Source organism: Pseudomonas paraglycinae (genome assembly GCF_021601625.1).
Lineage (GTDB): Bacteria > Pseudomonadota > Gammaproteobacteria > Pseudomonadales > Pseudomonadaceae > Aquipseudomonas > Aquipseudomonas paraglycinae.
The window spans coordinates 277,532-484,941 of the sequence record NZ_BQHR01000003.1 but is presented as its reverse complement, the minus strand read 5'-3'; the positions used below and the strand labels follow the sequence as shown (position 1 = coordinate 484,941).

Sequence of the window (207,410 nt, the reverse complement as noted above, 5' to 3'; positions counted from 1 at the left end):
TAGCGCAAGGCCCGAAGGTCCCCTGCTTTCTCCCGTAGGACGTATGCGGTATTAGCGTTCCTTTCGAAACGTTGTCCCCCACTACCAGGCAGATTCCTAGGCATTACTCACCCGTCCGCCGCTGAATTCAGGAGCAAGCTCCCTTCATCCGCTCGACTTGCATGTGTTAGGCCTGCCGCCAGCGTTCAATCTGAGCCATGATCAAACTCTTCAGTTCAAACATCTTTGGGTTTTTAAGAAACCCTAAACTTGGCTCAGCAATCGTTGGTTACATCTTTGATTTCTCGCGGAGTAACTTGTGATGCTGATAATCTTGTTGACTATCAGTCTGACTCCACAAGCACCCACACGAATTGCTTGATTCAGTTGTTAAAGAGCGGTTGGTTAAGATCTTTCGTCTCAACCGAGGCGCGCATTCTACAGCAGCCTCATTTGCTGTCAAGTGATTATTTTCAGAAGTTTTCGAAGATTTCTTCAACAACTTCAACCACTTGCGCCTCCGATCTCTCGTTAGCGGGAGGCGAATTCTACAGCGTTACACGCTGCTGTCAACACCTCTTTTTCTCCGCTTTCGACCGAGAAGATCGAACCGTTGAAAGCACCAAAAGAACCGGCATTTCCAACTCCTTCCAGGCTTCGATGAACTGAAGCGACCCGCCTTCGAAACCTACTTAACTCATTGAATCTCAAGGAGTTTTCCGTTTCGTCTGCGCCGGAAGTGGGGCGAATTATAGACCTCTGGAATTCGCCGTCAACCCCTTATTTCAACTTTACTCAGATTTCAGCGTAATCCGTGCAAAAGCCTTCTTGCCGGCCTGGCAAACGTGAGTCGCGCCCAGTACGTATATAAAGGAGCGATCAACCACCTCACCATCTACACGTACACCACCGGAAGCCAGCAGATCACGTGCAGCTGCCGAGTTCTTCACCAGACCTGCCTTATTAAGGACAGCGGCAATCGGCATATCCTCGGCAGCAGTCAGCTCGACCTCTGGCAGATCATCCGGCAACTCACCGTCCTTCATACGGTTACCCGCGCCACGGTGAGCATTGGCCGCAGCCTCTTCACCATGGAAGCGCGCGACAATCTCTTCGGCCAGCTTGATCTTGATATCGCGAGGATTAGCGCCCGCCTCTACATCAGCACGGAACGCATTGATCTCATCCATCGAACGGAAGCTGAGCAACTCGAAGTAGCGCCACATCAACGCATCGGGAATCGAAACCAGTTTGCTATACATGACACCTGGCGCTTCCTGAATACCGACGTAGTTGCCCAACGACTTGGACATTTTCTTCACGCCATCCAGACCTTCAAGCAGCGGCATCGTCAGGATGCACTGCGCCTCCTGACCATAACCACGCTGCAGCTCACGCCCCATCAGCAGGTTGAACTTCTGATCGGTACCACCCAGCTCCACATCAGCGCGCAAAGCAACCGAGTCATAACCCTGCACCAGCGGATAGAGGAACTCGTGAATGGCGATCGGCTGATTGGTGGTGTAGCGCTTGTCGAAGTCGTCACGCTCGAGCATACGGGCAACGGTGTATTGCGAAGTCAGACGAATAAAGTCCGCAGGCCCCATCTGATCCATCCAGGTGGAGTTGAACGCGACTTCGGTTTTCGCCGGATCAAGAATCTTGAACACCTGAGTCTTGTAGGTCTCGGCGTTTTCCAGAACCTGCTCACGGGTCAACGGAGGACGTGTGGCGCTCTTGCCGCTCGGATCACCGATCATTCCGGTGAAATCACCAATAAGGAAGATCACCTGATGCCCCAGTTCCTGGAACTGGCGCAGCTTATTAATAAGCACAGTGTGACCAAGGTGCAGATCCGGCGCAGTTGGATCGAAGCCGGCCTTGATTCGCAGCGGCTGGCCACGTTTGAGCTTTTCGATCAGCTCGGACTCGACCAACAGTTCTTCCGCACCACGTTTAATCAGCGCTAGCTGCTCTTCAACCGACTTCATAACAGACCCGCAAGGCTCAGATTCAAAGGGAACCAACCATACAAGATCGCGCACCAAATACAAGTTTTGCCCGGCGCACGGACGCCAATCCACAGACAGGGCGTCCGCAGACTTGCTTCAGGGATGATTTGGTTATATTTTATACAGTTATTTCATCTTCATCATGTCATTCATCTTTTCCAATTCATCTTTTTCAAAGTCAAATTACTTATGACCACTGAACCGTCTAAAGCGCCACCGCTTTACCCGAAGACCCACCTGCTCGCCGCGAGTGGGATCGCCGCCCTTCTCAGCCTGGCGCTCCTGGTGTTTCCATCCAGTGATGTTGAAGCCAAAAAGACAACGCTGAGCCTTGAACTGGAAAGTCCTGCTGAACAACTGACACAAGATCAAGACGCTGCCGACGCAGCTCAAGCCACAAATGAGTCCGTAGCTTCCCCTTTCGCACAGATCGAAAATAGCGCCGAAGAAACGCAGGAAACCGCTCAGGCCGCACCAGCGCCGACACCGGTAGCTGAAGAAAAGAAGGCCCCAAATCACAGGGAAGTGATCGTCTCCAAGGGCGATACGCTTTCTACACTGTTCGAGAAAGTCGGTCTCCCGGCCGCGGCCGTGCATGAAGTGCTGGCCAGCGACAAACAAGCCAAGCAGTTCAGCCAGCTCAAACATGGCCAGAAACTCGAATTCGAATTGAACCCACAAGGCCAGCTGACCAACCTGCACAGCAAGGTCAGCGACGTTGAAACCATCACCCTGACCAAGAACGACAAGGGTTATGTGTTCAACCGCGTTACCGCCAAACCGACTGTTCGCACCGCCTACGTGCACGGTGTGATCAACAGCTCGCTGTCTCAGTCCGCCGCCCGCGCAGGCCTGTCCCACAGCCTGACCATGGATATGGCCAGTGTGTTTGGCTACGACGTCGACTTCGCCCAGGATATCCGCCAGGGCGACGAGTTCGATGTGATCTATGAGCAGAAAGTGGTCAACGGTAAAGCCGTTGGCAATGGTCCGATCCTTTCCGCCCGCTTCACCAACCGCGGCAAGACTTACACTGCCGTGCGTTACACCAACAAGCAGGGCAACAGCAGCTACTACACCGCCGATGGCAACAGCATGCGCAAGGCGTTCATCCGTACACCGGTGGACTTCGCCCGCATCAGCTCCAAGTTCTCCATGGGCCGTAAACACCCGATCCTCAACAAGATACGCGCCCACAAAGGCGTCGACTATGCCGCTCCACGCGGTACGCCGATCAAGGCTGCCGGCGACGGCAAAGTGCTGCTGGCCGGCCGTCGCGGCGGTTACGGCAACACCGTGATCATCCAGCACGGCAACACTTACCGTACGCTGTATGGCCACATGCAGGGCTTCGCCAAGGGCGTGAAGACCGGCGGCACCGTCAAACAGGGCCAGGTGATCGGTTACATCGGCACCACCGGCCTGTCCACCGGCCCGCACCTGCACTATGAGTTCCAGGTCAACGGTGTCCACGTCGATCCACTGGGCCAGAAGCTGCCGATGGCCGACCCGATCGCCAAATCCGAACGCGCCCGCTTCCTGGCACAGAGCCAGCCGTTGATGGCTCGCATGGACCAGGAAAAAGCCACCATGCTGGCTTCGAGCAAGCGTTAAGCCATGGCTCTTTATATCGGAGTGATGTCCGGCACCAGTCTCGACGGGCTGGACATCGCCCTGATCGAGCAATCCTCGGCGATCAACCTGATCGCCACGCACTACATCCCCATGCCTGAAACCCTGCGCGCCGAGCTGCTTGGCTTGTGCGCCAGCGGCCCTGACGAGATCGCCCGTTCGGCGATTGCCCAGCAGAACTGGGTGAAGCTCGCCGCGCAAGGGATCCATACCCTTCTCGAACGGCAACAGCTCAAGCCTGAAGCCATTCGCGCAATCGGCAGCCACGGCCAGACTATTCGCCACGAGCCGGCGCGTGGTTTCACCGTACAGATCGGCAACCCCGCCCTGCTCACTGAACTGACCGGTATCACCGTCGTCAGCGATTTCCGCAGTCGCGATGTGGCCGCTGGCGGCCAGGGCGCCCCTTTGGTTCCGGCCTTCCATGAAGCGTTATTCGAAGAGCGTACCGGCAACCGCGCGGTCCTGAATGTCGGCGGTTTCAGCAATCTCAGTCTGATTGAGCCGAACAAGCCTGTAGCCGGTTTCGACTGCGGGCCGGGGAATGTGCTGATGGACGCCTGGATTCATCAGCAACGGGGCGAGAACTTCGACCGAAACGGGCAGTGGGCAGCCAGCGGGAAGGTTGAGCCTACCCTGCTGAAAGCCCTGCTCAGCGATCCGTTTTTCGTGACACAAGGCCCGAAGAGCACCGGTCGCGAAGTCTTCAACTTGCCTTGGCTGGAGCAGCAACTGTCGCGCCTGCCAGGTTTCGCACCCGAAAACGTACAGGCAACACTGCTCGAACTGACGGCGCTGACAATCGTCGAATCGCTGCAAAGCGCTCAATCGAATACCGAAGAGATCTTGGTCTGCGGGGGCGGTGCCCACAACGCTACGCTGATGAAGCGCTTGGCCGACCTGCTACCCAACGCCAAAGTCGCCAGTACCACGACCCACGGCGTCGATCCGGACTGGGTCGAGGCCATGGCCTTCGCTTGGCTGGCCCACTGCTGTCTGGAGGGCATCGCCGCCAATCGCCCGAGCGTCACCGGCGCCAAAGGCTTGCGCGTGCTCGGCGCCATCTACCCCAACTGACAAATCGCAGATAACAAAACGCCGCAGAACCGTGAGGTTCTGCGGCGTTTTATTGTGTACGTTGAAGCGCGATCAGATCGAGAACGAGGAGCCGCAACCACAAGTGGTGGTGGCATTCGGGTTCTTGATCACGAAACGCGAACCTTCCAGACCTTCCTGATAATCCACCTCGGCACCCGCCAGATACTGGAAGCTCATCGGATCGACCACCAGACTGACGCCTTCGCGCTCGACGATGGTGTCGTCCTCGGCCACATCTTCATCGAAGGTGAAGCCGTACTGAAACCCTGAACAACCGCCGCCCGTAACGAATACGCGCAGCTTCAAGCGATCATTCCCCTCTTCATCGACCAGGCTCTTCACCTTGTGCGCGGCACCTTGAGTGAATTGCAAAGCCGTGGGGGTGAAGGATTCGACGCTCATGCTGACTTTCTCCCGGCGTTACGCCGCCATAATGCGTGATGACGCGCATTATCCGCTTGTCCTAGAAAATCGGTCAACTATTGTTACGGTATATCAATAAAGCTGATCAGCCGACCAGAATGCAAAAAGGCCCGTCAAACGGGCCTTTTTGCCAAGCAAGATCAGTCGTTACGGCAGCATGCCGGCGTGGGACAGGCCCAAACGCTCATCCAGCCCGAACAGAATGTTCATGTTCTGCACCGCCTGACCCGACGCGCCCTTGACCAGGTTGTCGATCACCGAGAGCACTACCACCAGATCACCATCCTGCGGGCGGTGAACCGCGATGCGGCAGACGTTGGCGCCACGCACACTGCGGGTTTCTGGATGGCTACCAGCCGGCATCACGTCGACGAACGGCTCATTGGCATAACGCTTCTCGAACAACGCCTGCAGATCCACCGAGCGATCCACCACGGTCGCGTAGAGCGTGGAGTGAATGCCACGGATCATCGGCGTCAGGTGCGGCACAAAAGTCAGACCGACATCCTTGCCTGCGGCACGACGCAGTCCCTGGCGAATTTCCGGCAGATGACGGTGACCTTTCACCGCATAAGCCTTCATGCTTTCCGACGTCTCGGAGTACAGCGAGCCTACGGCAGCGCCACGACCGGCACCGCTGACACCGGACTTGCAGTCGGCGATCAGGTGCGAAGCGTCGGCAATACCCGCTTCAAGCAACGGCAGGAAACCCAGCTGCGTCGCGGTCGGGTAGCAACCCGGCACCGCGATCAGACGTGCTTTCCTGATCTGCTCACGATTGACTTCCGGCAGACCGTAAACCGCCTCGTCCAGCAACTCCGGCGCGCCGTGCGGCTGGCCGTACCACTTGGCCCACTCATCGGCGTCCTGCAGACGGAAGTCTGCCGACAGGTCGATGACCTTGGTGCCGGCCGCCAGCAATTCGCCTGCCAGTGCGTGGGCAACGCCGTGCGGAGTGGCGAAGAACACCACGTCGCAAGCGCCCAGCGTCTTGATGTCCGGCACGCTGAATGCCAGACCGTCGTAGTGACCGCGCAGGTTCGGGTACATATCAGCCACGGCCAGACCGGCCTCGGATCGGGAAGTGATCACTACCACTTCTGCCTGCGGATGCTGTGCCAACAGACGCAGCAGTTCGACACCGGTGTAACCCGTGCCGCCGACGATACCGACCTTGACCATAAACCTGCCCTCAACGAACCCACTGGAAAGCCGTCGATAATAGGGGCCGCGCGCCCCTGCGACAACCGCCAAGGTGACGTGCGGACGCTCAAGCCTCTACTATCCGGCCTACCGTGAATCAGGGAATAACCAAAAATGCTCTATCTGTGGATCAAAGCGCTTCATATCGTCAGCATCGTGTGCTGGTTTGCCGGGCTGTTCTATCTTCCGCGACTGTTCGTTTATCACGCGCAAAGTGAAGATACGATCAGCAAGGAACGCTTCAGCATCATGGAGCGCAAGCTCTATCGCGGCATCATGGGCCCGGCGATGATCGCCGCGCTGATCTTCGGCGGCTGGCTGATCTACCTGAACCCGAGCATCTTCAGCAGCGGTGGCTGGATCCACGCCAAATTGACCCTGGTCGTGCTGTTGATCGGTTACCACCACATGTGCGGCGCGCAGGTAAAACGTTTCGCCCGTGGCGAGAACACCCGCAGCCATGTCTTTTATCGCTGGTTCAATGAAGTGCCGGTTCTGATATTGCTGGCTATCGTAATTCTGGTCGTGGTCAAGCCGTTCTAACTTCAACAAATACAACTTTCCGGGGTACTTCCGATGTCGCTGCCCGCTCTGCTCGAACAACGTCTGCGCCTGCCCGTAGTGGCGGCGCCGATGTTCCTTATCTCCAATCCTGAACTGGTGCTGGCGTGCTGTCGCAACGGCGTGGTTGGCAGCTTCCCGGCACTGAACCAACGCGAAAGCAGCGGGTTCAAGGCCTGGCTGGAGCAGATCGAAGCGGGGCTGGCGACATTGGAGAACCCGGCGCCGTACGCGGTGAACCTGATCGTCCACCACAGCAACCCGCGCCTGCAGGCTGACCTGGACATCTGCGTCGAGCACAAAGTCCCCATCGTCATCACCAGTCTCGGTGCCGTGAAGGAACTGGTAGACGCCGTGCACAGTTACGGCGGCCTGGTCTTCCATGACGTAACGACCCGTCGCCATGCCGAGAAAGCCGCCGAGGCCGGTGTCGATGGCTTGATCGCCGTCGCAGCCGGTGCCGGTGGACACGCCGGCACCTGGAGTCCGTTCTCGCTGATCGCCGAGATCCGCGAGTTCTTCGACAAAACCCTGTTGCTTGCAGGATGTTTGAACCATGGGCATGAGATTCTCGCCGCACAACTGCTCGGCGCGGATCTGGCCTACTTCGGCACGCGATTTATCGGCACCACTGAAAGTCATGCGCCTGACGCCTACAAGCAGATGCTGCTGACTGCCAAAGCCGCCGACATCATTCATACTCCTGCCGTGTCCGGTGTTCCGGCCAGTTTTATGCGTCAAAGCCTGGAGGCCGCCGGTTTCGACATGGCCGCCCTGCAAGGCAAGGGCGAAGTGAATTTCGGCGACAAGCTCAAGCCGATCAACGACGAAGCCAAGGCCTGGAAAACCGTGTGGTCGGCGGGTCAGGGCGTAGGCCAGATCGACGATCTGCCAAGCGTGGATCAACTGGTGGCGCGTCTCGATGCCGAATACCGCCAGGCCCTGGAGCACGCAGCACAATTGCCGAAACGCTGGCCACGTTGAATGAAACCCGTCCAGTCGCTGTCTGACTGGCCTTAGACTCAATTTATCTCGCGACAAGGATGCCTCGGCCATGAGCGAACCCCGTTACAAGATCGTTTTCGACGGCGCGCTCCAGCCCGGCGTCGATATCACCACGGCCAAGCTCAACCTGGCCGACCTGTTCAAAAGCGATGTCGCCGCCATCGAACGCCTGTTCAATGGCCGCACCGTCGCGCTCAAGCGTGATTTGTCGCACAGCGATGCGCAGACTTATCTGCAAGCGCTGGGCAAGACCGGGATCGATGCCCGGATCGAAACCGAAACGCGCATCGAACTGAATCTGTCGGATGTCCACGAGCAAAGCGCCGCCGTCGCGGAGCCTGACTCGCCTTATGCTCCCCCTCGCGCCGTCGTCGGTGAAAGCCTGCCGGCATTCGCGCCTCTCAAGCCGCTCAGCGTCGAAGGCCGGATCGGCCGCTTGCGTTACCTGGCATGGTCGATGGTGTTAAGCCTGGCCGCCCTGCCGATCGTCAGCGTGTTCGCATTGATCGGCCTAGGTCTGGTGAGCGCCGACTCGACCACTGGCCTGATCATCGGCGGTCTCCTCGCCTTCTTCCTGTTTCTGGCCTTCGCGATTGTCGGGATCCTGTTCAGCATTCAGCGCCTGCACGATATCGGCTGGTCGGGTTGGCTCTGGCTGCTGACGCTGGTGCCGTTCGTGGGGAGCTTCTTCCCGCTGGTGATCATGGTCGTGCCGGGCAATACCGGCGCCAATCGCTATGGCCCACCGCCTCCGCCGAACAGCACGGCAGTCAAAGTGCTGTGCTCTTTGTGGATCGTGTTTATCGGGCTGTTTTTCATGGGCGGCATGCTGGGCGGGATTACCGCCATCCAGCAGGAATACGAAAGCAGTCTTGAAAGCAGCTACGAGAGCGGCTCGGTGACCACCGATGAAATCGATGTCGAAGTCGAACCCGCCGCGAATTCGGCAGACGATGCAGCCGAAGCCGCCCTCGCCCCTGTAGACTCTGCGAAAGAATGAACAACGCTCCCCGCCGTGACACCTGCGTCCACGGCGCGGCGCTGTTGCGATGGAGATTTGCATGACCCGTTACGCTCTGATCACCGGCGCCTCCAGCGGCATTGGCCTGGCCATGGCCGAAGCCCTGGCGCGCCGTGGCCGCAGCCTGATTCTGGTGGCTCGCCAGCGTGATCAGCTGGAAAGCATTGCGATTGAACTGACCCAGCGCTTCGGCGTGGAAGTGCTGTTCCGCGCCTGTGATCTTGGCGAGCCGCTGCGCCTGTCCGGTTTTCTGCTGGAGCTTGAAGAAGGCGATCGCCAAATCGATCTGTTGGTCAATTGCGCCGGCATCGGTACTTGCGGCCCGTTCCTGGCCCAGGACTGGATGACCGAACAGGACCTGATCGAAGTGAACATCCTCGCCCTTACCCGCCTTTGCCATGCCATCGGCAACAGCATGGCGTTGCAGGGCGGCGGGCAGATTCTCAACGTCGCGTCGGTGGCAGCCTTCAACCCCGGGCCGTGGATGAGCACCTACTACGCCAGCAAGGCGTATGTACTGCATTTCTCGGAAGCACTGCGGGTGGAACTGAAGAAGTGTGCGGTCAAGGTGTCGGTGCTCTGCCCCGGCCCGACCCGCACCGCGTTCTTCAGAACCGCACAACTGAACAACGACAAACTCAACGCCAGCAAACTGCTGATGAGTCCCGAGGAGGTCGCGCTGTATACCGTGCGCGCCCTGGAGAAAAACCGCGCGATCATCATTCCCGGACGCCGAAACCGCTGGTTCGCCTTTCTGCCTCGGCTCGGTTCGCGCTGGCTCAACCGCACCATCGTCGGCATGGTCAACAAAGCTTACTGCCCTCGCTGAAGGGCCGACAGGCAAATGGCTGGGCGTGGTGATCCTCCGTGGGTACACTCAGCCCAGCTCACACAACGGAGAAAACAGCTGTGGATACTCTGTTCACCAAGATCATCAACCGGGAAATTCCGGCGAAGATCATCTACGAGGACGACCAGGTTCTGGCGTTCCACGACATCGCCCCACAGGCACCGGTGCATTTTCTGGTGATCCCGAAGAAACCGGTGCGTACCCTCAACGACCTGACCGAAGACGACAAGGCACTGGCCGGGCATATCCTGTTCACCGCCCAGCGTCTGGCGCTGGAACTGGGTTGCGAGGAAGGCTTCCGGGTGGTGATGAACTGCAATGAAATGGGCGGGCAGACGGTCTACCACATTCACATGCACGTACTCGGTCAACGCCAGATGAACTGGCCGCCGGGCTGATTGAACCCGCAGATCGGTGGGAGCGCCCTGCTCCCACATGACCCAGCGCAAACCTTCCCCGGCCGATTCGGTTAAACTGGCCGCCGAGATTCTTCCCGGAGGTCAGCATGACTACCCAACGTCACTACTCGCCCATTGATCGTCTTCTGCTGCAAGCCGATGCCGCGATGCGTACCTTGCTGCCCTTCAGCGGCCAGCCGTACCGTCCGTCGCCGGCAATCGTGCAGCCCGATGTGCAGATGAGCGATGAAGACACCCGCCACGTCGCCGGCCTGATGCGCATCAACCACACAGGTGAAGTCTGCGCCCAGGCGTTGTATCAAGGCCAGGCGCTGACCGCCAAGCTGCCGCAGGTGCGCGAGGCCATGGAGCATGCGGCCGAAGAAGAGATCGATCATCTGGTCTGGTGCGAACAGCGCATTCACCAGCTGGGCAGCCACACCAGCGTGCTCAACCCACTGTTCTACGGTATGTCGTTCGGCATCGGCGCAGTCGCCGGGTTGATCAGCGACAAGGTCAGCCTCGGATTTGTTGCCGCCACCGAGCATCAGGTGTGCAAGCATTTGAACGAGCATCTGGAGCAACTGCCGGCCGAGGACGAAAAATCCCGGGCGATTCTGGAGCAGATGCGTATCGATGAAGAACATCACGCGGAAAGTGCACTGGAGGCCGGCGGTTTCCGCTTCCCGGCTCCGGTGAAGTTCGGCATGAGCCTGTTGGCCAAAGTGATGACCAAGAGCACTTACCGGATCTGAAAAACGCCCACAAAAAAGGCGACTGCCGCAAAGCAGTCGCCTTTTTTTGTGCCCGGATTTCTTAGCTCGGCATATTGCGCGCGTAGAAGATTTCCAGCATTTCGTGTTTCACACGCTCGGTCACCTGAGCACGTTGCTCGGAAGACAGATTGCTGGTGGCATCGCCGAACAGGTAGTTGTCCAGTTCGAAGTTCTTCAGCAGCATTTTGGTGTGGAACAGGTTTTCCTGATACACGTTCACGTCGGTCATCTGGTACGCGTCGCGGGTGTCTTCGGAGAGGTAGTTCTGGATCGAGTTGATCTCGTGATCGATGAAATGCTTGTTGCCTTCAACGTCACGGGTGAAGCCGCGCACACGGTAATCCACGGTCACGATGTCCGAATCGAACTGGTGAATGAGGAAGTTGAGCGCTTTGAGCGGTGAAATGACACCACAGGTCGACACATCGATGTCCACACGGAAAGTCGCAATACCGGCGTCCGGATGGATTTCCGGGTAGGTGTGCACCGTGATGTGGCTCTTGTCGAGGTGGGCCAGGATGATTTCGGGCAACGGGCCCGGGGATTCTTCGATCTGGCTTTCGGTCGGGGTCACCGGCTCTTCCGAGATCAGAATCGTGACGCTGGCACCCTGAGGCTCATAGTTCTGACTCGCAATGTTCAGAATGTTGGCACCAATGATTTCGACAACTTCCGTGAGGATCTGCGTCAGGCGTTCGGCGTTGTACTCTTGATTGATGTACTCGACGTAAGCCTGCTGGTCTTGCGGGGTTTCCGCGTAGCAGATGTCATAGATGTTGAAGCTCAAGGTCTTTGTCAGGTTATTGAACCCGTGGAGCTTGAGTTTGCTTTTCACCGTTAAAAACTCTCTATGTATGCGGCACGGCCGCGTGATCAAGCATGCCCGTCAAGTGCGAACAACGCACCTGCGTAGGACGGTTAACACCTCTTCGCGATGGCGATTTTGGTTATCTGTTCAGGCGGATGACCCGTCGGTTGACTGATCACGGCCCTGAAAAAAGTGGCGCATTATGCAGACGTCAGCGGGGGATCGCCAGAGTCTGCACTGCTTTTATGATAGTTGAATGTCGGCTCAGCCGAGTTCAACGATTTCGTAGTCGTGGGTGATCGCTACGCCAGCTGCGCCGAGCATGATCGAGGCCGAGCAATACTTCTCGGCAGACAGTTCGATGGCGCGTTTGACCTGGGCTTCTTTCAGGCCACGGCCCTTGACCACGAAGTGCATGTGGATCTTGGTGAACACTTTCGGATCTTCGGTCGCGCGCTCGGCTTCGAGAAAGGCTTCGCAGCTTTCAACGGCCTGACGGGACTTCTTCAAGATGCTGACCACGTCGAAGTTGCTGCAACCACCAACACCCAGCAGGAGCATTTCCATCGGGCGGACACCCAGGTTACGACCACCGGCGTCCGGCGGACCGTCCATGACCACGACATGACCGCTGCCGGATTCGCCGAGGAACATGGCTTCGCCAGCCCATTGGATGCGTGCCTTCATCGTCAAGACTCCACTGTAGAAAAAAGGGTCGCCAGCTTAGCACAGGGCCCTGCCCGGACAGCGAGCATGTTCCTGGGACGGATGCACCTTTAACGTAGGTGATTTCTCGAAATTTCGACGAAGTGTCTGGTAAGCTGGCGCCAATTCACTGGCGCCTTCGCCAGACTGTGTAGCGACCGTCTCAGCGCCTCATATAAAAACCAAATATAACCGTGCAGTCTTTTCGGGATACAACCATGGTTGGTATTACCCCCACACCCAAAATCAAGAACCTCGACAAGCTGCTGATGCATTGCCAGCGCCGCCGTCACGCGGCCAAGAGCAACATCATCTGCGCCGGGGATCGCTCCGACACGCTGTACTTCATCATCCGCGGTTCGGTCACGATCCTGATCGAGGACGACGACGGCCGCGAGATGATCATCGCGTACTTGAATGCCGGGGACTTCTTCGGCGAGCTGGGCCTTTTCGAAGAGGCCGGCCAGGAACAGCAGCGCAGCGCCTGGGTGCGGGCCAAGGTCGAATGCGAAGTCGCGGAAATCAGCTACGCCAAGTTCCGCGAATTGTCGCAGCAGGATCCAGACATTCTTTACGTCCTCAGCGGACAAATCGCACAACGTCTGCGCAACACCACACGCAAGGTCGGCGACCTGGCGTTCTTCGACGTCACCGGCCGTGTCGCTCGCTGTTTGCTGGAGCTGTGCAAACAACCGGATGCCATGACTCACCCGGACGGCATGCAGATCAAGGTGACCCGTCAGGAAATCGGCCGGATTGTCGGTTGTTCACGAGAGATGGTCGGTCGCGTGCTCAAGGATCTTGAGGAACGCAACCTGGTGGATGTGAAAGGCAAGACCATGGTGGTCTTCGGCACCCGCTGAGTTCCAAAGCTCAACCGGCGTAGATCTGCGCCAGCATCAAACGAAAGAGTTCATCGAGACGCGCCAGTGCATGGGGCGCCGGGAATTTCTCATGCAAAGCGATGTGGCTGGCGGCACGGACCCGCTGCTCCAGACCACACGCTTCGTTGAAGCGGTTGACCGCCGCGACCATCGACTCACGTTCGTCATCCACCAGCATCGCCCCGTGCACCAACCCCACCGGACGCTGACCACCCTGACTCTGGCGCCAGCGCTGAGCGGTGCCGACCATCTTGCGACCGTCGAGATTGACGTTGAAGCGACCGTCGCAGAACGCACCGTCGATTTCCCCCAGCGACGAAGTGCCACCCAACTCATCCAGCAACTCACAGATCGGATCACACAGACGCCGGTAACCGGTTTCGATACGGTTCAGATCGCCTTCGCTGCGAGGCGGTGCGTAGACAAGCGCAATATTGATGGTCGACGCCGATTGCGGAACCGGTTCGCCGCCGGTTTCACGCAGCAACACCGGCCAACCGGCAGCAGCGGAGACTTCACAGGCGTGATCGAATCCGGGCAAGCGGTTCAAACGACGTGGCATGACCAAAGCGCGGTCGCTGGGCTGCCAGAACAGCAAGCCAAATTCGGCATCACCAGCGCAGACCGAGGCCAGCAGATCCTGTTCGGCTTGCAGACCGGCTTCGATGGTCAGGGACGTGGGGATCATAAGGTTTCCATAGGACGTTGAGTCTGAGGTGAATCTTATGCCGCCTTCGCGGGCAAGCCCGCTCCCACAGGGGAACGGGCGCCTGCGAAGACTCGATCAGTCGAGGGTCGAACCGCTCACCGGAACGCCGCGCTCCGGGAAAAACAGACGCTGCAGTTCGATGCCCGGGCTTTCGGCGCGCATGAATGCTTCGCCGACCAGGAACGCGTAAACGTCGCTGATTTCCATCAGTTCGACATCGGCACGGTTGAGGATCCCGCTCTCGGTGATCACCAGACGATCGCGCGGAATGCGCGGCAGCAGGTCGAGGGTGGTTTCCAGGCTGACGTCAAAAGTGTGCAGATTGCGGTTGTTGACCCCGACCAGCGGCGTGTCGAGGGTTTTCAGCGCGCGCTCCAGCTCATCGCCGTCGTGCACTTCCACCAGCACATCGAGGCCGACGTCTTTGGCGACCGACGCCAATTCGGCCATTTTCACGTCATCCAGTGCGGAGACGATCAACAACACACAATCGGCGCCCAGCGCACGGGCTTCGACGATCTGGTACGGATCGATCTTGAAGTCCTTGCGGATCACCGGCAGCGAGCAGGCCGCGCGGGCCTGTTGCAGGTAGGCATCGGCGCCCTGGAAGTAGTCGATGTCGGTCAGCACCGACAGGCAGGTCGCCCCGCCCTTCTCGTAGCTTTTGGCGATGTCGGCAGGAACGAAGTTCTCGCGGATCACGCCCTTGCTCGGCGACGCTTTCTTGATTTCGGCGATCACTGCCGGTTGTTTCTTCTTGGCCTGCGCCAGCAATGCCTGGGCAAAACCACGGGGTGCATCGGCCGCCTTGGCCAGACTTTCCAGCTCGCTCAGGCTCACACGAGCGCTACGCTCGGCGACTTCCTGAACCTTGCGGGCCAGAATGTTTTCCAGAACCGTCGGTACACTCATCCCTCATTCTCCACTTTGAATACCGCGGTAAAGGCACCCAACTCCTCGAGTTTCTCCCGAGCAAGACCGGTGTGCAGAGCGTCGTGGGCCAGTGCCACGCCCTCTTTCAGACTTGTCGCCAGGTCGGCGGCGTACAGCGCCGCACCGGCATTGAGCACGATCATTTCGGCAGCCTTCTGACCGTTCTCGGTCTTGCGCTTGCCGAGTGCATCGCGGATCAGCGCCAGCGACGCTTCCGGGCCTTCGACCGACAGGCCGTGCAGGCTCTGGCTCTTCATGCCCAGATCTTCCGGCTCGACCCAATATTCGGTGATCTGATCGTCCTTCAGCTCGGCGACAAACGTCGGCGCCGCCAGACTGAATTCGTCCAGACCGTCCTTCGAATGCACCACCAGCACGTGCTTGCTGCCCAGACGCTGCAAGACTTCAGCCAACGGCCGGCACAGCGCCGGGGTGAACACGCCCACCACCTGATGTTTCACACCGGCCGGATTCGTAAGCGGGCCGAGCATGTTGAACAAGGTACGCAGGCCGAGATCGCGACGCGGGCCGGCGGCGTATTTCATGGCTTTGTGGTGAGTCTGGGCAAACATGAAGCCGATGCCGACGTTATCGATGCAGCGCGCCACCTGAACCGGGGTCAGGTTGAGGTAGATGCCGGCGGCTTCCAGCAAGTCGGCACTGCCGCTCTTGCCCGACACTGCACGGTTACCGTGTTTGGCCACGGTGCAGCCAGCTGCGGCGACCACAAAGGAAGACGCGGTCGACACGTTGAAAATGTTTGCCCCGTCACCGCCGGTGCCGACCACATCGACCACGCCGTCGAGGGTCTTGAGTTCGACCTTGTCCGCCAGCTCGCGCATCACCGACACGGCGCCGACGATCTCGTCGATGCTCTCGCTCTTCATGCGCATGGCCATCATGAACGCGCCGATCTGCGCGTCAGTGCATTGGCCGGTCATGATTTCGCGCATCACGTCGCGCATTTCATCGGTGCTGAGGTCGAGGTGATCGACGATACGGCTCAGGGCTGTCTTGATATTCATGGAAAGTCCTTAGCGCGTGCCGCCGGTTTGTTTGAGGAAGTTGGCAAACAGTTCATGGCCCTGTTCGGTGAGGATCGATTCCGGGTGGAACTGTACGCCCTCGATGTTCAGGGTCTTGTGACGCAGGCCCATGATTTCGTCGACCGAACCGTCATCGTGCTGGGTCCACGCCGTCAGCTCTAGGCAATCGGGCAACGTTTCGTGTTTGACGATCAGGGAATGATAGCGGGTGACGGTCAGCGGACGGTTCAGACCGGCAAACACGCCCTTGTCCTCGTGGAATACCGGGCTAGTCTTACCGTGCATCACTTGCCGGGCGCGGACGACATCGCCGCCAAAAGCCTGGCCGATGGACTGGTGACCGAGGCAGACGCCGAGGATCGGCAGTTTGCCGGCGAAGTGCTTGATGGCTTCGATGGAGATGCCGGCTTCGGTCGGTGTGCACGGGCCAGGGGATACGACGATCCGCTCAGGGTTGAGCGCTTCGATTTCGGCAATGGTCAGTTCGTCGTTGCGCACCACCTTGACCTCGGCACCCAGCTCGCCGAGGTATTGCACAACGTTGTAAGTAAAGGAGTCGTAGTTGTCGATCATCAGCAACATGGCGTTTCGAACCTCTTGAATTCTGACTTGAAGACAGCCTTCGGATGACTTGCCAGGGCGCTGCACACTGCCGGACGCGCAGGTCGCATCGGCACAGCGGCATTTCAAACGGGCAAGGAAGGCAAAGCGATACAGATCCGGCGGGGCCGGCAGAAAAGATTCAGGCGCGCCAACGCCAGCGGGCGTGTGCCTTGATGACTTGATCCAGAAGTTTGCTGGTGATCAACACGGGGAAGGTCTCGTTCATACGTTTCGGCACAGTAACTTAGCTGGGCGGAGCGTGCAATATGGCCGGGGCCGTGGGGGATAAAACAATGGGAGGGTTGACGACCGATGGCAAAACGCCGGAAGTTTTTGGTACTGTCGTTTCGTTCACTACAACAATAAATAAACGGACTTGCTCATGATCAAACAGACGTTGTTTGTACCGCTCGCCGGATGCCTGCTCGCGATGGCCTGCGCCCAGGCGAACGCCGCACCCAATCCTTATTCGAATTTCGTGGTTTTCGGCGACAGCCTGAGCGATGCCGGGACTTTCACTGACAGCGGCGGCCCGGCCGGCGCCACGCAGCGCTACACCAACCGCACCGGCCCGGTGTATCTGGACGGCAGCGGTGAACTCCGCTCGCTGAACTCGACGCAACTGCTCGGTGGCCGACTCGGCTTCACACCGGATCAAACCGCCTCCTCGTCCTCGGCAGTTCGTGCCGGCCAAGGCCAGCCGGACGGTAACAACTGGGCTGTCGGCGGCTACCGCACCGACCAGATTCTCGACTCGATCACCAGCCAGTCCGCCACCGGCGAACGCACCCGCGCCGGTTATCTGCCGTCGAACGGTTTCCGCGCGGACCCGAATGCCCTGTATTACCTGACCGGGGGCGGTAACGATTTCCTACAGGGCCGCGTCACCAGTCTTCCGCAGGCGAATGCCGCCGCCGATCGACTGGTCGACAGCGTCCGCACGCTGCAAGGCGCCGGCGCCCGCTACATCATGGTCTGGCTGTTGCCGGACATCGGCCTGACTCCAGCCATCAACGGCTCGCCGCTACAGGCCTTCACCTCGCAACTCAGCGCCCAGTTCAACACCGAACTGGTCAGCCAATTGCAGAGCGTCAACGCCAACGTCATCCCGCTGAACGTCCCTGTTCTGCTCAAAGAGGCATTCGCCAATCCGGCGCAGTTCGGCCTGGCGACCGACCAGAATCTGGTCGGCACCTGCTTCAGCGGCAACAGCTGCACGGAAAACGCCCGGTATGGCATCAACAGCGCCACCCCGGATCCGACCAAGCTGATCTACAACGACGCCGTCCACCCGACCGAAGCCGGGCAGCGCCTGATTGCCGATTACGCCTACTCGCTGCTGGCCGCACCATGGGAAGCGACCCTGTTGCCGCAAATGGCTCAAGGCACCCTGCGCTCGCATCAGGATGAACTGCGCAACCAGTGGCTGGCGGATTGGGAAAACTGGCAGGCCGTTGGCCAATGGCGGGCGATTGTCGCCGGCGGCGGCCAGCAACAGGACTTCGACAGCCAACGCAGCGGCGCAAGCGCCGATGGCAACGGTTACAACCTGAACATCGGCGGCAGCTACCGTCTCAACGACGCCTGGCGCGTGGGCGTGGCGGCCGGTTTCTACAACCAGAAACTCGAGGCCGGCGACAACGACTCGGACTACAAGCTGAACACCTACCTCGGTACCGCGTTCGCCCAGTACCAGCAGAACCGCTGGTGGGGTGATGCAGCCGTGACCGCCGGTCATCTGGATTACGACAGCCTCAAACGCAAATTCCAGCTGGGGGTCAACGAACGCGGCGAGAAAGGCGATACCGACGGCTATGTTCTGGCTTTCAGCGGACGCGTGGGTTACGACATTGCGCCAGAAGCGAGCAGCCCATGGCACCTGTCGCCGTTCGTCAGCGCCGATTTCGCCAAGGTTGAAGTCGATGGTTACTCGGAAAACGGCGCCGACTCCACCGCCCTGACGTTCGATGACCAGTCGCGCATTTCCCGGCGTCTCGGTCTCGGGATCCAGGGCAAGTACCAGATCACCTCGCAGACCCAGGTGTTCGGCGAACTGGCTCATGAGCGCGAGTACAATGACGACACCCAGAATGTGACGATGAACCTCAACAGCCTGCCGAACAACCGCTATACCCTGGCCGGCTACGCCCCTCAAACCAACCTGAACCGCCTGAACCTCGGCGTGAGCCACAACCTCACCAAGGATCTGGCATTGCGCGCGAGCTACGACATCCGCAAGGATGACGACTTCACCCAGCAAGGGATCAACGTCGGCGTAGCGCTCGACTTCTGATTCGCAGGCCATAAAAAACGCGGCGCCCTCACAGGCGCCGCGTTTTTTTTATAGCTGAAGCATCAATCACTCAGTCCGGGGTTTGCTCGGCGAGCGCAACAGCGCGGAACATCGCCCGGCGCTTGTTGATGGTTTCTTCCCATTCCAGCGCCGGCACCGAGTCAGCGACGATGCCGCCACCCGCTTGCACGTGCAGTTCGCCGTTCTTGATCACTGCGGTACGGATCGCAATCGCGGTGTCCATGTTGCCGTTCCAGGCGAAGTAACCGACCGCCCCGCCATACACGCCACGTTTGACCGGCTCCAGCTCGTCGATGATTTCCATCGCACGGATCTTCGGCGCGCCCGACAAAGTGCCCGCCGGCAGGATCGCCCGCAGTGCGTCCATCGCCGTCAACCCGGTCTTTAACTGACCGGTGACGTTAGACACGATGTGCATCACGTTGGAATAACGCTCGATGACCATCTTCTCGGTGAGTTTCACCGAGCCGATTTCCGAAACGCGTCCGGTGTCGTTGCGACCGAGGTCGATCAGCATCAGGTGCTCGGCGATCTCCTTGTCGTCGGACAGCAGGTCTTCCTCCAGCGCCACGTCCGCCTCTTCGGTCGCCCCGCGAGGACGGGTGCCGGCAATCGGACGCACGGTGATCAGGTTGTCTTCGACCCGCACCAGCACTTCCGGCGAACTGCCGACGACGTGGAAATCGCCGAAGTTGAAGAAGTACATGTACGGCGTCGGGTTGAAACAACGCAGTGCGCGGTACAGATCGATCGGCGCCGCCTTGAAGTCGATCGACATGCGCTGGGACGGCACGACCTGCATGCAGTCACCGGCGAGGATGTATTCCTTGATGGTGTCGACGGCTTTTTCGTAGTCGTCCTGGGTGAAACTGGAGCGGAACACCGGCTCGGCCGCCTGCTGCTTGCTGAAATCCAGGCCACGACGCGGGGTGATCGGCTGACGCAGTTTTTCCAGCAGTTGCTGCAATTGCGCCTGGCCCTGCTCGTAGGCATCGGACTGCGCCGGGTCGGCCAGCACGATCGCGTGCATCTTGCCGGCGAGGTTGTCGAACACCACCACCGCATCGGAGACCATCAGCAGAATATCCGGCACACCCAGCGGATCCGGGTTCGGGCATTTGCCGAGGCGCTTTTCTACATAACGTACGCAGTCGTAACCGAAGTACCCCACCAGACCGCCGTTGAAGCGCGGCAGACCGGCAATGGTCGGCACGTTGTAGCGGGCCTTGAAGGTTTCGACGAAGGCCAGCGGGTCTTCAACGTCATGGCTTTCGGTCTCGACACCATCGACGGTGATGCTCACGTGATGATCGTGAACTCGCAGCACGGTGCGGCACGGCAGGCCGATGATCGAGTAACGGCCCCATTTCTCGCCGCCCTGCACCGATTCGAGCAGGTAGGAGTTGGGCTGGTCGGCCAGTTTCAGGTAGATCGACAGCGGGGTGTCGAAGTCGGCCAGGGTTTCGCAGGCCAGCGGAATGCGGTTATAGCCGTCAGCGGCCAGACGCAGGAATTCTTCGCGGATCATAGGGTGCCTCGTGGTGTGAGGGGCAAATCAGTCAGATGTGCAAACGCGCCGGCAGGCCGGCCAGGAACAAGTCAGGCGCGCCAACGCCAGCGGGCCAGGGCCTTGATGACTTTCATCCAGAGTTTGCGGGTGACCACCACGATGGCGTTTCCAGAAGGGGATTGAGAAGCGTCGGGCAACGTTATCTCAGCGGCCGTATCCAGGCAACCGGGAATTAGCTTGCGCAGATCGTCGATCACCAGCGCCGGGGATTCCTCGGCAATCGGCCGGCCATGGTTGTAGCCATAACTCAGCCCTACGCATTTGACCCCCGCCGCTTTCGCCGCCAGCACGTCGCTGCGCGAATCGCCGACGAATAGCGATTGCGAGGCCGGGATACCGGACATCTTCATGACAAAGAACAGCGCCGCCGGGTCAGGCTTCTTCTGCGGCAGGGTGTCGCCGCCGATGATCCACTTGAAGTAGCGGCCGATCTTCATCTGATCCAGCAGCGGCGCGACGAAGCGCTCCGGCTTGTTGGTGATCAGCGCCATGGCCACGCCCTGCTTGTGCAGCCATTTCAGGGTGTCGCGCACGCCGGGATAGACCACGGTCAGCTCATGGCTGGCGCCGTAGGCTTCCATGAACACCTCCAGCGCATGCTCGGCTTCGACGTCATCCACGGCGGAATGATCGATGCCGCCGGCCAACGCGCGGCGCACCAGCACCGGCGCACCGTTGCCGACCCATTCGCGCACCGACTCGATACCGGCAGGCTTGCGCCCGAGGGAGAGCAGCATGTTATCCACAGCCGCCGCCAGGTCGGGTACCGAATCGATCAGCGTGCCATCCAGATCGAACATCACCAACCGCGGCAGTTGCCCCGGGAACAGCTGCTCAAAACCGCTCATGGGCGAGCCAGCGCCAGTTCGGAACGCATCTTGTCGATGACTTCCTGATAGTTCGGCGCATTGAAGATCGCCGAGCCGGCCACGAAGGTGTCGGCGCCGGCGGCAGCGATTTCACGGATGTTGTTGACGTTGACGCCGCCGTCGATTTCCAGGCGGATGTCACGGCCCGAAGCATCGATGATCGCCCGCGCTTCGCGCAGCTTGTCGAGGGTGCCGGGGATGAACTTCTGCCCGCCGAAGCCCGGGTTGACGCTCATCAGCAGGACCATGTCGACCTTGTCGATCACATACTTGAGCACGTCCAGCGGGGTCGCCGGGTTGAACACCAGGCCGGATTTGCAGCCGCCTTCTCGGATCAGTTGCAGCGAGCGATCGACGTGCAGCGTGGCTTCCGGGTGGAAGGTGATGTAGGTGGCGCCGGCCTCGATGAAGTCGCCGACGATGCGATCCACCGGGCTGACCATCAGGTGCGCGTCGATCGGCGCGGTCACGCCGTACTTGCGCAGCGCGGCGCAGACCATCGGGCCGATGGTCAGGTTCGGCACATAGTGGTTGTCCATGACATCGAAGTGAACGAAGTCGGCACCGGCGGCCAGAACGTTGTCCACTTCCTCGCCCAGGCGGGCGAAGTCGGCGGAGAGAATCGACGGAGCAATAACGAAGGGCTGCATGACGCACCTTTTCTGAGCTAAATCACGATGGCGCGCATTGTATACCTCAAGTTTCCGCGCGCGCACCGTGACCGCGATGATTGGGTTGTGCCATGACCGATGACCGGCGGGTTCTCAGTACGCCGCCCGGTAGATCTTCTCGATGTCGGCAGCACTGAGCTTGCGCGGGTTGTTGCGCATCAGGCGTTCGATCCCGGCGGCCTCCACCGCCATAGCCGGGATCGCTTCTTCAGGCACGCCGAAACTGCGCAGACCCTGCGGGATTTCTACCGCCGCACAGAGTTCGGTCATCGCCGCGACGGCGCTATCGGCCGCTTCATTGAGACTCAGATGAGCGGTCTTCACCCCCATGGCTTCGGCAATATCCTGCATCCGTTCGACGCAGGCCATCTTGTTCCAGGTCATGACATACGGCAGCAGCAACGCATTACTGACGCCGTGAGCAATGTTGAAGCGCCCGCCCAGCGGATACGCCAGCGCATGCACCGCGCCGACCCCGGCATTGCCGAACGCCATGCCGGCCATCAGGCTGGCGGTGGCCATATCCTCCCGGGCTTGCAGGTTGGACGGATTGGCGTAGGCCTTGGGCAAGGATCGGGCGATCAACTTGATCGCGCCGATGGCCAGTGAATCGGTGATCGGCGAGGCATTCAGCGACAGGTAGGACTCGATGGCATGCACCAGCGCATCGACGCCACTGGCGGCGGTGACACTGCGCGGACAGGTCAGGGTCATTTGCGGACTGACCAGCGCCACGTCCGGCAACAGGTAGTCGCTGACGATGCCCTTCTTAAGTTGGGCGACCTTGTCCGACAGGATAGCGACGTTGGTCACTTCGGAACCGGTGCCGGCCGTGGTCGGGATGGCGATCAGCGGCGGACCTTTGCGCGGCACCTGATCGACGCCGAACAGATCCTCCAGTGCACCGTGATAACCGGCGTAAGCCGCGACGCTCTTGGCGATGTCGATGGCACTGCCGCCCCCGAGGCCGATCAGACCGTCATGCCCGCCTTCGCGATAGACGCGCATGCAGTCTTCGACGATGGCGATTTCCGGATCGGGCAACACGCGGTCGAAGATTTCATATTCACGCTCGCCGATCTGCGCCAGCGCCAGCTCTACCGTGCCGGACTTGACCAGCGCGGCATCGGTAACGATCAGCGGGTTGTCGATATCCAGTCGGGTGAGCTCGGCCGCCAGTTGCTCGATGGCCCCGGCGCCGGTGATCAGTTTGTGAGCGATCTTGAACGAGGAAAGACTCATCGTGCGCAGCCTCTTATAGATGTGGGAGCTGAGCACAAGCGTAGCTGGGGAATTCGGGTTGTCTGGTATTCAGGGTGTGAATGACTGAAGCAGGAACAAGAGCGCCCTCACCCTAACCCTCTCCCGGAGGGAGAGGGGACTGACCGTGGTGAACTTTCGCCATCCATTGACCTGAATTACCGAGTTGAACTCAAATTTTGAAAAGCATAGAGATCGGCTCCCTTTCCCCCTCTCCCCTCTGGGGAGAGGGTTGGGGTGAGGGGTGGCTCTTGAGCCTGATACTAAACTTGGGCAGTACGCAGCTTCTCACTCCGCCCACGCAACCACTCCAGCGTCAGCAGCAGAATCACCGAGAAGGCAATCAGTAGCGTTGCAGCCGCCGCAATCGTCGGACTCAGGTTCTCGCGAATCCCGCTGAACATCTGCCGAGGCAACGTCGCCTGCTCGGGACCTGCAAGGAACAACGTCACCACCACTTCATCGAACGATGTCGCAAAGGCAAACAGCGCCCCGGAAATCACCCCCGGCGCAATCAACGGCAAGGTCACCCGACGGAACGTAGTCAGTGGCGAGGCGCCCAGGCTGGCCGCCGCCCGCACCAAGTTATGGTTGAATCCCTGCAACGTCGCCGACACCGTGATGATCACGAACGGTACACCCAACACCGCGTGCACCACGATCAGCGAAAAGAAACTGTTGCCCAGCCCCAGCGGCGCGAAGAACAGGTAACTGGCCACGCCGATGATCACCACCGGCACCACCATCGGTGAAATCACCAGCGCCATCACCAGCGGCTTGCCGGGGAAGTCGCCACGGGTCAGGCCGATGGCCGCCAGCGTGCCGAACACCATCGCCAGCACGGTCGCGGCCGGGGCGACGATGATGCTGTTCTTCAACGCGCGCATCCATTCCGCCGAGGCGAAGAAGTCCTGGTACCAGTGCAGCGAAAAGCCTTGCAGCGGGTACACCAGAAAACTGCCCGAGTTGAACGACAGCGGCACGATCACCAGCACCGGCAGGATCAGAAACAACAGGATCAAGCCGCAGAGGATCCGCAAGCTGTAGAACCACACCCGCTCGACGGGCGACATATAAGGACTCAGCATTTCAAATTCCCCTTAGCTCAGGCGCAGGCGACTGGCGCCCACCAGCCAGCTGTAGATCAGATAAAGCACCACGGTCGCCAGCAGCAACAAGCCGCCGAGTGCAGTGGCCATGCCCCAGTTGATGCTGGTGTTGGTGTAGAACGCGACGAAGTAGCTGACCATCTGATCGTTCGGGCTGCCCAGCAGTGCCGGGGTGATGTAGTAGCCGATGGCGAGGATGAACACCAACAGGCAACCGGCGCCGACACCGGCATAGGTCTGCGGGAAGTACACCCGCCAGAAACTGGCGAACGGATGGCAGCCGAGGGAAATCGCAGCGCGCATGTAGGTCGGCGAGATGCCTTTCATCACGCTGTAGATCGGCAGGATCATGAACGGCAGCAGGATGTGCACCATCGAGATGTAGACCCCGGTGCGGTTGAACACCAGCTCCAGCGGTTTATCGATGATGCCCATCGCCATCAGCGCGCTGTTGATCAAACCACCGGATTGCAGCAACACGATCCACGCGGCGACACGCACCAGAATCGACGTCCAGAACGGCAGCAGCACCAGAATCATCAGCAGGTTGCTCTGACGCGACGGCAGGTTGGCCAGCAGGTACGCCAGCGGATAGGCCAGCACCAGGCAGATCACGGTGATGATCAGGCCCATCCAGAAAGTCCGGGCGAAGATGTCGAGGTAGATCGCCTGATCCGGGGTGGCCGGGGCAATTTCGCCGAGGTCGTCGATGCGGTGATCCACCGCCGCCAACAGATAGAACGGGGTGATGCTGCTGGTGTTGCGCTTCACCGCTTGCCAGTAGGCCGGATCGCCCCAACGCTCGTCGAGGCCCTCCAGCGCTTCTTTATAAGAGGCCGGTTCGCTGGCGAATGGCAGCGAGCGGGCGGTTTTGGTCAGCAGGCTGCGATAGCCGGCCAACTCCATGTTCAGGCGTTTGGACAGATCGCCCAGGGTCTGGTTTTTGCGCGCTTCGGCGAGGTCTTCGCTGGCGGCTTTGTAGACCGGTTCTGCGGGCAGTCCTCGGCCGTCCCACGCAGCAATCGCGGTCACGGTGCGCGGCATGCCGCCGACCACTTCCGGGTTGCCGACACTTTTATAGAGCAGCGCCACGATCGGCACCAGGAACACCAGCAACAGAAACAGCACCAGCGGCGCGATCAGCGCCTGGGCCTTCCAGCGGTTGACCCGCTCGGCGTGCTTGAGCCGCTGCTTCAAGGTGGGGCTGTTGCCCTCGTTCAGGGGAACGGCGATGGCCATGACGTACTCCGCAAATCTTTGATCGTTACAGAGGCGGCGAATACCGCCTCGAACTTGGGGTACTGATCGTTCCCACGCTCTGCGCGGGAACGCATTCAGTGACGCTCTGCGTCACAGGGACGCGGAGCGTCCCGGGCGGCATTCCCACGCAGACGGTTCGACGCCTCGACGTGGGAACGATCATCCGGTAGCCGTCGGCCCGTGTGACGTGGTTACTTCGCAGCCCAGGAATTGAAGCGCTGCTCCAGTTGCTCGCCGTTGTCAGCCCAGAAGCTGACGTCGATCTGCACCTGGTTGGCGATGTTTTCCGGGGTGGTCGGCATGTCTTTCAGGATTGCCTTGTCCAGCAATGGCACTGCCTGGGAGTTGGCCGGGCCGTAGGCGATGTTTTCCGAGTAGGTCTTCTGCTGTTGCGGCTGCACCGAGAACGCGATGAACTTCTTCGCCGCTTCCGCACGCTTGGCGTCCAGGCCTTTCGGAATGGCCCATGCGTCGAAGTCGTAGATGCCGCCGTTCCACACCACTTTCAGGTTGGATTCTTTCTGCACCGCAGCAATACGACCGTTGTAGGCCGAGCTCATGACCACGTCACCGGAAGCGAGGTATTGCGGCGGCTGGGCGCCGGCTTCCCACCATTGAATGTTCGGTTTCAGCTCGTCGAGTTTCTTGAACGCACGATCCTGACCGCCCTTGCTGGCCAGTTCCTTGTAGACGTCTTTCGGCGCAACGCCGTCGGCCATCAGTGCGAATTCGAGGGTGTACTTGGCGCCTTTGCGCAGGCCGCGCTTGCCCGGGAATTTCTTGGTGTCCCAGAAATCCGCCCAGCTGGTCGGTGCGGTTTTCAGCTTGTCGGCGTTGTAGGCCAGCACGGTCGACCACACGAAGAAGCCCACGCCGCACGGCTGGATCGCGCCTTTGACGTAGTCTTCGGACTTGCCGAACAGCGCAGGATCCAGTTGCTCGAACATGTCTTCGTCGCAGCCACGGGACAGCTCCGGCGATTCAACCTCTACCAGATCCCAGGACACGCTCTTGGTGTCGACCATGGCTTTGACCTTGGCCATCTCACCGTTGTACTCGCCGGCGACGATCTTGCCGTTGCCCGCCGCTTCCCACGGTGCGTAGAAGGCTTTGACTTGCGCCGCCTTGTTCGCCCCGCCAAACGACACCACGGTCAGATCCGGCCCAGCGGCCATTGCGCTTGCCGCACCCATCAGGCCCAGGGTCAGGGCTGTGAACTTCAGGGATCTCAACATTTATTGTTCTCTCCACGTGCAGGGTTGGTGTTGGTATTGCGGGGCGTTTCAGTGCGCCTCTAGAAGAGGATCGAGCGCGCGAACGTGCTCGACCTGCCAGCCAAGCGGAACCACGTCGCCGACTGCGAGCGCAGGATCGAGCTCGGCAATCGGTTGTTTCACGAAGAAGTCGGTCTTGCCGCAGACTTCCAGGCGCACCCGGACGTGGTCGCCCAGATAGATGAATTCGGCCACCCGCCCGGAGAAGCGGTTGACGCATTGGTCACTCGAACCGTTGAGGCTGACGCGCTCCGGACGGATCGACAGAGTGACCGGCTCGCCGGTCTGGCCGATGTTGACCGCCAGCGCCTCGACCTTTTCCCCACGCCCCAGCTCGACCACACAACGCTCGCCGTTCTGGCTGAGCAGGCGACCGTTGAGGCGGTTGTTTTCGCCGATGAAGTTGGCGACGAAGGTGTTTTTCGGTTCTTCGTAGAGGGTGCGTGGCGGGGCGATCTGCTGGATCTCGCCCTGGTGGAATACGGCAACGCGGTCGGACATGGTCAGGGCTTCGCCTTGGTCGTGGGTCACGTAGACCACGGTTACGCCAAGGCGCTGGTGCAGGTGTTTGATTTCCATCTGCATGTGTTCGCGCAATTGTTTGTCGAGAGCGCCGAGGGGTTCGTCCATCAGCACCAGTTGTGGTTCGAACACCAGCGCGCGAGCCAGTGCCACACGCTGTTGCTGACCGCCGGACAGTTGCGCCGGGTAACGCGATGCGAACGCGTCGAGCTGGACCATGCTCAGGACTTTCTTGACCTTGTCGCTGACATCGCTCTTGTTCAGGCCGCGCACGGTCAGCGGGAACGCGAGGTTTTCAGCGACAGTCATGTGCGGGAACAACGCGTAGTTCTGGAACACCATGCCGATGTCGCGCTTGTGCGGCGGCACGTTGTTGATCGCCCGCCCGGCCAGGAGGATTTCACCGGCGGTCGGCGTTTCGAAACCGGCGAGCATCATCAGGCTGGTGGTTTTGCCCGAGCCGGACGGCCCGAGCAAGGTGAGGAATTCGCCCTTGCGAATGTCCAGGTTGAGGTCTTTGACGATCAGGTTCTCGCCGTCGTAGCTCTTCTGCACTCCACGAAAGCTGACCAGCACATCGCTGGCCCCTGCGTTTGATTCGACCTGGCTCATACCCACACCTTTGTTATTGATGACTGCTGTGGGATTAAGCCTAGTGGCTGCTTGCAGTCACGCAAATCGGGGCGCAGGAGAGAATCGCCTCAGCCGGATGGAAGGCCGGGGGTAGGGATTGCCCTACAAGGATGGCGCGTTTTGGCAAACCCGACGCATGGGTCGGGGCTCAAGCCGTCAGAACCGGCAAAAGCGCTTGTCGCTATTGGATATGTCGCTCAGAGCAGCTTGTGTTCCATCGCGTACTTCACCAGCTCGGCGAGCGAAGTGATGTTGAGCTTCTGCATCAGCCGCGCCTTGTGGGTGCTGATGGTCTTGCTGCTCAGGGCCAGTTGCTGGGCGATATCGTTGACGTTGGCGCCCTGGGCCAGGCGTTCGAACACCGAGAACTCGCGCTCCGACAGCAGCGAGTGCAGTGGCCGCGCATCGGTCAGGCCGACTTCGAAGACCATGCGGTCGGCCAGCTCCGGATCGATGTAGCGCCCGCCGGCCGCGACCTTGCGGATCGCCGTCAGCAGCAGCGCCGGATCACTGTCCTTGGTCGCATACCCGGCGGCGCCGATCTTCAGCGCCCGGGCGGCCATCTGCGCTTCGTCGTGCATCGACAGCACCAGAATCGCCGGCGGATGGTTCAGCGCGCGGATCCTTGGAATCGCTTCGAGCCCGTTGACGCCGGGCATCGAGATATCCAGCAGCACCACTTCGCAGGGCACGTTGCGCAAGGTTTCGAGCAACTGCTCGCCATTGCTCGCCTCCCCCACCACTTGCAGATCCTTGGCCAGGCCGATCAATTGCTTGATGCCTTCGCGAACGATGGTGTGGTCTTCGGCTACCAGTACACGGATCACTTACTTCTCCTCATCCAGTGGCACCCGCACGCTCAGCGTGGTGCCCTCGCCCGGCTCGCTGTCGAGTGACAGCTGCCCGCCCATGATCAACACCCGCTCGCGCATGCCCACCAGTCCAAAGGATGTCGGCCTGCCGGCAGCGGCGACAAATCCTACGCCATCATCGCTGACCGTCAGACACAATTCGTCGCCTTCCTGCGCCAGCGTCAGTTCAACAGTATGCGCCTGGGCATGGCGCATGACGTTGGTCAGCGCCTCCTGAAGAATGCGGAACAGGCCGATGGCCTTGGCGTCGCTGAGCGGCGCAAGGTTGTCCGGCACCTGCACCAGACACGGAATTTGCGTGCGCGCCTCGAACCGCCGCGCCTGCCACTCGATCGCCGAGGCGATCCCGGCATCGAGAATCGGCGGGCGCAACGCCGTCGCCACATCGCGCACCAGCTGGAACAACTGGGCGATCAGGCGTTTCATGCTGTTGAGCCGTTCGTTCAGACCGGGGTCGAGTTGCGCGTAGGCCAGTTCGCACATCGATGTCTCCAGTTTCAGCACCGTCAGCATCTGCCCCAGCTCATCGTGAACCTCGCGGGCGATGCGCGCCTTTTCCTCTTCCCGCACGCTTTCCAGGTGCGCCGACAATTCGCGCAGTTGCTCGCGGGAGGCCGCCAGCTCCAGTTCGATGCGTTTGCTTTCGGTGATGTCCCAGACAATGCCGTCCCAGACATATGAACCGCCTTCCAGCTGACGGGTGATCGCCTTGATTTCGGCCCAGCGTTGCTCGCCCTGGCGCGTGAGGATCCGGCCCTGCCACGACCAGTCGCTGTCGGTGTCCAGCGCTTGATCCTGGGTCTGGTGATAAGCGGCCCGGTCATCCGGATGCACCAGGCTGCGCAGGCCCATGTCGCGATGGGCGATGGCGGCCGGCGCGTAGCCGACCAGACTTTCGCTGCCCTCGCTGATGTAGGCAAAGTCGATCTGCCCGGTGACCGGTGCGCGCTCGAGACGGAACACCAGCCCCGGCACATTGGCCGCGATGCCTTGCAGCCGCGCCTCGCTTTCCTGCAACGCAGCCAGGGCACGACGGCGCTCGGTGACATCGGTGAGATAAACCACCAGGTATTCGCCATCACGAAAACGCAGGAAACTCAGCGACACGTCCGCCGGCAGCACACTGCCATCGGCCCGCACACAGTTGGTTTCAAAACTAAGCGGCCCTTCTTCGCTGGCCCGGGCGCGTTTCCACAGGTTGAGCCAGCGGTCCATGTGCAGGCCCGGTTCGAAGTCGATCAACGGCCGATCAATGATGGCGTCCTGTGGATAACCGAGCATGTTTTCTGCCGCACGGTTGGCGTAGCGCACATGGCTGTCCCAGTTGACCCAGAGAATGCCGACGGTGCTCTGATCGATGGAAAACTGGGTCAGGCGCAGGGCTTCTTCGCTGGCGGCACGCAGGGCGATGTCTTCACGCGCGTCGAACAAACGTTGTTCAAGACTGCGTTGCTGGCGGCGTTGCCAGAACACGATGGCCACGCAGCTGAGCAGCAACACTGCGAACAACAGACTCAGGTTCTGCCAGAAGCCCGGCGACTCGGAAAGCCGTGGATACTTGGGTTGCAGCCATTGCGCATGCAGGCGTTCCAGATTCTTGGCCGGGATTGCGCGCAGGGCGCTTTCAACGATTCCGGCCAGTTCCGGCCAGTCGCGGCGGGTGCCGATGCGCAGCAGTTGCGGCAGACCGATATCACCGACCACCACCAGCCCGGCAAACTCCGGTTCCACCGACAACCGGCCGAGCTGCGCCTCATCGACCACCGCGTAGGACGCCTGCTGACTCAGCAACAGTTGCAGCGCCTGACGCTCCATCGGTACGCCTTGCAGATTCAGGTGGGGATAGTTGCCGCGCAGGTAATCGGCGGTGACGCCGGGCATGCGCACGGCGACGCGGGTCTGGCTGTCGAGTTTTTCCAGCTCCACGGTCGCACTGCTCTTCTGGTCGCTGACCACCAGTTGCGGCACGCGCATGTACGGGTCGGAAAACTGCCAAAGACGCAGCCCGCTCGGGGTCTGGGTCAGCCCTGGGGCGATGTCGATTTCGCCGTCCCGGGCAGCGGCCTCGAGTTGGGCCAGATCCTGAAAATTGCGCCAGCTCAGCTCGACATTCAGCGCCCTGGCCAATGCCTTCATCACTTCGACGTTGGCCCCTGACAGCCGCTGCAAGCGCCGGTCGTATTGCGCGTACGGCGCCTGCAACACCAGGCCCACGCGCAATTCATTGTGCTGCGCGAGCCACTGTTGTTCGCTCGCCGACAACCGCGCGAGGTGGCTCGGTGGCGCAGGCGCCGCCCAGCCCATCAAGGGAAACGCCAGACAGCCGATAACCCACAGGCAGCAAAAACGCATCATTGAAGTCTCATACACTGACAAATTCTGACCAACCCATTAGGCTGCCGGGATAACTTCTGGCCTGGAATAACCGATGCCCCCTGTCTATCGCCTGGCAATGCCAGCATTGTGCCTGTCGCTGATCCTGCCTTGTGCGTTTTCCGTCGAAGCCGCGGATCCGGCACCTGCCCCCGCCGCAGAAAAAGCCGCCGAAGAAAAACCGGTCGAACGCCAGCCACTGCTTGAGCGTAGTCAGGAAGAAGCCGCGGCACTCGAACGCAAGGTTCCGGCCCAGGAACAACAGCAACTGCAAGCCGGCAGCGACACCTTCCTCGCCCTGTGGAAACCGGCCAACACCGCCGAACCCAAGGGCGCGGTGATCCTCATTCCCGGCGCTGGCGAAACCGCCGACTGGCCCCAGGCGATCGGCCCGTTGCGCCGCAAGTTGCCGGACGTCGAGTGGAGCAGCCTGAGTATCACCCTGCCCGATCTGCAAAGCGATGCCATCGCACCGCGCGTGGCTGAAGCCCCCGCCGCACCGAAAACCGCCGACCCGGGCAGCAAGGATTCGACCACCGCCGAGCCGATCGAACAAGCCGCCGGCGGCGAAGCCGATGTGGCCGACAAGGTCGTTGCCGAAACCACCGAGGAACAGTCCAAGGCCGATGCCGAGCGAATCTTCGCTCGCATCGACGCGGCACTGGCCTACGCCGAACAACAAAGCGCGCGCAGCATCGTCGTGCTCGGTCATGGTACCGGCGCCTACTGGGCGGCGCGTTACGTGAGCGAGCGACAGAGCTCGCAGGTCGAGAAGCTGCTGCTGGTGGCCGCACAGACCCCGGCCAAGGCCAAACCGGAACTGGTGGAACTGACGCCGACCCTGAAACTGCCGACAGCCGACATTTTCTACATGGATAAGGCGCCGGACCGCAACTCGGCACTGGAGCGCATGCAGGCGAGCAAGCGGCTGAAGACGTCCTCTTTCAGTCAGGTCGCACTCAAGGCCCTGCCGGACAACAAGGCCGAGCAGGAGCAATTGTTCCGCCGGGTGCGTGGCTGGCTGAATCCGCAGAGCCCGGACTAAAAGTCCGGACCGTCAAAACGCAGACAAAAAAATCGCAGCCCGACGCTGCGATTTTTTTATGCCTAACGAAAATCCCGCCGTTCGCGAATCAACGTGTAGGCATTGTGCAATTCGCGGGTCCTGTCGGTGGCCTCGCGCACCTGCGCCGGCGTAGCGCCCGTACCGGCCACCTTGTCCGGGTGATGTCGGCTGAGCAGACGCCGATAGGCACGCTTGATCTGCGCCGGTTCACTGGTGGCCGATACGCCGAGCAGGCGCATCGCCTCCTGATAACTCACCGCCGCGCTGACGATCGGACGCTTGTGTGGCTCGTAGTCCGCCGCCAGCGCCTGAATCTGGTGCGTCGTCCAGCCCAGCCACTTGCCCCACTGCGCCAGCAATTCCCGCTCGCTGACACCGGCCCGGCCATCGGCCCAGACCATTCGCCAACAGGCTCGCAACACGCCTTCGGCCGCATGAGGCTGAGCACTCAACCGACGCAGATAACCGCGCAGATTGTCGTTGCCTGACTTGCCGCGATTGAACGCGGCAATCGCCCGGCGCTGCGCCGGCTCGCTCATTTCCAGCGCGCGCATCTCGTGACGCGCCTGCTGGATGTGACCGTCCGTGACCCGCCCGTCGCTCTTGGCCAGACGCCCGAGCAACACGAACAACAGCTCGTCGTTGCGCAGCATCGGCCGACCGCCGAGTTTTTCCCGCAAATGCCCCCAGCTCTGCAAATGCAGACGCCGATCCAGCGCCTGCCCCAACAAAGCACCAAGCATGGCCCCCGGAATGCTGGCGATAGCAAAACCCGCTCCGGCTCCAATCAGAGTCCCTGGCCACAACATATCAGCGACTCGCTTCTATCAAGGCTTCAGCTTCGGCCAGACGCTCGTGCGTGCCGACATCGACCCAGTGACCTTTCAACCGCTCGCCGGTTACCTGCCCGTCCGCCATGGCTTTACGCAACAGCGGCGCCAGTTTGAAAGCGCCGTCGCTGCAGCCGTCGAACAACTGCGGATGCAGTACGGCGATGCCACTGTAGGTCAGGGTCGCCGCATCGGCCTGGCCATCACGCACCTGGCCGTCGGTCAGGGTGAAATCGCCGGTCGGGTGATGGGCCGGATTGTCCGCCAGCACCAGATGTGCCAGGCCGCTGATCGGCTGATGCAGCACGCTGAAGTCGTAATCGGTCCAGATGTCACCGTTGACTACCAGAAACGCGTCGTCGCCCAACAGCGGCAAGGCGCGGAAAATTCCGCCGCCGGTTTCCAGTGGCTCGCCCTCTGGCGAGTACTGGATCGACACGCCGAACTGCGAACCATCGCCCAGATGATCTTCGATCTGCTGTCCCAGCCAGGCATGGTTGATCACGATCTCATTGAAACCGGCCGCTGCGAGGGCTCGCAGGTGATATTCAATCAGCGGCACGCCACCGGCGCGCACCAGCGGCTTGGGGGTGGTCAGGGTCAGCGGGCGCATGCGCTCGCCTTTGCCGGCCGCCAGAATCATTGCCTTCATGCCGTCACTCCACCACGCAGGCTGGCGAACAGTGCCTGCAGATCCGCCAGCTCGGGACGGCGCGCGATGACCGCTTCTATATAGGAGAAGAAACGCGGCACATCGCCGAGGTAACGCGGCTTGCCATCGCGATGGCAGATGCGGGCGAAGATGCCGATGACTTTCAGATGGCGCTGCACGCCCATCAGGTCGCTGGCGCGCAGGAACTCTTCGAAGTCCGGCTGCACCGGGATGTTAAGCGCCGACGCCTGCTGCCAGTAGCTTTCCAGCCAGCCGCGCACACGCTCTTCAGGCCAGCTGAGGAAGGCGTCCTTGAACAGGCAGGTCACGTCGTAGGTCACCGGGCCGTACACGGCGTCCTGGAAATCCAGCACGCCGGGATTTGGCTCGCTGAGCATCAGGTTGCGTGGCATGTAGTCGCGGTGCACCAAGACCTTCGGTTGGGCCAGGGCGCTGTCGATCAGCAGATCGCTGACCTTTTGCCACTGCTGCTGTTGGGTTGCATCGAACTCGACGCCCAGCTCGCGTTTCACGTACCACTCGGGGAACAGTTCCAGCTCGCGGCGCAACAACGCGACGTCATAGCTCGGCAGCGGTGCCACCATCGGCAACTGCTGAAAAGCCAGCAGCGCTTGCAGGGCATCACTGAATAACGCGTCGGCATTTTCGCTGTCGATCACGCCCAGATAGGTCTTGTTGCCCAAGTCATTGAGCAAAAGAAACCCGCGTTCGAGGTCTTCTGCATAAATTTTCGGCACGTTGATGCCGGATTTCGCGAGCAAAAAGGCGATATCCACGAACGGTTTGCAGTTTTCCTGAGGTGGCGGCGCGTCCATCACGACGAAGCTGCGACCCGCGCCTTCCCAACGGAAATACCGACGAAAACTCGCGTCGCTGCTGGCCGCGGTCAACGTGGCCGGGGGTACGGCTCCCCAGCCCTGATCTGCAAAAAGGGTTGCCAACTGTTCATCGAGCCAAACTTTCAGGTGTTGCAAGCGTACATCTTGATCAGGCATTGCAAGGGTCTCCGACGGCGCTAGCCGTCAAGCGGGTCATGCTTTATTATCCAGCATCTTTTTCAGACCATCGAGAGGCGTGCGGCCCACACCGCGGGCAGATGGCACGCAGGAAGCCCGGACTAATAAGATGGCATTGAAATCCCCCGCGTTTCGTAAAAAATTTCCGTTGTTGGTAACCGGCAGTCTGCTGGCTATGCAACCTCTGGCCAGTTCATTCGTTGTTGCCGCCGAGCAGTATGACTGCGCCGTCTCGGCAACGGGAGGCTGGGCCTGCTCGCCGAAGACGCCGGCCGCTGCCTTGCCGCCGCGTCCCGTGCACGACGGCAGTGCCGTCAGCGCCGCTGGCGAAGCCCCGGCCGAGAGCGGCTCCACTGCGGAGTCCGGGCCCAAGCCGGTACTGGTGACCGAGTCCAAGGGCCGTGGCCTGAAATCCCGTAGCGAAGACTACAGTCACCTCGACTGGGTTCCGCGCGAGAAGCTCACTGCCGCCCAACTGGCCGAGACCGGTCCTTACTGCTCTGGTTCCTATATCGAACCGATTCGTCCTGGCATGAATGACAAGACGAATAAAAGTGACGCCCCGACCTTCATCGGCGCCAAAGCGTCGCGTTACCAGCAGGATTCGCAGGTCGCGAGTCTCGCCGGTGACGTGGTCATGCGTCAGGGCAGCATGCAGGTCGAAGCCGACGAGGCCAACCTGTATCAGGCCGAAAGCCGTGGCGAACTGGCGGGCAACGTGCGCATTCGCGACAACGGTGCACTGATCGTCGGCGACCACGCCGATGTGCAGCTGGACACCGGTGAAGCCAAGGTCGACAACGCCGAATACGTCATGCACAAGTCGCGCATCCGCGGTAACGCGCTGTACGCCAAGCGTGCCGAAAACGCGATCATCCGTCTGAAGGACGGCACGTACACCACGTGCGAACCGAACAGCAACGCCTGGCAGCTCAAGGGCAACAACATCACCCTGAACCCTGCCACCGGCTTCGGTACCGCGACCAACGTGACGCTGCGGGTCAAGGACATTCCTGTCCTGTACACGCCGTACATCTACTTCCCGATCGACGATCGTCGTCAGTCGGGTTTCCTGCCGCCGACCATCGGCACCGGCAGCGACACCGGCTTCATGCTGGTGACCCCGTACTACTTCAACCTGGCACCGAACTACGATGCCACGTTGTATCCGCGCTACATGAGCAAGCGCGGCATGTTGATGGAAGGCGAATTCCGTTACCTGACCAAGTCGAGCGAAGGTCAGTTCGGCGCAGCGTATCTCAACGACGAGGACGACGAGCGCAAGGGCCAGACCGACTACGACAAGACTCGCTACATGTACAACTGGCAGCACAAGGGTGGTCTCGACTCCCGCGTGCTCACCCAGGTGGACTACACCAAGATCAGCGATCCTTATTACTTCCAGGATCTGCAGACCGACCAGATCGGCGTGAAAAGTGCCGACTACGTGAACCAGCAGGGCTCGGTCACCTATCGTGGCGACAGCTATACCGCCCGTTTGAATGCCCAGGCGTATCAGCTGGCAACCGTATCGAACATCACACCGTATGACCGCCTGCCGCAAATCACCTTCAATGGCCAGCTGCCGTATCATCCGGAAGGACTGGATTTCGATTACGAGACCGAGATCGTTCGTTTCGATCGCGATCTGAAAAATGGCGATTTCACGAACGAAGACGGCACAACCGAGCCTCGCCTCGACAACAACGTGTTCGGCCTCGCTCGCGCCAATGGCGACCGTCTGAATCTGAAACCAGGCGTCAGCCTGCCAATGAACTGGACCTATGGTTTCCTGAAACCATCGTTGAAGTACCAGTACACGCAGTATCAACTGGATCTGGACAGCAAAGGCAAGTCGGATATCGCCGCGTTGTCGCCGGAGAACCAGAAACTGTTCGGCAAGTTCGACAGCAACCAGAACCGCGGCGTACCTATCGCCAGCATTGACGGTGGCCTGTACTTCGACCGCAACACATCCTTCTTTGGCAAGAACTATCGTCAGACCCTGGAACCGCGCTTGTTCTACCTCTATGTACCCGAGGTGGACCAGGAAGACATTCCGGTATTCGACACCAGCGAGTACACCTTCAACTACGCGTCGCTGTTCCGTGACAACCGCTTCTCCGGCTCCGACCGTGTCGGCGACGAGAACAAGCTGTCGCTGGGCGTGACCAGTCGCTGGATCGAAGACGACGGCTTCGAACGTCAACGCATCAGTGTCGGCCAGGCGCTGTACTTCAAGGATCGCAAGGTTCAACTTCCGGGTATCGCGTTCAACGATCGCGACGACGCCAAGTCCAGTGTTTCGCCTTATGCACTGGAATACGAATACCGCTGGAACCGCGACTGGCGCACCACTGCCGACTACAACTGGGATCCGGACAGCCACAGCCCGCGTTCCGGCAGCGCGATGTTCCATTACCAGCCTGAAGACAACCCGAACAAGGTGGTCAACGTCGGCTACCGCTATCGCAACGACCAGGTTCGTTACGACCAGAACACCGGCAAGTGGTCGGTGGGCGGCGGTGACTACGGCACGCCGGGTCAACCTGGCTACGTGAAGGACTACTACAAGATCCAGCAGCATGACTTCTCGGTCATCTGGCCAATCGTTCCACAATGGAGCGCCATCAGCCGCTGGCAGTACGACTACAACCGCAACCGTACACTGGAAGCCTTCGGTGGTTTCGAGTACGACAACTGCTGCTGGAAACTGCGCCTGATCAACCGTTACTGGGTTTCCTACGACGAATTCAGTCAGGAAGCTCCGCAAAACGAAAAAGGCGACCACGGCGTCTTCCTCCAAATTGTTCTGAAGGGACTCGGCGGCCTCACCGGCGCCAAGGTAGAGAGCTTCCTCGACAAAGGCATCCAAGGTTATCGTCAACGTGAAGACCAAGCTTTCTGATTGTCTGCGCCCGCTGATGCTGGGCGCGCTGTTCCTGGGTACCGCGGCCAACGCCGCGGTGCAGTCCATCGATAAAGTGGTGGCCATCGTCGACAACGACGTAGTCATGCAGAGCCAGCTGGATCAACGCGTCCACGAAGTTCAGCAAACCATCGCCAAGCGTGGCGGCGGTTTACCACCTCCGGGCGTGCTGGACCAACAGGTGCTCGAGCGCCTGATCGTCGAAAACCTGCAACTGCAGATCGGCGAGCGTTCCGGTATCCGCATCACCGATGAGGAACTGAACCAGGCTGTGGGCACCATTGCCCAGCGCAACAACATGACCCCGGAGCAGTTCCGCATTGCCCTGTCCCGTGACGGCCTCTCCTATGAAGACGCTCGCGAGCAGATCCGCCGCGAAATGATCATCAGCCGTGTACGCCAGCGCCGTGTGGCCGAACGCATCCAGGTATCGGAACAGGAAGTGAAGAACTTCCTCGCCTCCGACCTGGGCAAGATGCAACTGTCCGAAGAACTGCACCTGGCCAACATCCTGATTCCGACCCCGGAAAGCGCGAACTCCGAAGCAATTCAGAGTGCCGCACGCAAGGCGATGGACGTTTACCAGCAGCTCAAGCAAGGTGCTGACTTCGGCCAGATGGCCGTGGCCAACTCCGCCAGTGACAACGCGCTGGAAGGCGGCGATATGGGCTGGCGTAAAGCCGCTCAACTGCCACCGCCGTTCGACCGTGAACTGAGCCGCATGGCGACTGGCGAAATCACTCAACCGGCACGCACTCCGGGTGGTTTCATCATCCTGAAGCTGCTGGAAAAACGTGGTGGCGAAAGCCAGATGCGTGACGAAGTGCATGTGCGCCATATTCTGGTCAAGCCAAGTCCGGTTCGCGACGAAGCCAAGACCAAGGAGCTGGCCCAATCGCTCTACAACCGCATCGAAGCCGGTGAAGATTTCGCCGAACTGGCCAAGAAGTATTCGGAAGACCCGGGTTCTGCCCTCAACGGCGGCGACCTGAACTGGATCGACCCGAACGCACTGGTACCGGAATTCCGCGCCGTGATGGCCAAGGCCCCACAAGGCCAGCTGTCCAAGCCGTTCCAGACCCAGTACGGCTGGCACGTTCTGGAAGTCCTTGGCCGTCGCGCCACCGATAGCACCGAACAGGCCCGTGAGCAGCAAGCGATGACCGTACTGCGTAACCGCAAATACGACGAAGAGCTGCAAACCTGGCTGCGTCAGATCCGTGACGAAGCGTACGTAGAGATCAAACTCCCTGGTGCAGACCAGGCAGCGCAGTGAAACCCAAGCGTTTCGCGCTGACACCCGGCGAACCGGCCGGCATCGGTCCCGACCTGTGCCTGCTGCTCGCTTCGCAAGCCCAGCCACACCCCCTGATTGCCATCACCAGCCGCGACCTGCTCCAAGAGCGGGCCGCGCAGCTGGGGCTGGCCGTCAGCTTGCTGGAAGTGGCGCCTGACCACTGGCCGGACGCACCGGCGCCCGCCAACAGCCTGTACGTCTGGGACACCCCGCTCAGCGCCCCCGTGGTCGCCGGGCAACTGGACAAGGCCAACGCCGCATTCGTCCTCGAAACCCTGACCCGCGCCGGCAACGGCTGCCTGAACGGCGACTTCGCCGGAATGATCACCGCCCCGGTGCACAAAGGCGTGATCAACGAATCGGGCATCGCGTTTTCCGGCCACACCGAATTTCTCGCCGACCTGACCCACACCGCCCAAGTGGTAATGATGCTCGCGACCCGCGGTTTGCGCGTGGCGCTGGTCACCACTCACCTGCCCTTGCGCGACATCGCCGATGCGATCACGCCCGAGCGGCTGGAGCGGGTCACGCGGATTCTGCACACCGATCTGCAACAAAAATTCGGCATCGTCCAACCGCGTATCCTGGTCTGCGGGCTCAACCCGCACGCCGGTGAAGGCGGACACCTGGGCCATGAAGAAATCGACATCATCGAACCCACATTGGAGCGCCTGCGCGGCGAGGGCATGGACCTTCGTGGCCCGCTGCCTGCCGACACTCTGTTTACCCCCAAATATCTGGAGCACTGCGACGCAGTGCTGGCGATGTACCACGACCAGGGCCTGCCCGTACTGAAATACAAAGGCTTCGGCGCCGCGGTCAACGTGACCCTGGGCCTGCCGATCATCCGCACGTCGGTCGACCATGGCACCGCCCTGGATCTGGCCGGCAGCGGCAAGATCGACACCGGCAGCCTGAAAGTCGCCCTGGAAACCGCCTACCAGATGGCCGAGACCCGTTTATGACCGAGCAATACCAACACAAGGCGCGCAAACGCTTTGGCCAGAACTTCCTGCACGATGCCGGCGTCATCGACCGCATCCTGCGCTCCATCAGCGCCAAGGCCGGCGACCGCATGCTGGAAATCGGCCCGGGCCAGGGCGCATTGACTGCCGGCATCCTCAACTCCGGCGCACAGCTGGACGTGGTGGAGCTGGACAAGGATCTGATCCCGATCCTCAACCAGCAGTTTGCCAACAAGAGCAATTTCAACCTGCATCAGGGCGATGCGCTGAAGTTCGATTTCAACAGCCTGAACGCTGCGCCGAACAGCCTGCGCGTGGTCGGCAACCTGCCGTACAACATCTCCACACCGCTGATTTTCCACCTGCTGAACAACGCCGGCATCATCCGCGACATGCACTTCATGCTGCAGAAGGAAGTGGTCGAGCGTCTGGCCGCAGGTCCGGGTGGCGGTGACTGGGGCCGTCTGTCGATCATGGTTCAGTACCATTGCCGGGTCGAGCATCTGTTCAACGTCGGCCCGGGCGCATTCAATCCGCCGCCGAAAGTCGACTCGGCGATCGTCCGCCTGGTACCGCACGCCGTACTGCCGCATCCGGCCAAGGATCATCGCCTGCTCGAGCGGGTGGTGCGTGAAGCCTTCAACCAGCGTCGCAAGACCCTGCGCAACACCCTCAAGCAGTTGCTGAGCAACGCCGAAATCGAAGCCGCCGGCGTCGATGGCAGCCTGCGACCGGAGCAACTCGATCTGGCCGCGTTCGTGCGCTTGGCCGACAAGCTCGCCGAACAGCCGGCAAAGGCGCCTGAAGCCGACTGACCGGCAATGATCGCTATCGGGCGGGACGCCAACTCTGGTCTACTGCCCGATACTTGCCTAGACTGAATCCCAATCAGCTACGCCCCGCGTCCCGCTTCGTTTTTAAGGCCTTTTGCATGTCCGATCCTCGCTACCAGGTCGATGTCAGTGTCGTTACCCACTATCTGGCAGACCAATCGCAACCCGAGCACGAGCGCTTTGCCTTCGCCTACACCATCACCGTGCAGAACAATGGCGAGCAACCGGCCCGCCTGATGTCGCGCCACTGGGTGATCACCGATGGCGACGGGCATGTCGAAGAAGTGCGCGGCGCCGGCGTGGTCGGCCAGCAACCGTTGATCGGCGCCGGTAAAAGCCACACCTACAGCAGTGGCACGGTGATGACCACCAAGGTCGGTACCATGCAGGGCACTTACGAAATGGTCGCCGACGACGGCAAGCATTTCGATGCGATCATCAAGCCCTTCCGCCTCGCCGTTCCCGGAGCCCTGCACTGATGGCGACCTATGCCGTCGGCGACCTGCAAGGCTGCCTCGAACCGCTCAAATGCCTGCTCAAGCAGGTGGCGTTCGACCCGGCTCTGGATCGCCTGTGGCTGGTGGGTGATCTGGTCAACCGAGGCCCCCAATCGCTGGAAACCCTGCGCTTCCTTTATGGCATGCGCGACTCGCTGGTCTGCGTACTCGGTAATCACGACCTGCACTTGCTGGCAGCGGCGAAGAACATCGAGCGCATGAAGAAGTCCGACACGCTGCGTGAAATCCTTGAAGCGCCGGACTGCGCCGAACTGATGGAATGGTTGCGCCAGCAGAAACTCATGCACTACGACGAACAACGCGAAGTGGCCATGGTGCACGCGGGTATCCCGCCGCAATGGTCGCTGCGCAAGGCGCTCAAGTACGCTGAAGAAGTCGAGACCGCGCTGCGTGACGACAACCTGCTTCCACCCTTTCTCGACGGCATGTACGGTAACGAGCCGGCGAAATGGGACAGCGACCTCAAAGGCGTGACACGCCTGCGAGTCATCACCAATTACTTCACCCGCATGCGTTTCTGCACCGCCGAAGGCAAGCTCGACCTCAAGAGCAAGGAAGGCCTCGACACCGCGCCGCCGGGCTACAAGCCCTGGTTCCAGCACAAGGAACGCAAGACCCGTGGTCTGCGGATCATTTTCGGTCACTGGGCGGCACTGGAAGGCAACGTTCACGAGCCCGGCATCTCGGCCCTCGACACCGGTTGCGTATGGGGCGGCAGCCTGACCCTGATGAACGTCGACAGCGGCGAACGCCTGTCATGCAAATGCGACGAGCATGGGGCCGTACTGCCCAGCGTCGCGCCACTGATCACCGAATCTTCTCCCGTCAGCGCCCCGCGCTAGACTGCGTTTTCAGCCGAGCCACAGGAGCCCGCCATGAGCGAATTCAAACGTATCCCCCCGGAACAGGCCCAGGCCCTGCGCGAGCAAGGTGCTGTGGTCGTCGACGTCCGTGACCCGGCAACATTTGCCGCACTGCACATCAGCGGCTCGAAGCATCTGGATAATCATTCCCTCCATGCTTTCATCCAGGGCGCCGACCTCGATGCACCCACCGTCGTGGTCTGCTACCACGGCAACTCGAGCCAGGGTGCTGCGGCGTACCTCGTGAGCCAAGGCTTCTCCAACGTCTACAGCATGGACGGCGGCTTCGAACTGTGGCGTACGACTTTTCCTGCGGAAACCGCGCAAGGCACCTCCGAATAATTTTTTTGTAACGTGCAGGCCCCGGCTCCCGCGGGCTTGCGCGGTGGCAGACGAACGGTCTGCCACAACTAATTACGTATCTCGCCTTTACCTCCCGAATTCCCAACTATCCTTAAGCCCAGGCCATCCAAAACAGGGGAGAGCCGGTACACCGGCGCACGGGTCATCGGGAGTGACTTTCGCGATTGTCGATCGCGAAAGTGTTCTGGGGGGTAAACAACAGCTGCCATCGCAGCTGCTTGCCAGCATCGACTGAGTGATCCGGCGTCGGCTCCACGTATCGAGCGAGGTGACGTCATGAGTATCTTTAGCCACTTCCAACAACGCTTCGAGTCCACACGCCAGGAAGAATTCTCCCTGCAGGAGTACCTGGAACTGTGCAAAAAGGATCGCAGTGCCTACGTTTCCGCCGCCGAGCGTCTATTGCTGGCCATCGGCGAACCGGAACTGCTCGACACCTCGACCAACTCGAGACTGTCGCGCATCTTTTCCAACAAGGTGATCCGTCGCTATCCGGCCTTTGAAGACTTCCACGGCATGGAAGAATGCATCGACCAGATCGTGTCGTATTTCCGTCATGCCGCTCAGGGCCTGGAAGAGAAGAAACAGATCCTTTATCTGCTCGGCCCTGTCGGCGGCGGCAAGTCGTCCCTGGCCGAGAAGCTGAAACAGCTCATCGAAAAAGTGCCCTTCTATGCGATCAAGGGCTCGCCGGTATTCGAATCGCCACTGGGTCTGTTCAACGCCACCGAAGATGGCGCGATCCTCGAAGAAGACTTCGGCATTCCACGGCGCTACCTGAACACCATCATGTCGCCATGGGCCACCAAGCGCCTGGCCGAATTCGGCGGCGACATCAGCCAGTTCCGTGTGGTCAAACTGTACCCGTCGATCCTCAACCAGATCGCCGTGGCCAAGACCGAACCGGGTGACGAAAACAACCAGGACATCTCCGCGCTGGTGGGCAAGGTCGATATCCGCAAACTCGAAGAATTCCCGCAGAACGACGCCGACGCCTACAGCTACTCCGGTGCGCTGTGCCGGGCCAACCAGGGCCTGATGGAATTCGTCGAGATGTTCAAGGCACCGATCAAGGTGCTCCACCCATTGCTGACCGCCACCCAGGAAGGCAACTACAACAGTACCGAAGGCCTTGGCGCGATTCCGTTCACCGGGATCCTGCTGGCCCACTCCAACGAATCGGAGTGGCACACCTTCCGCAACAACAAGAACAACGAAGCCTTCATCGACCGGATCTACATCGTCAAGGTGCCGTACTGCCTGCGTGTGAGTGACGAGGTGAAGATCTACGACAAGTTGCTGTTCAACAGCTCCCTGGCTAAGGCGCATTGCGCGCCGGACACCTTGAAGATGCTGGCGCAGTTCACCGTGCTGTCACGCCTGAAAGAGCCGGAAAACTCCAACATCTACTCCAAGATGCGGGTGTATGACGGCGAAAACCTCAAGGACACCGATCCGAAGGCCAAGTCGATCCAGGAATACCGCGATGCAGCGGGCGTCGACGAAGGCATGAACGGTCTGTCGACCCGGTTCGCGTTCAAGATCCTGTCCAAGGTCTTCAACTTCGATCCCCATGAAATCGCCGCCAACCCGGTACACCTGCTCTACGTGCTGGAACAGCAGATCGAACAGGAACAGTTCCAGGCCGAGACCCGGGAACGCTATCTGCGCTACCTGAAAGAGTACCTGGCACCGCGTTATATCGAATTCATCGGCAAGGAGATCCAGACCGCCTACCTCGAGTCTTACAGCGAGTACGGCCAGAACATCTTCGACCGCTACGTGCTGTATGCGGACTTCTGGATTCAGGATCAGGAATACCGCGATCCGGAAACCGGCGAGATCCTCAACCGCGTCGCCCTCAACGAGGAGCTGGAAAAAATCGAGAAACCGGCCGGCATCAGCAATCCGAAGGATTTCCGAAACGAAATCGTCAACTTCGTGCTGCGCGCCCGGGCCAACAACAACGGCAAGAACCCGACCTGGCTCAGCTACGAAAAACTGCGGGTGGTCATCGAGAAGAAAATGTTCTCGAACACCGAAGACCTGCTGCCAGTCATCAGCTTCAACGCCAAGGCCAGCAAAGAGGATCAACAGAAGCACAACGACTTCGTTACACGAATGGTCGAACGCGGCTACACCGACAAACAGGTACGACTGCTCTCCGAGTGGTACCTGCGGGTCAGAAAATCACAGTAAACCGCGGCCGGTCAGACCGGTTGTCGTCAGCCCGAGGCCTGTGCCTGCATTTTCTGCTACACAGGCCTCTGGAAGGTGTTCGAAAGGCGGTAGCGAGGTTCAGGCAGCACCCAAAGCGCTTGGGGGAGCGTGTACGTCCCTTGGCATTCGGTTCAATGCTGCATGACCGCTCGCCCCTTTGCAGGACAGCTTCTAAGGAGCAGTCATGAGCTATGTGATCGACCGACGTCTCAATGGCAAGAACAAGAGCACGGTGAACCGTCAGCGCTTCCTGCGGCGTTACCGTGACCACATCAAGAAGGCTGTCGAAGAGGCGGTCAGCCGGCGTTCCATCACCGATATGGAACACGGCGAGCAGATCAGCATTCCCGGTCGCGATATCGACGAACCGGTGCTTCACCATGGTCGCGGCGGCAAGCAGACCGTGGTTCACCCCGGCAACAAGGAATTCACCGCTGGCGAACACATCGCCCGTCCGCCGGGAGGCGGCGGAGGCCGAGGGCCGGGCAAGGCCGGCAACTCCGGCGAAGGCATGGACGAGTTCGTCTTCCAGATCACCCAGGAAGAATTCCTCGAATTCATGTTCGAGGACCTCGAACTGCCCAACCTGGTCAAGCGCAACCTGACCGGCACCGACACCTTCAAGACCGTACGTGCGGGGATCAGCAACGAGGGCAACCCGTCGCGGATCAACATCATCCGTACCCTGCGTTCGGCCCACGCCCGGCGCATCGCGCTCTCGGGCAGCAGCCGTGCCAAACTGCGCGAGGTCAAAGAGGAACTGGCGCGACTCAAACGCGAAGAACCCGACAACTTCGGCGACATTCAGGATCTCGAGGCAGAAATCGAGAAACTCAGTGCGCGCATCCATCGGGTGCCGTTCCTCGACACCTTCGACCTCAAGTACAACCTGCTGATCAAGCAGCCAAACCCCAGCTCGAAAGCCGTGATGTTCTGCCTGATGGACGTTTCCGGCTCCATGACCCAGGCGACCAAGGACATCGCCAAACGGTTTTTCATCCTGTTGTACCTGTTCCTCAAGCGGAACTACGACAAGATCGACGTGGTGTTCATCCGCCACCACACCAGCGCCCGCGAAGTGGACGAAGAGGAGTTTTTCTATTCCCGCGAGACCGGCGGCACCATCGTTTCCAGCGCCCTGAAACTGATGCAGGAGATCATGGCCGAGCGCTATCCGAGCAATGAATGGAACATCTACGCCGCGCAGGCTTCCGACGGCGACAACTGGAACGACGATTCGCCGATCTGCCGCGACATCCTGATCAACCAGATCATGCCGTTCGTGCAGTACTACACTTACGTGGAGATCACCCCGCGCGAACATCAGGCCTTGTGGTACGAGTACGAACGCATCGCCGAAGCCTTTTCCGACACTTTTGCCCAGCAGCAACTGGTCTCGGCCGGGGATATCTATCCGGTCTTCCGTGAACTCTTCCAGCGCAGGTTAGTGACATGACCGCCAAGACCGCCAAAGAGCAGAAGCGCCAACCCATTTCCACAGGCTCGGAATGGACTTTCGAGCTGATCCAGACGTACGACCGTGAAATCGCCCGTATCGCGGCCCGTTATGCTTTGGATACCTACCCCAACCAGATCGAAGTGATTACCGCCGAGCAGATGATGGACGCCTACGCTTCGGTCGGCATGCCGCTGGGCTATCACCATTGGTCCTACGGCAAGCACTTCCTCAGCACCGAGAAATCCTACAGCCGCGGGCAGATGGGGCTGGCGTACGAGATCGTGATCAACTCGGACCCGTGCATCGCGTACCTGATGGAAGAAAACACCATCTGCATGCAGGCACTGGTGGTCGCGCACGCGTGCTATGGCCACAACAGCTTCTTCAAGGGCAACTACCTGTTCCGCACCTGGACCGACGCCAGTTCGATCATCGATTACCTGGTGTTCGCCAAGCAGTACATCATGCAGTGCGAGGAGCGCCACGGGATTGATGCCGTGGAGGATCTGCTCGATTCCTGCCACGCCCTGATGAACTACGGTGTCGACCGCTACAAACGTCCGTACCCGATTTCCGCCGAGGAAGAGCGGCGTCGGCAGAAGGATCGCGAAGAACATCTGCAGAAACAGATCAACGACCTGTGGCGCACCATTCCCAAAGGCGCGGACAAGTACAGCGACAAGGACAACGCGCGCTTCCCGGCCGAACCGCAGGAAAACATCCTGTATTTCATTGAGAAACACGCCCCGCTGCTGGAACCCTGGCAGCGCGAGATCGTGCGGATCGTGCGCAAGATCGCCCAGTATTTCTATCCACAGCGCCAGACCCAGGTGATGAACGAAGGCTGGGCGACGTTCTGGCACTACACGCTGATGAACGACCTGTACGACGAAGGCCTGGTGACCGACGGCTTCATGATGGAGTTCCTGACGTCCCACACCAGCGTGGTGTTCCAGCCGGGGTTCGACAGCCCTTATTACAACGGCATCAACCCGTATGCGTTGGGTTTTGCGATGTATCGCGACATCAGGCGCATGTGCGAAGAGCCTACGGAAGAAGACCGCCGCTGGTTCCCGGAAATCGCCGGCAGCGACTGGCTGTCGACCATCAAGTTCGCCATGAGCAGCTTCAAGGATGAGAGCTTCATCCTGCAGTACCTGTCACCCAAGGTGATCCGCGACCTGAAACTGTTCAGCATTCTCGATGACGACCAGAAGGACGATCTGCTGGTGCCTGCGATCCATGACGAGGGCGGCTACAGGATCATTCGCGAAACGCTCGCAGCGCAATACAACCTCGGCAATCGCGAACCGAACGTGCAGATCTACAGCATCGACCGCCGCGGCGACCGCTCGCTGACTCTTCGCCACCAGCAACACGACCGCAAACCGCTGGGCGATTCCACCGAGGAGGTCCTGAAACACCTGCACCGGTTGTGGGGCTTCGACATTCATCTGGAAACCCTGCAAGGCGACCAGATCATGAAGACCCATCACGTTCCGCCTCGTAGCGAACACAGTGAGGGGGATTACGGTCGACTCGACCTGGCCGTCATTCATCTTTGATCCCGTTGAAACCTCCGAAAGTCCGGCGCAAGGGTTATCCTGTCGGGCCAACGGAGGTTTTTTATGCAGATTTACAAGGTCGGCGGTGCGGTACGTGATCGCCTGCTGGGCAACCCGGTCACCGATATCGATTGGGTGGTGGTCGGCGCGACCACAGAAGAAATGCTCGCCAAGGGGTTTCGCCCGGTCGGCGCGGACTTCCCGGTTTTTCTTCACCCGAAAAGCGGCGAGGAGTACGCCCTCGCCCGCACCGAGCGCAAGAGCGGTCGCGGTTATGGTGGTTTCACCTTTCACGCCAGCCCCGAGGTCACACTTGAAGAAGACCTGATCCGCCGTGACCTTACGATCAACGCCATGGCTGAGGATGATCAGCAAAATCTGACCGACCCCTACCACGGCCAGCGCGATCTCGAAGAACGGATTCTGCGCCACGTTTCCCCCGCGTTTGCCGAAGATCCGCTCAGGGTTCTGCGCGTTGCGCGCTTTGCTGCCCGCTACGCGGAGCTTGGTTTCAAGGTGGCGCCCGAGACATTGGAGCTGATGCGTCAGCTCAGCGAATCGGGTGAGCTGGAAGCCCTTACGGCCGAACGCAGCTGGAAGGAGATTTCCCGCGCACTGATGGAAGATCAGCCCCAGGTTTTCATTCAGGTGCTGCGCGATTGCGGCGCCCTGAAGGTGCTGATGCCAGAGGTCGATGCCTTGTTCGGCGTGCCGCAACCGGAAGCCCATCACCCGGAAATCGACAGCGGCATCCACACCCTGAGCGTGCTTGAGCAGTCAGCCCTGCACAAGCAGCCGCTGACCGTGCGCTGGGCCTGCCTGCTGCACGACCTCGGCAAAGGCCTGACTCCAGAGGAGGAATGGCCACGACACATCGCCCATGAGCACAAAGGCCTGAAGTTGATCAAAGCGGTCAACGAGCGCTTCAAGGCACCGAAGGACTGTCAGGAACTGGCCTTGCTGGTCGGCCAATATCACACCCACGGACATCGCGCTCTGGAGCTGAAGGCTTCGACCTTGCTCGAGTTGCTGCAAAGCTTTGACGTTTACCGTCGGCCGCAGCGTTTCGAAGAATTCATCGTCGCGTGCGAGATGGATGCTCGAGGCCGCAAAGGGCTTGAGCAGCGCAGTTATCCACAGGCGGATTACCTGCGCGGCGCGGCCAATGTGGCGCGCGGCGTGGCAGTGCAGCCGTTGCTGGAGAAGGGATTCAAAGGCCCGGAACTGGGCGAGGCACTCAAGCGCGAACGGCTCAAGGCGCTGAAGGTTTACAAGGAATCGGCGGCGTCCTGAAAACATTTGATCCGCCCTCGCCAGGGCGGATCAAACCGTTCAAGCCAGACCTGAAGGCGTGAGCTGAGTACCGCGCCATTCAAATCCGACCGGTGCCAGCACCTGATCGATCTGCGCTTCAGCCCACAATGTGGCAAAGCTTTTTCCTACACCGGGATGTACCCGATCCGGCGCAATCAAAGACAGCGGCCACAGCACAAAGGCATTTTTCAGGATTTCCGCCCGGGGCAGGATCAGCCCGTCGAAGTTGCCGGCCAGATCGCCGTACAGCAACACGTCGATATCCAGCGGCAAGCCCTTGCGATCCGGCGCATAGCGACCGTTGTCCGCTTCAATGAACTTCAAGCGGCGATCCAGCTCGATCAACGGCAGATCGGTGAACGCCGACACCACGAAGTTGAAGAACGGCCCGCTCTTGATTCCCACCGGCTGGCTTTCGAACACAGGCGAACAGCGTATATCCACCAGAAACGTGGACAAGGCATCCAGACCGGCCTGCAAATGGGTTTCGCGCTCGATATTGCTACCGAGCCCGAGATAGATCTGGGTCAGCGGCATCCGCGCTCGATCTCCACACCCACACCACCCTTGGCGGCCGGTACGGCACCTGGCTTGGTCAGCTTCAGGCGCACCCAGGTGATCTTGAATTCATTCATCAGCACTTCAACCAGACGTTCGGCGAAGGTCTCGACCAGTTGATACTGGGATTGCTCGGCAAAGGCCTGGATTCGTGTGGACACACTGGCGTAATCGAGCGCCAGGGTCAGGTCGTCACCGGCGGCGGCCGGGCGATTGTCCCAGGCGAAGCTCAAATCAAGACGCAGGCACTGTCGGATGCCGCGCTCCCAGTCGTAGGCACCGATCACGGTGTCGACTTCCAGGCCCTCGATAAACACTCTGTCCAAGCACTTTTCTCCGCTGCACGACAAGGGCGCAATGCGCCGTTAGAATCAGGGCGTCCTCGCCCGGAATAGTTAGCATGTTTTGGTTACTGGCGATCCTCGCCTACCTGCTCGGCTCTCTGTCCTTCGCCATTTTGCTCAGCCGCCTGACCGGAAATCCGGATCCGCGAATGAGTGGCTCGGGTAATGCCGGCGCCACCAACATGCTGCGCCTGGCCGGACGCAAACTCGCGATCCTGACCCTGCTGGGTGATCTGTGCAAAGGTCTGTTGCCGGTGCTGATCGCTTCGGCAATGGGCCTTTCGCTGCAGGATCAGGCGTGGATCGGCGTCTGCGCCGTGATCGGTCACCTGTTCCCGTTGTACTTCCGCTTTCGCGGTGGCAAGGGCGTTGCCACGGCGGCCGGCATGCTGCTGGGCCTGTATCCACCCGCTGCGCTGCTGGCCGTGTGCGCCTGGCTGCTGACGTTCTACCTGACCCGCACCAGCTCGCTGGCAGCGTTGATCGCCACTCCGCTGACCCTACCGTTGCTGGCATGGCAGGAACCGGCAGCGCTGTTGCCGATGAGCACGCTGACACTGCTGATCGTCTGGCGCCACCGGGGCAATCTACGCGACCTGTTCGCCGGGCGCGAACGGCATTTTTAAATACCGCACGTGAGCGCCACTCATCACAGCGCCGACAACTGCTCCATCGGCCAGCGCGCCTGCACGCTGATCGCCAGACTCTCCTGCTGACCAGCCTGCAAACGCTGGCAACCGGCAAACGCGATCATCGCGCCGTTATCGGTGCAAAACTCGGGACGGGCATAGAACACATCGCCCTTCATGTCGCCGAGCATCTTCTCCAGCGAAACACGCAGCGCCTTGTTGGCACTGACGCCGCCGGCGATCACCAGACGCTTCATGCCGGCCTGCTTGAGGGCGCGCTTGCACTTGATGGTCAAAGTCTCCACCACGGCCTGCTGGAACGCCAGCGCGATGTCGCAACGGGCTTGCTCGCTGTCGTCCCCGGCGCTGACGCACTGCTGCCAGGTGTTGAGAGCGAAGGTCTTCAGGCCGCTGAAACTGAAATCCAGGCCCGGGCGATCACACATCGGACGCGGGAAGGTGAAACGTCCTGCGACGCCCTTCTCTGCCAGCTTGGCGATTTCCGGTCCGCCCGGGTAATTCAGGCCCATCATTTTTGCAGTCTTGTCGAAAGCTTCGCCCGCGGCATCGTCCAGCGTCTCGCCGAGCAGGCTGTATTGGCCGATGCCATCGACCTGAACCAGCTGCGTATGACCACCGGAGACCAACAAAGCGACGAACGGGAATTCCGGCGGTTTTGGCTCCAGCATCGGCGCCAGCAAATGGCCTTCCATGTGATGCACGCCGAGCGCCGGGATGCCCCAGGCAAACGCCAGCGCCTGGGCGCATGAGGCCCCCACCAGCAGCGCCCCGACCAGGCCGGGACCCGCGGTGTAGGCGATGGCGTCGATCTCGGTCGGCACGCAGCCGGCTTCGGCCAGCACCTGACGGATCAAAGGCAGCATGCGCTTGACGTGATCGCGCGAGGCCAGCTCCGGTACCACGCCGCCATAGACGCGGTGCAGGTCGATCTGACTGAACAACGCGTCGGCCAGCAGGCCGCGCTCACTGTCGTATAAAGCGACGCCGGTTTCGTCGCAGGAAGTTTCTAATCCCAGTACTAGCATGGGTTTGCGCCTTGTTTAGGCTGAATTCGAAGGCGCGCATAATAGTCGCCGCGTGATGCCCCGACCAGCGGTTTTCGATCAGAGGCTTTGCATTCCGAGCGATGAGGGGTTAACATCCGCAACCCTTAAAAACCGACGTCTTCAAGTGCTCTTTTGCCGCGAGGATGTTGACCCCGGTAATGAATGAAGGTAGCTCTGGATGCCAGCCGTCAAAGTTAAAGAGAACGAACCCTTCGACGTAGCTCTGCGTCGTTTCAAGCGCTCCTGCGAAAAAGCCGGTGTACTGGCTGAAGTTCGTAGCCGCGAATTTTACGAGAAGCCAACTTCTGAGCGTAAGCGCAAGGCAGCTGCTGCTGTTAAGCGTCACGCCAAGAAAGTTCAGCGCGAACAGCGCCGCGCCGTTCGTCTGTACTAATACACAGACGATCGTAGCAAGCTTCTGCCAAGCCCGGCCCTCAGCCGGGCTAATGGCATTTGCGTAAAACGCTTGATGCTTCACCGTCGAAGCCGCAGATGCGACCGAGACAAACCCGCTTCACCGCGTCAGGCCTGGCTCTTTTGCCAGCGGTGCACGTCTTTTCTGACGAGCCTTTCAAGGCTACTGACGAGCACACCCACTGATTCCTCTTACGACGATCAGCCCAAGGCACCTGCTTGCGTGCCCGCTTCATGAGCTATCCGAGGCCGATTGCCGGCCGTCAGCGGATTCAGCGCAACATTTTCGAATAGTCGAAGACTGATGAGTACTAACGTCAGTGGATTTTCGGCAGATACACTTCCCGACAGCGATTACGCAAACGACACCGGTCGAGCCGCACCACGTGCGCGCATCACTCAATGACCCGCGTCCGGCAGACTTTCGCATCGGATCCATTACAGCGCAGACGAGAACGCCATGGCCGGGCTGATTCCCCAGAGCTTCATTGACGACCTTCTGAACCGCACCGACATCGTCGACGTGGTCAGCTCGCGCGTGCAATTGAAGAAGGCCGGTAAAAACTACACCGCCTGCTGCCCGTTCCATAAAGAGAAGACCCCGTCATTCAGCGTCAGCCCCGACAAGCAGTTCTATTACTGCTTCGGCTGCGGCGCCGGCGGCAACGCCCTCGGCTTTCTCATGGATCACGACAATCTGGACTTCCCCCAGGCCGTCGAAGATCTGGCCAAGGCCGCCGGCATGGAAGTGCCGCGAGAAGAAGGCGGCCGCTCGAACAAGCCGCGCCAGCCGACCGATTCACCGCTGTACCCGCTGCTCACCGCGGCTGCCGACTTTTATCGGCAGGCGCTCAAGAGCCACCCGGCACGCAAGGCAGCAGTGGATTACCTCAAGGGTCGTGGCCTGACCGGCGAAATCGCCCGGGACTTCGGTCTCGGATTCGCACCGCCGGGCTGGGACAACCTGTTCAAACACTTGAGCAGCGACACTTTGCAGCAGAAAGCCATGATCGACGCCGGCCTGCTGATCGAGAACGCCGAAACCGGTAAACGCTATGACCGCTTCCGCGATCGCGTGATGTTCCCGATCCGCGACACCCGTGGACGGATCATTGCTTTCGGCGGTCGAGTGCTCGGCGACGACAAGCCAAAGTACCTGAACTCGCCGGAAACCCCGGTCTTCCATAAAGGCCAGGAACTCTACGGCCTGTACGAAGCCCGCAAGAACAATCGCAACCTCGACGAAATCATCGTCGTCGAGGGCTATATGGATGTCATCGCTCTAGCCCAGCAAGGCCTGCGCAATGCCGTCGCGACACTCGGCACCGCCACCAGCGAAGAACACCTCAAGCGTCTGTTTCGCGTAGTGCCGAACGTACTGTTTTGCTTTGACGGCGACCAGGCTGGCCGCAATGCCGCCTGGCGCGCACTCGAAGCCACACTGCCCTGCCTGCAGGACGGGCGCCGTGCACGCTTTCTGTTTCTGCCTGAAGGCGAAGACCCGGATACGTTGATTCGCGCCGAAGGCACAGACGCCTTCCGCGCCCGGATCAATCAGCACGCACAGCCGCTGGCGGACTACTTCTTCCAGCAACTGACCGAAGAAGCCGACCCGCGTTCGCTGGAGGGCAAGGCCCACATGGCCACCCTCGCAGCACCATTGATCGACAAGGTCCCAGGCGCCAATCTGCGCATCCTGATGCGCCAGCGCCTGACCGAGATCACCGGTCTGAGCAGCGAAAGCGTCAGCCAGCTGGCCCAGAGCGCTCCTCAGGAAGCACCGCCGGCCTACGACCCGGGCATCGATTACGACGCCATGCCGGACTACAGCGACTACCATCAGCCGCAGGCACAGGACATGTATGTGCCGCAGCAGGAATGGACGCCGAAAAAAACCGGCGCCGGCGGCAAGAAATGGGACAAGAAACCGTGGGACAAAAATGGCAAGCGTGGCGGTGATCGCGATCAGCCGCGTGCCCCACGCGTGCCGGCCGCCGTCGAACCTCCGACCCTGGCCGCTCTGAGAACCTTGCTGCATCACCCGCAACTGGCGGAAAAGGTCGAGGACGCCGGGCACTTCGCGGACGAGAACCAGACCAACGCACAGCTGCTGGTGGCACTGCTCGAAGCCGTGCAGAAGAATCCCAAGCTAAACTCATTTCAGTTGATCGCGCGATGGCACGGAACCGAACAGGGTCGCCTGCTCAAGGCGCTGGCGGAAAAGGAATGGCTGATTGACGGAGACAACCTTGAACAACAGTTTTTCGACACCATTACTAGCTTGTCAGCCCGCCAACGCGAGCGAAATCTGGAACAACTGCTCAGGAAAGCGCGTCAAAGCGAACTGAGCGCCGAAGAGAAAAATCAACTGCGCGACCTTTTAAGTCGCAATGTTTCCGCATCAAACCCGACCTCAACTGGCGCGTGAGGTCATAGCTCAGGTATAATCCTCGGCTTGTTTTTTGCCCGCCAAGACCTTCAGTGGATAGGGTGTTATGTCCGGAAAAGCGCAACAGCAGTCTCGTATTATTGAGTTGATCAAACTGGGTCGTGAGCAGAAGTATCTGACTTACGCCGAGGTCAACGACCACCTGCCCGAGGATATTTCAGATCCGGAGCAGGTGGAAGACATCATCCGCATGATTAACGACATGGGGATCCCCGTACACGAGAGTGCTCCGGATGCGGACGCCCTTATGCTGGCCGACGCCGATACCGACGAGGCCGCTGCGGAAGAAGCAGCCGCTGCGTTGGCGGCGGTGGAGACCGATATCGGTCGCACCACTGACCCGGTGCGCATGTACATGCGTGAAATGGGTACGGTCGAGCTTCTGACTCGTGAAGGCGAAATCGAAATCGCCAAGCGTATCGAAGAAGGCATCCGTGAAGTGATGAGCGCCATCGCGCACTTCCCTGGCACGGTTGACCATATTCTCTCCGAGTACACTCGCGTCACCACCGAAGGTGGTCGCCTGTCCGACGTTCTGAGCGGTTACATCGACCCGGATGACGGTATTGCGCCGCCTGCCGCCGAAGTACCACCGCCGATCGACGCGAAAGCGGCGAAAGCGGATGACGACTCCGAGGACGATGACGCCGAAGCTTCCGATGACGAAGAAGAAGCCGAAAGCGGTCCGGATCCGGTCATTGCCGCACAGCGCTTCGGTGCTGTCGCCGACCAGATGGAAATCACCCGCAAGGCTCTGAAAAAGCACGGTCGTCACAACAAGGCGGCAATTGCCGAACTGTTGGCTCTGGCTGAGCTGTTCATGCCGATCAAACTGGTGCCGAAGCAATTCGAAGCACTGGTCGAGCGTGTTCGCAGTGCCCTGGATCGTCTGCGTCAGCAAGAGCGCGCGATCATGCAACTGTGCGTGCGTGATGCACGTATGCCACGCGCCGATTTCCTGCGTCAGTTCCCTGGCAACGAAGTCGACGAAAGCTGGTCCGACGCCCTGGCCAAAGGCAAGAGCAAGTACGCCGAAGCCATTGCCCGCGTGCAACCGGACATCATCCGTTGCCAGCAGAAGCTGACCGCGCTGGAAACCGAGACCGGCCTGACCATCGCCGAGATCAAGGACATCAACCGTCGCATGTCGATCGGTGAGGCGAAAGCCCGCCGCGCGAAGAAAGAGATGGTTGAAGCGAACTTGCGTCTGGTGATCTCCATCGCCAAGAAGTACACCAACCGTGGCCTGCAATTCCTCGATCTGATCCAGGAAGGCAACATCGGTCTGATGAAAGCGGTGGACAAGTTCGAATACCGTCGTGGTTACAAGTTCTCGACTTATGCCACCTGGTGGATCCGTCAGGCGATCACTCGCTCGATCGCCGACCAGGCCCGCACCATCCGTATTCCGGTGCACATGATCGAGACGATCAACAAGCTCAACCGCATTTCCCGCCAGATGTTGCAGGAAATGGGTCGCGAACCGACCCCGGAAGAGCTGGGTGAACGCATGGAAATGCCTGAGGACAAGATCCGCAAGGTATTGAAGATCGCCAAAGAGCCGATCTCCATGGAAACCCCGATCGGTGATGACGAAGACTCCCATCTGGGTGACTTCATCGAAGACTCGACCATGCAGTCGCCAATCGATGTCGCCACTGTTGAGAGCCTGAAAGAAGCGACCCGCGAAGTGCTGTCCGGCCTTACTGCCCGTGAAGCCAAGGTACTGCGCATGCGTTTCGGTATCGACATGAACACCGACCATACGCTCGAAGAAGTCGGCAAACAGTTTGACGTGACCCGTGAGCGGATCCGTCAGATCGAAGCCAAGGCGCTGCGCAAGCTGCGCCACCCGACGCGAAGCGAGCATCTGCGCTCCTTCCTCGACGAGTGATACCAGAACCCCCGGCCCAGGCCGGGGGTTTTGTTTTTAGCGCAGATTAAATACCTCGCACCGCCCTCCCCCCGCGCACAGCCCGTCTACACTCGAAACATTCCCCCGAGCCATAACGAGACCGTTATGCCCAGACTGGCGTCCGTGCTTTTTTTGCTGTCACTGATGATCTGGACCGCAACGGCTGACGCGCTGACTCTGACCGATGAAGAACGTAGCTGGCTGGCGGCTCACCCGGACTTGCGCCTGGGTGTGGATGCGTCGTGGCCGCCCTTCGAGTTCCGCGACGACCAGAACCGCTATCAGGGTCTGGCAGCGGACTATATCGATGTGATTCGCCAGCGCCTGGCGATCAAACTCACCCCCATCGAGCCGGTGAGCTGGACCATGGTGCTCGAACAGGCGAAAAACGGCACGATCGACCTGCTGCCGGGCATCATGTCCACCCCGGAACGCCAGAGTTACCTGTCATTCACCCGCCCTTATCTCGACTTTCCGATCGTCATCCTCGCCCACGTCGGCGGCCCGCAACCGCGCAAGCTCGAGGATCTTTACGGCCTGAAGATCGCCGTAGTCGAAAACTACGCACCCCACGAACTGTTGCGCACACATCACCCCGACCTGAACCTGGTGGCGATGCCCAACGTCAGCTCCGCATTGCAGGCCCTGGCTACCGATGAAGTCGACGCGGTGGTCGGCGATCTGGCCTCCAGTGTCTGGAGCCTGCGGCAGCTCAAACTGGATGGTTTGTATGTCAGCGGCGAGACCCCTTATCGCTACCAGCTGGCGATGGGCGTCCCCCGGGACAACAAAATGCTGGTGGGGATTCTCGACAAGGTGCTGGCCGACATGTCCCCGGAGGAAATCAGCAGCATTCAGGAGCACTGGGTCGGCAACGTCCTCGATCACCGGACATTCTGGTCGGATCTGCTGGTTTACGGTTTACCGGGGCTATCGCTTCTGGTCATCGTCCTGGCAGTGGTGATCCGCATCAACCGGCGCCTGAGCTCGGAAATCGCCCGACGCATCGACCTTGAACAGGAACTGCGCAGCAGCGAATACCATTATCGCGGGCTGGTGGAGAGTCTCTCAGCCATCGCTTGGGAAGCGCGGATCAGCGATTTCACCTACAGCTATGTTTCGCCCCACGCCGAGGATCTGCTCGGCTATCCGCTGTCCCATTGGCTGATTCCAGGCTTTTGGCGCAACATCATTCACCCTGCCGATCTGACTCGTGCCCAGAGCTTCTGCGATCACGAAGTGCTGGCCGGGCGCGATCACAGTCTCGATTACCGCGTCATCACCGCAGACGGCCGTTGCTTGTGGGTACGCGACATCGTCAGCCTGATCGAACACGGCCACGAACCGGTGATGCGCGGCCTGATGATCGACATCAGCGAAACCAAACGCACCGAAGAGGCGTTGCGCCTGTCGGAACAGAAATTCGCTTCGGTATTCCAGCAATGCCCGGACATTCTAGTCATCGCCCGGCTCTCCGACGGCTGCCTGCTGGAGGTCAACGAAGCTTTTGAAGAACAGATCGGGCTCAAGGCCGAAGAAGTGATTGGCCAGACCGCCACCGAACTCAACATCTGGGGCATTCCAGGGGTTGGCCCGGGCCTGCTTCAGCGCCTGCAAGCCGGCAGCATTCGCAACCTGGAGATGCCCTTTCGTCGCAACAATGGCCAGGTGTTTACCGGGCTGATTTCCGCCGAGCCCTTCGAGCTCGACACGACACCGGCGCTGGTCGTGGTGGTGCGCGACATTACCCAGCTCAAGGAAACCCAACAGCAACTGCAAACCTCCGAAGAGAAGTTCGCCAAGGCCTTCCACGCCTCGCCGGACGGTCTGCTTCTGTCGCGCCAGAGCGATGGCCTGCTGCTGGAGGTCAACGAAGGTTTCAGTCGTATCACCGGTTTCAACAGCGCGATGTCGGTGGATCGCTCGGCGCTGGACCTGGGAATCTGGGTCAACCTCAACGAACGCAAGCAAATGCTCGACCTGCTGCACCGCGACGGGTTCGTTCGCGACTTCAGCTGCCACATCCGCCGCAGCGACGGGCAGATCCGCCTCTGCGAAGTATCCAGCCGTCCGCTGCCGATCGGCGACGAAGATTGCATGCTGACCATCGCCCGGGACATCACCGAACGCCACCTGATGCAGGAAAAACTGCAACAGGCTGCGACCGTGTTCGAGAGTACTGCCGAAGGCGTGCTGATCACCGACACCCAGCAACACATCAGCGCCGTTAACCGGGCCTTCACCGAAATCACCGGTTACAGCGAAAGCGAAGCACTGGGGCACACTCCGCGCCTGCTGGCCTCCGGACTGCACGACAGCGCGTTCTACGCGGCGATGTGGCATCAATTGACCGACGAAGGCCACTGGCAGGGCGAAATCTCCAACCGGCGCAAAAATGGCGAGCTGTACCCGAGCTGGCTGACCATCAGCGCCGTGCGCAACCGCGACAAGTTCATCACTCACTTCGTTGCGGTGTTTGCCGATATCTCCAGCCTCAAGCACGCCCAGGCCAAACTCGACTACCAAGCGCATCACGACCCGCTCACCGGCCTGCCAAACCGCACGCTGTTCGAAAGTCGCCTGCTGATGGCACTCAACAGTCAGCAGGAAAACGGCGGTCAGGGCGCAGTGCTGTTCCTCGACCTCGACCGTTTCAAGCACATCAACGACAGCCTCGGTCACCCGGTCGGCGATTTGCTGCTCAAGGGCATCGCCGTGCGCCTCAAGGAGCAACTGCGCGATATCGACACCGTCGCGCGGCTGGGTGGCGACGAATTCATCATTCTGCTGCCTGGCCTGCAGCAGCCCGGCGATGCAGACAACATCGCCACCAAACTGCTGAACTGCTTTGGCGCACCGTTCCAGGCTGGCGAGCATGAGTTCTTCATCAGCGCCAGCATCGGCACCAGCCTTTACCCGCGCGACGGCTGCGATGTCGCGACCCTGATCAAGAACGCAGACGCGGCGATGTACCGCTCCAAGGCCAAGGGCCGCAACCGGGTCGAAAGCTACACCCGCGATCTCACCGCCCAGGCCAGCGAACGCGTAGCACTGGAACACGAACTTCGCCGGGCCATTGAGCGCGAAGAGTTGTACCTCTATTACCAACCGAAAATCAGCCTCGACGATCACAGCCTGGTCGGCGCCGAAGCCTTGATCCGCTGGCGCCACCCGAACTTCGGCGATGTGCCGCCGGAGCACTTCATCCCGCTGGCGGAAGAGAACGGGATGATTCTGCAAATCGGCGACTGGGTGCTGGAAACCGCCTGCCGGCAGATGTTCGAGTGGGGCCAGATCTACGAATCCCTCGGCCCTCTCTCGGTGAACCTCGCCGGCGCGCAACTGCGCCAACCGAACCTGCTGGGACGCATCGAGCAACTGCTCAAAGACAACCGCCTGCGGCCGGAATTACTGCAACTGGAAATTACCGAAAACTTCATCATGAGCCAGGCTGAAGAAGCGCTGGCGGTGCTGCATCAGCTCAAACACCTGGGCGTGCAACTGGCCATCGACGACTTCGGCACCGGTTATTCCTCGCTGAGTTACCTCAAGCGCCTGCCTCTGGACATCCTCAAGATCGACCAGTCTTTCGTTCGCGGACTGCCCGACGACCCGCACGACGCGGCGATCGTCCGCGCCATCATCGCCCTGGGCCGCAGCATGCAATTCACCGTGATCGCCGAAGGCGTGGAAACCCAGGCCCAGCAACAATTCCTCGCCGCCGAAGGCTGTGAACAGATCCAGGGCTACATCGTCAGCCTGCCGCTGCCACCAGAAGAGTTTGCCGCGACGTTTCTTCGCATAGCCGTATCAGATTTTTCGGATAGCACAGCCGAGAAACCGTCGCTATAATCCGCGGCCTACTGAGGGCCTATAGCTCAGTTGGTTAGAGCAGAGGACTCATAATCCTTTGGTCCACGGTTCAAGTCCGTGTGGGCCCACCAAACATGAAAAAGCCGCGCTTATGTGCGGCTTTTTCGTTTCTGTCTTTCCCGCCACGAGGCCGTCGTCCCATCTCCCTTCAAAGCGTGCGACTTCTGAAAGCGTAAACAGGGCTTGCCTCATGCCCGTCTAAATCGACAACTAACCATTTCGTTACACCATATGTCCTGGCACCCAAAGCCGAGGCTCATCTGATGATTCGAAAAAGGAATTTTTATGGTTGATGTCACTCGCCGTTCGCTGATGGGAATCGCCGCAGCACTTCCCCTGCTCGCGCAGTCATCCTGGGGGCAGGCGCAACGTCAGGATGCACCGGCACCAGTACCCGGCGATGAGGTACTGATCAATTTCAACGAGAGCCCCTGGGGACCGGCGCTCGCCGCCCGACAGGCGATGCAGGAAGGCATTGCACTGTGCGGGCGTTATCCCTACAAGATCCAGTACCGACTCAACGCTCTGTTTGCCCGCCAACAAGGCATACCGGAGGAATATGTTCAGACTTTCTGCGGCTCCAAACTGGCCTTGCAGCATGCGGTTCACGCCTTCACTCGACAGGGTAGCCTGGTCGTTGCGTCGCCCTCTTATGAAGACCCTGTCGAGGCGGCTCGCGGCAGACAGGTCGCGGTCCACGAGATAGCACTGAATCCTGATCATGCCCATGATCTTCCACACATGCTGGCGGCCGATCCGCAGGCGGGACTGATCTACGTCTGCAATCCGAATAATCCGACCGGTACTGTGACGCCACACGCAGATATCCTGCTCGCGCTGGCGAACAAGCCAAAAGGAACGATTCTGTTGGTGGACGAGGCCTATATCGACTTCTCGAATGCGCCGACCTGCATTCCGCTGGTCAAGGATCATCCCGAACTGATGGTGCTGCGAACTTTCTCGAAAATCTATGGCATGGCAGGCGCCCGTCTGGGTATCGCGATAGCCAACCCCGCCCTGCTGGAGCAACTGGAGGTGTTCGGCAATTACAACGTGCCGGCGGCCCCTTCGCTGTTGGGCGGCATAGCCAGTCTCGAGGACACGCAGTTGCTGCCACAGCGCAAGCACACCAACACGAGGCTGCGTGACGAGACAATCACCTGGCTGACCGCTCGCGGTTTTCGCTGCACGGTGTCGCAGGCCAACTGCTTCATGGTCGACGTGAAACGTTCTGCCAGGGAGGTGGTGCAGGCGTTGGCCGATCGCCGGGTCAAGGTGGGCCGGGTATGGAAAGAGTGGCCGACGTGGATTCGGGTCAGCGTTGGTACGGAAGACGACATGCGACGGTTTCGTGAGGCATTTGCCAGCGTCTGATATCAAGACAGTCCCTATGGAAAACCGCGCGAGTATCGCCCACAAGCTTACCGCCGGCCGAGCCTGTAACATGCGCAACCAAAGATCCGCGCCCATGGAGACGCCCCTTGTCCGACATCCGCCCACCCGTGCTTGATGAAATTGACCGACAGTTGATCGCGGCCCTGCAAATCAACGCCCGCGAGAGCGTGGCGATGCTGGCCCGGCAATTGGGGATCGCCCGCACGACCGTGACTTCGCGACTCGCGCGGCTGGAAAAGGCCAAGGTCATCACCGGCTATGGCGTGCGTCTGGGCCAGCGTGTGGTGGATGGCGGATTGCAGGCTTACGTCGGGATCAAGGTGCAGCCACGCTCCGGCAAAGAGGTGTTGCGCCGGTTGAGCGCGATGGCTCAGGTGCAGCAATTATGCGCGGTAAGTGGTGAATTCGATTATGTGGCGTGGCTGCGGACCGATTCGCCGGAGCAGCTCGATCAGCTTCTGGATCAGATCGGCAGCGTAGACGGTGTGGAGAAGACCACGACGTCGATCATCCTCAGCAGCAAGATCGATCGCGGGCATCCAGTTTGACCATCGCTTTCGTCATATCGCAGTACTAACGCTCAAAACGACGACACTTTGCGTCTTATTAACGTGTTCTACGCTCCCTAGAATGGCTGGCATCTTTTCCTATACTCAGACGCGCATCCAGCGTCGGGTCGCCAGCAAGGTCAGCCATGAACAAGAACAATCGCCATCCTGCAGACGGTAAGAAACCGATCACCATTTTCGGTCCGGACTTTCCTTTCGCCTTCGACGACTGGATCGAACACCCGGCCGGCCTGGGTAGCATTCCCGAGCACAACCACGGTGCCGAAGTGGCAATCGTGGGTGCTGGCATCGCCGGTCTGGTGGCGGCTTATGAGCTGATGAAACTCGGCCTGAAACCCGTAGTGTACGAGGCCTCGAAGCTTGGCGGTCGCCTGCGCTCCCAAGCGTTCAACGGCACTGACGGCATCGTCGCCGAGCTCGGCGGCATGCGCTTCCCGGTGTCGTCCACCGCGTTCTATCACTACGTCGACAAGCTCGGCCTCGAAACCAAGCCCTTCCCCAACCCGCTGACGCCGGCCTCCGGCAGCACCGTGATCGACCTGGAAGGCAAAACCCATTACGCACAGAGCCTGAAGGATCTTCCTGCACTGTTCCAGGAAGTGGCTGACGCCTGGGCCGACGCTCTGGAGGCCGGTTCGCAGTTCGCCGATATCCAGCAAGCGATTCGCGACCGTGACGTGCCACGCCTCAAGGAGCTGTGGAACACTCTGGTTCCGCTGTGGGACGACCGCACCTTCTACGACTTCGTTGCCACCTCGAAAGCCTTCGCCAAACTGTCGTTCCATCACCGCGAAGTGTTCGGCCAGGTCGGTTTCGGTACCGGTGGCTGGGACTCGGATTTCCCCAACTCGATGCTGGAAATCTTCCGCGTCGTGATGACCAACTGCGACGATCACCAGCATCTGGTGGTCGGCGGTGTGGAACAAGTGCCACAAGGTATCTGGCGTCATGCGCCGGAGCGCTGCGTGCACTGGCCGCAAGGCACCAGCCTGAAATCGCTGCACCACGGCGCACCGCGCTCCGGGGTGAAGAAAATCGCCCACGCACCTGACGGACGTTTCGCGGTCACCGACAACAACGGCGACACCCGCGAATACGCCGCCGTACTGACCACCTGCCAGAGCTGGCTGCTGACCACCCAGATCGAATGCGATGAAAGCCTGTTCTCGCAGAAGATGTGGATGGCGCTGGACCGCACTCGCTACATGCAATCGTCGAAGACCTTCGTGATGGTCGACCGCCCGTTCTGGAAGGACAAGGATCCGGAAACCGGTCGCGACCTGATGAGCATGACCCTCACCGATCGCCTGACACGCGGCACCTATCTGTTCGACAACGGCGACGACAAACCGGGCGTGATCTGCCTGTCGTACTCGTGGATGAGCGATGCGCTGAAGATGCTCCCGCACCCGGTGGAGAAACGCGTGAAACTGGCGCTGGATGCGCTGAAGAAGATCTACCCGAAAGTCGACATCGCCGCGCGGATCATCGGCGATCCGATCACCGTGTCGTGGGAAGCCGACCCGCACTTCCTCGGCGCGTTCAAGGGCGCCCTGCCCGGCCACTATCGCTACAACCAGCGCATGTACGCGCACTTCATGCAGGACGACATGCCGCCGGAGCAGCGCGGGATTTTCATCGCCGGCGACGACGTGTCGTGGACGCCGGCCTGGGTCGAAGGCGCGGTACAGACCTCGCTCAACGCGGTGTGGGGAATCATGAAGCACTTCGGCGGGTCCACACATAAAGAGAACCCCGGCCCGGGTGATGTGTTCAAAGACATCGGCCCGATCGCCCTGCCCGAGTAAGAGGAATCTTCGATGCGTGTAGCCCTTTACCAATGTCCACCGCTGCCACTGGAACCCGCCGCCAACCTTCAGCGCTTGCATCAACTGGCGATGGAGGCCAAAGGCGCCGACCTGCTGGTGGTGCCGGAGATGTTCCTGACCGGCTACAACATCGGCAAGGAGGCGGTCGCGACATTGGCCGAGGTCTATAACGGCGAATGGGCGCAACAGGTTGGACGAATCGCCAAGGCTGCCGGCCTGGCGATTCTCTACGGTTATCCTGAGCGCACCGCCGAAGGACAGATCTACAACGCTGTGCAGTTGATCGATTCGAACGGCGAGCGCCTGTGCAATTACCGCAAGACGCATCTGTTCGGCGATCTGGACCGTTCGATGTTCAGCCCCGGCGATGGCGAGTTTCCCATCGTCGAGCTCAACGGCTGGAAGCTCGGTTTCCTGATCTGCTACGACCTGGAGTTCCCGGAAAACGCCCGGCGCCTGGCCCTTGAAGGCGCCGAGCTGATTCTGGTGCCGACGGCGAACATGATTCCTTTTGATTTCATTGCCGATGTTTCCGTGCGCTCCCGCGCCTTCGAAAACCAGTGCTACGTGGCTTACGCCAACTACTGCGGCCACGAAGGCGACATTCATTACTGCGGGCAAAGCAGCATTGCCGCGCCGGATGGCAGCCGCATCGCCCAGGCCGGACTGGACGAAGCCTTGATCGTCGGTGAGCTGGATCGTCAGTTGATGGTCGACTCGCGCAACGCCAACCGCTACTTCAACGACCGCCGCCCCGAACTTTACGACGCGCTCAACAAGCGCTAATCCGCTAGCATTGGCACTTCACTGTTCTGGAAGTGCCCATGCCTGCGTCGACTCACCCCCGCCCCCACACCGAAACCCTGGCCAACGGCTTGCGCGTGACCCTGCGCCACATGCCCGGTCTGAAGCGCAGCGCCGCCGCGTTGCGGGTGGCTGCCGGCAGTCATGACGTGCCGTTGGCGTGGCCGGGGCTGGCGCATTTTCTTGAGCATTTGCTGTTTCTCGGCACCGAGCGTTTTCCTGCACAGCAAGGGCTGATGGCCTACGTGCAAGGTCACGGCGGTCAGGTGAATGCCAGCACCCGCGAGCGCACCACCGATTTCTTCTTTGAGTTGCCGCCAACGTCCTTCAGCGGTGGACTGGAGCGTCTGTCGGACATGCTCGCTCATCCGCGTATGAATCCGGACGATCAGTTGCGGGAACGGGAAGTGCTGCAGGCGGAGTTTGTTGCGTGGTCGCAGGATGCTGCGGCTCAGCAGAAAGAGGCGCTGTTTGAGGGATTGTCGGCAGCACATCCTTTGCGCGGCTTTCATGCCGGAAACCGCGACAGCCTGCCGGTTGAACAAGCGGATTTTCAGCAGGCGTTGAGAGATTTCCATCAGCAGTTTTACCGCACCGGGCAGATGACTCTGAGTCTGGTCGGGCCGCAAAGTGTTGAAGACCTGAGAACGCTGGCAGAACAGTTTGCCGCCGCGCTGACAGCTGGGGATAAAACTTCACAGGCAGCCCCCGTTCGCTTGATGGACACTCCACAGAAAAGTTATCAACAGGTCGGCGAGCGGCACGGCAATCTGCTGTTTGCGTTAGAGGATTTGCCGGAGTCGTCGGCCGAGGCACTGGCGTTTTTCTGTCACTGGTTGAACAGCGCCAAACCCGGTGGGCTGCTCGCTCAATTGCAGCAGCAGGGATTCGCGGAAGACTTACAGGCCTGTGTGCCTTATCAATTTGCTGGGCAGGCTTTTCTACATCTTCAGTTCACTGGGGCATCCGGGTCACTCGACGCCATCCGCGCACAGTTTCTCGACTGGTTGAGCTTCTTCGCAGCGCAGCAGGACTGGCCGGCACTACGCGAGGAATATTCGGCACAGCTTCAACGTCAGCAGCAGGTCAGCGGTGCGTTGCAACTGGCGCGACTCGACAGCGAACAACTCGAAAGCGGCCTCTGCGAATCGGCCGTTGCAGCGCTCAAAGTGATTCTCGGCAAAATCGGCACTGTGGATAACTTCAGCAGTCACTGGCATCTGCCCGCTGCCAATCCGTTCCTGCGCGTAGCCGAACCGCTGGCCAACGCCGGCCTGATCCGCGGCCAAACCAGCGCCCACCGTGGGCTGCGCACGTTCGCTCAGGATCGCTCGCGCAGCCGACGCGAACGTTCGCCGATGCAATTCAGCCAGGCGCTGCCGGATAACGATGACGAAGGTGCGGTGTATGTTCGCTGGCAGACGGAAGCAGCGGCCACGGCCGAGCTGCAAGCGAAACTGCAACGCAGTCTGCGGGAGATTTCCGACGACGCGCGTCAGGCCGGGGTCGAGTTGTCCTTCAGCGCCTCAGCTGATCAGTGGCTGCTGAAACTCACTGGCCTGCAGGACACGCTGCCCGTTGTCCTGGAGCACGCACTGAAATCTCTGACACAAGTGGGCGCCGATTCCGCGAAAGGCGAGCCGCAACCTGCGCTGATACCGATCCGCCAGCTGCTCAAAGTACTGCCGGAAAAATGCCTGCCAGCGGTAGGCAAATCCGATGACGCCGCCCACCTGTGGACAACTTCCCGCTGGGACGGTCTGGCTTTGGGGTTAAGCCCACAAACCCAGTCAGCCATGGGTCTGGCCCTGAGTCGCATCCCCGGCATCCCGGACAATCAAATTCCCGCACCGTCGGCAATCAACGCCGGATGCCGGTGGAGTCAGATCGACAGCACGTCCAGCGAACACGCCTTGCTGCTGTTCTGCCCGACCGCCAGCCACGAGATCGCCGACGAAGCCGCGTGGCGCCTGCTAGCGCATCTGTGCCAGACACCGTTCTACCAACGCCTGCGCGTCGAACTGCAACTGGGTTATGCGGTGTTCAGCGGGCTGCGTCAGCTCCACGGCCAGACCGGATTGCTGTTCGGTGTGCAATCCCCCACGGCCACCGCCGCGCAATTGCTCGGTCACATTCAGCAGTTTCTCGATAGCCTGCCAGCCCTTGTCGAACGACTCGATGACGCGAGCCTCGCCCGGCAACGCCAGACGCTTGTCGATCAGTTCGATGACAGCGTCCTGTCCGGCAAAGATGCGGCCGAACTCCTGTGGCAGGCCCGCCTCGCCGGCCACTCGTCGGATTATCTGGCCCATCTGCGCAGCGCCATCGCCCAACTGGATCGCCCGGCATTGCTGGCCGCCGCACAACGTCTGATCCGCGCCGAGGGCGGCTGGCACGGCCTCTCCAACGCCGCTTCGCCGGACGCGCCATGGCAAGCGGCAAAATGATCATTACCGGGGCTGCAAGGAGCTTTCTCAAAGATTCACGGGCCAACCCCCTGAAATTTTGAGTAACATAGCCACCTAACTATTTGGAACATCCCTGCGCTGCCGTGGACTATACCCATGGATAGCGCTATCTCACCCACCTGAAAAAGGAGTCACCCGATGGCTTGGACCAAACCTGCTTACACCGACCTGCGCATCGGCTTCGAAGTCACCATGTACTTCGCCAGCCGCTGAGTCCTGCCTCAAGCAGAACACTGCAGTGCAACGCCTCGGCTCGCCGGGGCGTTTTATTTTCAGCGTTGAAATGATGGAGCGTTCATGTTCGTCCAGATTCTGGGTTCGGCCGCCGGTGGCGGTTTTCCGCAGTGGAACTGCAACTGCGTCAATTGCGCCGGTTTTCGCGACGGCAGCCTGAATGCCCAGGCCCGTACCCAATCGTCCATCGCGATTTCCGATGACGGCGTGAACTGGGTGCTGTGCAACGCCTCGCCGGACATCCGCGCGCAGCTTCAGAGCTTCGCCCCGATGCAACCGGGCCGTGCCCTGCGTGATACCGGCATCAGCGCGATCATCCTGATGGACAGCCAGATCGACCACACCACCGGTCTGCTCAGCCTGCGCGAAGGTTGCCCGCATCAGGTCTGGTGCACGGACATGGTCCACGAAGACCTGAGCACCGGTTTCCCGCTGTTCACCATGCTCAAGCACTGGAACGGCGGGCTGGACTGGAACCGCATCGAACTTGACCAGAGCTTCACCGTCGCCGCCTGCCCGAACCTGCGCTTCACCCCGCTGCCGTTGCGCAGCGCGGCACCGCCCTACTCGCCGCACCGCTTCGACCCGCACCCAGGCGACAACATCGGCCTGATCGTCGAAGACCTCGGCACGGGCGGCAAACTGTTCTACGCCCCGGGCCTGGGCAAGGTCGACGCGCCGCTGCTGGAAATCATGGCCGGCAGTGACTGCGTGCTGGTGGACGGGACGATGTGGGACGACGATGAAATGCAGCGCCGTGGCGTCGGCACCCGCACCGGCCGCGAAATGGGCCATCTGGCGCAGAATGGCCCTGGCGGCATGCTCGAAGTGCTGGAACAGCTTCCCGAGCAACGTAAGGTGCTTATCCACATCAACAACACCAACCCGATTCTCGACGAAGACTCGCCGGAACGCGCGGAACTGGTTCGGCGCAATGTTGAAGTGGCGTATGACGGCATGAGCATCGTCCTGTAACGAATGGCCCGGAGAACCGCAATGACCGACACCCCGCTGTCCCCCGCCGAATTCGAAGCGGCCCTGCGCGCCAAGGGCGCCTATTACCACATTCATCACCCGTATCACGTGGCGATGTATGAAGGCCGGGCCACCCGCGAGCAGATCCAGGGCTGGGTCGCCAACCGCTTCTACTATCAGGTGAACATCCCCCTGAAAGACGCGGCGATCCTCGCCAACTGCCCGGATCGCGAGATCCGCCGCGAATGGATTCAGCGCCTGCTCGACCACGACGGCGCCCCCGGCGAAGACGGCGGCATCGAAGCCTGGCTGCGTCTGGGCCAGGCCGTCGGTCTCGATCCGGATCAATTGCGTTCGCAGGAACTGGTGCTGCCCGGCGTGCGTTTCGCCGTCGATGCCTACGTCAACTTCGCCCGCCGCGCCAGTTGGCAGGAAGCTGCCAGCAGCTCGCTGACCGAGCTGTTCGCGCCGCAGATCCACCAGTCGCGTCTCGACAGCTGGCCGCAGCACTACCCGTGGATCGACCCGGCCGGCTACGAATATTTCCGCACCCGTCTCGGTCAGGCCCGGCGCGATGTCGAGCATGGTCTGGCCATCACGCTGGAGCACTACAAGACCCGCGAAGGCCAGGAGCGCATGCTGGAAATTCTCCAGTTCAAACTGGACATCCTTTGGAGCATGCTCGATGCCATGAGCATGGCCTACGAACTGAACCGCCCGCCGTATCACAGCGTCACCGATCAACGGGTCTGGCATAAAGGAATCGCCTTATGAGTTTCGACCGCAGCAAGACCCCGACCTGGCGTCCCGGCTACCGTTTCCAGTACGAACCGGCGCAGAAAGGCCACGTGCTGCTGTACCCGGAAGGCATGATCAAACTCAATGAAAGTGCCGCGCTGATCGGCGGCCTGATCGACGGTGAACGGGATGTCGCGGCGATCATCGCCGAACTCGACAGACAGTTCCCCGGCGTGCCCGAGCTCGGTGACGACATCGAGCAATTCATGGAGGTTGCCCGTGCGCAGCACTGGATCACCCTTGACTGATCTGCCGCCCAAGCCTGAGGTCGGCCTGCCGCTGTGGCTGCTCGCCGAGCTGACTTACCGCTGCCCGCTGCAATGCCCGTACTGCTCCAATCCGCTGGATTTCGCCGAGCAGGGCAAAGAGCTGAGCACCGAGCAGTGGATCAGGGTATTCCGTGAGGCGCGGGAGATGGGCGCGGCGCAACTGGGCTTCTCCGGCGGCGAACCGCTGGTGCGCCAGGACCTCGCCGAGTTGATCCGTGAAGCGCGTCAGTTGGGTTTCTACACCAACCTGATCACCTCCGGCATCGGCCTGACCGAACAGAAGATCAGCGACTTCAAAAAGGCCGGGCTCGATCACATCCAGATCAGTTTCCAGGCCAGCGACGAGCAAGTGAACAACCTGCTGGCCGGCTCGAAAAAAGCCTTCGCGCAGAAACTGGAAATGGCCCGCGCCGTGAAGGCCCACGGCTATCCGATGGTGCTGAACTTCGTCACCCATCGGCACAACATCGACAAGATCGACCGCATCATCGAGCTGTGCATTGCGTTGGAGGCCGACTTCGTCGAACTCGCCACCTGCCAGTTCTACGGCTGGGCGCAGCTCAATCGTGTCGGCCTGTTGCCGACCAAAGAGCAACTGGTCCGCGCAGAACGCATCACCAACGAATACCGCGCAAAACTGGAAGCCGAAGGGCATCCGTGCAAGCTGATTTTCGTCACCCCGGACTACTACGAAGAGCGCCCGAAAGCCTGCATGAACGGCTGGGGCAGTCTGTTTCTGACGGTCACGCCGGACGGCACCGCCCTGCCCTGTCATGGGGCCCGACAGCTGCCGGTACAATTTCCCAATGTGCGCGACCACAGCATGCAGCACATCTGGTACGACTCGTTCGGCTTCAACCGCTTTCGCGGCTATGACTGGATGCCCGAGCCGTGCCGCTCCTGTGACGAAAAGGAACAGGACTTCGGCGGCTGCCGCTGCCAGGCCTTCATGCTCACCGGCGACGCGAGCAATGCCGACCCGGTGTGCAGCAAGTCCGAACATCACGGTGTGATTCTCAAGGCCCGCGAAGAAGCCGAGCACGCCACCCAGACCATCGAACAACTGGCCTTTCGCAATGAACGAAACTCGCGACTCATCGCCAAAGGCTGAGCCTTTCAGCGCCACCGCTGCGGTTGCTGCCGGCGTGGATTTCGCCGAATTGCAGCTCGGCGCCCGTGGCTTGTTCTGGAATGAATATCGACCGACGGACGCCGCCTGCCGGATCTGGCACTGGCGCGATGGTGTGGCGAAATGTCTGACGCCTACGGGTTTCAGCGTGCGCAGCCGGGTGTACGAATATGGCGGTGGGGCGTTTTGTCTGACGCCTGACGGGGTGGTTTTCGTCAACGAGGCGGACCAGCAGTTGTACCGACAGACGTTGGACGGCGAGCCCGTGGCATTGACCTCCGGAGATTGCCGATATGGTGATCTGCACTTTGCCAACGGGCAGGTGCTGGCCGTTGAAGAGAACGGTGATTGCCATCGGTTGGTGGCTATCGATCTGGCGAGTGGCGCCCGTCAAATGCTTGTTGAAGGCGCGGATTTTTACGCATCGCCGATCATCAGCCCGGATGGCCAGCGCTTGGCGTGGATCGAGTGGAGCCGTCCGCATCAGCCGTGGACATCCACACGACTGATGCTCGCCGAGCGTTCTGATAGCGGATTTTCTACCCCACGTTGCGTGGCTGGTGAAACGCTTGAAGAGTCGATCCAGCAACCGCGTTTCGATGCCAATGGCCGACTGGGCTGTCTGACCGATCGTGGTGGGTATTGGCAACCGTGGGTCGAGTCGGCAAATGGTTTGCAACCGTTAGCTAGCGCCGAAGCCGATCACGCGCCAGCCCCATGGCAACTTGGCGGCTGCACCTGGCTGCCCACCGACGAAAGCTTTTTGGCGAGCTGGAGCGAAGGCGGTTTCGGTCGTCTGGCGCTCAACGGCGAAGACTTCACCGGTGATTACAGCCGCTTCCGTCATCTGGCTGTCGATGATCAATTTGTTTATTGCATTGCCGCCTCACCGGTCAGCCCTTCAGCGGTGATCGCCATTGATCGCGAATCGCGTGAGGTGAATGTCCTGGCCGGCGGTGTCGCACCGCTGCCCGCCGAGCGCATCAGCCGCCCGCAAACCCTGCGCTACCCAAGCGGTGCGGGTGAAGCACACGGCTTCTTTTACCCGGCCACGAATGGTGATGTGAAGCCGCCGCTGGTGGTGTTCATCCACGGTGGCCCGACGTCAGCTTGCTACCCAATGCTGGATCCGCGAATCCAGTACTGGACGCAACGCGGCTTTGCCGTCGCCGATCTCAATTATCGTGGTAGCAGCGGTTATGGCCGGGAGTATCGGCAAGCGCTGCATCTGAGTTGGGGCGCAGTGGATGTCGAGGATGCCTGCGCAGTGGTGGCCTATCTGGCCGAACGCGACATGATCGACGGTGATCGTGCATTCATCCGTGGCGGCAGCGCCGGTGGTTACACGACGCTTTGTGCATTGGCGTTCCATCAGGTATTCCGCGCCGGCGCCAGTCTGTACGGCGTCAGCGACCCGGTAGCCCTCGCCCGCGCGACACACAAGTTCGAAGGCGATTACCTGGACTGGCTGATCGGCGATCCCGAGAAAGATGCCGAACGCTACACCGCCCGCACGCCGTTGCTGCACGCAGGCAACATTCGCGTACCGGTAATCTTCTTCCAAGGTGAACTGGACGCCGTGGTCGTGCCGCAACAGACCCGCGACATGGTCGCGGCCCTGGAGCAAAACGGCATTGAGGTCGAAGCGCATTACTACGCCGATGAACGTCACGGCTTCCGCCGGGCCGCCAACCAAGCCCATGCGCTGGAGCAGGAATGGCGGTTTTACCGGCGGGTGATGGGTTTGACGGACTGACCCTCAGCGCTTGGCGATGATGTACACCGCGTGCACGATCCCCGGGATATAACCGCACAACGTCAGCAGAATGTTCAGCCAGAACGCGCCGCCGAACCCGACCTGCAGAAACACACCCAGTGGCGGCAACAGAATGGCGATGATGATGCGGATAAAGTCCATGGGGCAGCTCCTGATTGGGGTTGGCTCACCTGAGCCATACAAGCTAATCGACCTGTGCCGTTCGTCAGGGTTCAGTGCAAACCGCAATCTCGCCATCTGATTGCCATTATCCGGCCACAAAAAAACGCCCACGCCAAAAGAATCAGGCGTGGGGCGTGCGTTATACCGCGAGACGGTTCTTGAATTCGGGTGGGAAACTTCAGTTCAGACGGCAATCCCTTTGCGGCATTGCAGCTGCGCGGTGCGTACCCGGGAGAAGGCGCGGGCCAGACGCAGGAGCATTTCGTCGATGTTGGCCTTGCTGACGTTGAGCGCCGGGGTGAAGCGCAGGCAGTTGGCCTGTGGGGCGTTGAGCAGCAAGCCCTCATGCAGCGCGGCTTTGACGACGGCCTCGGCGGAGTCTTCCGACAGGGTCAGTCCCCAGAACAGCCCTTGCCCGCGCAACTCGCCGTGTTCATAACGATGGGCCAGACGGGCGAGCCCTTCGCGCAGATGCTGGCCGTTGTCCCGGATTTGTTCGAGGAATGCGCGGTCTTGCACGCTGTCGAGCACCACCAGCCCTGCGGCGGTCATCAGCGCGTTGCCGTGATGAGTGCCGCCCAACTCGCCGGAGTCGAAACAGCAGGCCTTGCCTCGCGCCAGCAGCGCCGCCAGTGGCACGCCACCACCGAGGCCCTTGCCGAGCACGACGATATCGGCGCGCACGCCGTAGGATTGTTCGGCGAGCAAGGTGCCGCAACGGCCGATGCCGGTCTGAACCTCATCGAGAATCAGCAGAATCCCCAACTCACGGCACAAGCGCTCGACACCCTTGAGGTAATGCTCGGTCGCTGGAATCACCCCGGCATCGCTCTGGATCGGTTCGAGCATGATTGCCACCGTCTGTGCATCGACTGCCGCGTGCAGCGCTGGCAGGTCGTTGAACGGCACCAGATCGAAACCCGGCAGCAACGGTTCGAAGCGGTTTTGTAGGTTGCAACTGTCTGACGCCGAAATCGTCGCCAGACTACGCCCGTGACAGCCTTGTCTGGCGACAATGATCCGCGAGGCGCCACTGCGATGCAGCTGGCCCCATTTGCGCGCCAGTTTGATCGCCGCCTCACAGGCCTCACTGCCACTGTTGAGCAGATACACCTGATCGCTGGAAGTGCTGGCACAAAGGCGCTCGGCGAGGCTGAGCATGCCGCGGTTGTGCAGATTGAAGCCGGGATTGATCAGAGCCTGGGCTTGATTGGCGATGGCCTTGACCAGCGCCGAAGGGCTGTGGCCGAGGCTGTTGGCGCCACCGGCCTGGGAAAAGTCCAGGTAGGCGCGATCATTGCTGTCCCATAGCCAGGAGCCCTGGCCGCGAACGAATACCTGTTGTGGGCGCTCGACGCTGGGCATGAGACGTTCGGCATTCAGGCCATCAGAAACGTCCGATTCCTGGGTTTCAAAAGCCAGGTCATCGAGGCTCGGCGTCTGGCGCCGCAAACTGAACAGATTCATTGAAAAAAACCTCGATCGAGGTTTTTTGAACTGCCTATGTAAACACTTTCAAAACAAACGCTGGTCATTGCGCTTTCCGGCCCTGTAAGCCTTGTGAATGCGGTTAGACTAGGCCTGTTCCTGTCTTCGAGCCATTTCGATTTCCCAGCATTTTTGATAAGAATTACTTATGGATTTCAAACAACTGCGTTATTTCGTCGCGGTCTACGAAGAAGGACATGTCGGGCGTGCCGCCGAGCGCCTGTCGATCTCTCAGCCCGCGCTGTCCCAGCAGATTCGCCAGCTGGAACAAAACCTCGACGTCACCCTGTTCGAACGCAGCAGCAAACGCCTGCTGCCGACCCTCGCCGCCCACACCTTGTACAACCACGCCTTGCCACTGCTCGACGGCTTGCAGCGGGCGCGTGAGGCGCTGGGCAACTTCAAGGGTCAGGCACTGCGCACATTGGCGATCGGCGTGCTGCAAACCGTGCACACCAGCCTGGTGCCGCAAATGCTGGAGAGAGTGCGCAAGGCCCAGCCGCATCTGGTGGTGCAGATTTATGAACTGACGGGGCTTGAGATCGAGCGGCGACTGCTCAACGGCTCACTGGACATCGGCATCAGCTATCTGCCGCCACGCCAACCGGGTCTGCACGGCGTGATGTTGTACGAAGATGAACTGACGCTGGTCATCCCGGCGGATCATCCGCTGCGGGAATTCAAGAAAGTCTCGATGAGTCAGGCCGCTGAATTGCCGATGTTGTTGCTGGGTGAGGAATTTCAGATCCGCCAGATCTGGCAGGCGCAACTGGCCAGCCTCGGACGACGCCCGCAAGTGCAGGCCGAATTGAACAATATGGTGGGAATTCTCGACAGCCTTCCGCATACCCGTCTGGCGACGGTGCTGCCCGGTCGTTCGCAAAAAGAGTACGACGATCAGGACCTGCTGTGGAAACCATTGAGTGAGCCGCGCGTGCCGTTGAAGGTCGGGCTGGTGTGTCGCGATGTGCAACGCCAGCAGGCGCCATTGGCCTTGCTGCGAACGTTGCTGGAAGAGGTGATGCAGCGTGAGGACAAACCGCTGAAAGGGGCGCCGCCGCTGGACGCGTTGAGCTGAAAACTTTTCTGCGGGCATAAGAAAACCCCGCCGAAGCGGGGCTTTGCAGACTGTTTCCCTGACATCCATTTCACTCCGCCACCCTGGCAGAATCCTACGTGTCCGTGTTGTTGCTTTGCGCTTCCTGCGCGACGTCCATGGAAAGTAGATTAGCTCTGGATCCAATCTACGCCTATGGGAGAACAGCAGCACGTCATGTAAGAGATCGCTTACATGACGTTACATCATCAGAACTGCGCAGCGTCCAGCAGGAACAGCGACTCGCTGCCGGCCTTCACCGACGCGCTCAACGAGTGAATCCGCGGCAGCAGACGGGCGAAATAGAACCGCGCCGTGCCGAGTTTGCTCGCATAGAAATCGTCCTGCGCTTCTTTGCCCAGCGATGCCTTGGCCATCAGTGCCCACATGTAGGCGTAAGCGGTGTAGCCGAACGCTTGCAGATACTCGACCGATGCCGCGCCGATTTCGTTCGGGTTGGTTTTCGCCCGGTCCAACAGCCACGAGGTCAGCTCGTCGAGGGTGTCGACGGCGTCATTCAGCGGCTTGGTGAACTCGCCCAGATCGGCACTGGCGGTGGCGGTGAAATGGCGGATCTCGTCGGCGAACAGCTTGTAGAACGCACCGCCGCTGCCGACGATCTTGCGACCCACCAGGTCCAGTGCCTGAATGCCGTTGGTGCCTTCGTAGATCTGGGTGATGCGCACGTCACGCACCAGTTGCTCCTGGCCCCACTCACGGATGTAGCCGTGGCCGCCGAAGATCTGCTGGCCGTGTACGGTGGTTTCCAGACCCAGATCGGTCAGGAACGCCTTGGCCACTGGTGTCAGCAAGGCCACCAGATCTTCCGCACGTTTGCGGGTGGCGGCGTCTTCGCTGAACTTGGCGGTATCGAGTTGCATCGCCACGTAGGTGGAGAACGCACGACCGCCTTCGTTCGAGGCTTTCATGGTCAGCAACATGCGACGCACGTCCGGGTGGACGATGATCGGGTCGGCCACCTTGTCCTTGTTCTGCGCGCCGGTCGGCGAACGGCTTTGCAGGCGGTCACGGGCGTATTCGATGGCGTTCTGGTAGGAACGCTCGCCGGTGGCCAGGCCCTGAATGCCGACGCCCAGACGCTCGTAGTTCATCATGGTGAACATCGCCGCCAAGCCCTTGTTCGGCTCGCCGACCAGGTAACCCACCGCTTCGTCGAAGTTCATCACGCAAGTGGCGGACGCCTGGATGCCCATCTTGTGTTCGATCGAACCGCAGTTCGCCGGGTTGCGCGCGCCCAGGCTGCCATCGGCATTGACCATGAACTTCGGCACCAGGAACAGTGAAATGCCCTTCGGCCCAGCGGGTGCGTCCGGCAGTTTGGCCAGCACCAGGTGGATGATGTTTTCGGTCAGGTCGTGCTCACCGCCGGTGATGAAGATCTTGGTGCCGCTGACCTTGTAGGAGCCGTCGGCCTGAGGTTCGGCTTTGGTGCGGATGATGCCCAGGTCGGTGCCGGCATGCGGCTCGGTCAGGCACATGGAGCCGGCCCAGACGCCGGCGTACATGTTCGGCAGGTAAGCGGCTTTCAGCTCTTCGCTGGCGTGGGCATTGATCGACAGGCACGCGCCGGCGGTCAGCATCGGATACAGACCGAAGGACAGGCTGGCGGAGTTGACCATTTCTTCGACCTGAGCCGAGACGGCTTTGGGCATGCCCATGCCGCCGTAAGCCGGATCACCACCAACACCGACCCAGCCGCCTTCGGCATAAGTCTGATAGGCCTGTGGGAAACCGGCCGGCGTGGTGACGGCACCGTCGGCCCAGTGGCAGCCTTCTTCGTCGGCGGCACGGCTCAGGGGCGCGATGCTTTTGCTGGTGACCTTGCCGGCCTCTTCGAGAATGGCTTCAACGGTTTCCGCGTCCACGGTCTCGGCCAGGGCCGGCAGTTCGGCCCAGAGTTTGGCGACTTCGAACACTTCATTGAGGACGAAGCGCATATCGCGCAGCGGCGCTTTGTAGTCAGCCATGGCAAACCTCGCAAAGATCTAAACAGGTGATTCGTGGAAGGGTGATTTCGTTGAGCTGGAGTGTAACCCAACAACTTTTGCGACACATAGGGTCAGGCGGTGACTGATTTGTTATTTTTAGTCATCAGCAATCAACCATAAAGAAGCCCGCAATCAGCGGGCTCTTTTGTTTAACAGTGCCGTGTTACAGCGCGAACAACTGCGCCGGCAGTTTCATCAGGCAATCGCTGCCCGCCTCGATCGCCGCACGATGCGCAGCGGTGCGCGGCAGCAACCGCTTGAAGTAAAACTCGCACGTCGCCAGTTTGCCCTGGCAGAAATCACCATCACCCTCACTCGACTCCAGCTGCGCCTGGGCAACCAGCGCCATGCGCAGCCACAGGTAGCCGAGAACGATGTAACCGCTGTACATCAGGTAATCCACCGACGCGGCGCCGACTTCATCCGGGTTCTTCATCGCGGCCATACCGACCTTCATGGTCAGGTCGCCCCACTGCTGATTGAGGCCATCGAGCTGCGCGACAAACTCGCCAAGTTGCGGATGCCCGGCGTTGGCCGCGCAGAATTTGTGGACGATCTTGGTGAAGTTGCGCAGCAGCTTGCCCTGACTGCCCAGCACTTTGCGCCCGAGCAGATCCAGCGCCTGAATGCCGTTGGTTCCCTCATAGATCGGCGCGATCCGGCAATCGCGAACCAGTTGTTCCATGCCCCACTCGCGGATAAATCCGTGGCCACCGAACACCTGCATGCCGTGGTTGGTCACTTCCAGCCCGGTGTCGGTCATGAACGCCTTGCAGATCGGGGTCAGGAACGCCAACAGGTCTTCGGCCTCCTGACGCGCCTCGGCGTCCGCGCTCAAGTGCGCGACATCAAGCATCTGCGCGGTGAAATAAGTCAGCGCGCGGTTGCCCTCGTTGAAAGCTTTCATCGTCAGCAGCATGCGCCGCACGTCCGGGTGGACGATGATCGGGTCAGCCGGTTTGTCCGGAGCTTTGGCACCAGTCAGGGCACGCATCTGCAGACGGTCGTTGGCGTATTTGATTGCGCCCTGGAAACTCGCCTCGCCCAGACACAGGCCCTGCATCCCGGTGCCGAGGCGCGCGTGGTTCATCATGGTGAACATGCAGTTCAGGCCCTTGTTCGGCTCGCCGATCAGGAAGCCTTTGGCGTCGTCGAAGTTCAACACACAGGTGGCCGAAGCCTTGATGCCCATCTTGTGTTCGATCGAACCGCAGGAAACGCCGTTGCGCTCGCCCGCCTCACCGGATGTGTCCGGGAGAAATTTCGGCACGATGAACAGCGAAATCCCCTTGGTCCCGGCCGGTGCGTCCGGCAGTTTGGCCAACACCAGATGAATGATGTTGTCACTCATGTCGTGCTCGCCGGCGGAGATGAAAATCTTGCTGCCGGTCACTGCATAACTGCCGTCGGCCTGAGGCACGGCGCGGGTCTTGATGATGCCCAGATCGGTGCCGCAATGGGCTTCGGTCAGGCACATGGTGCCGGTCCACTGGCCCGCCGTGAGTTTGCGCAGATAGGTGTTTTTCTGTTCTTCGGTGCCGTGGGCGTGGATCGCCGACATGGCGCCGTGAGTCAGGCCCGGGTACATGCCCCACGAGGTGTTGCTGGAGGCGACCATTTCGCTGATCACCAGCCCCAGCGAACTCGGCAGGCCCTGGCCACCGTAAGCCGGATCTGCCGCCAGACCGTGCCAGCCACCTTCCACGTATTGTGCGAAGGCCTGCTTGAAGCCTGTAGGCGTTGTCACCACGCCATTATCGAAATGGCAGCCCTCTTCGTCGCCGCTGCGATTGAGCGGTGCCAGAACGTTCTCACAGAACTTCGCGCCCTCGTCGAGGATCGCGTTGATCATGTCCGGGCTGGCGTCGTGGGCGCCGAGGGCCGCGTACTGAGTGTGGAAGTCAAAGACGTGGTCGATCAGAAAGCGCATGTCGCGCAGGGGAGCTTTGTACTCGGGCATGGTGGCTTCTCCTTCAGCAGATTGCTTCAACCTACTGCCGGCCACCCTGCCCCACAATCACTGTCCAGACGCTGAATGCGCCGTCATCACTCAACCTGCGGCGTTGTCCATGCGCACCGCGCCACGGCGGTTCTGACCGAACGCCATCACGCAGTTACGGCCTGCGCCCTTGGCGCTGTAGAGGGCCTGGTCGGCGGATTTCAGCACCTCTTCCGGGGTGCGCTGTTCCAGACGTTCGGCCACGCCGATGCTGACGGTGACCGACACGCTGGACGCGCCCGACCCCGAGCGACGCTGACGGCCCTGCTGATCATCCTGCGGGCGGCTTTCCTGATTTCGCAGCTGGATGTTGTAGGACGCAATCGACTCACGGATGACTTCCAGGTGCGGCATGCACTCTTCAAGAGTCTTGCCCGCAAACACCAGGGCGAATTCCTCACCGCCATAGCGATAAGCCCTACCGCCGCCGCTGATTTTGGACAGCTTGCTGGCGACCAGCCGCAGGACCTGATCCCCCACGTCGTGGCCGTGGGTGTCGTTGAATTTCTTGAAGTGATCGACGTCGCTCATCGCCAGCACATAGTTGCGCCCCAGACGCTGCATGCGCTCGTTGAGTGCACGGCGGCCCGGCAGGCCGGTGAGTTCGTCGCGGAAGGCCATTTGATAAGCCTCGTGCGCTACCGCCGCCGCAATCATCAGCATGACCTGGCTGCACATGATGTTCAGGGTAAACGGCAGGATGAAGGTTTTCGGCAGCATCCAGAACACCCCGAGCAACCCCACCAGTTGCGCCGCGTGCAGCGGACGCGGGTTGCGCCAGTATTGCCAGGCCAGCAGCAGGAACGCCGAGATGAACACCGGATACGACAACTGGATCAGGCTCATCCACGCGCCGTGCAGCGCCGGCCAGCGGATCTCGGAAAGCCACATCAGCAACGCCTGCGGATAACTTTGCTCCAGCCCCAGCGCCACGCTGCCAAAGGCCAGCAGCACGGCGAAGCGTGCGACCATATCCTGAAACAGGTGCGTGCGTTCCTGCCACGCGGCGAACAATCCGAACAACAAGGGCAACAGCAGGCAGACAAGATGGAACACCACGGCCGCGTCTTCGCGCACCTTGCCGTTGTCACGGTAATAGTCGGTCTGGGTGTCGAGCAGGAAGTAGGCGATGTACACCGTGACCATCAGAAACAGCTCGCGCTGGCGTCGGTAAACCGCACAGTACGAACCGCCCAACAGCAGCACCAAGGTCGGCAACACGTTAAACAGAGAAGTGAAGAACACGTTGAGGTCTTTGACGTACGCAGCCGCCAACCCCGCGAGCAACAACAGCAGTGAAGGTAGGAAATGACTGAAACGTACAGCGGAAGAACGCGGCAAGGGTAAAAGCTCCGACCCGTCATGGCAAAGAGATGGCATTGTGCCTGCAATGTGGCCAGTTAAGCACACACAATGTGATCCAGATCACAGGCTGTCTCTTTAACGGCCGAAATCGGCGGTTGCTGAGGGATTTAGTCAGGTTTTTTGCGCAATGGCCGCCAGACGGCCACCATGGCCATCATTCTTGATGGCCATGGTGTGTTTTTATGCTCAGAGATCGTTGTAGAACGGATGTAATGGCCCCTCTGCCGCCGGCCGGCCTTCAGCGCCGTAAGGCTTGAGGTTGAGCGAGGCGTCCATCGCCTGACGGGTCGTGACTTTCGGACTGGCCGGGCGCTGGGTCACGGCATTCTCGTCGCCGATATGGCCCTGCGGGATCACCAGCGATGGATGATCGAACGGTGCGCGTTCCCAGGCCACGCGCGGATCGGTCAGGCCGACTTCCATGAATTTCACCACGGCATCGATTTCGGCAGGCGTCAGGTTCAGCGCCGTCATGTCCGGATCGAGGTTGGACGTGTTGTGCTGGTTCACCGCCGGATGCTCGAAGCCGCTGGTGTTGTTGGCGTCTTCGCCGCGCCGGTCACCGCCACGGTTGTAGAACTCCATCACCTGTTTAAGCGTCGAGCGGCTGCCGTTGTGGAAATACGGGCCGGTCAGGGCGATGTTGCGCAGGGTCGGCGTCTTGAACGCGCCATCGACCGAATCGCGGAACCCGACATTCGGCTTGAGCGTGGCATCGCACGGAATCGCCGCGCTCAACGGCGCCTCGAACGTGCAGACATCGACGTCCAGCGGATCCACCGACCGGCCGCCCTGCAGCACGCTGTTGTACTGCCGGGTGAACGACCAAGGATTGCCCCACGCATCCGCGCCGCCAAGTGCCAGATCTTCCGAGGTCGGACGCACACCGGTGTTGTAGAAGCCGTTGTCGTAAAGAGTGGTCAGGTTGTCGGCCATCACCATCCGTTCGATGCGTTCGCGCGGATGCATCAGCAGGCGGCTGGCGGCGTTAGTCAACTCCGGCCCGCCGTGGCAATTGACGCATTTGCCCTTGCCGAGAAACAGGTTCATGCCCTCCACCTGTTGCGCGTTCATTGCCGTGTGATCGCCCTGCAGGTAAGCATCGATCGGCGCCTGATCGGACACCAGCGTGGCCTCATACATCTGGATCGCCAGGCCGAAGAACAGCGGGAAGTTGGCCTCCATCTGGGTGTACGGCGCACCGCCCACCAGAACGTTTTGCGTGGCGTTCCACAGCCTAGGCTGGAAGGCGTTCTTGATCAGCTCGCGATAGGTCGGCCGCCGCGCGCCGGATACCGGAGCCAGCACCGAGTCGGTAGACGAAATTCGTTGCTGCTTGAGCATCAACGTGTCGAGCATCCTGCGACCGATGTCGGCAAAGGTACGGCCACCGCAGGACATTTCCACCGGGCTGCCGGGCGGGCCGACGGCTTGCGAGGCGGCAGAGGCGTCGTTGAGCGCCAGCCGCACTTTGGTGGCGACCGTGCTGCGTTCGCTGGTCACGTAGATCCCGGCATCCGGATCGCGATTGCCGAACGGCGAGAAACCGTTGAAGACGTTATTGGCCCGACCGTCCCAGAAGTTGCGCACGTTGAACGCGGCGTTGATCACCGACGGCGCATTGCGCCCGGTGCTGCGGCGAACGTTGATGCCGCCGACCTGAAACAGACCGTCCGGCTGTTGGGTGCATTTGTCGAAACGCGGCTGGTTGGGTTTGACGAAGTTGGCGTCGAACACGCCTTGCGAGCCAACCACATCGTCCGTCGAGTACACGATGGGCGAGTTGCGCTCCAGGGGATTGCTCAGCACGTGGGTCGGGAAGTCGGTTTTCTTCAGCGTGTAGTTCGGGCCGCCCTTGCCTCCGGACAACGTCGCGTAGGACGCCACATCACCGGGAATGTCCGAGGCTACAAACGGCTTGTTGAAGATCGACGCGACATTGGCGTTGGTGTGTGCCTGGCCGGGGTTGAGCTGGTTGGTGATGCGGTGGTCGACGCCGGCGTGGTAGTGACAGGACGCGCAGGCCGTAGAGCCATCGCTGCCGATTTCCATGTCCCAGAACAGCGCCTTGCCCAGCAGGATCGCGGCCTGGCGATTGAGCACGTAGTCGGTCATCAGGTCGACCTTGCGTCCGCCCTCGGTCCCGGACGGATCGGGGGGCACCATCCCGCGCAAAGATTGCAGCGAAGGGACTTCCGGCACCGGGGGATCGACTTCGGCGGGGTCGGCGGCCCATGCGCTGTGGACTGATAGCGCAACGGGTAACCAGAAGGTCAAACGAGCGAGTCGACTGATGTTCATAGGCTTCACCCTGACTGTTGTTGTTAAGTGCCGGGCGTCTTGCTTCTTTGAGCAGGCAGTTCTGGTTAGCACCGGTAATTCGGGCAGTGCAATTAATTGGCCACTCTTCTGGAAACATCTTGAATCAATAAGCACAGCGGTTCAGCTGAGCGGAGCTGTCATCAATGCTGGGGAATCAGCCCCGGGATTGGGGAAATCCGGGCACAAAAAAACCGCTGCCCCCGAAGGAGCAGCGGTTTTTTGAAGGACTGCGTTAAGGCTTAGTAGCCCAGTGCGAAGTCTTCTTCTTTCATGTCCATCAGGTTGTTGGCGCCCGACAGCATGGTGGCCACGTGCGTACGGGTACGCGGCAGGATGCGCTGGAAGTAGAAGCGCGCGGTTTGCAGCTTGGCGGTGTAGAACGCCTCGTCGGTGGTGCCGGCAGCCAGTTTTTCAGCAGCCAGACGCGCCATGTCAGCCCAGAAGTAGGCCAGGCAGGCGTAACCGGAGTACATCAGGTAGTCCACGGAGGCCGCGCCGACTTCTTCACGATCTTTCATGGCGGCCATACCGACCTTCATGGTCAGCTCGCCCCACTCTTTGTTCAGTGCAGCCAACGGTGCGACGAATTCTTTAACGGCTTCGTTGCCTTCGTTGTTCTGGCAGAACTTGTGGACGATCTTGGTGAAGCCTTTCAGAGCCTCGCCTTGAGTCATCAGCACTTTACGGCCCAGCAGGTCGAGTGCCTGGATACCGGTGGTGCCTTCGTACAGCATCGAGATGCGGCTGTCGCGAACGTTCTGCTCCATGCCCCACTCGGCGATGAAGCCGTGGCCGCCGTAGATCTGCACGCCGTGGTTGGCGGATTCGAAACCGACTTCGGTCATGAACGCTTTGGCGATCGGAGTCATGAAGGCCAGCAGTGCGTCGGCTTTCTTTTTCTCTTCTTCGTCCACGCCGTATTTGACGATGTCGACCTGCTTGGCGGTGAAGTACACCATCGCACGGTTGCCTTCGGCGAATGCCTTCATGGTCAACAGCATGCGGCGTACGTCTGGGTGAACGATGATCGGGTCAGCAGCCTTGTCCGGCGCTTTCGGGCCAGTCAGGGAACGCATTTGCAGGCGATCGCGAGCGTATTTGAGGCCACCCTGGAAGCCTATTTCGGCGTGGGCCAGACCTTGCAGTGCGGTACCCAGACGTGCGGTGTTCATGAAGGTGAACATGCAGTTCAGGCCTTTGTTCGCCGGGCCGATCAGGAAACCGGTCGCGCCGTCGAAGTTCATCACGCAGGTCGCGTTGCCGTGGATGCCCATCTTGTGTTCGATCGAACCGCAGGTCACGGCATTACGCGCACCGACGGTGCCGTCGGCGTTCGGCAGGAACTTCGGAACGATGAACAGGGAAATGCCTTTGGTGCCGGCCGGTGCGTCCGGCAGGCGGGCCAGTACGATGTGGACGATGTTGTCGGCCATGTCGTGTTCACCGGCCGAGATGAAGATCTTGGTGCCGGAAACTTTGTAGGAACCGTCGGCCTGAGGTTCGGCCTTGGTGCGCAGCATGCCCAGGTCGGTGCCGCAGTGCGGCTCGGTCAGGCACATGGTGCCGGTCCACTCACCGGAGACCAGTTTGGTCAGATAGGCTTCTTGCTGTTCTGGGGTGCCGTGCTCGGAGATGGTGTTCATCGCGCCGTGCGACAGGCCCGGGTACATGCCCCAGGACCAGTTGGCTTCGCCGACCATTTCGCTGACTGCCAGACCCAGCGACTCAGGCAGGCCTTGACCGCCGTGCTCGACGTCATGGGCCAGGCTTGGCCAGCCGCCTTCGACGAATTGCTTGTAGGCCTCTTTGAAGCCGGTCGGGGTTTTCACGCCGGACTCGCTCCAGGTGCAGCCTTCGGTGTCACCCACGCGGTTCAGCGGTGCCAGCACCTGCTCACAAAACTTGGCGCCCTCTTCGAGAATGGCGTCAACCATGTCCGGCGTTGCCTCTGCACACGCTGGAAGGCTCTGATAGTGCGCTTCGTAGCCGAGCAGTTCGTCACGAACGAAGCGAATATCACGCAAGGGGGCCTTGTAGTCAGGCATAGCGATAAACCTCTGCTGATGTAACCGGGAATGAACGACCGCGTTGATTTGTTGTGACGGTCAAACAGTTGTTTGAAACATACGTTTACGCCGAAATCTTGTCAAGCGTCGTTCTTTTGCCATTCGTCATCACATTTTCCGAACGCCGGACACAGCAACACGACATACGCCCGACCGAGCCATGTGCACTGAAAAAAGATTAGTTGAGGGAGAAGGACTTACAACGAAAAACGCCGCGAACAGTCGCGGCGTCTGGCAAAGCGCAGATCAAAAAATCAGGCAAACGTATCGATGATCGTACCGAGCATTTCATCGGATGCCTTGGCGACTTTCACACCCAGTTCCGCCTGAAACTTGCCTTGAGCCATCTCGACCATGTTGCTCGACAGGTCCGATTGCTGGGCGCGATCCACGGAACGCAGACGATCGACCTGTACTTCCGAAGACTGGCTGGTAACCGAACGCTCGATGGTGCTGCTGGCGATCTGGCTGGCGGCCTGATCGACGCGGTTCTGCCCGGTCTGAATGGTGCTCAGACCTGCATAAAAAGCTGTGTTTCCGGAGATTTCCATGGGAGCTCTCATCCTTGGGAAGGATCAATGGGTGCCATTGAACCAGAGGCATCAGAAAAACACCCGTCAAAAACACTAATGGCACAGTGCCTTGTCATAGCCAAAATCAGTCGAGCAGATCCAGTTGCAAGTGATCGGCGACCGCTTCGGCGCTGACCGCCTTGAGTTTCGGCACCCGCCCCAGGCACGGCGCCGGAATCCGCTCGGCCAGTGTCGCGAGGTTTTCCTCCAGCCGCGACGTCTTCGGATCAATGATATTCGCCACCCATCCCGCCAGTTGCAGCCCGTCCCGGGCAATCGCCTCGGCCGTCAGCAACGCATGGCTGATGCAACCCAGACGCACGCCGACCACCAGAATCACAGGCAGCTTCAGCGCAATCGCCAGATCCGACAGATTGTCCTGATCCGCCAACGGCACCCGCCAGCCGCCCGCGCCTTCGATCAGCGTGAAGTCGGCATTCATGGCCAGAATCTCGCGCATCGGCGCCAGCAACGATTGCACGGTCAGCGCCACACCCGCCTCGCGCGCTGCCAGATGCGGCGCGATCGCCGGCTCGAACGCCACCGGGTTGACCTGTTGATACGTCAGCGGCAACGAGCATTCGGCCTGCAACGCCAGCGCATCGGAATTGCGCAAACCTCTGGGCGTCACCACACAACCGGACGCCACCGGTTTGCCCGCCGCCGTACTCAGCCCCGCCGACCGCGCAGCGTGCAGCAACCCGGCGGCGACGGTGGTCTTGCCAACGTCAGTGTCGGTTCCGGTGATGAAATAGGCTGCGCTCATAAGGGTTTCTCCAACACGGCGTAGACCACCTGATAAGTCGCCGGCAAGCCCTGCGGCTGACGGAACTGCTCATAGGCTTCGACCAGCCCCAGAATCCGCGCCCGACCGGTCAATCCGCCCGGCCGGCCGGGGTTCAGGTTATGCGCACCCAAGGCCTTGATTTCATGGGTCAGGCTGCGCACATCCGGGTAATGCAGCACATGCGGCCGGTTCTCCAGACAAACACTGCGCAAACCACTGGCCGAGCACAATTGCTCGTAGCGGGCGAACTCGCGGAAGCGGTTGACGTGCACCAGACCATCGACCTGACGCCAGCTGTCGCGCAATTCGTACAGCGTCCCTGCACAAAGACTAGCAAACGCGAAAATCCCCCCCGGTTTCAGCACCCGAAACGCTTCGCCGAGCACCGCTTCGAAGTCCGCGCACCACTGCACGGCGAGGCTGGAGAAGATCAGATCACACGTCGAATCCTGCAACGGTAAACGTTCGGCATCGCCAGCAATAAAGTGCATGGCCCCACCCAACGGCCGCGCGTGATTGAGCATGCCCTCCGCGATATCCAGCGCCAGCCCCTCACCAAATCGCTCGGCCAGTGCCCGAGTGAAATACCCGGTGCCGCAGCCCAGATCCAGCCAGCGTGCCGGCCGAAAATCCACCGGCAAGCGATTCATCAACTGCGTACCGACATCGCGCTGCAACTCCGCGACGCTGTCATAGCTGGCCGCTGCGCGAGAAAAAGAAGCCGCGACCTGGCGCTTGTCAGGCAAGCCGCCGGGCAACGCCGCAACAGACAAATCAGTCATCACCGCACTCACTTAAAAACGCCTGGATCGCACCGGCCACACCGTGGGGGTCTTCCAGAAGAAACGCATGGCTGGCCTGCTCGATCAGACCCACTTCGACATCTGCCAGCAACGCGAACAACTCGCCCGCGGCCTCCGCCGGCACCAACCCGTCCAGCCCTCCGAACAGATGCAATTGCGGGCCACGAAACGCCTGCAAGGCATCGCGCGTATCGATCTGCGCCAACAATTCCAGACCGGCCATCAACGCGGCCGGCGAGGTATTCGGCGTGCCGCCGAGCAACAGCCGCGACAAGCCACGCGCGTCTTGCGCGCCCTGGGCGCACAGCAGAGAGAATCGTTTGAGAGTCGTGCGCGGGTCGGCGCCGCAGCCGGCCAGAAACGCATCGAAGGTCTCGCCGGGCATCGCGCTCGGCCACTGTTCATGGGCGACAAACGAAGGATTGCTCGCCAGGGTCAGCAAGCCGCAGCAATGTTCGCCACGCCGCGCCGCCAGCTCGGACGCGAGCATGCCTCCCAGTGACCAGCCACCGAGCCAGGCATCTTCGGAGATGCGCTCATCGAGCTCGTCGAGCCAGTCTTGCAGATCGCTGGAGTCCAGCTCCGGCAACGGCTCGATGTCGACCTGCAGGTGTTCGTCGAGTCCGCGCAACGCAGCGGCCAGCGGCTCCAGCGGCGAAACGCCGAGGCCCCAACCCGGTAGCAGAATCAGGCGATCACGCATGGCTTGGCTCCGACTTGAGTTGCGCAAAGCAATCGGCCAGTCCTTCTAACAATAGCTGCACCTGCGCCTCGCTGTGGGCAGCGGTCAGCGTCACCCGCAACCGCGCGCTGCCGGCAGGCACGGTCGGCGGGCGGATCGCGGTGACCATCAGCCCACGCTCGCGCAGCATCTGCGACAGACGCACAGCGCGACCGGCATCGCCGATCAGGATCGGCTGAATCGGCGTGAAGCTGTCCATCAGTTCCAGACCTATCTGCTCGGCGCCATAGCGGAACTGGCGGATCAGCGTTTGCAGATGCTCTCGACGCCAGTGCTCGCTGCGCAGCAGTTCGAGGCTCTTCAAGGTCGCGCAGGCCAGCGCCGGCGGCTGGCTGGTGGTGTAGATGTACGGACGGGCGAACTGGATAAGGCTTTCGATCAGCTCCTCACTGCCGGCGACGAACGCACCCGCCGTACCGAACGCTTTGCCGAGCGTGCCGACCAGCACCGGCACATCCTCCTGGCTCAAACCGAAATGCTCGACGATTCCGCCACCGTTTGTCCCCAGCGGACCGAAACCGTGAGCGTCGTCAACCATCAGCCACGCACCTTTGGCCTTGGTTTCCCGGGCCAGCGCCGGCAGATCGGCGAGGTCGCCGTCCATGCTGAACACGCCGTCAGTGACCACCAGCGTATTGCCGGTGGCTTTCTCCAGACGCTTGGCGAGGCTGTCGGCGTCGTTGTGCAGATAACGATTGAAGCGCGCGCCGGACAACAATCCGGCATCCAGCAAAGACGCATGGTTGAGCCGGTCTTCCAGCACCGTATCGCCCTGCCCGACCAATGCGGTGACCGCGCCAAGGTTGGCCATGTAACCGGTGGTGAACAACAGCGCACGCGGCCGTCCGGTGAGATCCGCCAAAGCCTCTTCAAGCGCGTGATGCGGGCCGCTGTGGCCGATCACCAGATGCGAGGCACCGCCGCCGACGCCCCACTTCGACGCACCGGCGCGCCAGGCTTCGATCACTTGCGGATGATTGGCCAGGCCCAGGTAATCGTTGTTGCAGAACGCCAGCAACGGCTGACCGTCGACCACCACTTGCGGCCCTTGTGGGCTTTCAAGCAGCGGTCGCTGGCGATAGAGATTGTCGGCACGACGGGCAGCAAGGCGTGCGGCGAGATCGAAAGACATGCAAGCCTCGAACAGTCAAATCACATGAATCAGGATGGACACCGACCTTGTGGGAGCTGGCTTGCCAGCGATGGCGGCGCCACATTCAACATCAGTGTCGACTGTCAGTCCGCTATCGCTGGCAAGCCAGCTCCCACAGGGGAGTGTTCCTTCAGCAAATCGGGGCGAGTTTCAGACCGCCGCGTTGTAGAACTGCTCGCTGCTCTTCTGCTCCACCAGCGCCTGCTCGATGGCGGCCTGGTGGACTTCGTCGGCATGCTCTTCGCGGGCTTCCGGCTGAATGCCCAGACGTGCGAACAGCTGCATGTCCTTGTCGGCCTGCGGGTTGGCGGTGGTCAGCAGTTTGTCGCCGTAGAAGATCGAGTTGGCGCCGGCGAAGAACGCCAGGGCCTGCATCTGCTCGTTCATCGCTTCGCGGCCGGCAGACAGGCGCACGTGGGATTGCGGCATGAGGATGCGCGCCACGGCGAGCATGCGGATGAAGTCGAACGGATCGACGTCGTCGGCATTTTCCAGCGGCGTACCGGCGACTTTCACCAGCATGTTGATCGGCACCGACTCCGGATGCTCCGGCAGGTTGGCCAGCTGGATCAGCAGGTTGGCGCGGTCATCGAGGGACTCGCCCATGCCGAGGATGCCGCCGGAGCAGATCTTCATCCCCGCGTCGCGCACGTAGGCCAGGGTCTGCAGACGCTCGGCATAGGTGCGGGTGGTGATGATGCTGCCGTAGAACTCCGGCGAGGTGTCGAGGTTGTGGTTGTAGTAGTCGAGCCCGGCCTTGGCCAGCGCTTCGGTCTGATCCTGATCGAGACGACCGAGGGTCATGCAGGTTTCCAGGCCCATGGCCTTCACGCCTTCGACCATCTTCAGCACGTACGGCATGTCCTTGGCCGACGGGTGCTTCCACGCCGCGCCCATGCAGAAACGGGTCGAACCGATGGCCTTGGCGCGGGCAGCCTCTTCGAGGACCTTCTGCACTTCCATCAGCTTTTCTTTTTCCAGCCCGGTGTTGTAGTGACCGGACTGCGGACAATATTTGCAATCTTCCGGGCAGGCACCGGTCTTGATCGACAGCAGGGTGGAAACCTGGACGCGGTTGGCGTCGAAATGCGCGCGGTGCACCGTCTGCGCCTGGAACAGCAAGTCGTTGAATGGCTGAACGAAGAGTGCTTTGACTTCGGCCAAAGTCCAGTCGTGACGCAGGGTGGCAGTGGTGCTGGCGCTCATGGGCGTTTCCTTAGTTATGCTTGGCTGGCGCCTGGGGAAACGGAATACCCACAGGCACGACACGGATGTTCGGCATATTTAAGGAAGAGCCATGCGCTGTCAACCACACTACGAAAGGCCGGTTTACATCTGGTTAAAAAACAAACAGAACTGTTTATTGTGCGATGAACCGGCAGACGCGCAAATCCCGATCTGCACCGCCTGCGAAACCGATCTGCCGTGGCTGGGCGATCAATGCCTGACCTGCGCCCTGCCCTTGCCAGCTGGCGGCCTGACCTGTGGGGGCTGCCTGAACGATCCACCGGCCTTTGAACAGGTGGCCGTGCCATGGACTTACAGCTTTCCGGTGGACACGCTGATCACCCGCTTCAAGCACAACGCCAAATGGCCGCTTGGCCACTTGCTCGCCGACGTTCTCGGCGAGTTCCTGCAACATCGCTTCGAAGAAGACCTGCCTCGCCCGGACGCATTGCTGCCAGTGCCGCTCGCACCAAAACGCCTGCGCCAGCGCGGCTTCAATCAAGCGGCGATGCTGGCGCAGTGGCTGGGCAAGTCACTCGACCTGCCTTGCGAGGAACACAGCCTTTTGCGCGTGCAGGATACCGACGCCCAGCAGGCCCTGAACGCCAAGGCGCGTAAACGCAATCTGCGTCACGCCTTCGCCTTGAGCCCCGATGCAAAGATGAAAGGCCGGCACCTGGCCCTGGTCGACGACGTGCTGACCACCGGCGCCACCGCTCAGGCACTGGCCCGTTTGCTGATGGACGCCGGCGCCGCGCGGGTGGATGTGTACTGCCTGGCCCGCACGCCAAAACCCGGCGACGCGGCTTGACGGATACGTCCCGAGCCGCCAACGTCCTCCCTCAACCCTTCAGCACAAAGCGTCCGCCATGTCCCTGCCCTCTCTGTTGTCCCAGCACATCGTCCGCCGTCCGCAGCGCATCGCCTTGCTGCAACACATTGCCGAACAGGGTTCGATCACCCGCGCCGCAAAAAGCGCCGGTCTGAGTTACAAGGCGGCGTGGGATGCCATCGATGAGCTGAACAACCTCGCGCAAAAGCCTCTGGTCGAGCGCGCGGTCGGCGGCAAGGGTGGCGGTGGCGCCAAACTGTCGAGCGAGGGCGAGCGGGTGCTGCGCCTCTATCAAAAGCTGCAAGCCTTGCAGGCCCAGGTGCTGGAAGCGGCCGAGGACGCCAGCGATCTGGACCTGCTCGGTCGGCTGATGCTCAGGACCAGCGCGCGCAATCAACTGCACGGCAAAGTCGTGCTGATCGAAGGTCAGGGCCGCAACGACCTGATCCGCCTCGAACTCGCCGAAGGTCTGTCGATCGACGCGCAGATCACCCACGACAGCACCGTGCATCTGGAGCTGCAACCGGGCACCGAAGTGGTGGCGCTGATCAAGGCCGGCTGGCTCGAACTGCTCGCGCCAGAGGCCACGCCTGCCGTCGGCCACAACCTTTTGAGCGGTCGGATCGATGCGATTCTCGACGCCGAGGACGGCCCGAGCGAAGTGCGCATCGCCCTGCCCAACGGCCAGACCTTGTGTGCGCTGGCCGAACCGCTGGACTTGCGCACCCGTGGCCTGACGGTCGAGCAAGCGGTGCAGGTGCAGTTTTCCCCGTCCAATGTGCTGCTCGGAACACCGCTCTAAACAGCGCTGCAACGAAAGCGTCATCGACCCGCATTAAGGTGGCTGCCAAAACCATGCAGGGAGCCTGATGTGAGCCTATTAGAAGAAAACCAATCCACAGACCTGGAAAAAATGGTCGGCCTGAGCCGTCGCGGTTTCATCAGCGCCGGCGCGCTGTGCGGCGCGGCGATGTTCCTCGGCGGCAACCTGCTGAGCCGCAGCGTGCTGGCCGCCAGTGTCAGCGCCGGCAACAGCCGTCTGCTCGGCTTCGACAGCATTCCGGCGGCCACCACCGACACCATCAGCCTGCCCAAGGGCTACAAGTCGTCGGTGCTGATCAGCTGGGGTCAACCGCTGCACAAGAACGGCCCGGCCTTCGACCCGAGCGGCAACGGCACAGCGGCTGCGCAGGAAGTGCAGTTTGGCGACAACAACGACGGGATGAGCCTGTTTGAATTCCCGGGCGAGAAAAACCGTGCGTTGATGGCGATCAACAACGAATACACCAACTACCGCTACCTCTATCCGCACGGCGGCATGCCGCAATCGGCCGAGGACGTGCGCAAGGCCCTGGCCTGCGAAGGCGTGTCGGTGATTGAGGTGCAGCGCAAGAACGGCCAGTGGCAGTTCGTCCAGGGCTCGCGCTACAACCGGCGCATCCACGGCAACACGCCGATCCGCCTCAGCGGCCCGGCTGCCGGCCACGAGCTGATGAAAACCAGCGCCGACAAGCACGGCAAGAAAGTTCTCGGCACCTTCCAGAACTGCGCCAACGGCAAGACGCCGTGGGGCACTTATCTGACCTGCGAAGAGAACTTCACCGACTGCTTCGGCAGCAGCAACGCCCAGCAACAGTTCGACCCGGCGCAGAAGCGCTACGGCGTGTCGGCCGCCAGCCGCGAGATCAACTGGCATCCGTTCGATCCGCGCTTCGACATGGCGAAGAACCCCAACGAGCTCAACCGTCACGGCTGGGTCGTGGAGATCGATCCGTTCGACCCGCAATCGACGCCGGTCAAACGCACCGCGCTGGGCCGCTTCAAACATGAAAACGCCGCACTGGCCGAGACCGACGACGGTCGCGCCGTGGTGTACATGGGCGACGACGAACGCGGCGAGTTCATCTACAAATTCGTCAGCCGCGACAAGATCAACCACCGCAACGCCAAAGCCAACCGCGACATCCTCGATCACGGCACGCTGTACGTGGCCAAGTTCGATGCCGGCGACGGCAACCCGGACCATCCGAAGGGCCAGGGCCAGTGGATCGAACTGACCCACGGCAAGAACGGCATCGACGCCAGCAGCGGTTTCGCCGATCAGGCCGAAGTGCTGATTCACGCGCGTCTCGCCGCCAGTGTGGTCGGCGCCACGCGCATGGACCGCCCGGAATGGATCGTGGTCAGCCCGAAAGACGGCCAGGTTTATTGCACCCTGACCAACAACGCCAAGCGCGGCGAAGACGGGCAACCGGTGGGCGGGCCGAACCCGCGCGAGAAGAACGTCTACGGACAAATCCTGCGCTGGCGCACCGACCGCGACGATCACGCGGCGAAGAACTTCGCCTGGGATCTGTTCGTGGTCGCCGGCAACCCGGGCGTCCATGCCGGTACGCCGAAGGGTGGTTCGTCGAATATCACGCCGCAGAACATGTTCAACAGCCCCGACGGCCTCGGTTTCGACAAGGCCGGACGGTTGTGGATTCTCACCGACGGCGATTCGAGCAACGCTGGTGATTTCGCCGGGATGGGCAACAACCAGATGCTCTGCGCCGATCCTGCGACCGGTGAGATTCGCCGGTTCATGGTCGGGCCGATCGGCTGTGAAGTCACCGGGATCAGTTTCTCGCCGGATCAGAAAACCCTGTTCGTCGGGATTCAGCACCCGGGCGAGAACGGCGGTTCGACCTTCCCCGAGCATTTGCCGAACGGCAAGCCGCGGTCATCGGTGATGGCGATTACCCGTGAGGATGGCGGGATCGTCGGCGCCTGATCGGGCGACGCTCTGATCGTTCCCGTGCGCTGCGCGGGAACGATCCCACTCAAGACAGCCCGTCTGCGCTACCATGCTGAGCCGGACGCGGCAGCCTGCTGCGCGCAGGAGTCAGCATGGCCCACCCGTTTGAAACCCTCACCCCAGACCTCGTGCTCGATGCCGTCGAAAGCATCGGCTTCCTGAGCGACGCGCGCATTCTGGCGCTCAACAGTTATGAAAACCGCGTCTATCAGGTCGGCATCGAAGACTCGGAACCGCTGATCGCCAAGTTCTATCGCCCGCAGCGCTGGACCAACGAAGCAATCCTGGAAGAACACCAGTTCACCTTCGAACTGGCCGACGTCGAAATCCCGGTGGTGGCGCCGTTGATCCACAACGGTGAAACCCTGCACGAACACGCCGGTTTTCGTTTCACCCTGTTTCCCCGTCGTGGTGGCCGGGCGCCGGAGCCGGGCAATCTCGACCAGTTGTATCGCCTCGGCCAGCTGCTCGGGCGCATGCACGCGGTCGGCGGCACCAAACCGTTCGAACACCGCGAAGCACTGGCGGTGAAGAACTTCGGCCATGACTCGCTGACCACTTTGCTGGAAGGCAACTTCATACCGAAAAGCCTGCTGCCGGCCTACGAGTCCGTCGCCCGCGACCTGCTCAAGCGTGTGGAAGACGTCTACGCCAACACGCCGCACCAGAACATCCGCATGCACGGCGATTGCCACCCCGGCAACATGATGTGCCGCGACGAGATGTTCCACATCGTCGACCTCGACGACTGCCGCATGGGGCCGGCGGTACAGGACATCTGGATGATGCTCGCCGGCGATCGTCAGGATTGTCTGGGACAGTTGTCGGAATTGATGGACGGCTACAACGAATTCCATGACTTCGACCCGCGTGAACTGGCGCTGATCGAACCGCTGCGCGCCCTGCGCCTGATGCATTACAGCGCGTGGCTGGCCCGACGCTGGGACGATCCGGCGTTCCCCCGCAGCTTTCCGTGGTTCGGCAGCGAGCGGTACTGGGGCGATCAGGTGCTGGCGTTGCGTGAGCAACTGTCGGCGCTGAACGAAGAGCCGTTGAAGCTTTTCTGACACGACACGTCTATACAACTGCCCGTACAATCGCTGCTTTGTTAGCTGCCTAAGCAAGGATTCTGCATGCAAGCCGCCAACCCGCGTCGCGGGTACATTCTGGGCCTTAGCGCCTACATTATCTGGGGACTGTTCCCGCTCTACTTCAAAGCCATCGCCGAAGTGCCGGCGGTGGAAATCATCATCCACCGGGTGCTGTGGTCGGCGCTGTTCGGCGCGCTGCTGTTGATGGTGTGGAAGCATCCCGGCTGGTGGCAGGAGCTGCGCGACAACCCGAAACGCTTGGCGATTCTTGCGCTCAGCGGCACCTTGATCGCGGCCAACTGGCTGACCTACGTCTGGTCGGTGAATAACGGCCGGATGCTGGAAGCGAGCCTCGGTTACTACATCAACCCGCTGGTGAATGTGCTGCTGGGCATGCTGATCCTTGGCGAACGCCTGCGGCGCATGCAGTGGCTGGCGGTCGGTCTGGCGGCGGTCGGCGTGGCGCAGCAGGTGTGGCAGGTCGGCAGCCTGCCGTGGGTGTCGCTGGTGCTGGCGCTGACCTTCGGTTTCTACGGGCTGATCCGCAAGCAGGCGCCGGTCAAGGCGTTGCCGGGGCTGGTGGTGGAGACCTGGATGCTGGTGCCGATCGCTCTCGCGTGGCTGTTGTTCAATCCGACCGCAACCAGTGCCCAGGCCGAGTTCTGGACCACTTCCGAAGCCTGGTGGCTGGTGGCGGCCGGTCCGGTGACGCTGGTGCCGCTGGTCTGCTTCAACGCGGCGGCGCGGCATCTGCCCTACACCACCCTCGGTTTCCTGCAATACCTGGCGCCTACTTTGGTGCTGCTGCAAGCCGTGTTGCTGTTCGGCGAGCACTTGTCGTCCAGCACGCTGATCGCCTTCATGTTTATCTGGGCCGGTCTGGCGGTCTACAGCGTCGATGCGTGGCTGAGCCTGCGCCGGCGCAGCTGATCAAAAAACGCACAAACCTCCACAGGCCACGGTTCTCGTGGCCTGTATCGTTCCTTCCCAAGGTTATCCACAGCGTGATCCCCGCCGTTTGTGCGCAAGTCACTGAATGCTGGCGTTTTTTTGATCAATCTTCGCCAAGCCACGGCGGACGTGGCCTGGCGGTCAGTCTCTACAGGTTATCCACAGGCAGGTGCACGTTTAAACTGGATAACCGATCCCTCTTCACAGGTCGGTGCGCAGCACCAATTCCACCATCAAGTCATCGGCCAGGGTTTCCAGGCGCGATTGCAGCACGTCCAGCGACAGGGTCAGCGGCACCGCCAGAATCGCCTCGGCGTGGAACAGCGGCTCGCTGCTCATCGGTGCCGGGCGCACCTCGGTCACCAGCCGCTCCAGGTTTACGCCCTGCTCGCTCAGCAACCGGGTGATGTCACGCACGATGCCCGGACGATCATTGCCCACCAGCTCCATGGCGATCGGCTTCCAGGTGCAGGCCTGCTCGATACCGCTTTCGGCCACCAGCACGCGAATCCCCTGAGCCGACAAAGCTTGTAGGGCATCGACTAATTCGTCGTAAGCCTCCGCCGGCACGCCGACCCGCAGGATCCCGGCGAACTGCCCTGCCATGCGTGACATGCGGCTTTCCAGCCAGTTGCCGCCGTGTTCGGCGATACATTGGGCGATGCGCTCGACCTGCCCGGGCTTGTCCGGTGCGAAGACGGTGAGTACGAGGTGATCCATGGCGCAGCCCTCTTGTCATGACTTTTGTTATAGAAAAGCAAGTATAGGCAAGCGTTCGACAGACGCCTCAGACGCTCGAAATCACAAATCGTGTACAACTTTTTATATTTAACTGGAACAATCCATTGGTTTTTTGAGAACATCCCGTTCCGCGCCGTGACCGCAATGCGTCATGGGGTCGCAGAACGACGTAATTAGTCTGATTTTCACAACCGCAACTCATCATGTAGTATGCCGCAGCGCGCACTACATAACGTTGGATCGATGTCTGCCCAAGGCACGTTCGCAACCCTGAAAGCCCCGTCAGCAAGGCCCCCAAGCCGTTGATTGGTCCCAGCCCAGCCGCCAGCGATGGCATGTACTGGTCGAGGGGTTTGTGGTTTAAGTGGCCAGAGGCTTCATTGTTAAATTGAAGAGCTGAAAAGCGAAATAGCTGAGCAGAGTGAGGCAAGCAATGACTGAACACGTTCAAGTCGGTGGCCTGCAGGTCGCCAAAGTCCTGTTCGACTTCGTGAACAACGAAGCCATTCCCGGTACCGGCCTCACCGCCGACAAATTCTGGGAAGGTGCCGACAAGGTCATTCACGACCTGGCGCCAAAGAACAAAGCCCTACTCGCCAAACGCGATGACTTCCAGGCTCGTATCGATGGCTGGCACCAGAGCCGTGCCGGTCAGCCGCACGACGCCGTGGCCTATAAAGCCTTCCTGCAAGAGATCGGTTATCTGCTGCCAGAAGCGGCTGATTTCCAGGCAACGACGCAAAATGTCGATGACGAAATCGCCCGTACCGCCGGCCCGCAACTCGTGGTTCCGGTGATGAACGCCCGCTTCGCCCTCAACGCCTCGAACGCCCGCTGGGGTTCGCTGTACGACGCCCTGTACGGCACCGACGCCATCAGCGAAGCCGGCGGCGCGGAAAAAGGCAAAGGCTACAACAAGGTGCGTGGCGACAAAGTCATCGCCTTCGCCCGTGCGTTCCTCGACGAAGCCGCGCCATTGGCGACCGGCTCCCACGTCGATTCCACCGGCTACAAGATCGCTGACGGCAAACTGGTGGTCACCCTCAAGGGCGGCAGCACCAGCGGCCTGCGCAACGAAGCTCAGTTGATCGGCTTCCAGGGCGACGCCAATGCGCCGATCGCGATCCTGCTGAAGAACAACGGCCTGCATTTCGAAATCCAGATCGATGCCAGCACCCCGGTTGGCCAGACCGATGCCGCCGGCGTCAAAGACATCCTGATGGAAGCAGCGCTGACCACCATCATGGACTGCGAAGACTCGGTGGCGGCTGTCGATGCCGACGACAAGGTTGTGATCTACCGCAACTGGCTCGGCCTGATGAAGGGCGACCTGGCGGAATCCGTTCCCAAGGGCGGCCAGACCTTTACCCGCACCATGAACCCGGATCGCACCTACACCAAGGTCGACGGCAGCGAGCTGACCCTGCACGGCCGCTCGCTGTTGTTCGTGCGTAACGTCGGTCACCTGATGACCATCGACGCGATCCTCGACAAGCACGGCAACGAAGTGCCGGAAGGCATCCTCGACGGTCTGGTGACTTGCCTCGCGGCGATGCACAACCTGAACGGCAACACTTCGCGCAAGAACACCCGCACCGGTTCCGTCTACATCGTCAAACCGAAGATGCACGGCCCGGAAGAAGCGGCGTTCACCAACGAGCTGTTCGGTCGCATCGAAGACGTGCTGGGCCTCAAGCGCAACACCCTGAAAGTCGGGATCATGGACGAGGAACGCCGTACCACGGTCAACCTCAAGGCCTGCATCCAGGCGGCCAGCGAGCGCGTGGTGTTCATCAACACCGGTTTCCTCGACCGCACCGGCGACGAAATCCACACCTCCATGGAAGCCGGCCCGATGGTGCGCAAGGCTGACATGAAGGCCGAGAAATGGATCGGCGCCTACGAGAACTGGAACGTCGATATCGGTCTGAGCACCGGCCTGCAAGGTCGTGCGCAAATCGGTAAAGGCATGTGGGCGATGCCCGACCTGATGGCGGCGATGCTCGAACAGAAAATCGCTCACCCGCTGGCCGGCGCCAACACTGCCTGGGTTCCGTCGCCGACCGCCGCTGCGCTGCACGCGCTGCACTACCACAAGGTCGACGTGTTCGCCCGTCAGGCCGAGCTGGCCAAACGTGCCCGCGCTTCGGTCGATGACATCCTGACCATCCCGCTGGCGGTCAACCCGAACTGGACCCCGGAGCAGATCAAGAACGAACTGGACAACAACGCCCAGGGCATTCTCGGTTACGTGGTGCGCTGGATCGACCAGGGCGTGGGTTGCTCGAAAGTGCCGGACATCAATGACGTCGGCCTGATGGAAGACCGTGCGACGCTGCGTATTTCCAGCCAGCACATCGCCAACTGGCTGCGCCACGGCGTGGTGACCGAAGCGCAAGTGATGGAAAGCCTCAAGCGCATGGCGCCGGTGGTTGACCGTCAGAACGCCAACGACCCGCTGTACCGTCCGCTGGCCCCGAACTTCGACAGCAACATCGCCTTCCAGGCGGCGGTCGAACTGGTGATCGAGGGCACCAAACAGCCGAACGGCTATACCGAGCCGGTCCTGCACCGTCGTCGTCGCGAGTTCAAGGCTGCCAACGGCCTGTAACCTGCGCTGATGCCAGACATGAAAAAGCCCTGATCTTTTGATCAGGGCTTTTTTTGTGCTCGTGAATTTGAGATTGGTGAAGGGCTTTGGATCGCCCCCTCACCCCAACCCTCTCCCCAAGGGGTAGAGGGGGAAAGGGAGCAAATAAGGGGCTTTTCAGAACCTGAGTTCGACTCAATATTTCAGGTCGGCGTATCTCTAACATTCACCTCGGTCAGTCCCCTCTCCCTTCGGGAGAGGGTTAGGGTGAGGGGGCTTTGGCGTTAAGGCTCGATGCCCAGCTCATGCTTGACCAGTCCAAGCAATTTGGCGGTATCAATCGGCTTGAGCAAAAAATCCACCACGCTCAAATGCATCGCCGCAATCGCGTCCTTCACGTCGGCATCGCCCGAAACGATGATGATCGGCATTGCCGCCCGCACTGACTCGCGCACTTGGCGGATCAGCTCCAGGCCATCGACATTGCCCATCCGCAGGTCGGTGATTACCAGCCCGATCAAAGGTTTTTCCGCGAGCATTTTCAGCGCGGTTTCGCCGCTGGCGGCGGTCATGCAACGAATGCCATCCAACCCGAGAATTTCCGACAACAGCTCCCGGGCGTCCTTGTCGTCATCGACGATCAATACACGCTGCGGTGGCAGATCGGGTTCGAGCATCACAGCGCTGAGCGCTTCCCGCTCGGCGTCGCTCAAAATATCGTGGTCGGACATGGCGTTCTCTACGTTTTCAAAATCGATCCCCTGGCACAGTGGTCAGACATCGCTGGGCAGAGCTTCAATGTGCACTTCGTCGGATTTTTTTCCAAGGGGCGAACCGAAGAATTTCCGACTGATTTTGTAGGGCATATCCGAAAACTACCCAACGGCATGCCCAACCTAGACTTACGTCCAATGGGCACCCCGCGCGATGGGGCCGACCATGGCTGCAACGATCCGACAACAACAATTCGAAAAAGACTGCGGTAATGGTTATGAGTAAAGCGGACGCCTTCACCCAGGCAGGGAAAACCGCGGTGTTGCAGAACATTCAGGGCACTTTGCAATTCCTCCAGCGCTTCCCCCCTTTCAATCAAATGGAACACGCCCATCTGGCCTATCTGGTGGAGCAATGCCAGCTGCGCTTCTACGGTCAGGGCGAAAGCATCATCAAACCCGCCGACGGGCCGGTCGAACACTTCTACATCGTCAAGCAGGGCCGGGTGGTCGGCGAGCGTCCGCACACGGCCAAGGGCGGCACCGAAACCACGTTTGAAATTACCACCGGCGAGTGTTTTCCCCTCGCCGCGCTGCTCGGCGAACGGGCGACCCGCACCGAGCATCTGGCCGGTGAAGACACCTTCTGCCTGCAACTGAACAAACTGGCGTTCATCAAGCTGTTCGCCCTCTCTAGCACCTTCCGCGATTTCGCCCTGCGCGGGGTCAGCAGCCTGCTCGATCAGGTCAATCAGCAAGTCCAGCAGAAAGCCGTGGAAACCCTCGGCACCCAGTATTCGCTGAACACCCGTCTCGGCGAATTGGCCATGCGCCATCCGGTGACCTGCAGCCCTTCCACCCCACTGCGCGAAGCGGTGAAGCTGATGCACGAACAACAGGTCGGCAGCATCGTCGCGGTGGACGAACACAAGGCGCCGCTGGGGATTTTCACCCTGCGCGACCTGCGCCATGTAGTGGCTGAAGGGGTTGGCGATTTCAGCGAGCCGATCGAACGGCACATGACGCACTCGCCGTTCCATCTGTCGCCGGATCACAGCGCCTTCGACGCCGCGATTGCCATGACCGAACGGCATATCGCCCACGTGTGTCTGGTCAAGGATCGACGCCTGTGCGGCGTGGTTTCCGAGCGGGATCTGTTCTCGCTGCAACGGGTCGATCTGGTGCATTTGGCGCGCACCATCCGCAGCGCCCAGCGGGTCGAACAACTGGTGACCCTGCGCGGCGAGATCGGTCAACTGGTGGAGCGCATGCTCGCTCACGGCGCCTCGTCGACCCAGATCACCCACATCATCACCCTGCTTAACGATCACACCGTGTGCCGGGTGATCGAACTGACCCTCGCCGAAAAAGGCGATCCTGGTGTGCCATTCAGCTGGCTGTGCTTCGGCAGCGAAGGCCGGCGCGAGCAGACGCTGCACACCGATCAGGACAACGGCATTCTGTTCGACGCGCGGGATGCGGCCCACGCGGCGGAGATTCGCGGCAAGCTGCTGCCCATCGCCCAGCAGATCAATAACAGCCTGGCGCAATGCGGCTTCACCCTGTGCAAGGGCAACGTCATGGCCGGTAATCCGCAGCTGTGTCTGTCCCGCGCCGAATGGGCCCGACGCTTTGCCGCGTTCATTCGCGAGGCGACGCCGGAGAACCTGTTGGGCTCAAGCATCTATTTCGACCTGCGCGTGGTCTGGGGTGATGAACAGGGTTGCGAGCAATTGCGCCGGGGAATTCTCGATCAGGTCGCTGATAACCGACTGTTCCAACGGATGATGGCCGAGAACGCCTTGCGCAACCGCCCGCCAGTGGGGCGTTTCCGTGAGTTCGTGCTGACGAAAAAGAACGGCGAGAAAGCCACGCTGGACCTGAAAATTCAGGGCCTGACCCCGTTTGTCGACGGTGCCCGCCTGCTGGCGCTGGCCCATGGCATCGACGCCAACAACACCCTCGAACGCTTCCGCCAGCTTGTGGATAAAGAAGTCATCGACCGGCTGGATGGCGCCGCGTACGAAGAGGCTTATCACTTCATCCAGCAGACGCGCATGCAACAGCATCAACTGCAGACCCGGGAAAACCTGCCGTACTCGAACCGGGTCGATCCCGACAGCCTCAATCATCTGGACCGGCGCATCCTGCGTGAATCCCTGCGCCAGGCCCAGCGCCTGCAAAGCAGCCTGACCCTGCGGTATCAGCTATGAGCCTGTTTTCGTGGCTGCGTCCGGCCAGTCCCGTCGTGCCGGACGATCTGCAACAGCGCCTGGCGAAACTGCCGGCCATCGGTGAGCTGCGTGAATGCAGCCTCCGCGAACAGCGTTGGGTGGTACTGGATCTGGAAACCACCGGGCTGAACCTGAACAAGGATCGGGTGCTGTCGATTGGTGCGGTGGCGATCGAGGACGGTGCGATCGACTTCAGTCAGCAGTTCGAACGCACCCTGCAATGTCACGAGTTGAAACTCGGTCCGAGCGTGTTGATTCACGGCTTGGCCCCGAGCGCGATTGCCGCCGGCAGCGAGCCCACGGAAGCGCTGGTCGAGCTGCTGGAGTTTATCGGCGACAGTCCGGTGCTGGCGTTTCACGCTTCGTTCGACCAGCACATGCTCGGCCGCGCACTGAAGGAACATCTCGGGCACAAGTTGCAGACGGTGTTTCTCGATGTGGCGCAGATCGCCCCGCTGGTTTGCCCGCAGGCGCACATTCGCGAAGCGGGGCTGGACGAGTGGATCGACTGGTTCAAGCTCGAAGTGTTCGAACGCCACCACGCGAGCGCCGATGCTCTGGCCACGGCGGAACTGGCGCTGATCCTGTTCAGCCGGGCACGCCAGCAGCAGATCCAGAGCCCGCTGAATCTGCAGCAACGCTTGAGTCAGTGGAAACGCCGCCAGCAGACGCATTCGTTCTGAATCCGGGTTGTCGCCCGACAACCCGACCGGTGGCCAATTGCTAACCATTCCCACCTCTGCCACAATCGCGAACAATTCTCGTTAGTTAACACTTCCCAGTCGGTGTCGTCGTGTCTTCAGCCCAAAGCCCTCACAGTGAGCTCGTCGGTGCGTTGTATCGCGACCACCGCGGCTGGCTGCTGGCCTGGCTACGCCGCAACGTGGCATGCCCGCAACGCGCCGAAGACCTGAGCCAGGACACCTTCGTCCGCCTGCTCGGCCGCGACGAACTGCTGACACCGCGCGAACCCCGGGCGTTTCTGGTGGCGATCGCCAAAGGCTTGTTGTTCGACTACTTCCGTCGGGCGGCGCTGGAACAGGCGTATTTGACCGAGCTGATGCTGATCCCCGAGGGCGAACAGCCCTCGGTCGAAGAACAGCAACTGATCCTCGAAGACCTCAAGGCCATTGACCGCATGCTCGGCAAGCTGTCGACCAAGGCCCGCGCCGCTTTCCTCTATAACCGCCTCGACGGCCTGACCCACGCCGAGATCGCCGACAAACTCGGCGTGTCTGTCCCGCGCGTGCGCCAGTACCTGGCCCAGGGCATCCGCCAGTGCTACATCGCACTGTACGGTGAGCCGACATGAGCCCGGCCAGTTCCCGACCGGTCCCGGCCCATGTGCTGGACGCGGCGATTGCCTGGCAATTGACCCTCGATTCCAGCACGCCGCTGGAGCGCGAAGAGTTCGCCAAATGGCACGCGGCCAACGAAGAACACGCTCGCGCCTGGCGCCAGTTGGGCATGCTCGACCAGCGTTTCAGCGTGGCCAACGGCCCGGCACGCACCGCATTGCTGCAATCGCGCGAAGGCATCCGCCGCCGCGTGCGCAAGCTGGGCAGCGGGCTGGCCAGTGTCGTGGCGGTGGTCGGTCTGGCGCTGTTTGCCGGCGAACGTTATCTGCCGCTGGATTACTGGCTCGCCGATCAACGCACCGCCACCGGCGAACAGCGCACCGTGCGCCTGGCCGACGGCACCGTGCTCAACCTCAATACCCACAGCGCGGTGGATGTCCGCTTCGATGAGAAGCAACGGCTGATCGTGTTGCAGGAAGGCGAAATCCTCGTCGAAACCGGTCACGGCGATGCGCGGCCGTTCATCGTCGAAACCGCCGAGGGCAGCATGCGCGCCCTGGGTACGCGGTTCCTGGTCAAGCGCGAAGACGCCGGCACGCGCCTTAGCGTGCTGCAATCAGCGGTGGCGGCGCATCCGCAATCCGATCCGCAGGAACAGATCCTGCGCGAAGGCCAGCAAGTGCTGATCCGCCACAACGGTCTGGATTCGGTAGTGGCGCTCAACCCCGGCGCCGATGCCTGGACCCGCGGCATGCTGGTGGTGGACAACGCGCGCCTGGAAGACCTGGTGCATGAACTCGGTCGCTATCGTCGCGGCCATCTGGGCATTGCGCCGGAAGTCGCCGACCTGCGCATCACCGGCAGCTTCCCGCTGCACGACACCGACAAGGCGCTGAACGCCCTGCTGCCGACCCTGCCGGTGCAGATCGAACAGCACACGCCATGGTGGGTGACCGTGGCCAAGGCTGATCCGAAGCCCTGACATTCAGCGCTTCCTGAGCAATCGCTGTCACGAGCAGGTCGCGACAGAAACACCCATCACACCCCATGAAAACGGACTTTCCGCTGACTTGTGCAGCGATGTCGTTCGTTAATCGAAATTATTTTCATCCAGCCCTATCACTTTTCGAATCTCGTCCGGCACACAGGCAATTGAGAAATATTTCCATTCAGGAGCCGCCGTATGTCCCGTTCGCTAGACACCTTGTTGCGCCCCAGTTTGCTGGCGGTCGCCATTGCCCTCTGCACCCCGCTGGCCAGCAGCCAACTGATCGCCGCTGAACAGGCGTCGAGCGTACGCGCCTACAACCTGCCGGCGGCTCCGTTGTCGACCACCCTGAACCAGATCGCCAGCCAGGGCGGCCTCACGCTGTCGCTGAACCCGTCGCTGGCGGCGGGCAAGACTTCGGCGCCGGTCAACGGCCAATATGACGCGGCCGGCGCCCTGCGCGCGGCCCTGCGTGGCACCGGTCTGCAACTGGAACAGAGCAGCGCCGGCACTTACACCCTGGTCGCCGTACCGGAAGGCGTGATGGCCCTGCCGGAAACTTCGGTGATCGGCGTGGAAAACTATGAAAGCGCCTGGGGCCCGGTCGAAGGCTACACCGCCACCCGCACCGCCGCCGGCACCAAGACCGACACCGCGCTGGTCGAAGCGCCGCGTTCGATTTCGGTCGCCACTCGCCAGCAAATGGACGACCGTGGCGTGCACAGCCTCGATGACGCCGTGCGCTACATGCCTGGCATCACCGCCAGCAGCTACGGCAGCGACACCCGTATCGACTGGCTGCGCGTGCGCGGTTTCGAACCGACCCAATTCCTCGACGGCCTGCCGTTGCCACGCGGCATCTACGCCAACCCGAAACCGGAAACCTGGAACCTCGATCGCCTCGCCCTGCTGCGCGGCCCGGCTTCTTCGGTGTACGGCCAGACCCCGCCGGGCGGCCTGCTGGACATGGTCAGCCGTCGCCCGAGCGATGTGCAAAGCAGCGAAATCCAGTTGCAGTACGGCAGCGACAATCACCGCCAGATCAACTTCGCCAGCACCGGCAAGATCGATGAAGCGGGTCAGTTTTTGTATGGCATCAGCGGCGTGGTGCGTGACAGCGACACGCAGATCGACCACATCGAAAACAAGCGCTACAACATCGCCCCGAGCCTGACCTGGAACATCGACGAAGACACCAAGCTGACCTTGCTCTCGCAGTTCACCCGCGACGATACCGGTGTCACCAGCCAGTTCTACCCGATTCAGGGCACCAAGATCGACATGCCGTTCGGCAAGATTTCCCATCACAAGAACCTGGGCGATCCTGACTACGACTTCTACGACCGTACCTACTACGCGCTCGGCTATGCCTTCGAACATCGCATCAACGACGTGTGGCAGTTCAAACAGAATCTGCGTTACACCAAGTCTGATCTGTCGTTCCAGACGGTGACCGTCAACAGCTACAACCCATCCTTCGCCGGCTTCACCGTCGATGATCAGGGTAATGTCGGCCGCGGCACCACCAACGTCGATGAGGACATCAGCCAGTTCGCCGTGGACAACAACTTCCAGGCGGACTTCGCCACCGGCGATATCCGTCACACCCTATTGCTCGGTCTCGATCACCAGCGCAGCAACGACAACTACACCTCGATCTTCGGCTCCGCACCGGACATCAACGTCAATAACCCGGTCTACGGCCAGACGATCATTCGTCCACCGCGTTCCTCGGCGTTCTATGACTACAACCAGAAAACCTACCAGAGCGGCCTCTACGTGCAGGACCAGATGGCCCTGGACCAATGGCGTCTGACCCTGGGCGGTCGTGAAGACTGGGTGCACACCAGCACCAAGTTCTTCAACAAGGGCGACGCCACCAACACCCAGCGTGACAAGGCGTTCAGCGGTAACGCGGCGATCAGCTACGTGTTCGACTCGGGTTTCGTGCCGTACCTGTCGTACGCCGAATCCTTCCAGCCAACCAGCGGCGCCGATGCCACTGCCACCGACTCGTTCAAACCGACCGAGGGCAAGCAATGGGAACTGGGCATCAAGTACCAGCCACCGGGCAGCAAGACCCTGCTCAGCGCAGCGGTGTATGACCTGACCCAGAAGAACGTCTCGGTCAACTCCATCGTCAACAACGTGACCATCACCAGCCAGACCGGCGAAGTGAAAGTCAAAGGCCTGGAGCTGGAAGCCGTCTCCGACGTTACCGACAACCTGAAAGTCATCGCCGCCTACACCCTGGCCAAGTCCGAAGTGCAGAAAGGCGTCGACAAGGGCAACCGTCTGCAACTGATGCCGAACCAGCAAGCCTCGCTGTGGACCGATTACACCTGGCACAGCGGCGTGCTCGACGGCTTCGGCATCGGCGGCGGCGTGCGCTACACCGGCAACACCTACGGCGACAAGGCCAACACCTGGCTGGGCAAGGCGGACGCCTACACCGTGTTTGACGCCGCCGTGCATTACGACCTCGGCCGTCTGGACAACAGCCTCAAAGGGGCGTCGCTGGCACTCAACGCGACCAACCTGTTCGACAAGGACTACATTTCCACCTGCGACGGTTTCTACTGCTACTACGGCGACCAGCGCAGCGTCATCGCCAGCGCCACCTACAAGTGGTAAGCGCCTGAGCTGAAACAGGCCCTGCAACCAGGCCGTCCCTCGTGGACGGCTTTGGTGTTTTTGAAGGTCATGAAATGAAAAGTAAAACAATTCGCCGCTGGTCCTTCGTCCACACTTGGACCAGCCTGATCTGCACCGTGTTTTTGCTGCTGCTGGCCCTGACCGGCCTGCCGCTGATTTTCCATCACGAGATCGACCACCTGCTGGGCGATGCGCCCGAGTTGCGGGTGATGCCGGCGGATACGCCGCATCTGAACCTGGCGCAACTGGTCGAAGCGGCGGAGAAGCATCGGCCCGGTGAAGTCGTGCAGTACTTCGGCTTCGAAGACGACGAACCGAATGCCGTGCTGACGATCATGGCCAAGACCGCCGGCACCGAGCCCAACTCCTCGCACACCTTCATGCTCGATGCGCGCACCGGCGAAGCCCTGGAAATGCCTTCGGCCAACGGTGGCCTGATGCTGTTCATCCTGCGTCTGCACGTCGACATGTTCGCCGACCTGCCGGGCAAGTTGCTGCTGGCGTTCATGGGTTTGCTGTTCGTGGTCGCGATCGTGTCCGGCACGGTGTTGTACCTGCCGTTCATGCGCCGCTTGAAGTTCGGCACCGTGCGCCTGGACAAATCCACCCGCCTGCGCTGGCTCGACCTGCATAACCTGATCGGTGTGGTCACCCTGACCTGGGCGCTGGTGGTCGGCGTTACGGGAGTGATCAGCGCCTGTGCCGACCTGATCATCGCCGCCTGGCGCAGCGATTCGCTCAACGCCATGATCGCGCCCTATCGCGATGCCCCGCCGCTGACGCAACTGGCCCCGGCCACCCGGGTGCTGGACATCGCCGGCAGCGTCACACCGGGGATGAAACCGGACTTCATCGCCTTCCCCGGCACCCGTTTCTCCAGCGAGCACCATTACTCGGTGTTCATGAAGGGCGGCACCCACCTGACCTCGCACCTGCTGACCCCGGTGCTGATCGACGCCAGCACCCTGCAGGTCACGGCGGTGGCAGAACGACCGTGGTACATGGACGCCATGGGCATGTCTCAGCCGCTGCACTTCGGTGACTACGGCGGCATGCCGATGAAAATCCTCTGGGCCACGCTGGACGTGCTGACCATCATCGTCCTCGCCAGCGGCGTGTACTTGTGGGTGGTAAGGCGCAAGGCCGCGAAACCGGTACTGGAACCGGCGGAGGCCTCTGCATGAAGCCGCGTCAGTCGAATTTCTGGAAGGTCTTCAGCACACCGCTGGTGATCGCGCTGCTGAGTGCGGCGGGCCTGTTCGCCGCGCTGCTGGGCGACGGGATCTGGGATGGCTTGAGCTGGATTGGTCTGGGCGTTCCGGCCGCCATTGCCCTGCGTGGACTGCTGCAACGTCGCTGAACGGCTTGAGCCTGACGGGCAACGCGCTATGCTGCCCGTCTTGCCCTTGACCGAGACCCTGCCAATGTCCGCTCCCAGCATGACCCTGTTTCACAACACCCTGTCCCCGTTCGTGCGCAAAGTCATGGTGCTGCTGCACGAGACCGGCCAGCAGGATCGCGTCGCGCTGCAGGACTGCGTACTCAGCCCTGTCAGCCCGGACGCCGCGCTCAACGCAGACAACCCGCTGGGCAAGATCCCGGCCCTGCGCCTGGCCGACGGCAATGTCATCCATGACAGCCGGGTGATCCTCGATTACCTCGACCACCAGCACGTCGGCAACCCGCTGATCCCTCGCGACGGCGCGGCCCGCTGGCGGCGCCTGACCCTGGCCTCGATGGCCGACGGGATCATGGACGCCTCGGTCATGGTGCGTTACGAGCAAGTGCTGCGTGCCCCGGAAAAACACTGGGACGAATGGCTCGAGGCCCAGCGCGAGAAGATCCGCCGCGCCCTCGCCCTGCTGGAGCGCGACGCGATTGCCGAACTGACCTGCCACTTCGACGTCGCTTCGATCAGCGTGGCCTGTGCGCTGGGTTATCTGGATCTGCGCTTCCCGGATCTGGGCTGGCGTGACGCCAACCCGCAACTGGCCAACTGGTTCTTTGAAGTGAGCCAGCGGCCGTCGATGATTGCGACGATGCCGAAGGCTTGACGCACCGGGCGGGAGGCAACGACGCAAAGATCAGCGTCATCAACACTTCGGCCTCCCGCTGCTCCTCACGCAACCCCACAAACCGGCTCATTGCACCGCTCCGATATCGAACTCCAGCGGTTTGGCCGGTTTCTGCCCGATCCCGTACCAGTCCAGATTGCGGGTCAGCACCATGAACACACCCAGCAGACCGAACAGCAGCAGCGAGCCCATCAGCAGCGCGTAATCCTCGGCGCTCAGCAAGCCGTAGAGCAAACCGTACAACGCCGCCAGCCCCGCCGAAAAACTCAAGCCATGCCGCACGCTGCGCAGCACATGGCAGACGTAGAACCCGATCAACAACACACAACCGCTGGCCGACAACAGATACGCCAGGGCAAAACCGATGTGCTCCGACAACGACAGCAGCAACAGATAAAAGAACGCCAGCGCCACACCTACCAGCGCGTATTGCACCGGGTGCACTGCCAGGCTTTTCAGTACTTCGAACAGGAAGAAACCGGCGAACGTCAGGACGATGAACAACAACGCATATTTGATCGCCCGATCGCTCTTCAGGTACTGATCCACCGGATCGATGAAGCTCACGCCGAAACTGCGCCCGTTGAACGTCTCGCAATCATTGCCCGACACGCAACGGCTCATCGCTTCCTGCAAATTGGTGGAGAAAAACGAGGTCTGCCAGTCGGCGGTGAAACCCTGATCGGTGATCTCGCGTTTGGCCGGCAGGAAGTTACCGATGAAGCTTGGGTGCGGCCAGTTGGCAGCGAGGTTCACGCGGCTGGTCTTGCCCACCGGCAGCACCTGCAACGAGCCGGTGCCTTGCAGGCGCAGGTCGAAGCCGAAGGCCAGTTCCGTGGTCTTGCTGGTGTCCAGCGCCGGCAGCGTCACTCGCACACCCTCGCCCAGCCAGCCGACCTGAGTACCCGGAACGAAGTCCAGGCGTTGCGCGCCAAGCTCCAGCTTCAGCGCATTTTCGATACCGCGAATATCACTGATGCCGACCGCCAGGAACGGCGCATCGAAGGTGTAATCGACAAAGTCTTCCTTGATCCCCAACTGCGCCGGCACTGTGAATTGCCCGCTGATGCGGTTGTCGGCATGGAACAGCCGCGCCTCGTAAATGCCACGGGCGCGCAGTTCGGTCTGCACCTGGCCGTCGAGTTCAAAACGCTCCGGCAGAAAATACAGGCGCCCGCGCTCTTCGCCGATTTCCTGGTAGCGCTCGTCGCTCTTCTCCTTGGTTTTCCAGGTGCGCACCACTTTGCGATACGGCACAACCATCACCGGCCCGCTGAGTTGCTGGCTGTAGCTTGAGCTTCTGGCAATGTCTTCCAGCACACCGTCACGCAGTTGCTGGCGATCGTCGATGATGCCGTCGATCATCAGCAGCGGCACCAGCAATACCAGGATCAGCAGGGCAATGGCCCCGAGTTTTATCGTCAGACTTTTATTCATGGGACTCTCCCTGTTTCGATGGGCAGAGTCTGCAAAGGGGATGTGGGGGTTTTATGGGAGGAATGTGGAGTTTGTGTGGAGACTACAACTGCAGAACGACTTCCACCCCACCTTCAACGTTGCCGATGCGCATTGATCCACCGTGCAACTTGACCACCTCCTCGACGAAGTTCAGCCCGAGTCCGGTGCTTTTACGTCCGCTGTCCGGGCGTGGCAAGGAGTAGAAACGCTCGCTCAAACGGGGCAAGGCATAGTCGGGAATCGGCGTGGTTTCGTTGAACAGGCGAAGCTCGACCTGCTCGCCGATTCTCTCGGCACCAAAGCGCAGCAGACCGTGTGACGGCGTGAAATCCAGTGCGTTCTCCAGCAGATTGCCCAGCGCCTGTCGCAGCAGAAATGGCTCGCCGATCAACGCCAGATCCGCCGCGATGGTTTGCTCGATACGCAGTTGCCGGCCTTCGATGCGTGCCATCTGTGCCTGAAGCAGCTCATTCACCAGCGCCGCCAACGGCACGGCGACACGCTCCTCAAGACCCTGCCGCTGTTCGACCTGGGCAAGGTTCAGCAGACGTTCGATCAACTGCTGCATCCGGGCACTTTCACTGTCGATGTTGCCGACAAAGCGCAATCGCTGATCCGCCGGCATCTCGCCCTGCAACAACTCGGCGGCACCGCGAATCGCTGCCAGCGGGCTCTTCAATTCATGGGTCAGGGTGTGCACATAACGCTCGACGTAGGCCTTGCCTTCGAGCTGGGTGCGCATCTGTTCCACGGCAGTGGCCAACTGTTCCAGCTCGCCGCCGCGATAGCGCGGCACCGCCACCCGACGGCCCTCGCTCACGGCCTGGGCGTAAACGGTCAAGCGGTGCAACGCGCGGCTCAGCCACCACGACAGCACGGCGCCGAGCAGCAGGCCGAGGCCGATCAATCCGGCGCCGTAACCGAGCAAACGGCGTTCGGTGCGATCGACGTAGGGTTGCAGTGAACTGTTGGGCTTGGCCACGGTGACCACGCCGATGATCGCGCCGTTGTCGCGGATCGGCGCGCCGACGTGCATCACCGAGGAGTTCGGGTCATTCGGGTCACTGCGGCTGGAACGTGCGCCGTATTCACCGCGCAGGGTCAGGTAGACGTCGTTCCAGCGCGAGTAGTCCTGACCGACCGCAACACCGCTGGAGTCCAGCACTACGATGCCCTTGGCGTCGGTAACGTAGATCCGGTGGTTGACCTGGTTTTTCGCCAGGCCCCAGATCGTCGCCTTCGGCTGGCGTTCGCCATAAGCGCGGAGCAGCTGCGGCCAGCGATTCTGGTTGAGGGTGCCGGCCTTGAAATCGTCCCGCAGGATTTCCGCCATCAGGTTGGCCGTATCGACCAGGGTTTCTTCGGTGGACTGGCGCACGCCGGGGCGGATTTCTTCCATCACCGTGTTGAGCACGAAATAACCGGTCAAGCCGATAAACAGCACATACACCAGGAAAATCCGCAGCCCCAGCGACATCAGCTGTGCCCCGGGCTGTAGCTGTAGCCAAGGCCGCGATGGGTCTGGATCGGCTCGGCTTCGGCGCGCACCAGACGTAATTTGGCGCGCACGCTTTTGATGTGGCTGTCGATGCTGCGCTCGTAACCGGCATCCGCCGCCACGCCCAGCGCATCGAGCAATTGCTCGCGGCTGAACACCCGTTCGGGTTGTTCGAGCAGGCATTGCAGCAGACGGAATTCGTGGCGGGTCAGGCTCAGGGGTTGGCCGCGATAGCTGATCTGCACGCGTTCGGGATCGACGCGGAACAGCGCCGAGGAGGCTTCGATGACCGGACGTGGCGCCATGCGCTTGAGAATCGCCCGGACTCGTGCCGCCACTTCGCGCGGGCTGAACGGCTTGACCACGTAATCATCGGCGCCGATTTCCAGGCCCACCACGCGATCGATTTCGGCATTGCGCGCGCTGAGGAACAGCACCGGCACTTCACTGAAGCGACGCAGCTGTTTGCAGGTCTCGAAGCCGCTGATGTCCGGCAGGCCGATGTCGAGGATGATCAGATCCGCCGGGTTCTGGCGCTGATGCTCCAGCGCCGCCGCGCCCAGGCTCAGCCAGGTCGTGGTGAAGCCCTCGCCCTGCAAGGCAAAAATCAGCGTGTCGGCAATCGCCGCTTCGTCTTCGACAATCAGGATATGAGGCATGGCGTCCGAGCCTGTGGGTTAAGTGCGCGAACGGTGCCCCAAGCCCGGCGTTACGTCAATGAGACCACCAGCGTCGCGTCTCACAAATGCGTTCCTTTTTTGACGAGTGGCTGTTGTCGTCAGGCAAGGCGCCGCGACGAGTCATAGCCCGCTATGGCGAGGAGCGGCAACGCAGCATGACGGCAACAGACACCGTCAAAAAGGAACAGCATTTGCGAGACACGACGCTCGATCAGCAATCAGGTTTGTCAGCGGTGAAGCGTCGCGCCGGGTTCACCGCCGCGCCGAACTCGCGCAGGGCCTTGGCCCCGATCAGCAACGGGTAGTTGAAGTTGCTGCGGTCAGTCAGGTTGACCTCCACGGTACGCTTGACGTCGCCCAGGCACAGCTCCAGATCGACCACCGGACGCTTGGCCACTTCGGTGCTTTCGCCCTCGTCTTCTTCATCCGAGCGACTCTTGATCTTGCTGATCCGCGCGACCTTGTGCTCGTACACCTTGTTGCTGGCGTCCTTGGTGGCCAGACGGAAACGCACCCAGTCTTCGCCGTCGCGTTTGAACGTCTCGATGTCCTTGGCCGACAACGAGGCGGTCAGCGCGCCGGTGTCCATCTTGGCCTTGAGCACTTCGCCGCCGATTTCCGGCAGCGCGATGTATTCGTAACGACCGTACAGCGTCGGTTCGGCGGCGAGCACCGGCAGGGCGACGAGGGAAAGCAGTGCAAGGAGGGATTTCACGTAAGGGGCTTCCTTGGGAAATGGGGACGTCAGACGCGAGATTTTAGACCGTTGTTTACTTGATCGTTCCCACGCAGAGCGTGGGAACGATCAGACTAACGCGCCACAGGTGAAACATTCGTCACCGGCGGATTTGGCCTGTCGGCCGAAGCCACTTATCATGGCGCGCCCATCCGTTTTCCAAGAGTTGCTTATGCGCCGCCTGCTCACCGGCTGTCTCGTCACCCTGCTGCTGTTGTCCAACACCCTCGTGCTGTTCGGCCCGCTGATGGTGTTCGCCCTGCTCAAGCTGATCCTGCCGGGACGCTTTCGCGACTACGCCTCGTGGGCGGTGATGTGGATCGCCGAAACCTGGGCGGAAATCGACAAGCTGATCTTTCGCCTGTGCATCCCCACCCAATGGGACATTCGCGGCGGCGAAGACTTGCGCAGCGACACGTCTTACCTGGTGATCAGCAACCATCAGTCCTGGGTCGATATCCCGGCGCTGATCCAGACCCTCAACCGGCGCACGCCGTTCTTCAAGTTCTTCCTCAAGAAAGAGCTGATCTGGGTGCCGTTTCTGGGCCTGGCCTGGTGGGCGCTGGATTACCCGTTCATGAAGCGTTACACCAAGGCGTTTCTGGCGAAGAACCCGGAACTGGCCGGCAAGGATCTGGAAATCACCAAGGCCGCCTGCGAGCTGTTCAAGCGTCAGCCGGTGACGGTGGTGAACTATCTGGAAGGCACGCGTTACACCGCTGCCAAAAGCACTCAGCAGCAATCACCGTTCAGCCACCTGCTCAAGCCCAAGGCCGGCGGCGTGGCATTCGTACTGGCGGCGATGGGCGAACAGCTGGACGCGATTCTCGACGTGACCGTGGTTTATCCACAGCAGAAGATTCCGGGGTTCTGGGACCTGATCAGCGGCAACGTACCGCGCGTGATCATCGACATCCAGACCCGCGAGCTGGATCCGGCCCTGTGGCAGGGCGATTACGAAAATGATCCGGCGTTTCGCGAGAAGGTCCAGAACTGGGTCAACCAGCTCTGGACCCTCAAGGATCAGCGCATCGCCGAACTCAAGGGCGAGCGCCGCTGAGTCAACCGTTGGTGCCGGTGCCCCAGATGCTGCCCAGGCTTTGCAGCAACGAACCGCCGACACCCTGCTGACCGAGGTATTGCAGGAGGATCGGGGCAAACTGGCCGACCATCCCGCTGTCCATGCCCAACGCACCGAAGGCGTTGTTCAGGTCATTGGTGTCCTTGACGTTGCCCAGCGCATTTTCCAGCCCGGCGGACTTGCCCGACGAGCCGAGCAAGCCGCTCAACGCCGCCAGATTACCGCTGCCGCCCGACAGCTTGTCGATGCCCGGCACTTCCTTGGCCAGCTCGGAATAGTCCGTGTTGCTCAGTTGGTTCTTCGCCAGGCCCAACATGGCACTGGTACCGCCGACCGCTTGCTGCGGCGTGACGTTCAGCGCGCTCAAGGCACTCAACAGACCGGCGGTTTCCGACGTCGGCGCCGCGGCGGCGGCCTTGTCCCCGCCCTGCATGCCCGATACCGCACCGGCCACGTCATTCAAACTGAAACCGGCAAACACCGGCCCTGCCGCCAGGGTCAGGAGCGATGCCAGGGCAAAACCGCGTGAAATCTTCATTCAGACATCCTCTTGTGGCGTGAAGACCTTCCGTCAAGGGAGGGTCAAACTGCCCGGTTTGACCGGGCATCCGCCGGCATGTTCCGGCGCGGGCCAGCCATTTTCATACCGAAGGCGTGCATGAAACGTGAAAGTCCGAACGCCGGGCGATGAATGGCAGATCCGCGGTTTTGGAACGCAGCACCCCTCATAAAAAACGGCGACCCAGGGTCGCCGTTTTTTTATTGCCTCATCGCTTACGCCGCACTGAACAACTTGTGCGGATCAATCACAAACTTCTTCGGCACGCCGGCATCGAACTCGCCGTAGCCTTCCGGCGCCTGGTCGAGGCTGATGACCTGCACGCCCACCACTTCGGCGATGTTGATGCGGTCCCACATGATCGCCTGCATCAGCTGGCGGTTGTACTTCATCACTGGGGTCTGGCCGGTGTGGAAGCTGTGGGATTTGGCCCAGCCGAGGCCGAAGCGAATGCTCAGGCTGCCCATTTTCGCGGCAGCGTCCACGGCACCCGGATCTTCGGTCACGTACAGGCCCGGAATGCCGATCTTGCCAGCTACGCGCACCACGCCCATCAGCGAGTTGAGTACGGTGGCCGGAGCTTCGGATTTGACGCCGTCGTGACCATGACCACGGGCTTCGAAGCCCACGCAGTCCACCGCGCAATCCACTTCAGGTTCGCCCAGCAGCGCGGCGATCTGTTCGTGCAGCGGGGTGTCTTTCGACAGGTCGACCACTTCAAAACCCTGAGCCTTGGCGTGGGCCAGGCGGATGGTGTTGACGTCGCCGATGATCACCACCGCCGCGCCCAGCAGACGGGCCGAAGCAGCAGCGGCCAGGCCGACCGGGCCTGCGCCCGCGATGTAAACGGTGCTGCCCGGACCAACGCCCGCGGTGACGGCGCCGTGGTAACCGGTCGGCAGAATGTCGGAGAGGCAGGTCAGGTCACGGATTTTCTCCATGGCCTTGTCGCGGTCCGGCAGTTTCAGCAGGTTGAAGTCGGCGTACGGCACCAGCACGTATTCGGCCTGGCCACCGGTCCAGTCGCCCATGTCGACGTAACCGTAGGCACCGCCGGCACGGGCCGGGTTGACGGTCAGGCAGACGCCGGTGTGTTGCTCCTTGCAGGAACGGCAGCGCCCGCAAGCCACGTTGAACGGAACGGACACCAGATCGCCGATTTTCAGGTTCTCGACGTCGGAGCCTTTTTCGATCACTTCACCAGTGATCTCGTGGCCCAGCACCAGACCGGTCTGCGCCGTGGTACGGCCGCGCACCATGTGCTGGTCGGAGCCGCAAATGTTGGTTGAAACCACACGCAGGATGACACCGTGCTCGATCTTCCTGCCGCGCGGATCCTGCATTTTCGGATAGTCGATTTTCTGTACTTCGACCTTGCCAGCGCCGAGATACACCACACCACGATTGCCAGACATGCTTTCACCTCGCTGTTGTTTTTATGGAACCGCGCCGCCCAGGCAGGCAGCGCGTTAAGTGCTCGGGTTATTGCTTGTTGGTTTTGCGTTGTTATGACTTAAAGAACGACGGTGCGATTGGCGTTCAGGAACACCCTCCGCTCAATGTGATACCCCACGGCCCGGGCCAGGGTCAGGCCTTCGATGTCGCGGCCCTTGGCGATCAGGTCTTCGGGGTAATGACTGTGATCCACGGCCTCGACGCCCTGGGCGATGATCGGCCCCTCGTCGAGGTCGTTGTTGATGTAGTGCGCGGTGGCGCCCACCAGTTTCACGCCCTTGTTGTAGGCCTGGTGATACGGCTTGGCGCCCTTGAAGCCCGGCAGCAGCGAGTGATGAATGTTGATCGCCTTGCCATCGAGCTTGCGGCACAGCTCCGGCGACAGCACCTGCATGTAGCGGGCGAGGATCACCAGTTCGGCGCCAGCCTCCTCGATCACTTGCCACACCTGCCGCTCCTGGGCCGGTTTGTCGTTCGGGTCGAGGGGGAAATGGTAGTAGGGAATCTGGTGCCAGTCGGCCAGCGGCTTGAGGTCCGGGTGGTTCGACACCACCGCCGCCACGTCCATCGACAGCTGGCCGATGCGCTGGCGGTAGAGTAAGTCGTTGAGGCAGTGATCGGCCTTGGAGACCATTATCACGACTTTTGGCCGGTAGTTCGGCGCGGTCAGCTCGAAGATCATGCCGAACGCCTGACCGCGTTCGGCGAGGCCGGCGCGGAAGGATTGCTCGTCGAAACCGTCGGGCTGACGGAATTCCACACGAATAAAGAAACGCCCCGAGAGGCGGTCATCGAACGAGTGGTGTTCGGTGACGTAACAGCCCTGCTCGAACAGAAAACGCGTCACCGCGTCCACGGTGCCGAGAACGCTGGGGCAGTCGGCGGTCAGAATCCATGTGTCTGGGGCGCGGCTCATGGTGCGGTGACTCCTGTTCTTTGTGCGGGGTGTCAGGGAGTTTTCCCCTCACCCTAGCCCTCTCCCGGAGGGAGAGGGGACTGACCGGGTTGTTCTTTCGAGCTACGCCGACGTGAAATACCGAGCCGAACTCAGGCTTTGAAACCAACCGAGATCAGCTCCCTTTCCCCCTCGCCCCCTTGGGGGAGAGGGTTGGGGTGAGGGGGCAAAAATCTCAGGCCCTACACGCAAGCAAGATCGACGCAATTCACCTCAAGCCTGAACGCTAAGGCCGTATTCTGCGGACGCATCCTGCAACCACAACCACCAGTAATCCGAGAAGCTGCGACGGATAAGCAGTTCCCAGGTGTCCTCAGCGGTGTGGCGGATCATCAGCTGCGACTTGGCGAACACCGTGCCCACAGCCTTGCCGACCGGGAAGTTGTTCGGGTGCACGTCGTAGCTGGTGGATTTCATCAGCACCTGACGTACGTTCGGGCCGCTCAATTCAAGCACTTGCTGGCCGCCGCTGACGTTGACGATGGCGATGTGCAGATCGCCCAGCGCTTCGCGCAGTTTCTGCTCGGCGGCGAACTCTTCACCGCTCGGCACGATCAGCAGCCACTCATCCGGGCCCATCCATTGCAGGCTGGTTTCGCCTTTGACGATCACACTCAGGGCGCCCGGCAATTCAATGCCCAGCGCCTTGTGCACACCGGCGGCGAACGCGGCATCGTGGCCATCGCCACGGATGGTCAGATGGCCGAGGAGTTTCTTCTCGCGCACGGTGACACCGGCGGTCTTGCGGCCCTTGCCGACCAGGCTGGCGAGGTCGGCGTGATGCAGCGACGACTCGGCCTTGGCCCCGGTGGTCGGGCGTTGTTGGTAAACGTTGGCTGCGGTCATAAAGCACCCTTCCTGAATTCGGTGTCGCTCCCGCGCCAGGCGCGGGAGCGATCAGTTAGATGTTCTGGCGATCGCCTTTCGGATCGAAGAACACCGAAGAAACGATTTCCGCCTCGATCACGCTGCCATCCGCCAGCGGTGCGAACACCCGCTCGCCCAGACGCTTCAGACCACCCTTCACCACGCCCATGGCAAACGAATAGCCGAGGGAGTTGTGCGCGTAGCTGGAGGTCACGTGGCCGACCATGGTCATCGGGATCGACTGCTTGGTGTTGAACACCAGCTGTGCACCTTCCGGCAGCCATACGTTCGGATCGATCGGCTTCAGGCCCACCAGTTGCTTACGCTGGTCCCGCACGCAGTCTTCACGGTTCATGCCGCGCTGGCCGATCCACGAGAACGGTTTGGTGCGACCGACGCACCAGCCCATGTTCAGGTCGTCCGGGGTCATCGAGCCGTCGGTGTCCTGGCCGACGATGATGAAGCCCTTCTCCGCCCGCAAAACGTGCATGGTTTCGGTGCCGTACGGGGTCAGGTTGTACTGTTTGCCCGCCTCGACGATTTTTTCCAGCACGCCCATCGCGTAGTCGGCCTGGACGTTGACTTCGTACGACAGCTCACCGGTGAACGAGATGCGGAACACCCGTGCCGGCACACCGCCGACCAGACCTTCTTTCCAGGTCATGAACGGGAACGCTTCATTGGCCAGGTCGATGTCGGTCACGGCGCTGAGCAGCTTGCGGCTGTTCGGGCCGGACAGGGTCATGGTCGCCCAGTGGTCGGTGACAGAGGTGAAGTACACCTTCAGGTCCGGCCATTCGGTCTGATGGTACAGCTCCAGCCACTGCAGTACGCGAGCCGCACCGCCGGTGGTGGTGGTCATGACGAAATGGTTGTCGGCCAGACACGCCGTCACACCGTCGTCGAAGACCATGCCGTCTTCCTTGCACATCAGGCCATAACGGGCCTTGCCCACGTCGAGCTTGGTCCAGGCGTTGGTGTACACGCGATTGAGGAACTCGCGGGCGTCCGGGCCCTGGATGTCGATCTTGCCCAGGGTCGAAGCGTCCAGCAGACCGACGCTGTCGCGCACAGCCTTGCATTCGCGTTTGACGGCGGCATGCATGTCTTCGCCGTTTTTCGGGAAGTACCACGGACGTTTCCACTGACCGACGTCTTCGAACTCGGCGCCGTTTTTCAGGTGCCATTGATGCAGTGCCGTGTAACGCACAGGTTCGAAGATGTGCCCGCAGTGACGACCGGCTACCGCGCCGAAAGTGACCGGCGTGTAGTTCGGACGGAACATCGTGGTGCCCATCTGCGGGATGGTCACGTTCAGCGAGCGGGCGGCAATCGCCAGGCCGTTGACGTTGCCGAGCTTGCCCTGATCGGTGCCGAAGCCCAGCGCGGTGTAGCGTTTGACGTGCTCGACCGACTCGAAACCTTCGCGGGTCGCCAGCTCGATGGCCGCGGCGGTCACGTCGTTCTGCAGGTCGACGAATTGCTTCGGCGCCCGCGAAGTGCCCTTCTCGTGCGGCACCTGGAACAGCGCCAACGTCGGCTCTTCCAGACGGCTCAGGGCTTTCGGCAACACGGCTTCAACGGTCTGGAAACCGGCTTCGGACGCAGCGCGCACTCCGCCTTCAAAACCGTCAGCCAGAGAATCGCCAAGACCGTAGACGCCATTGATGCCACCGACGCACACGCGTTTCTGCGGTGCTTCGCCCGGTACGAAGCCGAGGATGTCTTCGCGCCAGATCGGCTTGCCGCCGAGGTGCGACGCCAGGTGAACCACCGGGCTGTAACCGCCGGAGCTGGCGATCAGGTCGCAGTCGAGCCATTCGCCGGGGCTGGTGACCTTGTGGCCTTTGACATCGATCGCCGCCACGCGGGCAGCGGTGACGTGCTTGCTGCCACGGGCCTCGATCACGGCGCTGCCGGTGAGGATGCGAATGCCTTTGGCGCGCGCTTCCTCAACCAATGCGCCACGCGGATTGCTGCGGGCGTCGGCGATGGCGACCACTTGCAGGCTGGCGTCGAGCCAGTCCAGCGCCACGCGGTAGGCGTGATCGTTGTTGGTCGACAGCACCAGTTTTTTGCCCGGTGCCACGCCGTAACGGCGCACGTAAGTCGACACCGCGCCGGCGAGCATGTTGCCCGGCACGTCGTTGTTGCCGTAGACCAGCGGACGCTCGTGAGCACCGGTCGCCAGCACCACACGCTTGGCGCGGACGCGGTGGATGCGCTGACGCACCTGGCCGATCGGCGCGCGGTCACCGAGGTGATCGGTGAGGCGTTCATGAATGGTCAGGAAGTTGTGGTCGTGGTAGCCGTTGACCGTGGCGCGCGGCAACAGCAGCACGTCCGGAGTGCTCTTCAATTCAGCGATGACGCCGGCCACCCATTCCATCGCCGGTTTGCCGTCGAGGCTTTCGCGGGAGTCGAGCAGGCTGCCGCCGAACTCTTCCTGTTCGTCGGCGATGATCACCCGCGCACCGCTGCGTGCAGCGGCCAGTGCTGCGGCCAGACCGGCCGGGCCGGCGCCGACGATCAGCACGTCGCAGTGCTGGTTCATGTAGTCGTAGGTGTCCGGATCGACTTCGGTCGGCGAACGACCAAGACCTGCGGCCTTGCGAATGTACTTCTCGTAAGTCATCCAGAACGATTGCGGGTACATGAAGGTTTTGTAGTAGAAACCCGGCGGCATCAGCTTGCCGCCGACCTTGCCGAGAATCCCCATCATGTCGTTGTTGACGCTCGGCCAGCCGTTGGTGCTGGTGGCGACCAGCCCTTGGTACAACGCCTGTTGCGTGGCGCGCACGTTAGGGATCTGGGTGGCTTCGGTAGCACCGATCTGCAGCACCGCGTTCGGCTCTTCGGCACCGGCGGCGAAGATGCCGCGCGGACGCGAATACTTGAAGCTGCGGCCAATGATGTCGACGCCGTTGGCCAGCAGGGCTGCGGCCAGCGAGTCGCCTTCAAAACCTTTGTAGGTCTGGCCGTTGAAGGTGAAGCTCAGCACTTTGTTGCGGTCGATCCGTCCACCGTTGGACAGGCGATTGGTCTGGCTCATACCTTCTCTCCCAGCGCCGTCGTGGCTGTTTTCGCAGTGTCAGCCTTGTCGGTGAATTGCGGCTTGGTGCCGATCTTGTAGGTTTCGAGAATCTCGTAGGTCACGGTGTCGCGGGTGACGTTGAAGTACTGGCGGCAACCGGCGACGTGATCCCACAGTTCGTGGTGCAGACCGCGCGGGTTGTCGCGGAAGAACATGTAGTCGCCCCACTCCTCGTCGGTGCAGCTGTTCGGATCCAGCGGACGCGGGATGTGCGCCTGGCCGGATGCGTGGAATTCCTCTTCGGAGCGCAGTTCGCCGCAGTGAGGACAGAAGATATGCAACATGGGGATTTCTCCTGTTAGTGGGCGACAGCCGCAGCGCCGTGTTCGTCGATCAACGCACCGTTGTGGAAACGGTCGATGGAGAAAGGTGCGGCCAGCGGGTGCATTTCACCCTTGGCCAGACTCGCGGCAAACACGTTGCCCGAGCCAGGTGTGGCCTTGAAGCCGCCGGTGCCCCAACCGCAGTTGAAGAACATGTTCGGTACCGGGGTTTTCGAAATGATCGGGCAGGCGTCCGGCGTGGTGTCGACGATGCCGCCCCACTGACGGTTCATGCGCACTCGCGACAGCACCGGGAACATCTCGACGATGGCCTGGATGGTGTGCTCGATCACCGGGTACGAACCGCGCTGGCCGTAGCCGTTGTAGCCGTCGATACCAGCGCCGATCACCAGGTCGCCCTTGTCGGACTGGCTGATGTAACCGTGCACGGCGTTGGACATGATCACGCTGTCGATGATCGGTTTGATCGGCTCGGACACCAGCGCCTGCAGCGGGTGGGATTCGATCGGCAGACGGAAACCGGCGAGTTTGGCCATGTGCCCGGAGTTACCGGCGGTGACCACGCCGACGCGCTTGGCGCCGATGAAGCCCTTGTTGGTTTCAACACCGATGCACACGCCGTTTTCCTTGCGGAAACCGATCACTTCGGTCTGCTGGATCAGATCCACGCCCAAGGCGTCGGCGGCACGGGCAAAGCCCCACGCCACGGCATCGTGACGGGCCACGCCGCCGCGACGCTGAACGGTCGCGCCCATCACCGGGTAGCGGGTGTTTTTCGAGCAGTCGAGGTACGGGATTTCGTCCGCGACTTGCTTGGCGTTGAGCAGTTCGCCGTCGACGCCGTTGAGGCGGTTGGCGCTGACCCGACGCTCGGAATCACGAATATCCTGCAGCGTGTGGCACAGGTTGTAGACGCCACGCTGGGAGAACATCACGTTGTAGTTCAGATCCTGAGACAGGCCTTCCCACAGTTTCATCGCGTGTTCATACAGGTGCGCCGACTCGTCCCACAGGTAGTTGGAGCGAACGATGGTGGTGTTGCGCGCAGTGTTACCGCCGCCCAGCCAGCCCTTCTCGACCACGGCCACGTTGGTGATACCGTGCTCTTTTGCCAGATAGTAGGCGGTCGCCAGACCGTGCCCGCCGCCGCCGACGATGACCACGTCGTAGACCTTTTTCGGGGTCGGCGTGCGCCACATGCGCTGCCAGTTTTCGTGGTGGCTGAGGGAGTGTTTGAAGAGGCCGAAGCCCGAATAGCGTTGCATAGTCATGTACTCCAGAACGCTCAGCGATAAACCGGGAAGTCAGCGCACAGGGCCGAAACCTGCTGGGCGACGTTGGCCTCGACATCGGCATCGCCGAGGTTGTCGAGGATGTCGCAGATCCAGCCGGCCAGCGTCACGCACTGGGTCACCTTGAAGCCGCGGGTGGTCACCGCCGGGGTGCCGATGCGCAGGCCGGAGGTGACGAACGGCGACTGCGGGTCGTTCGGCACGGCGTTCTTGTTGACGGTGATGTGAGCGCGACCGAGGGCGGCGTCGGCGTCCTTACCGGTGAGGCCCTGACGGATCAGGCTGACCAGGAACAGGTGGTTGTCGGTGCCGCCGGACACTACATCGTAGCCACGTTTGATAAATACGCTCGCCATCGCCTGGGCGTTGTCGATCACTTGTTGCTGATAGGCCTTGAAGCCAGGCTCCAGTGCTTCCTTGAAGCACACCGCCTTGCCGGCGATGACGTGCATCAGCGGGCCGCCCTGGGCGCCGGGGAATACCGCCGCGTTGAGCTTCTTCTCGATTTCTTCGTTGGCCTTGGCCAGGATCAGCCCGCCACGCGGACCGCGCAGGGTCTTGTGAGTGGTGGTGGTGACCACGTCGGCGTACGGCAGCGGGTTCGGGTACAGACCGGCGGCCACCAGTCCGGCGACGTGGGCCATGTCGACGAACAGCAGCGCACCGACCTTGTCGGCGATCTGACGGAAGCGCGGGAAGTCGAGGGTTTTCGAGTAGGCCGAGAAACCGGCGACGATCATTTTCGGTTTGCACTCGACGGCCAGACGCTCGACTTCGTCGTAATCGATCAGGCCGGTCTTGGTATCGATGCCGTACTGCACGGCGTTGTACAGCTTGCCCGAGGACGACACCTTGGCGCCGTGGGTCAGGTGACCGCCGTGGGCCAGGCTCATGCCGAGGATGGTGTCGCCTGCTTGCAGCAGGGCCAGGTACACGGCGCTGTTGGCCGAGGAACCGGAGTGCGGCTGGACGTTGGCGTAATCGGCGCCGAACAGTTGCTTGGCGCGTTCGATGGCCAGGGCTTCGACCTTGTCGACGTGCTCGCAGCCTCCGTAGTAGCGCTTGCCCGGATAGCCTTCGGCGTATTTGTTGGTCAGGCCGCTGCCTTGCGCTTCCATCACGCGCTTGCTGGTGTAGTTCTCCGACGCGATCAGCTCGATGTGATCTTCCTGACGTTGCTCCTCGGCATTCATCGCCGCCAGCAGTGCATCGTCGTAACCCTGGATCTGGTCTTGCTTGCTGAACATCGCGTCTCTCCCAGCGGCATCTGTGCGCCATTCGTCTCGGTAAGGCACGGCGTTCAGCCAATGCCCTTTGATGCGATGGTATGGCCGGCGCAGGGAGGTCAAATGCCTACGGACGCCACGCAAAGGTGCGTTTACGACATGGCGGCGGCGACGGACTCAAACAAGTAGCTGGCGCAAGGCCAGAAGAACCACGAAATGCGCGGGATAGAGCGCATACGCCCAGCGCCGCATGGGTTGCGCGTGGAGGTAAGTGGCTTGTCGCAACAGGAACATTCCGAGCAGTGGCGCGATCAGGCAAGTCACAATCCCGAGGATGGCGACAATGTTGCCGAACTGCGCGGATTCGTAGAGCGTCCGCCATTGATTCGCGGCCAGACACAGCAGGCCCGGCAGCAGGCTGAAATACCAGGGCCGACGAAACACCAGCAACATCGCCAGTGGCAGCAGGACGCCGAACAGACCGAACATCAGTCGCTCCGGGAACATCGCCGCCAACAGCAGCGCGCCGACGGCCAGCAATCGCGAAATCAGCGCTCGCGCCTGCCAGCCCCGCGCCACCAGCAGGCCCAGCGCCAGCGTCGGCATCACGTTCAACGTGTCGGGCTCTGGAATGTACAAACGGTAGGGAATTTCACTCACGGCGCTGAACAGCAACAACCAGCCCAGATAACGCCATTCGGTCTTGCGCGCGCCGTCACGGGCCAGGTTCGCCGCCATCGCCAGGCAGAACCACGGGAACGCCAGCCGTCCCGGCACATACAGCCAATCGGCGCTGATCCCGACATATCGCAAGTGATCGAGCAGCATGCTCAGCAGCGCCAGCCACTTGAGCAGATCGAGTGCGCCGTCGCGCCGGCTCAGGTGCATAATCGGCTCGCATCCTTGTAAAGTTCTGACAGCGACATCCCGTGTGCTCCCCGGATGATCTTCGGTAAAGTGCGCACCATCATTGACCAACGGAGCGCCACAAGCGCACCGACCACGGAAGCCGGCCATGACCGACAAGAGCCAACAATTCGCCAGCGACAACTATTCCGGTATCTGCCCCGAAGCCTGGGCTGCCATGGAACAGGCCAACCACGGCCACCAGCGCGCCTATGGCGACGATGAATGGACAGCCCGCGCCTCGGATGATTTCCGCAAGCTGTTCGAGACCGACTGCGAAGTGTTCTTCGCCTTCAACGGCACCGCCGCCAACTCGCTCGCGCTGTCGTCGCTGTGCCAGAGTTACCACAGCGTGATCTGCTCGGAAACCGCCCACGTCGAAACCGACGAATGCGGCGCGCCGGAATTCTTCTCCAACGGCTCGAAACTGCTGATCGCCGGTACTGAAAACGGCAAGATCACCTCGGCCTCGATCCGCGAAGTCGCCCTCAAGCGCCAGGACATTCACTACCCGAAACCGCGCGTCGTGACCCTGACCCAGGCCACCGAAGTCGGCAGCGTCTACACCCCGGAAGAAGTCCGCGCCATCAGCGACACCTGCAAGGAGCTGGGCCTGAACCTGCACATGGACGGCGCGCGTTTCTCCAACGCCTGCGCCTTCCTCGGCTGCTCGCCGGCAGACCTGACCTGGAAGGCCGGCGTCGACGTGCTGTGCTTCGGCGGCACGAAGAACGGCATGGCGGTGGGTGAGGCGATCCTGTTCTTCAACCACAAACTGGCCGAAGACTTCGATTACCGCTGCAAACAGGCCGGGCAACTGGCCTCGAAAATGCGCTTCCTGTCGGCGCCGTGGGTCGGCATCCTGGAAAACGACGCCTGGCTCAAATACGCCCGCCACGCCAACCACTGCGCGCAACTGCTGGCCGAACTGGTCAGCGACATCCCGGGCGTGGAACTGATGTTCCCGGTCCAGGCCAACGGCGTGTTCCTGCAACTCTCGGAACCGGCCATCGCCGCCCTGACCGCGCGCGGCTGGCGCTTCTACACCTTCATCGGCAAGGGCGGCGCGCGCTTCATGTGCTCGTGGGACACCGAAGAGGAACGCGTACGCGAACTGGCGCGCGACATCCGCGAAGTCATGTCGGCCTGATCGCCTCCCCGTGGCGCGGGAGCCTGCTCCCACGCCACAGCTCCTCCCCCTCCTGTTTCAGCTCCATCGTCTACATTGTCTGTCGAGCCATCGCTCACATAACAATAAGCAGGAGCTTGCGCATGTCGCTAAAAGGCAAAACCTTGTTCATCACTGGCGCCAGCCGTGGCATCGGGCGCGAGATTGCGCTGCGGGCTGCACAGGACGGGGCCAATATCGTGATCGCGGCCAAGAGCGCCGAACCGCACGCCAAGTTGCCCGGCACCATCCACAGCGTCGCCGCTGAAGTCGAAGCGGCCGGCGGCAAGGCCCTGGCGCTGCAACTGGATGTGCGTGATGAAGACGCGGTGCGACAGGCGCTGGCCCAGGCCAATCAACATTTCGACGGGATCGATGCACTGGTGAACAACGCCGGGGCGATCAAGTTGACCGGTGTGCAGCACATCGAACTCAAGCGTTTCGACCTGATGCACCAGATCAACACCCGCGCGGTGTTGCTGTGCAGCCAGGCGGCCCTGCCCTACCTGAAGAAATCCTCCGGGCACATCCTTAACCTGTCACCACCGCTGAATCTGGCCAGTAAGTGGTTCGCCCAGTACAGCCCCTACACCGTGACCAAGTACGGCATGAGCATGCTGACGGTCGGGATGAGCGAGGAGTTTGCCAACTACGGGATCAGCGTCAATTCGCTGTGGCCGCAGACCATGATTGCCACGGCGGCCATCGAGTTTCAGCTGGGCAATCGGGAGTCGTTCAAGCATGCGCGCACGCCAGCGATCATGGCGGATGCGGCGCATGTGATTCTGAGCAGCAGCGAGCGGCGGATTACCGGGCGGTTGTTGATTGATGAAGAGATCTTGCGCGAAAGCGGCGTGAGCGAATTCGACCACTATCGGTTTGAGCCGAAGAGTGACGCGAAGTTGATGACGGATCTGTTTATCGACTGAGCATTTTCAGAATAGACCTACACCAGGACCTACATAAACCAAACAGGCTTCGCCATAGACTGCCTGCTCCTTTTTCGAGGAGTGCTGACTATGGCGAACCCTGCCTACATGACCATTACCGGCAAGACTCAAGGCCTTATTTCAGCCGGGTGTTCGACCCCGGAATCGGTCGGCAACAAATACCAGAAAGCCCATACCGATGAAATCATGGTGTTCGCCTTGAGCCATGAAATGCGCCGCGACAACAACCTCGGCAAAGCCGTCCACCAACCGGTCATCATCACCAAAGCGGTCGACAAATCCTCCCCCTTGCTGGCCCAGGCGCATTCGAACAGCGAAGAACTCGAATGCACGATCAGCCTTTACCGAACCTCGCCTCAAGGTCAGCAGGAGAAGTTTTATTCAATTTCCCTCGATGGGGCCGTTCTGGCTGAACTCTCGCAGGAAGTGCCCCACGTCATTCTGCAAAACGACGCTCAACCTCAAGAACAACTGGCCATTCGTTACCGCGGCATCAGTTGGGTACACCACATTGCGGGCACCACCGGCCATACCTCGTGGGGCAGCCAGGATTGAACCCTCGATCACATGATCCCTGCGGCGTTGAGGATGCCGCAGGCAACTTGCTCGGCCAGGCGCTGACCGCCAGTGCTCGCCATCTGGCGTTCGGCATCGCGCGGGTGCAGTTCAATCAACAAGTCGCATATTTCGCCAAGCACATCACCGATGAGGTTGCCGCCGGACGCCTGACTCCGGAGCAGGGAATTCTTGCGCTTGTGCAGGAACAACACAACCTGCTGAACCAGTCTCGGATCCTGCAGCAAAACAGGCACGGAGCGATCACCGGCACGGCCAAGGCACGACGCTTGTCGATGCTCCCACAGCCTGCAGCAACTCCCGATCCGGAACGTCTGCTCCGGGCCGCTCACCAGCAGAACCTGAAAGTGACACGCCCGAACTCAGCCCCGCCCTCCTCTCCGCGTCCGGTCAACGACTTGCGAATGGTTCCCCGCGAGCATTGGCCGCAGGAGCTGCCGGCGCCCGAAGAGCCGGGGTTCTACATCGTGCCGAAAAGCGTGTCCGCCGAGAAACTTCAGGCGCAGCTGTTTGCGTCGCCAAACCCGAGTGTCATCCCCAAATTCAAAAGCCTGAATCCACTGGAGGACGTGGTGAAGGCCGGATCGATGATTGTTCTGAGTGATCCAGACAATCAGCAATGCACCTATGAAGAATCACTGCTGATGGAAACCGCGCACATCGTCAGCATGGCGCTGGCGCCGTTGACGGTGGAGGAAGCTGATTTCATGGCGCAACACCACGGCGTTATTCAGAGTGCACTTTCAGTTGAATCGAAAGTGATAGGCGTCACCACGGCCATGGCGGCCAACTATCTGGATGGAATAAAAAACGCGCTTCAAGAAATCGAAAACTTGCATACCAAAACCCTCAACGCGAATGGCAGCCTGAACTCAAAAGCGTTTAAAAAACAACGTACACAGCTGCTTAACAAGCTGGATAGCCGACTCACCGACTTCACCAAAATAACCATTGGCCTGCCTGATCACCCGAACCTCAAAGCAGCCCTCGGCATTGATCATCCGCACCTGGTGCATCGATGGAGGAAGGCTGGCGGCATCGGCCAGAACCCGGGATATGCCACTCATATTCAAGCCGTCACCAAGGCATCGCGATATGTCAAATACGGAGGTTGGATTGGCACCGCTGTGGGAGGTAGCGCATCGGCAGTGAAGGTTCAGGATGTTTGCTCAAATGGCAGCATCGAAGCGTGTGAAAAGGTGAAGTTCACGGAGACCGGTAGCTTTTTGGGTGGAGTGGGTGGCGGAATACTCGCCGGCGCGCTCGTGAGCTTAACGGCCTCAACGATCTGCGTAGGAGTTGGTCTCCCGACTGGCGGGCTCGGTACTGCCCTTTGTGCTGCTCTATTGGCAGGAGTCGGAAATTACGCGGGCGGGACTTTGGGCGAAAAAGGCGGCGAGCAGGTCGCGGAGAAAGTATACGAGGCTGCTAAATGATTCTTTGCATTACAGAGAAAATATTGTTGTTGATCGGCATTGTAGATTTCATCGGTATATTTACGCTGATAGGCGTGATGTTGTATGTCGCCAAAACAAAAACCGAAACCATATTAAGCCACCTAACAAACAGTTCAATTTCGAGCAAAATAACAATACTTTGGCACGGAGGACCTTGGGGCAGAATTTACATGATGGGAGAAGTGTTCGCCATCATGAGAAGCCCTGCGATTTATATTCATACCGGAAAGCTTTGCGCGAAAGACTTTGAAAACTTCCCACGAAAACTTAGAAAAAAATTAATCACCTTATACAGACTCGTATTAATTTTTTACGCAATCATGATATGCCTGGGGTTAGTCGCATATATAGAAGATATGCAAGACATCGCAATAAACCCAATAGTAATTATGACAATAGTGAGCTTCACAGGTCTGTTATTAGTAAATGGAATTTTGCTTTATGTCGCCAATAGAAGACTAGAAATAATCCTTACCAGCCTTAAAAACAGCTCGATCACCTCGTCTCTGTTCATGCTATGGCAAGCGGGCTTGGGGGGGCGAATTTATATGTTGGGAGAGATTTCTGGCATCCTAAAAAACCCTTCACGGTATATTTCCCAAGGCAAAGTAAGCGCAAGAGACGTTAAGAATTTCCCACCGAAACTCAAACGCGACTTGCTTAAACTGAATAAATGCCAGCAAATATTTGGCTTTACGTTCGTGGGCTTTGCCTTGCTCGCCATGTCCGGACTGATTTGAAATCGCATTTTCCAGGCGATTTCCTCAAAGAGGAGATCGCCCTAAGTGCAAACCTACTTAAAACTCGATCCGAACATCCCCCTTCGGCACACTGCAGCAAGAAAGAATGTACCCCTCCGCCTCGTCGTCCTCGGTGATCCCGCCGTTGTGATCCATCTCCACTTCGCCGCCCAGCTTGAGCACCTTGCACGTCCCGCAGATCCCCATGCCGCAGGCTTTCGGGATCATCAGGCCGACCTTGGCAGCCGCCGCATGCACAGTCTCGCCCGGTGCGACACGGATGCTCTTGTCCGAAGAGGTGAATTCCACCAGGTGCAGATCCGCCGCCGGGACTTCCGGTGCTTCCGCCGCCTGTTCGGCCTGCTCCACCGCATCGGCACGGGCTTCCGGCGGCGTGGCGCCGAAGGATTCCTCGTGATAGCGCTTCATGTCGTAGCCGGCGTTTTCCAGCAGGCGTTTGACCGCGGTCATGTACGGCGTCGGGCCGCAGCAGAAGACTTCGCGCTCGAGGAAGTCCGGCACCATCAGTTCCAGCATCTTGTGGTTGAGGTAGCCGCGATAGCCGGCCCACGGCTCGCCCAGTCCATGCTTCTCGCAGATCAGGTGCAGGCTGAAGTTGTCGATCCGCGACGCCATGTGTTCCAGCTCGCGGTGGTAAATGATGTCTTTCGGTGAGCGAGCGCTGTGGATGAACGTCATGTCGACGTTGCCGTTGGTGTCGTAGAACCAGCGCGCCATGGACATCACCGGGGTGATACCGACGCCACCGCTCAGGTACAGCACTTTCGGGCTCGGGAAGTCGATGGCGTTGAACAGCCCGACCGGCCCGTGCACCGCCAGCTCCTGGCCTTCATGCAGGGTGTCGTGCAACCAGTTGGAGACCTTGCCCCCCGGCACGCGCTTGATGGTCACCGAAAAGCTGTACGGCACCGACGGCGAGCTGGAGATGGTGTACGAACGCATGATCGGCTGGCCTTCGATCTCCAGCTCCAGGGTCACGAACTGTCCGGGCTTGAAGAAGAACAGGATCGGCTGGTCGGCCATGAAGCAGAAGGTGCGCACATCCCAGGTTTCCTGGATGACTTTGACGCAACGGACGATGTGTCGGCCATTGGCCCAGGTCTGGGTGGTGACCGGATTCAGGAAGCTGTTCGACATGCTGTTCTCCACGGCCGACTGTCGGCCTTCATGTGGCGATTCTGCGTATAGCGCGAACGCCCCGTTTACCTATCCGCGACATTGACATACTTATCGCGACCAGCCCCCAACCACCGGGGGTTGCGCGTCGGGAACAGATTGCACCATGTCGCCCATGGATAAGGTTCTCGCCTGCGGCGGCCCCACACTCGCCCCAACACAAACAGATTCTTTACACCTTGCGTAGCACCCCTTAGCCGCACACCCGATCAGCCACTTTCGCGGCCACGCAGATGGCCTTGAGGATTACATCGATGGACACCGCAAAAATCAGCCTGGGCGACCCGCTGGAACCCGCACGCAAGGCCACCGCACAAATGCTCCAGGAACGGGAGCGCACCTATTCCCTGCCGCAACCGTTCTACAGTGACGAGCGGCTGTTCGATATCGACATGCAGGAGATCTTCCAGAAAGAGTGGTTGATCGCCGGCATGACCTGCGAAATCCCGGCCAAGGGCAACTACATCACCCTGCAGATCGGCAAGAACCCGATCATCGTGATTCGCGGCGCCGAAGGCGTGGTGCACGCGTTCCACAACGTCTGCCGTCACCGTGGCTCGCGCCTGTGCACCAGCGACAAGGGCAAGGTCGCCAAACTGGTCTGCCACTACCACCAGTGGACGTACGAGCTGGACGGTCGCCTGCTGTTCGCCGGCACCGAAATGGGCGCCGACTTCGACATGAAGCAGTACGGCCTCAAACCGGTGAACGTGAAGACTGCCGGCGGCTACATCTTCATCAGCCTGGCTGAGAACCCGCCGGCCATCGATGACTTCCTGTCGACCCTGAACCACTACATGGAACCGTACGACATGGAGAACACCAAGGTGGCGATTACCACCACCTTGATGGAAAAGGCCAACTGGAAACTGGTGCTGGAAAACAACCGCGAGTGCTACCACTGCAGCGGTTCTCACCCGGAACTGTTGAAAACCCTGCTGGAATGGGACGACGTCACCGACCCGCGTGCCGATCAGGCGTTCAAGGATCACGTCGCCGCCTCCGCCGCTGCCTGGGAAGCCGAGAAGATCCCTTACGCCCACGCCAGTTTCGGCCTGCGCAACCGCATCGTGCGCATGCCGCTGCTCAAGGGCACCGTGTCGATGACCATGGACGGCAAACAGGGCTGCGCCAAGCTGATGGGACGGATCAAGAACCCGGACCTGGGCTCGATGCGCATCCTGCACCTGCCGCACTCGTGGAACCACTGCATGGGCGACCACATCATCGTGTTCACCGTTTGGCCGATCAGCGCTCAGGAAACCATGGTCACCACCAAATGGCTGGTGCACAAGGATGCGGTCGAAGGCGTGGATTACGACGTCGAACGCATGCGCAAGGTGTGGGACGCGACCAACGATCAGGACCGTCGTCTGGCCGAAGAGAACCAGCGCGGGATCAACTCCACGGCGTACCAGCCGGGCCCGTACTCCAAGACCTATGAGTTCGGCGTGGTCAATTTCGTGGATTGGTACAGCGAGCGGATGCTGAGCAATCTCGGCGCCGAGCCTGCGCCATACCTCAAAGGCGTGCCGGTCCAAGGCTGATTGCATCTGACCGATCATTCCCACGCTCTGCGTGGGAACGATCATGGCGTCCTTATAGCAACCGCATCATTGCGATGACCACCTTACCGAGCCATCCTCCCCGATAAACTCCTCGAAAATCTCCTCCCCCACCAACCTGATCTTCGCGTACCCATTCAACACCCGCAGCGGATAGTCCGGATCGTTGGCATCCTGCGTCTCCGAAAACAGCACCCGCGAATGCCCGTTCAGTTCGCTGGTGGTGCCATAGGGAATCGCTCCATGCCCGGCACAGCGCGCATGCAGCCCACCCTGCGGCGCATAGACGATGCCATTGTGCAGATGCCCCCAATACCAGTAATCCGGCTCACGCCCCAGCGCATCGCACACCGGTTGATACAGCGCGGTCTTGTTGTGCCCGGTGATGTCGAAGCCCTGATGGTGGCTGAGCACCATGAGTTTCTTGCGTTTGGGCAGACCTTTCATCCACTCGATCTGCGGCTTGTTCAGGGTGCCATCCATGTACAGGTTCATGACGTCCGAGGCGTACGCCGTGTCCAGTCCGACAATCAGCCAGTCGTCGTTGATCAGGGCAAAGTAGCTGGTGCCCTGCTGCCCCGGAAAACGCGCGGCCAGTTCCTTGAAATAGCCGTGGGCGCCGCTGTACATCTCGTGGTTGGAATTGAGGGTGAACGAACCATGGGTGCCCATCGGCCAGCCCGCCATGTCGGTGTCCTCCTGAGAGTGGGTGCCGGCGTAATAAACGTCCCCCAGGTGAATGGTGAAATCGGCATTGGCCAGTTGCATCTGGTTGGCCACCGATACCGCCGGCGCATGGCTGTTGAACGGCCCGGTGCCCCAGTCGCCGGCAATTGCCAGCGTCACTTCGCGATCCATTGTCACCAGCGCCGGATCGGTGCCGAAGGTCGCGTGATGGCGCAGGTTTTCGATCCACTTGAGCAGCGCCTCGCTCCACAGCAGATCCAGCAGCTCCCATTTGCGACAGCCCAGCAGCGTGCCGTCCTTGAGTACCTTGGTTTGTAGTTGATCGGGCGATTGCGGCAGCGGCGTCGCGTTGCCGATACGCAGGATTGACAAACCGTGGGCCAATTCCCATGGCACCGCCGGCTCGTCGTCCGGCAACTCGCCGTGCTTGAGCACGTATTGCGCCTGATCGTGACCGCGCTGGAGCAACTTGATGATGGCCTCGAATTCCTTGGGTTCGAGTTCGCTGATGAGCTTCATCCAGGCCATTTCGATGCGCGTGAACAAGCCGTGCAGGCGCAGCTTGACCTTGTCGTATTCGTGTTTCAGATGTCCGACCGCTGACATGGCGTAATCCTCTATCCGTAAGGGTTCACAGGGTTTTCATGAATTCGATCAGCGCACGCTTGTCGTCGTCCGACAGCGTCGTGCCGTACAGGTGACCGCTGTTGTGATTGCCTTCCAGGCGCGTGTCGTACGTGAAGTCCGCCGAGGCTTTGGCCTGGGCGCCGCTGGTGACGAAGCCGACGTTGACCGGGTCGTAGACATCGGAGCCGGTGATGAACACCTGCGGACGTTTTTCCGGCGGTTGCAGCAAGTCCCACAGGGTCGGCACCGAGCCGTTGTGCAGGTACGGCGCGCGCAGCCAGATGCCGTCGGTGGGCGTGTTGCTGTAGCTCTGGGTCTTGCGGTAGGCACCGAAATCGAACGGCGGTTTCTTGAAGGTGTGGAAGGCCGCCACCAGCCCGGTGGTGAACGAGTTCAGCCGGTGCGGATCGGTGCCGAGCTGGTCGATGTTGGTGGTGACCTGCCCGGTGTCGACGCGACCGAAATCGTGACAACCCGCGCAGTTAGCCTCCCACACCGGTTTGCCCTGAGCTACCTTGGCCTGATCCAGTGCCCACGGCCACGCCGGCGCCTTGTGCCCAAGCAGCCAGTTGGTCACCCGGTTGAAACTCGGCGGCAGCACCGATTCCGGCGTCGCGCCCACGGCCATCGCAGCCGCGTAGTTGCGCTCGTGGATCTTGTTGTTATTGCCGTCCCAGTGCAGGTACATCGATTCCCGGGGTTTCTGATTCCACACTTGCGGCAGGTCGACGGTGCCGATGGTCGAGTCATCCGGGAAGCCGAACACCACCATTTTCGTCGGGTTGAAGGTGTCGGTGCGCCCCGGTCCCTGTTGCGGGCGCAGTTTCTGCCAGGCGTAGGCCTGCTTCTGTTTGAGCAGCGCGGTCTTGGCCATCGGGATGATCAGGTAACGGTTGTAGAGCTTCTCGAAAAAGCCCAGCTGGAATTTGCTGTTGATTGCCGCCATCACTGCGTCGGTGGTGAATTTCGGATCGCTGGCGCAATCGTAGGCGAACCACTGGAAGGCCTGCAGTTGCAGGGTGTTGGCCGGTGCACTCGGCACGTTGACTGCGACGTCGCTGGCATTCGCCCGGTAGGAGCCGGTGTGGCACAGCGCGCAGTTCGGCTCGACGGTCGGGTAGCCGATCTGCCGCTTGGCCATGCCGATCGGCAGGTCCTTGCCGTTCTCGAACAGGAAACCGAAGACTTCCCAGCCACCGGGTTTCGGCAGTTTTTCCGGGCACATCTGCGGCAGCACGGAGAACAGGTAATACGGAATTCGCGCTTCGATACCGAGACCGATGGCGGCGTATTTATAGTGATCTTCGTCGGAGGCGTAATCCTGCTCCGGCACCACGCGCAGCATCTGATACCAGGTCTGGTAACCGATGAACGCCAGCAGCGACACCACGACCAGCGTGCCGACCTTGAACGCGTGACTCTGCCACTGCCGCGCCCACGCTGCGCGCCATTCGCGCCAGCCGTCACAGAGCAGCGTCAGCGGTCGGTTTTCAGGGGTGGTGCCGAGGTACAGCAGGATGCCGAGGATCAGGAAGAAACTCAGGTCGCCCATCAGCATCGGCACGAACACCGAGCCCTGGCTGCTGGTGTTGATCAGGTAGATCCAGAACGCCACGGCGATCAGCCGCGTCAGCACGCACAGCCAGGAATGCACCACGTAGCGCGGCGCGTTGAAGCCCGAAGGCATGTAGAACACGCTGATGCCCACCAGCAGCATCCCGGCGTTTTCCAGCCACGGGTCGGAGAGTTGCGGCGGCAGGCCGACCACCGATGTCAGCAACCCCGGCGCGAACAGCGCCGGGATCGCGAACACCATGTTCATCGCAATGCCGAGCCAGATGAAGCGTTGAAACCAGCGGATGTAGCTGTCCATATCAGTTCCCCAGATCGTTCCCCCGTCGAAGCGTCGAACCGTCCGCGAGGGAATGCATCTCGTGACGCTCCGCGTCACAAAAGCGGACGCAGAGCGTCCATGGCGGCGTTCCCACGCAGAGCGTGGGAACGATCGACACGATCGGGGCTATCCGAGGGCTGTTTTCTCCAGGTGTTCAAGGATGATCGGATACACATCGACCACCGCGTTCTTGCCGAACATGCAATCGATATGGCCGTAACCCGGCACCACATGCCGGCTGTAACGCTCCGGCCCGTACTTCTCACAAACCCGCTGATAGGTCTTGAGCGTGCTCTCCGGCAAATAACACTGGTTGTCGGCGCCGCTGATGAAGCAGATCGGCATGGTCAGCCGATCAAAGTGCGGCATGTACACGTCGCGCCCTTTGAAATCCACCAGATGCCCTTTGCGCACGATCAGCGCCAGGTGCTCGAAGGTCTCGATGTTCGACTCGCCGAACAGCTCGTGCAGGTTGTCGTGCAGGGTTTCGTTGAGGGTGTCGTGGCGATACAGCGAGGCGTACATGAAGGTGATGCGGTGGCACACCGGGTTGGTGCAATAGCCCTGGGCTTCGATCCGCGCGTAGCCGTTGAGCGCCTTGTCGTAGAGCCGGTTGAACCAGTTCTCCTTGCTGTCGGCGTAGGCGGTCATGGATTTGATGCCGATCGCATCGAGCATCCCCGGCAAGTGCAGACCGGCCTTCAGCCCCGTTGCCGTTGCGACCACGGTATCGGCGGCAATCTGCGAGCAGACCACCGAACGCACGCCCTGCAAACCGGCGAGCAGCGACATGAAGAACGTGGTCGCGCCGTAGCAATGCACCACGCACTGCACGTCCCTGGCTCTGGTTTCCTGCTGGATCTGTGCGATGGCGGCCTTGAAGTCGTACTGGGCGATCTGGTCGCCGTTCCATTCCTTCTTGCTTGCCGGCAGCAGGATGCTCACCCGGAAATCCAGCAGCCACACGTCGTAGTCGTGCTTGCAGAGAAACTCCAGCAGGTTGGTCTGGATCGTATCGGTCGAGAAGATATTCGAGCCCACACCCAGACCATGCACCAGCATCACCGGGCCTTTGCTGCCGGCCTGATAACGGGTCAGGCGCAACTGCACGCCGTCTTCAGTAGGGAAGAAATGCACGGCCGGCGTCGGTGCATCCAGTGGCCGTTTCAGCCGTGGCGGCGCGTCGGGATTGAAGTATTTGTCACCGGCAAACACCCCGCCATAACTCTCCCAGAGAATCCCGGCGAAGAACTTGCCGAACCGCGCCAGCCCTTCGATGCGCTCACGCTCGTTGCGCGCATTGAGGACTTTCATGGTGGTCATCTGCTTGGCGAAATCGGTCGGTTTGATGTGCATCACCCCGGAGCCGATCACCTCACCGGACTTGTCCGGCCCGCGATACAGCGTCACGTAGAGGGTGCTGGTGTCGTGCCAGATATTCAGCACGCCGTTGTCTTCCGGCACGGTCTTGAAGGCGCTGAAGAAATAGTCGTGGCCGTCCTCGGCGGTCAGCTTCATGTCGTACTTCATGTGGCGCGTGTCGACCTGCTGCTCGAACTGCTCGAACAGGTTGAACACACCGTTGCTGGCGGTCAGCGGTTCCGGCGACAGCGCCGGGGCGATCACCGTGCCGACGATGGTCGCGGCGTGTTCCGGCTCCTTGATCATCCGGTTGAGGTCGTTGGCGGTGATGGTCAGGGTGAAGTCGATCGGCGAGTTGTCCGCCTCGCCGCGTTTGGCGGCCGCCTCATAAACCTTGAGGTCGGTGCTTTGCGCGGCGGTGAAGGCGCGGGAGAAGTAGCCCTTCATGGTTTCGGTGAACTGCACGCCAAGGGTCGGCGGCGCGGTCTGTTTGCGCGGCGCCGACGGCAGCGTGTAGTCGATCGTCCAGCCACGATCGGCGGCCAGCAGGCCCATGTTGCGCTCGCTCACGGCGGAGATGGTCAGCAGCGGATTGACTGCCAGTGAGGTCGGGATCACCGCGCCGTCGGTCACGTACAGGTTGGCGTAGACATCGGTGCCACTGGCGCCACTGAACACCTGGCCCTTGTGGTTGACCACGCCTTGCGCGGCGTCTTCGCCCATCACGCAACCGCCCAGCGGATGCACCGAGACGATGCTGTGCTTGAGCAGCTTGGTCCAGATCGGATTCTCGACCCAGATCCCGCCCAGGGCCTTGGTGCTCTGGTACAGCCGCTCGTTGCCGATCTTGAAGTTTTCCTGCTCGCCGACGCCCGGCCAGTCGATGCGCAGTTGATCCTTGCTGTCGAGGACCATGCGTCCCTGGCCGCTGTCGTGGCTCATGATCAGGTAGGTCTGCATGTTGTGCAGCGCGCCGTGATACGGACCGCGCAGGAAGCTTTCGGCTTCACGCTCCTTGTACTTCACTTTGCCGCTGAAGCTGTCGTCGGTGGGCTTGCCGATCATCTCGGCGAACCCGGCCATTGCCGGCACCATCGGCCGGCCAAGGGCGCCCGGGATCGAACCTTCCTCGATGACCATGCGACTGCTGCGGTCACCCTCGGTGCGCATGTCGATGATCGAGGTGATGCACGGGCCGACCGGTTGCATTTCCTTGGCCGAGTGCGCGCCGAAGCCGATGCCGTTGATGGTCTGCTCGCAGTTATGGCCGAAGCCGAGGATGTCGCCGTTGCCGCTCATGTTCTCGCCGAGCTGCCCGGACATCACCAGGCCCTTGTCCCGCGAGCGCAGCAGAATCTCGGTGGAGCCGAGGGTGCCGGCGGAGACCACGACGATGTCGGCCTTCACGAACAAGGTCGGCGCGTCGAATTTCTCGCGGCCGCTGTCGAGGTACTGGAAGTGCACGATCCAGCCATTGCCGTCGCGCTCCAGATGCCGCACCTGGGCCTGGCAGAAAATCTCCGCGCCATGATTGGTGGCGTCCGGCAGGTAGTTCATCAGCGTGGTGTTCTTGGCCTTGTTGTTACAGCCCGAAACGCAGTCGCCGCAGTGGTTGCACGGCAGTTGCTCGACGCCGACGTGGTTGAGGTTGTTGGGCAGTTTGTCGAAGGTCACGTTGATCGGCGGCTTGTAGAAGTGCGCGCCTTGCTTGAGGAAATCTGCGGATTTTTTGTTGGCATCAAGCTTCGGCAGGTTCGGCGAGGTGCTCGGGTAGGGATTGGGCTTGAGCATCTCCCGGGCCTTGGCGTAACCCTCCTTGAGCAAGCCGTCGTGGTCCTCACGTACCGCCAGTGGCCAGCGCGGATCCTGGAAAACATCGACGGTCGGCTCCAGGGAAACGTTGGCATTGATCAGCGACGTGCCGCCGAGGCCGCAACCGACCACCACGTTCTGCTGCGCGTTAACGTGCAAGTCGAACAACCCGGTGCGCGAGCCGATGTGGCCGTCCGGATCGTGTACCTGCAACTCCTCGGTCGCGGCGATCATGGTGTTGGGGTATTCGCCGGGCTGGATCTCCCGACCGCGTTCCAGCAGACAGACCTTTTTACCGGCCCGGGACAGGCGCGACGCGGCAATGCCGCCGCCGTACCCGGAGCCGATGACGATCACGTCGTAGTGTTCCTTGATTTCGCTGATGGGCGTTGCGATCCGTGTCATGAGGTGGTTCCTCTCTCAGGCAGATGGGGCAACTCTGCGGTTGCCTGCAATCAATGGGCGAACGGGCACCTGGCCTCCGGGAAATCCCGGCGGCAGTAAAACGGTTTGGGCAGGAATCAGGCGCTACAGGCGGGCGTGCTGATTGGCGGCACGACGCAACGTGCGCTTTCGCGGCGAAGCTGCCGGCCGAGCGCGGAGCGTGCAGGGACTGAGGGGTAAGCGGTGTGGCTGGGTATCCATCACGCGTTCTCCCTGAACCAGATGTGGATAAGTGACAGCTGTCCTTGTGCCATTGCAGTGAAGACAGGCACCGGATCGAAGTCAAGGCTGCCTCTTAGAACTGTATGAAATCTGATCAATTGCCTTTTGGACTAAGCCCGCTGGGGGTTGCAGGGTTTGGCGAACAAGTTATCCACATAGACACCCACAGCTAATGGGGACAACTGTGGATGACCTGGAAAAAAATCGGGATTTTGTGAAGAAAATTCGTGACTTATCCAGAAGCGGGGTTTCCATTGGCGATTGATTGTTTTTTGACCAATCGTCTACATGTCAAGGATTACGTGGCTTGTAGAGGATGGCGAACACCTTATCCACAGAAGCGCCAACAGAGTTCGGGGGTAACTTGTCGGGTGCTGTGGAAAAGCGCTGGAGGCGTTGATAAATAGGGGTTTGCGTGGGGATTGGCGGGTTAAAAGACTGAATTGAGCGTTTTTTGATCAGATCTTTGTAAGCCACGGTTTATATGGCTTGCAGCGTACAGCGAACATCTTATCCACAGAAGCGCCAACAGAGATTGGGGGCAAGTCTGAGAGTTGTTCTGGGGAAAAACTCAGAAAAAACCGCGAGTTAGGCTGGTTGTTTTTTGATCTGGGGGCTGAAGGGCTTGGTTTGTATGGGGTTGGGAGAGGGGCGAACATGTTATCCACAAAGTGGTTAACAGGGATTGTGTGTAAATTCTGAGGAGTGGATGGCTTGTGACCGCTGCCCTCACCCCAGCCCTCTCCCGGGGGGAGAGGGAGCCTACGGTGGTGATCTCGCGAGGTACATCGACCTGAGCGTTTATCGTGACCTCAGGTTTTCTCAAATCTGGCGAGAGAGTGATCGAGTCTTGGCGAACCAAGGTCACCACCGGAGTCGCAGGTCGATGTAAGTGGCCGGCCCAACTCGGTCAGTCCCCTCTCCCCCCGGGAGAGGGCTAGGGTGAGGGGGCTTCTAGCGGACAACACCTTCTTCGATCAACAACTTCAAAATCGCTTCAGCACCGGCCTGCGCCGTCACACCTTTTAGTACTTGCCCACCACCCCCACTGGCCTTGGCCGTCGCCGCCTTCATCCGGTCCGCCCCGCTCTTGGCCTTGATCACCTTCAACCGTTTCGGTCGGGGCTTCGCCGGTTGCAGGGTCGCCACCGCCAGCAATTCGTCGTCCGCCACTTCCACGTCCTCAGCCTGGAGAACGCCACGTCGCGCCGGGCCATAAGCACTTTGCCGAGGCTTGGGCGCAGCGTTATCCACAGTCGCCAGAAACGGCAGGCGCACCTTCAGCCGGCGCCGCTGCCCACGGGGCAACGCTTGCAGCACCAGTGCCGAACCGTCGTTGATCGACTCAACCTGAGCCAACCCCACCACCAGCGGCCAGCCCAGCCCTTCGGCCAGCAGGAACGGCAGCATCCCCGAGCCTTCGCCGGTTTCCGCCTGGCTGCCGGTCAACACGACCTGTGCGCCAGCATCACGCAGATACTCGGTCAACGCCGGCAGCGCATCGGCGCCCGCCGGTTGTTCCAGCACATGCATCTGCGCAAGTCCCATGCCCAGATAGGCGCGCAGCGCTGGTTCGGCGATGTCACCGGCGTGCAGCACTTGCAGGTTATCCCCTGCCAGTTGCAGGCCGAGTTCCACCGCGCGGGCGTCCTGATCGGCGCGGCGCGGGCGGCCGGAAGTCGGGTGGGCGCCGATTGAAACCAGACTGATGATCTTTGTGCTCATAACCGTTCCTTAAGCCGCATCGCGCTTGGCTTCGTTGCGGTAAGCCTCTACCGCCGCGATCAAGGCCTGAAGAATTTCCGCGCTTTCGCCGATCACCGACAGGTCGGCACGCTTGATCATGTCGCAGCCCGGATCGAGGTTGATCGCCACGACCTTGTCGCAGGCACCGATGCCTTGCAGGTGCTGGATCGCCCCGGAAATCCCCACGGCCACGTAAACCCGCGCGGTGACCCAGGTGCCGGACGCGCCGACCTGACGGTCGCGGGCCATGAAGCCATCGTCCACCGCCACCCGCGAAGCGCCTTCGGTAGCGCCGAGGGCGGCGGCCGTCCTGTGGAAAAGCTCCCAGTCCTTGACTCCGTTACCGCCGGAAAAGATGAACTCCGCTTCGGCCATCGGAATGGCCGCCGGATCCACCGCCACCGCACCCAGATCCTCGATCCGCGACAGGCTGCGTGCGACGGGTGTGGATAACTCCACCGGCAGCGCTTCGTGACGGGTTTCGCTGACCGGTTCCGCACATTCGGCGGACGCCAGAATCAAACGCGCCACCGGGCGGGCCAGATCCTGCAACCCGGCACCGGCGCGGCCGATGCACTCCTGATCCTTGACCTGCCACACCCGTGTCGCCGGGCGCTCGCCCAGTGCGGCAGCAAAGCGTCGACCGAGTTCGCCGCCACCGCTGCGGCTGTCCGGCAGGAGCCAGTGACGCGGGTTGAACTGGTTATCCACAGCCCGCAAGCCCTGGATCCGTTGTTCCGGTGCATAACCGCTGAATTCTTCGCCTTCCAGCACCAGCAGGCGGTCAACGCCCGCCGTGGCGAAAGCGTTTTCCTTGTGCTCACCAAACACCACGGCCAGCACCGCGCCGTCGCTGCCGGCCAGTTGATGGGCCAGGCCGAGCAAATCACGGTCGTGGCTGCTCAAGCGGCCGCCGACCATGTCCGGCACCACGCTGATGTAGAACGCCGGGGCCGGCACCTGATGCAGCGGCAATTGCACTTCGACCGCGGCCGAACGTTTGACCGCCCCGCCCTGTTGAGCGCCGCTGCGGTCGATGCGCTTGATGCCGTTCGGCCCGATGAAGCCGATGCCGTGCAGGTTCTTGCGGATGATCCCGTTGGGGCCCATCCAGCTGTGTTGCGCCGGTTGCATGGCCGCGTGCAGCGGGTGCAGGCGGTTGCGTGCGATCCATTCGGCGCGGGGGTCGCGGCGGATAATGTCGCTCATCAGTGGGCCTCCGCAGGTTCACGTTTGGCCGGGGTGGCAGGCTTGTTCGGCGCGGCGTCTTCGAGCAGCGCGTCGGCCACCAGTTCGGCGATGTCCTTGATCAGCGGACGCGGTTCGACCACGCCTTCGAGCATCGCCGTGCACTGTGGACAACCCACGGCCACCAGCTCGGCGCCGGTCTCGCGGATGTCTTCCATGCGCATGTCGGGGATCCGCTGCTTGCCCGGAATGTCGGTGATCGGCGCCCCGCCACCGCCGCCGCAGCAGCGCGAACGGAAGCCGGAACGTTGCATTTCCTTGATCTCGATGCCGAGGGCGCGCAGCACTTCGCGCGGCGCCTCGTACTCGCCGTTGTAGCGGCCGAGGTAGCACGGGTCGTGATAGGTCACGCTGTTGCCTTTGTGCTGTCCGAGGTTCAGCGCGCCAGCCTGAATGATTTCCGCCAGATAAGTGCTGTGGTGCTGCACGAGGTAGTTGCCATCGAACGCGCCGTACTCGTTTTTCAGCACATGGAAGCTGTGCGGATCGCAGGTGACGATGCGGTTGAAGCTGTAGTTGGCCAGGGTCTGGATATTGCGTTTGGCGAGCAACTGGAAGGTCGCTTCGTCACCCAGACGGCGGGCCACGTCGCCGCTGTCACGCTCTTCAAGACCGAGTACAGCGAAGTCGATTTTCGCCGCTTTCAGCACTTTGACGAACGCACGCAGCGTGCGCTGATTGCGCATATCGAAGGCACCGTCGCCGACCCAGAACAGTACGTCGGTGGATTTCTTTTCGCTAAGCAGATTGAGGTTCAAGTCCGCCGCCCAGTTCATCCGTCCGCCCGGGGCGAAACCGCCGGGGTTGTCGGTGGCAATCAGGTTTTCCAGGACTTCGGCGCCCTTGTTCGGGGTCGCGCCTTTTTCCAGAGTCAGGTGGCGGCGCATGTCGACGATGGCATCGACGTGCTCGATCATCATCGGGCATTCCTCGACGCAGGCGCGGCAGGTGGTGCACGACCACAAGGTTTCGGCGTCGACCAGACCGTTGACGATCGGTTGATGTGGATTGCCGCCGTGTTCGCCCACCGGTTTGCCCGGATACGGGCTGCCGGCGAACTTGGCATCGGTGCCGCCGGCGAGGCCGACGACCATGTCCTGAATCAGCTTTTTCGGGTTCAACGGCTGGCCGGCGGCGAACGCCGGGCACGCCGCTTCGCACTTGCCGCACTGCACGCAGGCGTCGAAACCGAGCAACTGGTTCCAGGTGAAATCCTTGGGTTTCTCCACGCCCAGTGGCGCGGTCGGATCGTTCAGGTCCAGCGGTTTCAAACCGGTCGAACGACCACCACCAAAACGTTCGGCGCGACGGTGCCAGGCCAGGTGCAGGGCCCCGGCGAAGGCGTGTTTCATCGGCCCGCCCCAGGTCATGCCGAAGAACAGTTCCGACACGCCCCACAACACACCGATGCCGAGAATCGCTGCCAGCACCCAGCCGCCGAAGTTCTCCGGCAGGATCCCCGCCACCGGCAAGGTCACCAGGAAGAACGAGGCCGAGAACGCCAGCAGGCTTTTCGGCAGGCGCATCCACGGGCCTTTCGACAGCCGCGACGGCGGGTTGAGCCGACGTCGGTAAACGAAGATCGCCCCGACGAACATCACTGCCGTCATCAGCAGCAACGCGTAGCCGAGGATCCGGTTATGCAAACCGAAACCGTGCACCAGAATCGCCAGCACGATCGACGCCACCGCACCGCCCGCCGTGGCGACGTGGGTGTTGGCGATGTATTTGTCCCGCGCCACCACGTGGTGCAGATCGACCATGTAACGCTTGGGCATGGCGAACAGGCCGCCGATCAGATCGACCTTCGAGGCCCGGCCTCGGCGCCACATGGCCACCCGCCGCAACGCCCCCAGCACCGCGAGGGCCAGGGCTGCGAACAACAGGATTGGAAGAAGGGTGTTCAACATCAGAGTCACCTCTGGCGAGGTGCAAGCTACAAGCTACAAGCTGCAAGAAAGAGCAGTGGAAACTGCAGTGCTTTTACTTGCGGCTTGCAGCTTGGGCTCGCAGCTGAGCCGTCAAAAATCCTTACAGAGCCGGAGTGCGTCGTAGATGGCGGCGTGGGTATTACGCTGCGCCACGCAGTCACCGATGCGGAACAGCAAGTAACCGTCGCCGGTGCTGCTCAACGAAGGTTGTGGCTGGATCGCAAACAGTGCCTCGACATCGATCTGGCCCTTGTTGCGCGAGCCGTCCTTGAGGGCGTAGTAGATTTCTTCGTCCGGGCGCACGCCGTTCTCGACGACCACCTGATCCACCACCCGCTCCTCTTTGGCGCCGGTGTACTCGTTCTCCAGCACGGCAACGAGCTTGTCGCCTTCGCGGTAGACCTTCTCCAGCATCATGTCGCCGGTCATGATCACTTCTTTCGGGTACATGCTGCGGTAGTAGGTCGGGAACGACGTACCGCCGATGGCCACGCCCGGCTTGATGTCGTCGGTGACGATCTCGACCTGGCTGCCCTTGTCGGCGAGGAAGTCGGCCACCGACATCCCGGTGAACTCGCAGATGGTGTCGTAGACCAGCACGTTCTTGCCCGGCGCGACCTTGCCGTCGAGCACGTCCCAGCTGCTGACGACCAGCCCTTCAGCGGCGCCCCAGTGTTCGTTCTGTTCCAGGTACGGGTGACCGCCGACCGCCAGCACCACGATGTCCGGACGCAGGTCCATGATGGTGTCGGCATCTGCGGCAGTGCCCAGGCGCAGGTCGACTTTCAGCCGTGCCAGTTCCAGCTGGAACCAGCGAGTGATACCGGCAATCTGGTCACGCTGCGGTGCTTTCGAAGCCGTAGTGATCTGGCCGCCGATGAATTCCTTCTTCTCGAACAGGGTCACATCGTGGCCACGCTCGGCCGCCACACGGGCAGCTTCCATCCCCGCCGGGCCGGCACCGACGATCACCACCTTGCGTTTCGGCCCGGTGGATTTCTCGATGATGTGCGGCACGCCCATGTATTCACGGGAAGTCGCAGCGTTCTGGATGCACAGCACGTCCAGACCTTGATACTGACGGTCGATGCAGTAGTTGGCGCCGACGCACTGCTTGATCTGGTCGATCTGGCCCATTTTGATCTTGGCGATCAGGTGCGGGTCGGCGATGTGGGCGCGGGTCATACCGACCATGTCGACGTAACCGCCCTCCAGAATCCGCGTGGCCTGGTTCGGGTCCTTGATGTTCTGCGCGTGCAGCACCGGAACCTTGACCACTTCCTTGATCCCGGCCGCCAGGTGCAGGAACGGCTCCGGTGGATAACTCATGTTCGGAATCACGTTGGCCAGGGTGTTGTGGGTGTCACAACCCGAGCCGACGACGCCGATGAAATCGAGCATGCCGGTGTCGTCGTAATATTTGGCGATCTGCTTCATGTCTTCGTGGGACAGACCGTCCGGGTGGAACTCGTCACCGCAGATACGCATGCCGACGCAGAAGTCGTCACCGACCTCGGCGCGAACGGCTTTCAGGACTTCCAGACCGAACTTCATCCGACCCTCGAAAGTGCCGCCCCATTCGTCGGTACGCTTGTTGACGCGAGGGCTCCAGAACTGGTCGATCATGTGCTGGTGCACGGCCGACAGTTCGACGCCGTCCAGGCCACCGGCCTTGGCGCGGCGAGCCGCTTGCGCGTAGTTGCCGATCACCCGCCAGATTTCTTCCGGCTCGATGGTCTTGCAGGTGGCGCGGTGCACCGGTTCGCGGATACCCGACGGCGACATCAGGGTCGGCCAGTGGAAACCGTCCCAACGGGAGCGACGGCCCATGTGGGTAATCTGGATCATGATCTTGGCGCCATGCTTGTGCATGGCGTCGGCGAGATTCTGGAAGTGCGGGATGATCCGGTCGGTGGACAGGTTCACCGAACTCCACCATTGCTGCGGGCTGTCGATCGCCACCACGGACGAACCGCCACAGATCGCCAGGCCGATGCCGCCCTTGGCTTTCTCTTCGTAATATTTGACGTACCGCTCGGTGGTCATGCCGCCGTCGGTCGCGTAGACCTCGGCGTGCGCGGTGCTGAGCACGCGGTTGCGGATGGTCAGTTTGCCGATCTGGATCGGCTGGAACATTGCTTCGAAAGCCATGGCGGGTTCCTCGACTTACAACGGCTTGACGGTGAACAGGCCGTCGTCGTGGCCTTCTTCGGAGCCACCGTAGACCTGCTCGGCCACGGTGCGGATCTTGCTGCCGCGAGCGGCGAGGATCTGGTCCATGGCACCGGCAAACCAGCCGGTGAACATGTAGTCGACCTTGCGCCCGACCTTGCCGTAGACGTAGACGAACGCCGAGTGTTCGAGCTTGACGCTGGCGGTGCCTTTGTCGAGGTCGATGTCCTGGATCTTGAACAGGCCCCAGCCGCGCTGCGACAGGCGCTTCATGTAGTGCTCGAACACCGCGACGCCTTCCAGGCCGTGGCACTCGGCTTCTTTTTCACACCAGTGCCAGGCGGATTTGTAGCCGGCCTTGTAGAGGATTTCGGCATAGGCGTCAGCGCCCAGTACTTCCTCGATGCCCATGTGGTTGTTGACGAAGAAATGCCGTGGCACGTACAGCATCGGCAGGGCGTCGGAGGTCCAGACACCGGTCTCGCTGTCGACTTCGATTGGCAATTGCGGGGCGATCTTGGCCATGGAAACTTAACTCCAGAAAAATTTTGGTGTTGCCCCCGGCGCGGACGGCCGGGGGGAAGTATTCGGGAAGCGGCGGCTTACTCGCCCCAGACATCCTTGAGGACGTTGACCCAGTTTTCACCCATGATCTTGCGTACCACGCGCTCGGAGTGGCCGCGCTTGAGCAGGGTTTCGGTCAGGTTCGGGAACTCGCCGACGGTGCGGATGCCCAGCGGGTTGATGATCTTGCCGAAGTTGGTCAGACGGCGGGCGTAGCCCTTGTCGTGGGTCAGGTATTCGAAGAAGTCCTGACCGTGACCCTGGGTGAAGTCGGTGCCGATGCCGATGGCGTCTTCACCGACGATGTTCATGGTGTATTCGATGGCTTCGGCGTAGTCGTCGATGGTCGAATCGATGCCCTTGGCCAGGAACGGCGCGAACATGGTCACGCCGACGAAACCGCCGTGGTCAGCAATAAACTTGAGCTCTTCATCGGACTTGTTGCGCGGGTGCTCTTTCAGCCCCGACGGCAGACAGTGGGAATAGCAGACCGGTTTTTTCGATTCGAGGATGACTTCCTCGGAAGTCTTGGAGCCGACGTGGGACAGGTCGCACATGACGCCGACACGGTTCATCTCGGCGACGATTTCGCGACCGAAGCCCGACAGGCCACCGTCACGTTCGTAGCAACCGGTACCCACCAGGTTCTGGGTGTTGTAGCACATCTGCACGATGCCGACGCCGAGCTGCTTGAACACCTCGACATAGCCGATCTGGTCTTCGAACGCATGGGCATTCTGGAAGCCGAAGAGGATGCCGGTCTTGCCCTGCTCCTTGGCCTTGCGGATGTCGGCGGTGGTGCGGACGGGGATCACCAGGTCGCTGTTTTCACGAATAAGTTTCTGGCTGGCGGCGATGTTGTTGACCGTGGCCTGAAAGCCCTCCCACACCGACACGGTGCAGTTGGCCGCCGTCAGACCGCCCTTGCGCATGTCTTCGAACAGCTCGCGGTTCCATTTGGCAATGATCAGACCGTCGATAACGATGCTGTCGGCGTGTAATTCGGCTGGGCTCATCAGGCGTCCCCTTATTGGCGATTCATGCGCCGAATCGTCTGCCGGCGCTTTGGGGCCAGCATATGCCTCGGTGCGCGACCAGCCGGGTGCAAAAACGACAGGGGAATTGCCGAAAGCGTCAATCCGCGACAAAGGGTCGCCAACCGGTCCGACCGGCCACCTGTTCAAGCCCGCGAGCTTGAGCCAGAATCTGCCGCATCCCGGAAACACCACTGGATTAGAGCGGCGACATCAATGAAATCGATCTTCCTGGCCCTGGCCCTGATTGCGACCGGCGTACACGCCGCCGAAGAGTCCGACAACAACCCGTGCGACGCGGTGGAAAACGACATCCAGACCCTGGAATGCTCGACCTACAGCCGCACCACCGCCGAAGACCTGCTCAAGGACAACTACGCCAGCCTGAACGAGCGCATGCAGACCACCTACGGCAAGAACCCGGCGCAACTGGCCGACATCACCGCCAAACTCAAGGCCGCCCAGCAACAATGGCTGAAAACCCGCGATGCGGACTGCGCCGTCGAAGCCTTCCCGGCGACGGACGGCAGCAAGGCGTTCAAGATTGCGCAGAATGACTGCGTGGCGCGTATGAGTGACGAGCGGTCGGAGTTTTTGGAGTCGATAGGACAGGAGTGAGGGCTTGAGCTGTAAGCTGCACCTCTTCAGCCAATCAAGGGATTTACATGAACATCTGCGGTATCGAAATCAAAGGCAGTGAAGCGATCATCGCCGTGGCGTCCCTCGACGGTTCGGTGCTGAGCCATGTCGCGTTGAACACCAAGAAAATCGCCCTGGACGATGACGACGAGGCGGCCAACGTCAAACTGTTCGCCGCGCAGGTCGCATCGTTCGTGCGCGAGAACTCGATTGATCGCATCGCGATCAAGAAGCGCGGCAAGAAGGGCGAGTTTGCCGGTGGGCCGACCACGTTCAAGATCGAGGGCGTGTTTCAGTTGCTGGACGGTTGCGAGGTGACGCTGCTGTCGCCGCAGACGATCAATGCCCAGGCCAAGAAGCACAATTTCGAGCTGCCGGGGACGCTGAACAAGTATCAGCATGAAGCCTACAAGGCAGCGTGCTCGGCATTGGTGAAGAAGTAGCTAGCGCGCTTTACGTGCGCTCAGCCAATCACCGAAGGACTTATCCTCCAGCGCATAGCCCCCACGGCTCGACTTCCACACCAGCTCCTTGTCGCGCAGGGCATCGATGCAGGCCTGAATGGTCTGGGTGCCCGGCACCACGTCGCTGCCCAGGTTTTCCAGTGCCTTGCTGACGGCCGTGAGCGTGCTGTCTGTGAACGGCGCGAATGGCTCGTTGTTCTGTGAGCGCTCCACCATCACCTCCAGCACGGCGCGCTGAGGGATGGTCAGAGCGTTCCAGGCGCTTTCGAACTCGGTCCACACGCCTGCGCGCAACAATTCGGCACGGCTTTGCAGCAACTGCCCCAGATTGCTGGCCTCGCCCAACTCCAGCGCGACTTCGCCGATGATGGTGCGCAACATTTCCGGGCGTCGCCCCACCAATTCAAAGGCGTCATCGATATCGGCCGCACTGAACTGGTTGGTCTCGGCCAGATGGGCGTTGAGGTGCAAGGTGTACGCTTGAGTGAACTCTTTTCCCAGCAGCGGAAAGGGCGTGATGCTCGAGCCGAAAAACGGTTGGCTCTTGCCCAGCACCAGATGGGCGAGTTTGTCGCGATTGGAACCGGTGAACACCAGGTGCAAACCGCTGCCCTCGCCTTCACGTCCCTGGTTGAGCTGATCCCGCGCAGCCTTCAGGGCAAACATCGCGTTGATGCCCGCTGCGGTGGTGAGTGCGTGCTGGGCCTCGTCGATCACCAGCACTACCGATTTTTCCGCGGCGCTGTGGAGCAGTTCCAGCGCTTGCGTCAGGGTCGCGCCGGCCGGCAGTTGCGGCTTGGTGAAATCCCAGGACAAGGTGCGCAGAAAGCTGAGTTTTTCGATGCCGATATTCTTCGCCAGTTTGCGGATGCCCTTTTCAAAGGGGACCAACGCACCTGCAATGGCACTGGCGATCAAGTCAGCAGGGTCTTTTTCCTTGTCGGCCCACAGGTCGACGTAAACCGTCAGCCAGCCTCGGGCCAGGCATTCCGGGATCAGGTCCTCGCGCAGAAAGGTACTTTTGCCGGTGCGACGCGGCGCTGCCAGAAAAAGACCGGAGGTGAAATCCTGCAGACCCGCACCCACCAGACCATCGGCAACGCTGCGGGCCAAAGCGGGTCGGCGGAAGACGAAGCCGTTGTTTCTGGACATGGTTTTACACTCAATTATTCAAACGACTGTAATTTATACCTCAAAGTATAATTAACTATAATCGCCCGTCAAACGGCCTCCCGTCGCCGATCCTCCCGCGGACACCGGGCAAACTTCGCCCGGTAGCTGCGGGTGAAATACGACGGTGATTCAAACCCGCAGGCGATGCTGACTTCCAGCACGCTCATGTCGGTCTGGCGCAACAGCTGTCGGGCCTTTTCCAGTCTCAAGCGCAGATAGAAATTGCTCGGCGTGTCGTTCAGGTGCAGGCGAAACAGGCGCTCCAGTTGCCGACGCGTCACCTTGATCGATTCCGCCAGTTCCAGAGTGGTCAGCGGAGGTTCGCTGTGCTGCTCCATCTCGCCAATCACATGCACCAGCTTCTTGTTGCTGATGCCGTAGCGCGTGGCGACCTCCATGCGCTGGTGGTCCTTGCGCGGACGAATCCGCCCCAATACAAACTGCTCGCTGACCTGGATCGCCAGTTGCGGGCCGTGGGCCTGGGCGATCAGGTCGAGCATCAGGTCGATGGACGCGGTACCGCCGGCAGAAGTGATGCGCCGACGGTCGATCTCGAACAGCTCCTGGGTGACGCTGAGCTGTGGATAAGATTCCTTGAAGGCGTCGATGGCTTCCCAGTGCAGGGTCAAGCGATGACCATCGAGCAGGCCCGCTTCGGCGAGGACGAAGCTGCCGGTGTCGATGGCGCCGAGGGTCACGCCTTCGTTGTCCAGCCGTCGCAGCCAGTGCTCCAGCGCCGGTGTGGCGAATTTCAACGGTTCGAAACCGGCGACCACCAGCAGCGTCGCCCCTTTCTTCAGCGGCTCCAGCGCGGCATCGGCGTTGACCGACATCCCGTTGCTCGCCAGCACCGCCCCGCCATCGGCGCTCAAGACGTGCCAGCGGTACAGCTCGCCGCGAAAGCGGTTGGCCACCCGCAGCGGTTCGATTGCCGAGATGAAACCGATGGCGGAAAAACCCGGCATCAACAGAAAGTAGAAATCCTGGGACATGGCGCGCACTCGGTCAGCGGGTAGCGTGCAACGTTGATACGCCAGTTGTCGGCGGCATTCAAGAGCACAGGTCGCTGCAGTGCAAGAGCTGGTCGCCGCTGTGCGTTTTTGCGGGGGCATTGCTGCGTAATTTGAGCATCACCGGCACGACAGATGCCGGAACCCACAATAACGACCTGCCGAGGAACCCGACATGAAACGACTGATCAGCAGCTGTGTTCTCGCACTCAGCGGTACCGCGTTTTTAAGCGCCAGTGTCATGGCGGCCGATTCCGCATCGTGTCAGAACGTGCGCATGGGCGTGGTGAACTGGACCGACGTGATCGCCACCAGTGCCATGGCCCAGGTTCTGCTCGACGGCCTCGGCTACAGCACCAAACAGACCAGCGCCTCTCAGCAAATCGTCTTCGCCGGTATACGCGACCAGCGCCTGGATCTGTTCCTCGGCTACTGGAACCCGCTGATGACCCAGACCATCACCCCGTTCGTCGACGCCAATCAGGTCAAGGTGCTTGAAGCGCCAAGCCTCAAGGACGCCCGCGCCACTCTCGCCGTGCCGACCTACCTGGCGGACAAGGGCCTGAAAACCTTCGCCGACATCGCCAAGTTCGAGAAAGAACTGGGCGGCAAGATCTACGGCATCGAGCCAGGCTCGGGCGCCAACACCCAGATCAAGGCAATGATCGCCAAGAACCAGTTTGGCCTCGGCAAGTTCCAGCTCGTGGAATCCAGCGAGGCCGGCATGCTCGCCGCCGTCGATCGCGCAGTGCGCCGCAAGGAAGCCGTGGTGTTCTTCGGCTGGGCACCGCACCCGATGAACGTCAACGTGCAGATGACTTATCTGACCGGCAGCGACGACGCCCTCGGCCCGAATGAAGGTATGGCCACCGTATGGACCGTGACCGCGCCGAAATACGCCGAACAATGCCCGAACGTCAGTCGCCTGCTGAGCAACCTGACGTTCACCGCCGAAGACGAGAGCCGGATGATGCAGCCGCTGCTCGATCACAAGGACGCTTTCGAATCGGCCAAGCAATGGCTCAAGGATCACCCGCAGGACAAACAGCGCTGGCTCGAAGGCGTCACCACCTTCGATGGCAAACCGGCGGCTGAAAACCTCCAGCTCACCAGCAAATAAACCGCAACGAACGAACCACTTCGCAGCCCGCCACGGGCTGCGAACAGACCCATCACGCCTGAAGGAAAACGCACCATGAACCACGACGTCATCATCACCTGCGCACTCACCGGTGCTGGCGACACGACCGCCAAGAGCCCTCACGTGCCGGTCACCCCGAAACAGATCGCCGCAGCTGCGGTGGAAGCGGCCAAGGCCGGCGCCACGGTCGTGCACTGCCACGTCCGTGACCCGCAGACCGGCAAGTTCAGCCGTGACGTGGCGCTGTACCGCGAAGTCATGGAGCGCATCCGCGAAGCCGACGTCGACATCATCGTCAACCTCACCGCCGGCATGGGTGGCGACCTGGAAATCGGCCCGGGCGAGAACCCGATGGAGTTCGGCCCGAACACTGATCTGGTCGGCCCGCTGACCCGCCTCGCCCACGTCGAAGAACTGCTGCCAGAAATCTGCACCCTGGATTGCGGCACCCTGAACTTCGGCGACGGCGACACCATTTACGTCTCCACCCCGGCGCAACTGCGCGCCGGCGCCAAACGCATCACCGAGCTGGGCGTGAAGGCGGAGCTGGAGATTTTCGACACCGGCCACCTGTGGTTCGCCAAACAGATGATCAAGGAAGGCCTGCTCGACAATCCGCTGTTCCAGCTGTGCCTGGGCATCCCGTGGGGCGCGCCGGCCGACACCACCACCATGAAAGCCATGGTCGACAACCTGCCCGCCGATGCGGTGTGGGCCGGGTTCGGCATCGGCCGGATGCAGATGCCGATGGCCGCGCAAGCGGTGCTGCTCGGCGGCAACGTGCGAGTCGGTCTGGAAGACAACCTGTGGCTGGACAAAGGCGTGCTGGCGACCAACGGCCAACTGGTCGAACGCGCCACTGAGATCCTCAGCCGCCTCGGCGCCCGCGTGCTGACCCCGGCTGAAGGTCGCAAGAAAATGGGCCTGACCCAGCGCGGCTGAAATCACCCTTTCCCCCGGTGGGCGGGCCATTGACGCCCACCGTTTTTTTGCCTCATTCCAGGAAGTGACCATGAGCTTTATCACCGAAATCAAAACCTTCGCAGCACTGGGCAGCGGCGTCATCGGCAGCGGCTGGGTCGCCCGCTCCCTCGCCCACGGCCTCGACGTGGTGGCCTGGGACCCGGCGCCGGGTGCCGAAGCGGCGCTGCGCAAACGCGTGGCCAACGCCTGGGGTGCGCTGGAGAAAAACGGTCTGGCGCCGGGCGCTTCACAGGATCGCCTGCGCTTTGTCGCGACCATTGAAGAATGCGTGCGCGATGCGGACTTCATCCAGGAAAGCGCCCCGGAACGCCTCGAACTGAAACTGGAGCTGCACAGCAAAATCAGCGCGGCGGCCAAGCCGAATGCATTGATCGGTTCCAGCACTTCCGGCCTGCTGCCGAGCGAATTCTACGAGAGCTCGACCCACCCGGAACGCTGCGTGGTCGGTCACCCGTTCAACCCGGTTTACCTGCTGCCACTGGTGGAAGTGGTCGGCGGCAAGAACACCGCGCCGGAAGCGGTTCAAGCGGCGATGAAAGTCTACGAATCCCTCGGCATGCGCCCGCTGCATGTGCGCAAGGAAGTGCCGGGCTTCATCGCCGACCGCCTGCTCGAAGCGCTGTGGCGCGAGGCGCTGCATCTGGTCAACGACGGCGTGGCGACCACCGGTGAAATCGACGATGCAATCCGCTTTGGCGCCGGTCTGCGCTGGTCGTTCATGGGTACGTTCTTGACCTACACACTGGCCGGTGGCGATGCCGGTATGCGCCACTTCATGTCGCAGTTCGGCCCGGCGCTGCAACTGCCATGGACATACCTGCCGGCACCGGAACTGACCGACAAGTTGATCGACGATGTGGTGGATGGCACCAGCGATCAACTGGGTCGGCACAGTATTTCGGCGCTGGAGCGCTATCGTGATGATTGCTTGCTGGCGGTGCTTGAGGCGGTGAAGACCACCAAAGAAAAGCATGGAATGAGTTTCAGCGAGTGATGTGTCTGGCTTGAGACCGCTGCCCTCACCCTAACCCTCCCGAAACGTCGGACCGCCCAAGGGGAGAGGGGACTGACCGCGGTGAATGTACGAGCTACGCCGACCTGAAAATCCCAAGTCGAACTCAGCTCTCGAAAAGCTTGAAGATCGGCTCCCTTTCCCCCTCTCCCTGAGGGAGAGGGCTGGGGTGAGGGGGTAGCTTTTGATCTTGAACACCAACTTCCAGCGGAACCCAATCATGCCCACCCTCACCACCTACCAAACCCGCATCATCCCCGACTGGGTCGACTACAACGGCCACCTGCGCGACGCCTTCTATCTGCTGATTTTCAGCTACGCCACCGACGCCCTGATGGATCGTCTTGGCATGGACAGCAACAACCGCGAAGCCAGCGGTCACTCGCTGTTCACCCTCGAACTGCACCTCAATTACCTGCACGAAGTGAAGCTCGACGCCGAAGTCGAAGTGCGCACGCAGATCATCGGCCACGATCAGAAACGCCTGCACCTCTATCACAGCCTGCACCTGGCCGGCGGTGACAAGGAGCTGGCCGGCAACGAACAGATGCTGTTGCACGTCGACCTCGCCGGGCCGCGCTCCGCACCATTTACCCCGGACACCCTGGGCCGTCTGCAAGCCATCGTCGCCGAGCAGGCCGACCTGCCCGCCCCGGCTTACATCGGCCGGGTCATCGCCCTGCCCCCAGCCCGGTAAACTCATCCATCGCAAGGAGCCACTATGCACACCGCCGCTGCAGTTGCCGATTTCCGTACTTATCCGTTGATCAGCGCGCTGAACGGCGTGCAGAACCTGGCGGATCGCGTCCTGATCGAATGGGCCGACGGGCGCGTCAGCCCGTTCCACCACGTGTGGCTGCGGGACAACTGTCCGTGTCCGCACTGCGTCTACAGCGTCACCCGCGAGCAGGTGTTCGAGATCGTCGATGCGACGCAGGATCTGTCGCCCTCCGCCGCGCACATCGACACCGATGGCTGCCTGCGCATCGACTGGCAGGACGGCCACCTCAGCCGCTTCGATGCCGGCTGGCTGCGGGCCCACGCCTACGATGATGAATCGCGCACCGAACGCCTCGCCTCCAAGCCGAAACCCTTCCTGTGGCGCAGCGATTTGCAGTTGCCGGTGTTCGACTACTCAGCCCTGATGAACGACAACGCCGCGTTGCTGCAATGGTTGCTGGCAGTACGCGATATCGGTCTGACTCAGGTGCGTGGCGCGCCCACCGAACCCGGCTCGCTGAAGCTGATCGCCCAGCGCATTTCGTTCATCCGCGAGAGCAACTTCGGCGTGCTGTTCAACGTGCAATCCAAGGCCGATGCCGACAGCAATGCCTACACCGCTTTCAACCTGCCATTGCACACGGATCTGCCGACCCGCGAGCTGCAACCGGGGCTGCAATTTCTGCATTGTCTGGTGAACGACGCCGAGGGTGGCGAGAGCATTTTCGTCGACGGTTTTGCGATTGCCGAAGCGTTGCGTCAGGAAGACCCCGCGTCGTTTCAGGCGCTGTGCGAGATCCCGGTGGAGTTTCGCAACAAGGACCGCCACAGCGATTATCGCTGCCTGGCGCCGATCATCGCCCCGGACGCGTTGGGCCGGGTCGCAGAAATCCGCATGGCCAACTTTCTGCGCGGGGCGTTCGACACGTCTGTGGAGCAAATGCCCTTGCTGTATCGCGCTTACCGGCGCTTCATCGCCATGACCCGCGAGCCACGTTTCCGGGTCATGCAACGACTCAATCCGGGCGAGCTGTGGTGCTTCGACAACCGCCGCACCCTGCACGCGCGCAATGCGTTCGACCCGACCACCGGGGCCCGGCATTTCCAGGGCTGCTACATCGACCGAGACGAGTTGCTGTCGCGGATTCTGGTGTTGCAACGCTAGACCGCATCATCGTAATTCGCAGGCAAAAAAAGCCCCGATACAAGCCGTGACAGGATCGGGGCGAGGGTACTGTTGAGGAGCTGCCGTGGCGAGGGTGACCAAACCTTCGTGAAGCAAGCTGAGGCCAGTGTGCCCACTCCCCTTGACGGCGAGTTAGCCGAAAACGACCTGTTCATAGTTGTCGCGGCCACTGCGACAAATCGCCCTTGCCGTGCCTGGGCAGGCCTACCAGAATCGAGCCACGACCTCCGTTGCCGAAGAAGGATTCGCGTCATGATGTATGCCGATTTGATCGATCAGGAAGACCTGTTGGGCCAGCTCAAGTCGTTGGGATTCGAAGTACCGTCGGGCTCCACTGCCCAGCAGGCCTGCGAGTGCGCGGTGCGGGGTCTGGACGATGTGCGGGCCAACACGCTGCGCACCATGGTCAAGCAGATGTACACCAGCAGCGCGAGCATTCAGCCGACCGTGCGCGAAGCCATCGACAAGCAGTTGCTGCCGGCCCTGGCGCAGTATCAGCAAACCCGCGCCTGACATCTGACCGAAAAAAAGATCGCAGCCTGCGACAGTGCCCTTCCTGAAGGCGCTGTCGCAGGCTGCGATCTTTCGTTTTAGAGGCGCACGCTGGCGAAGGTCGACTCGTTGCGTGCCTGGCTCAACGCCGACATCGGCCCGGACAACGGCGACATCACGATGGCCTGCGGCAGCGGCATCATCGCCACCTGCTGGGTGGTGTTGGAGCCGACGCGCTCGTCACGCGGCGGAATGCCGAAGTATTCGCGGTAGCACTTGGAGAAGTGCGGTGTCGACACGAACCCGCAGACCGACGCCACTTCGATGATCGACATCGGCGTCTGCTTCAGCAGTTGTCGCGCGCGGATCAGGCGCAGCTTGAGGTAGTAGCGCGACGGCGAGCAATGCAGGTATTTCTGGAACAGGCGCTCGAGCTGACGACGGGACACGGCGACGTACACCGCCAGTTCGTCGAGGTCGATCGGCTCTTCCAGGTTGGCTTCCATCAGCGCGACGATTTCCTGCAATTTCGGCTGGTTGGTGCCGAGCATGTGCTTGAGCGGCACACGCTGGTGATCCTGCTCGTTGCGGATACGTTCGTAGACGAACATTTCCGAGATCGCGGCGGACAGTTCACGGCCGTGATCGCGGCTGATCAGGTGCAGCATCATGTCCAGCGGCGCGGTGCCGCCGGAGCTGGTGAAACGGTTACGGTCGAGGGTGAACAGCCGGGTGCTCATCGCAACGCGCGGGAAAGCTTCCTGCATCGCCGCCAGACATTCCCAGTGCACGCTGCAATCGAAGCCGTCGAGCAGGCCGGCGCAGGCCAGGGCCCAGCTGCCGGTGCACACGGCGCCGAGGCGACGGGACTGACGCGCCTGGCTTTGCAGCCACGAGACGTGTTCACGGGTAACGGTGCGCTGAATGCCGATCCCGCCGCACACGATAACGGTGTCGAGGGCCGGGGCTTTGTGCATGGAGGCGTCGGGGGTGATCTGCAGACCGTCACTGGCCCAGACCTGGCCGCCATCGACAGTGAGGGTGGTCCAGCGATACAGCTCGCGACCGGACAACTGGTTGGCCATGCGCAGGGGTTCGACTGCGGATGCCAGGGAAATCAGCGTGAAATTGTCCAGCAGCAGAAAGCCGATGGATTGAGGCGCACGGTTCTGGGGTTGAGCCCCGGAGTTGAACGACGTCATCGCGGTATCTCCTCACACAAAGCGGGTGATGGCCTCAGGCGGAGGCTCTTGTTATTGCCATCGTTCTCTTGCGTGAGACGGGCTTTGTTATGACAGAGCAATTGCCATGCCTAAAATTGAATGGCTGTTCAATAACTCCTGAAAACGACGTCGCGACGCGTCTATACAAGCGCTCCAACGAGAGGTAATTCGAAGTGCCATCAGCGGCCGCGAAAGCCCTGCCCCGGAGCGTGTGAGCAAATCGGTAGCACTTGTGGGAACTGGCCTGCGCGCGATTGTCCTACAGTGTCACCGCAGGCACGGGTGACGGACGGTAGCGCCTGCAAATCAGGCGCTGGAGGTGGGAAAGACTCTTATCTGATAGCGACGCGCCAAAAGGTGGCGCGTTTTATTGCCAATGCTCACTTGGTGCGCAGTTTTGACTGGTCCGAGGTTATCGAAGGAATCAGCATTCAACCGCGCTGACCGCCAACCCGCCCCGCGATGTCTCTTTATATTTGTCATGCATGTCGGCGCCGGTATCGCGCATGGTGCGGATCACCCGGTCCAGCGAAATAAAATGCTGACCGTCCCCACGCAAGGCCATCTGCGCCGCGTTGATCGCCTTCACCGCCGCAATCGCATTGCGCTCGATGCACGGCACTTGCACCAGGCCACCCACCGGATCGCAGGTCAGACCGAGGTTGTGTTCCAGGCCGATTTCCGCCGCGTTGCACAACTGCTCAGGGCTCGCACCGAGGATTTCCGCCAGCCCTGCCGCCGCCATTGCGCAGGCCGAACCGACTTCACCCTGACAGCCGACTTCAGCGCCGGAAATCGAAGCGTTCTTCTTGCACAGAATCCCCACCGCCGCCGCCCCGAGGAAGTAATCGACCACGTTGGCGTCGGTCACCGCCTCGCTGAATTTCATGAAGTAATGCAGCACCGCCGGAATGATCCCCGCCGCGCCATTGGTGGGCGCCGTTACCATGCGTCCGCCAGCAGCGTTTTCCTCGTTCACCGCCAGGGCGAACAGGTTGACCCACTCCATCGCGCTGAGGGTCGAGCCGATCACATTGGGCTTGTTCAATTCCTGAAGACTGCGGTGCAACTTCGCCGCGCGGCGGCGCACGTTGAGGCCGCCGGGCAGGATGCCTTCGTGCTTGAGGCCCTGCTCGACGCAATCCTGCATCGCCCGCCAGAGTTTCATCAGGCCGGCGCGGATTTCCTCTTCGCTGCGCCAGACCTTCTCGTTGGCCATCATCAGTTCGGCCACGCGCAGGTTGTGGGTCTTGCACAGTTCCAGCAATTCCACCGCGCTGGAAAAATCGTAAGGCAACTCGGTGCGATCCAGATCCACCACACCGCTGGAGGCTTGCGCCTCGTCCACCACAAAACCGCCGCCGACCGAATAGTAGGTGTCGCGATGCAGCTCGCCGTGATCGCCTTCGGCAACCAGGGTCATGGCGTTGGGGTGGAACGGCAGGTTCTCGTCGATCAGGCGCATGTCGCGGCCCCATATAAAGGGCACCGACAAACGACCGTCGAGCAACAGCGTGTGGGTTTCACGCAAGGCCTGGATCCGCGGGCCGATCTGCGACGGGTCGATCGCGTCCGGCCACTCGCCCATCAGGCCCATGATCACCGCGTTGTCGCTGCCGTGACCGACCCCGGTGGCCGACAGCGAACCGAACAGCTGCACCTCGATGCGGCGCACCTGCTCCAGTAGATGTTTGTCGCGCAACGACTCGACGAACAGGGCCGCGGCGCGCATGGGCCCGACGGTGTGGGAACTGGAAGGGCCAATGCCGATTTTGAACAGGTCGAAAACGCTGATAGCCATTGCTGCAGAGCTCCTGAGAGTGCCGGTCCGGGGCGTGAAGCGCCCGCTGGCGGAGCTGCTACGCTCAAGCTGCGATCCGCCGGAATGCCCGCATCATCGGGCTTTTCCCGGGTCGTTCGGCGTCTGACACCGACGTACTCATGCCCACTAACGCCGTGCCGGTTTCAGCCCGTGTTTTCGCCGTTTTTATGCGGTTCAGATGGCCAGACAGGGCAGAAAAAAGCTGTAAACGACGTCACTGACACTGGATGCGACCATCCCTGTACTGGATACGACGCACCCTGTAGGCGTCAGATTTTCACTGGTACATGATCGTATCGACTCGATTGCAAGGCGCTGCGGTAGAGCTGTCTCCAGAACGCCATCCAACCGCAACCCATAAGTGCGGTGGTCCAATCGGAACACTGCCAAAAAAAACACCAAGGAGTCCATTCATGAAAGGTTCCCCGTCGTTGTTGTTGGCCGCCATGCTGAGTCTGCCGTTACTGGCTCAAGCCGCAGAACCGGCGCAGTGCAGTACCGTGAACTTCTCCGATGTCGGCTGGACCGACATCACCGCGACAACCGCCACCACCTCCGTCGTGCTTCAGGCCCTCGGCTACAAGACCAAGACCACCATGATTTCCGTCCCCGTGACCTACAAGTCGCTGGCCGACGGCAAGAACATGGACGTGTTCCTCGGCAACTGGATGCCGACCATGGAAAACGACATCAAGGCCTACCGCGACGCCGGCACCGTGGAAACCGTGCGCACCAACCTCAAGGGCGCCAAGTACACCCTCGCCGTTCCGCAAGCCTTGTATGACAAGGGTCTGCACGACTTCGCCGACATCGCCAAATTCAAGAAAGAACTCGACGGCAAGATCTACGGGATCGAGCCGGGCAACGACGGCAACCGTCTGATCCAGAGCATGATCGACAAGAACGCCTTCGGCCTGAAAGACGCCGGCTTCAAGGTCGTCGAATCCAGCGAGGCGGGCATGCTGTCGCAGGTCGACCGCGCGCAGAAACGCGACACCGCCGTGGTGTTCCTCGGCTGGGCGCCGCACCCGATGAACAAGCGCTTCAAGATTCAGTACCTGACCGGCGGCGATGACTTCTTCGGCCCGGATTTCGGCGCCGCCACCGTGGCGACCAACACCCGCAAGGGCTACGCCGAGGAATGCAGCAACGTAGGCCAGCTGCTGAAAAACCTGGAGTTCACCGTCGACATGGAAAGCGAACTGATGGGCAACATCCTGGACGACAAGATGAAGCCTGACGCGGCCGCCAAGGCCTGGCTGAAAAAGAATCCACAGGTGCTCGATACCTGGCTCGCTGGCGTGACCACCATTGACGGTAAACCTGGCCTGGAGGCCGTGAAAGCCAAGATTGCCCAGTAATCGCTTATGCCGGGCGGGCTAGTCCCGTCCGGGCTGTTTATTTCCTTGCATGCGGACGTTCACTACCATGCTGATTGATCAGAAAATCCCTTTAGGCCAGTACATCGCGGGCTTCGTTGAATGGTTGACGCAACACGGCGCCAACACCTTCGACGCAATCGCCGTGACACTGGAAACGATGATCCACGGCGTGACGTTTGCGCTGACCTGGTTCAACCCGCTGGTGCTGATCGGCCTCATCGCCCTGCTGGCCCACTTCATTCAACGCAAATGGGGCCTGACCGCGTTCGTGGTAGCCTCCTTTCTGCTGATCCTCAACCTGGGGTACTGGCAGGAAACCATGGAAACCCTCGCCCAGGTCATGTTCGCGACCCTGGTCTGCGTGGTCATTGGCGTGCCGCTGGGCATCGTCGCCGCGCACAAACCGATGTTCTACACTTTGATGAGGCCGGTACTCGATCTGATGCAGACCGTACCGACCTTCGTTTACCTCATTCCTACCCTGACCCTCTTCGGGCTGGGTGTGGTGCCGGGCCTGATCTCGACGGTGGTGTTCGCCATCGCCGCGCCGATCCGCCTGACCTACCTGGGCATCCGCGATGTCCCGCAAGAACTGATGGACGCCGGCAAGGCCTTCGGCTGCTCGCGTCGCCAACTGCTTTCACGGATCGAACTGCCTCACGCCATGCCGAGCATCGCGGCCGGCATCACCCAGTGCATCATGCTGTCGCTGTCGATGGTGGTGATCGCGGCACTGGTGGGCGCCGACGGACTCGGCAAACCGGTGGTCAACGCACTGAACACTGCTGATATCGCCCTGGGCTTCGAAGCGGGCCTGGCGATCGTACTGCTGGCGATCATGCTCGACCGTATCTGCAAACAACCCGACGCCAAAGTAGGGGGTGACGCATGAGCATAATTCGCTTCGATAACGTTGACGTGATCTTCACCAGGGATCCGCGCGAAGCACTGAAACTTCTCGATCAAGGCCTGACCCGCAGTGAGATCCTGAAAAAGACCGGGCAGATCGTTGGCGTTGAAAAGGCCAGCCTGGACATCAACAAAGGCGAAATCTGCGTGCTGATGGGCCTCTCCGGCTCCGGCAAGTCGAGCCTGCTGCGCTGCATCAACGGCCTCAACACCGTGAGCCGCGGCAAGCTGTTCGTCGAACACGAAGGCAAGCAGATCGACATCGCCTCCTGCACCCCGGCCGAGCTGAAAATGATGCGCACCAAACGCATCGCCATGGTGTTCCAGAAGTTCGCTCTGATGCCGTGGCTGACGGTGCGCGAGAACATCAGTTTCGGTCTGGAAATGCAGGGTCGCCCGGAGAAGGAACGGCGCAAGCTGGTCGATGAAAAACTCGAACTGGTGGGCCTGACCCAATGGCGCAACAAGAAGCCCGACGAGCTGTCCGGCGGCATGCAGCAGCGTGTCGGCCTGGCCCGCGCGCTGGCGATGGACGCCGACATTCTGCTGATGGACGAACCGTTCTCGGCCCTCGACCCGCTGATCCGTCAGGGCCTGCAGGATGAACTGCTGGAACTGCAACGCAAGCTGAGCAAGACCATCGTGTTCGTGAGCCACGACCTCGACGAGGCGCTGAAACTCGGTAGCCGCATCGCGATCATGAAAGACGGCCGGATCATCCAGTACAGCGTGCCGGAAGAGATCGTGCTCAACCCGGCGGACGATTACGTGCGCACCTTCGTCGCCCACACCAACCCGCTGAACGTGCTGTGCGGTCGCAGCCTGATGCGCACCCTGGACAACTGCAAACGCATCAACGGTTCAGTGTGCCTGGATCCGGGTGGCGACTCGTGGCTGGATCTGGCCGAAGGCAACACCATCAAGGGTGCGCGGCAGAACGGTTCGGTGCTGAACCTGCAGAACTGGGCACCGGGGCAAGCCGTGGAAGGGCTGGAGCGCAAACCGACGCTGGTGGACTCGAACATCGGCATGCGCGACGCCTTGCAGATCCGTTACCAGACCGGCAACAAACTGGTGCTGCACGACAACAACCATGTGGTGGGGATTCTTGGGGACAGCGAGCTGTATCACGCGCTGCTCGGCAAGAACCTGGGGTAAGGCGGGATGAAAAAAAGGGATCGCGGTGAGCGATCCCTTTTTTATTGGGTCAGGGAAAGTCCCCTCACCCTAACCCTCTCCCAGAGGGAGAGGGAACTGATTGGGGGATGCTGCAGATATACGTCGACCTGATCTTGCTTCACCGAATCCATAATCGACTCGATTTTTCAGGTCGATGTACAACGCAAGACACCTCGGTCGGCTCCCTCTCCCCCCGGGAGAGGGCGGGGGTGAGGGAGCTTTTGACTTTAGCTATACACCCGGCCAAGGAGCTGCCGATGGCTTTCAAACTGATCGAGCACATCGCGTGTGATCTGATCCTGTGTGAAGCCCATCAGGTCGTAGTCCTGGCTGCCGTTGTGCAGGTACACCTCGGCGCGGTAGAAACGCTGGCGCGCTTCATCGGACTGGACCGACTCGCTCGGGGTTGCCAGGTAGCCGTCCAGGCTCACTTCGTAGACAAAAGGGTTGCCCTCTTCCATCTCGACCCGCACGCCCATGCAGCGCTTGGATTTGCCCAGCAGCGTCTGCACTTCCAGACCCTGTGCACGCATCTGCGCAGCGGCATCTTCCAGCGCCGGGCTGACGTGTTTGTCCATGAAACGCTGAACCACCGACTGGCTTGGTTGCAGGTCCAGCTGGGTCAGGCGCTCGCTGAAGCCACGACGACCGCGTTCAGCCAGTTGCGCCTGCTCCTGTTCGATCTGCATGTCCTGGCGCATCGCCTTGTGCAGGCCGAACATGAAGCACACCAGGACCACCGAGAACGGCAGACCGGCCAGCACCACCATGGTCTGCATGGCTTCGAAGTTACCGGCGAACAGCAGGCCGATGGTCACCAGAGTGATCACGACCGACCAGAAGATCCGCAGCCAGTGCGGGGCGTCTTCGTCGACGTTGCCGCCCTTGCAGGACAGGTTCGCCATCATCACCGCGCCGGAGTCGGCCGGGGTCAGGAACAGTACGAAACCAACAAAGATCGACACACCGATCACGACTTTCGACGCCGGGTAGTGTTCAAGCAACTGATAGATCGCCATCGACGGCTGCTCCAGCGCCGTCTTGCCGAGTTCCACCGCCCCCTGGTTCATCACCAAATCCAGCGCCGAGTTACCGAAGATCGACAGCCACGCCAGGGTGAAACCCAGCGGAATCAGCAGCACACCAGCCACCAGCTCACGCACGGTACGACCACGGGAAATACGCGCGATGAACATGCCGACGAATGGGGCCCAGGAAATCCACCACGCCCAGTAGAACAGAGTCCACAGGCCCAGCCAGCGGTCGGATTTCTCGCTGTCGCCTTCATAGACGTACAGGTCGAAAGTCTTCAGCAACACGCCGTTGAGGTAGTCGCCGATGTTCTGCACGAAGCCGTTGAGCAAGTGCAGGGTCGGGCCGAACAGCAGGACGAAAATCAGCAGGCCACTGAACAGGATGATGTTCAGGTTGGACAGACGACGGATGCCGTTTTCCACACCGGACACGGCAGCGATGGTCGCCACGGTGCTCATCACGATGATCACGATCAGCAGGTTGGTGTTGCTGTGTTCCATGCCGAACAGGTTTTCCAGACCAGAAGACACTTGCAGCGAGCCGATCCCCAGGTTGGTCACCAGACCCAGCAGGGTCACGAACATGCCGAAGCCGTCCACCGCATGACCGGCTGCGCCCTTGACCCAACGCTCGCCCACCAGCGGGTACAGCGCCGAACGCAGGGCCAGCGGCTGGTTATGACGGTAAGCGAAATAGGCCACGGCCAGACCGACCAGCGCATAGATCGCCCAGCCGTGCAGGCCCCAATGCAGGAAAGTCAGCTGAACGGCCTGACGTGCCGCCATGTTGGTCGCGGACGCACCTTCCGGCGGATTGAAGTAGTGATCCAGTGGCTCGGATGCACCGAAGTACAGCAGCGAAATACCGATACCCGACGAGAACAGCATCCCCGCCCAGGCGCCGTAGCTGAAATCCGGGGTGTCGTCCTTGCTACCCAGTTTGAGTTTGCCGTAGGAGGAAAACGCCAGGCCGACCACGAAAACCAGGTAAGCGGCGATCACCACCATGTAGTACCAGCCGAAGCTGCGGGACAACCAGGCCTGAGCCACTCCCAGCATTCTGCCGGCCTCTTGCGGGGCGATGATCAGAATGGCGGTCAACAACAGAATCAGCGCGGTAGAGGTGTAGAACACCCAACCGTTGACCGTCACCTTCTCGGGCGGGGTCTTTATAAGCGAGGCAGAACTCATGGCACAAATGCTCCAGGCAGTGCGAGAGAAGAACACAAGGCAACACGGAACCCGACCAATCGGTTAGTTGGCAGCCGACCGGCGGGTGATATAAAGACACCCCGAAAAAAGCCCGAACCTGCAGAGATGGCATCGCGAATCGCCGTCGTGGCCGAGGCATGGACGTTCATCCGAAACCTGGCCTTGAGCGTCTTGCCCATTCAACACGTCCATCGAACATCGAACCGCGCCTTGCCCCGCGCAGGTTTCGAGCCTTTTCGGATGTCGGTTTTATCGCCACTTACACGTAGGAAAAATCTGTAGGCAGCGACGATTTGTCGCAGATCTTATTCTTTGTTGATTGAACGTTCAATCAAAACAAAATAGACTGGCCCTCAATCCGATAGGCGTCATTCGCCCGTCGGAAGGCCTAAGGAGATGTGCAAGATGCCCAAGGTCGGTATGCAACCCATCCGCCGCCAACAACTGATCGAAGCCACTTTGCAGGCGGTTGATCAGGTCGGAATGGGGGACGCCAGCATTGCGCTGATCGCCCGTTTGGCCGGTGTCTCGAATGGCATCATCAGTCACTATTTTCAGGACAAGAATGGCCTGATCGCCGCCACGATGCGGTATCTGATGACCGCCCTCAGCGAGAGCGTCACCGCGCGCCGTCAGGCGCTGGCAGACAACAGCCCCCGGGCGCATCTGCAGGTGATCATCGAAGGAAACTTCGACGCCAGCCAGGTCAATGGTCCGGCAATGAAAACCTGGCTGGCCTTCTGGGCCACCAGCATGCACCAGCCGTCTTTGCACAGGTTGCAGCGGATCAACGATCACCGTCTGTATTCCAACCTGTGCTGCGAGTTCCGCCGTGTGTTGCCGCTCGAAGATGCGCGCACCGCCGCCCGTGGACTGGCAGCTCTGATCGACGGTTTGTGGTTGCGCGGCGCGCTGTCGGGAGACGCTTTCGACACTGCGCAGGCGCAACAGATCGCTTACGAATACATGGATTTCCAATTGGCCAAGCAGGTGAGCTAGAGCACAGAGAAAACGCTCGGCCCCTGAACTGTCACTGACCAGTGATGCCACAGCTACATGGCTCACCCGGTGACCAACGCCAACCACTAATGCACTTGCGAGGACACTATGGCCCGTTTCGAACTGCAAAAACTCTACATCGATGGCGCGTACTCCGACGCCGGCAGCGATGCCACCTTCGAAGCCATCAACCCGGCTAACGGTGAAGTCCTCGCACAAGTGCAACGTGCGACCAAGGAAGACGTCGAGCGTGCTGTGGTCAGCGCCGAAAAGGGCCAGAAAATCTGGGCCGCGATGACCGCCATGGAGCGTTCGCGCATCCTGCGTCGCGCCGTCGACATCCTGCGCGAGCGCAACGATGAACTGGCTGCCCTGGAAACCCTGGACACCGGTAAAGCCTTCTCCGAAACCAAGTACGTCGACATCGTCACCGGCGCCGACGTGCTGGAATACTACGCAGGCCTGGTGCCCGCCATCGAAGGCGAGCAGATCCCGCTGCGTGACACTTCCTTCGTCTACACCCGTCGCGAGCCGCTGGGCGTTGTCGCCGGTATCGGCGCGTGGAACTACCCGATTCAGATCGCTCTGTGGAAATCCGCTCCAGCCCTGGCGGCCGGTAACGCGATGATCTTCAAGCCAAGCGAAGTCACCTCGCTGACCACCCTGAAACTGGCCGAAATCTACACCGAAGCCGGCGTTCCGAACGGCGTGTTCAACGTGCTGACCGGCAGCGGCCGTGAAGTCGGCACCTGGCTGACCGAGCACCCGCGCATCGAGAAGATCTCCTTCACCGGCGGCACCGACACCGGCAAGAAAGTCATGGCCAGCGCTTCGGCTTCGTCGCTCAAAGACGTGACCATGGAACTGGGCGGCAAGTCCCCGCTGATCATCTGCGACGACGCCGACCTGGATCGCGCCGCCGACACCGCCATGATGGCCAACTTCTACAGCTCCGGTCAGGTCTGCACCAACGGCACTCGCGTGTTCGTGCCGAGCCACCTGAAAGCCGCTTTCGAAGCCAAGATCGTCGAGCGCGTTGCGCGCATCCGCGTTGGCAACCCGGAAGACGAAAACACCAACTTCGGCCCGCTGGTCAGCTTCCCGCACATGGAAAGCGTGCTGGGCTACATCGCCAAAGGTAAAGAAGAAGGCGCCCGCGTTCTGTGCGGTGGCGAACGTTTGACCGACGGCGAATTCGCCAAGGGCGCGTTCGTGGCTCCGACCGTGTTCACCGACTGCACCGACGACATGACCATCGTCCGTGAAGAAATCTTCGGCCCGGTAATGGCGATCCTGACCTACGAAACCGAAGAAGAAGTGATCCGTCGCGCCAACGACACCGACTTCGGCCTGGCCGCCGGTATCGTCACCCGCGACCTGAACCGCGCCCACCGCGTGATTCATCAACTGGAAGCCGGTATCTGCTGGATCAACGCCTGGGGCGAGTCCGACGCAAAAATGCCGGTTGGCGGTTACAAGCAGTCGGGCGTCGGCCGTGAGAACGGCATCAGCTCGCTGAACAACTTCACTCGCATCAAATCGGTACAGGTCGAGCTGGGCGATTACGTCTCGGTGTTCTAAGACCCGCCATCGTGTGCTGCCCGCGAAGCCGCCTTCGCGGGCAAGCCCGCTCCCACAAGGGAAGCGCTGGCTGTCTGACCTGACCAACTTCAAAGAGGGTGCATTCAATGTCCCAAGAATTCGATTACATCATCGTCGGTGCCGGCTCTGCCGGTAACACCCTGGCGACCCGTCTGACTGAAGACGAAGGCGTCACCGTCCTGCTGCTCGAAGCCGGTGGCCCGGACTACCGTCTCGATTTCCGCACGCAGATGCCGGCAGCCCTGGCATTCCCGCTGCAAGGCCGTCGCTACAACTGGGCGTACGAAACCGATCCTGAGCCACACATGGACGGTCGCCGGATGGAATGCGGTCGCGGCAAAGGCCTCGGCGGTTCCTCGCTGATCAACGGCATGTGCTACATCCGCGGCAACGCAATGGACTACGACGGCTGGGCGAAACTGCCAGGCCTGGAAGACTGGTCCTACCTCGATTGCCTGCCGTATTTCCGTAAAGCGGAAACCCGCGACATCGGCCCGAACGACTACCACGGTGGCGACGGACCGGTCAGCGTGACCACGCCGAAAGCGGGCAACAACCCGCTGTTCCACGCCATGGTTGAAGCTGGCGTGCAAGCCGGTTACCCGCGCACCGAAGACCTGAACGGCTACCAGCAGGAAGGCTTCGGCCCGATGGACCGCACCGTGACGCCGAACGGCCGTCGTGCTTCCACCGCCCGTGGCTACCTGGACGTGGCCAAGAAGCGTTCGACCCTGACCATCGTCACCCACGCCCTGACCGACAAGGTTCTGTTCGAAGGCAAGCGTGCCGTTGGCGTGCGTTACCTGGTCGGCGCCGCTGAAGAACGCGTTGAAGCCCGCGCCCGTAAAGAAGTCATCGTCTGCTCCGGCGCGATCGCTTCGCCGCAACTGCTGCAACGCTCCGGCGTCGGCCCGGCAAAACTGCTGGAAAGCCTCGACATTCCGGTCGTTCACGATCTGCCGGGCGTCGGTGAAAACCTGCAGGATCACCTCGAGCTGTACCTGCAATACGCTTGCACCCAACCGGTCTCGCTGTACCCGTCGCTGCTCTGGTACAACCAGCCGGCCATCGGTGCCGAGTGGCTGTTCAACGGCACCGGCATCGGCGCCAGCAACCAGTTCGAAGCCGGCGGTTTCATCCGTACTCGCGAAGAGTTCGAATGGCCGAACATTCAGTACCACTTCCTGCCGGTCGCGATTAACTACAACGGCAGCAACGGTGTGAAAGAGCACGGCTTCCAGGCGCACATGGGTTCCATGCGTTCGCCGAGCCGCGGTCGCATCCAGGTCAAATCCAAGGATCCGCGCCAGCACCCGAGCATCCTGTTCAACTACATGGCCACCGAGCAGGACTGGCAGGAATTCCGCGACGGCATCCGCCTGACCCGTGAAATCATGCAACAGCCTGCACTGGACGCTTTCCGTGGCCGTGAAATCAGCCCGGGCATCGAAGTGCAAACCGATGAGCAGCTGGACAAGTTCATCCGCGAGCACGCCGAAACCGCGTTCCACCCGTCCTGCTCGTGCAAGATGGGCACCGACGACATGGCGGTAGTGGATGGCGAAGGCCGTGTGCATGGCATGCAGGGACTGCGTGTGGTCGATGCCTCGATCATGCCGATCATCACCACCGGCAACCTGAACGCGCCGACGATCATGATCGCCGAGAAAATCGCCGACAAGATCCGTGGCCGCCAGCCGCTGCCGCGCAGCAACGCACCTTACTACGTCGCTGGCGATGCGCCGGTGAAAGGCAAGGCACTGCGTGATGTGAGTGCTGTTGCTCAGTAAACCGTAATACCGCGTCACGGCTAATCGCTGGCAAGCCAGCTCCCACAGGTTTTGCGTCGTTCACAGATTCTGTGACCACCAAAAAACCTGTGGGAGCGGGCTTGCCCGCGATGAGGCCATGCAATTCACCGCAAATTCTCCTGCTTCACAGTAAATCCTCCGACACCCCCTCTTCACTTGATCCTACACCCCACGCAGGCCTACTCTAGTCCTCGCCCAATCGTTTCACCCCTCCCCGCCGAATCCGCTTCGCCGTTTCTCCCATAACAAGGAGGTTTCCCTGATGTTCGATTTCCACCCCCAGCTCAAGCAGCGCTTCGCTGCCTTGCGCACGGGCGCCGAGTTTTTTTCCTTGCGGTATGTGCGCGAGTCCGGCCAGTACCTGTCGGTGCGCAAGAATGTCGCCGAGCCGCCGAGCCTGAGCCGCGACGAAGGCGCGATGCTCACCGTCCGGGTCAACGGCGTCGAAGCCTACGCCGCGACCAATGACCTGTCGCAACAAGGCCTGCAAGCCGCCCTCGAGCGCGCCGAGCAGCAGGCCCGGCGGATCAAGCCCCACGCCCTGCTCGACCTGAGCCAGCAGCCGGTGTCCAGCGACCGCGCCGACTACTTTTCACCCAATCTCGAACAACCCTTCCCGTCCCTGAGCGAATGCTTCGAGCTGCTCGGCGCGGAATCCGCCTCGGTGCCAAAGGATGAGCGCCTGGTGAACTGGGAAGTGAGCATCGGCATCGCCTACGTCGAACAGATCTACCTGAGCAGCGCCGGCGCTGAATTGCGCCAGGCCCAGCGTTTCGTCTATCCGGGCCTGAGCGTCACCGCCTACGACGGCAACGACAGCCAGACCCGCAGCCTCGGCCGCGAGAACTTCGGCCAGCAGGGCGGCGCCGACGTGATCAGCCGCTGCGGTTTGATCGGTGCTGGCCCGCAAGTCGCCGATCAGGCGCTGCAACTGCTGCTCGCACCGAACACCCCGCAAGGCCCGCGTGATTTGCTGCTGATGCCCGACCAGATGATGTTGCAGATCCACGAGTCCATCGGTCACCCGCTGGAGCTCGACCGGATCCTCGGCGACGAGCGCAATTACGCCGGCACCAGCTTCGTCAAAGCCTCGGATTTCGGCAGCCTGCAATACGGTTCGAAACTGCTCAACGTGACGTTCGATCCGGGCATTCCCGAAGAACTGGCGAGTTACGGTCACGATGACGACGGTTCCAAGGCCAGCAAGCAATTTTTGATTCACGAAGGCCTGCTGGTCCGTCCGTTGGGCGGTGCACTGTCGCAGTTCCGCGCGGGGCTGGACGGCGTCGCCAACAGCCGCGCCTGTGGCTGGAACCGCCCACCGATCGACCGCATGGCCAACCTCAACATCGAGCCGGGCGACCAGCCGCTGGAGCAACTGATCGGCGGCATCGAAAACGGCATTCTGATGAGCACCAACCGCTCATGGTCGATCGACGATGCCCGCAACAAATTCCAGTTCGGCTGCGAATGGGGCCAGTTGATCGAAAACGGCGAACTCAAGGGCGTGGTGAAAAACCCGAACTACCGGGGCATTTCCGCGCACTTCTGGAAGAGTCTGCGCGCCGTCGGCAACGCCGGCACCACTCAGGTGCTGGGCACGCCGAACTGCGGCAAGGGCGAACCGAACCAGGTGATCCGCGTCGGCCATGCGTCGCCGGCCTGCGTGTTCAGCAATGTTGATGTGTTTGGGGGAGACGCCTGATGAGTATTTCCAAGAACCCGTCCGAGGCGTTCAAGGTGCTGGTCAACTGGCTGCGCGATGCGGTGCGCGAGCCGGAACAGTTCACCCTGAGTTACGACGCCGAATCGTCGGCCTTCGTCCGTTTCAACCACGCCAAGGTGCGTCAGGCCGGGCAAGTGCAACAAGCCGGTATCGGTCTGAAACTGATCGACGACGGTCGCCATGCGGACCTGCACATCACCCTGTCCGGTGAGCAGGCCACCGACCTGCAACGTCTCGCTGAAGGCCTGCAGCAACTGCGCGAAACCCTGCCGCTGCTGCCGCAGGATCCGTACTTGTTGCTCAACCACAACGGCTGGCAGAGCAAGAACGTGCAGGAGCATCCGCTGCCGGACACCGAGCAGGTTGTCGCTGAAATCGCCCAGGCGGCCAAAGGACTGGATCTGGTCGGCTTCTACGCTGCCGGCCCGATCAGCCGTGGTTTTGCCAGTTCTTCCGGTGCGTTCGGCTGGCATCAGGCCAACAGCTTCAACTTCGACTTCAGCCTGTTCCACGAGAACGGCGAAGCGGTGAAGGCCAGCTACGCCGGGCATGACTGGAACAGCGAAGACTTCGCCAAACGCATCCAGCAGGCCCGCGAACAACTCGAGTTTCTCGGTCGACCGCTGCGCACCTTGCCGCCCGGCCAATACCGCGCCTATCTGGCGCCCGCAGCCCTGGAAGAAATCATGGGCATGCTGTGCTGGGGCGGTTTCTCGGCGCAGTCGATTGCCAGCAAAAGCAGCCCGCTGCAGAAGCTGTATGCCGGCGATCAGGCATTCAGTCCGCTGGTGTCCCTCGACGAGAAAGTCAGCGGCTCGCTGAGCCCGGCGTTCTCCGGCGAAGGTTACCCGCGCAGCGATCTGCGGTTGATCATCGAAGGCAAAGCGGGTGATCAGTTGGTGGGTTCGCGCAGTGCCGCCGAGTACGGTCTGACGGCCAACGGTGCCGGCGGTGGCGAATCGCCGAGCGCGCTGAACATGGCCGCCGGCGACTTGTCCCAGGCCGAGATCCTCAAGCAGTTGGGCACCGGGTTGTACATCAGCAATCTGTGGTACCTGAACTTCTCCGATCAACCGGCGGCACGCCTTACCGGCATGACTCGGTTTGCCACGTTCTGGGTCGAGAACGGCGAGATTCAGGCACCGGTCAGCACCATGCGTTTCGACGACAGTGCCTACAGCCTGCTGGGTTCGCATCTGGAAGCGTTGACCGCCGAACGGGAATTGCTGCTGTCGGCGAGCACTTACAGCCAGCGCAATACCTCGTCGGCATTGCTGCCGGGGGCATTGGTGAGCCGATTGACCTTGACCTTGTAAAAGCATCGCGAGCAGGCTCGCTCCCACAGGTTCGCGCAGTCCATGTGGAAACGAGCCTGCTCGCGATGAAGTCACCCCGGATTTACTGCGCCCATCACCAGAGGTTCCATGCCCAACCGCCCGCCTCTCGACGCCATCACCGCCCGCTGGTTGCCATGGGTCGTCGCCATCGCTTTCTTCATGCAGTCCCTCGACGGGACCATCCTCAACACCGCCCTGCCGGCCATGGCCAGGGATCTGGCCGAAGACCCGCTGCGCATGCAGGGCGTGATCATCGCCTACATGCTCACCGTGGCCCTGCTGATTCCCGCCTCAGGCTGGATCGCCGACCGCTTCGGCACCAAGAAAATCTTCTTCGGTGCGATCCTGCTGTTCAGCCTTGGCTCGCTGCTCTGTGCCTTGTCGAGCAGCCTGAGCATGCTGATCGGCGCGCGCGTGATCCAGGGCCTCGGCGGTGCGCTGATGCTGCCGGTCGGGCGTTTGGTGGTGCTGCGCGCCTACCCGCGCTCGGAACTGGTGCGGATCATGGGTTTCATCACCATTCCCGGCCTGCTCGGCCCGCTGATCGGCCCGACCATGGGCGGCTGGATGGTGGAATACCTGACGTGGCACTGGATCTTCCTGATCAACCTGCCGGTCGGCGTCATCGGTTGCTACGCGGTGTGGAAATTCATCCCCGACCTGCGCGGCACCGAGCGCACGCGTTTCGATAGCCTGGGTTTCCTGCTGTTCGGCGCGGCGATGGTGCTGATCACTATCGCCATGGAAGGCCTCGGCGAACTGCACCTGCCGCACCTGCGGGTGATGCTGTTGCTGTTCGGCGGCATGGCATGTCTGGCGGCGTACTGGCTGCGCGCCGGGCACATTGAAAACCCGCTGTTCGCGCCGTCACTGTTCAAGACCCGCACCTTCGCGGTCGGCATTCTCGGCAACCTGTTCGCCCGTCTGGGCAGCGGCGCCCTGCCGTTTCTGGTGCCGCTGCTGCTGCAAGTGGCGCTGGGGTATTCGCCGTCCCAGGCCGGGATGAGCATGCTGCCGCTGGCCGCAGCCGCGATGGTCGCCAAGTGGGGCGCGCGGCCACTGATCGAGCGTCTGGGCTATCGCATCGTGCTGACCGGCAACACCCTGTTTCTAGGGATCATGCTGGCGAGCATGGGCCTGGTCAGCGAGCAGACGCCATACTGGCTGCTGCTGTGCCTGCTGGCGGTTCTCGGGGCGATCAACTCGCTGCAATTCACCGCGATGAACACCGTGACCCTGATCGATCTCGACGACGCCAGCGCCAGCAGCGGCAACAGTTTGCTGTCGGTGGTGGCGCAGTTGTCGCTGAGCCTTGGCGTGGCGTGCGCCGGTGCGCTGCTCGGTGGCTTTACGGCGGAGATCGGCAATGACGGCGTTGAGACCGTGTTGGGCGCGTTTCAGCTCACGTTCGTGACTGTTGGGATCATGGCCATGTTGGCCGCAACCATTTTTTCTCAACTTTCAAAGAATGACGGACGGCGAGTCAGACGTCCGGAAGAGCACATCGAGTCTTAGGGCTATTGGCCACCGGGCTGGTACACTGCGCGACATTTTGTTTTGCAGGCCAGTCCCGTGACCACCATCGCCACCGCTTTTAATACTTTGCCGCTGTCCGCCGCCATGCTGGCTAACCTCGACTCCCTCGGTTATGCCCAGATGACGCCGATCCAGGCGCAGAGCTTGCCGGTGATCCTCAAGGGGATGGACCTGATCGCCCAGGCCAAGACCGGCAGCGGCAAGACCGCCGCGTTCGGCATCGGCCTGCTGAACCCGATCAATCCGCGCTACTTCGGTTGCCAGGCGCTGGTGATTTGCCCGACCCGTGAGCTGGCTGACCAGGTTGCCAAGGAAATCCGTCGTCTGGCCCGTGCCGAAGACAACATCAAGGTCCTGACCCTGTGCGGCGGCGTGTCCTTCGGCCCGCAGATCGGCTCGCTGGAGCACGGCGCGCACATCATCGTCGGCACCCCGGGCCGCATTCAGCAGCACCTGCGCAAGGGTTCGCTGGTCCTCGACGGCCTGAACACGCTGATCCTCGACGAAGCCGATCGCATGCTCGACATGGGTTTCTACGACGCCATCGAAGACATCATCGAGCAGACCCCGGCCCGCCGTCAGACCCTGCTGTTCTCCGCTACTTATCCGGTGGGCATCAAGCAACTGGCGTCGAAGTTCATGCGCGATCCGCAAACGGTGAAAGCCGAAGCGTTCCACGACGACACTCAGATCGAACAGCGCTTCTACGAGATTTCCCCGGAAGAGCGCATGAGCGCGGTGACCAAGGTCCTGCATCACTTCCGTCCGGCCTCCACCGTGGCGTTCTGCTTCACCAAGCAGCAGGTTCAGGAAACCGTCGATCACCTGACCTCCAAAGGCATTTCCGCCGTCGGCCTGCACGGCGATCTGGAGCAGCGTGACCGCGATCAGGTGTTGGCGATGTTCGCCAACCGCAGTACTTCGGTACTGGTTGCCACCGACGTTGCCGCCCGTGGTCTGGACATCGATGCACTGGACATGGTGATCAACGTCGAACTGGCCCGCGACTCGGAAATCCACATTCACCGCGTCGGCCGCACCGGTCGTGCCGGCGAGAAAGGCATCGCGGTCAGCCTCGTTGCGCCGTCCGAAGCGCACCGCGCGCAAGCCATCGAGCAACTGCAGAAAACCCCGCTGAACTGGGATCAGGTGGACAACCTCAAGTCCCAGGGCGGTGCCCCGCTGCAACCGCCGATGAGCACGCTGTGCATCGCTGGCGGGCGCAAGGACAAGGTACGTCCGGGCGACATTCTGGGCGCACTGACCGGTGAAGCCGGCATTCCGGGCGCCCAGGTCGGCAAGATCGCGATCTTCGACTTCCAATCGTATGTGGCCGTCGAGCGCACCGTGGTCATGCAGGCACTGCAGCGCTTGAACAACGGCAAGATCAAGGGCCGTTCGCTGCGCGTTCGCGTTTTGTAAGAACGCTTGATCGTTCCCACGCTCTGCGTGGGAATGCATCCTGTGACGCTCCGCGTCACGATTCAAAAGCGGACGCAGAGCGTCCATGGCGGCATTCCCACGCAGAGCGTGGGAACGATCTACGTGATGATTGTGTGAGGACACCGTTTTGCGCTCTACCGAAGTCGTGATCATTGGCGCTGGCGCCGCAGGGTTGATGTGTGCACTGACCGCCGCCGGGCGCGGGCGTCAGGTGATGCTGCTCGACCACGCGAACAAGGCCGGCAAGAAAATCCTGATGTCCGGCGGTGGGCGCTGCAACTTCACCAACATGTACACCGAACCGAGCAATTTTCTCTCGCAGAATGCGCACTTCTGCAAATCCGCGCTGGCCCGCTACACCCAGTGGGACTTCATCGGCATGGTCGCCAAGCACGGCGTGCCGTACCACGAGAAAAAGCTCGGCCAACTGTTCTGCGATAACAAATCCAGCGACATCCTCGGCATGCTGCTGGACGAGTGCGATCAGGTCGGCGTCAACCTGCACCTCGACACGTCGATCCAGACCATCGAGAAGGTCGAGGGCGGTTACCTGCTCGACACGACTCTCGGCCAGATCCAGTGCCAGTCGCTGGTGATCGCCACCGGCGGTCTGTCGATCCCGACCCTCGGCGCGACCGGTTTCGGTTATCAAGTCGCCAAGCAGTTCGGCCACGACCTGCTGCCAACACGCGCCGGGTTGGTGCCGTTCACCATCACCGATCAGCTCAAGGAGCTGTGCACCGAACTGTCCGGCACCTCGGTGGATTGTCTGGTCAGCTGCAACGACCAGAGTTTTCGCGAGAACATCCTGTTCACTCACCGCGGCCTCAGTGGCCCGGCGATTCTGCAGATTTCCTCGTTCTGGGAGCCGGGCGACACGGTCGAGATCAACCTGCTGCCGGATCACGACGCCGCGAGCTGGCTGCAACAGCAAACCGCCGAACGTCCGAACAGCGAACTGAAAACCCTGCTCGGCGAAATCTTCACCAAGAAGATGGCCAACCTGCTGGCGGACAACTGGTTCGTCTCCAAACCGATGAAGCAGTACACCCACGCCGAACTGGCGGACATCGCCGAAAAGCTCGGCAGCTGGAAAGTCGTCCCGGCCGGCACCGAAGGCTACCGCACGGCCGAAGTGACGCTGGGCGGCGTCGACACCCGAGAAGTCTCGTCCAAGACCATGGAATCGCTGAAAAGCCCGGGCCTCTACTTCGTCGGCGAAGTGCTGGATGTCACCGGGCATCTGGGCGGATTCAACTTCCAGTGGGCGTGGGCCTCTGGTTACGCTGCCGCGCAGTACGTCTGACCCAGGTTTTTTTAGATTTGAAATGCAATCCCTGTGGGAGCTGGCTTGCCAGCGATGGCGGCCTGACAGTCAGCAATGATGTTGGGTGTACTGGCCTCATCGCTGGCAAGCCAGCTCCCACAGGTTTGTGTGCAAGATTCAAAATTTGAAGTCGGCGCAGGAACCCAAAGGAACACTTTTTGCTGTCAGATGTGATCGGCGCCATTGCGTCGGCGTCATTACTGGCTCAATTTAGCGGCATCGCCTCGGAAGGCCTTCGCACTTCATGTCCTCGACCTCGTTTCGTCAGTCTTTGCGGCGCCTGTGGGCGCTGGATAAATTCAGCTACAGCGTGCGGGTGTTCATCGCCCTGACCGGCAGCATGGCGCTGTGCTGGTATCAGGATGAAATGGGGCTGCTGATCCCGCTGTTCCTCGGGATCATCGCCAGCGCCCTGGCCGAGACCGACGACAGTTGGCAGGGCCGCCTCAACGCACTGGCGGTGACGCTGGTGTGTTTCAGCGTCGCGGCGCTGTCGGTGGAATTGTTATTCCCCTACCCCATCGTGTTCGTCATCGCCCTGGCACTGGCCAGTTTCGGCCTGACCATGCTCGGTGCGCTGGGCGAACGGTATGGCGCGATTGCTTCGGCGACCCTGATTCTTTCCGTCTACACCATGATCGGCGTGGATCAGCGCGGTGGCGCGGTCACGGATTTCTGGCATGAGCCGATGCTGCTGGTGGCCGGTGCCGCGTGGTACGGCCTGCTGTCGGTGCTGTGGCAGGCGATGTTTTCCAATCAGCCGGTGCAGCAGAGTCTGGCGCGGCTGTTCCGCGAACTCGGCTATTACCTGAAGCTGAAATCCTCGCTGTTCGAGCCGATCCGTCAGATGGACGTCGAAGCACGGCGACTGGAACTGGCCCAGCAAAACGGCCGGGTCGTCGCAGCCCTGAACAGCGCCAAGGAAATCATCCTGCACCGGGTCGGCAACGGTCGCCCGGGCTCGAAAGTCAGCCGTTACCTGAAGCTGTACTTCCTGGCGCAAGACATCCACGAACGCGCCAGTTCTTCCCACTACCCCTACAACGCCCTGGCCGATGCGTTTTTCCACAGCGATGTCTTGTTCCGCTGCCAGCGCCTGCTGCGCCAGCAAGGCAAGGCCTGTCGGGCGCTGGCCGAATCGATCCAGATGCGTCAGCCGTTCATCTACGACGCGAGTTTCGCCGAAGCCCTGAGCGACCTGCACGCCTCCCTCGAACACCTGCGCATCCAGAGCAACCCGGCCTGGCGCGGGCTGCTGCGTTCATTGCGCGCACTGGCGGCCAACCTCGGCACCCTCGACCGTTTGCTCAGTGACGCCAGCAACCCTGACGCCCTGGCCGATGCCACCGACAGCAGCCTGCTCGACCGCTCGCCGCGCAACTTCAAGGACGTGTGGATTCGTCTGCGCACGCAGCTGACGCCGACCTCGCTGCTGTTCCGTCACGCCCTGCGTTTGCCGCTGGCGTTGAGCATCGGCTACGGCATGGTGCACCTGATTCACCCGTCGCAGGGTTACTGGATCATCCTCACCACGCTGTTCGTCTGCCAGCCGAACTACGGCGCCACCCGGCGCAAACTCGGTCAGCGGATTTTCGGCACGGCGATCGGCCTGACGATTGCCTGGGCGCTGTTCGATCTGTTCCCGAATCCGCTGGTGCAGTCGTGCTTCGCCATCGCCGCCGGCGTGGTGTTCTTTACCAACCGCACCACCCGCTACACCGTGGCGACCGCCGCGATCACGATCATGGTGCTGTTCTGCTTCAACCAGGTCGGTGACGGCTACGGGCTGTTTGTGCCGAGGCTGTTCGATACCTTGCTCGGCAGCCTGATTGCCGGGCTGGCGGTGTTCCTGTTCCTGCCGGACTGGCAGGGCCGACGCCTGAACAAAGTGCTGGCCAACACCCTCACCTGCAACAGCATTTACCTGCGCCAGATCATGCAGCAATACGCCGCCGGCAAGAGCGACGACCTCGCCTATCGCCTGGCCCGGCGCAACGCGCACAACGCTGACGCGGCACTCTCCACGACGCTGGCGAACATGCTGATGGAGCCGGGGCATTTCCGGAAGGAAGCCGACGTGGGCTTTCGCTTCCTGGTGCTGTCGCACACCTTGCTCAGCTATCTGTCAGGGCTTGGCGCGCACCGGGAAACCCAGCTGCCGGCCGAGGTGCGCGAACACCTGATCGACGGCGCCGGCGTGAGTCTGGCGGCGAGCATCGATGAAATCGCCCAGGGGCTGGCGAGCAAACAGCCGATTGCGATTCAGAGCGATGAGGAAGAAGCGCTGGCCAATGAGCTGGAGCAGATGCCGGACGAAATCGACGAAGGCCAGCGGCTGGTGCAGACGCAACTGGCGTTGATCTGCCGTCAACTCGGGCCGTTGCGCACGCTCGCGGCGCATCTGATCAAAGACACAGCCGAAGACTGAGCCGCCTCACATTCCATGCTGCCTGAGCAGCTTGTCATAGCTGCCATCGGCCTTCATCGATGCAATCGCCTTGTCGAACCCGGCCACGATCTGTTCGTGCTGCGGGTTCTTCAGGCTGACCAGAATATGCAGGCTGTTCTCGCTCAGTGGCTTGGGCAGAAACTCCACCGCGTTGCGGACTTTCGGTGATTCCCGGGCCAGGTAATAGCGGGCGACGTATTCGTCTTCCAGAGTCAGCTTGACCCGGTCCGCCGCCAGCATGCGCACGGCCATGGCGAAGTTATGCACAGGGACTTTCTGCAACGCGGTGTCGGCATCGAACGGCGCCGAATAGGCGTAGCCGCGCACGACCGCAACCGGATAGGTGTGCAGTTCCTGCAGGTTGTTGTATTCGATGGGCGCGTCTTTGCGCTTGAGGAAGCGCACGCGATTGAGCAGGTACTCAGCGGAAAACTGCCCGATCTTCGTGCGCTCGTCGTTGTACCAGGCGTTGACCAGCACGTCGTAACGTCCTTCGCCAACCCCCATCAACGCCCGCGCCCACGGCACCTGCTCATAACCGCTGGCATAACCGGCACGGGCCAGGGCCGTGCTGACGATGTCGGTCGCCAGCCCACCGTTGACCAGTGTGTCATCGGTAAAGGGCGGCCAGACGTCGAACACCAGACGCAATTTCTCCGCTGCCGCGCTTTGACCCAGCAACAGCAATCCGATCAAAGCAAAGGCTCGATGCAATCGCGGCATGCTTGAAAATCCTTAGCGGGCGGGCCGCCCGGCGTGTTTTCAGTCAAAACCCCAAGGCCCCTTACCGGCGAATCCCAGGCCCTAACCTTAGCTCATTGAAGCCATTGCACAGCGCTTCCCAGCAGATTACACAAAGTACGGCGGGCCGCGATATTGGAATGATGGCATTTTGGCCTTTGTCACAGATTTCTCAGCCATACAGACATATTTCGGCGCTGCGCTTAGTATCGGGCGACGTAGTTCAAGGAATCGGAAGATGACAATCGAGTGGGTCTGCAAACATCACAGCGATCTGGGACTGGAGCAGCTGTACGCCATTTTGAAATTGCGCTCGGAAGTGTTCGTGGTCGAACAGCGCTGCGCTTACCTGGATCCGGACGGTCAGGATCTGGACGGTGACACCTGCCATCTGATGGGCTGGGACGATGATCAGCTGGTGGCGTACCTGCGCCTGCTGGATCCGGAATCCCAGGGTGGCGACGTGGTGATCGGCCGCGTGCTGACCGCGCCGGCCGGGCGTGGCAAAGGACTGGGGCATGAAATGATGGAACAGGCGCTGAAACAGGCGCAGAAGCGTTGGCCTGAAGTGCCGATCTATCTGTCGGCCCAGGCGCATTTGCAGGGGTATTACGGGCGGTATGGGTTTGTGGTGGCGGGTGAGGAATATCTGGAGGATGACATTCCGCACATCGGGATGCGGCGTTCCTGAAAAGCCCCCTCACCCTAACCCTCTCCCGGAGGGAGAGGGGACTGATTGGGGAATATTCGGGAGATACAACGACCTGAACGAGCGTTGTTGAATCCATAATCGCCACACTTGATCAGGTCGATGTATGACGCAAGACACCTCGGTCAGCTCCCTCTCCCTCCGGGAGAGGGCTGGGGTGAGGGCAACAATCTAAAGGCGAACACCCAAACTCAGGGATATTCGAGAACAGCCTTGATCTGCCGCAAATTCCGCTCGATCCACCCCCGATCAATCGCCCCCCACTCACGAATCCGATAGCGCCCCGCATGATTGCGCGCGCCCTCTTCCTGTTCGAACTCGCAGACAATATCCAGATCCGCCAGCGCCGCAATCGTGTCCTGCGCCGTGCGCCGGGGCATGCCAGTGACTTCGGTCAGCGCCGGCACGCTGCTCGCCAGGCCGCTGTCGATCAGGTACGCCACGTACAAGCGCCGGTAAAAACTGCTCTTGGTCTTGCTTACGTCCATGCATGCGCTCCGTTGTTTGATGTCTTATTGCATGTCGCGCCACGTCAGGTACACCCGCAGGTCGAACTCGACCTGGTGGTAGCCCGGCAGCATGTGCTCACATAACTTATAGAACGCCTTGTTGTGATCCGACTCCTTGAAGTGCGCCAGCTCGTGCACGACGATCATCTTCAGAAACTCCGGCGCGGCGTCCTTGAACAGCGAGGCGATGCGGATCTCTTTCTTGGCCTTGAGCTTGCCGCCCTGCACCCGCGACACCGTGGTGTGCAGGCCGAGGGCGCGGTGGGTCAGATCGAGACGGTTGTCGAACAGGACCTTGTCGATGGCCGGGGCGTTGCGCAGGTATTCCTGCTTCAAGTCCAGCGCGTAGCCGTACAACGCCTTGTCGCTCTGCACATCGTGGCGGCCCGGATAGCGTTGGCTCAGGTAATCACCGAGGCGGTTGTCGGCGATCAATTGGCGCACCTGATCCTGCAGATTCGCGGGATAGGCCTGGAGGTATTTCAACGCAGTCATGGGGCGGCACGGGTCATGAAAAGGCCGCCAGTGTAGCGAATTCAACCGGCTAACGCGCTCCAGTCGAACGGCTCGGTAAAGCGTGCGGTGTCCTCGGCGACCAACGGCCGCGCCACCAGGAAGCCTTGCACGTACTCGCAACCATGGGCTTGCAGCCACTGGTATTGCTCGACGGTTTCCACGCCTTCGGCAATCACCAGCAAGCCGTATTCCTTGCATAAGTCGATGACCGTGCGCACCAGCGAAGCGTCGCGGGACGAGTCCGGCAATCGGGCAATCAGGTGGCGATCGAGTTTGAGGGTATCCAGTTCCAGATCGCGCAAATGCGCCAGCGAGCAGGCCCCGGAACCGAAATCGTCCAGCGCCACCCGCACCCCGAGATTGCGCAGCAGCTTCAGCTGCTTGCGGGTCTCGTCCGGGTTGATCGTCAGCGCTTCTTCGGTGACTTCCACTTCCATCTGGTGTGGCTGCAAACCATGGCGCTCCAGCACTTGGCGCAATTCAGTGACCAGATTCGGCAGGCCGAACTGGGTGTTGCTCAGGCTCACGCCGATCACCAGATCCCTGGAGAACTCGGACTCCCAAGCCTTACGCTGCCCGGCGCTGCGATGATAGATCCAGCTGCCGAGCCGGCTGATCAGCGTCGCCTCCTCCAGCAACGGCAGGAACAACCCCGGCGGCACATCGCCGACGCTCGGGTGCTGCCAGCGCAGCAACGCCTCGAAACCACGAACGCGACCATCGCCAATGGCCACCTGCGGCTGATACACCAGATTGAAATCGCGGTTCTCGATGGCATTACGCACGCTTTCTTCCAGCATCAGCCGCGACCGCGCACGGCCGTTCATTTCATGATCGTAGAAACGATATTGCTGACGCCCGGCACGCTTGGCCTCGTACATGGCGATGTCCGAGGCGCGCAGCAGACCGTCGAGGTTGTTGCCGCAGTCGGGGTAGGTGGCAATGCCGATACTCGCGCCCAGAGCAATATCGAGGCCTTCGATCTGCTGACAGATCGACACCCGCTCGATGAGTTTTTCAGCAATCTTCGCCGCTTGTTCGGGGAATTCCAGATCCAGCAGCGCGGTGAATTCATCGCCGCCCATCCGCGCCAGAATGTCGAATGGCCGCAGGCACGCTTTCAATTGTTCGGAGACCCAGCGCAACACCCGGTCCCCGGCATCATGGCCGAGGGAATCATTGACCCTCTTGAAACCGTCGAGATCGAGATACATCAACACCCAACTGCTATCCGTGCGCTCGCCGCGCAACAGCAGGTTTTCCACAGTCTGGTAAAAACCCCGGCGATTGAGCAGCCCGGTCAGCGGGTCGGTGACAGCCTGAAATTCCAGCTGCTGATGCAGATGACGCACCACCGACATGTCCAGCACCGTCACCACCATCGCATGTTGTTCACTCGGCAGCGGCGCGCAGGACAAGGCCACTGGCACCTGCTGCCCCGGTGCGGTGCGCAGCGACGCATCGTGTAGACGCAGCGTCTCGCCACGTTTGTACCCGGCGTAAAACTCGGAATCGGCCCACAGCGGAATGTGCGGTTTCTGCAGATAATCGAGAAACTCCTGCCCTTCCAGCTCCTTCACCGGCGCATTGAGCAACCGGGAAATCGCCGGGTTGGCAAAGCGGATCAAACCATCCTCGCCCAACACCAGAATGCCTTCGGCCGCGTTATCCAGCACCGAGGCATTGAAGGCCCGCGCCGATTCCAGATCCTGACTCAAACGCTGCAAGGCCCGGCGATTGCGCTGGTGCTCGAGCAACGCCTGGACTTTCGGCTTGAGAATCTGCGGATCGAACGGTTTGAACAGGTAATCCACCGCACCGCTGGCATAACCCTTGATCACGGCGTCCTGGGACTGCTCGTTGGCAGTGAGGAAAATGATCGGGGTCAGGCGCGTGCGCTGGCTGCCGCGCATCAGCCGCGCGACTTCGAAACCGTCCATGCCCGGCATCTGCACATCCAGCAGCACCAGGTCGATGTCGTGTTCGAGCAACAGGTTGAGGGCTTCGTAACCGGAAGCGGCGGTCAATACCTGCCAGTCCTGGCGCTGCAGCAACGCGCGCATGCTGATCAGGTTTTCAGGGTAATCATCAACGATCAAAAGGACTGAGCTGCCTTCACCTGGCTGGGGTTGCGCGCATTCCATGCTGCTTCTCTTGTCGGGACAACTCGTGTCGGGGCATCTCGGGTCAGTGTTCCGGGCGGCTTCTCGTGAAAACCATACAGTCACCGAGTCTTCACTCTAGTCCGGGATCTGTAAAAGCAATAGCTGTCATCCAGCCATCATTTAAACAAACCGGCGGGCAGCCGACTAACGGTCACCGCTGAAGCCCCCGAATACCGGGAAAGATGGCACTTCGACAGGATGTTGACGCCAATCATCCGCCAGACGGCCGTTAACAAAAAATCCCTCTACGCTTATAAAGGCCGCCCCCAAGAGGCGCGGGCTAGAGCTTCTGGCACGCGCGTGCAACAGCAACAGAGTGGAAGAACCGACATGATCGACCTCGCAACCTGGAACCTCAGCGTTCCCGTTGGCAGCCCGCCCTACACCGTCGAAACCTCCAAACTGGTGAACGGCTTCAAGGATCAGTACTTCCATTCCGACACCGGCACCCTGTTCTTCTGGTCCCCGGTGACCGGTTCGAAAACCGAAAACGCCATTTATCCCCGCACCGAACTGCGTGAGACCTACAGCAACGGAACATTGCGCAACTGGTATTACCCCGACGCCGACAACCTGCTGCGCGCGACCCTTTCGGTCAACAAGGTGCCCAGCTCCGGCAAGATCGTCATCGGCCAGATCCACGCCTATGAAAGCCAGAAGCCGATGCTCAAGCTTGAATACCAATACAAAGAAAAAACCGAGACCGGCAACCTGGTGATCAAGCTGCGCACCCATCCGGATCAGGACGAAAGCCGCGTCATCACCCTCGCCACCGGGATCAAACTCAATCGCGAGTTCAACTACCTCATTCACCTGAGCCCTGGCGGCGCATTGGGCGTGAGTGCGGCCGGGTATCAGTGGGATTCGCAGATCAGCGCGACATGGCGCAACAAACCGCTGTATTTCAAGGCGGGGGTGTATGTGCAGGACAACACCGGGTACACCAGTGAGGGTGGGCAGGTGACGTTCAGCAAGCTGGATATTGATCACGATAAATAGCCGCGATGCGTTCGTTTAAGGCTGCTGTTTAAAGGCAGTGCGCGTAACGTCCCGAAGCCTACAACGGCTTGCGTCGCTGCCTACCACTACGCCAGAATCCGCCGGCTTGTGCGCCTGGAGGGCCATCGGTAACTTGATTCGGGTCACTGATTCGCAGTGATCGGGTTTAGTAGCCCGAGGGTTCGAGCTTGTGCATAAGCATCTGTCAGTCAGGAATTTCGATTCCTGCACCTGATGGCGACTGTGCGCAGGGCATCTTCGGGTGCGCCGGCTTGCTCGAAACCCCGGTCTACTAACCTGCGTACAGTTGCCTCCACTTTGATTAGTAGCCAGAGCGGGGGCACTCCATTCAGGTTTCGAGCAAATGATTAAATCTACGCCTCATCCGCCGGTCACAGACCCGGCCTCTCCCTACGATTCCATCGACCCCAAAAAACTCAACGAAGCCGCCGAGCGCGCCCTCGACCACTACCTCTGCCCCGGCGCCCGCATCATGGCCACGGTCAACGAACCCGACCGCATGTACTTCGCCAACCCCGCCGACAACACTGAATCCCTGCTGGCCAATGCCAGCGAAACCCTCGGCTCCGCCAGCGAAATGCTCAACAACTTCGCCGCCACCCTCGCCCCCGCCGACCGCAAAACCGCGATAGGCATTGCGCAGTTGGTAATGCTTGGAGAACTGGCGGTGAATCAGGCGCTGGATCACGTCGAGCCGAACTAGGAACCCTCGTTCATCCGACAAAATCGGCTCAAAAAAAACCCGCCTCACGGCGGGTTTCTTTCAACTCAGCTAAACACCCAGTCTCAATTGACCTTGGCGTTCAACTCACCCTTCAGATAACACTGATACATGCTTTCCAGCGAGATCGGCTTGATCTTCGAAGCGTTGCCGGCAGTACAACAAATAAATCAAAAAATAAATCCGTCTCCATTTTTCAGTAAAAAACTGCAGGGCGCGGTGGCTTTTAACCTTGACTTGAGACCGGCTATTGGGCATCACCTTAGTTGCATCCTTTTCTGCTTATTTCTTTTTTTCTAAAAAATCAATCCAACTCGACTAGAAAAATATAAAAAACTGTCAATTATGACAGTTCACATTCTCACACAGATTCCTGACAATTTAATTCACAAGTTAAATCAACAGAGGTGTAGACAATGAAAACCTGGGCATGGTTTAGTTCATCTGGCGAGTACGTCATGGACTACAGCTATATAATTAATCAGTATGGCGCCAGGCCATATTTCGTGACTGAAATTGTACACTCCGATATTCAGCCAACACACACACCGCAACAGATTAGAAATCCGATCGATCCAAATCTACCAGACTTAGGCTGGATAGAAACCCGACCAGATATTAGTATTTTCTGGGTGAGCATCAACGGACATATAATTAGCTATGCAGCGTTCGAAAACCTTATGACAGGAAGATCTTATGGATTCGACGGCAGCACGGCCTTCGAAACTTTTGACATATACAGCGTCCTCCACCCAAACCTAGCCATTCATTGCCAAGCTAAGTTGGACATGAACAACTATACAATAGATGAAATTGCGAAACTCGTCCTTGCCTATTACAAAGGCTCTATCGATATCGGAATTACTTCAGATGCCGGTGACCCCACCGGAACCCCGAGGTTATTTAGAGCCATCGACAAAATTTTTTATTCAAACTTTACAACAAGCAATCACATTTCAAAGGACCTGTATTCGAAAACAATCCAATCTTTTTATATGACCAATTGCTTGGTTGCAGTTACTACAGACAGCCCAGCTATCGTTCATCCATCAGCAAGGATTCCCGCTGCCAAAAAATTCCCATTAGCCGACGACACGAAACTGCTTCGAGAATATGGGATGGATCCGGCATACCCAATCGTTCTAACTTGGACACTTGATCCCGCGCCGAGATGGAGTTTTGACTGGACTGACTGGGGAATTGAAACAGTATTCGATTTGATCGCTGAAGTAATTGGCTAAAAACCTTAAGGCGACAAAACAAAGGGCAAAACAAAGGGGACAGATTTATTTATCTGCTGATCGATTAAATAAATCTGCCCTCCCGCTTTACTTTAGTTTTAACTCAGCCGACAGGTATCAAATACGCGTCGTACCGACTGGCTTTCGCTTCATTCCTGAGCCGACGGAGTCATTCAACGCCACTACCCGCCCCGCATCCCATTCCCGCTGCAGATCTGCAAATAACTCGCCATTCACTCGCCCCTGATGATTCGCCAACGCTTGAGTCATCGCCTCAGCAATACGCTCGATGATCAAGGCTGGCTTCTCCACTGAACAATGCTTGCGACCAAACTCGATCAGTTGCTGGCGATCCGGGTAGGTTTTCACCTTGTTCATCTTGATTGCCAACGTGCGATCAACCAAGGAGCGGCCTGATTTGGGATTGTAGTTTTCGTAGACCGTTGTGGTGGTGACATCAAAAACGGGAGCCAATTGCACAGTTTCCAGAGCTTCTGGATGGGTATAAATCACGCCGAAGTTCTTCAGATGCGCATCGCCGTTTCGAACCATGACCGAAAGGCAGACCGAAGCGAAAAAACGCTCCAACTCCCGAAGCGCATCACCATGCCGACAGACCTGGCCAATCACGGCCGCGAGAGTTTCGTAGCTCTGCGAATACTTGTAGTTGTCATGGGGATCCTTGTTTAGTCCCAACAGAACCGCCATGTCTTCGAACCCGAGGCGACCGGCCTCGGTCAGGTCAAAACGCTCCATCACAAACAAATCGCCGTTTTCGGACAACCAGAACGGCGGTGTTTCAAGTCCGGCGATGCGAGCCGCTTCCAGGCAGAGAAACTCGTTCTGAGCCAGATGTGCGTACTCATCCGCGCCTGATTTGACGATCAGGTCGGAGCTGAGCATGGTTTTTCGATTGCCGGTGAGCTTGTCCAGGTCCGGAACCAGCACTTTGGGCTGTACACCTGAAATGCCCGACTCGAAATAGGTGTCGACCAGAAACTCGAAAACGCCCTGCGAAACATCGGCAGACAGAATCTCCTGCAATCCGACTTGCGCACGCACGGATACCGGAGTTTCGATTGGATTCTGGTAGGTGAGGCGTCCGATCTGGTTCCCGCCGATGACCGATAACAGGCGCATCTCATCGACTTGCATGTGCTTGGCCATCCGGCGCTTGATCTGATCCGCCAGAAACCCTTCAGGCACATTCATATCGAAGATCGGATGCAGCACGTTGCTCACCGAGGGCGTCGGGTCATAGGGCATGACCAGTGAGACTTCCCTTGTTGCATCGGCGGTTTCATAAACAAAGGAAAACTGCGATCCCTTGGACAGCTCACCAGCGAAGCCTTGCGGCGTGGTGACGTTGAGCCTTTTGACTTTACTCATCGTGCTCTACCAGATCGGCCAGGGATTTGAGGTCAATGCGGTTATCGACAATTTCCAGCGCCATGCCCAGCGCTGCCAGCACCCTGAACGCGGTGTAAAGCGCGACATTCTCCCCGGCCTCAAGGTCAATGATCGTTTTGCGGCTGCACTTGGCTCTGTGGGCCAATATCGCTTGGCTGTAGCCTTTAGCCCGACGCAATTGCCGAATTCTTTCACCGAAAACAGCGGGATTGGGGAGCAGCATAAATGTCACCCATATGGGACTTTTTATAATCTGGAATCGATTATGTCCGTTATGGGTGACATTTCAAGCGCCTTACGTCAGTCGACTGCTTGATAAAACTCCAGGCAAAAAAAACCCGCCTCACGGCGGGTTTCTTTTAAATCAGCTCAACACCCAGTCTCAATTGACCTTGGCGTTCAACTCACCTTTCAGATAACGCTGATACATGCTTTCCAGCGAGATCGGCTTGATCTTCGAAGCGTTGCCGGCAGTACCGAAAGCTTCGTAACGAGCGATACATACATCACGCATCGCCTTCACGGTTTCGCCGAAGAATTTACGTGGGTCGAACTCGCTCGGGTTGGTGGCCATCAGGCGACGCATGGCGCCGGTGGATGCCAGGCGCAGGTCGGTGTCGATGTTGACCTTGCGCACGCCGTGCTTGATGCCTTCGACGATTTCTTCAACCGGTACGCCGTAGGTTTCTTTGATGTCGCCGCCGTACTGGTTGATGATCGCCAGCCACTCTTGCGGAACCGACGAGGAACCGTGCATCACCAGGTGGGTGTTCGGGATGCGCTTGTGGATTTCCTTGATGCGGTCGATCGCCAGCACGTCACCGGTAGGTGGCTTGGTGAACTTGTAGGCGCCGTGGCTGGTGCCGATGGCGATGGCCAGGGCATCAACCTGAGTCTTCTTGACGAAGTCAGCGGCTTCTTCCGGGTCGGTCAGCATCTGGCTGTGATCCAGAACGCCTTCGGCGCCGATGCCGTCTTCTTCACCGGCCATGCCGGTTTCCAGCGAACCCAGGCAGCCCAGCTCGCCTTCAACCGAAACGCCGCAGGCGTGAGCCATGGCCACGGTTTGTTGGGTCACGCGGACGTTGTATTCGTAGTCGGTCGGGGTCTTGCCGTCTTCGCCGAGGGAGCCGTCCATCATCACCGAGCTGAAGCCCAGTTGAATCGAGCGCTGGCAGACATCAGGGCTGGTGCCGTGGTCCTGGTGCATGCACACCGGGATGTGCGGGAACTCTTCGATCGCCGCCAGGATCAGGTGACGCAGGAACGGGGCGCCGGCGTATTTGCGGGCACCGGCCGAAGCCTGAACGATCACCGGGGAGTCAGTCTTGTCAGCGGCTTCCATGATGGCGCGCATCTGCTCAAGGTTGTTGACGTTGAAGGCTGGAACGCCGTAGCCGAACTCGGCTGCGTGGTCCAGCATCTGGCGCATGCTGATAAGTGCCATTGTGTGTGTCTCTCCCGGTTTGGGTCGTTAATCGTGCCAGCCTGCCGGAGCGGCGGCGGCTATTCAAGTGATTGCAGATCGGGGGTTGAGGCCCGGCCTGGTGATTCGATAAAGCAAATTCTGTTTTATTCGGCTTTGCAGCCCCGACCGATCAGATCATTGGTGGCGACCCAATAAACCAGGCCCTCCTCACCTTTGATGTGAAACGCCAGCATGTCGTCGCTGTACAGCGCGCCCGAGGCGCCCGGCTCTTCTTTCAGGCGATAGACCTGATCGCCGCCGCCCAGGCGCACATCGACTTCCTTGCGGGCGGCATCGGTGAAGCGCCACAGCACCTTGGCCTGGCTGTCGCAGGTCCAGGTGGTCCAGTTATCCACAGGGGCGGACGACTGGAACGGGTTCCACTGCGCGCAACCACCCAACAATCCCAGTGCCGCAACGGCGATCAAGCCTTTCATCCGTGTTCCTCGACCGGCAGCGCACGCCGCCGGACTTGAGTAAAGAGTCAGACCGGTCAAGGACAACCATGTTCCTTGGCCGGGGTTTGCGTCTCGTATTTGTCCAGACCGTCCGGTCCCGAGCGCTTGTTCAGCACCGGGTTGGTTTCGGCCTGCCAGTCGGCCTGGTAGCAGCCTTTCTGGGCCTCGCCGGGTGCCGGTGTCGGCTCGGCCTTCGGGTTGCTCCCGCAGGCCGCCAGCGTACCGGTCAGCAGCAACAGCGCTAACGACTTGACCATCTGAACACTCCTTTGCCTGGCCAATCGGGCGGCCTCAGGCCTTGGCCCGGCTTTCCAGGACTTCAACGGCCGGCAGCACCTTGCCTTCGACGAATTCGAGGAACGCGCCACCGCCGGTGGAAATGTAGGAGATCTTTTCAGCCACGCCATATTTATCGATGGCCGCCAGGGTGTCGCCACCGCCGGCAATCGAGAACGCCGCGCTTTCGGCGATGGCTTCGGCCAGCACTTTGGTGCCGTTGCCGAACTGGTCGAATTCGAACACGCCGACCGGGCCGTTCCACAGGATGGTTTTCGACGACTTCAGCAGTTCGGCGAAGTTGGCCGCGGTTTGCGGGCCGATATCGAGGATCATGTCGTCGGCAGCGACGTCTGCGATCAGTTTCACGGTCGCTTCAGCGCTTTCAGCGAATTCCTTGGCAACCACCACGTCGACCGGCAGCGGCACGCTGACCTTGGCGGCGATGGCGCGAGCGGTGTCCAGCAGGTCCGGCTCGTACAGCGACTTGCCAACCGGGTGACCGGCCGCAGCGAGGAAGGTGTTGGCGATGCCGCCGCCGACGATCAGTTGATCGCAGATCTGGCTCAGGCTGTTCAGGACGTCGAGTTTGGTCGAGACCTTGGAACCGGCAACGATGGCCGCCATCGGCTTGGCCGGGGCGCCCAGGGCTTTGCCCAGCGCGTCCAGCTCAGCAGCCAGCAGCGGGCCGGCAGCGGCGACCTTGGCGAACTTGGCGACGCCGTGGGTCGAACCTTCGGCGCGGTGAGCGGTGCCGAAAGCGTCCATCACGAACACGTCGCACAGGGCAGCGTATTGCTGGGCCAGTTCGTCGGCGTTCTTTTTCTCGCCCTTGTTGAAGCGCACGTTTTCGAACAGCACGATGTCGCCGGCCTTGACGTCAACGCCGCCCAGGTAGTCGGCCACCAGCGGCACTTCACGACCCAGAGCCTTGCTCAGGTAGTCGGCAACTGGCTTGAGGCTGTTCTCGGCGGAGAATTCGCCTTCGGTCGGACGACCCAGGTGCGAGCAGACCATCACGGCCGCGCCTTTTTCCAGGGCCAGCTTGATGGTCGGCAGCGAAGCCAGGATACGCGCATCGCTGGTGACAACACCGTCCTTGACTGGGACGTTGAGGTCTTCGCGGATCAATACGCGCTTACCTTGCAGATCGAGGTCGGACATCTTCAACACGGTCATGGGTCGCACTTCCTACGGTTTTTTTGAAGTCGCTGTTTGCAGATAGTGTTCTGCAACATCCAGCATTCGGTTGGCAAAACCCCATTCGTTGTCGAACCAGGCCAGGATGTTCACCAGCCGTGGGCCGGAAACGCGGGTCTGACTGGCATCGACGATGGCCGAATGTGGGTCATGGTTGAAATCACAGCTTGCGTGAGGCAATTCGGTGTAGGCCAACAGACCTTTGAGCGGGCCGCTGGTGGCGGCGTCGCGCAGGATCCGGTTGACCTCGCCGGCGTCGGTGTCGCTCGCGGTCTGCATCGTGATGTCGAGGCAGGACACGTTGACCGTCGGCACGCGTACGGCTTTGGCCTGAATTCGCCCGGCAAGTTCCGGCAGCAGGCGCTCGATACCACGCGCCAGACCGGTGGACACCGGGATCACCGACTGGAACGCCGAACGGGTGCGGCGCAGGTCTTCGTGGTGATAGGCGTCGATCACCGGCTGATCGTTCATCGCCGAGTGAATCGTGGTGATCGACACGTAATCCAGGCCGACCGCCTGATCCAGCAGACGCAACAGCGGCACGCCGCAGTTGGTGGTGCAGGAGGCGTTGGACACCAGCAGTTCGTCGCCGGTCAGGCAATCCTGATTGACGCCGTAAACGATGGTGGCGTCGACATCCGCCTCGCTGGCCATCGGCTGCGAAAACAGCACACGCGGCGCGCCGGCGTCGAGGAAACGCTGGCCGTCTGCGCGGGTGTGCCAGGCGCCGGAGCATTCGAGCACCAGATCGACGCCCAGCGACGCCCAATCGATGCCTTCGGGAGTGGCACTGCGCAGGACCTTCACGCAGTCGCCATTAATATGCAGACAATCGCCGTCGACCTTCACCTCGCCCGGAAACCGGCCGTGAGTGGAGTCGAAGCGTGTCAGGTATTCGATGCTGGCCATGTCGGCCAGATCGTTGATCGCGACAATCTCAAACCCGGCCTTCTCGCCTCGCTCGAACAACGCACGCAAGACGCAACGACCAATCCGGCCGTAGCCGTTGAGTGCAACTTTGTAGGGACGCGGTTGAGGCATGGGGTTCTCGATTACCGTGGTGTATCAGTCAAAGCGATGTTGCCTGACCGACCGCCATCGCGGGCAAGCCCGCTCCCACAGGGATCTACATCGCCCATGTGGGAGCGGGCTTGCCCGCGATGGCGTCAGTTAAGACGACACCTGATCTGGATCAGTCTTCCAGCAGCTCTTCAGCCTGACCCAGGATGTTTTCCAGGGTGAAGCCGAACTCTTCGAACAGTGCCGAAGCCGGAGCCGATTCGCCGTAGGTGGTCATGCCGATCACGCGACCTTCCAGACCCACGTACTTGAACCAGAAGTCGGCGTGGGCCGCTTCGATCGCGATACGTGCGCCAACCTGCAACGGCAGGACCGATTGCTTGTAGCTGGCGTCCTGAGCGTCGAACGCGCTGGTGCATGGCATGGAAACCACGCGCACCTTGCGGCCCTGCTCGGTGAGTTTGTCGTAGGCCTGAACGGCCAGACCGACTTCCGAACCGGTCGCGATCAGGATCAGCTCAGGCTCGCCTGCGCAGTCCTTCAGCACGTAACCACCACGACGGATGTCGGCGATCTGGCCGGCATCACGGGTTTGGTGCTGCAGGTTCTGACGCGAGAAGATCAGCGCCGACGGGCCGTCCTTGCGCTCCAGAGCGTTTTTCCAGGCCACGGCCGATTCAACGGCATCGGCTGGACGCCAGGTGTCGAGGTTCGGCGTGCTGCGCAGGCTGGTCAGTTGCTCGATCGGCTGGTGCGTCGGGCCGTCTTCGCCCAGACCGATGGAGTCGTGGGTGTAGACGTGGATCACACGCTGCTTCATCAGAGCGGACATGCGCACTGCGTTGCGGGCGTATTCCATGAACATCAGGAAGGTCGCGCCGTAAGGCACCAGACCGCCGTGCAGGGCAACGCCGTTCATGATGGCGGTCATGCCGAACTCGCGCACGCCGTAGTACATGTAGTTGCCGCTGGCGTCTTCGGCGCTGACGCCTTTGCAGCCTTTCCACAGGGTCAGGTTGGAACCGGCCAGGTCAGCCGAACCGCCCAGCACTTCCGGCAGCAGCGGGCCGAACGCGTTCAGGGCGTTCTGGCTGGCTTTACGGCTGGCGATGGTTTCGCCTTTGGCGGCAACGTCGGCGATGTAGGCATCGGCCTTCTCGGAGAAGTCGGCCGGCAGTTCGCCGCTCAGGCGACGGATCAGTTCGTTGGCTTCGGCCGGGAACGCGGCGGAGTAGGCAGCGAAACGCTGATCCCACTCGGCTTCGGCGGCGCGGCCTTTTTCCTTGGCATCCCACTCGGCATAGATGTCGGCCGGGATTTCGAACGGGCCGTGGTTCCAGTTCAGCGCCTGACGGGTCAGGGCGATTTCCGCGTCACCCAGCGGGGCGCCGTGGCAATCTTCCTTGCCTTGCTTGTTCGGCGAACCGAAACCGATGGTGGTCTTGCAGCAGATCAGGGTCGGCAACGGGCTCTTGCGAGCGGTCTCGATGGCGGTCTTGATCTCTTCCGGGTCGTGACCGTCGACGTTGCGGATCACTTGCCAGTTGTACGATTCGAAACGCTTCGGCGTGTCGTCGGTGAACCAGCCTTCGACTTCGCCGTCGATGGAGATGCCGTTGTCATCGTAGAAGGCGATCAGCTTGCCCAAGCCCAGAGTGCCGGCCAGGGAAGCGACTTCGTGGGAAATGCCTTCCATCATGCAGCCATCACCCAGGAACACGTAGGTGTGGTGGTCGACGATGTTGTGGCCAGGACGGTTGAACTGCGCGCCCAGTACTTTTTCTGCCAGGGCGAAGCCCACGGCGTTGGCCAGGCCCTGACCCAGCGGGCCGGTGGTGGTTTCAACGCCCGGGGTGTAACCGAATTCCGGGTGGCCCGGGGTACGGCTGTGCAGTTGACGGAATTGCTTCAGGTCGTCGATCGACAGGTCGTAGCCGGTCAGGTGCAGCAGCGAGTAGATCAACATCGAGCCGTGGCCGTTGGACAGCACGAAGCGGTCACGGTCGGCGAACGATGGATTGCTCGGGTTGTGCTTGAGGTAGTCGCGCCAAAGCACTTCGGCGATATCTGCCATACCCATAGGGGCACCGGGATGGCCGCTGTTGGCTTTTTGCACGGCATCCATGCTGAGGGCACGAATGGCGTTGGCACGCTCACGACGGCTAGGCATCGCTGATCTCCTGGGTGTGAATAGATTGAAACGGAAAAAAGGAGGGCATTTTCCCTCACCCGAGCGCCTCGGGGCAATGACAGATAGTCATCCGGAGGCGTTTTTCCAATGGATAACACCGGTTTCGGTTGGTGAAACCTTTCCGCTGTTCGTTTGTAGAGTTAACCGGGCGGTGAGAAGTGCAATCGAATGCGCCATCCATCGAGCAATATCAAAACTTTTTGATATAGACCTTGCGATGCCTTCAGGCCGTCACTAGACTGCCGGCCCTATGAACTTACGCGTGCCTTCCATTCGCCATGACGATTGCGACGAGCTGGCGGCCCTGTGCAAGGCCGGCGGCGATCCGCTGCGGCTGAATGTATTGCGCGCCCTGGCCAACGACTCGTTCGGCGTACTGGAACTGGCGCAGATTTTCGATATCGGCCAGTCCGGCATGAGCCATCACCTTAAAGTTCTGGCGCAGGCGGATCTGGTGGCGACTCGCCGCGAAGGCAATGCGGTGTTCTATCGCCGCGCCCTGCCCCACACCGAGTTGCTGGGCGGCAAGTTGCACGCGGCATTGTTAGAAGAAGTCGACAATCTGGCGCTGCCGGCTGACGTGGAAACCCGGATCGCACAGGTTCACGGGCAACGTGCGGCCAACAGCCAGGACTTTTTCGCCCGGGTCGCAGAGAAATTCCGCGCCCAGCAGGATTTGATTGCCGGCCTGCCGCAGTACCGTGAAAGCGTGCTGGCCCTGCTCGACAAACTGAACTTCAATGGCGCTGCCACGGCCATTGAAGTCGGCCCCGGCGATGGAGCTTTCCTGCCGGAACTGGCGCGTCGCTTCGGCACCGTAACCGCACTGGACAACAGCGCGGCGATGCTCGAACTGGCCCGTCAGGTATGTGAACGTGAACAGCTGGCTAACGTCAGCCTGCAATTGGCCGATGCATTGAATGGCGTGAGCCTTCAGGCCGATTGCGTGGTGTTGAACATGGTGTTGCACCATTTCGCCGCGCCGGCCGAAGCGCTCAAGCACATGGCCAGCCTGCTGCAACCGGGCGGTAGCCTGCTCGTGACAGAGTTATGTAGCCACAACCAGAGTTGGGCCAGGGAGGCCTGCGGTGATCTGTGGTTGGGGTTTGAACAGGACGATCTGGCCCGTTGGGCCACCGCTGCGGGACTCGTTCCCGGGGAAAGCCTCTATGTAGGCTTACGTAATGGTTTCCAGATCCAGGTCCGCCATTTTCAGCGACCGGCTGGCGACACTCACCATCGGTAAATTCAGGAAAACATCGAGATGAGCGAATACTCCCTCTTCACCTCCGAGTCCGTGTCTGAAGGACATCCGGACAAAATCGCCGACCAGATTTCCGATGCAGTGCTGGACGCCATCATCGCCCAGGACAAGCACGCACGCGTTGCCGTGGAAACCCTGGTCAAGACTGGCGTGGCCATCGTTGCCGGTGAAGTGACCACCAGCGCCTGGGTCGACCTGGAGCAGATCGTTCGTGACGTGATCTGCGACATCGGTTACACCAGCTCCGAAGTCGGCTTCGACGGCGCTACCTGCGGCGTGATGAACATCATCGGCAAGCAGTCCCCTGACATCAACCAGGGCGTTGACCGTGCCAAGCCTGAAGATCAGGGCGCCGGCGACCAGGGCCTGATGTTCGGTTACGCCAGCAACGAAACCGACGTGCTGATGCCGGCACCGATCACCTTCTCGCACCAGCTGGTTCAGCGTCAGGCCGAAGCCCGTAAATCGGGTCTGCTGCCTTGGCTGCGTCCGGACGCCAAGTCCCAAGTGACCTGCCGTTACGAAGGCGGCAAGGTTGTGGGTATCGACGCTGTTGTTCTGTCGACCCAGCACAACCCTGAAGTGTCGTACAAAGACCTGCGCGAAGGCGTGATGGAGCTGATCGTCAAGCACGTGCTGCCTGCCGAACTGCTGAGCAAGGACACCCAGTTCCACATCAACCCGACCGGCCAGTTCATCATTGGCGGCCCGGTAGGTGACTGCGGTCTGACCGGTCGCAAGATCATCGTCGACAGCTACGGCGGCATGGCCCGTCACGGCGGTGGCGCGTTCTCCGGTAAAGATCCATCCAAGGTTGACCGTTCGGCTGCCTACGCTGGCCGTTATGTTGCCAAGAACATCGTGGCTGCCGGCCTGGCCGAGCGTTGCGAGATCCAGGTTTCCTACGCGATCGGTGTGGCCCAGCCTACTTCGATCTCGCTGAACACCTTCGGCACCGGCAAGATCAGCGATGACAAGATCATCAAACTGGTCCGCGAAGTGTTCGACCTGCGTCCATACGCGATCACCACCATGCTGGACCTGCTGCACCCGATGTACCAGGAAACCGCAGCCTACGGCCACTTCGGCCGTGCTCCGCAGACCAAGACTGTTGGCGAAGACACCTTCTCCACGTTCACCTGGGAAAAAACCGACCGCGCCGACGCTCTGCGTTCCGCTGCCGGCCTGTAATTTTCCTGGCGGTACGAGAAGCCCCGCACGGTTCGCCGTGCGGGGCTTTTTCATGGCCGCGAAACAACCGGCAAAACAGCCGCCCGGCCCACTTCAAAATCCCGGCTAGCCTTCAGGTATCTCCCTGAGCAAGGACGCTCACAATGCTTGCCACACTGCGCCTGTTTCTGTTTTTCCTGCCGTTTTTCCACCTCAACACCTTCGCTGCCGACTGCCCCGACTGGACCGCCGCCCGGGCTTCGAGCGAAGTCGTCGCCCTGCAGCAACAGATCGACCGCTGGGACGACGCCTATCATCGCGAAGACCGCTCGGTGATCGCCGATGAGCTCTACGATCAGTCCCGCCTGCGCCTGAACCAATGGCGCCGGTGCTTCAAACTTCCTTCACCGCCCGAGCCGTTGCGCACCGCATCCGGCCCGGTTGCGCACCCGGTCGCTCACACTGGCCTGGACAAACTTCATGACGCGGCGGATATCGCGACCTGGCTGCGCGACCGCCAAAACGTATGGGTGCAACCCAAGGTCGATGGCGTGGCGGTCACCCTGATCTATCGCGACGGCCGATTGCATCAGGCGATCAGTCGCGGGGATGGCGTTCGCGGGCAGGACTGGACGGCATCTGCAAAAAAGATCGGAGCCATTCCGCAACAGCTGACGCAATCGGCAGATTTGCTGGTGCAAGGCGAACTCTACTGGCGCTTGAACGGCCATACGCAGGCACTTGCCGGCAGCGCCAACGCCCGCGCCACCGTGGCCGGGCTGCTGGGGCGCAAGGATCTCGACGCGGAACACGCTGCCGGCATCGGGCTGTTTGTCTGGGACTGGCCGCAAGGGCCGAAGGACTTGCCGGAGCGAATCGCGGCGCTGACGCAGTTCGGTTTTCCCACCACCGAGCCCTACAGCCAGGCCGTCGCCAGCCTGAACGAAGCGCAACACTGGCGCGATCACTGGTATCGCTCGCCATTGCCATTCGCCACGGACGGAGTGGTTCTGCGCCAGAGCCTGCGACCGCCCGCCGAACGCTGGCAGGCTCGTCCGCCCTACTGGGCCGTCGCCTGGAAATACCCTTTCGCCCAGGCACTGGCTGATGTGCGCAAGGTGAACTTCAAGATCGGCCGCACCGGGCGCATTACGCCAGTACTGGAACTGTCGCCAGTGATGCTCTATGACCGGCAGATCAAACGAGTCAGCGTCAGTTCGCTCAGACGCTGGCAGGAACTGGACATTCGCCCCGGCGATCAGGTCGCAATCAGCCTGGCCGGGCTGACGATTCCGCGTCTCGACAGCGTGGTGCTGCGCAGTACCGAACGCGCGGATCTGAACGTTCCGCTCGCCAGCGACTTTCACGCCCTGAGCTGCTGGCAACCGACGCTAGGCTGCGAAAGCCAGTTCCTCGCACGCCTCACCTGGCTGAGCGGCAAGCAAGGTCTCGCCCTACCGCATGTCGGTCGCGGCACCTGGGAGAAACTTCTGGAAACAGGCCGCCTGAACAGCCTGCTGGATTGGTTGACCCTCGACGGGCCGGAGCTTGCTAACATTGCCGGTCTCGGCGAGCGCAGCAGTGCCCGCCTGCTGCACAGTTTTCACAGCGCCCGCCAACGGCCGTTCCTGCAGTGGCTCAAAGCCCTGGGGCTGCCGCCGACCGGTCAGGCAACACTCGCCGATTCATGGCAGGCGCTGGCACAACGCAACACCGAACAATGGCAGGCAGAAGCCGGGATAGGCCCGGGTCGCGCGGCGCAATTGAGCGCCTTTTTTCGCGACCCGCAGGTACTGGCCCTGAGTGAAACCCTGCAAGCCGCCGGCGTCGACGGCTTCTGAACACGCAATCCCCGGCCCACCGGGAACCCAAGTCCGCCGGAGCGCTCCAACAGCGCAGTGCTTTACCGACCCGATTGCCTTTGCACATGGAGCTTTTATGAAATTTCTCGCACCGCTCGCCCTGCTGTCGTTCTGCGCAGTCCTCGCCGCCCCCGTGATGGCCGACGAAGACGCGCCGGGCCTGACCGGTTGTGCCGCCAAGAAGCAGGGCATCATCAACCAGATCGAACAGGCCAAGTCCCGCGGCAACGCCGACCAGCAGGCCGGCCTCGAAACCGCCCTGCGCGAAGTCACCGAGCACTGCACCGACGCCGGCCTGAAGAAAGAACGCGAAAACAAGGTGCTCGACGCCAAGCACGAAGTGAGCAAGCGTCAGGCTGATCTGGACAAGGCCATGAAGAAAGGCGATCCGGAGAAGATCGACAAGCGCAAGAACAAGCTCGCCGAATCGCGCAAGGAATTGCAGGACGCGCTGGACGAACTCGACAAGTAAGAAAGCCGGGATCACAGCCAAAAACCGTGATCCCTTGAACATCAGTGGTCGCGAAACTCTTTATGGCAGGCACTGCAGGCATCTTCGACTTTCTGCACGGCCGGCCCCAGGTTGCTGGCCTTGTAAGGTTGAACCTTGCTGGCGATCACCAGTTCACCGGTGGCCGCTTCAAGGGTGCGGGCCATTTCCTGGAAGCGGGCCTGTTTCTGCCAGACATCGTCCTTGGCGCTGGTGTGATCTTCCTCACGCACCTGCGGGAAATGTTTCCACGGCTCATGGGACAACGCATCGAGCTTGACCGCACCTTCCGCAAATTTCGGCCCGTCGAAGGCGATGCGTCCGCGCAGCATGCCGCCCAGGTCTTCGCCGGTCTTGAGCATCTGCTTGAAGATCGCCTTGCGCTGACCCAGCGGGGAATTCGGGTCGACACCGCCACAGGCGGACAAGGTCAGACAGGCCAGCAATACAACAGAAATTCTTTTAAGAGTCATGGTGGCTTCAGGTCACGGAAATCGGCGGCCAGTATCCTCGGGTCACCGCCAAACACCAATAGCCCTATTAACAATAAGGGTTGCTTGAGCGCATGGAGCACTTCTGCAACCGGCACAGGAAATTCTCCATGAACAGCCGTTTCAAGGCCTGGCGTCATCCGCTCATCGCGACCCTCCCGCTGCTGGCGATCCTCGCCGGCTGCACCGGTGGCGACAGCGCCAAGCCGAAAACCCACGCCCTGGCCACGTACTCCAGCGCCACCTGGGAAGCATTGCCTGCGGTGTCCGATAGCGACCTGGTGGCCGGTTTCGGTTCGTGGCGCAGCGCCTGCACCCGGCTCAAGGCTGACCCGGTCTGGGGCGCGACCTGTGCGGCAGCCGCCAACGTGCCGCAAAAAGCCGGCGACATTCGCACGTTCCTCAAGCAGAACCTCGACGTCTTCGGCCTTCGCGCCGAGAACGACAACCCCAACGGTCTGATCACCGGCTATTACGAACCGGTCTATCCCGGCAGCCTGACGCAAACCGCCACCGCCAACGTGCCGGTGTATGGCGTGCCCGAGGACATGATCATAGTCTCGCTGGACAGCATTTACCCTGAACTCAAAGGCAAGCGCCTGCGCGGCCGCCTCGAAGGTCGTGTGCTGAAGCCTTACGACGACGCGGCGACCATCGAGAGCCAGGGCGTCAAGGCGCCGGTCGTGGCGTGGCTGACCGACCCGATGAACCTGCAATTCCTGCAGATTCAGGGTTCGGGGCGGATCCAGACCGATGACGGTCGCCAGCTGCGCATCGCCTACGCCGACCAGAACGGTCATCCGTACCGGCCGATCGGCCGCTGGCTGGTGGAACAGGGCGAGCTGAAAAAAGAAGAAGTGACCATGGGCGCGATCAGCAACTGGGCCAAGGCCAACCCGTCGCGCATTCCGGAACTGCTGGCGAGCAATCCGAGCTACGTGTTCTTCACCCGCAACCCGGACAGCAACGAAGGCCCGCGCGGCTCGCTGAACGTGCCGCTGACCGCCGGTTACAGCGCGGCTGTGGACCGCAAGGTGATTCCGCTGGGCAGCCTGTTGTGGCTCTCGACCACCCGCCCGGACGGCACGGCGCTGGTACGCCCGGTCGCTGCGCAGGACACCGGCGGCGCGATTGCCGGCGAAGTTCGTGCGGATCTGTTCTGGGGCACCGGCGATGCCGCCGGGCAACTGGCCGGCGACATGAAGCAGCAAGGGCAGATCTGGATGCTCTGGCCAAAAGGCGCGGCACTGCCGCAAGTACCGCAGGTGGCCGACAAGCCGTAAGTACAATGCAAAAGATCGCAGGCCTCGTCAGCCTGCGATCTTTTCAGGTTCAGACCGAAACGAAGAAGAAGCTGGCAATCAGCACCATCCCGACAAACCAGACCAACGAGCGCAAAGCCGCCCAGTCCGCCAGATAGCAAATGATGTAAAGCAGGCGACTGGTGATGAACAGCACCGCCAGCACATTGACCGTCACCAGCTCTGCCGTGCCCACCAGGTGCGCGACGATCACCGCCGCCGCAAACGCCGGGGTCACTTCAAAACTGTTCAGTTGCGCCGCATGGGCACGGCGCGCTACGCCATCCACGCTGTCCAGAAAGTCCCGGGGATCATGATTGTCCCGCAGTCTGAAACCACCCGAGGCCTTGGCCACGACGGTGCACAGATAGGGCAGAAAGATCGCGATCAACACACACCACAAAGCCACCGTCATAACACCGTCCTTCTTTCGAGTTTTAGAGTTGCCGGGCGCTCAGAACTTCATCACCAGCATGCCGATCAGCACCAGCCCACAGGCTAAGAGCCGCGGCCGGCCGAAAGGTTCTTTCAGGTAACGCATACCGAACAGCACCACCAGAATCACGCTGATTTCACGCAACGCCGCCGCTTCGGCAATCGAGCCCAACTGCATCGCCCACAGCACCAGAGCGTAGCTGAACAACACGCAGAACCCGACCGCCAGTCCCAGCTTCCATTGCTCGCGCCAGAACAGCTTGAACGCCGGACGCTTGGCCACCCACGCCAGCATCGGGAAAGGCCAGGCACTGAGCAGCGTGACCCAGACCAGGTAATCCAGCGGATGCGACCAGCGCCGCAGCGCCTGGCCATCGATGTAGGTGTAGCAACCGATGCACAAGCCGATCAGCGCCACCACCGGCAGCATCGACCACGGCAAGTGTTTCCCGCCGCCGCCCTGCCAGAGCAGGCAAGCCATGCCCAGCGGGATCAGCATGATCCCGAAGATCTGCTGGGTGGTCAGCACTTCACCGGCGAAGATCAGGGTCAGCGCCAGCACCACCAGCGGCGACAGTCCGCGCATCAACGGATAGACCAGCCCCAGATCGCCGACCCGATAGGCCTGGATCAGCAAATAACGATAGAGCAGTTCGAACGCCGCCGACGCCAGAATCCAAGGCCAGATTTCCGGCGGTGGCAGGCTGATGAAAGGGAACGCCAGCGCGACGCACAACAGCGCCACGGTGTCCATGCAGGCCACCACCAGCAGCCGCTCGGCGCTGAACTTGATCAACGTATTCCACGCTGCGTGCAACAGCGCCGCCACCAACACCAGAGCTGTCGCCAGCACGTGCCACTCCTTGATTCTTGTTGTTGAGCCTGAGCCAATTAGTCAGATTATTGATTCGCGATGTGTCAGCAGCTGTTTATACTGCAAGCGACCACGCCGCACTCAGTTGCGCACAGATAAATTCCAATAATTCCTGCCTGCCCCGTTCTCGTCCGAGACCGGTCGCCGGCCTGCGTATGCCTGATCAAAGCGTCAAGACTACCGACAGAGACCTTGCGCATGCCACTCGCCTTGCTTGCACTCGCTGTTGCCGCTTTCGGCATCGGCACCACTGAATTCGTCATCATGGGCCTGCTGCCCGATGTCGCCCGCGACCTCGCGGTGAGCATTCCCCACGCTGGCCTGTTGATCACTGGCTACGCCCTGGGCGTAGTGTTCGGTGCGCCGATCCTGGCGATCGGCACCGCCAACATGCCGCGCAAGGCCACGTTGCTGGGCATGACGCTGATGTTCATCCTCGGCAACGTGCTGTGCGCACTGGCGCCGAACTACGCAACGCTGATGGCCGCGCGAGTGGTCACCGCGCTGTGCCACGGCGCGTTCTTCGGCATCGGTTCGGTGGTGGCCGCCGGGCTGGTCGCGCCGAACAAACGGGCGCAGGCGATTGCGATGATGTTCACCGGTCTGACCCTGGCCAACGTTCTCGGCGTACCGCTGGGCACTGCGCTCGGCCAGTACGCCGGCTGGCGCTCGACCTTCTGGGCGGTCTCGGTGATCGGTGTGATCGCCGCCCTCGCCCAATGGCTGTGGTTGCCGAAACACATCCCGATGGACAAGGCCAACCTCGCCAGCGAGTTCAAGGTGCTGGGCAAGGTCAACGTGTTGCTGGCGCTGGGCATGAGCGTGCTGGCGTCCACCAGTCTGTTCAGCGTGTTCACCTACATCGCGCCGATTCTGCAGGACATCACCGGCGTCAGCCCTCACGGCGTGACGGTGATGCTGCTGTTGTTCGGCGTCGGTCTGACCGGCGGCAGCATGCTCGGCGGGCGCCTGGCCGACAGCCGTCTGTTGCCGTCGCTGGTGGGTGTCGCACTGGCGGTGGTAGTGATTCTGGCGGCGTTCAGCCAGACCAGTCGCTCGGTGGTTCCGGCGGCGATCACGCTGGTGCTGTGGGGGATTTTTGCCTTCGCCCTGTGCCCGATCCTGCAACTGCTGATCATCGATCAGGCGCATGAAGCACCGAACCTCGGTTCGACCCTGAACCAGAGCGCGTTCAACCTCGGCAATGCCGCCGGTGCTTGGATTGGCGGGCTGGTGGTGGCCAGCGGCGCGGACCTGGCGGACTTGCCTTGGACGGGCGCGCTGGTGGGTGTGCTGACCGTGCTGACGGCGCTGTTTTTCATCTACCTGCAACGTCGGGGTGTCGCTGCGGTCAATGTGTCCGGCTGATTTTCCCGGGGGACACAATTGTGTCCCCACCCGGCGTCAGCCCATCCAACCCTTGCGTCCATGAACGGGCGCGCTGTCTTTCCACCCCCATCCAAAGGACCCCGGATGCTTGAACTCGTCGCCGCTTTCATCTGCCTCACCACCCTCCTCACCTTTGTGAATTTCCGCTTCATCGGCCTGCCTCCGACCATCGGCGTGATGGTTACCGCACTGATGTTTTCCCTGTTGCTGCAAGGCCTGAGCCTGCTCGGCTACCCCGGCCTCGAAGAGCGCGTGCAGCAATTGATCGGCCAGATCGACTTCGGCGATCTGCTGATGAACTGGATGCTCTCGTTCCTGCTGTTCGCCGGTGCGTTGCACGTGAACCTCAACGACCTGCGCAGCTACCGCTGGCCCATCGGCCTGCTGGCGACCTTCGGCGTACTGATCGCCACCGCCGTGATCGGCAGCCTCGCCTATTACATTTTTGCCCTGTTCGGCTGGCACGTGAGCTTCCTCTACTGCCTGTTGTTCGGCGCGCTGATTTCCCCGACCGACCCGATCGCGGTACTCGGCGTGCTGCGTACGGCCAATGCCTCGAAGCCGCTGAAGACCACCATCGTCGGCGAATCGCTGTTCAACGACGGCACCGCCGTGGTGGTGTTCACCGTGCTGCTGGGCATCGCGCAATTGGGCGAAACCCCGACCGTCGGCGCCACGGCCATGCTGTTTGCCCACGAAGCCATCGGCGGCGTGCTGTTCGGCGGGCTGATCGGTTATCTGGTGTACCTGATGATCAAAAGCATCGAGCAGCACCAGATCGAAGTCATGCTGACTTTGGCGCTGGTGATTGGCGGTTCGGCGATGGCCACCGAGCTGCACGTCTCGGCACCGATTGCGATGGTGGTCGCCGGTCTGATCATCGGTAACCTCGGTCGCAACCTGGCGATGAACGACATGACGCGCAAATACCTGGACGGTTTCTGGGAATTGCTCGACGACATGCTCAACGCGCTGCTGTTCGCGCTGATCGGGATGGAGCTGTTGCTGCTGCCGTTCAACTGGTTGCACGTGGCGGCAGCAAGTCTGCTGGCGCTGGCGATTCTGCTGTCGCGCCTGCTCACCGTGGCCCCGGCCATCGTCCTGTTGCGCCGCTGGCGCACCGTGCCGCGCGGCACTATCCGGATCCTTACCTGGGGTGGTTTGCGCGGCGGAGTTTCGGTGGCACTGGCACTGGCCCTGCCGCTGGGCCCAGAGCGCGATCTGCTGCTGAGCATCACTTACATCGTGGTGCTGTCATCGATCCTGTTGCAGGGCCTGACCATCGGCAAACTGGTCAAGCACGCAACGCGCGACGAGCCGGCGAGCGCTGCCGAGCCCGTGCACCATTGATCATTTCTTGATCTGCTGCGGATCGGGCTTTTCGGCCTGATCCGCAGACTCTTTCGGAGCGCCGCTTTCACTGCGGATCTGCGCATGACTGATCAGGGCGAAGATGAAACTGCCGCCGATGATGTTCCCCGCCAGGGTCGGCCCGGCAAACACCGCCCAGAAATCACTCCACGGCAACTCGCCGGCAAACACCAGATACGACACCTCCGCCGACCCCACCACGATGTGAGTGAAATCGCCCAATGCCATCAGATAGGTGATGAGGATGATGATCCACATCTTCGCGCTCTCCATGGACGGA

General features: G+C 60.9%; 175 protein-coding genes, 1 tRNA gene, 1 rRNA gene and 1 pseudogene (1 of these 178 cut by a window edge). 92 read left to right on the top strand and 86 right to left on the bottom strand.

The genetic code is table 11. From position 1 onward, the window contains the following. Both L6D82_RS06815 and tyrS read right to left on the bottom strand, forming a co-directional pair. Positions 1 to 217, bottom strand: a 16S ribosomal RNA gene (locus tag L6D82_RS06815); the annotation flags it as partial. Positions 218 to 770: 553 nt separating this feature from the next. Further along, the gene (tyrS, locus tag L6D82_RS06810) at positions 771 to 1,970 is read right to left on the bottom strand and encodes a tyrosine--tRNA ligase (RefSeq protein WP_011336180.1); all 1,200 of its coding nucleotides are present in this window, start codon (positions 1,968 to 1,970) and stop codon (positions 771 to 773) included. 210 nt (positions 1,971 to 2,180) lie between these two features. On the opposite strand from tyrS, the gene L6D82_RS06805 reads away from it, so the two are divergent. Both L6D82_RS06805 and L6D82_RS06800 read left to right on the top strand, forming a co-directional pair. Then, positions 2,181 to 3,605 carry a peptidoglycan DD-metalloendopeptidase family protein gene (locus L6D82_RS06805; RefSeq protein WP_085688419.1) on the top strand — a complete coding sequence of 475 codons (1,425 nt, stop codon included), beginning with the start codon at positions 2,181 to 2,183 and terminating at the stop codon, positions 3,603 to 3,605. A 3-nt stretch (positions 3,606 to 3,608) separates the two neighbouring features. Continuing rightward, the gene (locus L6D82_RS06800; RefSeq protein ID WP_236188443.1) at positions 3,609 to 4,700 is read left to right on the top strand and encodes an anhydro-N-acetylmuramic acid kinase; all 1,092 of its coding nucleotides are present in this window, start codon (positions 3,609 to 3,611) and stop codon (positions 4,698 to 4,700) included. 72 nt (positions 4,701 to 4,772) lie between these two features. On the opposite strand, the gene erpA is transcribed toward L6D82_RS06800, so the two are convergent. Together erpA and argC are read right to left on the bottom strand one after the other, a co-directional pair. Further along, the gene (erpA, locus tag L6D82_RS06795; protein WP_003228776.1) at positions 4,773 to 5,123 is read right to left on the bottom strand and encodes an iron-sulfur cluster insertion protein ErpA; all 351 of its coding nucleotides are present in this window, start codon (positions 5,121 to 5,123) and stop codon (positions 4,773 to 4,775) included. Positions 5,124 to 5,291: 168 nt separating this feature from the next. Further along, positions 5,292 to 6,326, bottom strand: coding sequence for an N-acetyl-gamma-glutamyl-phosphate reductase (argC, locus tag L6D82_RS06790; protein WP_011336183.1), 1,035 nt, complete (start codon positions 6,324 to 6,326; stop codon positions 5,292 to 5,294). Between the two features lie 135 nt (positions 6,327 to 6,461). On the opposite strand from argC, the gene hemJ reads away from it, so the two are divergent. From hemJ to coq7, 6 genes are all read left to right on the top strand, one after another. Continuing rightward, positions 6,462 to 6,890 carry a protoporphyrinogen oxidase HemJ gene (gene hemJ / locus L6D82_RS06785; protein WP_007956328.1) on the top strand — a complete coding sequence of 143 codons (429 nt, stop codon included), beginning with the start codon at positions 6,462 to 6,464 and terminating at the stop codon, positions 6,888 to 6,890. A 33-nt stretch (positions 6,891 to 6,923) separates the two neighbouring features. Continuing rightward, entirely contained in the window at positions 6,924 to 7,892 is a 969-nt protein-coding gene (locus L6D82_RS06780) for an NAD(P)H-dependent flavin oxidoreductase (RefSeq protein WP_236188441.1), read from the top strand. Positions 7,893 to 7,962: 70 nt separating this feature from the next. Then, positions 7,963 to 8,913 carry a DUF805 domain-containing protein gene (locus L6D82_RS06775; protein ID WP_236188439.1) on the top strand — a complete coding sequence of 317 codons (951 nt, stop codon included), beginning with the start codon at positions 7,963 to 7,965 and terminating at the stop codon, positions 8,911 to 8,913. A gap of 61 nt (positions 8,914 to 8,974) precedes the next feature. After that, positions 8,975 to 9,763: an SDR family NAD(P)-dependent oxidoreductase gene (locus tag L6D82_RS06770; protein WP_007956321.1), complete on the top strand. Its 789-nt coding sequence runs from the start codon at positions 8,975 to 8,977 to the stop codon at positions 9,761 to 9,763. A gap of 80 nt (positions 9,764 to 9,843) precedes the next feature. Then, on the top strand, positions 9,844 to 10,182 hold the full coding sequence (locus tag L6D82_RS06765) for a histidine triad nucleotide-binding protein (protein ID WP_007956318.1): 339 nt from the start codon (positions 9,844 to 9,846) through the stop codon (positions 10,180 to 10,182). A 107-nt stretch (positions 10,183 to 10,289) separates the two neighbouring features. Beyond that, entirely contained in the window at positions 10,290 to 10,937 is a 648-nt protein-coding gene (coq7, locus tag L6D82_RS06760) for a 2-polyprenyl-3-methyl-6-methoxy-1,4-benzoquinone monooxygenase (RefSeq protein ID WP_007956317.1), read from the top strand. A gap of 61 nt (positions 10,938 to 10,998) precedes the next feature. Here the strand turns inward: coq7 and speD are convergent, their stop codons facing one another. After that, the gene (speD, locus tag L6D82_RS06755) at positions 10,999 to 11,793 is read right to left on the bottom strand and encodes an adenosylmethionine decarboxylase (protein WP_007956315.1); all 795 of its coding nucleotides are present in this window, start codon (positions 11,791 to 11,793) and stop codon (positions 10,999 to 11,001) included. A 237-nt stretch (positions 11,794 to 12,030) separates the two neighbouring features. After that, entirely contained in the window at positions 12,031 to 12,453 is a 423-nt protein-coding gene (locus L6D82_RS06750) for an OsmC family protein (protein WP_003228794.1), read from the bottom strand. 236 nt (positions 12,454 to 12,689) lie between these two features. On the opposite strand from L6D82_RS06750, the gene crp reads away from it, so the two are divergent. Further along, a complete protein-coding gene (gene crp / locus L6D82_RS06745) occupies positions 12,690 to 13,334 on the top strand; it encodes a cAMP-activated global transcriptional regulator CRP (RefSeq protein ID WP_011336190.1) in 645 nt (214 codons plus the stop codon). A 10-nt stretch (positions 13,335 to 13,344) separates the two neighbouring features. Here the strand turns inward: crp and L6D82_RS06740 are convergent, their stop codons facing one another. The 4 genes from L6D82_RS06740 to L6D82_RS06725 all read right to left on the bottom strand — a co-directional run bounded on the left by L6D82_RS06740 (position 13,345) and on the right by L6D82_RS06725 (position 16,625). Continuing rightward, entirely contained in the window at positions 13,345 to 14,043 is a 699-nt protein-coding gene (locus L6D82_RS06740) for a lipoate--protein ligase family protein (RefSeq protein ID WP_011336191.1), read from the bottom strand. 96 nt (positions 14,044 to 14,139) lie between these two features. Next, on the bottom strand, positions 14,140 to 14,976 hold the full coding sequence (gene trpC, locus L6D82_RS06735; RefSeq protein ID WP_236188438.1) for an indole-3-glycerol phosphate synthase TrpC: 837 nt from the start codon (positions 14,974 to 14,976) through the stop codon (positions 14,140 to 14,142). Further along, positions 14,973 to 16,022 (bottom strand): anthranilate phosphoribosyltransferase, encoded by a 1,050-nt coding sequence (gene trpD / locus L6D82_RS06730; protein ID WP_039768098.1) that lies wholly within the window; start codon positions 16,020 to 16,022, stop codon positions 14,973 to 14,975. The genes trpC and trpD overlap by 4 nt, the downstream gene beginning before the upstream one ends. 9 nt (positions 16,023 to 16,031) lie before the next feature. Next, positions 16,032 to 16,625, bottom strand: coding sequence for an aminodeoxychorismate/anthranilate synthase component II (locus L6D82_RS06725; protein ID WP_007956309.1), 594 nt, complete (start codon positions 16,623 to 16,625; stop codon positions 16,032 to 16,034). Positions 16,626 to 17,028: 403 nt separating this feature from the next. On the opposite strand from L6D82_RS06725, the gene estP reads away from it, so the two are divergent. Next, positions 17,029 to 18,939: an esterase EstP gene (gene estP / locus L6D82_RS06720; protein ID WP_129972170.1), complete on the top strand. Its 1,911-nt coding sequence runs from the start codon at positions 17,029 to 17,031 to the stop codon at positions 18,937 to 18,939. Between the two features lie 70 nt (positions 18,940 to 19,009). Here the strand turns inward: estP and trpE are convergent, their stop codons facing one another. The 10 genes from trpE to L6D82_RS06670 form a co-directional block, all read right to left on the bottom strand. Beyond that, positions 19,010 to 20,488, bottom strand: a complete 1,479-nt coding sequence (gene trpE / locus L6D82_RS06715; RefSeq protein ID WP_102685682.1) for an anthranilate synthase component I — start codon at positions 20,486 to 20,488, stop codon at positions 19,010 to 19,012. Positions 20,489 to 20,559: 71 nt separating this feature from the next. Next, entirely contained in the window at positions 20,560 to 21,378 is an 819-nt protein-coding gene (locus L6D82_RS06710) for a phosphoglycolate phosphatase (RefSeq protein ID WP_039768095.1), read from the bottom strand. Then, positions 21,375 to 22,049 (bottom strand): ribulose-phosphate 3-epimerase, encoded by a 675-nt coding sequence (gene rpe / locus L6D82_RS06705; RefSeq protein ID WP_007918813.1) that lies wholly within the window; start codon positions 22,047 to 22,049, stop codon positions 21,375 to 21,377. The genes L6D82_RS06710 and rpe overlap by 4 nt, the downstream gene beginning before the upstream one ends. A gap of 114 nt (positions 22,050 to 22,163) precedes the next feature. Further along, positions 22,164 to 23,312, bottom strand: coding sequence for an iron-containing alcohol dehydrogenase (locus tag L6D82_RS06700; RefSeq protein ID WP_236188436.1), 1,149 nt, complete (start codon positions 23,310 to 23,312; stop codon positions 22,164 to 22,166). 281 nt (positions 23,313 to 23,593) lie between these two features. Continuing rightward, the gene (locus L6D82_RS06695) at positions 23,594 to 24,418 is read right to left on the bottom strand and encodes an ABC transporter permease (protein WP_103385421.1); all 825 of its coding nucleotides are present in this window, start codon (positions 24,416 to 24,418) and stop codon (positions 23,594 to 23,596) included. Positions 24,419 to 24,430: 12 nt separating this feature from the next. Then, positions 24,431 to 25,678: an ABC transporter permease gene (locus tag L6D82_RS06690; RefSeq protein WP_007959935.1), complete on the bottom strand. Its 1,248-nt coding sequence runs from the start codon at positions 25,676 to 25,678 to the stop codon at positions 24,431 to 24,433. Between the two features lie 212 nt (positions 25,679 to 25,890). Next, on the bottom strand, positions 25,891 to 26,934 hold the full coding sequence (locus tag L6D82_RS06685; RefSeq protein WP_007959933.1) for an ABC transporter substrate-binding protein: 1,044 nt from the start codon (positions 26,932 to 26,934) through the stop codon (positions 25,891 to 25,893). 48 nt (positions 26,935 to 26,982) lie between these two features. Beyond that, positions 26,983 to 28,107 (bottom strand): ABC transporter ATP-binding protein, encoded by a 1,125-nt coding sequence (locus L6D82_RS06680; protein ID WP_007959931.1) that lies wholly within the window; start codon positions 28,105 to 28,107, stop codon positions 26,983 to 26,985. Positions 28,108 to 28,325: 218 nt separating this feature from the next. Next, positions 28,326 to 28,955, bottom strand: coding sequence for a response regulator (locus L6D82_RS06675; RefSeq protein WP_011336200.1), 630 nt, complete (start codon positions 28,953 to 28,955; stop codon positions 28,326 to 28,328). After that, positions 28,956 to 31,355, bottom strand: a complete 2,400-nt coding sequence (locus L6D82_RS06670; protein ID WP_236188433.1) for a PAS domain-containing sensor histidine kinase — start codon at positions 31,353 to 31,355, stop codon at positions 28,956 to 28,958. A 73-nt stretch (positions 31,356 to 31,428) separates the two neighbouring features. Between L6D82_RS06670 and L6D82_RS06665 the strand changes: the two genes are divergently transcribed. Beyond that, positions 31,429 to 32,418, top strand: coding sequence for an alpha/beta hydrolase family protein (locus L6D82_RS06665; RefSeq protein WP_236188432.1), 990 nt, complete (start codon positions 31,429 to 31,431; stop codon positions 32,416 to 32,418). Positions 32,419 to 32,480: 62 nt separating this feature from the next. Here the strand turns inward: L6D82_RS06665 and L6D82_RS06660 are convergent, their stop codons facing one another. The 3 genes from L6D82_RS06660 to L6D82_RS06650 are packed head-to-tail and all read right to left on the bottom strand — an operon-like array spanning position 32,481 to position 34,937. After that, complete coding sequence (locus L6D82_RS06660) at positions 32,481 to 33,248, bottom strand: TerB family tellurite resistance protein (RefSeq protein WP_236188430.1); 768 nt, start codon at positions 33,246 to 33,248, stop codon at positions 32,481 to 32,483. Between the two features lies 1 nt (position 33,249). Further along, positions 33,250 to 33,921 carry an N-acetylmuramate alpha-1-phosphate uridylyltransferase MurU gene (murU, locus tag L6D82_RS06655; protein WP_236188429.1) on the bottom strand — a complete coding sequence of 224 codons (672 nt, stop codon included), beginning with the start codon at positions 33,919 to 33,921 and terminating at the stop codon, positions 33,250 to 33,252. Next, positions 33,918 to 34,937 (bottom strand): aminoglycoside phosphotransferase family protein, encoded by a 1,020-nt coding sequence (locus L6D82_RS06650; protein WP_236188428.1) that lies wholly within the window; start codon positions 34,935 to 34,937, stop codon positions 33,918 to 33,920. Before L6D82_RS06650 ends, murU begins: the two co-directional genes overlap by 4 nt. Positions 34,938 to 35,067: 130 nt before the next feature. Here L6D82_RS06650 and L6D82_RS06645 point away from each other — a divergent pair, with 130 nt between their 5' ends. From L6D82_RS06645 to L6D82_RS06595, 11 genes are all read left to right on the top strand, one after another. Further along, positions 35,068 to 37,866, top strand: a complete 2,799-nt coding sequence (locus L6D82_RS06645) for an LPS-assembly protein LptD (protein ID WP_236188424.1) — start codon at positions 35,068 to 35,070, stop codon at positions 37,864 to 37,866. Beyond that, positions 37,847 to 39,163: a peptidylprolyl isomerase gene (locus L6D82_RS06640; RefSeq protein WP_236188423.1), complete on the top strand. Its 1,317-nt coding sequence runs from the start codon at positions 37,847 to 37,849 to the stop codon at positions 39,161 to 39,163. The genes L6D82_RS06645 and L6D82_RS06640 overlap by 20 nt, the downstream gene beginning before the upstream one ends. After that, the gene (gene pdxA, locus L6D82_RS06635) at positions 39,160 to 40,149 is read left to right on the top strand and encodes a 4-hydroxythreonine-4-phosphate dehydrogenase PdxA (RefSeq protein ID WP_236188422.1); all 990 of its coding nucleotides are present in this window, start codon (positions 39,160 to 39,162) and stop codon (positions 40,147 to 40,149) included. The genes L6D82_RS06640 and pdxA overlap by 4 nt, the downstream gene beginning before the upstream one ends. Then, the gene (gene rsmA, locus L6D82_RS06630) at positions 40,146 to 40,964 is read left to right on the top strand and encodes a 16S rRNA (adenine(1518)-N(6)/adenine(1519)-N(6))-dimethyltransferase RsmA (protein ID WP_085746589.1); all 819 of its coding nucleotides are present in this window, start codon (positions 40,146 to 40,148) and stop codon (positions 40,962 to 40,964) included. The genes pdxA and rsmA overlap by 4 nt, the downstream gene beginning before the upstream one ends. Before the next feature lie 116 nt (positions 40,965 to 41,080). Continuing rightward, on the top strand, positions 41,081 to 41,461 hold the full coding sequence (gene apaG, locus L6D82_RS06625; RefSeq protein ID WP_064380341.1) for a Co2+/Mg2+ efflux protein ApaG: 381 nt from the start codon (positions 41,081 to 41,083) through the stop codon (positions 41,459 to 41,461). After that, entirely contained in the window at positions 41,461 to 42,342 is an 882-nt protein-coding gene (locus L6D82_RS06620) for a symmetrical bis(5'-nucleosyl)-tetraphosphatase (protein ID WP_102718001.1), read from the top strand. The genes apaG and L6D82_RS06620 overlap by 1 nt, the downstream gene beginning before the upstream one ends. A 33-nt stretch (positions 42,343 to 42,375) precedes the next feature. Continuing rightward, complete coding sequence (gene glpE / locus L6D82_RS06615) at positions 42,376 to 42,705, top strand: thiosulfate sulfurtransferase GlpE (RefSeq protein WP_102685688.1); 330 nt, start codon at positions 42,376 to 42,378, stop codon at positions 42,703 to 42,705. 297 nt (positions 42,706 to 43,002) lie between these two features. After that, positions 43,003 to 44,925, top strand: coding sequence for a PrkA family serine protein kinase (locus L6D82_RS06610; RefSeq protein ID WP_007959909.1), 1,923 nt, complete (start codon positions 43,003 to 43,005; stop codon positions 44,923 to 44,925). A gap of 205 nt (positions 44,926 to 45,130) precedes the next feature. Further along, positions 45,131 to 46,402 carry a YeaH/YhbH family protein gene (locus tag L6D82_RS06605; protein WP_007959907.1) on the top strand — a complete coding sequence of 424 codons (1,272 nt, stop codon included), beginning with the start codon at positions 45,131 to 45,133 and terminating at the stop codon, positions 46,400 to 46,402. Continuing rightward, complete coding sequence (locus L6D82_RS06600; RefSeq protein WP_011336213.1) at positions 46,399 to 47,970, top strand: SpoVR family protein; 1,572 nt, start codon at positions 46,399 to 46,401, stop codon at positions 47,968 to 47,970. The genes L6D82_RS06605 and L6D82_RS06600 overlap by 4 nt, the downstream gene beginning before the upstream one ends. A 63-nt stretch (positions 47,971 to 48,033) precedes the next feature. Beyond that, positions 48,034 to 49,263 carry a multifunctional CCA addition/repair protein gene (locus tag L6D82_RS06595; RefSeq protein ID WP_085746592.1) on the top strand — a complete coding sequence of 410 codons (1,230 nt, stop codon included), beginning with the start codon at positions 48,034 to 48,036 and terminating at the stop codon, positions 49,261 to 49,263. Between the two features lie 39 nt (positions 49,264 to 49,302). Here the strand turns inward: L6D82_RS06595 and folK are convergent, their stop codons facing one another. Next, positions 49,303 to 49,821, bottom strand: coding sequence for a 2-amino-4-hydroxy-6-hydroxymethyldihydropteridine diphosphokinase (gene folK, locus L6D82_RS06590; RefSeq protein ID WP_039768074.1), 519 nt, complete (start codon positions 49,819 to 49,821; stop codon positions 49,303 to 49,305). Then, positions 49,812 to 50,168: a dihydroneopterin aldolase gene (gene folB / locus L6D82_RS06585; protein ID WP_011336216.1), complete on the bottom strand. Its 357-nt coding sequence runs from the start codon at positions 50,166 to 50,168 to the stop codon at positions 49,812 to 49,814. Before folB ends, folK begins: the two co-directional genes overlap by 10 nt. A gap of 74 nt (positions 50,169 to 50,242) precedes the next feature. On the opposite strand from folB, the gene plsY reads away from it, so the two are divergent. Next, entirely contained in the window at positions 50,243 to 50,812 is a 570-nt protein-coding gene (gene plsY, locus L6D82_RS06580; protein WP_007959895.1) for a glycerol-3-phosphate 1-O-acyltransferase PlsY, read from the top strand. 23 nt (positions 50,813 to 50,835) lie between these two features. Here the strand turns inward: plsY and tsaD are convergent, their stop codons facing one another. After that, positions 50,836 to 51,861: a tRNA (adenosine(37)-N6)-threonylcarbamoyltransferase complex transferase subunit TsaD gene (gene tsaD, locus L6D82_RS06575; RefSeq protein WP_102685690.1), complete on the bottom strand. Its 1,026-nt coding sequence runs from the start codon at positions 51,859 to 51,861 to the stop codon at positions 50,836 to 50,838. A 199-nt stretch (positions 51,862 to 52,060) separates the two neighbouring features. On the opposite strand from tsaD, the gene rpsU reads away from it, so the two are divergent. From rpsU to L6D82_RS06495, 16 genes are all read left to right on the top strand, one after another. Then, positions 52,061 to 52,276, top strand: coding sequence for a 30S ribosomal protein S21 (gene rpsU / locus L6D82_RS06570; protein ID WP_002551877.1), 216 nt, complete (start codon positions 52,061 to 52,063; stop codon positions 52,274 to 52,276). A 480-nt stretch (positions 52,277 to 52,756) separates the two neighbouring features. Next, positions 52,757 to 54,724 carry a DNA primase gene (dnaG, locus tag L6D82_RS06565; protein WP_085746595.1) on the top strand — a complete coding sequence of 656 codons (1,968 nt, stop codon included), beginning with the start codon at positions 52,757 to 52,759 and terminating at the stop codon, positions 54,722 to 54,724. Positions 54,725 to 54,791: 67 nt separating this feature from the next. Beyond that, on the top strand, positions 54,792 to 56,639 hold the full coding sequence (gene rpoD, locus L6D82_RS06560) for an RNA polymerase sigma factor RpoD (protein ID WP_102685691.1): 1,848 nt from the start codon (positions 54,792 to 54,794) through the stop codon (positions 56,637 to 56,639). A 126-nt stretch (positions 56,640 to 56,765) separates the two neighbouring features. Beyond that, positions 56,766 to 60,512 carry a bifunctional diguanylate cyclase/phosphodiesterase gene (locus tag L6D82_RS06555; protein WP_236188420.1) on the top strand — a complete coding sequence of 1,249 codons (3,747 nt, stop codon included), beginning with the start codon at positions 56,766 to 56,768 and terminating at the stop codon, positions 60,510 to 60,512. Between the two features lie 15 nt (positions 60,513 to 60,527). Beyond that, positions 60,528 to 60,604, top strand: a tRNA-Ile gene (locus tag L6D82_RS06550). Positions 60,605 to 60,818: 214 nt separating this feature from the next. After that, positions 60,819 to 61,907, top strand: coding sequence for a pyoverdine biosynthesis transaminase PtaA (gene ptaA / locus L6D82_RS06545; RefSeq protein ID WP_085746598.1), 1,089 nt, complete (start codon positions 60,819 to 60,821; stop codon positions 61,905 to 61,907). A gap of 107 nt (positions 61,908 to 62,014) precedes the next feature. Beyond that, entirely contained in the window at positions 62,015 to 62,476 is a 462-nt protein-coding gene (locus L6D82_RS06540) for an Lrp/AsnC family transcriptional regulator (RefSeq protein WP_064599860.1), read from the top strand. Positions 62,477 to 62,622: 146 nt separating this feature from the next. Then, entirely contained in the window at positions 62,623 to 64,305 is a 1,683-nt protein-coding gene (locus L6D82_RS06535) for a flavin monoamine oxidase family protein (protein ID WP_085746599.1), read from the top strand. A gap of 12 nt (positions 64,306 to 64,317) precedes the next feature. Beyond that, the gene (locus L6D82_RS06530) at positions 64,318 to 65,112 is read left to right on the top strand and encodes a carbon-nitrogen hydrolase family protein (protein ID WP_085746600.1); all 795 of its coding nucleotides are present in this window, start codon (positions 64,318 to 64,320) and stop codon (positions 65,110 to 65,112) included. 38 nt (positions 65,113 to 65,150) lie between these two features. After that, the gene (gene pqqF / locus L6D82_RS06525; RefSeq protein WP_236188417.1) at positions 65,151 to 67,577 is read left to right on the top strand and encodes a pyrroloquinoline quinone biosynthesis protein PqqF; all 2,427 of its coding nucleotides are present in this window, start codon (positions 65,151 to 65,153) and stop codon (positions 67,575 to 67,577) included. Positions 67,578 to 67,736: 159 nt separating this feature from the next. Next, positions 67,737 to 67,811, top strand: a complete 75-nt coding sequence (pqqA, locus tag L6D82_RS06520) for a pyrroloquinoline quinone precursor peptide PqqA (RefSeq protein ID WP_003444522.1) — start codon at positions 67,737 to 67,739, stop codon at positions 67,809 to 67,811. Positions 67,812 to 67,895: 84 nt separating this feature from the next. Further along, a complete protein-coding gene (pqqB, locus tag L6D82_RS06515) occupies positions 67,896 to 68,807 on the top strand; it encodes a pyrroloquinoline quinone biosynthesis protein PqqB (RefSeq protein WP_039768057.1) in 912 nt (303 codons plus the stop codon). Positions 68,808 to 68,828: 21 nt separating this feature from the next. Then, entirely contained in the window at positions 68,829 to 69,581 is a 753-nt protein-coding gene (pqqC, locus tag L6D82_RS06510) for a pyrroloquinoline-quinone synthase PqqC (protein WP_011336228.1), read from the top strand. After that, positions 69,578 to 69,853 carry a pyrroloquinoline quinone biosynthesis peptide chaperone PqqD gene (pqqD, locus tag L6D82_RS06505; protein WP_064380313.1) on the top strand — a complete coding sequence of 92 codons (276 nt, stop codon included), beginning with the start codon at positions 69,578 to 69,580 and terminating at the stop codon, positions 69,851 to 69,853. The genes pqqC and pqqD overlap by 4 nt, the downstream gene beginning before the upstream one ends. Continuing rightward, positions 69,846 to 70,985, top strand: a complete 1,140-nt coding sequence (gene pqqE / locus L6D82_RS06500; protein WP_373870897.1) for a pyrroloquinoline quinone biosynthesis protein PqqE — start codon at positions 69,846 to 69,848, stop codon at positions 70,983 to 70,985. The genes pqqD and pqqE overlap by 8 nt, the downstream gene beginning before the upstream one ends. Further along, on the top strand, positions 70,951 to 72,759 hold the full coding sequence (locus L6D82_RS06495) for an alpha/beta hydrolase family protein (RefSeq protein ID WP_236188412.1): 1,809 nt from the start codon (positions 70,951 to 70,953) through the stop codon (positions 72,757 to 72,759). The genes pqqE and L6D82_RS06495 overlap by 35 nt, the downstream gene beginning before the upstream one ends. A 3-nt stretch (positions 72,760 to 72,762) precedes the next feature. Here the strand turns inward: L6D82_RS06495 and L6D82_RS06490 are convergent, their stop codons facing one another. Then, entirely contained in the window at positions 72,763 to 72,921 is a 159-nt protein-coding gene (locus L6D82_RS06490) for a YqaE/Pmp3 family membrane protein (protein ID WP_003228885.1), read from the bottom strand. Between the two features lie 204 nt (positions 72,922 to 73,125). After that, a complete protein-coding gene (locus L6D82_RS06485; RefSeq protein WP_236188410.1) occupies positions 73,126 to 74,409 on the bottom strand; it encodes an aspartate aminotransferase family protein in 1,284 nt (427 codons plus the stop codon). A 169-nt stretch (positions 74,410 to 74,578) separates the two neighbouring features. Between L6D82_RS06485 and L6D82_RS06480 the strand changes: the two genes are divergently transcribed. Beyond that, positions 74,579 to 75,508: a LysR family transcriptional regulator gene (locus L6D82_RS06480; RefSeq protein ID WP_085746606.1), complete on the top strand. Its 930-nt coding sequence runs from the start codon at positions 74,579 to 74,581 to the stop codon at positions 75,506 to 75,508. 227 nt (positions 75,509 to 75,735) lie between these two features. On the opposite strand, the gene L6D82_RS06475 is transcribed toward L6D82_RS06480, so the two are convergent. From L6D82_RS06475 to bioB, 11 genes are all read right to left on the bottom strand, one after another. Further along, positions 75,736 to 77,514 carry an acyl-CoA dehydrogenase C-terminal domain-containing protein gene (locus tag L6D82_RS06475; RefSeq protein ID WP_102685698.1) on the bottom strand — a complete coding sequence of 593 codons (1,779 nt, stop codon included), beginning with the start codon at positions 77,512 to 77,514 and terminating at the stop codon, positions 75,736 to 75,738. Between the two features lie 184 nt (positions 77,515 to 77,698). Beyond that, positions 77,699 to 79,495 (bottom strand): acyl-CoA dehydrogenase C-terminal domain-containing protein, encoded by a 1,797-nt coding sequence (locus tag L6D82_RS06470; protein ID WP_236188408.1) that lies wholly within the window; start codon positions 79,493 to 79,495, stop codon positions 77,699 to 77,701. Between the two features lie 90 nt (positions 79,496 to 79,585). After that, positions 79,586 to 80,875, bottom strand: a complete 1,290-nt coding sequence (locus L6D82_RS06465; protein ID WP_007959861.1) for a GGDEF domain-containing protein — start codon at positions 80,873 to 80,875, stop codon at positions 79,586 to 79,588. 210 nt (positions 80,876 to 81,085) lie between these two features. Next, entirely contained in the window at positions 81,086 to 83,200 is a 2,115-nt protein-coding gene (locus L6D82_RS06460) for a cytochrome-c peroxidase (protein ID WP_236188407.1), read from the bottom strand. A 260-nt stretch (positions 83,201 to 83,460) separates the two neighbouring features. Beyond that, entirely contained in the window at positions 83,461 to 85,266 is a 1,806-nt protein-coding gene (locus L6D82_RS06455) for a phenylacyl-CoA dehydrogenase (protein ID WP_074692190.1), read from the bottom strand. Between the two features lie 275 nt (positions 85,267 to 85,541). Further along, complete coding sequence (locus L6D82_RS06450) at positions 85,542 to 85,838, bottom strand: pyrroloquinoline quinone biosynthesis protein PqqE (protein WP_085612954.1); 297 nt, start codon at positions 85,836 to 85,838, stop codon at positions 85,542 to 85,544. A gap of 106 nt (positions 85,839 to 85,944) precedes the next feature. Then, positions 85,945 to 86,625: a dethiobiotin synthase gene (bioD, locus tag L6D82_RS06445; RefSeq protein ID WP_007959854.1), complete on the bottom strand. Its 681-nt coding sequence runs from the start codon at positions 86,623 to 86,625 to the stop codon at positions 85,945 to 85,947. Further along, positions 86,622 to 87,428 carry a malonyl-ACP O-methyltransferase BioC gene (gene bioC, locus L6D82_RS06440; RefSeq protein WP_236188405.1) on the bottom strand — a complete coding sequence of 269 codons (807 nt, stop codon included), beginning with the start codon at positions 87,426 to 87,428 and terminating at the stop codon, positions 86,622 to 86,624. Before bioC ends, bioD begins: the two co-directional genes overlap by 4 nt. After that, complete coding sequence (locus L6D82_RS06435; RefSeq protein WP_236188403.1) at positions 87,421 to 88,152, bottom strand: alpha/beta fold hydrolase; 732 nt, start codon at positions 88,150 to 88,152, stop codon at positions 87,421 to 87,423. The genes bioC and L6D82_RS06435 overlap by 8 nt, the downstream gene beginning before the upstream one ends. Then, positions 88,145 to 89,323, bottom strand: coding sequence for an 8-amino-7-oxononanoate synthase (bioF, locus tag L6D82_RS06430; protein ID WP_102685704.1), 1,179 nt, complete (start codon positions 89,321 to 89,323; stop codon positions 88,145 to 88,147). Before bioF ends, L6D82_RS06435 begins: the two co-directional genes overlap by 8 nt. Positions 89,324 to 89,494: 171 nt before the next feature. Further along, positions 89,495 to 90,550, bottom strand: a complete 1,056-nt coding sequence (gene bioB / locus L6D82_RS06425) for a biotin synthase BioB (protein ID WP_011336244.1) — start codon at positions 90,548 to 90,550, stop codon at positions 89,495 to 89,497. A 91-nt stretch (positions 90,551 to 90,641) separates the two neighbouring features. Between bioB and L6D82_RS06420 the strand changes: the two genes are divergently transcribed. The 5 genes from L6D82_RS06420 (at position 90,642) to rarD (ending at position 96,221) form a co-directional block, all read left to right on the top strand. Continuing rightward, positions 90,642 to 91,382: a ComF family protein gene (locus L6D82_RS06420; protein ID WP_102718012.1), complete on the top strand. Its 741-nt coding sequence runs from the start codon at positions 90,642 to 90,644 to the stop codon at positions 91,380 to 91,382. A 58-nt stretch (positions 91,383 to 91,440) separates the two neighbouring features. Continuing rightward, positions 91,441 to 92,205, top strand: a complete 765-nt coding sequence (locus L6D82_RS06415) for a TOBE domain-containing protein (RefSeq protein ID WP_085746615.1) — start codon at positions 91,441 to 91,443, stop codon at positions 92,203 to 92,205. Between the two features lie 69 nt (positions 92,206 to 92,274). Continuing rightward, a complete protein-coding gene (locus tag L6D82_RS06410) occupies positions 92,275 to 94,176 on the top strand; it encodes a PhoX family protein (RefSeq protein WP_236188400.1) in 1,902 nt (633 codons plus the stop codon). Between the two features lie 116 nt (positions 94,177 to 94,292). Further along, on the top strand, positions 94,293 to 95,267 hold the full coding sequence (locus tag L6D82_RS06405; protein ID WP_085609068.1) for a serine/threonine protein kinase: 975 nt from the start codon (positions 94,293 to 94,295) through the stop codon (positions 95,265 to 95,267). 66 nt (positions 95,268 to 95,333) lie between these two features. Then, a complete protein-coding gene (gene rarD, locus L6D82_RS06400; protein ID WP_007959831.1) occupies positions 95,334 to 96,221 on the top strand; it encodes an EamA family transporter RarD in 888 nt (295 codons plus the stop codon). A gap of 222 nt (positions 96,222 to 96,443) precedes the next feature. Here rarD and L6D82_RS06395 read toward each other — a convergent pair whose 3' ends face one another. Further along, on the bottom strand, positions 96,444 to 96,962 hold the full coding sequence (locus L6D82_RS06395) for a glycine cleavage system transcriptional repressor (protein WP_011336250.1): 519 nt from the start codon (positions 96,960 to 96,962) through the stop codon (positions 96,444 to 96,446). A 454-nt stretch (positions 96,963 to 97,416) separates the two neighbouring features. Between L6D82_RS06395 and L6D82_RS06390 the strand changes: the two genes are divergently transcribed. After that, entirely contained in the window at positions 97,417 to 99,594 is a 2,178-nt protein-coding gene (locus L6D82_RS06390) for a malate synthase G (protein WP_102718013.1), read from the top strand. Positions 99,595 to 99,857: 263 nt separating this feature from the next. Here the strand turns inward: L6D82_RS06390 and L6D82_RS06385 are convergent, their stop codons facing one another. Beyond that, the gene (locus L6D82_RS06385; RefSeq protein ID WP_102718884.1) at positions 99,858 to 100,304 is read right to left on the bottom strand and encodes a response regulator; all 447 of its coding nucleotides are present in this window, start codon (positions 100,302 to 100,304) and stop codon (positions 99,858 to 99,860) included. Positions 100,305 to 100,558: 254 nt separating this feature from the next. Here L6D82_RS06385 and L6D82_RS06380 point away from each other — a divergent pair, with 254 nt between their 5' ends. The 8 genes from L6D82_RS06380 to L6D82_RS06345 all read left to right on the top strand — a co-directional run bounded on the left by L6D82_RS06380 (position 100,559) and on the right by L6D82_RS06345 (position 109,515). After that, on the top strand, positions 100,559 to 102,499 hold the full coding sequence (locus L6D82_RS06380) for a putative nucleotidyltransferase substrate binding domain-containing protein (protein WP_102718885.1): 1,941 nt from the start codon (positions 100,559 to 100,561) through the stop codon (positions 102,497 to 102,499). Beyond that, on the top strand, positions 102,496 to 103,203 hold the full coding sequence (locus L6D82_RS06375; RefSeq protein ID WP_102685713.1) for a 3'-5' exonuclease: 708 nt from the start codon (positions 102,496 to 102,498) through the stop codon (positions 103,201 to 103,203). Before L6D82_RS06380 ends, L6D82_RS06375 begins: the two co-directional genes overlap by 4 nt. A gap of 110 nt (positions 103,204 to 103,313) precedes the next feature. Further along, complete coding sequence (locus L6D82_RS06370; protein ID WP_039768032.1) at positions 103,314 to 103,832, top strand: RNA polymerase sigma factor; 519 nt, start codon at positions 103,314 to 103,316, stop codon at positions 103,830 to 103,832. Next, positions 103,829 to 104,800, top strand: coding sequence for a FecR domain-containing protein (locus L6D82_RS06365; protein WP_102718887.1), 972 nt, complete (start codon positions 103,829 to 103,831; stop codon positions 104,798 to 104,800). Before L6D82_RS06370 ends, L6D82_RS06365 begins: the two co-directional genes overlap by 4 nt. 201 nt (positions 104,801 to 105,001) lie before the next feature. Further along, complete coding sequence (locus L6D82_RS06360) at positions 105,002 to 107,440, top strand: TonB-dependent siderophore receptor (protein WP_102718888.1); 2,439 nt, start codon at positions 105,002 to 105,004, stop codon at positions 107,438 to 107,440. Between the two features lie 74 nt (positions 107,441 to 107,514). Further along, positions 107,515 to 108,645 (top strand): PepSY-associated TM helix domain-containing protein, encoded by a 1,131-nt coding sequence (locus tag L6D82_RS06355; RefSeq protein WP_236188399.1) that lies wholly within the window; start codon positions 107,515 to 107,517, stop codon positions 108,643 to 108,645. After that, a complete protein-coding gene (locus tag L6D82_RS06350) occupies positions 108,642 to 108,821 on the top strand; it encodes a hypothetical protein (protein WP_085697754.1) in 180 nt (59 codons plus the stop codon). Before L6D82_RS06355 ends, L6D82_RS06350 begins: the two co-directional genes overlap by 4 nt. Before the next feature lie 64 nt (positions 108,822 to 108,885). Beyond that, the gene (locus L6D82_RS06345) at positions 108,886 to 109,515 is read left to right on the top strand and encodes a glutathione S-transferase (RefSeq protein WP_102685718.1); all 630 of its coding nucleotides are present in this window, start codon (positions 108,886 to 108,888) and stop codon (positions 109,513 to 109,515) included. Between the two features lie 87 nt (positions 109,516 to 109,602). Here the strand turns inward: L6D82_RS06345 and creD are convergent, their stop codons facing one another. The 4 genes from creD to rloA2 form a co-directional block, all read right to left on the bottom strand. Continuing rightward, positions 109,603 to 110,973 (bottom strand): cell envelope integrity protein CreD, encoded by a 1,371-nt coding sequence (creD, locus tag L6D82_RS06340; protein ID WP_236188398.1) that lies wholly within the window; start codon positions 110,971 to 110,973, stop codon positions 109,603 to 109,605. An 82-nt stretch (positions 110,974 to 111,055) separates the two neighbouring features. Next, entirely contained in the window at positions 111,056 to 112,471 is a 1,416-nt protein-coding gene (gene creC / locus L6D82_RS06335) for a two-component system sensor histidine kinase CreC (protein ID WP_236188396.1), read from the bottom strand. Beyond that, positions 112,471 to 113,151 (bottom strand): two-component system response regulator CreB, encoded by a 681-nt coding sequence (creB, locus tag L6D82_RS06330; RefSeq protein ID WP_085746625.1) that lies wholly within the window; start codon positions 113,149 to 113,151, stop codon positions 112,471 to 112,473. The genes creC and creB overlap by 1 nt, the downstream gene beginning before the upstream one ends. Positions 113,152 to 113,383: 232 nt before the next feature. Beyond that, on the bottom strand, positions 113,384 to 113,887 hold the full coding sequence (rloA2, locus tag L6D82_RS06325) for a retropepsin-like aspartic peptidase RloA2 (RefSeq protein ID WP_007959815.1): 504 nt from the start codon (positions 113,885 to 113,887) through the stop codon (positions 113,384 to 113,386). A gap of 193 nt (positions 113,888 to 114,080) precedes the next feature. Here rloA2 and L6D82_RS06320 point away from each other — a divergent pair, with 193 nt between their 5' ends. Then, the gene (locus L6D82_RS06320; protein WP_102718892.1) at positions 114,081 to 114,968 is read left to right on the top strand and encodes an acyltransferase; all 888 of its coding nucleotides are present in this window, start codon (positions 114,081 to 114,083) and stop codon (positions 114,966 to 114,968) included. Position 114,969: 1 nt separating this feature from the next. On the opposite strand, the gene L6D82_RS06315 is transcribed toward L6D82_RS06320, so the two are convergent. From L6D82_RS06315 to L6D82_RS06275, 9 genes are all read right to left on the bottom strand, one after another. Then, the gene (locus L6D82_RS06315; protein ID WP_007959813.1) at positions 114,970 to 115,527 is read right to left on the bottom strand and encodes a DUF2780 domain-containing protein; all 558 of its coding nucleotides are present in this window, start codon (positions 115,525 to 115,527) and stop codon (positions 114,970 to 114,972) included. A 236-nt stretch (positions 115,528 to 115,763) separates the two neighbouring features. After that, positions 115,764 to 116,963, bottom strand: a complete 1,200-nt coding sequence (gene fdhA, locus L6D82_RS06310; RefSeq protein WP_007959809.1) for a formaldehyde dehydrogenase, glutathione-independent — start codon at positions 116,961 to 116,963, stop codon at positions 115,764 to 115,766. A gap of 98 nt (positions 116,964 to 117,061) precedes the next feature. Beyond that, positions 117,062 to 117,919 (bottom strand): formyltetrahydrofolate deformylase, encoded by an 858-nt coding sequence (purU, locus tag L6D82_RS06305; protein ID WP_007959808.1) that lies wholly within the window; start codon positions 117,917 to 117,919, stop codon positions 117,062 to 117,064. 252 nt (positions 117,920 to 118,171) lie between these two features. Next, positions 118,172 to 118,804 carry a sarcosine oxidase subunit gamma gene (locus L6D82_RS06300; protein ID WP_064599941.1) on the bottom strand — a complete coding sequence of 211 codons (633 nt, stop codon included), beginning with the start codon at positions 118,802 to 118,804 and terminating at the stop codon, positions 118,172 to 118,174. A gap of 55 nt (positions 118,805 to 118,859) precedes the next feature. After that, entirely contained in the window at positions 118,860 to 121,877 is a 3,018-nt protein-coding gene (locus tag L6D82_RS06295) for a sarcosine oxidase subunit alpha (RefSeq protein WP_236188394.1), read from the bottom strand. After that, the gene (locus tag L6D82_RS06290) at positions 121,874 to 122,203 is read right to left on the bottom strand and encodes a sarcosine oxidase subunit delta (protein WP_011336273.1); all 330 of its coding nucleotides are present in this window, start codon (positions 122,201 to 122,203) and stop codon (positions 121,874 to 121,876) included. Before L6D82_RS06290 ends, L6D82_RS06295 begins: the two co-directional genes overlap by 4 nt. A 14-nt stretch (positions 122,204 to 122,217) precedes the next feature. Then, the gene (locus tag L6D82_RS06285) at positions 122,218 to 123,468 is read right to left on the bottom strand and encodes a sarcosine oxidase subunit beta (protein WP_003206307.1); all 1,251 of its coding nucleotides are present in this window, start codon (positions 123,466 to 123,468) and stop codon (positions 122,218 to 122,220) included. A gap of 20 nt (positions 123,469 to 123,488) precedes the next feature. Continuing rightward, positions 123,489 to 124,742: a serine hydroxymethyltransferase gene (gene glyA, locus L6D82_RS06280; RefSeq protein ID WP_102685725.1), complete on the bottom strand. Its 1,254-nt coding sequence runs from the start codon at positions 124,740 to 124,742 to the stop codon at positions 123,489 to 123,491. 156 nt (positions 124,743 to 124,898) lie between these two features. Continuing rightward, positions 124,899 to 125,609: a TraX family protein gene (locus L6D82_RS06275; protein WP_236188392.1), complete on the bottom strand. Its 711-nt coding sequence runs from the start codon at positions 125,607 to 125,609 to the stop codon at positions 124,899 to 124,901. Positions 125,610 to 125,736: 127 nt separating this feature from the next. Between L6D82_RS06275 and L6D82_RS06270 the strand changes: the two genes are divergently transcribed. The 5 genes from L6D82_RS06270 to L6D82_RS06250 all read left to right on the top strand — a co-directional run bounded on the left by L6D82_RS06270 (position 125,737) and on the right by L6D82_RS06250 (position 130,518). Continuing rightward, complete coding sequence (locus L6D82_RS06270) at positions 125,737 to 126,777, top strand: threonine aldolase family protein (protein WP_236188390.1); 1,041 nt, start codon at positions 125,737 to 125,739, stop codon at positions 126,775 to 126,777. A gap of 122 nt (positions 126,778 to 126,899) precedes the next feature. Beyond that, positions 126,900 to 127,724 (top strand): SDR family oxidoreductase, encoded by an 825-nt coding sequence (locus L6D82_RS06265; RefSeq protein ID WP_236188386.1) that lies wholly within the window; start codon positions 126,900 to 126,902, stop codon positions 127,722 to 127,724. 90 nt (positions 127,725 to 127,814) lie between these two features. Continuing rightward, positions 127,815 to 128,300, top strand: coding sequence for an Hcp family type VI secretion system effector (locus L6D82_RS06260; RefSeq protein WP_011336278.1), 486 nt, complete (start codon positions 127,815 to 127,817; stop codon positions 128,298 to 128,300). A gap of 47 nt (positions 128,301 to 128,347) precedes the next feature. Beyond that, positions 128,348 to 129,757: a hypothetical protein gene (locus tag L6D82_RS06255; protein ID WP_236188385.1), complete on the top strand. Its 1,410-nt coding sequence runs from the start codon at positions 128,348 to 128,350 to the stop codon at positions 129,755 to 129,757. Beyond that, positions 129,754 to 130,518 carry a hypothetical protein gene (locus L6D82_RS06250; protein WP_236188384.1) on the top strand — a complete coding sequence of 255 codons (765 nt, stop codon included), beginning with the start codon at positions 129,754 to 129,756 and terminating at the stop codon, positions 130,516 to 130,518. Before L6D82_RS06255 ends, L6D82_RS06250 begins: the two co-directional genes overlap by 4 nt. A 57-nt stretch (positions 130,519 to 130,575) precedes the next feature. On the opposite strand, the gene gbcB is transcribed toward L6D82_RS06250, so the two are convergent. Further along, on the bottom strand, positions 130,576 to 131,676 hold the full coding sequence (gene gbcB / locus L6D82_RS06245; protein WP_085612982.1) for a glycine-betaine demethylase subunit GbcB: 1,101 nt from the start codon (positions 131,674 to 131,676) through the stop codon (positions 130,576 to 130,578). 293 nt (positions 131,677 to 131,969) lie between these two features. On the opposite strand from gbcB, the gene gbcA reads away from it, so the two are divergent. Further along, positions 131,970 to 133,262 (top strand): glycine-betaine demethylase subunit GbcA, encoded by a 1,293-nt coding sequence (gene gbcA, locus L6D82_RS06240; RefSeq protein ID WP_085746637.1) that lies wholly within the window; start codon positions 131,970 to 131,972, stop codon positions 133,260 to 133,262. A 66-nt stretch (positions 133,263 to 133,328) separates the two neighbouring features. Here gbcA and L6D82_RS06235 read toward each other — a convergent pair whose 3' ends face one another. The 9 genes from L6D82_RS06235 to L6D82_RS06195 form a co-directional block, all read right to left on the bottom strand. Next, the gene (locus L6D82_RS06235; protein WP_236188383.1) at positions 133,329 to 134,573 is read right to left on the bottom strand and encodes a metallophosphoesterase; all 1,245 of its coding nucleotides are present in this window, start codon (positions 134,571 to 134,573) and stop codon (positions 133,329 to 133,331) included. A 25-nt stretch (positions 134,574 to 134,598) separates the two neighbouring features. Next, positions 134,599 to 136,467, bottom strand: coding sequence for a c-type cytochrome (locus tag L6D82_RS06230; protein WP_236188382.1), 1,869 nt, complete (start codon positions 136,465 to 136,467; stop codon positions 134,599 to 134,601). Between the two features lie 147 nt (positions 136,468 to 136,614). Continuing rightward, positions 136,615 to 140,067: a GMC oxidoreductase gene (locus L6D82_RS06225; RefSeq protein WP_236188377.1), complete on the bottom strand. Its 3,453-nt coding sequence runs from the start codon at positions 140,065 to 140,067 to the stop codon at positions 136,615 to 136,617. 1,215 nt (positions 140,068 to 141,282) lie between these two features. Further along, positions 141,283 to 142,053, bottom strand: coding sequence for an electron transfer flavoprotein subunit beta (etfB, locus tag L6D82_RS06220; RefSeq protein ID WP_236188375.1), 771 nt, complete (start codon positions 142,051 to 142,053; stop codon positions 141,283 to 141,285). A gap of 9 nt (positions 142,054 to 142,062) precedes the next feature. Beyond that, positions 142,063 to 143,283 (bottom strand): electron transfer flavoprotein subunit alpha, encoded by a 1,221-nt coding sequence (gene etfA / locus L6D82_RS06215; RefSeq protein WP_007959785.1) that lies wholly within the window; start codon positions 143,281 to 143,283, stop codon positions 142,063 to 142,065. Then, positions 143,283 to 145,232 (bottom strand): dimethylglycine demethylation protein DgcB, encoded by a 1,950-nt coding sequence (dgcB, locus tag L6D82_RS06210; RefSeq protein ID WP_236188374.1) that lies wholly within the window; start codon positions 145,230 to 145,232, stop codon positions 143,283 to 143,285. The genes etfA and dgcB overlap by 1 nt, the downstream gene beginning before the upstream one ends. 111 nt (positions 145,233 to 145,343) lie before the next feature. Beyond that, entirely contained in the window at positions 145,344 to 147,404 is a 2,061-nt protein-coding gene (dgcA, locus tag L6D82_RS06205) for a dimethylglycine demethylation protein DgcA (RefSeq protein ID WP_011336289.1), read from the bottom strand. 15 nt (positions 147,405 to 147,419) lie between these two features. After that, positions 147,420 to 147,950, bottom strand: coding sequence for a DUF5943 domain-containing protein (locus L6D82_RS06200; RefSeq protein ID WP_007926354.1), 531 nt, complete (start codon positions 147,948 to 147,950; stop codon positions 147,420 to 147,422). Between the two features lie 77 nt (positions 147,951 to 148,027). Continuing rightward, positions 148,028 to 149,005 carry a dipeptidase gene (locus tag L6D82_RS06195; RefSeq protein WP_007959776.1) on the bottom strand — a complete coding sequence of 326 codons (978 nt, stop codon included), beginning with the start codon at positions 149,003 to 149,005 and terminating at the stop codon, positions 148,028 to 148,030. Between the two features lie 234 nt (positions 149,006 to 149,239). Between L6D82_RS06195 and L6D82_RS06190 the strand changes: the two genes are divergently transcribed. Next, positions 149,240 to 149,641: a lysozyme inhibitor LprI family protein gene (locus L6D82_RS06190; protein ID WP_007959774.1), complete on the top strand. Its 402-nt coding sequence runs from the start codon at positions 149,240 to 149,242 to the stop codon at positions 149,639 to 149,641. A gap of 47 nt (positions 149,642 to 149,688) precedes the next feature. Next, the gene (locus L6D82_RS06185; protein ID WP_236188373.1) at positions 149,689 to 150,105 is read left to right on the top strand and encodes a DUF3010 family protein; all 417 of its coding nucleotides are present in this window, start codon (positions 149,689 to 149,691) and stop codon (positions 150,103 to 150,105) included. Here L6D82_RS06185 and L6D82_RS06180 read toward each other — a convergent pair whose 3' ends face one another. Together L6D82_RS06180 and L6D82_RS06175 are read right to left on the bottom strand one after the other, a co-directional pair. Then, complete coding sequence (locus L6D82_RS06180) at positions 150,106 to 151,278, bottom strand: ATP-binding protein (protein WP_236188372.1); 1,173 nt, start codon at positions 151,276 to 151,278, stop codon at positions 150,106 to 150,108. A gap of 68 nt (positions 151,279 to 151,346) precedes the next feature. Continuing rightward, complete coding sequence (locus tag L6D82_RS06175) at positions 151,347 to 152,291, bottom strand: GlxA family transcriptional regulator (RefSeq protein ID WP_011336294.1); 945 nt, start codon at positions 152,289 to 152,291, stop codon at positions 151,347 to 151,349. A gap of 193 nt (positions 152,292 to 152,484) precedes the next feature. On the opposite strand from L6D82_RS06175, the gene choX reads away from it, so the two are divergent. The 6 genes from choX to L6D82_RS06145 all read left to right on the top strand — a co-directional run bounded on the left by choX (position 152,485) and on the right by L6D82_RS06145 (position 157,865). Beyond that, complete coding sequence (gene choX / locus L6D82_RS06170) at positions 152,485 to 153,429, top strand: choline ABC transporter substrate-binding protein (RefSeq protein ID WP_007959767.1); 945 nt, start codon at positions 152,485 to 152,487, stop codon at positions 153,427 to 153,429. Positions 153,430 to 153,504: 75 nt separating this feature from the next. Next, positions 153,505 to 154,392 carry a 3-dehydrocarnitine:acetyl-CoA trimethylamine transferase CdhC gene (gene cdhC, locus L6D82_RS06165; RefSeq protein WP_064380223.1) on the top strand — a complete coding sequence of 296 codons (888 nt, stop codon included), beginning with the start codon at positions 153,505 to 153,507 and terminating at the stop codon, positions 154,390 to 154,392. A 70-nt stretch (positions 154,393 to 154,462) separates the two neighbouring features. After that, positions 154,463 to 155,428 (top strand): L-carnitine dehydrogenase, encoded by a 966-nt coding sequence (locus L6D82_RS06160; RefSeq protein WP_236188369.1) that lies wholly within the window; start codon positions 154,463 to 154,465, stop codon positions 155,426 to 155,428. 238 nt (positions 155,429 to 155,666) lie between these two features. Next, positions 155,667 to 156,143, top strand: a complete 477-nt coding sequence (locus tag L6D82_RS06155; protein ID WP_064380221.1) for a thioesterase family protein — start codon at positions 155,667 to 155,669, stop codon at positions 156,141 to 156,143. Between the two features lie 24 nt (positions 156,144 to 156,167). Next, on the top strand, positions 156,168 to 157,331 hold the full coding sequence (locus tag L6D82_RS06150) for a gamma-butyrobetaine dioxygenase (RefSeq protein ID WP_236188368.1): 1,164 nt from the start codon (positions 156,168 to 156,170) through the stop codon (positions 157,329 to 157,331). A gap of 273 nt (positions 157,332 to 157,604) precedes the next feature. Further along, a complete protein-coding gene (locus tag L6D82_RS06145; RefSeq protein ID WP_007959758.1) occupies positions 157,605 to 157,865 on the top strand; it encodes a hypothetical protein in 261 nt (86 codons plus the stop codon). Positions 157,866 to 157,942: 77 nt separating this feature from the next. Here L6D82_RS06145 and gbdR read toward each other — a convergent pair whose 3' ends face one another. Further along, complete coding sequence (gbdR, locus tag L6D82_RS06140) at positions 157,943 to 159,046, bottom strand: choline metabolism transcriptional regulator GbdR (RefSeq protein WP_011336300.1); 1,104 nt, start codon at positions 159,044 to 159,046, stop codon at positions 157,943 to 157,945. Positions 159,047 to 159,491: 445 nt separating this feature from the next. Then, on the bottom strand, positions 159,492 to 160,868 hold the full coding sequence (locus L6D82_RS06135; protein WP_007959754.1) for an L-serine ammonia-lyase: 1,377 nt from the start codon (positions 160,866 to 160,868) through the stop codon (positions 159,492 to 159,494). A 434-nt stretch (positions 160,869 to 161,302) separates the two neighbouring features. On the opposite strand from L6D82_RS06135, the gene L6D82_RS06130 reads away from it, so the two are divergent. The 3 genes from L6D82_RS06130 (at position 161,303) to choV (ending at position 164,338) form a co-directional block, all read left to right on the top strand. Continuing rightward, complete coding sequence (locus tag L6D82_RS06130) at positions 161,303 to 162,250, top strand: choline ABC transporter substrate-binding protein (protein WP_085746647.1); 948 nt, start codon at positions 161,303 to 161,305, stop codon at positions 162,248 to 162,250. A gap of 67 nt (positions 162,251 to 162,317) precedes the next feature. Next, positions 162,318 to 163,163 carry a choline ABC transporter permease subunit gene (choW, locus tag L6D82_RS06125; protein ID WP_007959749.1) on the top strand — a complete coding sequence of 282 codons (846 nt, stop codon included), beginning with the start codon at positions 162,318 to 162,320 and terminating at the stop codon, positions 163,161 to 163,163. Continuing rightward, the gene (gene choV / locus L6D82_RS06120; protein WP_085746648.1) at positions 163,160 to 164,338 is read left to right on the top strand and encodes a choline ABC transporter ATP-binding protein; all 1,179 of its coding nucleotides are present in this window, start codon (positions 163,160 to 163,162) and stop codon (positions 164,336 to 164,338) included. The genes choW and choV overlap by 4 nt, the downstream gene beginning before the upstream one ends. Before the next feature lie 248 nt (positions 164,339 to 164,586). On the opposite strand, the gene L6D82_RS06115 is transcribed toward choV, so the two are convergent. After that, entirely contained in the window at positions 164,587 to 166,527 is a 1,941-nt protein-coding gene (locus tag L6D82_RS06115) for a BCCT family transporter (RefSeq protein ID WP_236188449.1), read from the bottom strand. A gap of 483 nt (positions 166,528 to 167,010) precedes the next feature. Between L6D82_RS06115 and betI the strand changes: the two genes are divergently transcribed. From betI to yccS, 9 genes are all read left to right on the top strand, one after another. Next, positions 167,011 to 167,604, top strand: coding sequence for a transcriptional regulator BetI (betI, locus tag L6D82_RS06110; RefSeq protein WP_102716752.1), 594 nt, complete (start codon positions 167,011 to 167,013; stop codon positions 167,602 to 167,604). Positions 167,605 to 167,712: 108 nt separating this feature from the next. Next, on the top strand, positions 167,713 to 169,185 hold the full coding sequence (gene betB / locus L6D82_RS06105; RefSeq protein WP_085746649.1) for a betaine-aldehyde dehydrogenase: 1,473 nt from the start codon (positions 167,713 to 167,715) through the stop codon (positions 169,183 to 169,185). 107 nt (positions 169,186 to 169,292) lie between these two features. Beyond that, a complete protein-coding gene (betA, locus tag L6D82_RS06100) occupies positions 169,293 to 170,996 on the top strand; it encodes a choline dehydrogenase (protein ID WP_102716751.1) in 1,704 nt (567 codons plus the stop codon). A gap of 283 nt (positions 170,997 to 171,279) precedes the next feature. After that, positions 171,280 to 172,722, top strand: a complete 1,443-nt coding sequence (locus L6D82_RS06095) for a TldD/PmbA family protein (RefSeq protein WP_236188366.1) — start codon at positions 171,280 to 171,282, stop codon at positions 172,720 to 172,722. Beyond that, complete coding sequence (locus L6D82_RS06090; RefSeq protein ID WP_236188364.1) at positions 172,722 to 174,059, top strand: TldD/PmbA family protein; 1,338 nt, start codon at positions 172,722 to 172,724, stop codon at positions 174,057 to 174,059. The genes L6D82_RS06095 and L6D82_RS06090 overlap by 1 nt, the downstream gene beginning before the upstream one ends. 108 nt (positions 174,060 to 174,167) lie before the next feature. Next, positions 174,168 to 175,595, top strand: coding sequence for a multidrug transporter subunit MdtD (gene mdtD, locus L6D82_RS06085; protein ID WP_236188362.1), 1,428 nt, complete (start codon positions 174,168 to 174,170; stop codon positions 175,593 to 175,595). A 57-nt stretch (positions 175,596 to 175,652) separates the two neighbouring features. Beyond that, entirely contained in the window at positions 175,653 to 177,038 is a 1,386-nt protein-coding gene (gene dbpA / locus L6D82_RS06080; protein ID WP_007959732.1) for an ATP-dependent RNA helicase DbpA, read from the top strand. Positions 177,039 to 177,186: 148 nt separating this feature from the next. Next, the gene (locus L6D82_RS06075; protein ID WP_007959730.1) at positions 177,187 to 178,365 is read left to right on the top strand and encodes a BaiN/RdsA family NAD(P)/FAD-dependent oxidoreductase; all 1,179 of its coding nucleotides are present in this window, start codon (positions 177,187 to 177,189) and stop codon (positions 178,363 to 178,365) included. Between the two features lie 265 nt (positions 178,366 to 178,630). After that, positions 178,631 to 180,814 (top strand): YccS family putative transporter, encoded by a 2,184-nt coding sequence (gene yccS / locus L6D82_RS06070; RefSeq protein ID WP_007959728.1) that lies wholly within the window; start codon positions 178,631 to 178,633, stop codon positions 180,812 to 180,814. A 6-nt stretch (positions 180,815 to 180,820) separates the two neighbouring features. Here yccS and L6D82_RS06065 read toward each other — a convergent pair whose 3' ends face one another. Beyond that, complete coding sequence (locus L6D82_RS06065; RefSeq protein ID WP_085746655.1) at positions 180,821 to 181,558, bottom strand: substrate-binding periplasmic protein; 738 nt, start codon at positions 181,556 to 181,558, stop codon at positions 180,821 to 180,823. A gap of 256 nt (positions 181,559 to 181,814) precedes the next feature. On the opposite strand from L6D82_RS06065, the gene L6D82_RS06060 reads away from it, so the two are divergent. Further along, entirely contained in the window at positions 181,815 to 182,267 is a 453-nt protein-coding gene (locus tag L6D82_RS06060; RefSeq protein WP_064599990.1) for a GNAT family N-acetyltransferase, read from the top strand. Positions 182,268 to 182,476: 209 nt separating this feature from the next. Here L6D82_RS06060 and L6D82_RS06055 read toward each other — a convergent pair whose 3' ends face one another. From L6D82_RS06055 to L6D82_RS06045, 3 genes are read right to left on the bottom strand one after another with little or no spacing between them, the layout of a single operon-like run. After that, a complete protein-coding gene (locus L6D82_RS06055; protein ID WP_007894945.1) occupies positions 182,477 to 182,773 on the bottom strand; it encodes a winged helix-turn-helix domain-containing protein in 297 nt (98 codons plus the stop codon). A gap of 24 nt (positions 182,774 to 182,797) precedes the next feature. After that, positions 182,798 to 183,289 (bottom strand): M48 metallopeptidase family protein, encoded by a 492-nt coding sequence (locus L6D82_RS06050; RefSeq protein WP_007959720.1) that lies wholly within the window; start codon positions 183,287 to 183,289, stop codon positions 182,798 to 182,800. A gap of 41 nt (positions 183,290 to 183,330) precedes the next feature. Continuing rightward, a complete protein-coding gene (locus tag L6D82_RS06045) occupies positions 183,331 to 185,454 on the bottom strand; it encodes a putative bifunctional diguanylate cyclase/phosphodiesterase (RefSeq protein WP_085746658.1) in 2,124 nt (707 codons plus the stop codon). Positions 185,455 to 185,805: 351 nt separating this feature from the next. On the opposite strand from L6D82_RS06045, the gene L6D82_RS06040 reads away from it, so the two are divergent. Next, on the top strand, positions 185,806 to 186,474 hold the full coding sequence (locus L6D82_RS06040) for a polysaccharide lyase family 7 protein (protein ID WP_011336318.1): 669 nt from the start codon (positions 185,806 to 185,808) through the stop codon (positions 186,472 to 186,474). 364 nt (positions 186,475 to 186,838) lie between these two features. Next, positions 186,839 to 187,198 (top strand): DUF6124 family protein, encoded by a 360-nt coding sequence (locus tag L6D82_RS06035; RefSeq protein WP_236188361.1) that lies wholly within the window; start codon positions 186,839 to 186,841, stop codon positions 187,196 to 187,198. An 83-nt stretch (positions 187,199 to 187,281) separates the two neighbouring features. Here the strand turns inward: L6D82_RS06035 and L6D82_RS28660 are convergent. Next, positions 187,282 to 187,374: pseudogene (locus tag L6D82_RS28660) on the bottom strand (class II fructose-bisphosphate aldolase); the annotation flags it as partial. Between the two features lie 258 nt (positions 187,375 to 187,632). On the opposite strand from L6D82_RS28660, the gene L6D82_RS06030 reads away from it, so the two are divergent. Further along, a complete protein-coding gene (locus L6D82_RS06030) occupies positions 187,633 to 188,457 on the top strand; it encodes a hypothetical protein (protein ID WP_236188358.1) in 825 nt (274 codons plus the stop codon). A gap of 117 nt (positions 188,458 to 188,574) precedes the next feature. Here L6D82_RS06030 and L6D82_RS06025 read toward each other — a convergent pair whose 3' ends face one another. From L6D82_RS06025 to tkt, 8 genes are all read right to left on the bottom strand, one after another. Further along, positions 188,575 to 189,846 (bottom strand): type II toxin-antitoxin system HipA family toxin, encoded by a 1,272-nt coding sequence (locus tag L6D82_RS06025; protein ID WP_236188356.1) that lies wholly within the window; start codon positions 189,844 to 189,846, stop codon positions 188,575 to 188,577. After that, positions 189,839 to 190,090, bottom strand: a complete 252-nt coding sequence (locus L6D82_RS06020) for a helix-turn-helix transcriptional regulator (protein ID WP_085746662.1) — start codon at positions 190,088 to 190,090, stop codon at positions 189,839 to 189,841. The genes L6D82_RS06025 and L6D82_RS06020 overlap by 8 nt, the downstream gene beginning before the upstream one ends. 159 nt (positions 190,091 to 190,249) lie before the next feature. Next, on the bottom strand, positions 190,250 to 191,314 hold the full coding sequence (gene fba, locus L6D82_RS06015) for a class II fructose-bisphosphate aldolase (protein ID WP_007959708.1): 1,065 nt from the start codon (positions 191,312 to 191,314) through the stop codon (positions 190,250 to 190,252). Positions 191,315 to 191,439: 125 nt separating this feature from the next. Further along, positions 191,440 to 191,772: an MliC family protein gene (locus L6D82_RS06010; protein ID WP_011336325.1), complete on the bottom strand. Its 333-nt coding sequence runs from the start codon at positions 191,770 to 191,772 to the stop codon at positions 191,440 to 191,442. A gap of 56 nt (positions 191,773 to 191,828) precedes the next feature. After that, entirely contained in the window at positions 191,829 to 192,050 is a 222-nt protein-coding gene (locus L6D82_RS06005) for a hypothetical protein (protein ID WP_007959706.1), read from the bottom strand. A gap of 34 nt (positions 192,051 to 192,084) precedes the next feature. Continuing rightward, positions 192,085 to 193,248, bottom strand: coding sequence for a phosphoglycerate kinase (locus tag L6D82_RS06000; RefSeq protein ID WP_011336326.1), 1,164 nt, complete (start codon positions 193,246 to 193,248; stop codon positions 192,085 to 192,087). A gap of 12 nt (positions 193,249 to 193,260) precedes the next feature. Next, positions 193,261 to 194,313 carry an erythrose-4-phosphate dehydrogenase gene (gene epd, locus L6D82_RS05995; protein WP_039767974.1) on the bottom strand — a complete coding sequence of 351 codons (1,053 nt, stop codon included), beginning with the start codon at positions 194,311 to 194,313 and terminating at the stop codon, positions 193,261 to 193,263. A gap of 151 nt (positions 194,314 to 194,464) precedes the next feature. Continuing rightward, positions 194,465 to 196,462 carry a transketolase gene (gene tkt, locus L6D82_RS05990; protein ID WP_129972218.1) on the bottom strand — a complete coding sequence of 666 codons (1,998 nt, stop codon included), beginning with the start codon at positions 196,460 to 196,462 and terminating at the stop codon, positions 194,465 to 194,467. 271 nt (positions 196,463 to 196,733) lie between these two features. On the opposite strand from tkt, the gene L6D82_RS05985 reads away from it, so the two are divergent. The 4 genes from L6D82_RS05985 to L6D82_RS05970 all read left to right on the top strand — a co-directional run bounded on the left by L6D82_RS05985 (position 196,734) and on the right by L6D82_RS05970 (position 201,251). After that, positions 196,734 to 197,729, top strand: coding sequence for an ArsR/SmtB family transcription factor (locus L6D82_RS05985; RefSeq protein WP_007959700.1), 996 nt, complete (start codon positions 196,734 to 196,736; stop codon positions 197,727 to 197,729). A gap of 18 nt (positions 197,730 to 197,747) precedes the next feature. Continuing rightward, positions 197,748 to 198,938 carry a methionine adenosyltransferase gene (gene metK, locus L6D82_RS05980; protein WP_027610621.1) on the top strand — a complete coding sequence of 397 codons (1,191 nt, stop codon included), beginning with the start codon at positions 197,748 to 197,750 and terminating at the stop codon, positions 198,936 to 198,938. A 143-nt stretch (positions 198,939 to 199,081) separates the two neighbouring features. Then, positions 199,082 to 200,758 (top strand): NAD-dependent DNA ligase LigB, encoded by a 1,677-nt coding sequence (gene ligB, locus L6D82_RS05975; RefSeq protein WP_236188354.1) that lies wholly within the window; start codon positions 199,082 to 199,084, stop codon positions 200,756 to 200,758. Between the two features lie 97 nt (positions 200,759 to 200,855). After that, positions 200,856 to 201,251 (top strand): DUF1090 domain-containing protein, encoded by a 396-nt coding sequence (locus tag L6D82_RS05970; protein ID WP_007959697.1) that lies wholly within the window; start codon positions 200,856 to 200,858, stop codon positions 201,249 to 201,251. 41 nt (positions 201,252 to 201,292) lie between these two features. Here L6D82_RS05970 and L6D82_RS05965 read toward each other — a convergent pair whose 3' ends face one another. Beyond that, positions 201,293 to 201,742, bottom strand: a complete 450-nt coding sequence (locus L6D82_RS05965) for a c-type cytochrome (RefSeq protein ID WP_007959696.1) — start codon at positions 201,740 to 201,742, stop codon at positions 201,293 to 201,295. A 128-nt stretch (positions 201,743 to 201,870) separates the two neighbouring features. Here L6D82_RS05965 and mltA point away from each other — a divergent pair, with 128 nt between their 5' ends. Next, positions 201,871 to 203,043 (top strand): murein transglycosylase A, encoded by a 1,173-nt coding sequence (gene mltA, locus L6D82_RS05960; protein WP_085746664.1) that lies wholly within the window; start codon positions 201,871 to 201,873, stop codon positions 203,041 to 203,043. Positions 203,044 to 203,092: 49 nt separating this feature from the next. Here the strand turns inward: mltA and L6D82_RS05955 are convergent, their stop codons facing one another. Both L6D82_RS05955 and L6D82_RS05950 read right to left on the bottom strand, forming a co-directional pair. Continuing rightward, complete coding sequence (locus L6D82_RS05955; RefSeq protein WP_085746665.1) at positions 203,093 to 203,476, bottom strand: MAPEG family protein; 384 nt, start codon at positions 203,474 to 203,476, stop codon at positions 203,093 to 203,095. Between the two features lie 39 nt (positions 203,477 to 203,515). Beyond that, on the bottom strand, positions 203,516 to 204,349 hold the full coding sequence (locus L6D82_RS05950) for an EamA family transporter (protein ID WP_236188352.1): 834 nt from the start codon (positions 204,347 to 204,349) through the stop codon (positions 203,516 to 203,518). A 219-nt stretch (positions 204,350 to 204,568) separates the two neighbouring features. Between L6D82_RS05950 and L6D82_RS05945 the strand changes: the two genes are divergently transcribed. Together L6D82_RS05945 and L6D82_RS05940 are read left to right on the top strand one after the other, a co-directional pair. Beyond that, on the top strand, positions 204,569 to 205,738 hold the full coding sequence (locus L6D82_RS05945; RefSeq protein WP_007959692.1) for an MFS transporter: 1,170 nt from the start codon (positions 204,569 to 204,571) through the stop codon (positions 205,736 to 205,738). A gap of 105 nt (positions 205,739 to 205,843) precedes the next feature. Next, a complete protein-coding gene (locus tag L6D82_RS05940) occupies positions 205,844 to 207,109 on the top strand; it encodes a cation:proton antiporter (RefSeq protein ID WP_085746667.1) in 1,266 nt (421 codons plus the stop codon). Here the strand turns inward: L6D82_RS05940 and L6D82_RS05935 are convergent, their stop codons facing one another. Then, positions 207,110 to 207,410: the 3' portion of a formate/nitrite transporter family protein gene (locus L6D82_RS05935; RefSeq protein ID WP_102685756.1), read on the bottom strand. Its footprint extends 587 nt past the window's final position; 301 of the gene's 888 nt are visible here — the last part of the coding sequence; the start codon falls outside the window, past its right edge — the gene reads right to left on this strand; its stop codon occupies positions 207,110 to 207,112.

Excerpts from the sequence above, each read along its gene's own strand:
- L6D82_RS06495 (WP_236188412.1), top strand. The coding sequence starts at position 70,951 with ATGAACGAAACTCGCGACTCATCGCCAAAGGCTGAGCCTTTCAGCGCC.
- gbcA (WP_085746637.1), top strand. The coding sequence starts at position 131,970 with ATGGACACCGCAAAAATCAGCCTGGGCGACCCGCTGGAACCCGCACGC.
- L6D82_RS06250 (WP_236188384.1), top strand. The coding sequence starts at position 129,754 with ATGATTCTTTGCATTACAGAGAAAATATTGTTGTTGATCGGCATTGTA.
- L6D82_RS06665 (WP_236188432.1), top strand. The coding sequence starts at position 31,429 with ATGCCCCCTGTCTATCGCCTGGCAATGCCAGCATTGTGCCTGTCGCTG.
- L6D82_RS06155 (WP_064380221.1), top strand. The coding sequence starts at position 155,667 with ATGCCCACCCTCACCACCTACCAAACCCGCATCATCCCCGACTGGGTC.
- mltA (WP_085746664.1), top strand. The coding sequence starts at position 201,871 with ATGAACAGCCGTTTCAAGGCCTGGCGTCATCCGCTCATCGCGACCCTC.
- choV (WP_085746648.1), top strand. The coding sequence starts at position 163,160 with ATGAGCATAATTCGCTTCGATAACGTTGACGTGATCTTCACCAGGGAT.
- L6D82_RS06485 (WP_236188410.1), bottom strand. The coding sequence starts at position 74,409 with ATGAATCTGTTCAGTTTGCGGCGCCAGACGCCGAGCCTCGATGACCTG.
- L6D82_RS06650 (WP_236188428.1), bottom strand. The coding sequence starts at position 34,937 with ATGCCTGATCAAGATGTACGCTTGCAACACCTGAAAGTTTGGCTCGAT.
- L6D82_RS06600 (WP_011336213.1), top strand. The coding sequence starts at position 46,399 with ATGACCGCCAAGACCGCCAAAGAGCAGAAGCGCCAACCCATTTCCACA.
- L6D82_RS06060 (WP_064599990.1), top strand. The coding sequence starts at position 181,815 with ATGACAATCGAGTGGGTCTGCAAACATCACAGCGATCTGGGACTGGAG.
- L6D82_RS06470 (WP_236188408.1), bottom strand. The coding sequence starts at position 79,495 with ATGCCCGAGTACAAAGCTCCCCTGCGCGACATGCGCTTTCTGATCGAC.
- tkt (WP_129972218.1), bottom strand. The coding sequence starts at position 196,462 with ATGCCTAGCCGTCGTGAGCGTGCCAACGCCATTCGTGCCCTCAGCATG.
- L6D82_RS06620 (WP_102718001.1), top strand. The coding sequence starts at position 41,461 with ATGGCGACCTATGCCGTCGGCGACCTGCAAGGCTGCCTCGAACCGCTC.
- betI (WP_102716752.1), top strand. The coding sequence starts at position 167,011 with ATGCCCAAGGTCGGTATGCAACCCATCCGCCGCCAACAACTGATCGAA.
- L6D82_RS06000 (WP_011336326.1), bottom strand. The coding sequence starts at position 193,248 with ATGACCGTGTTGAAGATGTCCGACCTCGATCTGCAAGGTAAGCGCGTA.
- L6D82_RS06300 (WP_064599941.1), bottom strand. The coding sequence starts at position 118,804 with ATGACCGCAGCCAACGTTTACCAACAACGCCCGACCACCGGGGCCAAG.
- L6D82_RS06010 (WP_011336325.1), bottom strand. The coding sequence starts at position 191,772 with ATGAAAGGCTTGATCGCCGTTGCGGCACTGGGATTGTTGGGTGGTTGC.
- L6D82_RS06605 (WP_007959907.1), top strand. The coding sequence starts at position 45,131 with ATGAGCTATGTGATCGACCGACGTCTCAATGGCAAGAACAAGAGCACG.
- plsY (WP_007959895.1), top strand. The coding sequence starts at position 50,243 with ATGTTTTGGTTACTGGCGATCCTCGCCTACCTGCTCGGCTCTCTGTCC.
- fdhA (WP_007959809.1), bottom strand. The coding sequence starts at position 116,963 with ATGTCTGGCAATCGTGGTGTGGTGTATCTCGGCGCTGGCAAGGTCGAA.
- L6D82_RS06265 (WP_236188386.1), top strand. The coding sequence starts at position 126,900 with ATGTCGCTAAAAGGCAAAACCTTGTTCATCACTGGCGCCAGCCGTGGC.
- rpe (WP_007918813.1), bottom strand. The coding sequence starts at position 22,049 with ATGCAGCCCTTCGTTATTGCTCCGTCGATTCTCTCCGCCGACTTCGCC.
- L6D82_RS06385 (WP_102718884.1), bottom strand. The coding sequence starts at position 100,304 with ATGTCCGACCACGATATTTTGAGCGACGCCGAGCGGGAAGCGCTCAGC.
- L6D82_RS06475 (WP_102685698.1), bottom strand. The coding sequence starts at position 77,514 with ATGGCTGACTACAAAGCGCCGCTGCGCGATATGCGCTTCGTCCTCAAT.
- L6D82_RS06355 (WP_236188399.1), top strand. The coding sequence starts at position 107,515 with ATGAAAAGTAAAACAATTCGCCGCTGGTCCTTCGTCCACACTTGGACC.
- L6D82_RS06180 (WP_236188372.1), bottom strand. The coding sequence starts at position 151,278 with ATGTCCAGAAACAACGGCTTCGTCTTCCGCCGACCCGCTTTGGCCCGC.
- L6D82_RS06020 (WP_085746662.1), bottom strand. The coding sequence starts at position 190,090 with ATGCTGCTCCCCAATCCCGCTGTTTTCGGTGAAAGAATTCGGCAATTG.
- pqqF (WP_236188417.1), top strand. The coding sequence starts at position 65,151 with ATGCCTGCGTCGACTCACCCCCGCCCCCACACCGAAACCCTGGCCAAC.
- L6D82_RS06195 (WP_007959776.1), bottom strand. The coding sequence starts at position 149,005 with ATGAGCCCAGCCGAATTACACGCCGACAGCATCGTTATCGACGGTCTG.
- trpE (WP_102685682.1), bottom strand. The coding sequence starts at position 20,488 with ATGATCCGCGAAGAATTCCTGCGTCTGGCCGCTGACGGCTATAACCGC.
- L6D82_RS06435 (WP_236188403.1), bottom strand. The coding sequence starts at position 88,152 with ATGCGTGATCGCCTGATTCTGCTACCGGGTTGGGGCCTCGGCGTTTCG.
- argC (WP_011336183.1), bottom strand. The coding sequence starts at position 6,326 with ATGGTCAAGGTCGGTATCGTCGGCGGCACGGGTTACACCGGTGTCGAA.
- L6D82_RS06690 (WP_007959935.1), bottom strand. The coding sequence starts at position 25,678 with ATGGCCATCGCCGTTCCCCTGAACGAGGGCAACAGCCCCACCTTGAAG.
- L6D82_RS06135 (WP_007959754.1), bottom strand. The coding sequence starts at position 160,868 with ATGGCTATCAGCGTTTTCGACCTGTTCAAAATCGGCATTGGCCCTTCC.
- L6D82_RS06800 (WP_236188443.1), top strand. The coding sequence starts at position 3,609 with ATGGCTCTTTATATCGGAGTGATGTCCGGCACCAGTCTCGACGGGCTG.
- ligB (WP_236188354.1), top strand. The coding sequence starts at position 199,082 with ATGCTTGCCACACTGCGCCTGTTTCTGTTTTTCCTGCCGTTTTTCCAC.
- gbcB (WP_085612982.1), bottom strand. The coding sequence starts at position 131,676 with ATGTCGAACAGCTTCCTGAATCCGGTCACCACCCAGACCTGGGCCAAT.
- L6D82_RS06700 (WP_236188436.1), bottom strand. The coding sequence starts at position 23,312 with ATGAGTCTTTCCTCGTTCAAGATCGCTCACAAACTGATCACCGGCGCC.
- L6D82_RS06685 (WP_007959933.1), bottom strand. The coding sequence starts at position 26,934 with ATGTTGAGATCCCTGAAGTTCACAGCCCTGACCCTGGGCCTGATGGGT.
- L6D82_RS05940 (WP_085746667.1), top strand. The coding sequence starts at position 205,844 with ATGCTTGAACTCGTCGCCGCTTTCATCTGCCTCACCACCCTCCTCACC.
- L6D82_RS06050 (WP_007959720.1), bottom strand. The coding sequence starts at position 183,289 with ATGACTGCGTTGAAATACCTCCAGGCCTATCCCGCGAATCTGCAGGAT.
- cdhC (WP_064380223.1), top strand. The coding sequence starts at position 153,505 with ATGAACCACGACGTCATCATCACCTGCGCACTCACCGGTGCTGGCGAC.
- betB (WP_085746649.1), top strand. The coding sequence starts at position 167,713 with ATGGCCCGTTTCGAACTGCAAAAACTCTACATCGATGGCGCGTACTCC.
- rsmA (WP_085746589.1), top strand. The coding sequence starts at position 40,146 with ATGACCGAGCAATACCAACACAAGGCGCGCAAACGCTTTGGCCAGAAC.
- L6D82_RS06235 (WP_236188383.1), bottom strand. The coding sequence starts at position 134,573 with ATGTCAGCGGTCGGACATCTGAAACACGAATACGACAAGGTCAAGCTG.
- L6D82_RS06390 (WP_102718013.1), top strand. The coding sequence starts at position 97,417 with ATGACTGAACACGTTCAAGTCGGTGGCCTGCAGGTCGCCAAAGTCCTG.
- ptaA (WP_085746598.1), top strand. The coding sequence starts at position 60,819 with ATGGTTGATGTCACTCGCCGTTCGCTGATGGGAATCGCCGCAGCACTT.
- L6D82_RS05970 (WP_007959697.1), top strand. The coding sequence starts at position 200,856 with ATGAAATTTCTCGCACCGCTCGCCCTGCTGTCGTTCTGCGCAGTCCTC.
- trpC (WP_236188438.1), bottom strand. The coding sequence starts at position 14,976 with ATGAGTGTACCGACGGTTCTGGAAAACATTCTGGCCCGCAAGGTTCAG.
- folK (WP_039768074.1), bottom strand. The coding sequence starts at position 49,821 with ATGCCGCTGACCCAGATCTATCTCGGGCTCGGTAGCAATATCGAGCGC.
- etfA (WP_007959785.1), bottom strand. The coding sequence starts at position 143,283 with ATGAGCGACATTATCCGCCGCGACCCCCGCGCCGAATGGATCGCACGC.
- dgcA (WP_011336289.1), bottom strand. The coding sequence starts at position 147,404 with ATGGCTTTCGAAGCAATGTTCCAGCCGATCCAGATCGGCAAACTGACC.
- L6D82_RS06530 (WP_085746600.1), top strand. The coding sequence starts at position 64,318 with ATGCGTGTAGCCCTTTACCAATGTCCACCGCTGCCACTGGAACCCGCC.
- L6D82_RS06775 (WP_236188439.1), top strand. The coding sequence starts at position 7,963 with ATGAGCGAACCCCGTTACAAGATCGTTTTCGACGGCGCGCTCCAGCCC.
- betA (WP_102716751.1), top strand. The coding sequence starts at position 169,293 with ATGTCCCAAGAATTCGATTACATCATCGTCGGTGCCGGCTCTGCCGGT.
- gbdR (WP_011336300.1), bottom strand. The coding sequence starts at position 159,046 with ATGACGTCGTTCAACTCCGGGGCTCAACCCCAGAACCGTGCGCCTCAA.
- L6D82_RS06645 (WP_236188424.1), top strand. The coding sequence starts at position 35,068 with ATGGCATTGAAATCCCCCGCGTTTCGTAAAAAATTTCCGTTGTTGGTA.
- L6D82_RS06345 (WP_102685718.1), top strand. The coding sequence starts at position 108,886 with ATGTCCGCTCCCAGCATGACCCTGTTTCACAACACCCTGTCCCCGTTC.
- L6D82_RS06535 (WP_085746599.1), top strand. The coding sequence starts at position 62,623 with ATGAACAAGAACAATCGCCATCCTGCAGACGGTAAGAAACCGATCACC.
- L6D82_RS06555 (WP_236188420.1), top strand. The coding sequence starts at position 56,766 with ATGCCCAGACTGGCGTCCGTGCTTTTTTTGCTGTCACTGATGATCTGG.
- glpE (WP_102685688.1), top strand. The coding sequence starts at position 42,376 with ATGAGCGAATTCAAACGTATCCCCCCGGAACAGGCCCAGGCCCTGCGC.
- L6D82_RS06480 (WP_085746606.1), top strand. The coding sequence starts at position 74,579 with ATGGATTTCAAACAACTGCGTTATTTCGTCGCGGTCTACGAAGAAGGA.
- L6D82_RS06185 (WP_236188373.1), top strand. The coding sequence starts at position 149,689 with ATGAACATCTGCGGTATCGAAATCAAAGGCAGTGAAGCGATCATCGCC.
- L6D82_RS06740 (WP_011336191.1), bottom strand. The coding sequence starts at position 14,043 with ATGATCCCCACGTCCCTGACCATCGAAGCCGGTCTGCAAGCCGAACAG.
- estP (WP_129972170.1), top strand. The coding sequence starts at position 17,029 with ATGATCAAACAGACGTTGTTTGTACCGCTCGCCGGATGCCTGCTCGCG.
- bioF (WP_102685704.1), bottom strand. The coding sequence starts at position 89,323 with ATGTCTTTCGATCTCGCCGCACGCCTTGCTGCCCGTCGTGCCGACAAT.
- L6D82_RS06680 (WP_007959931.1), bottom strand. The coding sequence starts at position 28,107 with ATGAGCCAGGTCGAATCAAACGCAGGGGCCAGCGATGTGCTGGTCAGC.
- L6D82_RS06780 (WP_236188441.1), top strand. The coding sequence starts at position 6,924 with ATGTCGCTGCCCGCTCTGCTCGAACAACGTCTGCGCCTGCCCGTAGTG.
- bioC (WP_236188405.1), bottom strand. The coding sequence starts at position 87,428 with ATGACTGATTTGTCTGTTGCGGCGTTGCCCGGCGGCTTGCCTGACAAG.
- L6D82_RS06005 (WP_007959706.1), bottom strand. The coding sequence starts at position 192,050 with ATGGTCAAGTCGTTAGCGCTGTTGCTGCTGACCGGTACGCTGGCGGCC.
- L6D82_RS06285 (WP_003206307.1), bottom strand. The coding sequence starts at position 123,468 with ATGCAACGCTATTCGGGCTTCGGCCTCTTCAAACACTCCCTCAGCCAC.
- L6D82_RS06805 (WP_085688419.1), top strand. The coding sequence starts at position 2,181 with ATGACCACTGAACCGTCTAAAGCGCCACCGCTTTACCCGAAGACCCAC.
- purU (WP_007959808.1), bottom strand. The coding sequence starts at position 117,919 with ATGAGCCGCGCCCCAGACACATGGATTCTGACCGCCGACTGCCCCAGC.
- pqqC (WP_011336228.1), top strand. The coding sequence starts at position 68,829 with ATGACCGACACCCCGCTGTCCCCCGCCGAATTCGAAGCGGCCCTGCGC.
- choW (WP_007959749.1), top strand. The coding sequence starts at position 162,318 with ATGCTGATTGATCAGAAAATCCCTTTAGGCCAGTACATCGCGGGCTTC.
- L6D82_RS06045 (WP_085746658.1), bottom strand. The coding sequence starts at position 185,454 with ATGGAATGCGCGCAACCCCAGCCAGGTGAAGGCAGCTCAGTCCTTTTG.
- L6D82_RS06455 (WP_074692190.1), bottom strand. The coding sequence starts at position 85,266 with ATGCCTGACTACAAGGCCCCCTTGCGTGATATTCGCTTCGTTCGTGAC.
- L6D82_RS06695 (WP_103385421.1), bottom strand. The coding sequence starts at position 24,418 with ATGCTGAGTCCTTATATGTCGCCCGTCGAGCGGGTGTGGTTCTACAGC.
- rpsU (WP_002551877.1), top strand. The coding sequence starts at position 52,061 with ATGCCAGCCGTCAAAGTTAAAGAGAACGAACCCTTCGACGTAGCTCTG.
- bioD (WP_007959854.1), bottom strand. The coding sequence starts at position 86,625 with ATGAGCGCAGCCTATTTCATCACCGGAACCGACACTGACGTTGGCAAG.
- L6D82_RS06090 (WP_236188364.1), top strand. The coding sequence starts at position 172,722 with ATGAGTATTTCCAAGAACCCGTCCGAGGCGTTCAAGGTGCTGGTCAAC.
- erpA (WP_003228776.1), bottom strand. The coding sequence starts at position 5,123 with ATGAGCGTCGAATCCTTCACCCCCACGGCTTTGCAATTCACTCAAGGT.
- mdtD (WP_236188362.1), top strand. The coding sequence starts at position 174,168 with ATGCCCAACCGCCCGCCTCTCGACGCCATCACCGCCCGCTGGTTGCCA.
- L6D82_RS06450 (WP_085612954.1), bottom strand. The coding sequence starts at position 85,838 with ATGGAAATCTCCGGAAACACAGCTTTTTATGCAGGTCTGAGCACCATT.
- metK (WP_027610621.1), top strand. The coding sequence starts at position 197,748 with ATGAGCGAATACTCCCTCTTCACCTCCGAGTCCGTGTCTGAAGGACAT.
- L6D82_RS06315 (WP_007959813.1), bottom strand. The coding sequence starts at position 115,527 with ATGAAGATTTCACGCGGTTTTGCCCTGGCATCGCTCCTGACCCTGGCG.
- L6D82_RS06350 (WP_085697754.1), top strand. The coding sequence starts at position 108,642 with ATGAAGCCGCGTCAGTCGAATTTCTGGAAGGTCTTCAGCACACCGCTG.
- L6D82_RS06610 (WP_007959909.1), top strand. The coding sequence starts at position 43,003 with ATGAGTATCTTTAGCCACTTCCAACAACGCTTCGAGTCCACACGCCAG.
- L6D82_RS06065 (WP_085746655.1), bottom strand. The coding sequence starts at position 181,558 with ATGCCGCGATTGCATCGAGCCTTTGCTTTGATCGGATTGCTGTTGCTG.
- glyA (WP_102685725.1), bottom strand. The coding sequence starts at position 124,742 with ATGTTCAGCAAGCAAGACCAGATCCAGGGTTACGACGATGCACTGCTG.
- L6D82_RS05965 (WP_007959696.1), bottom strand. The coding sequence starts at position 201,742 with ATGACTCTTAAAAGAATTTCTGTTGTATTGCTGGCCTGTCTGACCTTG.
- etfB (WP_236188375.1), bottom strand. The coding sequence starts at position 142,053 with ATGAGCACAAAGATCATCAGTCTGGTTTCAATCGGCGCCCACCCGACT.
- rarD (WP_007959831.1), top strand. The coding sequence starts at position 95,334 with ATGCAAGCCGCCAACCCGCGTCGCGGGTACATTCTGGGCCTTAGCGCC.
- L6D82_RS06420 (WP_102718012.1), top strand. The coding sequence starts at position 90,642 with ATGCGCTGTCAACCACACTACGAAAGGCCGGTTTACATCTGGTTAAAA.
- L6D82_RS06595 (WP_085746592.1), top strand. The coding sequence starts at position 48,034 with ATGCAGATTTACAAGGTCGGCGGTGCGGTACGTGATCGCCTGCTGGGC.
- creC (WP_236188396.1), bottom strand. The coding sequence starts at position 112,471 with ATGTCGCTGGGGCTGCGGATTTTCCTGGTGTATGTGCTGTTTATCGGC.
- L6D82_RS06260 (WP_011336278.1), top strand. The coding sequence starts at position 127,815 with ATGGCGAACCCTGCCTACATGACCATTACCGGCAAGACTCAAGGCCTT.
- L6D82_RS05985 (WP_007959700.1), top strand. The coding sequence starts at position 196,734 with ATGAACTTACGCGTGCCTTCCATTCGCCATGACGATTGCGACGAGCTG.
- bioB (WP_011336244.1), bottom strand. The coding sequence starts at position 90,550 with ATGAGCGCCAGCACCACTGCCACCCTGCGTCACGACTGGACTTTGGCC.
- L6D82_RS06030 (WP_236188358.1), top strand. The coding sequence starts at position 187,633 with ATGAAAACCTGGGCATGGTTTAGTTCATCTGGCGAGTACGTCATGGAC.
- tyrS (WP_011336180.1), bottom strand. The coding sequence starts at position 1,970 with ATGAAGTCGGTTGAAGAGCAGCTAGCGCTGATTAAACGTGGTGCGGAA.
- choX (WP_007959767.1), top strand. The coding sequence starts at position 152,485 with ATGAAACGACTGATCAGCAGCTGTGTTCTCGCACTCAGCGGTACCGCG.
- L6D82_RS06225 (WP_236188377.1), bottom strand. The coding sequence starts at position 140,067 with ATGACACGGATCGCAACGCCCATCAGCGAAATCAAGGAACACTACGAC.
- L6D82_RS06200 (WP_007926354.1), bottom strand. The coding sequence starts at position 147,950 with ATGGCCAAGATCGCCCCGCAATTGCCAATCGAAGTCGACAGCGAGACC.
- L6D82_RS06725 (WP_007956309.1), bottom strand. The coding sequence starts at position 16,625 with ATGTTGCTGATGATCGACAACTACGACTCCTTTACTTACAACGTTGTG.
- epd (WP_039767974.1), bottom strand. The coding sequence starts at position 194,313 with ATGCCTCAACCGCGTCCCTACAAAGTTGCACTCAACGGCTACGGCCGG.
- L6D82_RS06770 (WP_007956321.1), top strand. The coding sequence starts at position 8,975 with ATGACCCGTTACGCTCTGATCACCGGCGCCTCCAGCGGCATTGGCCTG.
- L6D82_RS06365 (WP_102718887.1), top strand. The coding sequence starts at position 103,829 with ATGAGCCCGGCCAGTTCCCGACCGGTCCCGGCCCATGTGCTGGACGCG.
- L6D82_RS06145 (WP_007959758.1), top strand. The coding sequence starts at position 157,605 with ATGATGTATGCCGATTTGATCGATCAGGAAGACCTGTTGGGCCAGCTC.
- L6D82_RS05955 (WP_085746665.1), bottom strand. The coding sequence starts at position 203,476 with ATGACGGTGGCTTTGTGGTGTGTGTTGATCGCGATCTTTCTGCCCTAT.
- L6D82_RS06320 (WP_102718892.1), top strand. The coding sequence starts at position 114,081 with ATGCGCCGCCTGCTCACCGGCTGTCTCGTCACCCTGCTGCTGTTGTCC.
- yccS (WP_007959728.1), top strand. The coding sequence starts at position 178,631 with ATGTCCTCGACCTCGTTTCGTCAGTCTTTGCGGCGCCTGTGGGCGCTG.
- tsaD (WP_102685690.1), bottom strand. The coding sequence starts at position 51,861 with ATGCTAGTACTGGGATTAGAAACTTCCTGCGACGAAACCGGCGTCGCT.
- pqqB (WP_039768057.1), top strand. The coding sequence starts at position 67,896 with ATGTTCGTCCAGATTCTGGGTTCGGCCGCCGGTGGCGGTTTTCCGCAG.
- trpD (WP_039768098.1), bottom strand. The coding sequence starts at position 16,022 with ATGAATATCAAGACAGCCCTGAGCCGTATCGTCGATCACCTCGACCTC.
- creB (WP_085746625.1), bottom strand. The coding sequence starts at position 113,151 with ATGCCTCATATCCTGATTGTCGAAGACGAAGCGGCGATTGCCGACACG.
- L6D82_RS06295 (WP_236188394.1), bottom strand. The coding sequence starts at position 121,877 with ATGAGCCAGACCAATCGCCTGTCCAACGGTGGACGGATCGACCGCAAC.
- L6D82_RS06660 (WP_236188430.1), bottom strand. The coding sequence starts at position 33,248 with ATGTTGTGGCCAGGGACTCTGATTGGAGCCGGAGCGGGTTTTGCTATC.
- crp (WP_011336190.1), top strand. The coding sequence starts at position 12,690 with ATGGTTGGTATTACCCCCACACCCAAAATCAAGAACCTCGACAAGCTG.
- coq7 (WP_007956317.1), top strand. The coding sequence starts at position 10,290 with ATGACTACCCAACGTCACTACTCGCCCATTGATCGTCTTCTGCTGCAA.
- L6D82_RS06130 (WP_085746647.1), top strand. The coding sequence starts at position 161,303 with ATGAAAGGTTCCCCGTCGTTGTTGTTGGCCGCCATGCTGAGTCTGCCG.
- L6D82_RS06710 (WP_039768095.1), bottom strand. The coding sequence starts at position 21,378 with ATGAGCGGTTTTGAGCAGCTGTTCCCGGGGCAACTGCCGCGGTTGGTG.
- dgcB (WP_236188374.1), bottom strand. The coding sequence starts at position 145,232 with ATGTTGAACACCCTTCTTCCAATCCTGTTGTTCGCAGCCCTGGCCCTC.
- L6D82_RS06415 (WP_085746615.1), top strand. The coding sequence starts at position 91,441 with ATGTCCCTGCCCTCTCTGTTGTCCCAGCACATCGTCCGCCGTCCGCAG.
- dnaG (WP_085746595.1), top strand. The coding sequence starts at position 52,757 with ATGGCCGGGCTGATTCCCCAGAGCTTCATTGACGACCTTCTGAACCGC.
- murU (WP_236188429.1), bottom strand. The coding sequence starts at position 33,921 with ATGAAGGCAATGATTCTGGCGGCCGGCAAAGGCGAGCGCATGCGCCCG.
- L6D82_RS06290 (WP_011336273.1), bottom strand. The coding sequence starts at position 122,203 with ATGTTGCATATCTTCTGTCCTCACTGCGGCGAACTGCGCTCCGAAGAG.
- L6D82_RS06230 (WP_236188382.1), bottom strand. The coding sequence starts at position 136,467 with ATGGACAGCTACATCCGCTGGTTTCAACGCTTCATCTGGCTCGGCATT.
- L6D82_RS06175 (WP_011336294.1), bottom strand. The coding sequence starts at position 152,291 with ATGTCCCAGGATTTCTACTTTCTGTTGATGCCGGGTTTTTCCGCCATC.
- L6D82_RS06025 (WP_236188356.1), bottom strand. The coding sequence starts at position 189,846 with ATGAGTAAAGTCAAAAGGCTCAACGTCACCACGCCGCAAGGCTTCGCT.
- fba (WP_007959708.1), bottom strand. The coding sequence starts at position 191,314 with ATGGCACTTATCAGCATGCGCCAGATGCTGGACCACGCAGCCGAGTTC.
- L6D82_RS06380 (WP_102718885.1), top strand. The coding sequence starts at position 100,559 with ATGGTTATGAGTAAAGCGGACGCCTTCACCCAGGCAGGGAAAACCGCG.
- apaG (WP_064380341.1), top strand. The coding sequence starts at position 41,081 with ATGTCCGATCCTCGCTACCAGGTCGATGTCAGTGTCGTTACCCACTAT.
- L6D82_RS06360 (WP_102718888.1), top strand. The coding sequence starts at position 105,002 with ATGTCCCGTTCGCTAGACACCTTGTTGCGCCCCAGTTTGCTGGCGGTC.
- L6D82_RS06490 (WP_003228885.1), bottom strand. The coding sequence starts at position 72,921 with ATGGACTTTATCCGCATCATCATCGCCATTCTGTTGCCGCCACTGGGT.
- L6D82_RS06750 (WP_003228794.1), bottom strand. The coding sequence starts at position 12,453 with ATGAAGGCACGCATCCAATGGGCTGGCGAAGCCATGTTCCTCGGCGAA.
- creD (WP_236188398.1), bottom strand. The coding sequence starts at position 110,973 with ATGAATAAAAGTCTGACGATAAAACTCGGGGCCATTGCCCTGCTGATC.
- hemJ (WP_007956328.1), top strand. The coding sequence starts at position 6,462 with ATGCTCTATCTGTGGATCAAAGCGCTTCATATCGTCAGCATCGTGTGC.
- L6D82_RS06150 (WP_236188368.1), top strand. The coding sequence starts at position 156,168 with ATGCACACCGCCGCTGCAGTTGCCGATTTCCGTACTTATCCGTTGATC.
- L6D82_RS06670 (WP_236188433.1), bottom strand. The coding sequence starts at position 31,355 with ATGATGCGTTTTTGCTGCCTGTGGGTTATCGGCTGTCTGGCGTTTCCC.
- rpoD (WP_102685691.1), top strand. The coding sequence starts at position 54,792 with ATGTCCGGAAAAGCGCAACAGCAGTCTCGTATTATTGAGTTGATCAAA.
- L6D82_RS06405 (WP_085609068.1), top strand. The coding sequence starts at position 94,293 with ATGGCCCACCCGTTTGAAACCCTCACCCCAGACCTCGTGCTCGATGCC.
- L6D82_RS06160 (WP_236188369.1), top strand. The coding sequence starts at position 154,463 with ATGAGCTTTATCACCGAAATCAAAACCTTCGCAGCACTGGGCAGCGGC.
- L6D82_RS06095 (WP_236188366.1), top strand. The coding sequence starts at position 171,280 with ATGTTCGATTTCCACCCCCAGCTCAAGCAGCGCTTCGCTGCCTTGCGC.
- L6D82_RS05945 (WP_007959692.1), top strand. The coding sequence starts at position 204,569 with ATGCCACTCGCCTTGCTTGCACTCGCTGTTGCCGCTTTCGGCATCGGC.
- L6D82_RS06375 (WP_102685713.1), top strand. The coding sequence starts at position 102,496 with ATGAGCCTGTTTTCGTGGCTGCGTCCGGCCAGTCCCGTCGTGCCGGAC.
- L6D82_RS06275 (WP_236188392.1), bottom strand. The coding sequence starts at position 125,609 with ATGCACCTGAGCCGGCGCGACGGCGCACTCGATCTGCTCAAGTGGCTG.
- L6D82_RS06460 (WP_236188407.1), bottom strand. The coding sequence starts at position 83,200 with ATGAACATCAGTCGACTCGCTCGTTTGACCTTCTGGTTACCCGTTGCG.
- L6D82_RS06190 (WP_007959774.1), top strand. The coding sequence starts at position 149,240 with ATGAAATCGATCTTCCTGGCCCTGGCCCTGATTGCGACCGGCGTACAC.
- L6D82_RS06270 (WP_236188390.1), top strand. The coding sequence starts at position 125,737 with ATGACCGACAAGAGCCAACAATTCGCCAGCGACAACTATTCCGGTATC.
- pqqD (WP_064380313.1), top strand. The coding sequence starts at position 69,578 with ATGAGTTTCGACCGCAGCAAGACCCCGACCTGGCGTCCCGGCTACCGT.
- L6D82_RS06395 (WP_011336250.1), bottom strand. The coding sequence starts at position 96,962 with ATGGATCACCTCGTACTCACCGTCTTCGCACCGGACAAGCCCGGGCAG.
- L6D82_RS06035 (WP_236188361.1), top strand. The coding sequence starts at position 186,839 with ATGATTAAATCTACGCCTCATCCGCCGGTCACAGACCCGGCCTCTCCC.
- L6D82_RS06055 (WP_007894945.1), bottom strand. The coding sequence starts at position 182,773 with ATGGACGTAAGCAAGACCAAGAGCAGTTTTTACCGGCGCTTGTACGTG.
- L6D82_RS06040 (WP_011336318.1), top strand. The coding sequence starts at position 185,806 with ATGATCGACCTCGCAACCTGGAACCTCAGCGTTCCCGTTGGCAGCCCG.